A 227,006-nucleotide genomic window follows, 5' to 3' on the forward strand; every position below is an offset into this window, starting at 1 on the left:
GAGGATTAGCTCAGCTGGGAGAGCACTTGCCTTACAAGCAAGGGGTCGGCGGTTCGATCCCGTCATCCTCCACCATCTTAATATAAAAGCTGACTTACTTTCTCATCATCGCGGGGTGGAGCAACGAGCCTTTGCTTCATCGAATTCGCTTCGAGTTGCCTCGACGCATCGAGCGTCTTTGAATCAGCTTGTAGAGGAAGAGGCAACGAACAACAACACTAAAAGCATTGTGAAAATCAACTTACTTTCTCATCATCGCGGGGTGGAGCAGTCCGGTAGCTCGTCGGGCTCATAACCCGAAGGTCGCAGGTTCAAATCCTGCCCCCGCAACCAAAATTGGTCCCGTAGTGTAGTGGTTAACATGCCTGCCTGTCACGCAGGAGATCGCGGGTTCGAGTCCCGTCGGGACCGCCATTGTTCCAAAATCACGAAAAATATGGTATGGCTCGGTAGCTCATTCGGTAGAGACGAGCATCCGCTTCATCGAATTCGCTTCGAGTTGCCTCGACGCATCGAGCGTCTTTGAATCAGCTTGTAGAGGAAGAGGCACAGAGCAATTCAACGAGCGAGTTAAAAAATAATATATGGCTCGGTAGCTCAGTCGGTAGAGCAAAGGACTGAAAATCCTTGTGTCGGCGGTTCGATTCCGTCCCGAGCCACCATTTTTATCATAGTTCCGAAAGAAGGTTCCCGCTTCATGCAAAGCTAAGTGGGAGTAGTTCACAGACATGTCAGATGTTCAAACCACCCCGGCTTAGTTCAATGGGTAGCGACGAACATTCGCATCGTCGAGTCTGTTGCGAGTTGCCTCGACGCACTCAGCTTCCTCGAATCAGCTTGCAGAGGAAGAGGCACAACCAGGCAGACAACATGAGTCACTAACTAATTTTAAATGTGCCGGCTTAGCTCAATTGGTAGAGACGAGCATCGGCATCATCGAATTGGCTGCGAGTTGCCTCGACGCACTCAGCTTCCTCGAATCAGCTTGCAGAGGAAGAGGCACAACTAGGCAGACAACATGAGTCACTAACTAATTTTAAATGTGCCGGCTTAGCTCAATTGGTAGAGCAACTGACTTGTAATCAGTAGGTTGCGGGTTCAAGTCCTGCAGCCGGCATTCTTATTCCTTAATAACCCCTTAAGCCATTAAGGCGGCAACCGCGAGCCATTAGCTCAGTAACGAGCGCTACATCTTCGAGTTCGCTTCGAGTTGTCCCGACGCATCTGACATCTTCGAATATGCTAGTAGAGGAAGGGACATCGTTGTCTCGGAGTGTTATTGAACCCATGAGCCATTAGCTCAGTAGGTAGAGCATCTGACTTTTAATCAGAGGGTCGGAGGTTCGAGTCCTCCATGGCTCATCGTCTTGCGGAAGTAGTTCAGCGGTAGAACACCACCTTGCCAAGGTGGGGGTCGCGGGTTCGAGCCCCGTCTTCCGCTCCACTTCCGCCGGGGTGGCGGAATTGGCAGACGCACAGGACTTAAAATCCTGGGGTAGGTAACTACCGTGCCGGTTCGAGTCCGGCCCTCGGCACTTGTGCGCTCGTAGCTCAATTGGATAGAGCATCTGACTACGGATCAGAAGGTTAGGGGTTCGAATCCTCTCGAGCGCGTTTTGTCGGGAAGTAGCTCAGCTTGGTAGAGCACACGGTTCGGGTCCGTGAGGTCGCAGGTTCAAATCCTGTCTTCCCGATTTATCATGGGGCCTTAGCTCAGCTGGGAGAGCGCCTGCTTTGCAAGCAGGAGGTCATCGGTTCGATCCCGATAGGCTCCACCTTTTGACTTAAATTTGGCGGTGTAGCTCAGCTGGCTAGAGCGTACGGTTCATACCCGTGAGGTCGGGGGTTCGATCCCCTCCACCGCCACCATTATCGGACCTTTAGCTCAGCTGGTTAGAGCAGACGGCTCATAACCGTCCGGTCGTAGGTTCGAGTCCTACAAGGTCCACCATTATTATTGTTGCTTTTTTGGAGGAGTACCCAAGTGGTTGAAGGGGTCGGTCTTGAAAACCGAGAGGCGCCGCAAGGCGCGCGGGGGTTCGAATCCCTCCTCCTCCGCCATGCACTTTAAAATCGTGCCGGCTTAGCTCAATTGGTAGAGCAACTGACTTGTAATCAGTAGGTTGCGGGTTCAAGTCCTGCAGCCGGCACCAGAACGAGGCGACTATGGCGAAGTGGTTAACGCACCAGATTGTGGCTCTGGCATGCGTGGGTTCGATTCCCACTAGTCGCCCTTTTCATTAATATTCTATATTTGCGGGTGTAGTTTAGTGGTAAAACCTCAGCCACGAGCATCTGCATCATCGAATCTGCTTCGAGTTGCCCCCGACGCATCTGGCTTCTATGAATCAGCTGGTAGAGGAAGGGGCATGGAAGCAGCGTGGCGGATGTTCAACTAAATGATATGCGGGTGTAGTTTAGTGGTAAAACCTCAGCCTTCCAAGCTGATGTCGTGGGTTCGATTCCCATCACCCGCTTTTTATGGGCCTATAGCTCAGCTGGTCAGAGCGCACGCCTGATAAGCGTGAGGTCGGTGGTTCAAGTCCACTTAGGCCCATTATTTTCCATTGAATATTTTTGGGTCATTCGCTATAATAATGGGCGAACAATGCCCCATCGTTCCACAGCAAAATCGGAGCGACGAGCTTCACATCTTCGAATTCGCTTCGAGTTGCCTCGACGCATCTCGCTTCCTTGAATTAGCTGGCAGAGGAAGAGGCAACGAGCACATTTGGAAGATGTGCATAACATATAGTTATTCATCATTCCGCAATAGCTCAGCGGTAGAGCAACCGGCTGTTAACCGGTAGGTCGTAGGTTCGAATCCTACTTGCGGAGCCATTTCTTTGGAGAAGTACCCAAGTGGCTGAAGGGGACGGTTTGCTAAACCGTTAGGTCGCAGTTTTGCGGCGCGCGGGTTCAAATCCCGCCTTCTCCGCCATAATGGCCCGTTGGTCAAGTGGTTAAGACACCGCCCTTTCACGGCGGTAACACGGGTTCGAATCCCGTACGGGTCACTGGTTGCTGGCACCAGAGATTCTGGTGCCCTTTTGTACAATTTCTTTTGTCGATTTTTGCGTTTTTTTCTTGCGATGCGTGTGGAAGTCTGTTATAATATCTCTCGTTAGCTTTAAAATTACGTTATGATTGTTGGGGACAACGCAGTGTTTCGTTTCGTTAAAGAACGAGGCATTGCGTTTTTTTCTTTATCACCCTAAACCGAGAAGAACCCCACTTCCACGCGTGAGCGTAGGTGGGAGAGAGTTCAAGTAGGGAGGGAGTCCCCCGTTTCCAACAGCAGGAAAGTGGGGGGAGAAGATCAAATGAACAATTGGGCGTCGGCTTCGCCGCCATGAATTTGCACAAACATCGTTTGGATGGCTTGAAGCTGGCGCTTGGCGGTTTCTTCTGGCGTTGATGGGAGAAAGTAAACGATTTGCAAAGCGTTTTTCGTTTCTCTCGTCACGGCGGTCCGCTCCGAATCGACGATCGGACTGCCAAACGGCCCTCGTTCATCTTTGCTGACGAGTTTGTTGGCAAAGTTGACTGTGCGGCCGTTTAACGCGATGTATTCATCTTGTTCCGTGCCGATCGTGAGCGTCACTGTCCCGTTGATGCGGTCTAGATCATAGATGCCGAGCGGAATTTTATAATAGAGTGAAAAAAAGTTGTTTATGTCCGCCGCTGAATGGATAGGCGGAATGAAGCTTTTTTTCTGGATGCGTCGGTACAGGCTTTCACTTGACGGTCGATAGCGGCTTGGGTCCGTTCCGATTTGTTTGAAAGTACGGCGCCATTCGACCATCTCAGGGATGTCGGCAATCGACTTTTCCTGCAGCTCGATGTAAAGAGATTCTTGAAACAGCTCAAGCCTCCCCCTTAACATTTGCGGTGAATCGCTGACCTCGATATGATGATAGCGGATGACGCCGAATTTACCAGAAGGAAGGCGTTGCTTTAGTTGTTCTGATATCACGCATTTCATCTTGATCACCTCGGATTTCATTTTACCATATATGACGAAAGGAGGGAAAACGATGGATGTTATGGCATTAAAGCAGGAAGTCATTGAGTACAGTCGGTCAATCGGCATTGATAAAATCGGATTTGCGAGCGCTGATCCGTTTGTTGAATTAAAGGAACGGCTGCGCCGCCAGCAGGAGCTCGGCTATCAGTCCGGTTTTGAGGAACCAGATATTGAGAAACGGACGAATCCTTCATTGCTTCTTCCGGAAGCAAAATCGATTATTGCCATTGCTCTTGCCTATCCGTCTAAAATGAAAAATGCGCCGCGGGGGACAAAGACGGAACGGCGCGGCGTTTTTTGCCGCGCTTCATGGGGAAAGGACTACCACGATGTGTTGCGGGAACGTTTGCAGCAGCTCGAGGAGTTTTTGCTGGCCAAAGTGCCCCATGCCCGCGTTCGCTCGATGGTGGATACCGGAGAGCTCGCTGATCGGGCGGTGGCGGAACGAGCAGGGATCGGTTGGAGCGGCAAGAACTGCTCTATTATTACACCGGAGTTTGGATCGTATGTGTATTTGGGAGAAATGATTACGAATATTCCATTTCCCCCTGATGAACCGGTTGAAAACCGATGCGGCACGTGCACGAAATGCATTGATGCCTGCCCGACCGGGGCGCTTGTGCAAGGAGGGCAACTGAACGCACAGCGGTGCCTTTCCTTTTTAACGCAAACGAAAGGCTTTTTAGCCGACGAGTTTCGGGAGAAAATCGGGAACCGGCTGTACGGCTGCGATACATGCCAGCAAGTCTGCCCGGAAAATAAGGGGAAAGACTTTCATTTGCATCCAGAATTCGAGCCGGATCCGGAAGCGGTAAAGCCGAAGCTCATCCCGCTGCTTCAGATGAGCAACCGTGAATTTAAAGAAACATTTGGGGCCATGGCGGGTTCATGGCGTGGGAAAAAGCCGATTCAGCGCAATGCCATTCTGGCGCTCGCCCATTACAAAGACCAAACCGCGGTGCCGCACTTACTGCGTTTGTTGAAAGAGGATAGCCGTCCCGTCATCCGCGGGACGGCGGCGTGGGCGCTCGGGAAAATCGGGGATCCAAGCGCTAAGCCTTACTTGGAGGCCGCGCGGCAAACGGAGGCGGATGCCGATGTGATCGCTGAGATTGAAAAAGGACTGAAACTGTTGGCTGAGGCAAAGGAATAGGGAAAAAAACGCAGCTTCCCCACATAAGGTAGTAACAAAAACGAAAGTGGTGGAAAGCAGCATGAAAAAACAGTTGCGCGCGTGGTTGGATGAGCGAGCCCGCTCGTTTGTGTCGGAAAGCAATATCCGAAGCGAAGAGGCGGCAAGAAAGCAACGGCTTTGCCAAAAGCGCGGTGCGGAGATCGTCCGTTGCACGATCCGGGGACAAATTGTCGGCAGGCAGACCATCGAGCGGGAAGCGAAAGTTATGTATATTGCCCACCATCAATTTTTAATTAAGCAAAGGGGTTCACTATATATAGAAGAACAGGTTGAGGAGCGATGCGCCTGTTTTGTTCGCGGTGAGCTTGTAACTGATGAACCGATCAACCGGTTGGGGGGGGATATGGAGGCGCCGCGCGTCGAACGAGAGCAATGGACGGGGGAGCGTCTTTCTTACCAGTATGACCGCGCCCGGGCGGTGCGGTATGCGGAAACGTGGTGGAATCGGCATAACCCGGTGTTTCCGTCGTTTCCGGTGGATTGCACGAATTTTGTCTCTCAATGCTTGTATGCAGGCGGGGCGCCGATGACGGGCTATCCGAACCGGGCGAGGGGATGGTGGTGTCAACACGGAAGTTGGAGTTACAGCTGGGCTGTGGCCCATGCTTTTCGTTGGTATTTGAGCGGGTCGCGCATCGGCTTGCAGGCGGTGGAAGTGGCGGAGCCGGAGCAATTGATGGCAGGTGATGTCATCTGTTATGATTTTCAAGGGGACGGACGCTTCGACCACTCAACGATTGTGGTGGCGAAAGATCAGAACGGGATGCCGCTTGTGAACGCCCATACGACAAACAGCCGAATGCGCTATTGGTCGTATGAAGATTCAAGCGCCTATACGCCGAACATTCGCTATAAGTTTTTTCACATCATCGATCGCAAATAAACGTTGCTGAGGTGAAGGAAATGCCGCTTCATGTAGTGCTATACCAGCCAGAAATTCCAGCCAATACTGGAAACATCGCTCGTACGTGCGCAGCAACCGATACGTCGCTCCATTTGATCCGCCCGCTCGGTTTTTCTACGGATGATAAAATGTTAAAGCGCGCCGGGCTTGATTATTGGCCGTATGTCAATATTTCGTATTATGACTCGCTTGACGAACTATTCGCCCGCTTTCCGGAAGGGGAGTTTTATTTCATTACGAAATTCGGGCGCCGGTATTATGATTCGTTTGATTTCAGCGATACAGAAAAACATATTTTCTTTGTGTTCGGCCGTGAAACGACCGGACTGCCGAAGGAGCTGCTTGAGGCCAATATGGACCGTTGCCTTCGCATCCCGATGAATGACAAAGTGCGCTCGTTAAACTTGTCGAACACGGCGGCCATTTTAGTGTACGAAGCGTTGCGCCAACAACGGTTTTATGGGTTGTCATAAACAAAAAAACGACCTTCGCTCTGGAGGTCGTTTTTTTGGTCTTATTGTCTGACGCCTGGTTTGTCTTCATAGCCAGCGGTGAAAATGGCCGTCAAAAACGCAATGATAACCCCTAGCACAAGCAAAGTGCGCATCGTTTGTTCCTCCTTCATAATGAAAGTGGCAGGCGTTTCCCCTTTTATTATAGCGAATATGGCCAAGCATGTGAATGACCGCAGTTGGTTGTTAGGAGACAAAATTTTTTTTGCGGCGAATGATACGGGACATCCTCGCATAAATTGTAATAATCTTGCTGTTAGACATCCAAGGGTGAGGAGGTCCTTTATGGATATTTTGCAAAAAATCGCCCGGTATCGGGAAGAAGAAGAAAAGTTGAAATGGGAAGGAACGTTTGCTGAGTATTTAAAGATTTTAAAAGAAAAGCCGTGGGTGGCCCAGTCGGCTCATTCGCGTGTTTATAATATGATCAAAGATGCTGGGGTCGAAGAGGTGAATGGGCGGAAACGATATAAGTTTTTCAGCCAGCACCTGTTCGGGCTTGAGGAGGCGCTTGAGCGGCTCGTTGAGGAATATTTCCACCCGGCGGCGAAGCGGCTTGATGTGCGGAAACGGATTTTGCTGCTGATGGGGCCAGTTGGCGGCGGGAAGTCGACGCTTGTGACTTTGCTAAAGCGTGGGCTTGAAGAGTATTCAAAAACAGAGCGCGGCGCGGTGTATGCCATTAAAGGGTGCCCGATGCATGAAGATCCGCTTCACCTCATTCCTCACCATTTGCGCGACGATTTTTACCGCGAATACGGCATTCGCATCGAAGGCGAGCTGTCGCCGCTCAATATGATGCGGCTTGAGAAAGAGTACGGCGGACGCATTGAAGACGTGCTAGTGGAGCGCATTTTCTTCTCGGAAAACCGCCGCGTCGGCATCGGGACGTTCAGTCCGTCTGATCCAAAATCGCAAGACATCGCCGATTTAACGGGAAGCATCGATTTTTCAACGATCGCGGAATACGGCTCCGAGTCCGACCCGCGCGCGTACCGGTTTGACGGCGAGCTGAACAAAGCCAACCGCGGGATTATGGAATTTCAAGAGATGTTAAAGTGCGATGAAAAATTTCTTTGGCATTTGCTGTCGCTGACGCAAGAAGGCAATTTCAAGGCTGGGCGGTTTGCTTTAATCAGCGCCGACGAATTGATTATCGCTCATACGAACGAAACGGAATACCGGTCGTTCATTGCGAACAAAAAGAATGAGGCGCTTCACTCGCGCATTATCGTGATGCCGATTCCGTACAACTTGCGCGTCTCCGAAGAAGAACGCATTTACGAAAAAATGATCCGCGAAAGCGATGTCGCCGACGTGCATATCGCTCCACATACGTTGCGGATTGCGGCCATGTTTACGATTTTGACGCGGTTGAAAGAATCGAAGCGGCCGGATGTGGATTTATTGAAGAAAATGCGCTTGTATGATGGCGAAATGATCGAAGGATTCAGCGAGGTCGATGTGGAGGAGCTGAAAAAGGAGCATCCGGACGAGGGGATGAGCGGCATCGACCCACGCTATGTCATCAACCGCATTTCTGCCTGCATCATTCGCAAAGGAGTGCCGTCGATCAATGCGCTTGACGTGCTTCGTTCGTTGAAAGAAGGGTTGGATCAGCATCCGTCGATCACGAAGGAAGACCGCGAGCGGTACTTGAACTTCATTTCGCTTGTGCGTAAAGAATATGACGAAATCGCCAAACAAGAAGTGCAAAAGGCGTTCGTCTATTCGTATGAAGAGTCGGCGAAAACGTTGATGGATAACTATTTGGACAACGTCGAGGCGTACTGCAACAAGACGAAACTGCGCGATCCGCTCACTGGCGAGGAAATGAATCCGGATGAAAAGCTGATGCGCTCGATCGAGGAACAAATCGGCATTTCCGAAAATGCGAAAAAAGCGTTTCGTGAAGAAATTTTAATCCGCATTTCCGCCTATGCGCGCAAAGGGCAGCGATTTGATTACAACTCGCATGAACGGCTGCGCGAGGCAATCCAGAAAAAACTGTTCGCTGATCTAAAAGATATTGTGAAAATTACAACGTCGACGAAAACACCGGATGAGCAGCAGTTGAAAAAAATTAACGAAGTCGTCGCCCGCCTCATTGATGAATACGGGTACAACTCCACGTCAGCCAACGAATTGCTCCGCTATGTCGGCAGCTTGTTGAACCGCTAGGCATGCCTCAAGCGCTGAGGCATGCTTTTTTTATCCTCCTCCTCTGTCTGACCGAGTTGCACAGGGAGGGTCGAGCAAAGACGACGCAGCGAGCTTCGCTAAAAGGAAGAGAACAAGAGGGCGCGAAGCTGATAATCGGGCTTGTCTACTTTTCTATTTTCCTCATTCATTGGTCAATTATTTTGAATTTTTGCATACGATAAAATAAACCAACTTGGCATAGTGATGGCCCGTTTTGATGACGCCAACATAAGTATATGCGGGAAAGCGAAAAGTGTGAAAATGATTTTTTCAAAGGAGGGGAAAACATGAAGGGGAATTTTGTTGTATCGAAGGAAGACTGGTCCCTCCACCGCAAAGGATATGATGATCAAAAGCGCCATCAAGAAAAAGTGAAGGAAGCGATCAAAAACAATTTGCCCGACTTAATTACGGAAGAAAGCATTATCATGTCCAACGGGCGCGATGTGATTAAAATTCCGATCCGCTCGCTCGATGAATACAAAATCCGCTACAATTATGAGAAAAACAAACACGTCGGCCAAGGAAATGGAGACAGCCAAGTCGGTGATGTGGTGGCCCGAGACGGAAGCGGGGAGGGGCAGGGGCCAGGAAAAGGCCAAGGTGCTGGCGATTTGCCGGGCCAAGATTATTACGAAGCTGAAGTGTCGCTGATGGAGATTGAGGAAGCGTTCTTTAGCCAATTGGAGCTGCCCAACTTGCAACGAAAAGAGCTGGATCAAAATGTAACCCAACATATCGAATTTAACGACATCCGCCGCACCGGGCTGATGGGGAATATCGATAAGAAGCGGACGATGCTCGCTGCCTTCAAGCGCAATGCCATGAACGGCAAACCAGGCTTTTATCCGATTTACCGTGAAGATTTGAAGTTTAAAACGTGGAACGAAGTCGTCAAACCAGAATCGAAGGCGGTCGTCTTGGCGATGATGGACACAAGCGGATCGATGGGCATGTGGGAAAAATATATGGCACGCAGCTTTTTCTTCTGGATGACCCGCTTTTTGCGCACGAAATACGAAACGGTGGACATCGCCTTTATCGCCCATCATACGGAAGCAAAAGTCGTCAGTGAGGAGGAGTTTTTCACGAAAGGGGAAAGCGGTGGAACGATTTGCTCATCAGCCTACCGCAAGGCGCTTGAACTCATTGAGACAAAATATCCACCGTCGCGCTACAACATTTATCCGTTCCACTTCTCGGACGGCGACAACCTGACATCGGACAATGCCCGCTGCGTGAAGCTTGTTCAGGAGCTGATGAAAGTATCGAACATGTTTGGGTATGGGGAAGTCAACCAGTACAACCGCCATTCCACGCTCATGTCGGCGTATCGCAATATTAAAGACGAAAAATTCCGCTATTATATTTTGAAGCAAAAATCGGATGTGTTCCATGCGATGAGAACATTTTTCCGCAAAGAAGAAAGCAAGCAGCTCGTTTGACCCTCTTCATATGGTGAAAAGAGGGTTTTTCTTTTTGGAAAGGCGGGAGGGCGAGGCCCTCCCTAAAATAAGTTATTGCTTTTGCAGCGTCGCCGCCATGGCGAGTACGGCGCCAAGCACGTCTTCGTTGCTTGGAGCGTGCACGGTCAATAGCATCGGCGTCGGTTGGGCGCTGGCGATGACATGAACGGTGACACCGTCCGCTTGGGCAGTGTACCAAACGGCATCAGCGAACGGCTTAGGCAATCCGTTCGTTTGTTGGCGGGCGGCGTTGGCGTCAACCGCTTGGGCATGTTCTTGCGCTAGTTGCTCGTAGTTTGTTTCCCCCTCCGAAAGCAAGCGGATGCGGGCGAATGCGTCGCCATGAAGCAAGACATCGGCGCCCGGTTCTTCGGCGTCAAGGGTCCACCCTTCCAAAACATAGAGGGAAAAATGCTGATTGTTGCTTGTTTGCAGCGTTGCGGTTTTCGTGACGGTTTGGTTTCCATCTTGGTAGGACAATGAAATGGTCGGTTGTGAAGCAGCGGGTTGTCCTCCTCCTGCCGCTCGTTGCTCTTCTTCGTTCTTTTTCGTTGATGTTTGCTCTTTTGCTTCCTTCGAAGGAGAAGGGTTCTTGGATGACGGCGCATCAGACGATGGTTTTTGATCGTCGGCTGTCTGCTCTTCCTTTGCCGCCTGTGTCGTCTCGTGCTCTTTCGTTCCACAGCCAACCAGCAAGACGGAGGCGACAGCGAGAGAGAACAACAGTTTCCAGTATCGAATCATGTTCATTCCTCCCTACGTTCCATATACCCCCCATTATACCAATTGAAACGGTGGAAACAAACAGACTCGTTTCCCTATTTTTTCTGCTTGTTTGTTTTTGCACGTTGTTTGACGTGCAAGGCGAAAGGAAGCACTCCGTTATGGCTACCAGTTGCTTTTGTTTCAGACGAATTATGATGTAGAAGGGGAGCTCGAGGCGTTGGAGCGGCTGCGGATGAGGCAAATGGATGGGCTGATCGTGTGCTCCCACGAAGTGGAAATGATCCGCTGGCCGAAATGCTGGGCATTACAACCGTGGCACTCCCCCATTTTACGCTCGGGGAAAGAGCGTTCCGCCTTCTTCACCATTGGCTGGAGACAGGCAATGTGACGCGAAAGCAGGAAGAGCTGCCTGCCCGGTTGCTGGTGCGGGATGCGGCATAATAGGGCCTGGCTTTCCGTCTCTGACAACCAGCTTGAAGCCGCTCGAAACGGCATCGTGTTATGTTGCTTTCAGATGGTACCGATTCACTGGGCGTCCGACGCCGCCGTATTGAACATCGAGCACGACTTTTCCCGTTTTCTCAAGGTACTCCAAATAGCGGCGGGCGGTGACGCGGGCGATGCCGACTCCTTCGGCCACTTCCTCGGCGGAAACGGGGAAGCGGTGTTGGCGCAAATAGGCGATCACTTTTTCCAATGTTACCTCATTCAGTCCTTTCGGAAGCTCGGAGGACGGTCCGGCCGGTTGTTCAGTCGCCCGCCTTAGGGCATCGAGTTCCACCTGGGTGAGCGATTCCTTTTCCGCAAGCGACCGGCGGAACGTCCGATAATTTTCCAACGCCTGTTTGAGCCGTTCAAATTTAAACGGTTTCACAATGTAATCGAAGGCGCCGTTTTGCAGGACGCGGCGCACCGTTTCAATGTCGCTCGCCGCGGTAATGGCGATGATATCAACTTCATGGCCGCGGGCGCGGATTTGTTTTAATGTTTCAAGGCCGTCCAGCTGCGGCATGTAAATATCAATCATCGCTAAATCCGGACGGAGCTCGTGAATGAGGTGGAGTCCTTCTTCACCGTTTCGAGCGAGGCCGATGACGGTGAAGCCGTCCACTTGTTCAATCATTTGCCGGTTCACTTCTTGCACCATCGGGTCATCCTCGATCAACAACACGCGATACATAGCCTTTTCCTCCTTCGTCTCGACGGGAGTGTCTTTCGCGGCCGCCGCTGCATGAATGGGTAGTCACATATCAAAGGTAACAGTAAACACCGTTCCTTTCCCTTCCTCCGACTGCACATCGATGCGCCCGTTTCCCTTTTCCACAATTTGCTTCACCAAATACAAGCCGATGCCGCGTCCGTTTTCCCCTTTGGTTGAAAAGCCTTCATCAAAAATGCGGTCAATATGCTCGCGAGCAATGCCTTGGCCGTTGTCTTCGACCGAGAGGGAACAAATTTCTTCATTTTGTTCAAGGCTGACGTAAATTTCTTTTTCCCGGTCGGTTACGCCGCGAAAGGCATCGAAGGCGTTTTCAATTAAATTGCCAAGGAGAACAACAAAATCATGGTGATCGAGATGCGGCGGAAAGCGGTGCAGCCGGCTGTGCCGGTCGATTGTCACGCGGATGCCGAGCTCCTTGCCGCGGCGGATTTTGCTTAAGAGCAATCCAGAAATGCTTTCGTCCTTGATGTTGCGGCTTAAAAACTGCGTCAGTTCTGCTTGTTCCTCTGTAACTTGGAACACGTACTCGAGCGCTTTTTCAATATGGCCGAGCTGAATAAGGCCGGCGATCGTATGAAGCTTGTTCATGTATTCATGATTTTGCACGCGCAAGGCGTGGACAAACGCCTTTACGCCCGTCAATTCTTCGGCCAGCCGTTTCACTTCCGTCCGGTCTTGGAAAATGGCGATGGCGCCGACCGTTTTTCCGTTGACTTTGATCGGGATGCGGTTGCTCCAAATCGTTAAATTGCCGATCTGCAACTCCTTATTGTAAATCGGCTTGTTTACTTCCAAGATTTCCGGAAGGTGTGTGTCCGGAATGATGGAACGGATCGATCGGCCGATGACATCCCCTTTGACGCCGAGCATTTGTTTTGCCCGGTCGTTGAAGATGGTAATTTTTTCATCGCTGTCAATGGCGATGACGCCTTCATGCATGGCGTTAAACGCTTCCGTCCGTTCGATCAGCAGCTTGGCGATCTCATGCGGTTCCAGCTCAAACATTTGCCGCTTGATATGGGAGGCGAGCAGCCATGCGCCAATTCCACCGACAACGAGCGACAAAACGACCGCTACAGCAGCTTCTTCTTTCAAAGAATCAATGGCTTCAAAAAACGTCGGCAACCGGTAGGCGGCGATGACGACGCCAATTTGTTCGTGATCGCTGTTCATAATGGGAACGAAGGCGCGAACCACTGTCCCGATTTCCCCGCGGGCTTTGGAAGTGTACGTATGTTCGGCAAACGCCGGCCCCTCATCAGCACCGCGGGAGATCGTGCCGATCATCGCAGGAAGCGGATGGGAGAGGCGCACTTTGTTCATATCGAGAACGACGATATAGTCGGCGCTGTGAATGACGCGCACCCGCTCGACGACCGGATTGATCAGCGCCCGGCTTTGTTTGTTTTCGACAATATGGCGTCTGACTTCGGGCATCTCGGAGACGGTGCGCGCGGTTAGCAAGGCGCGCTGGCTGAGTTCCTCCTCCTTTGTATGGAAAAAGTCGCTGATGATGAATACACCGCTCAGCAACATGGAAAAGCTGACGATGGCGAAAATCAAAATCGTAATTTTCCAGCGAATCGGCAGCCGGTTCATGGCGGAACTCCTTTTTGGCAATCATGATTGCTGTTGAACATGCCATATGAATCGGGAAAGGAATAAATCAACGTTTTTTTTCATTATACCAAATCTTCTTGAATGGAAAGAAACGAAAGGTGTAAAATGGCGGTGGGGAACAAATATTCTGCCCGCCAGCATAGAAGATGGGGCATACGTAAGGCGTGGCGATTGCTGCTTTCAAACCGAATCCGTGAGCTCCAGCCGCTTTTTTGCTTCAATGATTCGAGTCGGCGGGGAGCATTCCGTTGGAGTGCAATTTTAGCAATAGGATGGAAGAATGGTGTGAACAATGGGGAAAAAGTGGAGAGCATGGACAATCCTTTTGTTTGTCGGCCTCGGTCTGGTCGGCTGGGCAGCTAGCCGTCAACTGGGACGTGAACCACTTGTTTATGACGACGAGCAAAAGGGGTTGAAAAAGCAAATCATTATTTATTTCAGCCATGTCGTAGCAGAGAATACGCCAAAAGGGTTGGCGGCGCAAAAGTTTGCCGAGCTCGTCGAGCAAAAAACAAACGGCCGCGTCAAAGTCGAAGTGTTCCCGAACGGCTCGCTTTATTCGGATGGGGAAGAGCTTGATGCGCTGTTGCGCGGCGACGTGCAAATGATCGCGCCATCATTTTCAAAGGTGACAGAGCTTGTCCCCGAATGGCAAGTGCTCGATTTGCCGTTTTTGTTCCGCGATGAGGACGACGTGCGCCGCGTGTTTACTGGAAAAGTGGGCGCCGAGCTGCTTCGGATGCTGGAGGCAAAAGGAATTAAAGGACTGGCGTTTTGGAGCAATGGATTTAAGCAAATGATGAGCACAACCCGTCCGCTCATCGCCCCTGACGATTTTCGCGGCTTGCGTTTTCGCATTATGCCGAGCGAAGTGATTGAAAAGCAGTTTCGTTTGCTTGGCGGTGAACCGGTTGCTGTTTCATTTGACCGCGTTTATCAGGAGCTTGAACAGCATAAGTTTGATGGGCAGGAAAATACGATTTCTAATATTTATTCGAAAGGGTTTTACAAATTTCAACCGTATATTACAATCAGCAATCACGGGTATCTCGGGTACGCAGTCATGATGAATCAGTCATTTTGGGACAGTTTGCCGAAAGACATCCAGCAAAAAATAACTGAAGCGATGGCTGAAGCGACGCGTTGGAATTTAGAGCAGTCGAAAGAGCAAAACGAACGGGAGCTCAAGCAGCTCGAGCGGCGTGAAGATGTCTTCCTTTACCGGCTGTCGGAAGAGGAGAAACGGAAATGGGAGCAGAAGTTCGCCCCGCTGTACGACGAGTTTACGAGGCAGTTTGGTTCCGGGCTTTTGAATGAAATTAGAGGATCGTAATAGGCTTCCGCGGGCGGAAGCTTTTTTGTTTTTGAACAGCAAAAAAGGTCAAGACCAAAAAGACCAAAACGACCATTATCACCATAATATTTTGATTTCAACGATTTTTCTTTATGATAATGTTGAAAGCGTTGCCAATATATCGAAAGGAGTGGGAGAAATGCGGAGAAAACTGAAAAACTTGACGGTGCAAGTCATCATCGGCATTATTTTAGGGATCATTGTCGGATTTCTATTTCCAGAATTCGGAGCGAAGTTAAAAGTATTGGCAGACGGATTTATTAAGCTGATTAAAATGGTGATCGCCCCGATCATTTTCTTCACCGTCGTCATCGGAATCGGCAATATGGGCGACTTGAAAAAGGTCGGCCGCATCGGCGGCAAGGCGCTCATTTATTTTGAAATTGTCACGACGTTTGCGTTGGCGATCGGGATTGTCGTCGTCAACCTTGTCAAACCAGGGGTTGGGTTTCATACCGATGCAGTAAAAGGCGGCGACATTTCACAATACACGAAACAAGCGGAAGAAACAAGCCACGGTTTTGTTGACTTCATTTTAAGCATCATTCCCGACAACGTCGTTGCCGCGATGGCGAGCGGCCAACTGCTTCCGGTGCTCTTCTTCGCCGTGTTGTTCGGTTTAGCGGCTGCCGCGCTTGGGGAAAAAGCAAAACCAGTGATTTCCTTGTTTGAACGGCTGGCAGAAATTTTCTTCGGCGTCGTCAACATGGTTATGAAGGTGTCGCCGATCGCCGCGTTCGGCGCGATGGCGTACACGATCGGCACGTTCGGCCTCGGATCGCTCGTGTCGCTCGGTAAACTGATGGGTTCTGTTTACATTACGATGGCGCTTTTCATTTTCGTCGTGCTTGGCGGGATTGCCAAGTTTTATGGGTTTAACATCTTTAAGTTTCTCGCTTATATCAAAGAGGAACTGTTGCTTGTTTTGGGCACGTCTTCGTCTGAATCAGCGCTGCCGCGGCTGATGGAACGTTTGGAAAAATACGGGTGCTCGAAATCGGTTGTTGGTCTTGTCGTTCCGACAGGGTATTCGTTTAACCTAGACGGCACATCGATTTACCTGTCGATGGCAGCCATTTTCATCGCCCAAGCGTACGGCATTGATTTAACCATTTGGCAAGAGCTGACGTTGCTTGGCGTATTAATGCTCACCTCGAAAGGGGCAGCAGGGGTTACCGGTTCGGGATTCATTACGTTGGCAGCGACTTTGGCGGCGTTCCCGATGATTCCGGTCGAAGGCATCGCCTTGTTGCTTGGGGTTGACCGCTTCATGTCGGAAGCGCGGGCGATTACGAATATTATCGGCAATGCTGTAGCGACAGTGGTTGTTTCGAAAATGGAAAACGAGTTTCATCCGAACGAAGCTGAAGTGGAGCGCGCCTCGATGAGCGTGGCCAAATAAGAGTCAGGAGCCGATCTGCAAGTCCAATTGACAGCTTTTCCGTTCGCATGTTTCTGACTGCGTCGGGAAAGGAGCCGCACGCTGCAAATCGCCGAATGGATGAAAAAAGGAATGCAATGACAGCGCGAGGGGAACGTTTCCCCTCGTTTTTGCGTTGATTTTCCCCTAAAGAAAGAACAAGAGGGACGTGGGGAAGTGAGAAAGGAGAGCAAGCATATATTTTGATTTTCTTTCCCTCTTTTCCCATAATGAAACTATAATGACGCTCGAGGAGGAGAGGATATGAACGGCCTGCAAGATTGCGCCACTTTGCATAACGGGGTGAAAATGCCTTGGGTCGGCCTTGGCGTTTATAAAGTCAAAGAAGGGGAGGAAGTAAGAAGCGCGGTGCGCACCGCGCTCGAGATCGGCTACCGCCATGTCGATACAGCCGCTTTTTATGAAAACGAAGAAGGTGTCGGTCGAGCGATCCGCGAATCCGGCATTCCTCGCGAACAAGTGTTCGTGACAACGAAAGTATGGAACACCGATCAAGGGTATGAGACGACGCTGAAGGCGTTTGACAAAAGTTTGAAAAAACTCGGGTTCGATTATGTCGACTTGTATTTGGTCCACTGGCCGGTGAAAGGGAAGTATAAAGAGACGTACAAGGCGCTGGAAAAGTTGTATAAAGACGGTTATGTGCGCGCGATCGGCGTAAGCAATTTCCATATCCACCATTTGCAAGATGTACTGGCGGATTGTGAAATCAAGCCGATGGTCAACCAAGTCGAGTATCACCCGCGCCTGACGCAAAAAGAGTTGCTTACGTTTTGCCGGGAAAACGGCATCCAGCTTGAAGCATGGTCGCCGCTCATGCGCGGGGAAATTTTAAGCGAACCGACGATCATTGACATTGGGCGCAAGTACGGGAAAACGCCGGCGCAGGTGGTGTTGCGCTGGGATTTGCAACACGGCGTTGTGACGATCCCGAAGTCGGTGACGCCGGCGCGGATCAAGGAAAACGCTGATATTTTTGATTTCTCGCTGACCGACGAAGAAATGAAACAGATCGACGCGTTGAACTTGAACAAACGGGTCGGTCCTGACCCAGACAATTTCAATTTTTGATGTCCCCATCAGCCAAATAGCGCCTCGATGCAGGCGCTGTTTTTTTTTTGAAACCGGAGCGGGCCGTTTGACGTATGAAAAGGTGAGCAAGTACAATAAATAATAGTATACACATTTGATGAACATTGAAAAAACGGAGGGTGCTGTGATGCTATTCCATCCGATGGATATTTTCATTTTTATCGCCTTCCTGATATCGCTTTGGGCGCAATGGAAGGTATCAAGCAATTTCAATGCCTGGTCTGAAGTTCCAGCCTCATCGGGGTTGACGGGGGCGGAAGTGGCGCGCATGATTTTAGACCGCCACGGGCTGCACCATGTGCCGGTGGAGGTCGTGCCAGGGAGATTGTCCGACCATTATGATCCGATTTCCCGCACGGTCCGTTTGTCGGAGCCGGTCTTTTATGGGCGTTCAATCGCTTCCATTTCCGTTGCCGCCCACGAGGTTGGCCATGCCGTTCAACACCAGCAAGGCTACGCTGCGCTCGTCCTTCGCCACCGGATGTTTCCGATTGTGAACTTCGCTTCGGGCGTTGCGCCGTTGTTGTTGCTCGTTGGATTTGTGCTCCATCAATTTTCGCTGATTGGACTCGGCATTTTGTTTTTCTCGCTGGCGGTGGCCTTCCAAATCATTACCTTGCCGGTGGAGTTCAACGCGAGCGCACGGGCGAAGCGGTTTATGCTGGCTGAAGGGTTGATCGCCCCAAATGAAGCGCGCGGCGTAAACAAAGTGCTTGGCGCGGCGGCGCTGACATACGTCGCGGCAACGTTGATTGCCGTGTTTGAGCTGCTGAAATATGTGCTCATTTTCACCCAAGGGAACAATAATGAGGAATCGTAACATATTGGGCCGCCTAAGGCGGCCCAGCGGCATCATCGTCTATCAGCTGCAATGGAAACTTTTGTGTGCAGGAGGTGTAACCTGGGCGCTTCATCCGCGCTCGGAGACGAATTGGATATAGCCAGTTTGCTGTTGGTGGCGTTTCTCATCGCTTGCACCGCCTTTTTTGTCGCTTCTGAATTTGCGATCGTCAAGGTGCGCAGCTCGCGCATCGATCAGCTTGTCAATGAAGGGAATCGACGGGCGGTCGCGGCGAAAAAAGTGATTTCGAATTTGGACGGCTATTTATCGGCGAACCAGCTCGGCATTACGCTCACCTCGCTTGGCCTTGGCTGGCTTGGGGAGCCGACGGTGGCGCGGATGTTGCTGCCGCTGTTTGAACGCCTCCATTTATCGGAATCCGTCTCCCACTTTTTAGCGTTTATCATTTCGTTTTCGCTCATCACCTTTTTGCATGTCGTCGTCGGTGAATTAGCGCCGAAGACGTTTGCCATTCATAAGGCGGAAGCGATTACGCTGTTTACGGCTCAGCCGCTCATCTGGTTTTACAAAATCATGTATCCGTTCATTTGGACGCTCAACAACTCTGCGCGGCTCGTGACGCGCCTGTTTGGCCTCAGGCCGGTGGCGGAGCATGAAATCGCCCACTCTGAGGAGGAGTTGCGCCTCATTTTATCAGAAAGCTACAAAAGCGGGGAGATCAATCAGTCAGAGTACCGCTATGTCAATAACATTTTTCGTTTTGACGACCGCATAGCGAAAGAAATTATGGTGCCGCGCAAAGAAATTGTGGCGCTCGATATTAACAAAAGCGTCAAGGAAAACTTGGACATCATTCGCGAAGAAAAGTATACGCGCTATCCGGTCATTGACGGCGATAAAGACCATGTGCTTGGACTCATCAACGTGAAAGAGGTGTTTACGGACTTTATTGCCAATCCGTCCAACGAAAAGCAGATGAAAGACTATATCCGCCCGATCATTCAAGTGATTGAATCGATCGCCATTCACGATTTGTTGGTCAAAATGCAAAAAGAACGCATCCATATGGCGATTTTGGTCGATGAATACGGCGGCACGTCTGGACTGGTTACAGTCGAGGACATTTTGGAAGAAATCGTTGGCGAAATCCAAGATGAGTTTGATATTGATGAAACGCCGCTGATTCAAAAAATAGACGATCGATTGATCTTGGATGGCAAAGTGTTGATCAGCGAAGTGAATGATTTGCTTGGGCTGGACATTGACGATGATGACGTCGATACGATCGGCGGCTGGATTTTAACGAAGCATTATGATATCAAACCAGGCGAGAGTGTAGAAATCGATGGCTACTTGTTTACGGTGAAGGAAATGGATGGCCATCATGTGAAATCGCTGGAAGTGGCAAAAAAAGAGCCGAGCAAAGAGGAGGAGGCGGCAGGCGCCGAAGAGGAGGAGTTGCGTTTGTAAGGCAGACGGGGGCGTCTGCCTTTTCTCGTTTCGGCCGAGAAATCCCCTCCTCCATTGAAGGACAGCAGGGTAGATCAATGGTAAATGCGCGAAAGGTCGGTGGGAAAATCGCTTGTTGGCGCGAGACAAATGACCTCTTCGTTTGTAAACGGGTGGCGGAACGTTAGCTTAGCGGCATGAAGCGCATGGCGATGAAACACTGGTTTGCCGCCATAAAGCACATCGCCGACGAGCGGATGGCCGAGATGGGCCAAATGGACGCGGATTTGGTGCGTCCGTCCAGTCTCGAGAGAAAGCTCGACAAGCGATGTTGACGGGAATGTTTTGATGACGCGATAGTGTGTCACCGCTTTTGCCCCCGTCTTCGAGACGCGCCGGCGCGTTGGATGGTGGCGGTCGCGGCCGATTGGCGCGAAAATGGTTCCTGATTTCGGGGACAAACGACCGTGAACAAGGGCGACGTACGTCCGCTTGATGGCACGGTGGGCGAGCATCCGATCGAGCGTCGCACCGGCAAGCGGGTGTTTGGCAAATAAAATCGCTCCCGACGTGTCGCGGTCAAGTCGGTGAATGTGGCGCACTTTTGTTAAAATTGCCTGCGACTGCAAATAAAACGCGACCGCATTGGCGAGCGTGCCGGTTTGCCCCGGTTCGGACGGATGAATGTCGATGCCGGCTTCTTTGTTCAAGACGAGCAGATGGTCGTCCTCCCATAAAATCGAAAGCTCCCGATATTCTGGAACGATGAACGACGGCTCCGGCTCATATGCGTAAAGCTGGAGCCGGTCGCGTTCGTTGAGCACCGTCTTCCAGGGAACAGCCTGGCCGTTCAGTTTGACGCCGTGTTCCATCCGCCAACGGTGGGCGAGCTTTTTCGAGGCGGCCCATACGTCTTTCAGGAGCTGTTCAATCGTCAAACCGCTCCACCAGCTAGGGATGATGCATTCCAGCCAATCGCCTTTTCTTGTCCACAAAGGTTGTCACACTCCCAATTGTTTGTTAGCTGTGGAAACACTTTCTACCCCTATCCTTGCGCGAGATATGGTACACTCATAGTATCGTCTTAGTGATGGAAAACGCAAGCATTGCGGCGAGAAAAGGTGGTATGGACGTTGAAAATGATGTATGCAGCGACTCCGGAACAAGAGCATTACATGCAGTATTTGCTCAACTACTTTTATACCGATGTGTTCCCGTATTACTTCGATGATGAACAAATCCGTCAATTTGAGGAATGGGGCATTCTTTCGCTGGACCACGAACATGTTGCATATAATGGAACGATGAAAGAGGCTTTCCAAATCATTTCAGCGTTGCAATCGCTCATTACCGTCATCGAACATATCGGAGAGCATGGGGATTTGGAACAGTATGAATGGCTGTTTGTTCGCAATCAAAAGATTTTGGCCCGCCATGGCATTGCCTTTCCTTTTCATGCCAAGCAGTTCACTTGCAGGCGGCTTTGGCCGTGCAGCGTGTATGCGCCTCCGGCGAGCCAATGGGTGATTTGACAATCCGCACGCCTAAAGGTGTGGGATTCTTGGGTCGTTAACACCCTCATCCATTTCTGGTTCGGACAACGCCCAAGTTCGGGGGTGTGTCATCACCCCGTCCCATCGGGTTAGGATGTACCCCAATGGGCGGCGCACCTGCGACCGGTGCGCTAGGTTAGGCGGCGAAGCCCGAAATCGCTTTGGCGATGTTGATCGCGCCATTCAAGTCGGCGTGGAGGGTGTATCCGCACTTTTGGCATCGGAAGCGGATGCCGTTTCGGTTCGCTTTCTCTCGATGCCCGCATCGGCATGTTTGACTTGTGTAGGTCGGATTCACCCATCTTCACTTGTCACTGTGCAATGAGGAAAACCAGTTTCGGAACGTTTGTTCGTCATGATACCCTTCGATGCGTTTGATTTCTTTGCCGTTTTCGTAATGGACGATCGTCGGGGTGGCTTCAATATGGTACGCATCCCACCCGTCTTCGAATTCAAGCAAGTTGAACAGCTTTAAATCGATGCCAAGCTCCTTTGCGAGCGGCACGACGATCGGCGTTGTCCGCTGGCAGTGAGGGCATGTCGGGCTGTAAAAGTAAACGGTGAGCGTCTTGCCGTCAGCCAGCTGCTGTTTCAACTCCGCGGGCAAAATAATGTTGCGGTAGTTCGGGTCGTCAAGTTGGGCGATGGTGGCTGGGTTGAGCTCACTTTTATGGTAAGGATTGTTGCTTGCGGCTTCTTTTTGTTCGTACATCGTAATAAACGCGATCGCAGCGAACAGGACGACAATGATGCCGCCAAATGCGAGCAGTTTTTTCAACGTTCGCTCTCCTTTCTTTGCTGGCGCATGACGGTCCAACTTAACAACATAATGATCATAAAGGCAGTGAACGCCAAAAATGGAATGGTGATAAATCCAAGCCAGTTTATATATTGCCCTGTGCACGGAATGCGGCCGCAGCTGATGGCGTATTCTTGAAGCAGCGGAATTTTTTGCAATCCATAATGATACAGAGAAATACCCCCGCCAATCAATGACAGTGTGAAGCTATAGCGAGCTGCCGCAGCGTCTTTGCGCACAATGGCGATTCCTAAAATCACGACTTGCGGGTACATAAAAATGCGTTGAAACCAGCAAAGATCACAAGGAATAAAGCCGAGCACTTCAGAAAAATAAAGGCTTCCGAGCGTGGCGATGAGCGCGGTCGCCCATGCGGCCAAAAGCAAGTTCTCCGCACGTTTTTCTCGTTCCATGTTCTCTCCTTCTTCCCATCATGTTCCCGATCTTGCCTCCGTTAGCTCCATTATAAGGGATGGAAAACGGCACGTCCATTCATAACCGGCAAAGGGCAGGAAAGAAAACAACATTTTCTATCTATATCGCTCGACAAACGAGCCATACTAATCGGTGAAAGGGGAGGATCACATTGACGAACAACAGCGGAAACAAAGTGCAGGACATTATGACGAAAAACGTCGCAACGATTTCGCCGAACCAAACGGTGCAAGAAGCAGCGCAAATCATGAGCCAAAAAAATATTGGGGCGCTTCCGGTTGTGGAAAACGGGCAAGTCAAAGGGATGATTACGGACCGCGATATTACGTTGCGTGTTTCGTCCCAAGGAAAAGACCCGTCGACCGTCAAAGTAGCGGAGGTCATGACGAACCAAGTCGTCACCGGTACGCCGAATATGAGCGTACAGGAAGCCGCGAATGTCATGGCCCAACATCAAGTTCGCCGTTTGCCGATCGTGGAAAACAACCAGCTTCAAGGCATTGTTGCGCTAGGCGATATTGCGACGAACAGCGCATCAAACGAAGCGGCTGAACAGGCGTTGACGAACATTTCGGAGCCGTCGCAGCCGCAAGGGTAATGGGGGAAAAAGGATGCCCACATTTTTTCCAGGGCATCCTTTTTCTTTTGGCAGGTATATTGTATGATGGGAGCGAATACATAAACAGGGAAAATGAAAATCAAGGGGGAACAGCGATGGAGTGGAGACAAAAATACGAACAATGGCTGCGTGAGCCGCAGCTCGATCCGGAATTGAAGCGGTTGTTGGAACAACGCCGCAATGATGAACGATGGCTGGAGGATTGCTTTTACAAAAATCTCGAATTCGGCACCGGCGGCATGCGCGGCGAGATTGGCCCGGGGACGAACCGAATGAACATGTATACGGTGCGAAAAGCGTCGGAAGGATTGGCGCGATACATACAATCGTTTGGGGATGAGGCGAAGCAACGCGGGGTCGTCATTGCCTATGACTCCCGGCATAAGTCGCCGGAATTTGCGATGGAGGCGGCGAAAACGTTGGCTACGAACGGCATTCAAACATACGTGTTTGATGAATTGCGTCCAACGCCGGAACTGTCGTTTGCTGTTCGCTATTTGCGGGCGTTTGCCGGCATTGTCATCACCGCTAGCCATAATCCGCCCGAATATAACGGCTATAAAGTGTATGGAGAGGACGGGGGACAGCTGCCGCCTGCTGTCGCCGACCAAGTGATCCGCTATGTCAATGAAGTCGAAAATGAGCTCGCCATTCATGTGGAAGATGAGGAAACGTTAAGAGAAAAAGGCCTTATTCGCATCATCGGAAGCGAAGTCGATGATGCTTATATCCATGCGGTCAAAACGATTTCCATCCATCCGGAGCTCGCTCGGGAAGCGGCGATCAATATCGTGTTTACGCCGCTTCACGGCACGTCAAACAAACCGGTGCGCCGCGCGCTCGCTGAGCTCGGCTACCAAAACGTCTTTGTCGTCAAAGAGCAGGAGCTGCCGGATCCGAATTTCTCGACGGTCGCCTCGCCCAATCCGGAAGAAGACGCGGCTTTCGCCATGGCGATGGAGTTGGGCAAGCAAGTGAACGCCGATTTGCTGATCGCCACTGACCCGGACGCCGACCGGCTCGGTGTGGCGGTCAAAAATGACAAGGGAAACTATGTCGTGCTGACCGGCAATCAAACGGGCGGCTTGTTGCTCCACTATTTGCTATCGCAACGAAAAGCTCAAGGCACCCTGCCGGAAAATGGTGTTGTCTTAAAAACGATCGTGACGTCTGAATTTGGTCGGGCGATCGCCCAATCGTTTGGTCTTGAGACGGTCGATACGTTGACCGGTTTCAAATTCATCGGCGAAAAAATAAAGGAATACGAACAAACAGGGCAATATGCGTTCCAGTTTGGGTATGAGGAAAGCTATGGGTATTTGATCGGCGATTTTGTCCGCGACAAAGATGCCGTGCAGGCGGCTGTCCTCGCGGCGGAAGTGTGCGCGTTTTATAAAAAGCAAGGGCTATCGTTGTATGAGGCGCTCTTGCAATTGTTTGACCAGTACGGCTATTATCGCGAGGGACAACGATCGCTCACGCTGAAAGGCAAAGAAGGAGCAGAGGCGATTGCCGCGATTTTAGCGTCGTTCCGCCAACAGCCGCCGGTGGAGGCCGCGGGGAAAAAGGTGACGGTGATTGAGGATTACAAGACGAAAGAGCGGACGAACACGTTGACCGGCGAAAAAACGGCCATTGATTTGCCGACATCCAATGTGCTCAAGTATATCTTGGAGGATGGCTCGTGGTTTTGCCTGCGTCCATCAGGGACGGAGCCGAAAATGAAGGCGTATTTCGGCGTCAAAGGAACTTCGCTAGAGGACAGTGAAGAGAGGCTGGCGCGCTTAACGGAAGCCGTCATGCAGCGCGTAAAGGATGTGCTCAGCACCGTTTCTCCTTCTTATGCGCAATGATCAGCACAATCTGCGGGGAATTGGCATCGGCCAATTCCCCGTTCGTTTTACGAATAAAACTGCGCGTACTGCTCGACTCCCATTTTTTGTTCGCTCACTTCAAGCGCATGGTCAATATAGCGAAGCAAGGCGTGCAACCGCTCCTGGATGACGGAGTAGTCATGTTCAAAATTATAAGCGTGGAGAAACTTTTCAATTTTTTTTGACAGAATATCATCAGGCGTACGCACCATTAAAATGAGCAAATTGTCCCATTCGGAGCGATGCGTGTAATAGAGCGCCTTATCATAGTCGACGGTGTTCAAGCGGCATGCCTCCTTTATCAAGAAGGAGTCATTGTTAGTGTATGACGGTGGGGCGTTTTGTTGCCCTGTAAATGTTGCGACAGAAGGCAAAATATAAATTATAACCGAAATGAAAACGAAAAAGGAAAAATAAATGTTGCAATTTTGTGACAAGGGTAGTATCCTCAAAATAAGGGGATGATGAGAATGAACAAACGGCACGAAGGGCAAGAAATGATCAACATGTGCAAATGGATGGCGTCAGTGGGATTGATTGTCGGAGTCGTACTGTTTTTGCTTAGTTTTATCGCAAGCGCTTACAACAAAGACTATTTCTTGACGATCATCAGTCTCGGCATTATCGGGGCCTCGATGTTTATGTTCGGATTCGGCCTGTTTATGGGATTGCTGACAGAAACGTACCATCGCGGCCCGCGCGAGAACGTATAGCGCGCATAGAGAATGAAAAACACCGGAGATTACCCCGGTGTTTTTCGCTTTTGCTGGATGTACCAATAGAAGATGGCGAAACCAAGAGCGACCAAAAAGACTGGAAATAAGAATGGACGGTAGGCATGGATGTACTGCTTGACGGCCATCCAGCGGCTTTCAAAATAGGCGCCGATCGTCAAAAAGACAGCGACCCACACCATCGCCCCGCTGTAGGCGAACAAGGCAAACTTTCTCCAACGGTAGGCGTTCATGCCGGCCCAAAAGGCGGCGAGATGCCGAACGCCGGGGATGAAATAGCAAATGAACAATACCGCTGGGCCGAGCTTCGAAAAAAGCGCTTTCGTTTGCTCGAGCCGTTTTTCTGTAAGATGGAGCTTGGGACCGAATTTATGCAAAAACGGCAGCCCGAGCGTAATCCCGAGCATATAGCTGAGCGAGATGCCAATGATGGCTCCAAGCCAGCAGGAAAGAAAAGCGAGCGGATACGAAAACGCCCCCGTTGAAACGCGGTAACCGGCATATGTCAACAGCAGCTCGTCGGGGATCGGCAGCCCAACAATGCCGAGCATCAGCGCAACCATAATGCCGATGTAGCCGAAGTGTTCGATAAGATAATGCAAATAGTGCTGCAAATGACCACCACGCTTTGCCGCGATTTCTTGTATATGACCATTATAAGCCAACGGTCCACAAATGAAAATGGGGCGCTGCGCGTTCATGCCAAACGATGGAACGTATCAAAACGCCGTTTCCCTCATACATTGTGATAAGAGGAAAAAGAGGGGGGAGATGGATGCGGCAGGACGAGCTGAAAGAGCTGGAACGGGCCATTGCGGAGATTACGGAAATTGCGGAAGGATTTGGCCTTGATTTTTATCCAATGCGTTATGAAATTTGCCCGGCGGACATTCTTTATACGTTTGGCGCTTACGGGATGCCGACGCGATTTTCCCACTGGAGCTTTGGGAAACAGTTTTACAAAATGAAGCTTCATTATGATTTAGGGTTAAGCAAAATTTACGAGCTCGTCATCAATTCGGACCCTTGCTACGCGTTTTTGCTCGATACGAATACGCTCATCCAAAATAAGCTGATCGTCGCCCATGTGTTGGCCCACAGCGACTTTTTCAAAAACAACGTACGCTTCAGCAACACGAAGCGCGATATGGTGGAAAGCATGGCGGCGACAGCGGAGCGGATCAAGCATTATGAACATCAATACGGAAAATTGGAAGTGGAAAAATTTTTGGATGCCGTCTTGGCCATTCAGGAGCATATCGATCCCTCGCTCCTGCGGCCGAAGCTGTCATGGACGTGGGAAGATACGGAAGTGTACGAAGAGGAGGAGCCTCCGAAAACATCGACGCCGTACGACGATTTATGGTCGCTTGACGAGCGAAACAAACTGAAAACGCCGCCGCGAAAAAAACGGCGCAAGTTTCCGCCGCAACCGGAAAAAGATGTGCTATTGTTCATTGAAGAATACAGCCGCGAACTGGAGGATTGGCAACGCGACATTTTAACGATGATGCGCGAGGAAATGCTTTATTTTTGGCCGCAGCTGGAGACGAAAATCATGAACGAAGGATGGGCGACGTATTGGCATCAGCGCATTTTGCGCGAGATGGATTTGACGAGCGATGAGGCGATTGAATTTGCGAAACTGAACGCCAACGTCGTGCAACCGTCGCGCACTGGCATCAATCCGTATTATTTAGGACTGAAAATTTTTGAAGACATTGAAGAGCGGTGGAATAATCCGACTGAGGAGATGAAAAAATACGGCGTCAAGCCGGGGTCGGGGAGGGCGAAAATTTTTGAAGTGCGCGAACTCGAATCCGACATTTCGTTTTTGCGCAACTATTTAACGAAAGAGCTCGTCATGCGCGAAGATATGTATTTGTTCCAAAAACAGGGGAAAGAATATAAAATCGTCGACAAAAACTGGGAGCATATCCGCGACCAACTCGTCAGCATGCGGGTAAACGGCGGATTCCCGTATATCACGGTCAATGACGGCGATTATATGCGCAACGGAGAGTTGTATTTGAAGCATTGGTATGAAGGAATCGAACTCGATCTGAAGTATTTAGAAAAAGTGCTCCCATACATTTATCAGTTGTGGGGCCGTCCGGTCCATATGGAGACGGTCGTCGAGGAAAAGCCGATGTTGTTTACGTATGACGGGAAAACGGTGCATCGGAAATATTTATAACATAAGGGCAGGGATCTCCTGCTTTTTTTGTTTGTCACGATGAATATGTGAAAAATGACACAAATTATTCGAAATCATGCCGGATAGCGTCCCCGATTTTATGAAATAATATGAAGTGGATAATTTGTGATGGTTGTCACAAATTCTTCACCACTGTTTGTTCGCCCGGGGGGATGGATATGTGGAAGCGGCATGAAAAAACGCTTGTGTTCGTTAGCTTTGCTGTTGCGGCTGTTGTCTTGCTTTCCTTGATTGGCCGCTTGTTTTCATAAGGGGGGATGAATCGTGAACGGTTACGATCCGGTGCTGCTTAGCCGTATTTTGACGGGATTGACGCTGACGGTCCACATCATTTATGCCACGATCGGCGTCGGGATTCCACTGATGATCGCCATTGCTCAGTGGGTTGGGATTCGCAAAAATGATATGCATTACATCTTACTCGCTCGCCGCTGGACGCGCGGTTTTGTCATCACCGTAGCGGTCGGCGTGGTGACAGGAACAGCGATCGGCTTGCAGCTGTCGCTTTTATGGCCGAACTTTATGCAGCTGGCTGGCCAAGTGATCAGCTTGCCGCTGTTCATGGAGACGTTCGCCTTCTTTTTTGAAGCCATTTTCCTCGGCATTTATTTGTATACATGGGATCGGTTCGAAAATCAGAAAAAACATTTGCTTTTGCTTATCCCGGTGGCAATTGGGTCTTCAGCATCAGCCATGTTTATTACGATGGTGAACGCGTTTATGAATACGCCGCAAGGGTTTGAATTTAAAAACGGCGAGCTTGTCAACATCGATCCAATCGCGGCTATGTTCAACCCAGCGATGCCGACGAAAGTCGCCCATGTGCTGGCGACTTCGTATATGACGTCAGCATTCGTGCTTGCTTCGATCGCCGCTTGGCATTTATGGAAAGGCAATCGTCACATTTATCATCGCAAGGCACTTCATTTAATGATGAAAACAGCTTTTATTTTTTCGGTAGCCAGTGCATTGATTGGCGACTTATCGGGCAAATTTTTAGCCGAATACCAGCCAGAAAAGCTGGCGGCTGCTGAATGGCATTTTGAAACGAGCTCCCATGCACCGTTGATCCTGTTCGGCGCGCTCCAAGAAGACGGGGAAGTGAAATATGCCTTGGAAATTCCATATGCCCTTAGCATTTTGGCCCATAACCATCCCGCTGCGGTTGTGACCGGACTGAACGAAGTTCCGGAAGATGAACGCCCACCACTGTACATTCATTACTTATTCGATGTGATGGTCACGATCGGGGTGTTTTTAATGGTTGTCGCAGCCGCGTATTGGCTCGGATCGATTTTCCGCTGGAAGTGGACGGCGAAAAAGTGGTTTTTTGGACTGCTGGTGGCGGGAGGGCCGCTGGCGATGGCTGCGATTGAGGCGGGATGGTACTTAGCGGAAGTCGGGCGGCAGCCGTGGATTTTGCGCGGCTATATGAAAACGGCGGAAGGAGCGACATCGTCGGCGCATGTGGATACGATGCTTGTGTTGTTTTGCCTTTTGTATATGGTGTTAGTAATTGCGAGCGCAACAGTGCTCATCCGTATGTTCCGCCGCAACCCGGTTGAACGGGAGCTGGCAGAGCGGGCCAATAACGGGGAGGTGGCGCCATGACGCTCGAAGTCATTGGCATTTCGGTGTTATGGCTGTTTTTGTTCGGGTACATTATCGTTGCCTCGATTGATTTCGGGGCTGGGTTTTTCAGCGCCTATAGCCATTGGGCAAACAAACAGCATATTTTGCACCGCATCATTCAGCGCTATCTTTCCCCTGTATGGGAAGTGACGAACGTCTTTCTTGTCTTTTTCTTTGTCGGCATTGTCGGCTTTTTTCCGAAAACGGCGTATTATTACGGTTCTATTTTGCTTGTCCCGGCGAGCATCTCCATCATTTTGTTAGCTATTCGCGGCTCGTACTATGCGTTTCATACGTATGGGGGGACGGAACGGAACTGGTATTTAATCGCTTATGGATTGACGGGGTTGTTTATTCCGGCCTCCCTGTCCATCGTGTTGACGATTTCCGAAGGCGGGTTTGTGGAGGCAGGCGCCTCAGGCGTTGCGCTGGATTATGGGAAGCTGTTTGCAAGCCCGTTGTCATGGAGCATTGTGCTGCTCAGTGTGACGAGCGTTCTTTACATTTCTGCCGTTTTCTTAACGTACTATGCGGACGAGGCCAAGGATGAACGGGCGCGGGCGCTGTTGCGCCGCTACGCTCTTCTTTGGAGCGGGCCGACGATGTTGTCAGCGCTGCTCATTATTTACCAGCTCCGCTACCATAATCCCGAGCATTACGCCAACCTATGGAATGTGGCGTGGATGCTGGTCATTTCCTTTTTGTTTTTTGTCATTACCGTTTGGCTGCTTTGGCGGCAGCGGCGGTTCGGCTGGGCGTTTATTGCGCTGTTGTTTCAATATGCGTTCGCCTTTTACGCCTATGGCATTTCACATTATCCGTATTTGTTATACCCGTATTTGACGATTTATGACGGGTTTACGAATGAGACGATGGCTATGGCGTTGATCGTCGCGTTTATTGCCGGCCTTCTGTTATTAATTCCGTCACTTTATTTGCTTATGCGCCTCTTTTTGTTTAACAAGGCGTACGTTAAAGGAAAATGGGAAGGGGGAAAAGGATAATGCAAACATTTTTGATCATGTATGCGCCGATGATCATCGTCGCCCTGTCGATCATCGCCGCGTTTTGGGCTGGTTTGAAAGATGTGCACGTAAATGAGTAGACACAATTTCAGCGTCTTGGTAATGCATAGTTTGCCGCCAATCGCCCACACTAGCGGATGACAACGAATAGAGAAAGGATGGGCGATGATGAAAGAAATATTGGAGCGTGTGAAAGAGCAGCTGGAACAATCGTTTGACGAACCGCGCTCGACGAGTCTTGATGGGGCGATTCATGAGCTTGAACGGTTAAAAGCGAGCGCCGGGGATAAACGGCAAATGATCGAAGATGTCATCCGTGCGGTGACTCACGCGCGCAATGCGCGAATGGAGCTGGCCGAGGCGGGAGATGAATCGGCGACAAACGCTTTCGCTGAGGCCTATCGGGCGCTCGATCAAGCGATTGAATCGTACAGCGATGTTGATAACGATCCGGTATAAAGCAGATGGGAATGTCCCATCTGCTTTCTTGCTATGCCAGCGGCACGATGGTTAAATCAGTAGCCGATTGGCCACAAACATGGTACAATAACAGCGGAAAAAAAGAAGAAAAAGGTTTTCTAGGGTTCCGCGGCTGCTTTGCGGCCGGCCTGCGACCGAGAGAAAACGCGCGGCATCGCCGCGTGCACGGAGGGACAAAAGCCCGGGAGGAGCATCGTTTCGATCGTTCTCGCGGCTTTTTTATTTTCGCTAAAAAGGGAGGACGGGGCATGGCGTGGGTTTATTTAATAGTTGCTGGTTTGTTCGAAGTTGTATGGGCGATCGCGCTGAAATATACGAACGGGTTTGCCCGCTTTTGGCCTTCTGTTGTGACGATTGCGGGGATGGCGGCGAGCTTTTACTTTTTATCACTGGCGATAAAAACGTTGCCGATCGGCACCGCCTATGCGGTGTGGACGGGAATCGGAGCGCTCGGCGCGGCCTTGGTCGGCATGTTGTTTTTAAACGAGCCAGTCAACGCGCCGCGTGTGGCGTTTTTGCTTTGCATTCTTGTCGGAGTCATTGGTTTGAAGTTTACGGCGGGGCAATAAATTGGATTCATTTCTTGTCAAGAAAAAGAGTTGACAACAGGTATAAATATTGAATATCATGAAAATATAAAAACGAATATAGTTTCTTTTGTTAAAGGGGAGTAGCTTTAACAGCAAAGTCGTCAGTTCAGGGCGCATGCCCTCGGCTTTGTTGGCAACGGCGACGTTGTTAGCGAGACCTTTACCGATGTTGGTAAAGGTCTATTTTATTTATGGAGGCCTTTACCAAAGATGGTAAGGGCCTTCTTTCATTTCATGAAACAAAAGGGGGGAAGATAATCGTAAAGGAAGATAGGTTCGGTTTCAAAAGAACAAAAAGTGGAGGGGATGGCATGCGTAAATGGTGGAAACGGCTTCGCTTCATCGTCCATGTCCGGCGTTTTCTACCGTTTTTGTTTGAATTTTTCGTTTCTCATGAAGTGCCAATGCGAAAAAAATTGTTTTCCGTCGGTTTGCTGCTTTTGTATATAGCGCTGCCGCTTGACCTCATTCCGGATTGGCTTGCGTTGTTTGGTTTGATCGATGATTTGGCCGTCTTCCTATTTATTTTGCAACAAGTCATTAAGATGGCCCCGGTTTCATTAAAAGAAAAATATAACTTGTAAAGGGGGATTCTTCCATGGATCTGTTGTCAGTAGAGTTTTGGACGGCGTTGCTGTCGATCGTCATTATTGATCTTTTGCTGGCAGGGGATAACGCCATTGTGATTGGATTGGCGGCCCGCAACTTGCCCAAATACCAGCAAAAAAAGGCCGTTGTCTGGGGGACGGTAGGCGCTGTCGTCATCCGGGCGTTGGCGACGATCTTCGTCGTCTGGCTGCTGAAAATCCCAGGGCTTTTGCTTGTCGGCGGCGTGCTGCTTGTCTGGATCGCCTATAAGCTGCTTGTTGAGGGGAAGGGCCACGACGATGTTGAAGCCGGGGGAAATTTATGGGAGGCGATTCGCACGATCATTATTGCCGATGCGTTGATGGGGCTTGACAACGTATTGGCGGTCGCCGGCGCCGCGCACGGAAACTTTCTCCTCGTCGTTCTTGGGTTGCTCATTTCCGTTCCGATCATGGTGTGGGGCAGCACGCTTATTTTAAAATGGATCGAGCGCTTCCCAATCATTATTACGATCGGCGCCGGTGTCCTCGCCTGGACGGCGGCGAAAATGATCGTCGATGAGCCGTTTTTAAAGGCGTATTTTGCCAATCCTGCCGTGAAGTATGGATTTGAGTTGCTTGTTGTTGCCGCTGTCATTGTGGCGGGAACGATGAAAAAACGAAAAAGCGCCAAAGAGCCGCAACCGAAAGCCGCCAATGAATAATTGGCGGCTTTTGTGGCTGGGCAATCACCAAGCGGATGGCTATTTCCATTTCAGCAGCAGAAATTGCAGCAGCCATCCAATGGAGAGCCCGGGGATGACAGATAAGATCGGCAGCCAAATCGGTCCAAAAAACACGCCGCCGATCGTCACGTGCGACGAGTACATTAAGCCGACCGTCACAAAGTAGGCGGAGACGACAAACGGCAAAAACGAGTACGGCGTTTGCCCGCCGCCAGCGTCTTTAAACGCATCCCACATGGCAAAAAAGTATAAACATGGATAAAACATCAGCCATCCGATATCGACAATGCGGGCGGCCTCATCCGTACGTCCCAAAAAGCTGAGGCGGATGGCTTCATTGAAATGGGATTGGGTGTTAATCACAAATTCCAACGCAATAAACAAAATTCCTTTTATATACTTTTTGTTCAACAGTTGCCCGAATCCAGGCAAAGCAATGCTCCATAACAATGCTTCGATCGCTTTCACCTTCTCGAACCCTTTACTGAGATAATATTAGTTGATCGTTGCTTTGTCCGTTGCACCGTCAGATGGAGCTGGAGACAATCGATGGGTGCTTCATGGTCAGTTGCTGGTTAAGCCGATGGGTGCAATTACATTTTTTGCGCCAAAGACTTGTTTTATACTTTTTTGCAATAGGAATGCAGGAAAACTTTCCTATAGAACCAAACGATATGTTAGCTGAAGATAAAAAAATACTTTAAATTTTTCAGAATAATGAATATAATAGTGACGTAAAGGATTTTGACAAATAAATAAAGGGGGAAGCCGTGTGAAGGGGCTAAAATCGATTTTGTTATGGGGCCTGATTTCCGTCCTTGGGGCCGCAGCGTTTGCCATTTTGGCTTTAAGCCGCGGCGAATCGGTCAACGCCATGTGGCTTATCGTCGCCGCCGTCTGCACGTATGCGGCCGCTTATCGGTTTTACAGCCGGTTTATCGCCCGCAAAGTGTTTGGTCTTGATGATAACCGGAAAACGCCAGCGGAAGTGTTCAATGACGGGAAGGACTATGTTCCGACGAACAAATGGGTGCTATTTGGCCATCACTTTGCCGCTATTGCGGGTGCGGGACCGCTTGTCGGACCGATTTTGGCCGCGCAGATGGGCTATCTGCCTGGGACGCTTTGGATTGTGATCGGCGTTGTGCTCGGCGGAGCGGTGCAAGACTTTGTCATTTTGTTCGCTTCGATGCGCCGCAACGGGAAGTCGCTCGGCGAAATGATTAAGGAAGAAATGGGTCCGGTGACGGGCTTTATCGCAGCGCTTGGCATTTTGGGCATTATGATTATTTTATTGGCCGTATTGGCGCTCGTTGTCGTGAAAGCGCTTGTCGGAAGCCCGTGGGGGATGTTTACGATCGCCGCGACGATTCCGATTGCGATTTTGATGGGCATTTACATGCGCTTCATCCGTCCAGGGCGCGTTGCTGAAGCGTCGCTTGGGGGATTTGTGCTGTTGATTTTGTCGATCGTGGTCGGGCAATATGTCGCGGAGCACCCGACGCTCTCGGCGATGTTTACGCTAAAAGGGGAAACGATCGCCATCTTAATGATCATTTATGGCTTTGTCGCTTCGGCGTTGCCGGTATGGCTGTTGTTGGCGCCGCGCGACTATTTGAGCACGTTCTTGAAAATCGGCACGATTGTCGGATTGGCGCTCGGCATTTTCGTCGTCATGCCGGACTTGCAAATGCCGGCAGTGACGAAATTTATCGATGGCACCGGGCCGGTGTTTGCAGGCAACTTGTTCCCGTTCTTGTTCATTACGATCGCTTGCGGCGCGGTGTCTGGATTCCACGCGCTCGTTTCATCCGGCACAACGCCGAAGATGATTGAGCTTGAAAGCCATGCGCGGCCGATCGGCTACGGTGCGATGCTGATGGAGTCGTTCGTCGCTGTCATGGCGATGGTGGCGGCTTGCGTCTTGACGCCAGGGGCGTATTTTGCCATCAACAGCCCGGCTGCTGTCATCGGAACCGATGTGGCGCAGGCGGCAAAAGTGGTATCGTCATGGGGCTTCACCGTCACGCCGGATATGCTTGCGCAGTTGGCGAAAGACGTCGGCGAACAAACGGTGTTGTCACGCACGGGCGGGGCGCCGACGTTGGCGATCGGGATGGCGCACATTTTATCGAGCGTCATCGGCGGCAAGGCGCTTATGGCGTTCTGGTATCACTTTGCCATCCTGTTTGAAGCGCTGTTCATCTTGACGACGATTGACGCCGGCACGCGCGTCGGCCGTTTCATGATCCAAGACATTATGGGCACGTTTTACAAACCGCTCGGCAAAACGGATTCGCTTGCCTCGAACTTGATCGCTACGACCCTTTGCGTACTGGCGTGGGGTTACTTCCTGTACCAAGGCGTCGTCGACCCGCTCGGCGGCATCAACACGCTATGGCCGCTGTTTGGCATCGCCAATCAAATGTTGGCTGGCATCGCCTTGTTGTTTGCGACGACGGTTCTATTTAAAATGGGCAAAAAGGCATATGTTTGGGTCACGCTCGTGCCGACAACATGGCTTTTGGTCGTCACGCTGACAGCCGGGTATCAAAAACTGTTCCACGAAAATGTCAAAATTGGTTTCTTGTCGCATGCGAAAATGTTCCAAGACAGCTTGAGCCAAGGCAAAATTTTGGCGCCGGCAACGAATGAGGCGCAAATGCGGCAAATTATTATGAACGATTACATTGATGCGACATTGTGCGCGATTTTCATGCTCGTTGTGATCGCGATGCTGATCTCGGCGTTGAACATTTGGATCAAAGTATTGCAAAACAAACATGTGCCGCTCAAGGAAGCGCCGTACGTGCCGCGCGATGGAGAAGGAGCGAAGCACTATGCCTAAATGGCTGCAAAACGTTTTGGCTTATCGCCGGCAGTTTCTTGACTTGCTTGTCGGTGTGCCGAGCTATGAAAAATATGTCGAGCATATGAAAACCCATCATCCTGGCGAGCCGATTAAGTCGCGGAAAGAGTTTTTCTGCGAGGCGCAAGAGGCACGCTACAATGCTAAAGGCGGCAAAGTGTCGCGTTGCTGCTAGCAAACGGGAAGGAAGGAGGGGCGCGTTCCCTTCTTCCTTTTTTCTTCTTGTTCATCATCGCTGAGAAAATGTTCGATTGGCGGCATGGTTTTTGTGAAAGACGTTGGGAGCGTTGGATCAACCCTCAGTGGAGAAAGGAGCTGTACATATGATGCGCATTCTGTTTGTCGGAGCAGGAGCGGTCGGCGGGTATTTCGGCGGCCGTCTGCTTGAAAAAGGGGTGGACGTAACGTTTCTTGTTCGCGAGCGCAGAAAACAGGAACTGGAGAAATATGGGCTTGTCATCCACAGTGTCCATGGCGATGTGGGATTGGCGCCGAAATTGCTTGTTGCCGGCGAATCGGCCGAGCCATTTGATCTTGTCGTGTTCTCAAGCAAAGCGTACCATTTAGACGGCGCCATCGCCGACGCGAAACCGTATGTTGGAGAGGCGACGATGATTTTGCCGTTGTTAAATGGCATGGCCCATATGGATGCGTTATGGAAGGCGTTCGGCCGCGAGAATGTCTTAGGCGGGCTTTGCTTTATCGAAACGACGTTAAACGAGAGAGGGGAGATCATCCAAACGAGCCCGGCGCATGAGATGCGTTTCGGTGAATGGCCAAACGGGCGGAGCGAGCGAACGGAGGTGCTTGCATCGTTGTTTGCCGGCGCCAACGCCTGCTTTCGCCTAAGCGAACAAATTGCAGCTGATATGTGGAACAAATATTTGTTTATCGCGACGATGTCGGGCGTGACAACGCTGTTCCGCGCCCCGATCGGGCCGATCCGTTCCGGGGAGTACGGGAGCGTCATCATCGATCGGCTGTTTCGGGAAATCAAAACGATCATTCAGGCGCATGGGGCGCCGCTGACCGATGAAATGGCCGAGCGGCAGCGCACCCAGCTCGAGCAGATCGCCCCAACGATGAAATCGTCCATGCAGCGCGATATGGAAAAAGGACAGCTCATTGAAGCCGATCATTTGCAAGGGTATTTGCTAGCATTGGCGAAGCGGCATGGCATCCATGCTCCGATGCTCGAGGTGGTATATCACAATTTAAAAATTTACGAAGCGAGCCGCGCAACCGGTGAGTGACCAGTTGTTCAACCCAGCCGTTTGGCAGGAGCGTGCAGCCCCGCCAAACGGCTGTTTTTTGAGAAAAAGAGAAGTTGTTTACCGCACCAATATAGTGTACAGTTAATAGTGAAAACGTGTGCACAAGGAGGAGGCAGCCTTGAAAAAAACATGGTGGAAAGAAGGCGTTGCGTATCAAATTTATCCTCGCAGCTTTATGGATGCCAACGGCGACGGCATCGGTGATCTTCGCGGCATCATCGAAAAGCTGGATTATTTGGTGGAGCTTGGAGTCGACATCGTTTGGATTTGTCCGATTTACCGGTCGCCGAACGCCGATAACGGATATGACATCAGCGATTATTATGCCATTATGGATGAGTTTGGAACGATGGATGACTTCGATGAATTGCTTGTTGAAGCGCATCGGCGCGGGTTGAAAGTCATTTTGGATTTGGTCATCAATCATACGAGTGATGAGCATCCGTGGTTTATCGAATCGCGGTCATCGCGAGACAATCCGAAGCGCGACTGGTACATTTGGCGCGACGGCAAAGATGGGCGCGAACCGAACAACTGGGAAAGCATTTTCGGCGGCTCGGCATGGCAGTATGACGAGCGGACGGGTCAGTATTACTTGCATATTTTTGACGTCAAACAGCCCGACTTGAATTGGGAAAACGACGAAGTGCGGCGGGCGCTTTATGCGATGATCAACTGGTGGCTGGATAAAGGCATCGACGGCTTTCGCATCGACGCGATTTCCCACATTAAGAAAAAGCCGGGTCTTCCCGATTTGCCAAATCCGAAGGGGCTGAAGTACGTGCCGTCATTTGCTGCGCACATGAACCAGCCAGGGATTATGGAGTATTTGCGAGAGTTGAAAGAGCAAACGTTTGCACGATATGACATTATGACGGTCGGCGAGGCGAACGGAGTAACGGTTGATGAGGCCGAACAATGGGTCGGGGAAGAAAACGGCGTGTTTCATATGATTTTTCAGTTTGAGCATTTAGGGCTTTGGAAAAGGAAAGCCGATGGTTCGATCGATGTCCGCCGGCTGAAGCGGACGTTGACGAAATGGCAAAAAGGATTGGAAAACCGTGGGTGGAACGCGCTCTTTTTGGAAAACCACGACTTGCCTCGATCAGTGTCGACATGGGGAAATGACGGCGAGTATTGGGCGGAGAGCGCGAAGGCGCTTGGCGCGCTCTACTTTTTCATGCAAGGGACGCCGTTCATTTACCAAGGGCAAGAGATCGGGATGACGAACGTGCAATTCTCCGACATTCGCGACTACCGCGATGTCGCTGCCTTGCGTCTGTATGAACTCGAACGGGCGAACGGCCGGACACATGAGGAAGTGATGAAGATCATTTGGCAAACCGGGCGCGACAACTCGCGCACCCCGATGCAATGGTCTGGTGCCCCAAACGCTGGATTCACGACAGGTACGCCATGGATCAAGGTGAACGAAAACTATCGTACGATCAATGTCGAGGCCGAGCGGCGCGACCCGAACTCGGTATGGTCGTTTTATCGACAAATGATTCAGCTTCGGAAAGCGAACGAGCTGTTTGTTTACGGAACGTACGATCTGCTTTTGGAAAACCACCCATCCATTTACGCGTACACAAGAACGCTTGGCCGCGATCGGGCGCTTATCATTGTCAACGTATCCGATCGTCCTTCACTTTACCGCTATGACGGCTTCCGCCTTCAGTCAAGCGATTTGGCGCTCTCGAACTACCCGGTCCGTCCGCATAAAAATGCGACGCGTTTTAAGCTGAAGCCGTACGAGGCGCGCGTATACATCTGGAAAGAATAAGAAGGAATTTGCCTTTCCGTGTGGAATAAATGCATACGGAAGGGAGATGATCAACATGGCAACGGTCGATCCGATTCGCTACCCGATCGGAACGTTTCAAGCGCCGCAGCAGTTTGAGGCTGGGGAGGTGCAAGAGTGGATTGCTGCCATCCGCGGGCTGCCGAACGACTTAAGAACTGCTGTTTCCGGCTTGAACGATGAGCAGCTGAACACGCCGTATCGCGACGGCGGCTGGACGGTTGCCCAAGTCGTCCATCATTTGGCTGATGCAAGCATGAATGCGTTTTTGCGCACGAAATGGGGAGTGACGGAAGACGGCCCAACGGTGAAGCCGTTTGCGGAAAGCGAATGGGCGAAAACGGCCGATGCTTGCTCGTTGCCCATTGAACCGTCGCTTTTATTGCTTGACGGGCTGCATGCGCGATGGGCGGCGTTGCTTGAATCGATGACGGAGGCAGATTTTCACCGAACCGTTCGGCCGGAAGGGGCAGCGGGGGAGATGCCGCTGTATGTATTGACCGCGTTGTATGCATGGCATGGGAAGCATCATACCGCGCAAGTTGCGTCGTTGCGCAAACGAAAAGGATGGTAAAGGCTGCCGATTCTTCGGCGGCTTTTTTCTTCATGCATCATAGAAGGATGGTGCTGCGCAAACAACACCCGGGAACCGCCGGCTGGGCGGGGCTTTTTTGTCGTCATCCTGCCGGGAGAACGGTGAAATAGCATTTTGCTTAAACGGCGGCATAGGATTATGTTATACTAACAAATATTAAGGGACACGAAATACATAGTTCGCAAGGGGGATCAGTATGGGAGCGGAGCAGCAGCCGCTTATTGCAGAACAAAAAGAAAAAATATGGACGAAAGATTTTGTTTTGATTTGTTTGGCCAATTTTTTTGTGTTTCTTGGGTTTCAAATGACGCTGCCGACCCTTCCGCTGTTTGTCGAGCATTTGGGCGGCAACGATCAGCTGATTGGCGTTGTCGTCGGTGTGTTTACGTTTTCGGCGCTCATCGTCCGTCCGTTCGCCGGCCATGCGCTTGAGACGAAAGGGCGCCGGTTTGTGTTTTTATTGGGACTTCTCATTTTTGTCATTTCTGTCGGTTCCTACAGCTTGATCTCAAGCATTTTCCTTCTCTTTTTGATGCGGGTCGTCCAAGGAATCGGCTGGGGGTTTTCGACAACCGCTTCCGGAACGGTGGCGACGGACATCATTCCAGCGAGTCGCCGCGGGGAAGGAATGGGCTATTACGGGCTGTCCGGGAATATCGCCTTGGCGTTTGGTCCGTCGCTTGGACTTGTGCTTGCCGCTATGATTCCGTTTAGCCATCTGTTTGCCATTTGTGCGGCGCTTGGAGTCACTTCGGTGCTGTTTGCCGCCGCGATCACGTATAAAAAAGCGGAAGCCGTGCATGGCAAAGGGGCGAACAGATGGGATTTGTATGAAAAAAGCGCTTTGACCCCGTCGTTGCTGTTGTTTTTCTTGACGGTGACGTTCGGCGGCATCGCCTCATTCTTGCCTCTATATACGGCGCAAAAACAGATCGGCGGCCTGCAGCTGTACTTTTTGCTTTACGCGCTTGCCTTGATGGTGACGCGAACGTTCGCTGGCCAGTTGTATGACCGAAAAGGGCATCGAGCCGTCTTTCTCCCTGGTGCGGGGCTTATTTTGCTGGCGATGCTTCTTCTCGCTTGGCTGCCGGGAGAATGGGCGTTGCTTTTGGCGGCGGTGCTGTACGGTTTCGGCTTTGGCATGGTGCAACCGGGGCTGCAGGCGTGGTCCGTCGAGCGGGCGCCTGCCCACCGCAAGGGAATGGCGAACGCGACATTTTTCTCGTTTTTTGATTTAGGGGTCGGCGTCGGGGCGATAGTGTTTGGCCAAATCAGCCATTGGTTCGGCTATCCGAGCATTTATTTAGCTGCTAGCGGTTCGGTGTTCCTTTCGATGCTTGTCTATCTGTCGGTCTTGCATAAAGAACAATCGCTTCGCCCCAGGGAACGAAAAAACGCTTAGGGATAACCCCTAGGCGTTTTTTCTGCCCAGCGGCGCATCGAAACGGCCTTTGAGGGCGGCTCGTCACCGCCGGGAATGCACTTCGTAAATGGCGAATTTTAAGTAGTCGCCTTCTTCCGCGGCAAGGAGTTTCGGGTGGTCGTAGCCGGCGCCGTTCCAATATACTTGGCGCAGCACTTTTTTCGCGTCAAATGCCGCATCAGCGATCATCTCTTGAAATAGGTGCGGGCGGACGTGGTACGAGCAGCTTGATGTGACGAAAAAGCCGCCGTCTTTGACAAGCTTCAATCCGTTTAAGTTAATGTCTTTATAGCCGCGCAGCGCCTTCGGGACGGCATGGGCCGATTTCGCGAACGCCGGCGGGTCGATGATGACGACATCCCACTGTTTGCCGGCGCGCACCGACTCGCGCAAATAGTCGAAGGCGTTGGCGACGACAAATTCAACGTTCGTGAATCCGTTTAACGCGGCGTTCCGTTTCGCCGTTTCGATGGCATGTTCAGAAATATCGACGGCAGTAGCATGTTTTGCCCCATACAGACAAGCGTTTAGCATAAACGAGCCGGTATGGGTGAAGCAGTCGAGCACGGTTGTCTCCGGACCGATGAGCGGACGAAGAGCGGCGCGGTTTTGCCGTTGGTCGAAGAAAAAGCCTGTTTTTTGTCCGTTTTCAATATCGACGATGTATTTCACGCCGTTTTCCTCGATTTCGATTTCCGTTTCCGCTTCCCCGTACCAAAAGCCTTTTTCTTGTTTGAGACCCTCAAGCTCCCGAACGGACACATCGTTGCGCAAATAAATGGCCCTTGGGGCAAACACGTCAAGCAAGCCGCGCAAAATCCAGTCTTTCCGCCTTTCCATGCCGAGCGCCAAAATTTGCACAACAAGCACATCTTCATATTTGTCGACGATCAATCCGGGCAAAAAGTCGGCTTCGCCATAGACGGCGCGGCAGGAGCGAACGCCGGGAATCATCCGTTCACGGTACGCCCACGCCTGACGGATGCGGTCGATGAAAAAGCGCTCATCGAGTTCATCGTTTGGGTTTTGCGTCAAGACGCGGACGATGATTTGCGAAGCGGGGTTGATATATCCTTTCGCCAGCCAATACCCTTGATGATTGTAAACGTCAACGAAGTCGCCCGGCGCAGCATCGCCTTCGATGCGGTCGACTTCACTTTGAAAAATCCATGGATGCCCTTGCTCAAGCCGTTTTTTCCGTTCTCTTTTCAGGATGACCTTCGCCATCGTTTCCACTCCCATTCCGTCGTCAATTGCTGCGTTTCCATCATAGCGGATTGCAACGCATAGCGCAACGTCGGAGAAAAAAAGATTGACAATCGTTCGTGCCATGGTATGATTAAGTGTAAAGAAAACTGAAAATTGCACCATCATCCACTAGGGGGGCCTTTAGAAAGGCTGAGATCAAAGTGTGCCTTTGAGACCCTTAGCACCTGATCTGGGTAATGCCAGCGTAGGGAAGTGGAGGAGCAGCACAGCAAGGCTAGGCTTTGCCTTGCCAACGTCGCATGCCCACGCCGCTTTCTTTACGCCAATCGGCAAAGGAAGCGGCGTTTTTATTTTGCCAAAAAGGGGGAAAACGAATGTCATTTGCCAAACAATTGCGCCAAGCGGCCGATCCGATCTGGCAGGCGAGTTTCCGCCATCCGTTTGTTCAGGAGCTTGGCCAAGGGACGCTTGCGCGCGAGAAGTTTCGCTATTACGTGATGCAAGATGCCTATTATTTGCGCCATTTTGCCCGCGTTCAGGCGATCGGGGCGGCGAAATCGCCGGATTTGGCGACGACAGCCCGGTTGGCGCACCATGCACAAAGCACGTGCGAAGCCGAGCTGTCTCTGCATGAAACGTTCGCCGAGCTCTTGGGCATTACAGAAGAGGAAAGGGCGGCGTTCATTCCGGCGCCGACGGCGTACGCCTATACGTCGCACATGTACCGCGCGGCGTACGAAGGGCATCTCGGTGATGTTATCGCCGCCATTTTGCCGTGCTACTGGCTGTATTACGAAATTGGCGAGCGCTTGAAAACGTGCCGCCCGAACGATCCGATTTATGAAAAATGGATCGGCACCTACAGTTCGGACTGGTTCCGCTCGCTTGTGGAAGAGCAAATCGCGCGGCTTGACGACATCGCTGACGAGGTCACCGAAGAGGATCGCCATCGGATGAAGCGGCATTTCCTCATCAGCAGCGAATATGAGTACGAGTTTTGGGAGATGGCGTATCGGCTTGAGCAGTGGCCGTCGGCTGAATTGGCGGCGAGCCGTTGACGTGAGACAAGGAGGAGAACAGGATGGAAGTGAAGACAAAAGGGTTAAAATTGGTGGATATTTTAACGACGATCGTCATTGCGATTGTGTTTGGCGTTATTTACAAATTATGGGGCCCGCTATATAGCGCGGTGGGAGCAGTAGGGTTTCATCTCGATCAACTCATTTACGGCATGTGGTTTATCGCCTCCTCGCTCGCTTATTTGCTCATTCGCAAGCCAGGGGTGGCGTTGCTCGCGGAGATTGCGGCTTCGTCCGGCGAGCTGATCATGGGATCGCAATGGGGGCTTGAAGTGCTCATTTACGGGGTCGTTCAAGGGCTGTTGGCCGAGCTCGTCTTTGCCGCCTTCCGCTATCGGCGCTTTGATACGTTCGTTGTATCGCTAGGCGCGGTCGGGGCGACGATTGGCTCGCTCATCATGGACTTTTACAAAGGCTATATTGAGGCGCTCGCCCCATGGAATATGGCGCTCTTTTTGCTGGCGCGTTTTATCGGCGCCATCCTCATCTCCGGCGTGCTTGCTGTTTCATTGGCGAAAGCGCTCGAAAAAACTGGAGTGACGCAAATGTGGCGGCCGGCCTCGAAAGACGATTACGATGCATTGAACCGGTAAGGCGGCGAATGGCGATGAAACAAGCAATTGCGATTGATCGGCTGCGCCTGAAATTTCCCGGGAGCGACGGGCTGCTGTTTCGCGACTTGTCGCTTTCGATTGCCGAGGGGGAGAAAGTGCTCCTCCTTGGTCCGTCCGGATGCGGCAAGTCGACATTATTGCAAGTGATGGCTGGCATCATTCCCCGCTCGATCGATGTGCCGATGAAAGCGGAGCGCCTTAAGCGGCCGGAACGGTGGGGCTATGTTTTCCAAGATCCTGATGCGCAATTTTGCATGCCGTATGCGGACGAGGAAATCGCTTTTGCCCTCGAAAATCGAAGCGTGCCGCGCCACGAGATGCCCGTCCGCATCCGTGCCCTGCTGAACCAAGTCGGTTTGGAGATCGCTCCGCATACGGATATTCATACGCTTTCCGGTGGAATGAAGCAGCGATTGGCTCTTGCTTCGGTGCTGGCGCTTGAGCCGGATGTCTTGTTTTTGGATGAGCCGACGGCGCTGCTTGATGAAGAAGGGACGAAGGCGGTATGGCAAACGGTGAAGCAGGTGGGCCGCGGCAAAACGGTCATCATCGTCGAGCATAAAATTGACCATGTGCTCGACTTTGTGGATCGCATTGTCTTGTTCGGCCGCGATGGGCGCATCATCGCCGACGGCGAGGCGAAGGCGGTGTTTTCCGACTATAAAGACGTCATTGCCGCTGAAGGGATTTGGTATCCAGGCGTCTGGGATGACTATGACCGGACGGCAAGGCGGCGAAATCGCCATCAAGGCGAGGAGCTTCTTCGCCTCGCCCGTTTTCGCGGGTTCCGCGGCCGGGAGGCGAAAATCTATGTTCCTGAAGCAACGGTGCACGCCGGCGAATGGATTGCAGTCACCGGAAAAAACGGCGCCGGTAAAAGCACGTTGCTGCACGCGCTTATGCAACTCATCCGCACGGACGGAGAGTATATGCTGCTAGGCGCCGACATCAAGCGGCAACACCCGCTTTACCGCCATATTGCGTTCGTTTTCCAAAATCCGGAATGGCAATTTGTCGCCCATTCCGTTCGCGAAGAGCTCGCCTACTCGCTTCGGCTTGAGAGGCGGCCGAAAGAGGAAATTGAGGGAATCGTCGACCGTCTGTTGCGTGAATTTGACCTTGTTGAGCAGCAAGACCAGCACCCGTACCAACTGTCGGTCGGACAAAAGCGGCGGTTGAGCGTCGCCGCTTCGATCGTCGCCGGCCAGCGCCTCTTTTTGCTTGATGAGCCGACATTTGGGCAAGATGCAAAAAATACGTTCGCGTTGCTCGAAATGCTTGAAGCATACCGTGAACAAGGGGCGGCGATCATGATGGTTACACATGACGAACAAATCGTCCGCCGCTTTGCGACGAGACAGTGGGTGATTGAAGATGGGGCGCTCGTTCGGGACGAACGGCTTGACATCCGAGAGCCGGTGTTGGCGGAAGGTGGGGCAGGGTGATGAAATGGGAGGTTCGCTGCCGCGAGACATGGCTTCATGAGACGAACCCGAGTTTGAAGCTCATTGTGCTTGTCGTGCTCTTTTTCGCTGTGTTGTTCATTCATAACCCGAACGTGCTGATTAACGTTTCGCTCGCTCTCTTCGTTTTGTTTTGCTTTGGCACCGGCTATCCGGCGAATGTGTTGTTTTGGCTGTTTTTGCCGTTTTTCCTCGTGTTTGTTTCGACGGCTTCATCGATGATGATGTTTGGCGAGGGAACGACGACATGGGTTCGCTGGGGGCTCATCCATGTTACAGCGGAAAGTTTTTGGCGCGGGGTGCACATCGGGTTTCGCGCTTTGGCGCTTGGGCTTCTCGGATTGATTTTTTCGCTGACGACCCGGCCGGTTCCGTTGTTTTATTCGCTCATGCAGCAGTTGAGACTGAAGCCAAAGTATGCGTACAGTTTTTTGGCGGCCGTTCGCCTATTGCCGATTATGCTTGAAGAGTTTCAGGCGATCCGCTATGCGTTAACAGTGCGCGGCGTGCCGAATAAGGGCGTCCTCAGCAAAGTGAAGCGCTACGCCATTCCGCTGTTGTCGCAAAGCATCCGCCGCGCCCAGCGCATCGCCGTGGCGATGGAAGCGAAACAATTTTCCGGCAGCGGGCGGCGCACGTTTTATTATGAAATCGGGTTCGGCAAATATGATATTTGGCTTGTCGCCTTGTTTGCCGCTTTGATGTTCGCCGCCTACTATGTCGGTGTTCATTATCCGTATATTTCTATAAGCGATGTACGGTAGAAAGAAAGGGATGGCGATGGGGGTTCTCCATTTCGTTTCCACCGGGCGTCAGACGGTAGACGAATTTGCCGCGATTTGTGCGCACACCCATCCGTATGCCGACCTGATTCATATTCGCGAAAAAGGGAAGACGGCGCGTGAAGTGGCGGCGTTTGTCGCGGCACTGCTTCGCGTCGGGGTGCCGCTGCAAAAAATCATCGTCAATGACCGGGTTGATGTCGCCGCTGTCTACGGTGTCAAAGGTGTGCAACTTGCTTATCACAGCCTGCCGGTGCGCGCCGTCCGCCGCTCGTTTCCGGACTTGACGGTTGGTTGCTCGGTGCACGGGTCGGAGGAGGCGAAACAGGCCGAACAGGATGGCGCTCACTTTTGTTTGTATGGCCATATTTTTCCGACGGACAGCAAGCCCGGTTTGCCGCCGCGCGGTCTGGACTCGCTTGCGGAAATCGCGGCCGCCGTGTCCATTCCAGTCATCGCCATTGGCGGCATTCACGCCGGCAACGCTCGTCGGGTGCTGGAAGCGGGCGCAGCCGGGGTGGCAGTATTGTCGGCTGTTTTTTTCGCTGCTGACCCCGTTGCTGAGGCTAAACGGCTGGCAGACATCGTGAAAGGGAGGGGATAGGGGATGACGCATCGGTATGACGTCGCCATCGTCGGCGGCGGGGTGATTGGGGCGGCCATCGGTTTTGAGCTCGCCAAGCGGCGGCATCGCGTCGCCATTTTTGAAAAAGGAACGATGGGAAGCGGGGCGTCAAGCGCGGCAGCCGGCATGCTTGGGGCGCAATCCGAGTTTTCGACGTCAAGCCCGCTTGTGCCGCTTGCCTTGCAAAGCCGAGCTCTCATGCCGGCCTTGGCTGAAGAGCTGAGGGAGAGGACCGGCATCGATATCGGCCTTGTCGAAAAAGGATTGATCAAACTAGCGACAACGGAAGAGGAAGCAGACGATCTCTATCGCCATTATACATTTTGGCGGGGCATAGGCGAACCGGTGCAGTGGCTCACGAAAGGGGAGGCGCTTGAAATGGAGCCGCGTCTTGCGGCGGAAGCGCTTGCCGGCGCGATGTACATCCCTGGCGATGGGCAAGTGAGCGCTCCGGATTTGGCCGCCGCTCTTGCCTATGCCGCCGCCTCCGCCGGCGCTTGTCTGTACGAGTATACGGAAGTGTTCGACATCCGTTCCGACAGCAGTGGGCATGTGTTAGACACAACAGGCGGGACGTTTGCCGCCGAGGCGGTCGTCATCGCTTCCGGCGCTTGGGCGGCGCGGCTCGGCGCGCGGGTCGGGCTTTCGCTTTCCGTTTATCCGGTCAAAGGAGAATGCGTCATGGTGCGCGCCCCGGTTCCGTTGTTGCAAACGACTGTATTTGCGAAAAACGGCTGCTACATCGTTCCGAAATCAGGAAACCGGCTGCTCATCGGAGCGACGTCCACGCCCGGCACGTTCGATCGACGTGTATCGGCCGGTGGGGTGATGAACTTGCTTCACCGCGCCGCCCACCTTGTTCCGGACATCGAACAGGCGGAATGGGTGGCATCATGGAGCGGCATTCGGCCGCAGACCGAAGACGGCTTGCCTTATCTAGGCGAGCATCCGGAGCGGCGCGGCTTATTCGTCGCTGCCGGACATTACCGGAACGGCATTTTGCTCAGCCCATTGACCGGTCTGCTTGTCGCCGACTTAGTGGAGCGGAAAGAGACGGCGTTTGATCTTGCGCCATTTTCGTTGACACGCCATATCGGAAAGGTGGGGGTGGAATGACGTTAGTGATTAACGGGGAGACGGTCGCCGTGCCCGACGAGGTGAAAACGGTGGGCGATTTGCTTGCCCATTTCCGGCTTGAGAACAAGCTTTGCATCGTCGAAGTCAATGTCCGCATCATCCAAAAACATGAGTATGGGACGACGGTGCTATGCGATGGTGATCGCGTGGAAATCGTTCATTTTGTAGGAGGCGGTTGATGATGTTGAAAATTGGCCCATATGAATTTTCTTCGCGGCTGTTGCTCGGCACGGGCAAATATCCGAGCTTGGACGTGCAAAAAGAAGCGGTGGAAGCATCAGGGGCGGAAATTTTAACGTTCGCCGTCCGGCGGATGAACATCTTTTCCCCGGAGCAGCCGAACTTTTTAGAGCAGCTCGATTTAAGCAAATATAAGCTTTTGCCGAACACCGCCGGGGCGAAAACGGCCGAAGAAGCGGTGCGCATCGCCCGACTCGCCAAGGCATCCGGATTGTGTGATATGATAAAAGTAGAAGTGATCGGCTGCGACAAAACGCTCCTCCCAGACCCGATCGAGACGTTGAAAGCGGCGGAAATGCTGCTTGAGGAAGGGTTTATCGTGTTGCCGTACACATCCGATGATGTCGTGCTGGCGAAGCGGCTAGAGGAGCTTGGCTGCCATGCGATCATGCCGGGCGCCTCGCCGATCGGGTCTGGGCAAGGCATCATCAATCCGCTCAATTTGAGCTTTATCATTGAGCAGGCGAACGTGCCGGTCATTGTCGACGCCGGCATCGGTGGACCGGCGGACGCGGCGCTGGCGATGGAGCTTGGCGCGGATGGGGTGCTCTTGAACACCGCTGTTTCCGGCGCGGCCGATCCAGTGAAAATGGCGAAAGCGATGAAGCTGGCGGTGGAAGCGGGCCGGCTCGGCTATGAAGCCGGACGCATCCCGAAAAAACGGTACGCGTCAGCGAGCAGTCCAACGGAAGGAATGAGTGTTGTTTGAACGAACGGTATTCCCGGCAGCAACTATTTGCACCGATTGGCGAGGAAGGGCAAAAGAAAATACGGGGAAAGCATGTCGTGTTAGTCGGCGCCGGAGCGCTCGGCACAGGCAACGCCGAAGCGCTCGTTCGCGCCGGCATCGGCAAATTGACAATCATTGACCGCGATTACGTCGAATGGAGCAATTTGCAACGCCAGCAACTGTACAGCGAAGCGGATGCGAAGGAGCGGCTGCCAAAGGCGATCGCCGCCAAACGGCGCCTTGAACAAATCAACAGCGAGGTTGAGATCGAGGCCATTGTCGGCGACGCCGGCCCAGAAGAATTGGAAACGATCGCCCTCAAGCAACGCCCTGACTTATGGATCGATGCGACAGATAATTTTGATACGCGCCTTGTCATCAATGACGTTGCCTACAAGTACAACATTCCGTGGATTTATGGCGCTTGTGTCGGCAGTTACGGTTTAAGCTGCGCCTTCATTCCGAACCGCACGCCTTGTTTGTATTGCTTGCTTGAAACGGTGCCGCAAGGGGGATTGACGTGCGATACGGCCGGCATTATCAGCCCAGCGGTGCAAATGGTTGTCAGCTATCAGATGGCTGAGGCGTTAAAAATTTTAGTGGAGGACTGGTCGGCGCTCCGCGGCAAGCTCGTTTCGTTTGACCTTTGGACGAACGAATACGCCTCCATTCGCATTGACGGGGTGAAAAAGGACGGTTGCCCGACGTGCGGACGTCATCCATCTTATCCGTTTCTTTCCTATGAACAACGGACGAAGACTGCCGTCTTGTGCGGGCGCGATTCTGTGCAAATCCGTCCGCCTGCCCCGCGCCAGTACGACTTGAATGAATTGGCGGAGCTGTTTCGCCGCCAAGGGCTTCAAGCGGAAGCGAACCCGTATCTTGTCTCCGTTTCGCTCGGCGACAAGCGATTGGTTGTCTTTCGCGACGGCCGTGCGCTTGTGCACGGCACGAAAGACGTGCAGGAGGCAAAGGCGATCTATTACCGCTATTTAGGTTGAAACGAGAGAAAATGAAATAAGGGTGTCCATTGATGGGAGGACGCCCTTGTTTTGTTCATCAAACTGTCAAAAAGACACCCTTCTCCTCCCTGCTTTTCCCGCCGGCAATATGGTACGATGAAAGAGGGGAAGAAAAGGGAGGGGAAGACGAATGGCCGAGTGGTCGGTGACATTCAACATTGCCTCATTGCTTGTTCTTGTGTATTTGATTGGTTCCTGTTGGCTTGAATCATGATGCGCCTCGGTTCATCCGGCGCATTTTTCTTTTTGGTTGTCTGGATTTATATGGAAGGATAACTCGCCAGCTATAGTCAGTTGGCGAAAAATTTGTTATATTTAAGATAGGAAGAGCGAAAACGGCTGCTGCCGGTCGCATCGCTTTGTTTCCGCTTAGCGCGGCAAGTGTGGCTTTTACAAGCATGATTCGGCGGAAAAATGGATATGAATAACATAGTCACCATCCATAGGAGTGTGAAGATTCATTGGAAGAGTGGCCGTTAAGGTTGTTCGGGTGGTTTTTCCTCTCCCTGCTCGCCAATGCACTGTTCGCTTCAGCAGAAGCCGCGTTTTCTTCGGCAAGCAAGGCACGGTTGCGGCATTATGCGGAAGAGCATCTGCACAATAAGCGTCTCCAAGCGGTGATCGGTCAGCTTGACCGCGTGTTGTTGGCGCTTGCTGTGGCCAACCGCCTCACCAGCGTCGTGACGGTCGTGCTCTTTACGGACATTGCCGTTTCGTTGCTTGGGGAACAGATGGGCTTGTTTGCCACGCTGGCGGTGATGACAGTATTATTTGTCGTCTTCGGTGAAATTTTGCCAAAATCGATGGCGAAAGAGCATGCGGAGCAGCTCGCCATCCGATACGCCGGCCTTGCCTATGGGCTGATGAAGTTGATGACGCCGGTTACGGCGTCGCTCCAAGCCTTAAAAGATCGAATCGCCAAGAGGTTCGCCAATGGGGTGGCTGTGCCGGCTGTTACGGAGGAAGATATTAAAGTGATGGTTGAGCTGAGTGAAGAAGAAGGGGTCATCGACAACAAAGAAAAAGAATTGATCCAACGTTCGCTCGATTTTGATGAAATTTTGGTCGGAGAAATTTTCACGCCGCGTGCTGATATGGTGGCGGTGGAAGTGAACCAGCCGATTGAAGAGATTCGCGACGTGTTTTTGGAAGAGAAATATTCCCGCATCCCGGTCTATGAAGGGGATATTGACAACGTGATCGGCATTTTGTCGGAAAGCGACTTTTTCAGCGAGCTTGTGCAAAAGCGGGAGGTGCGCATCCGCGATTTGTTGCGCCAGCCGTTGTTCGTTGTCGAGTCCATGAAAGTGTCGGATCTTCTGCCGGAGCTGCAAAAAAGCAAAGTGCATATGGCGATCGTCGTCGACGAGTTTGGCGGCACCGCTGGACTCATTACGCTCGAAGATATTCTCGAGCAAATTGTCGGCGAAATATGGGATGAGCATGATGAAGCGGTGAAAACGGTGCGCCAAATCGACGAGCACAGCTTCGAGTTCAGCGCCGAACTGCCGCTGGATGAATTTTGCGAAGTGATGAACATCGACGTGCCAAGGAGTGAATCGCATACGTTGGGTGGTTGGATTTTTGAGATGTTTGAGCGTATTCCAGCAGTCGGCGAAACGTTGCAATATGGATCGCTGACGTTCACCGTCCGCCAAGTCGACAATCGGCGCATTCGCAAAGTGCTTGTCTCATTGAGCCAACCGCTTGCCGAGCAGGCGGGAGGCGCCTGATTCGCTCCCCGTTCCCATATGAAAGCGCCCCGGGCTGACTGCCCGGGGCGTTTGCCATCTATATGAAGTTGTTCGTTAAGGCGGTTATTGAATGTTGCCGAATTGGCCCCCAAGTTGTTGCTGAGCCATGGCGACAAGACGTTTCGTAATTTCGCCGCCGACCGAACCGTTCGCGCGAGAAGTCGTGTCAGCGCCGAGGTTCACACCAAATTCTTGGGCGATTTCGTACTTCATTTGATCAATGGCTTGTTGAGCACCAGCGACTAACAGTTGGTTGTTGTTATTGTTGCGTGCCATCGTTGATCATCTCCTCTTAAAAATTTTTGATGGTTGGGATGGTTGGATTTGCACCAACACTTCACGCTGCAAGGCGTGTGCCAAGCTTGGCTGAACCCACCGGCCCACCCGCCTTTGGCTTCGCCAGCGTCCCTGTTGCAACGGATGAGTGATTTCGCTGGCGGTACTCATAGTTTGGGACGTTTTTTGCCTGTTATGCATGGTGAGAATATGGGAATTTTTAACGTTTTACCGCCGTCACCATTAGGGAATATGTAAAGATAAGGAACATCTTAGAGGAGGAAGCAGCATGAATGTATGCCCGCTGTGCAACGGGTTGCGCCGGGTGACGGTGTATTGCAGCTACTGCCGGCAACCAATGGAAGATCATGGGAAAGTTACAGATTATTTCGATGACTACAGCCCGTACATGGATGCGGACGTCATGAAGCTTGTCGACGGCTATTTGCGCACGTATACGAATCATGAATGTGTTCATTTGTTTTACTGTCCGACTTGCCATGAGGAGGAAGTGCGTTTTATCAAGGAATAAGGCTGTTGATGGAGTGGAAAGGAAAGGCGTTCCGTTTTTTCGGAACGCCTTCGAATGAATCTATATGAACAACAATGGGGGGTTACTTTTCATCCGCCGCCCGGATGCGCCGTTCCGTTTCAACGTCAAAGAAATGCGCTTTGTTCATATCAAGCGCCAGGTCAATCCGGTGGCCCGGCTTGATTTCCGTGCGGGCGTCGATGCGAGCGACCAATTCTTGGTTGTCGATGCTAAAATAGATCATCGATTCAGCGCCAAGCAGCTCGGCGACTTCGACGAGAGCGGTAACTTTCGTCGCCGGAGATGCTTCAAGGAAGAGCGGTTCGTCGTGAATGTCTTCCGGACGAATGCCTAAAATCACTTCCTTGCCGACATACCCTTGCTCACGCAACACTTTCATTTTTCCTTCCGGAATGCCAAACGATGTTTGGCCGACGACAAACTTGCCGTCTTGCAGCGTTCCACGAAGGAAGTTCATGGCCGGTGAACCGATAAAGCCGCCGACAAAAATGTTTTCCGGTTTTTCGTATACCTCGCGCGGCGTCCCGACTTGCTGGATGACGCCGTCTTTCATGACGACAAGACGGGTGGCCATTGTCATGGCTTCCGTTTGGTCGTGGGTGACGTAAATGGTCGTCGTTTCCAAGCGCTGATGGAGCTTCGCGATCTCTGAGCGCATTTGCACCCGCAGTTTCGCATCCAAGTTCGAGAGCGGCTCGTCCATTAAAAACACTTTTGCATCGCGGACGATGGCCCGTCCCAATGCCACGCGCTGCCGCTGCCCGCCGGAGAGCGCTTTCGGTTTGCGGTCCAAATATTGCTCGAGCCCAAGAATGCGCGCCGCCTCGCGGACGCGTTTGTCAATTTCCGCTTTCGGGAATTTGCGCAGTTTTAAACCGAACGCCATGTTGTCATAGACGCTCATATGTGGATACAGAGCGTAGTTTTGGAACACCATGGCGATGTCGCGGTCTTTCGGCGGCACATCGTTCATTCGTTTGCCGTCGATGTAAAGATCGCCTTTGGAAATTTCCTCAAGGCCGGCGATCATCCGCAACGTGGTGGATTTGCCGCAGCCGGACGGGCCGACAAATACGATAAACTCTTTGTCTTGAATATGTAAATTGAAGTCTTTGACGGCGACCACATTGTTGTCGTAAATTTTGTAAATATGATCAAGAATGAGTTCTGCCATAACCATCCTCCTCATCGCCGAAATCGTTTTCTTGCCATTAGTGTATAGAAAAATAGGAACATTCGTAAATGGACGAGGTGCACAAAAAATGCCGCCGATTTTCGGCGACATGACAAAAAAGCGGGGGATTACGAACGGCGCCGGTGCAAGATAGCCAAATAGACGGCTGCCGCCCCTTTGAACCGTTTGATGTCAACACCAGTTTGCTCCGTCCATTTATCGATTCGATATTGCAAACTATTGCGGTGCATATACAGCTTTTTCGCTGCCATCGAGACGTTTAAGTTGCATTGCAAAAACGTCTCCATCGCCCGCACTTCCTCCTCGTCGAATCCGTCAAGAAACGAGAGGGTCCGGCGGGCTTTCTCACTGACTGCTCCTTCTTCAAAGAGCGGAAGCGGAATGACGTCTTCCCATTCGTACACCGTTCGTTTCGGCCAAAAGCGCCGAGCGGCGGAAAAACACTCTTTTTCAAGGAGAAACGATTCATATAGCCGTTCATCGACGGAGCGGATTGGGCCGATCAATAAATGAATGGCAGTATAAAAATCAGCGGCGAGCGCCTCAGCCATGTCCGCTAACGAAGGCGGCTCCGTCGTCCGCTTTTGTTTCGCTTCGACGATCAGCCCGCGCCGATCTTGTTCCCAGACGATGGCAACCGGGGAGGAAAATAAGCCGCGAACAGCGTCAGCAAACTCCTCTTTGTTGGCGATCGGCCGGCTGGCTGTAAAATGAATGAACCGGCAATACGGAGCAGCGAGCCGAGCGAGCGCGGCTGGGTCGCCGGTTGCCATCCATCGTTTCCATGCCCGCTCCTCTTCGCTTTCCGGTTCGCGTCGGCGCTCGGCGGGGGTGAAAAAAAGCGCCAGCAATCGCCGCTCCTGCTCTGTCAATCGATGCTTGGCGATGCCGATCTCATCGCCATCGGCGGTATAAAACCATTCGTAATCTTCGGGGTGTTCCGGCTGACCGTTGATGACGATGTCCCCTTCATAAAGCGATTCGAGCTCTTTTAGCATCGCGGCGCACCACTTTCCGTCAAGGATGATGTCACGCCGAAGAGGAATCGGCGTTGTTTTCATTATACCAAATCTCCGCGAATGGAAAGAAAGACAATGGATGAAAGCGGGAAAGCCGCAGGATGAACGGGCGGCTTGGCCAACAGCGGTCGTTTCGAACGATCCCTGCCTAACGCATTAGCGGAGAGGCTTCATAAAACAAAAGGCCGACTTTCCCGAGGCGGGAAAATCGGCTCCGTTTACTGGCCGGCTTCGTACGGCGGCTCTTCTTTGACAAGATCGCGCGCTTCCTCAATGTTGACGTCATCGCCGTGGCCGTACACAGCACCTCCGGCCATCCCTTCGTTGATCATGCGGTCGATGTCCATATAGTATTCATCGCGTCCTTCGTACAATGAATCCCGGCGCTCGGCTTCATTTCGTTCCATCATCTCGCTCCTTCCTCTCATCGTTTTTCCTAAAGTTTGTCCAAAAGAGGCATACGCTATCCATGCCATTCATATGGATGAAAGAGGACAAGCGGGAAGAAAGGGGCGGCACGCGATGATCATGCTGATCAAAAAATTGCTCGAAACAACCGCCGCGGCGGAAGAAAAAGCCCGGCAGCTCGCTGAGATGGAAACGGATGAGGCATGGGCGGTCTATTTGGCTGAAGCCGAGCGGCAGCGTAAACTTTGGCAATACGTGCATTATTTAGTTGCTGGGGCTAACGCCGACGGTCGAGCGGAAAGAGAGCAAAGCAAAGCAGGCGCACCTCGTTGTGATCTCTTGCAAGCCATGGCGGCGGCTGAGTGGGAAAAAGCGATGTTATGCCAGAACGTCTGCCAAAGCTTAAATGGAGCCGCCAAACAAGCGGTTGATGCTGTGTTCCGCCAGGCGCTTCGCTACAGCGGCCAGTTTCTAGCTATGGCGTACGATGAGCGAGCTCGGCAAACAGCTGATTGAGCCTCTCAAGCCGCCGTGCCTCAATCTCCGGCTCATCAAACACCATCGGCTTGGCGTTGATTTCATAAATGTAAAGCTGCTGTTCGCTTCCGACGCCGATGTCGGCGGAAAACTCGCCGACAAAGCCAAACCGTTCGCCAAGGCGTGCGCCGCTCAAGGCAATAAGCCGCTCGAGCGCCGCTTCATCGATGCGTTCCTTGACTTCTTTGTACGGGAGGATGGTTCCGCCATGAAACACATGGGTCGTCACTGACTCGACGTCGGCCGAACGAACACCGATGCCGGTGATCGTATGGCGGCCGTTGTGCCAATGGGCGAGCACGCGCAAATCGTAGCGGCGTCCATTCCACTCGTCCGTTTCAGCCAATGCTTGGGCGATGTAGCGGCCGGACTGAATGAGTGATGCGAGCGCATCGAGCGAGCAGAACCGTTTTTGGCCGCCCGGATATTCGCAAATGGCTTCCGTCTCTGACAAGGCGGTGAGACGAAACAGCCCCATTCCTCTGGCGCCGTCATCCCGCTTCAAGTAAATGCAGCTGTATTGGCGGAGCCAAGCGCGAAGATCGGTCGCTGTTTGGACAGGCGCCGTCGGCAATAGATGCGGCCAGAGCCGGCGGTCGGACCGCAGCGCGTCATAAACGTCCGATTTGCGGAAAAAAGAGCGGTTGACAAGTGGAACGCCATGGGCGCTCAACTGGGCAGCCGCCGTTTGAAACGGCTCGCTTTCTTCTTCTTCGCGGCTTTTTACTCGATTGTAGACGACATCGGGCAGTGGAGCGGCCGCTTCGATGAAACGATGAAGTGTCGGAACGAATAGATATCCGGAGACCGTTTTCTCTCCGATGCCGGCGGCCGCACTGACGACGGAGATGCCGCCGGCTTTGTGGATGGAGCGGATAACGGTTTCAAGCCACGGCTTTTTCCCAGCCAGCAAAGCGGAAAGGGACGAGGCGCTGACCAGCACGCCGACGAGCGGTCCCACCCGTCCATCTTGCTCGCGGACGGGAAAGACGAGATCGGGAAGGACAGCGGCGGGAGCAACCCAGCCGCTGCCGAATCGATAAGGGCCGCCCGGACTGTTGCACACCCACTCGCCGGTGTCAGGACGGTAGCCGATCGTCAGCATGGCCAAAGCGCCTCGGGTTCGGTGATGGCTGTTTTGCTGAGGTGGACGGCGTAAGCGAGCGGCAACCGCGCTGTTCGTTCGTCTGCGTCCTTTAATTTTGGATGCTTAAAAATCGACCGTCCGGGTTTGGAATTGGCTTCAAACATCCAAATCCTTCCTTGTTGGTCAACACCAAGGTCAAAACCGATTTCGCCGATCAACGTTTCTGATGCTTCATCAAGGCAACGGCTGAGCGTAAGGGCGGCGTCAGAAAGACGGGCGAGCATGATTTCGCGCTCGGCGGCATCCGGGAAAATTTCTTCCAGCGTTTTGACGATGCCTCCGCTGTTCATATGGGTCGTGATGCTTTGTTTTCCAGCGATTTTGGCGGCGATGGCGCTCACTTGCCATATGCCGTGTTCGTTTTTGTTAACGTGAACGCGGAAATCAGCCGGTCGGCCGTTGACGGCAAGAAGCGGAACCGCTTGTTGGATGACATAGCGGTGAAGCGGCGCATGGGCGAGCAAATGATGCCACACCGCCATGGCGGTGGGAAACAGCACTGTTTGTATTTCTCCGCTTTCATCGCGGAACCGGCATTCATAGGCGTTTTTTTTCGCTAAATGATAAATGCCGCGGCCGAGGCTGCCGTCGGCCGGCTTGATGTACGCTTCACGGTAGCGGGCAAGAAACTGCTCAATGGTGTGCTGCGTCACGTGGGCGGACGTCGCCGGCAAATACGGCTGCGCCTTCGGATGGGCAGCGAGCCGGCGGTAAATGTCCCATTTGTTGAAAAAACACCCGTTAAAGATCGGGATGCCGTAGGTGGTTTGCAGCGTCTTCGTCATCGTTTGAAACGTTTCCTCCTTTTCGACGCGCCGGTTTGGCAGCCGGTTGTAAACGACATTCGGCAACGGCACCGTATGGCGTTCCCAGCCGCGCTCTGTGTAAAAATAGCCGTTCGTCATGCCGTTTTCCCAGTCAATATGGGGCGCGCCAAACAAAAAGGCAAATCCGCCGACTTGCTTTTCTTGCGCCAGCAACTTGGCAAAAAAGAAGCTCCGGCTGCCGACCGGGCGGTGGAGCGACTTTGTGAATCCGGCGGTCAAAATGCCGACAAGCGGCCCGAAGTGAACAGCTTCATCGGTCAAAAAGACATGAACGTCAGCGGCAAATGGGATCGACAAGCATCGGGCAACGTCATGCGCCACAATCACACGGTCGACAAGACGGGGGGAAGAAATGACCCGGCATGGGGTGACAAGGCTGCCGAACGCGGCTGATGTTTGCCTAGATGCTTGGAGCGTGGCGGGAAGAATCACCGTATTTGTTTGTTGTTCGTCAATGATCAACGTGTAGGTCATTGGCTTTTCCCCCCTCTGGCCAAAAACAAGCAATACCGAAGCGGCGCTTCGTACAGTTCGTTTTGTTGCTCCGGGGGCAGAAGATGCGCCACTTTTCTCCCCGGCTTGGAATTGACATCCAAAATCCACACCGCCCCGTTGTCGGTTGCACCAAGATCCAAGCCGATTTCAAACAAAGGACCGAACGTGTGATCCATATAAACTGGCAGCGTGCGGATGATCGTCTCAACGCCATCGAGCACGAAGAGACGTTTTGAAGAGGAAAGGCGGTCGAGCCACTCGGAAAACGGACGAATGTCCGCGCCGGCGCGGACGTTGGCCACCCATGCCCCCGGTCGGCCGACTCGCACGGCCCGCACCCGCTCCACCCAGCGTCCGTTTTCATCCTTTTGCAAAAGAATGCGGAGGTCAAACGGTTCACCCTCCGGGGTCGATAGCTGAAGCAATGGCTGCAGGACATACTCGCCGCGGCGGCTCCAAGAGGCGAGGAGCTGTTCCAGCTCGCTTCGGCGGGCAATGACGGCCTGTTCTTGACCGTGACTGTCTTGGACGGACAGCGCCTTCCCTTTCTTTTGAAAGATGCAAATACCGCGTCCTCCGGAGCCGTGCACCGGCTTGGCGATGGCGGCTTGTTCGCGGCGGAGAAGCGCAAGCACATCATCGGCGCGCTCAAGCCGGACAGTCGGAGGCACGTATGCGGACAAGAGCGGGTGAGAGGAGAGCGCTTCATATACGTCCCATTTGCCCGGCAGGCCATAGCCTAAAAACGTGAGGTCAGGCCGCTGCTTCAACCAGTTCATAATCGGTTTTGCTTTTTTGGACCGCTCATCATTGCCGTAAAAGCAGCGGTCATATAAAAATGGCGGAATGGCAAAGACGGCGTTTGTCCATTCGTTCGTTTCCTCTTGAAAGAGAAAGCCGCGGACGTTTTCCGTCTGCGGATCGATGCCAAGCGGCGAAAAGCGGCAGACGGAAATGCCGTAGCGTCTGGCGCATTTCGCCACCTCAGTGCAATACGTGTGGTCTTGCTGTTCGTCAAGGGTGACAAAACCGAGTGAAAGCAAAACGGTTCACTCCTTTTCCTCCATCAATGTCAAACTATAGTCGATGATCGCCTTCGCCGACGGGCGGACCGATTGGTAGGAAGCGGCCATATCCGTCTGTTTCGACGGCTTCGTATTCACCTCGATGATCCACGGCTGGCCCTGGATGTCAATGGCAAGATCAACGCCAAACTCTCCATACAGTCCCTCCGCTTCCGAGGCGAGAACGGCGGCGGATTCCAGTGCGATTTCTTTCAGAAGCTGTTTTTGCTGGAACGCGTCAGCTCTCGTATACCACTTCCGCAAGACATCATTGACCGCCATCAGTTCTCCGCCGCGGGCAAGGTTAGCGACAAACTGATCGGGCGGCGCTACGCGGGCGACGGCGGAAGTGACGCGCCAATCATTGTGGCGGGCGCGATGACAAAGCAGGCGAAAATCGACCGGGCGGCCGTCGAGGGTGCGAAGCTCAAGCCCTTGTTGGATGATCATCGGCGTTCGGATTTGTTGCCGCAAAGCGGAAGCTAAAGCGTCCATCGAACGATATACGGCCGTTGAAGCGGAAGTGGAATGGCGAAGACAAATTCCGTCGTCCGAATGTTGGAGGCAGAAAATCCCTCGCCCTTGGCTGCCATAGATCGGCTTGAGAAAGACGGATGGGAAAGCGTCAAGGAACGCCTCAAGCGTATGTTGACCGCTCCAGAGCGCCGTTTTCGGCAAGTGCGGGTGCAAGTACTCGTGCCGCTCAAAATGGCAGTGCACTTCCCATTTATGCAAAAAGCGATGGTTGAACATCATCCCGTTTTCTTCGGCAAGCCGAGCGAGCAGCTCGGCAAACAAAGGGGAGCGTTCGAGCTTGCGAGAGTGAAGGCGATTGTAAACGACATCGGCTGGAGGCACGTCCCGCTTGCCCCATCCGCTTTCGGTCCACTGATAGCCGACTCCCTCTAAGTAAAGCGCCGGCGAGGACACGTAAAAAAAGAGACCACGCTTTCTAGCATATGCCGCCAATTCCTCGCAAAAATGATGGATGGATCCAAAGGCAGCCCGTTCACTTGTTTCATTGATTTCCGTCAGCACAGCCATCGTTCGTTGTTTGCTCATCGCAGTCCCTCATTTGCGCATTCGTCAGGCAAGCTCTATAATGAACAATTAGGCAAACGTTTATATCGCCATCGTATGATGACGGACGCCGTTTGGTGACAGCGGCGGGGACGGAAGGAGAAGAGGATGGAAACGTTCGTTTATTTGCTGTTTATGGTGGCGGTCGGGGCGCTCATTGGCGGGGTGACGAATTTTATCGCCATCGTGATGCTGTTTCGCCCATATGAGCCGATGTACGTGTTTGGAAAACGGCTGCCGTTTACGCCGGGATTGATTCCAAAGCGGCGGCGGGAGCTGGCCGAACAGCTCGGGAAAACGGTCGTGGAGCATTTGGTGACGCCGGAAGGATTGCGGCGCAAACTCATGGATCCGTCCTTTACGGCCGAGATGGCCGAGTGGGGGCGGGAATGGCTTCGAAAGTGGCTTGCGCGCAAAGAAACGCCGGCTGAGTTGCTTGAACGCCTCGGTATTCGCTCTCCCGCCGAGCGGCTCGAAGCGATGGCGGCCGAGCAAGCTGAGCGAGCGTATGAACGGTGGAGCGAAACGTGGCGTCTGCGGCCGATACGCGATGTATTGCCAGCGGAGTTGAAGCAGACGATGGAAGCGCGCGTCGAAAGTCTAGCGGGTTATTTGGCCGACAGGACGCTTGACTACTTTCGCAGCGAGGAGGGAAAGCAGCAGATTTCCAGCATGATCGAGCGTTTTTTCCAAGAGCGCGGGATGGTTGGAAATATGCTGCAGATGTTGCTTGGCAATGTCAATTTCGTCGATAAGGTGCAGGCGGAGCTCGGTAAATTTTTGCGCCATGCTGGCACAAGAGAGGTGCTCTCCCGCCTTCTTTGGACGGAGTGGAACAAATGGTTGGACTATCCGCTCGCAACCGTGGAAGAGATGATCGGCCGCCGGCGCATCGATGAAGCGGTGCGGTCGGCTGCCCGCCGCTTGGTGCAAAGCGGCGGCTGGCTGCATCGCCCGCTTGATGAGCTGATCGCTCCGTACGGGCAACCATTGTTTGACCGCCTCATCCCGCAGGCGGCGGCAACGGTCAGCTGCCTGTTAAGCGACAAAATCGAGGCGATTGTTGCACAGCTTGGGTTGGCGGATATTGTCCGCGACCAAGTGGAGTCGTTTTCATTACGACGATTGGAAGCGATCATTTTATCGATCGCCCGCCGTGAACTAAAGATGATTACGTATTTGGGCGCTTTGCTTGGCGGGCTGATCGGCGCCGTTCAAGGTGTCATTGGCTTATGGCTGTAGGCTGTGGCATATCGCCGCCAGATGGCGCATACGTTAGAACGTGAACGATATTCGTATAGGAGGCTCTTTTTATGTCTGAACCCCTTCATGCGCTCGCTAGACAGCTTGAGCAGGCGATTCGGGCGAGCGAGCCGTTTCAGCAGCTGAAACGGGCATACGAAGATGTCCGCCGAGATGAAACCGCCTATCGAATGTTCGCGAATGTCCGCGACATCCAGCTTCAGCTCCATGAAAAACAGATGCGCGGGGCGGCCATTTTGCCTGATGAAATCGAACAGGCGCAAAAGGCGATGGCGCTCGCCCAGCAAAACGAGAAACTCGCCCGCCTGATGGCGCTCGAGCAGCAAATGAGCATGACCATTGCCGAGGTTCAGCAAATCGCCATGAAGCCGCTTGAGGAGTTGCACCGTTCATTCATGGAAGGAAGATAGGAAAAACACCCGGTCGGGTGTTCTTTTTTTGTCCGTTTCGTCATAGTCATGAAAATGATAAGGAATGCAAAGCCGCCGCCAGCTTGCTGGCGGCGGCAAGAGAGGTTGAGACGGACAAAAGGGGGAGACAGCCGTGTATAAGCTGTTGGCGCTCAACATTGACGGAACGATTTTAAAAAACAACGGCCGCCTGCCGCGCGAAACAAAAGAGGCGGTCGACTATGTGAAGAAAAAAGGAGTTTATGTTACGTTAATCACGAGCCGCAATTTGCTTTCCGCCCGCAAAGTGGCGAAAGCGCTGCGGCTTGATGGGATGCTCATTGCATTCCAAGGAGCGATGATTGCCAGAACGCTTGATGATAGGCTGTTTGACGCCGTGATCCCTGAGGAGCGAACGTTTAATATCGTGCAAATTTTGGAAAACTTCAACTGCAACATCCGCCTCATGCATGAGCGGTATTCGCTCGGCAATCGGAAGAAAGTGAAGAAAAACCTTGTCGTGCAAACGGTTCTCTCCTCAAGCGACCCGTTTTTCTATCCGACCCAATTTGTCGATTCACTTGGCGATGTGCTGATCGACGAACCGATCGCTGTGCCGAAAATTGATGTATATTTTGCTACAGACGAAGAGAGGGATGCAGCGGCCGCTTTATTGACGAAATCGATTCCGTCCATTGATATGATTATGCAGCCAAACGGAAAAATGGAAATTGTCCCGCAAGGAGTGTCTAAACTCGCGGGGTTGCGCCGGCTGGCTCAACATATCGGCGTATCGTTGAAAGAAACGGTGATGATCGGTGACGGCCTTGACGATTTGCCGGCGATTGAAGCGGCTGGGCTCGGCGTCGCCATGGGGAACGCACCGCTTGAGGTGAAGCGGGCGGCCGACTGGGTGACGCGTTCGAACGAACAGCTCGGCGTCGCCTACATGGTGAAAGAACATTTCCGCAAACAGCAACGGATCGAGTTTTTGCAAAAACTCAAAACGAAACAGTAAGCAGCTTGAACGGGGAGCGAACCGTGAGCGGACAACTGGCGCTTGCCGTTTTCACGAAAATCATAAAAATGAGGCCGGAGCGAATGTCCGGCTTTTTTAATCTAGTTGGCCGGGCGAGAGTCATTTCCATAAAGTCGGCGGCAAAGGTGCATTCTTCCGCTTGACGAAGGAAACAGCCGTTCAGTACACTGAAAGAAGTTTGAAAGAAAAGGTGATGAACGTGCGGATCGAAATTCAAGGACTGCCGCATCCGGAACGGTTTCAGCGCCCGCTCGAAGTGATGACCGAGCTGTTCTTCGAAGCGCCGGAGCTGTCGCTCGCGCCGCTTCCCGAGGCCGATATGGCCGTTATGTTTTCCGTCAAGAAAGACGGGTGCATCGCTGTTTCTGGGACGCTTCTCGACAAGACGTCCGGGCGCGTTGAGGAAGCGAGTCATGAATGCAGCACGCCGGCGGATGCTGACGGGAAAACGTACGAAAAACAGCTGAAAAACGCCGTTTTGCATGTCTATTTGACGTTGCTTGAGCGTTCTACCGGCCTCATTCAGCCGTGGGGCGTGCTGACCGGCGTTCGTCCGGTCAAGCTGCTTCATCAGCTTTTGCGCTCAGGCCTTTCGAAAGAAGAGGCGCACCGGAAGCTGGCTGAAGAGTATTTAGTGACAAACGAAAAAATCGAATTAATGCAAGCGATCGTGGATCGTCAGCTCACGGTCGTTCCGGATTTATACGATTTGGCCCACGAAGTGAGCATCTATATCGGCATTCCATTTTGCCCAACGAAATGCGCCTATTGCACATTTCCGGCGTACGCCATCAACGGCCGCCAAGGGTCGGTCGACGCCTTTTTGGCCGGCCTTCATTACGAAATGGAGGCGGTCGGCCGCTTTTTGCGCGAGCGCGGCATCCGCATCACAACGATTTACTACGGCGGCGGGACGCCGACGAGCATTACGGCCGACGAGATGGACCGGCTGTACGCTCATATGTATGACGTATTTCCAGACGTCGACCGCGTCCGCGAAATCACGGTCGAAGCCGGGCGTCCGGATACGATTACGCTGGAGAAGCTCGAAGTGTTGAAAAAGTGGCGGATCGACCGCATCAGCATTAACCCGCAATCCTACATTCAGGAGACGTTAAAAGCGATCGGGCGCCATCATACGGTCGAAGAGACGATCAACAAGTTTCATTTAGCAAGGCAAATGGGTATGAACAACATTAATATGGATTTAATCATCGGACTGCCCGGCGAGGGTCTGGCGGAATTTACGCATACGCTCGCCGAGACGGAGCGGCTCATGCCGGAATCGCTCACCATCCACACGCTGTCATTTAAACGGGCGTCGGAAATGACAAAGAACAAACAAAAGTACAAAGTCGCCAGCCGCGAGGAAGTGCAGGCGATGATGAAGGCTGCCCAAGAATGGACAAAGGAACACGGTTATGTCCCTTACTATTTGTATCGACAAAAAAACATTCTCGGCAACCTTGAAAACGTCGGCTACGCGCTGCCAGGTCAAGAGAGCATATACAACATTATGATCATGGAAGAGCAGCAGTCGATCATCGGCCTTGGCTGCGGGGCATCAAGCAAGTTTGTCGATCCGAAAACGCGGAAAATCACCCGCCAGGCGAACCCCAAAGAGCCGAAAGTGTACAACGAGCATTTCGCCGAATATACGGAAGAGAAAATCAATATATTAAAGGAAATATTTGGATAAATAACAACACCCCGGGAACAACCCCGGGGTGTTTTGATTAGCGGTGAAATAAAATGAGCTTGCCGCTGGCATTGACGCAACGGTGTGTTTTGTCCCAACAGCCGCGCTCGCGCAGCTTTTGTTCACCGATTTTTTTCGCTTCTTCATCATTGGCTGCTTCAAACGTTTCATCGAGCAATTTTTCTCCGTCGCGCTCAAAAGCGGTCAACGTATACATCGGCATGTCACCATCTCCTTTCGCTGAATCATCATTCATTTCTCTTTCATTTAGAGGTTTGATAGGCAAATTCCTGCTTCTGTCTGAAACTTTTTTTGAGACTGCACGTTTTAATAATGTGGATGGAAAATTTGTTTTACGTTGGGGGAATGTGGATGAGTTTAGAGATCATTGAGGTGACGAAACGGTTTGGTCAGGCGACGGCCGTCGACCATTTGACGTTGACGGTTCCAGAAGGGGAGATGTTCGGATTGCTTGGGGCGAACGGAGCGGGAAAAACGACGACCTTTCGCATGATTTTAGGCCTTCTGCTCCCGACGGAAGGGGTGATCCGTTGGCAAGGCGAACCGATTGATTACTCGAAAGGCCATCTGATCGGCTATTTGCCGGAAGAGCGCGGGTTGTACCCGAAGCTGAAAGTGCAAGAGCAGCTTTTGTATTTAGGGCGGTTGCGTGGAATGAAGAAGACGGATATTCTTCCAGAAATCGACCGCTGGCTTGAGCGCTTCCATATCCGCGATTATGCCAACAAGCGGGTGGAGGAGCTGTCGAAAGGCAACCAACAAAAAATCCAGTTTATCGCTGCTGTGCTTCATCGACCGAAGCTATTAATCTTGGATGAGCCATTCAGCGGTCTTGATCCGGTGAACGTTGAACTGTTGAAAGAAGCGGTGCTTGATTTAAAACGGAACGGCACGACCATTGTCTTCTCGAGTCATCGGATGGAACATGTGGAAGAGCTGTGCGAACATGTCTGCATTTTGCGCCGCGGCCGCGCGGTGGTGGCTGGAGCGCTGCGTGAACTGAAACGTTCGTTTGGCAAACAAATCCTTGTTATTCAAGGGGACGGGCCGTTTGAAGAATTGGCGCGGTTTCCTGGCGTTTTGCAGTGGAAGAGGACTGCGGAAGGGGTGCGGCTGCAAATCGCCAATGAGGAGACGGCACAAGCGATACTCGGCCATATAGCAGGAAAAGTCGCGGTTCGTCTGTTTGCCTTGGAAGAACCGTCTCTGAATGATATCTTTATTGAAAAAGTAGGTGCGGCGTATGAATAAGTTTTTCCTTGTGGCGGGGCATACGTATGGAACGAAGCTGAGGGCGAAAGCATTTCTTGTGACAACCGCCATCACTTGCCTGTTGATCATCGGGGTGGCCAACATTCAGCCGATCATCGAGTTTTTCACCGGTGATGAAAAGACTCATGTCGCGGTCATTGACCGCACGGGATCTTTGTACGGTCCGCTTGAGAAGCAGGTAAGCCATGACCAAATCGCGTTGACGAAAATTACGGATATGGAAAACGAAGCGAAAGAAGCAGTCAAAGAAGGCAAATGGGACGGATTGCTCGTATTGTCCATGGATGCGGAAGGATTGCCGGAAGCGGTGTATTATGCCAATACGATTGTGGACAATCAGACGCCTGAGGAACTCAAACGAGCGCTAAGCCAGCTGAAAACAGCGCTTTCAGCCGCTAAGCTCGGCCTGACGGATGAACAAATGGCAGAGCTTTACAAACCGGTTCCGTTCCAAAAGGTGGCATTGGAAAAAAACGCGAAGACGGAAGAGGAGTTGAACCAAGCGCGCGCTCTTGTTTATGTCCTTCTTTTCGCGATGTATATGTTTGTTTTGATGTATGGAGGAATGATTGCGACGGAGGTGGCGACGGAAAAATCGTCGCGCGTGATGGAAATTTTAGTGTCAAGCGTCCCGCCGGTCCAACAGCTGTTTGGCAAAATCATCGGCGTTGCTCTTGTGAGCTTGACGCAATTTTTCGTTTTTTTCGCCGTCGCTTTCGCCGCGTTAAAAACGAGCGGGCAGGAAGTGTGGCGTTTCCTCGGATTTGACCACCTGCCGGCATCGATATTTGTGTATGCACTCGTTTTTTTCTTGCTCGGTTACCTCTTGTATGCGGTGCTATTTGCCGTGCTCGGTTCGCTCGTCAGCCGGGTCGAAGATGTGCAGCCGGCGATTACGCCGGTCATGATGTTGGTTGTCGCTGCATTTATGATCGCGATGTTTGGCTTGAATGCGCCAGAGTCGGCGTTCGTGACCGGCGCCTCGTTTGTTCCCTTTTTCGCTCCGATGCTCATGTTTTTGCGCATCGGCCTCGTTTCCGTGCCGGGGTGGGAAGTGGCGCTTTGCCTTGTGCTTTTAGCGGCGACGATTGCCTTGCTGATCTATTTTGGCGCCAAAGTGTATCGAGGCGGTGTGCTGATGTATGGACGAATGAACATTTTCAAGGATATAAAACGGGCCATTCAGCTAACAAAAAAATAAACAGCGTGACGGGGCGTTTGGGCCAATGTTTCCTTGCCGTTTCGGCAAGGCTTTCTTTTTGCCCTCTAACCGTTATGATATACTAGAAAGTACGTACAGAGAAACGGAGGAGAACGAAGTGGCGAAAGGCATCATCCATTATGAGGTTGGGGAACAAGTTGATCTCTTTTTACTCATCAAATCAGCAACGAAAGGCATCGCCAGCAACGGCAAGCCGTTCTTAACTTTGATTTTGCAAGATAAAAGCGGCGACATTGAAGCCAAACTGTGGGATGTCTCGCCGGATGACGAAGAGCGGTATGTGCCGGAGTGCATCGTCAAAGTGGCGGGAGACATCCATAACTACCGCGGCAAATTGCAGCTGCGCATCCGTTCGATCCGTCCTGCTCATCCGGGCGATGCCGTGCGCATCGATGACTTTTTGGAGAAGGCTCCGCTCGGCCGCGAGGAAATGAAGGCGAAAGTCATGGAATACATATTTGCGATGGAAAATCCAAACATCCAGCGCATTACCCGCTATTTGTTGAAAAAATACGAAAAGGCGTTTTTTGAGTATCCAGCGGCGACGAAAAACCATCATGAATTTATCTCCGGACTGGCGTACCACGTCGTGTCGATGCTCGAGCTCGCCAAGGCGCTCATCCATCTCTATCCGTCGCTCAATAAAGATTTGCTTTATGCCGGCGTCATTTTGCATGACCTTGGCAAAGTGATTGAACTATCCGGTCCGGTATCGGCGGCGTATACGCTTGAAGGAAATTTGCTCGGACACATTTCGATCATGGTGAGCGAGATCAGCAAGGCGGCGGAACAGCTCGGCATTCAAGGTGAAGAAGTTGTCATTTTGCAGCATCTTGTGCTCGCGCATCATGGCAAGGCGGAGTGGGGCAGCCCGAAGCCGCCGCTCGTCAAAGAAGCTGAGGTGCTTCATTACATTGACAATTTGGATGCGAAAATTACGATGATCGACCGCGCGCTCGAGAAGGTGAAGCCGGGCGAGTTTACGGAACGCGTTTTTGCCCTTGACAACCGCTCGTTTTACAAACCAGCGTTTTTGTCTGTTTCAAAGCCAAAAAATCCGGGTAGTAAAGAGTAGGGGCGGAAAAAGGGGGGATGATCATGATCGAACCGATCATTGAAATCGTCCCGACGACTCAGTATGAACAGGCGAAAGAAGAGTTGAACGAGCTGCGCCGACAGTGGAAGAAAGCGAAGAAGAAAACAAAGAAGAAGCGAAACGAAGCATAAGCGTTGTCCCTAAGAAAGAGGCGGCTTTCCCGCCTCTTTCTCCATGCATACTGCCCCCTTGTTGCGCGTATAGTGTACTAAGTACAAGACAAGCATACAAGGGGGAATGGCGATGCTCAGTTTGCCTTGGTGGGTGTATTTGGTTGTTGCCGGCATTATTTTCAGCGGCTATATGACCGTAAAAACGGCGGCGCGTGAGCGGGAAATCGACGAAGCATTCATTGAAAAAGAAGGGGAGATTTACATGGAGCGCATCCGAAAGGAGCGCGAGCGGCGGAAACAAGCGAAGTCCTTGCAATAGCAGGGGCTTTCTTTTTTTGGAAGATTTCGTTTGAAAGCGTTTTTTTCGAAAAATTCTCTTTCTTTTTTTGCGAATCGTGCTAGGATAATAATATCAATGGACTACCAGGAGGCAAAGTGAGGGATGACAATGAAACGCGCGTACAACTTCAACGCCGGCCCGTCAGCGCTGCCGCTTCCGGTGCTTGAACGGGCGCAAAAAGAGCTGCTTAATTTTCAAAACACCGGCATGTCGGTTATGGAATTAAGCCACCGAAGCAAGGAATACCAGGCTGTCCATCATGCGGCGAAAGAGCGGCTCAAGCGGCTTCTAAATGTGCCGGACGGATATGACATTTTATTTTTGCAAGGCGGGGCGAGCCTGCAGTTTTCAATGGTGCCGATGAACCTCCTCACGGAAGGGAAAATCGGCTGTTATGTGCTGACCGGGGCATGGTCGGAGAAAGCGCTGAAAGAAGCGCAAAAAATCGGTTTGACAACGGTCGTCGCTTCGAGCAAAGAAGCGAACTACACATACATTCCGCCGCTTGATGACGTCCAATGGCCGAAAAACGCCGCCTATGTCCATATTACGTCAAACAACACGATCTTCGGCACTCAATGGAAGGAATTTCCAAACACGCCGGTTGACTTGGTCGCGGATATGTCGAGCGATATTTTAAGCCGTCCGTTCGATGTCAGTCAATTTGCCCTCATTTACGCCGGGGCGCAGAAAAATCTCGGCCCGTCAGGAGTCACGGTTGTCATTCTCCGCAACGATTTGCTTGAGCGCATTCCGGACGGGCTGCCGACGATGCTTGATTACCGGACGCACCAGAAGAGCAATTCGCTGTACAACACGCCGCCGACGTTTGCGATTTACATGCTGTCGCTCGTGCTCGAATGGGTCGAAGAGCAAGGCGGTGTGGCGGCGATGGAAGAGCGCAACCAGCAAAAGGCGGCCGTGCTGTATGAGGCGATTGATGAAAGCGGCGGCTTTTACAAACCGCACGCCGAAAAGGGGAGCCGTTCGCTCATGAACGTCACCTTTACGCTTCCAAATGAGGAGCTGACGAAAACGTTCCTCGCCGAGGCGAAAGAACGCGGGTTTGTCGGGCTCGGCGGGCACCGATCGGTTGGCGGCTGCCGGGCGTCGATTTACAACGCGGTGCCGCTTGAGGCGTGCGAAGCGCTCGCGTCGTTTATGAACGAGTTCCGCCGCCGTTTTGCCTGAAAATTTCTTCTTCACTTTTACACTGCAAAGTGATATAATGATAGAAAAATTCTCGAGCAAAAGATATAGACGAGGAGAGATGAGGAGAGATGAGCATGAATGTGAGAGCATTAGTATCGATGGCGCTGTTAGTCGGAATCGGAGCCGTGTTGCACGCGGTCATTCCGGGGTTGTTTTTCGGAATGAAGCCGGATATGATGCTGGCGATGATGTTTTTGGCGATTTTGCTTTTTCCAAACGTCAAAGCGGTCGGCCTTGTCGGCGTCGTCACTGGCTTGATCTCAGCCATGACGACGACGTTCCCGGGCGGACAGCTGCCGAATATGATCGATAAGATCATCACCGCCTTTGTCGTGTTTGCCCTAGCGACTTTGATGAAAGCATACAGCCAAACGGTCATTGGGGCTTCAGTGCTGGCGGCAGTCGGCACGGTCATTTCCGGCGGGGTGTTTTTGGCTGCGGCGCTCTTGCTTGTCGGGTTGCCGGGCGGAGCGACGTTTTCGGCGCTGTTTGTCACCATCGTGCTGCCGACAGCGGCGTTGAACGCAGTGGCGATGGCCATCATCTATCCGATCGCATCGTCGATTTTCCGACGGATGAACGTTACAGCGCACGTGTAGACGGCGAAAAACCCGATCATTGCTGGTCGGGTTTTTTGCTATCAAAGAGAGAGTAGGAAAAAAATACTTATGCTCCATTTGTTTTTAACGCGTATTAGACATAGCTGAGAAGCCAAGCGGTGAGCAAGCAAATGAACGCTATTCCAATATAGCGCAAAGTCCGTTCTTTCAGCAATGCTTTCGGCGGGTACGCCCGCGCTTTCCATAAGGCGAAAAATGCGTTTATAAAAAGACAGAAAAATAAGAATCCGACAGCGATAAGCAGCCATTGTATATACACCATGGCATTCTCCTCCTGTATGCGCCAAGCGCCTTATGCTTACTACTATGAATATGCAAAAAAAATCATAAAAATAAATACTTTTGTCTTTATTCCTTTTTGTTTTATTGATATAATGGAGAGTAAAAAATACGGTGAGGGAAGAGTGGGTGGAACGATGAAAGCGACAGAACAGCATTATTCCATCAAAGAGGCGATGTTATTCAGCCAACGAATTGCCCAGCTGAGCAAAGCGCTATGGAAATCGATTGAAAAAGATTGGCAGCGGTGGATCAAGCCGTTTGACTTGAACATTAACGAACATCACATTTTATGGATCGCCTACCACTTCAAAGGAGCCTCGATTTCGGAAATCGCCAAGTTCGGTGTGATGCATGTGTCGACGGCGTTCAACTTCTCAAAGAAATTAGAAGAAAAAGGATTGCTTTCGTTTTCCAAAAAACAGGATGACAAGCGCAATACGTACATTGAGTTGACGGAAAAAGGAGAAGAAGTGTTGATGAAGCTGATGGAGACGTATGACCCGACGAAAAATGCCGTTTTCAATGGGGCGTTGCCGTTGCGCGAGTTGTACGGAAAGTTTCCAGAAATTTTAGAAATGATGTGCATCGTCCGCAACATTTATGGCGATGATTTCATGGAAATTTTTGAGCGGGCGTTTGAAAACATTAAAGAAGATTTTATCGAGCAGGACGGCAAACTTGTCAAGCGAAAGCCGAAAACGGAAGAGCACGAGAAAGAATTGGCCAGCCAGGCTAACTGATGGTGCGAATGAGCGTTTTCAGCTCGGTCATCAGCGGGACAAACATTTGTTGGGCCAAAAGAGCATCAACTGTCTGTTCCAGCGGAAGGTTCGGATGAAGCATCCCAGCAAACTGCACGAGCAGGGGAGTGAAAATTGTCAACCCTTCCGCTTTTTGCTGTTCGTATTGGTCGGCAAGCTCTTGGCAAAACGCCAAGAAGGCGTCGACTTCTTCTTTGGTCAAATCCGCGCGGATGATGAGGGAATAAAATGGTTTTTTCGTTTCGTCGATCATTTCCATCAGCAGAGACTGGTGAAATTCCAGCTTGGCCACTCGCTTTTCCAACGATTCCATATATCGTGCTCCTTTTGGTGACGAAAATGTGACCGTTTTTACGTATATTTTACCGAATTTGTGCGCATTCACCAATAGAAAAATCGGTTTGTGTCCGGAAAAAGAAAAATGATTGATTTCCAGCCATGAACGATGTAAAGTTAAAGCCATGGGCGGCGTTTGGTGAAGATCAAAGAGGAGGGGAACAGTTTTGGTGCTTTATTTCATCCTCCTGGCGGTTACGGTCTTATTTTTTATCAACCAGCTCACACACTCGCTTTGCGCGCAGCGTGACATCCCGGAGGAGCAGCAGCCGGCGGTTTTTCGCACGATTAATGTCCTTATTACGATTTTATTAATCTCTTCTTACTTTGAAGTGTTGTTTACATGACTTTTCCCTGCTCTGACGGTTGATGCGGGGATTGTTATGTTTTTCTTTTGATGGAGCGAGTTCCATTGTCGTTGCCTCTCCCTTCGTTTCAAGGAAGGCGGCAAAAAAGGGTGCTCCTTTTGCGGGAGCACCCTCTTTCGTTTAGTAGATGACGCAGGCGCAGCCGACAATGATTAGCAAAATAAACAGCACAACAATCAACGCAAAGCCTCCGGAATAAGGTGCGCTCATCGTAACACCCCCTTTCGGCAAGAAGAAGCCTGTCGAGCGCTTCATCCTCATCATATGTATGGCAAGCGTGCATGTTATGGGCGGATGACTAAAGCGGAAAGAGGTTTTTTTTTCATTGGAAATATGGTATAGTTATTGTCGTGGCTGAAGAGGCGAGCATGTTGTTTCTTGGGCGCCATTCGATCTGCGCCGCTTGAAAGCGTGGGAACATTCAATCGAAAAAAGATGTAGGAGTTGTGAAGCGAATGAAAAAATGGATGATGGCCGCTGCCGTCGTTTCGCTCATGGCTTTGTCGGCCTGCAGCAACGACGGTTCGGAAGCGATTGTGGAAACGAAAAACGGCAATATTACGAAAGACGAATTTTATAATGAGATGAAAGAGCGCGTCGGCAAATCCGTCCTTCGTGATTTGATTGACGAAAAAGTGTTGAGCAAAAAATACAAGGTAACCGATGAAGAGATCGACCGCGAAATCGAACGAATCAAGGAAGCGTATGGAACGCAATATGATTTGGCCGTGCAGCAGAACGGAGAAAAAGTGATCCGCGAAATGGTCAAGCTCGATTTGCTGCGGACGAAAGCGGCCGTTGAAGACATAAAAGTGACGGAGAAAGAGCTGAAGGAGTATTATGACAACTACAAGCCGAAAATTCGTGCCAGCCATATTTTGGTCAAAGATGAAAAAACAGCAAAAGAAGTAAAGGCGAAGCTTGATAAAGGCGAGGATTTCGCCAAGTTGGCCAAAGAATACTCCCAAGATCCAGGCTCGGCGTCCAACGGCGGCGATTTAGGCTGGTTTGGCCCAGGGAAAATGGTCAAGGAGTTTGAAGAAGCCGCCTATAAGCTGAAAGTCGGCGAAGTGAGCGATCCGGTGAAAACGGATTACGGCTACCATATCATTAAAGTGACGGACAAAGAAAAGAAAAAGTCGTTCAACGAAATGAAAGACGAAATTGCGTTTGAAGTCAAACGGAACAAGCTTGATCCTGCGACGATGCAGTCAAAAGTGGACAAATTGGTGAAAGATGCCGGTGTTGAGATCAAAGACAAAGATTTGCAAGATGTGATCGAGCAGCAAGGAAAACAGTAAAAAAACGGAAGCAGAACATCCCTGCTTCCGTTTTTTTATTTGTGGGCTTGACCTTTCTGCTGTTCAACAACGGGAGATCAGCCGAGCTGCTCGCGAATGGCGGCCGCGATCGCCTGCAGGTCAGCGGGCGTATAGTCGCTTGCATGCGACTTCCAGACCGCGCCAAACCCATCCCCTTTGCCGTAGCGTGGAATGAGGTGAAGATGGTAATGGAACACCGTCTGCCCCGCTTGCTCGCCATTGTTGTTCAATAAGTTGAGCCCGACCGGGGAAAATGCTCGCCTGAGTGCATTGGCAATCGTCGGCACTGCGCGAAACAGTTGGCCGGCCGCCTCCGACGTGAGGGTGAAAATGTTTTCCGTATGTACTTTCGGGATGACAAGCGTATGCCCTTTTGTCACTTGGCTGATGTCCAAAAACGCGAGCACATGGTCGTCTTCGTACACTTTCGCCGCGGGCAATTCGCCGTTAATGATTTTGCAAAAAATGCAATCGCTCACTGTGGTCACCCTTTCCTTCCTATTTTCTTCATTTTACCATAAAAAAACCGGGATGTAATCCCGCAACGCAGGTTACATCCCGGTTGGTGAAAAGGGGAGAGGATGATTCAAGCAAATGTGCGTTTGATGAACACCCCATTTGTAGCAAAAATTGGTTCGGCGTGAGCGCTTCCTTTGTTCAACGTGACCATCCCCTTTGGACAGGCTCGTTGCTTCCCAGCAACGAATGCGATGGTCGCTTCCTAGGAACGTTTACAACGTTTTGCGGCTCACAACGGTGTCTTTGACGAACACCCCATTTCGGATGGATCGTTCATCAACTTTTTGATTCCTCATCCCCTCTTCGCTATTTATCATGCCCGGCTTGAGTGAGTTTATGCAAAAGAACGGTGTGATCTTTTTTGGTAAGCGAGGCTATAGTTTGGTACAATGGGGACAAAGGCCAGAACGGAAAGGGAGCGGACGATGACGCTTTTAGAAGTGAAGGATCTATCCGGAGGCTACACGGCGCAAAACGTGCTTGAAGACGTGACGTTTGTGGTCGACCGCGGCGAAATGGTCGCCTTGATCGGCCTAAATGGAGCCGGCAAAAGCACGACGATCAAACATATTATCGGCTTGATGGAACCGCGCCGCGGCGCGATTTCCATTAACGGCTATCGGCTTGCGGACGGGCCGGAAACGTATCGAAGGCAGTTTGCTTATATCCCAGAAACGCCGGTGTTGTATGAAGAATTGACGCTTGAGGAACATTTGCGTCTAGCAGCGATGGCGTACGGGTTGAGCGAAGCAGAGTATGAACGCCGCCTTCCGCCGCTGCTTCGCGAGTTTCGATTGGAGCGGCGGCTTTCCTCGTTTCCGGCTCATTTTTCGAAAGGAATGAAGCAAAAAGTCATGATTGTATGCGCCTTTTTGCTTGAACCGCCGCTTTATATCATCGATGAGCCGTTTCTCGGCCTCGATCCGCTTGCCATTCACGCCCTGCTTGAGCGAATGAATGAACAGAAAGCGAAGGGGGCGGGCATTTTGCTGTCGACGCACATTTTAGCGACGGCAGAGCGGTATTGCGACTCATTCGTTATTTTGCACAACGGCCGCGTCAAGGCCAAAGGGACGCTCGATGACATTCGCCGCCAGTTCGGGCTGCGGGGGGCGTCGCTTGATGAACTGTACGTCGAATTGACAAAGGACGATGCGCCATGATTGACGCCCGCCGTCTTTGGAAGCAGCGTTTCCAATTGGAATGGCGAAAACGGATCCGCTACTTGCGCTATATGTTCAACGACCATTTGCTCGTCGGTTTGATCATTGTGCTTGGCGGCATAGCGGTGATGTACGAGCGCTGGGCGGCGGCGCTTCCTGACTCGTTTCCGTATCCGGCTATTGCGGCGGTCGTGTTCGGCTGGGCGGCGGCCGCTGGATCGGTGCGCACCTTGTTCCGCGAGGCGGATACGGTGTTTTTATTGCCGGCGGAAGAACGGCTCGGTCCGTATATTCAGCGGGCGTTTTTCGTCTCATGGTTATGGCAGGCGTACGGCCTTTCTTTGCTTTTGCTGTTGGCGGGTCCACTGCATGCTCGCTTTTCCCCGGTGTCATGGCCGCTTTTTTTGTTCGGTCTTTTCTGCTTCAAAGGATGGAGCTTATGGGCCAGTTGGCAAGGAAGCTACATCGCCGATCCGTCTTTTCATCGCTTTGGCGCATTTACGCGTTTCATCCTAGCGGCGGTGTTCGTTTATTTGGTGCTGGTTGCGGCCCCATGGCCATTTTTTGTCGTTTTGGTCGGTTTGATGGCCGTTCTGTCCATCTGTTTGTCACGGTTGACGAGAGGAAAAACATGGAAATGGGAACGGATCATCGCGGAAGAACAGCGAGCGGCCACGGCGTTTTACCGGCTGGCCAACTTGTTTACCGACGTTCCGGAATGGCGGGAGGCGGCAAAGCGGCGGCGCTGGCTTGATTCGCTGCTCGCTTTGATTCCGTACGACAAGCGGCATGTGTTTTTTCATTTGTATGCCCGCACGTTTTTGCGCGCCGGCGGGTATGCTGGTCTGTATGTCCGTCTCACTGCGATTGGAGGCTTCATGTTGGCTGTGATCGATCACCAATACGGGCGGGCGGCCATCGCATTTTTGTTTCTTTACGCGACCGCTGTTCAATTGGCCGCGCTGCCTTCCCATCATCGCTATTCGCTATGGCCGCGGCTGTACCCGTTGCCGCAGGCGCAACCGGATGCTGCGGCGGTTCGGTTGCTTTCCATTCTGCTGATTGGGCAAAATACGGTATTCCATCTCGTACTGTTGGCTGTTTCCCCGCGCCTTCTTTGGCTCGCCACTTGGCTTGGCGGAAACATATGGGGGCTTTGGATGGCAGGGCGGTACGTGCGCCTGCAACGTGGGCAGAAAGCAGGACGCTAGTGCTGTTTGTGCTGGCGCCGGCGTTTTTCATTTTCAATGGATGGCCGAAGCTTTCACACCTTTTTTCCCGCTTCATATGCTGTAGTACACCGGCCTGGGCGCATGTCCAGCGGGTCGGGCTGGAAGTTGGGAAGAAAGGGGAATGATTCATGGGTGTAGAGCTTGTAGCGCTGCACTGGATTTACTTGCTGTTCATCGTGCTCATTATTGGGTTTATGGTCGCCCGCAAAGATACATCGCTCATTTGCATTGCCGGCATCTTTTTATTGGCGGCGGTCGCTACCCATTCGTTGAGCGCGGCGGTCAGCGGAGTGTTTAACAGCTTTATTTACGCGATTACGGAGCTATTGCCGACGATTTTAGTCATCTCTATTATTGTGGCGATGAGCAAAGTGTTGTCGGCCACCGGCATCAATGATGTCATGGTTTCGCCGTTTGTCCGTTTCATCCGTACGCCGGCTTGGGCGTATTGGACGATCGGAATTTTGATGATGATCATTTCTTGGTTTTTCTGGCCGTCTCCGGCTGTTGCTCTCATGGGGGCAGTTCTGTTGCCGGCAGCGGTCCGAGTGGGCTTGCCGGCGTTGGGAGTGGCGATGGCGATGAACTTGTTCGGGCATGGCATCGCGCTTTCCGGCGATTTTATCATCCAAGGGGCGCCGAAATTAACGGCCGATGCCGCCGGGCTGCCGGTCGGCGATGTCATCGCTGCCAGTGTGCCGCTTGTTTTTGTAATGGGGGCCGTCACAACGGTCACGGCGTTTTACTTGCTGCGCCGTGACATGAAGCGAGGGCGACTGGCAAGCGGGGAGGCGGAAATGGCTGCAACGGTCGATTCGACGCTGGAAAAAACAAGTCATTTACTGACGGGACAAACGAAAAAATGGCTTGCGCTGTTGATTCCGATTTTGTTCGCCCTTGATGTCATCGCGATGTTTTATTTGCGGTTGCAAGGCGGGGAAGCGACCGCCTTGGTTGGTGGGACAGCGATTTTCATTTTGATTCTCATCTCCGTTCTCGCCCATCGGCAAGAAAGTTTTGCGGAAGTGACAAATTACTTTATTGAAGGGTTTCAGTTCGGGTTTAAAGTGTTCGGCCCTGTTATTCCGATCGCCGCGTTTTTCTATCTTGGCGATGCGGGGTTTGTGAAAATCATCGGCGACTATTTGCCACAGGCATCGCAAGGCATCGTCAACGATTTAGGGGTTGCCTTGGCTCATGCGGTGCCGCTGAACAATGAGGTGGGGGCGGTTACGCTCACGATCGTCGGGGCGATTACTGGTCTTGACGGCTCCGGGTTTTCCGGCATCTCGCTCGCCGGTTCGATCGCTCATTTGTTTTCTGTAGCGATCGGCGGCGGAACGGCAACGTTGACGGCGCTCGGCCAAATCGCCGCCATTTGGGTCGGCGGCGGCACGCTCGTTCCGTGGGCGCTCATTCCAGCCGCAGCGATCTGCGGAGTTGACCCGTTTGAGCTGGCGCGCCGCAACCTCATTCCTGTTGCTGTCGGCTTGGTGGTTACGACCGTTGTCGCCATGTTTCTCATCTGAACAGAAAGCTGTCCCGTGCGGCCGGGGCAGCTTTTTTGCTATAATGGGCATGGACTTAAAAATCGGTCGATTTTTTGACAGTTCGCCTTCTTCTCTATACATTGGGTACGGAAAGCTGTATAGTGAAAAGGAGATAGGCAATGTTTGAAGGCAAGAAAAGGCGAAACCATTGACGGGATTGTGAGGAAAGAAAGGCGGATGGAGATGGCTAGACAGATCAATGATACATTTTTGCGCGCCTGCCGCGGCGAACAAACATCGTACGTGCCGGTTTGGTATATGCGGCAAGCCGGACGGTCGCAGCCGGAGTATCGGGCGCTGAAAGAAAAATATTCGCTGTTTGAAATTACGCATCAACCGGAGCTTTGCGCGTACGTCACCAGACTTCCCGTTGAGCAATATGGCGTCGATGCCGCCATTTTATATAAAGACATTATGACACCGCTGCCGGCCATTGGCGTGAACGTCGAGATTCAGGGCGGCATCGGGCCGGTGATCGCAAATCCGATTCGCTCGCTTCAAGACGTCGAGCGGCTTGGGGAGATTGATCCAGAACATGATGTGCCGTATGTGTTTGAAACGATTCGGCTCCTTGTCAACGAACAGTTGGATGTGCCGCTCATCGGGTTTGCCGGGGCGCCGTTTACGTTGGCGAGCTACATGATTGAAGGCGGTCCGTCAAAAAATTATCATAAGACGAAAGCGTTCATGTATGCTGAACCGAAAGCGTGGTTCGCCTTAATGGACAAGCTCGCTGAGATGACGATCCGTTATGTGCGGGCGCAAATTCGGGCAGGGGCAAGCGCTGTGCAAATTTTTGATTCTTGGGTTGGCGCCGTTAGTGCTGACGATTACCGGACGTTTATCAAGCCGGCGATGGCGCGCATTTTTGCCGCTTTGCGGGAAGAAGGGGCTCCGCTCATTATGTTTGGCGTCGGCGCCAGCCACTTAGTGCATGAGTGGAACGATTTGCCGCTTGATGTCATCGGCCTTGACTGGCGGCTTTCGATTCGCGAAGCGCGCCGCCAAGGCATTGCGAAAGCGATTCAAGGCAACTTGGATCCGGCGGTGCTTCTTGCGCCGTGGGACGTGATCGAAGAACGGGTGAAGCGCATTTTGGACGAAGGGATGGAACGGCCGGGCTACATCTTCAACTTAGGCCACGGCATTTTTCCGGATGTTCAGCCGGCGACACTGAAGCGTCTGACCGCTTTTATCCACGAATATACGTCAACGAACTAAACGAGGGGGTGGCACAATGGTGAAAAAAACAGCGGGGCTGCTCGTGATGGCGTACGGAACGCCGTACCGGGAAGATGATATTGAACGGTATTATACGCACATTCGCCATGGGCGCAAGCCGCCGCAAGAACAAATCGAGGATTTAAAAGCGCGCTACCGGGCGATCGGCGGGTTGTCGCCGCTTGCGAAAATTACGGAAGAGCAGGCGAAACGGCTCGAGGAGCGGCTGAACGAAGTGCAAGATGAAGTCGAGTTTCGCATGTATTTAGGGCTCAAACATATTGAGCCGTTCATTGAGGATGCCGTCGAGCGCATGCATGATGACGGCATCAAAGAAGCGGTTGGGATCGTCCTAGCCCCTCATTATTCCACATTCAGCATTCGCTCGTACAATGAGCGGGCGAAAGCGGCAGCAAAAAAGCTCGGCGGACCGACCATTTACACGATTGATCAATGGTATGACGAGCCGAAGTTTTTGCAATATTGGGCAGAACAAGTGCGGGCGATTTTTGCCGCCATGCCGGAACGTGAGCGGGAGCGAGCTGTGCTGATCGTATCCGCACATAGTTTGCCGGAAAAAATTATTCAAGCCGGTGACCCGTATCCAACGCAGCTCGAAGATACAGCGAAACGAATTGCTGATCAAGCCGGCGTCGCCCACTATGCCGTCGGCTGGCAAAGCGCCGGTCAGACGCCGGAACCATGGCTTGGGCCGGACGTGCAAGACTTGACGCGCCAGCTTTACGAAGAGCGCGGCTATACGTCGTTCGTTTACGCGCCGGTCGGTTTTGTCGCCGACCATTTGGAAGTGTTGTATGACAACGACATTGAGTGCAAACAGGTGACGGAAGAGATCGGCGCCCGCTATTACCGACCGGAGATGCCCAACACGAATCCATTGTTTATTGATGCATTGGCGTCGGTTGTGTTAAAGCGGTGGGCGGAAGAAGGCGATCGACATGAATGAAGGGCAACGGACGGTCGTCATCATTGGCGGCGGCATTACCGGCTTGACGGCTGCTTACTACTTGCAAAAAGCGATTCGAGAGCAACGCCTCCCACTTACATGCAAACTTGTCGAGGCGACGCACCGGCTCGGCGGAAAAGTGCAGACGGTCGTCCGCGACGGTTTTGTCATTGAACGCGGTCCAGACTCGTTTTTGGCGCGGAAAACGAGCGCGTTTCGCCTTGTGAAGGAAGTCGGCCTTGAACATGAGATCGTTCATAACGCGACCGGAACATCGTACATTTTGGTCAACGGCAAACTCTATCCAATTCCGGGCGGAGCGGTGATGGGCATTCCGACGCGCATCGCCCCGTTTTTAACGACCGGACTGTTTTCCCCGGCCGGCAAGCTGCGGGCGGCGCTTGACTTTGTGCTGCCGCCGGTGAAAGTCGATGGTGATATGCCGCTTGGCCGCTTCTTCCGCCGCCGCCTCGGCGATGAGGTGGTGGACAATCTCATTGAACCGCTGCTTTCCGGCATTTACGCCGGCGACATTGATGAGATGAGCCTAATGGCGACGTTTCCACAGTTTTTTCAGCTTGAGCAAAAATACGGAAGCCTTGTCCGTGGAGCGAGACGAACGACGCCGAAAGAGCAAAAAGAGCGGAAAGGGGCGTTCCAGACGTTAAAAACGGGCTTGCAGTCGCTCGTTGATGAAGTGGAAAAACGGCTTGAGCCGGGCAGCGTTATCAAAGGGGTGCGTGTCGAGCGGATCGTTCGCACCGATTCGGCGTATCGGCTGCAACTGAGCACAGGAGAGGTGTGGGGGGCAGACGGCATCATCGTGACAACGCCGCATCATGTTGTGCCCGACATGTTCGCTGACTATCCGTTTTTCGCCCCGTTCCGTTCAGTGCCGCTGACGTCGGTGGCGACGGTGGCGCTCGCATTTCCGGAGGAGGCGATCCGCCAAGACATTGACGGCACCGGGTTTGTCGTTTCGCGCCGCAGCGATTACACGATGACAGCGTGCACATGGACGCATAAAAAATGGCCGCACACCGCGCCGCCTGGCAAGGCGCTCTTGCGCTGCTACGTCGGGCGCCCGGGCGATGAGGAGATCGTCGACCAACCTGATGATGAGATCGTCCGCGTTGTATTGGATGATTTAAATAAAGTGATGAATATTGCCGGCCAACCGGAGTTCGCCGTCATCTCGCGCTGGAAGCGGGCCATGCCGCAATACACGGTCGGGCACCGCGAGCGGCTGGCGCACATTAAACGGCAGATGGGCGATGCGCTGCCGGGGGTGTTTTTGGCCGGCAGCTCATACGAAGGGCTCGGATTGCCGGATTGCATTGACCAAGGCGAAAAAGCGGTGCGTGACGTGCTTCTGTATTTGCAGCAAGCGCCAGTTCAACAGACGTCCGATCTGTACAGCAGCGTCCGTTAATCGACGGTTTTCCAACGCCCTGGTCCGTTCGCCGCTCACATTTGGACGTCGGTGCGGCCGCCAGCCGGTTGAAGCGAAAAGAAGCGGATGGCTGTTTGTCTCTTTTGGCTCGTGGAAGTGGTTTCCGCTGCAAAAGGGATGTGAAAAGAACGTGGGAGAAGCTTCAACGGCGCTTCTACCCATTTGCTTGGAAAGGATGAGGGAGCAGGAAGAAATTCCGTCCCCAATGCGACGGCCCTTTACATCCATGTTGTTTGATAGTATAATGGATACGGGTTGACCAAATTGTTCATTTAGTCAATTTGAAGGATGAGGAGTATGGCAAGCGACCGCAAACGGCAAATCATCGAAGCGGCGGCCCAATCGTTTGCTGCCTTTGGCTACAAGGCGACGACGATGGAGCAGATCGCCAAGCTCGCCAACGTCGGCAAGGGGACGATCTATACGTTTTTTAAAAGCAAAGAGGAACTGCTTGATGAAATCGTCTCCGGATTGATTATGGAAATCAAGGCGGAAGCGGAGCTGGCGATGGACTCGTCACTGCCGTTTTCCGAAAACGTCCACCGCGCCTTGTACCGCATTTTGGAATTTCGCCAGCGCCATCAGCTGACGGCGAAGCTGCTTCAAGAAGTGCGCAATATCGGTACGGCGGCGGTGCAAGAAGTGCTTGCCAAACTGGACCGGGCAATGGTCGAGTTCATTCGGCAAAAAATTGATGCGGCGGTGGAAAAAGGGGAGATTCGTCCGTGCAATTCGGAAATTACGGCATTTTTGATGCTCAAGACGTACATCGCCTTGATCGTCGATTGGGAAAAAGATCATGAACCGTTGACAAAAGAACAAATTGCTGAATTGTTTACGCTCTATTTTTTGCAAGGATTGTCGAGATAGATGATCCTCTTTTTTTGTTGGAAATTGACCATGCGGACAATTTGGTCATCTGTACAAAGGAGGGAGCGCCATATGCTGCGAAAAGAGATGCGGGCCATCGTGCTCCGCCCGAATTTGCTTGGCATTTGTTCACTTGGATCATCAGCATAACGTTTATGATGATTGTTCAATTCCTTGTCACCGTGTTTGACAACCCAGGCCGGTTTCTTGCCATTTTGCTATTGATTGCCCAGCTAGTTGGAAGCGCCGGCACGTATCCGATTGAGCTCGTTCCGGGTGCGTTGCAGTCGCTTCATCCGTGGCTGCCGATGACCCATGCGATCCGTGGGTTGCGAGCAGTCATTTCAAGCGGCGATTTCTTGGTCATGTGGAAGGAAGCTGCGATATTGCTTGCGACAGCCGCGGTCTTTGCCTTGGCGACGCTCGTGTATTTTCTCCTTCGGTATCGCCGCCGTTATGCGGTATGGACGGAAACAGCGGCTCAAACGTGATGATTGAACCATGCCGTCTCGAAGGCGTCCTAAAAAGATTGGGACGCCTTTTTGCATTGGCCAATATCGGAATCAAACAACAGATGGAATTAAAACCATTTTCTAGGACGAGGGATTGCTTTTTGCGGATGGGCCGCCATTAGAACGTTGTGTGTGATGGCGCCCCTGAGATTGGCAAAAAAAAATGCCTCTTAGCTGGAGGCAGTCAAGAGAAAAGGCAGGCTGCATTGGGGAACAGCCAAACGCCGGCGGGGCAGCCGGCGAACGTGACGCAAGGGCAGCGTCCGCTCACCTATTGGCGGTAAGCGGCGCCAAGGCAATCAGAGCACGTGTTGCCGTAGCATTCATGCTGCTCGTCAATCTCTTTGCCGCAGTGCAGACATTTTTTTGGCGGTAAGTTTCTGAAAAATTCCAACACTTTCATCAACATTCCGATCCCCTCCGTTGTCTTGGTAATTTTATTGTATTATAACACACAACAAAATGTCAATAGGTGTTTTAAAACAAAAATCAACAAAGATGAAAAAATAGGCGCGGTTGTGTATGATGAAGACAAAACGAATGGAAGGAGAGAACCGAAAATGAAAGTGACGGTCATCGGCTATTGGGGAGGATTCCCTGCCGCCAATGAAGCGACATCGGCGTATTTGTTCGAGCATGATGGATTTTGCCTGCTCGTTGATTGCGGCAGCGGGGCGCTTGCCAAGCTGCAAAACTATACGGCTGTGGAAAACTTAGATGCGGTCATCATCTCCCATTATCATTACGACCATATCGCCGACATCGGCCCGCTCCAATACGCGCGTCTCATTCATAAAAATTTGGGAGCTGACCTTCCCGTCTTGCCGATTTACGGCCATGTGGAAGACGAGGCGGCGTTTTCCCGCTTGACGCACAGCGGCATTACGGAAGGAATTGCCTATGACCCGAATGGGACGCTGGCTGTCGGGCCGTTTTCGATCACATTTATGAAAACAGTCCATCCGGTGCCATGCTACGCGATGCGCATTACTGCCGGCGGCAAGACGGTTGTTTATACGGCCGATTCAAGCTATATACCGGAGTTTCTTCCGTTTGCCAAAGGAGCCGACTTGCTCATTTGCGAGTGCAACTTTTACGCTGGGCAAAACGCGGCGCCGGCTGGGCATATGACGAGCGAGGAGGCGGCGGCCATCGCGGAGGGAGCACGTGTCGGAGAATTATGGTTGACGCATTTGCCACACGTTGGCCGGCACGAGCAGCTGGTTGAGGAGGCTGGCCGGACGTTCCGCGGTGTCATCCGCCTCGCCCACACCGGCCTAATATGGGCGCAATAGGCCAAAATAAGAGAGAACAGCAAAGGAAACGCTTTCCCTTGCCCTTTGCTGTTCTTTTTTTTATAATAAATATAGTTCGAATTTTTTTACTTATAAAATGAATGGTCATTCATTCATTTTGGGGGAGGAGCGTATATGAACGTAACGACGCGGTTGGCGCAAATCGCTAAGCAGTTGCCGGACAAGGAAGCGTATGTGTTCATGAAAGAGCGGTGCACGTATCAACAATTGGACGAAGCCATTTCCCGATTTGCCGACGGGTTGGCGCGGCTTGGCGTTCGCCGAGGCGACCATATCGCCTTGTTGCTTGGCAACTCGCCGCAGTTTGTCATCGGCTTGTACGGGGCGTTGCGGCTTGGGGCGACCGTCATTCCGATCAATCCCATTTACACGCCCGAGGAAATTTCTTATATTTTGCACAACGGCGACGTCAAGGCGGTGATCGGCCTCGACTTGCTCGCTCCGTTGTTTGTGGAGGCGAAGAAGCGGCTTCCGCTGCTCGAGCATGCGATCGTTTGTGAAACGCCGGAAGGGAAGGAGAAAGGTGTTTCGCTGTCGGAAGGGATGAAATCGTTTGCAGAAGTGTTGGCGGACGGCAGCCCGGACTTTACCGGACCTGAACTGGGTGATGACGATGTCGCCGTCATTTTGTACACATCGGGGACGACCGGCAAGCCGAAAGGGGCGATGCTCACTCATAAAAACATATACAGCAATGCGCAAGATACGGCTGATTATTTAGGCATCAATGAAAACGATCGCGTCATCGCCGCGTTGCCGATGTTTCATGTCTTTTGCTTGACCGTGGCGCTCAATGCCCCGCTGATGAACGGCGGAACGGTGCTCATCATGCCAAAGTTCAGCCCAGCAAAGTTGTTTCAGCTGGCCCGAGAGGAAAAAGCGACGATTTTTGCCGGCGTGCCGACGATGTACAATTTCCTTTATCAGTACGAAGGTGGAAGCGCGGACGATTTGCGGACGCTCCGCCTTTGCATCTCAGGAGGCGCTTCAATGCCGGTCGCTTTGCTTGAAAACTTTGAGAAAAAGTTCAACGTCATCATTTCGGAAGGATATGGGCTTTCGGAGGCGTCCCCTGTCACCTGCTTTAATCCGCTCGATCGGCCGCGCAAGCCTGGTTCGATTGGAACGAACATTAAAAACGTTGAAAATAAGGTCGTCAACGAATACGGAGAAGAAGTGCCCGTCGGCGAAGTTGGCGAGCTTGTCGTTCGCGGGCCGAACGTCATGAAAGGGTACTACAAAATGCCTGAAGAGACCTCGGCCGCCTTGCGCGACGGCTGGCTGCACACCGGTGATTTGGCGCGCATGGACGAGGACGGCTATTTCTACATCGTCGACCGAAAGAAAGAGATGATTATCGTCGGCGGCTACAACGTGTATCCACGCGAAGTCGAAGAAGTGCTGTACAGCCATCCGGATGTCGTTGAAGCCGCGGTGATCGGCGTGCCGGACCCGGATTACGGAGAGGCGGTGCGGGCGTATGTCGTCGCGAAAAATCCGGAGTTGACGGAAGCAGAGCTCATTGCTTACTGCCGTGAGCGGTTGGCAAAATATAAAGTGCCGAGCGCGATTGACTTTTTGGACGAGCTGCCGAAAAATGCGACAGGAAAAATTTTGCGAAGAGCGTTAAAAGAGCGGCTCGCGTCTTCCCATGCTTGATGGTGCTGAATTTTCAGCACCTTTTCTTTTTTTTGAATAGTATATTGAAAACAAGTAGATAAATTTATATAATTTAACACATAAAAGTTTAAAAGGACTAAACTTCTCTACATAGGGGGATGGGATCATGGGCCAATCGATTCGGCGGTTCGCCGCGGTGTGTGCAGCCGGCTTTTTGTTGCTTGGCGGCTGCGGCGGCGCGAAAGAGACGGGAAGCAGCCAGGGAAGCGGCGGGAAGAGCGGGAAAGAAAAGACGTACAAAATCGGCGTGACGCAAATTGTCGAGCATCCATCGCTCGATGCGGCGCGCAAGGGATTCCAGCAGGCGTTAAAAGACAAAGGGCTGTCCGTTGAGTATGACGTGCAAATCGCCCAAGGCGACCAAAGCAACAACCAAACGATCGCCAATAATTTTGTTTCGGACGGCGTCGACTTGATTTTTGCCAACTCAACGCCAAGCGCGCAGGCGGCGCTCAATGCGACAAAAGACATTCCAATCGTGTTCACTTCGGTGACTGACCCAGTCGGCGCACAGCTTGTCCAATCAATGGAAAAACCGGGCGGCAATGTGACGGGAACGACCGATACGCACCCGGAGGCCATTCCGAAAACGGTGCAGTTTATTGACAAATATATCAAAGGCAACCGTGTCGGCATGGTATATAACGCCGGCGAACAAAACTCAGTCGCTCAAATCGAACAGGTGAAAAAGGCGATGCAAGGAACGGACTTGCAAATCGTTCCTGCATCAGTATCGACATCAGCAGAGGTGAAGCAGGCGACCGAGTCGCTCGTCGGCAAAGTCGATTGTCTGTACATCATCACCGACAACACGGTCGTCTCGGCGCTCGAGTCGGTGATCCAGGTGGCGAATGAACACGACATTCCGCTTTTTGTTGGTGAACTGGATTCCGTCAAGCGCGGCGGTTTTGCGGCGTACGGGTTCGACTATTATGACATCGGCTACGAAGCGGGGGAAATGGCGGCGCAAATTTTGCAAGACGGCAAAAAGCCAGCCGATTTGCCGGTGCAATATCCACAAAAATTGAAGCTTGTCATCAACAAAAAAGCAGCGCAAGAAATGGGCATCAAGCTCAATCCGGAATGGGATTCCATTGCGGAATATATTGAATAAGCGGCCGTCCCTCCTTCGATGAAGGAGGGGGGCCAAAAAAGTAGGGAAAAGTGCGTTTTGGCACTCAACGTGTCACATGCGCCTTTGGTGTGTTTCCGAAAAGGTAGGTGAAAAGTTGTGTGGACAGCGATGTTCAGTTCCGTCGAAGCCGGCTTGATTTACGCCGTGATGGCGCTCGGCGTCTATTTATCGTTTCGCATTTTGGATTTTCCCGATCTGACGGTTGACGGCAGCTTCGTCACCGGCGCGTCCGTCGCCGCCGTGCTGATTGTCAATGGAGCCAATCCGTTTGCCGCCTCAGCCGCGGCGCTTTTGGCCGGCTTTGCCGCCGGGGTGTTGACTGGGCTTTTGCATACGAAAGGGAAAATCAATCCACTGTTATCCGGCATTTTAATGATGATCGCTTTGTATTCGGTCAATTTGCGCATTATGGGCAAATCGAACGTTCCGCTGTTGCAGCAGGAAACGGTCATCACAAAAATCACAGCCGCCTGGCGGCAAGCCGGATTGGATGCGGCGCTCAACCGACTCGTTTCCTTCACCGGTTTTGCGCCGCGGACATGGGCGGTGCTTGTGTCAATGGCGATTGTCGCGCTAATGGTCAAAGGGCTGTTGGATTGGCTGCTGAAAACAGAAGTGGGGATCGCCTTGCGGGCAACTGGAGACAACAAGCCGATGGTGGCGAGCTTTTCCGCCAACACCGATTGGTTGATCGTGTTTGGCCTTGGGCTGTCGAACGCGCTCGTGGCGCTTTCCGGAGCGCTCGTCGCCCAGTATGGCGGATTCAGCGACGTCGGGATGGGAATCGGGATGATCGTCATTGGGCTCGCTTCCGTCATCATCGGGGAGGCGTTGTTTGGCGCCCGTTCGGTCGCACGCGCGACGTGGGCGGTCATCGGCGGCGCCATCGTCTACCGTCTTATTTTGGCGCTCGCTTTGCGCGTCGAGTTTTTGGAGACGGGCGATGTGAAATTGATTACCGCGCTCATTGTCATGCTGGCGCTCGTCGTGCCCAACACGTTGGCGGCGCAAAAAGAACGGCAGCGGAAAAAGCGGAGGGTGCGGCAGTTGGAGAGGGGGGAAACCGTTGCTGGAGCTGAAACGAATTACAAAAGTGTTTAACGAAGGAACGGCTGACGAGAAAATCGCTTTGCGCGGCATTGATCTGACGCTTGCCCCCGGCGATTTCGTCACCGTCATCGGCAGCAACGGCGCCGGCAAGTCTACGCTCATGAACATCATTTCCGGACGGCTGTCTCCTGATACCGGCGAAGTGTGGATCAACGGCTGCGATGTAACCGCGCTCAAGGAGCATGCGCGCGCCCGCTACATCGGCCGCGTCTTTCAAGACCCGATGGCCGGCACCGCCCCGCATATGACGATTGAGGAAAATTTGGCGCTCGCCTACAACCGGACGAAGCGGCGCACGTTAAGTCTTGGCGTCACGAAGCAAAAGCGCGAGTGGTTTCGGGAAACGTTGCGAACGCTTCATTTAGGGCTTGAAGACCGGCTCGCCGCCAAAGTCGGACTTCTTTCCGGCGGGGAGCGGCAGGCGCTTTCCTTGTTGATGGCGACGTTTACAAAACCGGATGTGCTGTTGCTCGATGAACATACCGCCGCCCTTGATCCGGCGCGGGCGGAGTTGGTCACGGAGTTGACGAAGCAAATTGTTGAGCAGCACCGCCTGACGACGCTCATGGTGACGCACAACATGGAGCAGGCGATTCGCCTTGGCAACCGGTTGATCATGATGGATGGCGGGCAAATCATTTTTGCCGCAGAAGGAAAGGAGAAAGAGGAGCTGACGGTCGAGCGGCTGCTTGAGGCATTCCAACGCATCCGCGGCAGCCAGTTTGCGAGCGACCGCGCCGTGCTCAGCTCATAAACGAAATGAGGTGTCCTTCTTTGGCTAGGGGACACCTCTTCTGTTCGGCCGGCCGGTCAGATATTTTGGGTTTCTCGCTGCGTCGCTTGTCGGTAGGCGGCTTGCAGCGCCTTCGTCACCGCCCCTGGCGCGCCGCTTCGGATCACCGTTTCGTCGACTTGAATAATCGGGATAATCGCTGACGTCGTGCTCGTTAAAAACAGTTCGTCCGCCTCCGCAAGGTCGTTGGTGGAAAACGCTTCTTCGACAAATGGAATGCCAAGCTCAGCGCAAAACTGCTTCACTTTCGTGCGGACGATGCCGTTTAAAATCCGTGCGGTGGCCGGATGGGTGTACACCGTTTCATTTTTGACAAGGAAAATGTTTGACGAGCTGCCTTCGGTTACGACGCCGTCGCGATGCAAAATCGCTTCAAACGCTCCGCGCTCAACCGCTTCTTGTTTAGCCAATACGTTGGGCAATAAGTTCAAGCTTTTAATGTAACAGTATTCCCAGCGGACATCTTTCGTCAAAATCGTGCGCACCCCATGTGTCATTTCCTCGGTTTTCCGCGCCATCGGCTGGATGTAGGCGTACAAGTTCGGCCGGTTTTCCGCCGGAAACGCATGGTTGCGCGGGAAGCTGCCGCGCGTCATTTGCAAATACAAAATCGCATCTTCCTGCACATCGTTGAGGCGGCGAAGCTCCTCAAGCTGTTCGATGAGCTCTTCGCAGCCAAACGGAACGGATAGGCGAATGGCGGCCGCTGAACGGTACAGCCGGTCAAGATGCTCGCGAAGCCAAACGTATATCCCGTTATATAAGCGGACGACTTCGTAGACGCCGTCGCCAAATTGCAAGCCGCGCTCTTCCATCGGGTACGTGACTTGTTCATAACGGAAAATGCCGCGGTCGGTTAATACATACGGTTTCACTGACATGGACGTGCACTCCTTTTCTGTTGCCATCAATCATGAATCAGTTTGATTATATCATAGATTGGCCTCTCTCTGCGTTTGTCTCGTGTTTGGCGTGAGCAGAAACAATGGATGGACGTTCGGGTTGCGAAACGAAAGGAATTTTTAGATAATAAAGTTATCAATCTAGTCAAATGGAGGGGATGAATGGATGGAAACGACATGGGCAGCCGGCAAGATGGCGCCGTTTCGCCAAGGGCTGCAAGCAGGAGTAGCGATCGCCATCGGCTATATGCCGATCGCGCTGGCGTTTGGGCTGCTCGCCAAAACAACCGGACTGACGTTCGCCGAGACTGTGCTCATGAGCATCGTCGTCTTCGCCGGCGCCTCGCAATATATCGCGTTAAGTCTGCTTACCGCTGGCACTGGGGTGTTTGAAATCGTGTTGACGACATTCATATTAAACATTCGCCATTTTTTAATGTCGGCGTCCCTTAATGAAAAGGCTGAGCCGGACGCGCTTTGGAAAAAAGCGTTGTACGCCTTTGGCATTACAGATGAAACGTTTTCGGTGGCGGCGATGAAAGAAGGAACGATCAACGCCTCGTATATGTTTGGGCTCATTGCCATGGCGTATGGCAGTTGGGTCGTCAACTCGGGCATTGGTTATGCCGCTGGGGCCGGTTTGCCGGAAAGTTTGCAAGAAAGTATGTCCATTGCCTTGTATGCCATGTTTATCGGCCTGCTCGTTCCAGCGTTGAAAAAGCAGCGGAAAATCGTCTGGCTGGCGGGGCTGTCGGCTTTATTCAACTCGATCGGCACGTTTGCTCTTCACTTGTCGAAAGGCTGGTCGATCGTTTTGGCTACATTGTTGTCGGTCATCATCGTTCAATGGCTGACGAAGGAAGGGGGAAACGGCGGTGAATAGCACAATCGTATGGATGATCATCGGCATGGGGGTCGTGACGTATTTGCCGCGCCTGTTGCCGTTTGTGTTGCTCGGCGGCGTCGAGCTGCCGTCGTTTTGGCAAGGAGTGCTGAAAAATGTGCCGTATGCGGTGCTCGGGGCGCTCATTATTCCTGACGTTTTTTTCATCCAAGATGATTTTTGGTTCGGTGTCATCGGTTTTGCGGCGGCCGTCATCACAGCTTGGCTTGGGGCCAACGTCATGATCGTCGTGCTTGCGGCGGTTGCAGCGCTCAGCCTGTATTCGTTATTTGTTTAAAAAGGGAAGCGGACATCGCTTCCTCTTTTCCTTTTGCGACAGGTATGCAAACTTGCTGCATGGTTATGACAATTCCTCCATAATCGCCTCGTATACCTCATCGACATGAAATCGAGATGTCCCCATGCCGATTTGTTTGACGACACGACCGTTGCGGCCAAGCAAGTAGGCGAGCGTCGTGTGTACGATCATGCCGTTGCCCGGGTCGCGGTATTGAAAGTGGAAGGCGTCCGCTACTTTTTTCGTGTCCGCTTCACTGCCGCGCAAAAACACCCAACCTTGTCCGTCGCTCATGACTCCAAACGCATTGGCATATGTCTGCAGCTTTTCATTCGTATCGCGCGCCGGGTCGATCGTGATCGTGATGAATTCCACCTTGCTTCCAAATACCCCGGCTTGTTTTAGGCGATCGCGCAGTTTTGCCATTTGCGCTGTCGTATTCGGACAAACATCCGGACAGTTTGTATAAATAAACTCGACAAGCCTCACTTTCGGCGGAAGGTCGCCAAACTCGTATGATTTTCCCCATGCTGTTTCCATCGTCACGTCATTTGGAAGCCGCATCGTTGATGGCTGGTAGACAGCAAAGTACAGGATGCCGACGCTGATGCCGATGATGACAAGAGAGGCAGCTAACGTATACCATTTTTTCACCATTCATCACTCCTCAATATGATCATATCAAAAAAATTAGCGAAAAAATCGCGATGTTTATGAACAATATGCGACTATTTTCCTAATTAAAAAAAGTTTCAAAAAAAGGCTTGCACTTTCGTTTTTCTGTTATATAATAAAAACGTAAATAAAAACAATGTAATATAACAAAGAGAGATGGGGGAAGGAAAAATGGCGTCATTTGCTGAACGTGTCCGGCAATTAGAAGAAAGTTGGAAAAATGAGGAGCGCTGGAAAGGGATCGTTCGTCCGTACAGCGCTGAGGATGTCATTAAACTGCGCGGCTCGCTTGACATCGAGTATACGCTCGCTCGACGCGGGGCGGAAAAATTATGGAAGCTGCTTCATACAGAGGATTACGTCGCGGCCCTTGGCGCGCTGACCGGAAATCAGGCGGTGCAGCAAGTGAAAGCAGGCTTGAAGGCGATTTATTTAAGCGGCTGGCAAGTGGCGGCCGACGCCAACCTCGCCGGACAGATGTATCCGGACCAAAGCCTGTATCCGTCCAACAGCGTTCCGCATGTCGTCAAGCGAATCAATCAAGCGTTGCAGCGCGCGGATCAAATTCAATACTTAGAAGGCAGCGGGGACGTGGACTACTTTGTGCCGATCGTCGCTGACGCTGAGGCGGGGTTCGGAGGCCAACTGAACGTCTTTGAGCTCATGAAGGCAATGATTGAAGCCGGAGCGGCTGGCGTCCATTTTGAAGACCAGCTGTCATCGGAGAAAAAATGCGGCCATTTAGGCGGCAAAGTGCTTTTGCCGACGCAAACGGCGATTCGCAACTTGATTGCGGCGCGGTTGGCCGCCGATGTCATGGGGGTTCCGACGGTGCTCATCGCACGCACCGACGCGAACGCTGCTGACTTGATCACAAGCGACATCGACCCGCGCGATCAAGCGTTTATCACTGGAGAACGGACACCGGAAGGCTTCTATCGCACAAGAGCCGGTTTGGATCAAGCGATCGCCCGCGGGCTTGCCTATGCGCCGTATGCCGACCTCATTTGGTGTGAGACGAGCGAGCCGAATTTGGATGAGGCGCGCCGGTTTGCCGAAGCGATCCATGAGAAATTCCCCGGCAAGCTGCTGGCGTACAACTGCTCGCCGTCGTTCAACTGGAAGAAAAAATTGGACGATGAAACGATCGCCAAATTCCAGCAAGAGCTCGGCAAAATGGGATACAAGTTCCAATTTGTCACTTTGGCTGGCTTCCATGCGCTCAATTACAGCATGTTCGAACTGGCGCGCGGCTACAAAGAACGCGGCATGGCGGCGTACGCCGAGCTGCAGCAAGCGGAATTTGCCGCCGAGAAGTACGGATACACGGCGACGCGCCATCAGCGCGAAGTCGGCACGGGCTATTTCGACGAAGTCGCCCAAGTGATCTCCGGCGGCCAATCGTCAACAGTCGCTTTGAAAGGATCGACCGAAGAAGAACAGTTTACAGCCATCTAATGCCGATCACCAGCAAAGAGACGCCCGGCTTGGCCGGGCGTTTTTTGTTTGAGACGAAGAGCCTCCTTGCTTCCATCGCATAATAAGGAAAAAAATGACGCATCCTATGGAGTACAAGGAGGCGATGTAATGGAAAAGAATCAAGGCGATCTGCCGGAGCTGATGCCTGCCGAGTTTCGCGTCAGTACGGATCTTCATGTTGAGCAATGGTCGATGAATGAAGAGACGTATGCTGGCGACTCGGTCGGCGAGCATACCGCGTTGGAACAGGCGAATGAATATTTAGCGTCCAAAGAAATCGGCCAAACGTTCGAAAACTCCTAGAACACCCATGACGATTGTCATGGGTTTTTTTATTAGATTTTTTGCAAAATATAGAAAAAAATAACTACTGATGGTATGATAGGAGTAGTGAGCGAGTTGATTAAGGGAGGAGACGAACGGATGAAAGTCAATGAATTCATTGTATTGGAACAATTCATCGTAAGCCGTTATACGATGGCGGTTCTCCCATACTTTTTAAACAGCGATGTGTATGCGAAAGTCATTGAAGAGGACGGCGAATATATCATCAAACAAACGCCGATTGACATTATTAAACATAGTTGCGATTACTACGGAAGCAGCTTTCAAGGAAGGAAAGAAGGAACGAAAGCCGTCATTGGCATCACTCATAAAGCGCCGATCGCCATTGAACCGTCCAATGAAATTTACGTATTTCCAACCGCCTCTCCGCGTGACTCCCGCTGCGTTTGGCTCTCGCACATGCACGTCTATCGGTATGAGCCTGCCAAATATGAGCGGACCATCGTTTATTTCCGCAACGGAAAAAGCATATCCCTCGATGTTTCCTGCAAATCGTTCATCAACCAGTTATACCGAACGGCTCAACTTCGAACGAAATTATCCGAGCGGATGGAAGCGAGGGAGCGCAAACTCCAATACATATTTCGCATGCAGCAAGAAAAACAGAGTTAGCTGAACAAATTGATAAAAATGGTTTTTCCTAAAGATGAGTTCAAATTAGGCGCCTGGACGTGTAAAATAAAGATATAAACGGCATTTGAATGGGGAATAGACATGGATATGGAAACAATCAAACAATGGTTCACGCTCGACAGCATCCTTTCCCTGCTCGAACAATACCGCTCTTTCGGCGTGCTTCCCGGCATCGCAGCGACGTTGCTTGAGTCGTTTTTTCCCATTTTGCCCATGTTCGTCTTCGTGATGGCGAACGCAGCGGCGTTTGGACTATGGAAAGGGTTTCTGATCTCTTGGCTAGGCGCTTCACTTGGCTCGCTCATCGTGTTTTGGCTGACGCGGAAAGTGGGGCAGAAGCGTTTTTTTCACTTTATCCGCCGCCACCCGAAAGTGCGGCAGTTTATGCATTGGATTGAGCGACACGGATTTGGTCCGCTGTTTTTGTTGTATTGCTTTCCGTTCACCCCATCGGCGCTTGTCAATATTGTTGCCGGACTGTCGCGCATCAGCCGCCAGCAGTTTGTATTGGCGGTGCTGCTAGGAAAGATGATCATGGTGTTTACCATCAGTTTTATCGGCTATGACTTGAAGGCGCTCATCCGTCAGCCGCTGCGCACGGCGATGATCGCCGCAGTCGTTCTGTTGCTTTGGTACGCCGGAAAACGGGTGGAAGCGCGATTTTCGTTGACGGAAGAACAAGGCGGCGAGGAGGGCGGGGAGTGACGAAGCAAAAAGAAAAACGAGGCCGCCGATGGCCATGGTTTGTTGCCGTTTGCGTTGTCGCCACGCTTCGGTTGTTCGTGTTCAGCAATTACGTGGTGGAAGGAAAATCGATGATGCCGACGCTAGAGAGCGGCAATTTGTTGATCGTCAATAAGCTTTCCTACGACATCGGGCCTATTCGCCGGTTCGACATTATCGTTTTTCACGCCAACAAAAAGGAAGATTACGTCAAGCGGGTTATCGGCCTGCCTGGCGATCGGATCGCGTACAAAAATGACATCTTGTATGTCAACGGAAAAAAAGTTGACGAACCGTATTTGCGCCCGTATAAACAAAAGCTGCTTGACGGCAGGCTGACCGGGGATTTTACACTTGAGGAGGTGACCGGGAAAACACGGGTGCCTCCCGGCTGCATTTTCGTTCTTGGCGACAACCGGCTTAGCAGCTGGGACAGCCGCCATTTTGGATTTGTCAAAATCAACCAAATTGTCGGCAAGGTGGACTTTCGCTACTGGCCGTTTAAACAGTTCGCCTTTCAGTTTTAACCTTCATCTCGAAAGAAGTCTTCCGCTTCTATAACGAAGTGAAGCTTCGGAGACCAATAAATGGATCCTTCGAAGCGAGGTTGTTCAGTCGTCCGACAGTCGCTGACATGTCGGCTGGCTTCACAAAAAGAAACAAACGTTAACGTTTCAGATTGCCTCCATATAACCCGCAGCCGGAAGGGCGTTTTTTTCTTCCCAAAAGCGAACGTATGTGCTAAAATAAAACAAATAAAGGAAACGAATGGTGGTGGATACAATGTCGCTGCGGTTTTTGCTCGGACGGTCAGGAAGTGGGAAAACGGCTGTCTGCCTCGAAGAAATTCGCCGCCAGTTGCAAGAGGATCCAAAAGGAAGGGCGATCGTCTATCTCGTTCCGGAGCAAATGACATTTCAATGCGAATACGCGTTGATACATACCGAGGGAGTGGGCGGGATGATTCGCGCCCAAGTGTTCAGCTTCACCCGTCTCGCTTGGCGCGTGTTGCAGGAAACAGGCGGCATGACCCGGTACCATATTCATGATGTTGGTGTGCAGATGATGATCCGCAAAATTATTGAGCAACGCAAACAAGAGCTGAAACTGTTTGGCCGCGCGGCGGACAAACATGGGTTTATCGAGCAGCTGAACGAAATGATCACCGAATGCAAACGGTATTGCCTGACGCCGGGCGAACTCCGCCGACATGCCAAGGCGTTCGAGGATGGGCCAAGCCAGCCGGGCCGCCGCTTGCTCGCTGACAAGTTGAGCGATGTCGCGCTTGTGTATGAGGAACTTGAGCGGAGTCTTATCGGCCACTATCTTGATTCGGAAGATTATTTGCGCTTGCTCGCTGAGCATATTCCGCGCTCAAGTTATTTGCGGGATGCCGATATTTACATCGACGGCTTTCATCATTTCGCGCCGCAAGAATATATGATCATCGAACAGCTTCTTCGCCATTGCCGGCGCGTCACCGTTTGTTTGACGATCGACCGCCCGTATGACGACGGAATGCCGGACGAACTTCATCTCTTTTATTTGCCGGCGCAAACGTATCGCCAGCTGAGGGAGTTGGCGCTAAGCAATGACATTGCGATCGAAGAGCCGATCGTGCTTTCGGCCAACCGACGCCATGAAGACAGGGCGCTCGTTCATCTTGAGGCGCAATTTCACCGACGCCCGTTGCTTCCATATGGTGCAAAGACCGATGCCGTCCATCTTTATGAGGCGTCCAATCGCCGAGCGGAAATCGAAGCGGTCGCACGCGAAATCATCCGCCTTGTCCGCGATGAAGGGGCGCGCTATCGCGACATTGCGCTGATCATCCGCCAGACGGAGGCGTACCGCGATCTGGTGAAAACGGTGTTTTTTGATTTTGGGATCCCGTATTTTATGGATGAAAAAGAACCGATGCACCACCACCCGCTCATTGAACTCGTGCGCGCTGCCTTAGAGACGGTCGTGACGCGTTGGCGATATGAAGCGGTGTTTCGGGCGGTGAAAACGGATTTGCTTTTTCCAACGGACGGCGATCTGCACATGTGGCGCGAGGCGGCCGACAAGCTCGAAAACTATGTGCTTGCTTACGGAATCAAAGGGGATAAGTGGACAAACAATGAGCGCTGGGCGTATCGGCGCTATCAGGCGCTTGACGGTTTGAACGTACCACAAACGGACGAAGAGCGGCAGTTTGAGGACATGCTCAATGAATGGCGCGAGGCGTTGGCCGCTCCGCTTCGCCGGTTGGAGCGCCGTCTGCGCCGGGCGGAGGACGGACGCGGGTTTTGTATGGCATTATATCTGTTTTTGGAAGAATTGCAGATTCCAAAAAAACTAGAGAAAATGAGCGCACAAGCGGAAGCGGACGGCCGCCTCGTTGAAGCGCGCCAGCATGAACAGGCGTGGAACGCCGTCGTCGATTTGCTTGACCAATATGTAGAAATGCTCGGGACAGAATCACTGCCGCTCGCTGAGTTTGTCAAGATTATCGAAGCTGGGCTCGATCGGTTGGAGTTCTCCCTTGTGCCGCCGGCGATGGACCAGGTGATCGTCGCTCAGCTTGATCGCTCTCGTTTGATTGACATCAAGTATGCGTTCGTCATCGGCGCCAACGATGGCGTTATTCCAGCGAAAGTGAAGGAAGACGGGCTGATGGCGGAAGTGGAGCGCGAGCAGCTGCGTGAGTTGGGGGTGGCGCTCGCCCCAGGGGGGCGGGAGCAGCTGTTTTATGACCCGTTTTTTGTCTACTTGGCACTTGTTTGTCCGAGCCGGCGGCTGTATGTTACATATCCGCTTGCTGATGGGGAAGGGAAAGCGTTGATGCCGTCGCCGCTCATCAAGCAGCTTACGGAACTGTTTCCGCATGCGCCGGTGCATCTGTGCGGCAACGACCCGTTCGACGCCCCGGCAGAAAAAGCAGAGGCGTTCGTGACCGCGCCGCGGGCGACGCAAACGTATTTGATCAGCCAGCTCCGAGCATGGAAGCGCAACTACGGCATCGATCCGCTTTGGTGGGATGTGTATAACACGTTCATCGGCCATCGGGACTGGAAGGAGCAGGTGCGGCATGCCGTCTCCGCGCTCTTTTATACAAACGGAGCGACGCCGCTCAAAAAACAGTGGAGCCAGCGGCTGTACGGCAAAAAAATTCAGGCGAGCGTCTCGCGCATGGAGCAGTTTCAAAAATGCCCGTACGCCCATTTCGCATCGCACGGGCTGCGGTTGAAAGAGCGCAACGTTTTCCGACTTGAGGCGCCGGATGTTGGGCAATTGTTCCATGCCGCCATCAAGCAAATCGCCGACCGGCTGAGCGAACAGCATCTTGATTGGCGCGAACTGTCAAGACCAGACTGTGAACGGCTGTCGGCCGAAGCGGTCGAGCGAATCGCCCCGCTCATCCAGCAGCAAGTGCTCTCAAGCTCTCATCGCTATGAATATATGAAACGAAAATTGAAACACGTCGTTGCCCGTACAACCCATGTGTTAAGTGAGCATGCGCGGGCGAGCGGTTTCGTTCCGATCGGACTTGAGCTGTCATTCGGCCCCAATGGCGACCTGCCGCCGCTTCGGTTTCGACTGCCCGACGGAACAGTGATGGAGCTTGTTGGGCGGATCGACCGCGTCGATAAGGCGGAAAGCAGCCAAGGAGTGCTTCTTCGCATTATCGATTACAAATCGAGCGCGAAAACGCTCGATTTGACGGAAGTATATTACGGCTTGGCGCTGCAAATGCTCACCTACCTGGACATCGTGCTGACGTATGCCGAACAGCTCGTCGGACAGCCGGCCTTGCCAGCCGGGGTGCTTTATTTTCACATCCACAATCCGATCGTTCAAGCGAAGCAATGGGTGGATGATGAGGTGGAAATGGCGAAAAAGTTGCTTGAACCGTTTCGGATGCGCGGGCTGTTGCTCGCTGACGTCGAGGCGATCCGGTTGATGGACGGCCGAACGGAAGACGGACAATGGTCGCTGATTGTGCCCGCTCAGCTTACGAAAAGCGGGTCGATCCATTCGCGTTCGTCGGTGGCGAGTCCATCCGACTTTGCCGCGCTCCGCCAGCATGTCCGCCGTTTGTTCATCGACATCGGCGGACAAATCGCCGACGGCGTCGTGTCGATCGCCCCGTACAAGTTGAAAGATAAAACAGCGTGCGAGTTTTGCGTTTTCAAACCGGTCTGCCAATTTGATGAGGCACTCTCCGGCAACGAATACCGGAAGCTTGCCCCGCAAACGAAGGAAGCGGTCATCGAAAAACTAGCGGAAGGGAAGGAAGGATAAATGAACGCCACGATTCGCCCGAAGCCGGCTGGGAGCCGATGGACGGATGAACAATGGAAGGCGATCGCCGCGGGCGGCCGAGACATTCTTGTCGCCGCGGCGGCCGGATCCGGGAAAACGGCCGTTCTTGTCGAGCGGATCATTCAAAAAGTGACGGCGGAAGAAGGAGCGGTCGATATCGACCGGCTGCTTGTCGTTACCTTTACCAATGCGGCAGCCGCGGAGATGAAAGCAAGAATCGGCGAGGCGCTCGAGCGGGAATTGGCCAAGCGTCCGCATTCGCTCCATTTGCGACGTCAACTCAGCCTGCTTCCCCGCGCCGCGATCTCGACGCTCCATTCCTTTTGCTTGGATGTCATTCGCAAATATTACTATTTGCTTGATTTGGATCCGTCGTTTCGCATCGCGGATGAAACGGAAATCGAGCTGTTGAAAGAGGATGTCCTTGAAGAGCTGCTTGAGGAGGAATATGGAAAGCCGGACAACGAGCGGTTTTTCGCTGTCGTCGATGCCTATACGGGCGACCGGAGCGATGCGGAGCTGCAGGAGATGATTGTCGCCCTTTATGAATTTTCCCGCTCCCATCCGGAACCAGATGAATGGTTGGCCGGTTTGACCTCGATGTATGATGTCGATGAACGAACAGATATAAAGACGCTGCCAGCAGCCCGCTATATCGCGCAACATGCTGCGATGGAGCTGGCGGCGGCCAGACGGCTGATCCGAAGGGCGCTTGAGCTTGCTGAAGAGCCGGGCGGACCGCGTCCGTACGCGGAGCGGCTGCGCGAAGATCGAGATATGATCGCTGATTTGGAAACGCGTCTTTCTGGACCGTGGGCCGAGCTGCATCGCGCGCTAAAGGCGCTGTCGTTTGGGCGGCTGCCGGCCTGCCGCGGCAAGGACTATGACGAGCGGCTGATCGACGAAGCCAAATCGTTGCGTGATCAGGCGAAAAAGAAAGTGGAGGCGCTGCGCGACAATGTGTTTTCGCTCGATCCATCCGTTTGGCTCCGCCATATGCGGGAAATGAAGCCGATCGTTGAAACGATCGCTAACCTTGTCCGCCGTTTTGCCGTCATGTTCCAAGCGGTGAAACGGGAAAAAGGAATCGTTGATTTTTCTGACTTGGAACATTATTGTTTGCATATTTTGCGGCGGCGCGATCCGGAAACGGGCGAATGGCAGCCTTCCCCCGCCGCCTTGGAATACCAGGCGCAGTTTGATGAAGTGCTTGTTGACGAGTATCAAGATACGAACCTCGTTCAAGAAGCGATTTTGCAGCTGGTGAAAAAAGGGAGCGAACGAACAGGCAATTTGTTTATGGTCGGCGACGTGAAACAGTCGATTTACCGATTCCGCCTTGCCGAGCCGATGCTGTTTCTGGACAAATACAAACGATTCACCGCAGACGGAGAAGAAGGGGGGATGAAAATCGATCTTGCGAGCAACTTCCGCAGCCGCCGCGAAGTGCTTGACGGGACGAATTTTCTGTTTGCGCAACTCATGGGGGAAACCGTCGGCGAAATGGTTTACGACGAAGCGGCGCAGTTGAAATACGGCGCTGATTACCCGGAAGGGGAGGATGCGGCGCCGGAAGTTATGATCATCAACCGGCAGCGTGCGGCGGAAGAGGACGAAGAGGAAGCGGCTGAATGGGAAGCGGCGGAGCTCGAGGCGCGGCTGATGGCGAAAAAAATCAAAGAGATCGTTTCCGCTCCGTTTTATGTATACGATCGTCCGAGCGGGCAGCCGCGGCGCGCCATGTACCGTGACATCGTCATCCTTGTCCGCTCGATGACGCATGCGCCGCAGATGATCGAGCAGCTGCAGGCGCAAGGCATCCCGGCGGCCGCGGATTTGTCATCCGGCTATTTTCAGGCGACGGAAATTTCGATCATGCTCTCACTGTTAAAAGTGATCGACAACCCGTACCAAGACATTCCGCTCGCCGCGGTGCTCCGGTCGCCGCTCTTTCGTTTTGACGAGAATGAGCTCGCCATGATTCGCCTCGCCGATCCAAAAGGCACGTTTTATGAAGCGCTCTGTTCGTTTCGGCAAAAGCCGGCGGAAACGGAAGAGGAGGCCAACGCCCAAAGGAAAGCGGCGGCTTTCTTAGAGCGGCTCGAGGGCTGGCGTACGATGGCGCGCCGCCGCTCATTAGCTGATCTCATTTGGCTGCTGTACCGCGATACGCAATTTTACGATTTTGTCGGCGCACTGCCGGGCGGCAGGCAACGGCAGGCGAACTTGCGCGCTTTGTACGACCGCGCGCGGCAGTACGAGTCGACGTCGTTTCGCGGCTTGTTTCGCTTTCTTCGCTTCATCGAGCGGCTGCAAGAGCGCGGCGACGATTTAGGGGCGGCCCGGCCGCTCGGCGAGCAGGAAGACGTCGTGCGCATCATGACGATTCACAGCAGCAAAGGATTGGAATTTCCGATCGTGTTTCTCGCCGGGCTTGCGCGTTCGTTTCATACGCGCGATTTGCATCACCCGTATTTGCTTGATAAAGAGCTGGGTTTTGCCGCCCGCTTTGTCCACCCGCGGCTGCGCATCAGTTATCCCACGCTGCCGCTGTTGGCCATCCAAACGAAAAAGCGGCTTGAACTGCTCGCTGAGGAGATGCGCATTTTGTATGTCGCGCTCACAAGGGCAAAAGAGAAGCTGTATTTGTTGGCGTCGGTCAACGATGCGGCCAAGGAGATTGAAAAATGGAAAAGCGCTGCTTCGGAACGCGGCTGGCTTCTCCCCGACGATGTGCGGGCTTCGGCCCGCTCCTACTTGGATTGGATCGGCCGGGCGCTCATCCGTCATCGTGATGGGGGGGCGCTTGCGGGAATGAAGGCGCCTGAAGAGGTCGCCTCCCACCCGTCTGTATGGCGTGTCTCCATCGTGCCGGCCGCCGATTTGCGCGGCGCAGAGGCTGCGAGGGAGGAGATGGATGGCGGCGTGCTTCTTGCCCTCGAACAAGGACGACCCGTTCCCGTAGAAGGAGGGTGGCGGAAGGAGGTCAAACGCCGCTTGTTGTGGCGGTATTCGTATGAGAAAGAAACGGCCGTGCGCGCCAAGCAATCGGTGTCAGAACTGAAAGAACATCGCGTGCTCTTTGGCGAGCAAGCGGACGAATGGCGGCCGCGACAAGGGACGGCTCCGGTGTTTTCTCGACCGCGTTTCATGCAGGAGAAAACATTGACGCCGGCCGAAAAAGGGACGGCGCTCCATATCGTCATGCGCCATCTTGATTTGCAGGCGCCGCTTGATGAATCGTCGATCCGCAGTCAGATCGTCCGCCTTGTCGAAAAAGAGCTGCTGTCGGCAGAACAAGCAGAGGTGGTCGATCCAGCGGCCATCGCTGCCTTTTTCACTGCAGATCTTGGCCGCCGCCTTTGCGCCGCCCGCGAAGTGCACCGTGAAGTGCCGTTCAGCTTGGGGCTTAAAGCGGCTGAACTGTACGGCGGCGAAGGGACGGAAAGCGGCCGGCGCGTCCTCGTGCAAGGGGTGATCGACTGCGTGTTTGTCGACGAATGCGGCTATGTGATGATTGACTATAAAACGGATGAAGTCGTCCACCGTTTTGCTGGGCAAAAGGAAGAAGCGGCTCGTTTTCTGCTCGGCCGCTACGGGACGCAAATGCGCTTGTACCGGCGGGCCATCGAGCAAATTTGGCGTGCGCCGGTGGCGGAATGCTATTTGTATTCGTTTGACGGCGGGTTTGTTGTGGCTGTTGAGTGATGCAAGGGGGGAAAGAGAGAATGCGGATTTTGCATACCGCGGACTGGCATTTTGGGAGAACGCTCGAGGGGCGGAGTCGGATGGCCGAGCAAGAGGCATTTGTTGATGAGCTTGTGGAGATTGTCAAGAAAGAACAAATCGACATCATCCTTGTGGCCGGCGACGTATTCGACTCCGTCAATCCGCCGGCGGCTGCGGAACAACTGTTTTATGAAAGCCTCGCCCGCCTGTCCGACAAAGGACGCCGCCCGGTGGCAGTCATCAGCGGCAACCACGACCACCCCGACCGGATCAGCGCTGCCCGGACGTTGATGTGTGCGCACAACATTTTTCTTTTCGGCCGCCCGCAAGCGGCTGTTTGCCGGATTGACGTTCCATCGTGCGGCGAAACGATGATGCTTGCTCCGTTGGCCTATCCGTCCGAATCGCGCCTCGCCGAGCTGTTGTCATCCGACTGTAAGGAGACGACGATGCGCGATCGGTACGATGACCGCATCCGCGCCCTATTAGCGGCGATGGCCGCCTCGTTCACGGCGGAGACCGTCAATATCGCGATGAGCCATCTTTACGTTGCTGGCGGACGTACGTCCGATTCCGAGCGGCCGATTGAAGTCGGCGGCGCTTATACGGTGGCGGCTGAGAGCCTGCCGAAAGCCGCGCAATATGTGGCGCTTGGCCATCTGCACCGGCCGCAGGATGTCAAGCAGGCAAAGACGGCCGCGCGCTATTCCGGCTCGCCGTTGGCGTACAGCTTTTCCGAAGCCGGTCAAGCCAAATCGGTCACGGTCGTTGACGTGCATCCAGGCGGGGCGGCCAAGGTGGCGGAGATACCGCTCGCTGCTGGCAAACCGCTCATCCGTTGGAAGGCGACAGAGGGGCTCGCTCAAGTATACCGCTGGTGTGAGGAAGGAAGAGACCGATCAAGCTGGATCGATTTGGAGATCCATGTGACCGAGTCGTTGACAATGGAAGAAATTGATCGGCTGCGTAAGCTTCATCCCGGATTTGTCCACATTCGCCCGGTGTTTCCCAATCGGGTGGAAGAGATGATGGAAATGAGCCGCGAGCCGCTTTCACTTGAAGAAATGTTTCACCGCTTTTACGAACGTCAGACTGGGGGACAAACGCCGGATGAAGAGCTTGTCCGCCTCTTTTTGGAGCTGGCGGCGGAAGAAGAGAAGGAAGGGGAGGGAGAATGAAGCCGATCTCGCTGACGATCGCCGGGCTTCATAGCTTTCGTGAAAAGCAGACGATTGATTTCACCGCACTGTGTGAGGGCGGTGTGTTCGGCATTTTCGGGCCGACTGGAAGCGGCAAATCAACGATTTTAGACGCCATGACGCTCGCCTTGTTCGGCAGCGTCGAGCGGGCGGCCAACCGCACGCAGGCGATCATCAACCACGCGGAGCAAGAGTTGTTTGTCTCGTTTACGTTTGAGCTGGAAAATGCGGCAGGAGCGAAACGGTATACAGTCGAACGAAGCTTAAAAAAAGTGGACGAATGGCGGACGCGCAGCGCCGTTTGCCGCCTGATCGAGCATCGGTCCGAGCCGGTCGTGCTCGCCGATAAACTATCGGAGGTGGACAAGGCGATCGAGCAATTGCTCGGCTTGACGATGGAGGATTTCACCCGGGCGGTCGTCTTGCCGCAAGGAAAATTTGCCGAGTTTTTATCGCTCAAAGGGTCGGAGCGGCGGCAAATGCTGCAGCGCCTCTTCCATCTTGAGCGGTATGGCGATCAGTTGAATAAAAAGTTGAAAGACCGGCTTGCCGCCGCTGAGCAAGAATGGGAAAAAATCGAAGCGGAAAAAGCGGGGCTCGGCGATGCTTCAAAAGCAGCGCTCGAGCAGGCAGAGGCGGATGTGCGGGAGCTCGCGGGGCTGTTTGCCAAGCGAAAAAAAGAGCTTGAGGAAGTCGAAGCAGATGTGGAACGAACAAAACAACGATGGGCGTGGCAGCAAGAAAAAGAAGCGGTCGAACAAGAGCTCGCCGCGCTGCGCCAACATGAATCCGTCATCCGCGAGCTTGAGGCGAAAAAGGAGCGCGCCGAGCAAGCAGAGCGCATATGGCCGTATTGGGAGCAGTGCGAGCAGGCATGTCGCTTGCGGGCAGAGGCGTTTCGTCGGTATGAAGGACTGGCGCGTCGGTTAGAGGAAGCCCAATTGAGCTATGAAGAAGCGGCGCGGCGTTATGAACGGGCGCGCCAAGAAAAGGCGCAGCGCGAACCGGAATTGCTCGTCCAGATGGAACGGCTGCGGCAGGCGGCGCAGCTTGAGCAGCAAATGGAAGTGCTTGGACAGGAGCTCGCAGCTCTTAGTGAAGAGAGGAAGCGACTCATTGCCCAGGAGAAGGCAGCTGCACGCCGGTTTGAAGAGGCGTCGGTCTGGTATGAGCGCGGCGCGAAGCGGCAGCGGGAGTTGAAAGAAGAACTGAAACAGCATGAAGAGGCGCTGGATGGAAAAGATGAGGCAGAGCGGGCGTACAGGCAGAAGCAGCATATTGAGCAAGCGGCGTCAGCCATCGCTCGCGTCGATGCCCAACTTCAGCAAAAGGAGGCCGTTTGGCGTCGGGCGAAAGAGGAAAAGTTGGAGCGGGAACGCCGATCAGCCGCTGTCGGCTCCCGGCTTCAAGAGCTGTTCCGGCGTGTGGAGCGGACGTATCGTTTCGTCTGCTGGTGGCAGCAGGATGCTGAAAAACAATTGTATACTTTCCAGAAAGCCATGGAGGCGGAGCGGCAGCGAGCGGAGGAAGCGCGGACGGCGCAACTCGCCTCTGCCTTGGCTGAGCGGCTCCGTCCCGGCGAGCCGTGTCCAGTGTGCGGATCGCGCGAGCATCCGCATCCGGCCGCCGCACCGCACGATGTCCAACTTGAGCGTCTGTCCGAGCTTGAGGCAGAGTGGCAGCGGTATGAACAAGATTGGCAAACGATCATTTCGTTCAAGGCGCAGCTCGAGCAGCTTGCCGAGCTGGCGGTAGGCCATGAAGCGCCGCTTGTGTTTGCCGAAAGCCGCTCGGTGGAGGAGGCCGTCGACCTCACTGTGGAAGTGCGGGCGCTTGCGCAAGATGTCATTGAATTGAAAGAAGCGGTCTACCGGGTGCTTGCCCAATGGAATGAAGCCGAGTCAGCGCGGCGCGAAGCGGAGAAAGCGTGCCAATGGATAGCGGCGGACATCGAAGCGCTGCAAGTTGAAAAGCAGCGGCTGGAGGAAGAGCGGCGGCAACTTGAACAGCAATGGCGGCAGATGTATCCTTTCCTTTCGCTTGAGACGATCGATGCGGTGTATGAACAGCTGCGTGAACGGGAAAACGTGCGGCGCGACGTGCAAAAACGGCTGGAGGACAGCGTGCTGTTTTTAGAGGAAAAACAGAGGGCGAAAGAGGAAGCGGCCAAAGAGCGGAGCCGGCTTGAGACGGAGCGGGTGCGTCTTGACTCGCTGATTAGCGCCAAACAGCAGCAATGGAACGAATATGAGCGGCAACGGGGCGAGAAGGCGGGGGAAGGTCCTGCGGCCGTGCAGCTTCAGAAGGCGGAGGACGAATGGCGCCAGCTGCAAAACGGCGAGCAACAGGCGTATGAGGCTTGGCAGCGAGCCCAGCGGGAATATCAAATGCTTGAAAGCGAAACAAAAGCAGCCAAGCAGGCGTGGGAAGAAGGCGTCCGCCGCGAAGAAGAGGCGCTCGCTCGCTGGCGCGGCGCGCTTTTGGACACCATGTTTGCCGATGCCGAACAAGTCAAGCAAGCGAAGGCGGAAAAAGCGCAGCGAGATGAATGGGATGAGGCAATCCGCCGCTATTGGCGCCAAATCGAGCAAGCCGAACATCGCCTCGCCCAGCTGGCCGCCGCCATCGGGGGGGCGGCGGTGAGCGCTGAACAATGGGAGACGATGCAGCGTGTATACGCCGATTTGAAGGAGCAAGTGGAGGCGATGACGCAGCAGCTTGGGGCAGCTCAAGCGAAGGTAGAAGAGTTGAGAAAAAAACATAGCCGCTTTGTTGAACTGGAGGAGAAGCAGGCGGAGCTCAGCCGGCGCATCGAGCGGTATAAACAGCTGCAGGCGCTGCTTCGCGGCAACAGCTTTGTCGAATTTATGGCTGAAGAGCAGCTCGAGCAAGTAACCGCCATGGCTTCGGAACGGCTGCAGCGGCTGACACGGCACCGGTATTCGCTCGAATTGGATTCGCAAGGCGGGTTTCTGATCCGCGATGATGCCAATGGCGGCGTCAGACGGCCGGTATCGACGCTCTCGGGTGGGGAGACATTTTTGACGTCACTGTCGTTGGCGTTGGCGTTATCGGCGCAAATTCAGCTGCGCGGCGAGTATCCGCTCCGCTTTTTCTTCTTGGACGAAGGGTTTGGCACCCTCGACGCTGAGCTGCTTGAGACGGTCATTTCCGCCTTGGAAAAGCTACATACCGAGCAACTAGCGGTCGGCGTCATCAGTCATGTTCAAGAAATTCGCAACCGTCTGCCGCGACGGCTCATCGTCGAACCGGCTGAACCGTCCGGACGTGGCACGCGCGTCTGGCTGGAAATGATTTGACACTCCGCACGCCTAAAGGCGTGGGATTCTTGGGTCGCTCACGTCCTCATCCATTTCTGGTTCGGACAACGCCCAAGTTCAGGGGTGTGCCATCACCCCGTCCCATCGGGTTAAGATGTACCCCCATGGGCGGCGCACCTGTGACCAGTGCGCTAGGTTAGACGGCGAAGCCCGAAATCGCTTTGGCGATGTTGATGGCGCCATTCAAGTCGGCGTGGAGAGTGTATCCACACCTTTGGCATCGAAAGCGGATGCCGTTTCGGTTCGCTTTCTCTCGATAACCACATTTACACGTTTGGCTCGTGTAGGTTGGATTCACCCACTCAACGCGAATGCCCGCCATTTCCGCCTTATAGGCAATCATCGTTTGCAGTTGATGAAACGCCCAAGCATGAAGGCTTCGCCCCGCTTCTTTGGCCGATGTTGCCCGCTTGCGAATCCCCGTCAACTCTTCCATTCGAATCACGCCAACACCGTTGGCGAGCGCAAAATTCACGATTTGACGGCTGATTTTGTGATTTTGATCCTTCATCCAGCGGGACTCTTTACGGCCGATTTTGCGAATCATATGGAGCTTCTTGGCTTTTCCTAATCTCCTTCGCAAAGCCGCATATCGTCGGCGTACAAAGGCGCATTGGTTCCCTTTGAAAAACCACGATTTCGTTCCCACGCTGGCCACAGCGATATAGCGAAGCCCAACGTCAACGCCCATCACCTTTGTTTCGTGCCGCGGCTTCACGTCAAAGGTGATCGCGATCGCCAAGTACCATTTCTTTCTCTTTTTGTAGAGCTTGGCTGCCCCTTGTTTAGCGGTTCCATCGAGCAGCCGATTCAGCCATGCTTCTTGATAGGGGCGCGTGACGACCGGCACGCCAATTCGCTTCTCCAGTGTGGGGAAGGAAACCGTGTAGAACTCTCCTTTCTTTTCCACCTTCACGTTTTGATTGTTAAAGCAACACCATAATGTTCGAAACTTCTTTGTTTTCTGGTTTTTCTTTTGGGACTTCACTTCTCGAATCGTCTGATTCACGACAGCGGAAGGAAACCGCTGCGACGAAAACTCTTTAAATAGTTTGCTCGTCGCTTGATTCAGCTCGGGATGATTCAACAGCCAATTGGCAAACGCGGTATTCACTTCTGTCATCCGTTCATACATGCCCTGTTTCACTTTCGTTGGGTTGTGCAGCTCCAGCCTTAGTGTGATGGTCGGCATGGATTCACCTCCTTGCGACGATTACATGATACCGCTTTTTTCATCATCATTCAATAATATGAAGAAAACGGCTCGCTTTCATCCCACCCCTCAAGGAGCGGGCTTTCTCGCTCGCTGATCTGTAAATGGATAGCCCGTTGAGCTGAACGGGCTCTTGGGAAATAATGGAGGGAGGCGGTCGCAAAAGGTTGGTTTCCTTTCGATCAAGCACAATGTATGGTTTTTTAGATAGAGGTAAATAAGCAAAGGTGTCCGGATCCTTTTGGGACACCTTCTCTTTTTGGTTTCGGCAGCGTTCGGCTGATAAGGTTGATGTTGGCAAGTGAAAGGTGAGGGGATTCGTTTTCTGCAACGTTCAGTTGTTGGCGGCCACGTTTTGGTCGGATACATCTGGATCAAACGCGTTTGTAAAGCTGATCGCGTTGTTCGTCATCACAAAATCGCCGGTGTTGAACCCGCCGGATCCGGCTTGCGTTTTCGTGGCGACTTTCGGCGCGATGTACAGACAGTCGCCCATTTGGACGACAGCTCCGCTGCTGACGTTGTTGATTTTAATTGGGCCGACAAACGAAGGCATTATAAATCCCTCCCTCTTGTTGGCGCGCTCGACTCAGAGCCGGCCAGCTGGCGGATATGTTTAATTCTTGCCTCTGCCTCCGCTGTCGAGGTCGAGCCGATATGGACGATGGCGGACGAAGAAATGGCGAGCACGCGCACAGACTGAACGGAAATGACCGGGGACTCATGGAGCGTTTGGCGTGCGGCTGCCGGCGGTGGAGAAATCCAGCGCGGGATCGGCTTCGCAAAAACAGGGAATATTTGTTCTCCTTCTGGGCCAAAAAACAGTTCATATTGCCGCTGAACGGCAAAGGAGCGCGTGCGGGCGGAAATTCGCTCTGAGTCGCCGATTTGCAGTACGGAGCCAATGATCAGCGTTTCCGCATGAAATGCCTGCACTACTGACGTTCGTTTCACGGCGTATCCCCTCGGGCCGGCACAAGCGGGACGAACGGGCCGATGATAAGTGATTCAGGCGGTGTGTCAAACGCTGATGACAAGTGAATCGCATCGGCGTCGCCGATTAAAAACAGCGAGGCACTGGCGACGGCCACGAGGCGGATGTCGCCAACATGCAGATGACGATTGATCACTGTATAATTCACGTCTATCCCTCCTTTGAAGGCAAATGTTTCAAAAACGCATCGAGCGATTGTTCGATATCGGCTTTCACTTTTTGAAAAATTTCATTTTCGACTGCTTCATCGCGGTCGCCGGACGGAACGTAGCCATGGTTGGCTTTCTCTTGCAAATAGAAGCGGATGCGTTCGTCTGTTTGCCGGGCGATGTCTTGCAAAATGAACTGGCGGTACGTATCGTCGAGGCGGCGGCCGTATTGCTGCTCAAGGCGTTTTAACGTTTCCGACGCTTCCCCGTTGAGATAGGCGGCCACTTTTTCTTGAATCGGGCGCAACAGCACCGGTTCCGGCTTTGGAATTACGGTTTTGACCGGTTCGACGGCAAAGTCTTCAATTGTACCGCCGGCTCCGGGCGGAGCGATCCCGATGTTTAGCGTTCCTTCGAGCGTTTCCACTTTGAGCTGGTCAAATTTATATTCAATTCGTTCGATCGATGTGCGCGGCTGAGCCTCCATTTCCCGAAGCCGGGCTTCGAGTGCGTGGAGACGGCGTTCCAGATCCCGTATTTTTTTTGTTTGCCATAATAAATAGCGGTGCAGCTTGACGAAATACTCGTAAATGCTCATTGTGCACCATCATCCTCTCCAAAGAGCCCTCTTACTTCAATATATGGACGGCCTTTCGCTCTCATCACTTTTTTTCGCTGAATTTAGCGGGTGGCTGAATGGAGAGGAACGAGAGGAGCGGATGCACCGGGCGGCACGGTCGCCTGTGGGGCCGGACCGGTGAATCCGCCGGTGTTGGCAAGCGTTGAGAGCGCTTGAATGCTTCCGGCGCTGCCGATTTGCAAAACAGATGAATTGGTGACCGAGCCGATCCGCAACTGGTGGATGCAGATGCTTTGGCTGATGTAAACGTGCACCCTCCTTCTCCTCCTTCAAACGTTTCCGACGATATTTTCATCGGCGACATCGGCGTCATTCGTATTGGTATTGCTGTAATAGTTATAGATATGAAGCCCGTCGCCGGTGTTAAACGAACCGGCGCCAGCGAACGTTTTCGTCACGCTTTGCGGGGAAATCGCAAACACATCGCCAATATGGAACACGCCGCTGCTTCCGATGCTGTTCAGTTTGACGACTCCGACAAAAGCCGGCATGTGGGCATGCTCCCTTCCTTGTTTTCTTCGTTGATACTAGTGTATGGGCGCAAGCTGCGAAACGTTCGCTTTAATTGTTGGCGGCATTATTTGAGTCGAACACATCCGGATCGCCGGTGTTTGTAAAGCTGACGAACGTATTCGTCTGCAGGAAGTCCCCGTTGTTGCCGCCGCCTGAGCCGGTATTGGATTTCAACGTGCTCTTTGGTGTGATTTGCAAGACGTCGCCGAAATTCACCGTGCCGTCGCCGCTGACATGGGTGATTTTAATTGGACCGCTGATAAATGAAGGCATGAAGAGCCCCCTCCTTTTTCGTCGTGTCGCTATCGTTATTGTATGAAAACGGAGAAAAAACGGTTCAATGCGGGGTGAGAGTCCAATTGAGGAAAGCAGCTCCCGCGTATGATAAAGAAAGGGAACGGGCAGAAAGGAAGGGGAAAGGGGATGCCAGCAATCGTCATTGGTGGGATCAAAGTGACGAACGTAAGCGGCAATGGCACTGTCAACATGGGCGATGTGCTGCAAATCGCTCCGAAAAGCACCACGAAGTCAAACTCAGGTGCCGGCGGCGGCAATACTGGCGATTTCTTGCAAACGAATACGTTTTGCAGCGTCACGAATACGGTCGATCCGGATGTCTTGGACGCCGGGGTGAAAGGAAATAACTAGCTATTGTCGAGACGACTCCCCTAGCGTTCGTTTTTGGAAAAAAGAAGAAACCAGGTTCTTTTTTGGCGCAATGGAGTGGACTATCCAAGAAAGAGGGCTGACTTCAAAAGTCATTTTACGACTTTTGGGACGGCCCTCTTTTTCTTTATGCCATCTTTGTTATATAATACAATTGTGAATTTTCTAAAACATAAAACAGGGGGATGGGAGAATGAATGCGCCGCTCGTGCTCCATCACTTTTTCGATCGCGCCGTGGCTCTCTATGGGGACAAGACAGCCATGATTTGTTCGGGGCGGACGGTGACGTATCGTGAGCTTGGCGAACGAGTGTCGAGGCTTGCCAACGAGCTGCGGGGGCTTGGCGTTCGCAAAGGCGACCGCGTGGCGTACTTGGCGCCCAACACGCTCGAGATGCTCGAAGGGTTTTACGGTGTGTTTGAAGTGGGAGGGGTGATGGTGCCGCTGAATACGCGGCTGAAACCGGATGATTACGTTTTTATTTTGAATCACAGCGAAACGAAAGTGTTGTTTGTGGATCAGGAGCTGTACGGGCTGATTGCACCGGTCAAAAACAAGCTTGAAACGGTCGAGGAGATCATTGTCCACCATAAAACAGAGGCGGCGATTGATGAAACCGCTTACGAAGAATGGCTCGCCGCCCAGTCGTCAGCGCCGGTTCCGCGCCCGATGATCGATGAGAACGATATATGCAGCTTGCTATATACAAGCGGGACGACAGGCAACCCAAAAGGAGTCATGCTGACGCATCGGAACAACTATTTGCATGCGCTTGTGACGATGCACCATTTGCGTGTGTCCGACCGCGATACGTATTTGCATGTGTTGCCGATGTTCCACGTCAACGGCTGGGGGGCTCCGTTTTATTACACCGCCAACGGGGCAACGCAAATCGGTTTGCGTAAAGTCGATCCGAAAGTCATTTTTGATCTTGTCAAGGAACATCAGGTGACGGTTATGCATATGGCTCCGACTGTGCTCAATATGTTGCTGCAATATTATGAGCAATATCAACCAGATGTCCCGGAAGGCGTGCGGGTCGTCATCGCCGGTTCTGCGCCGCCGCCGGCGTTTGTCGCACGCGTTGAGGAAAAGCTCGGCTGGGAGTTTATCCAGGTGTACGGCATGACCGAATCGTCTCCGCTCAGCACGATTTCGCTCATTCGTCCACAGCTTGACGGACTGCCTGCCGAACAAAAGCAGCGGCTGAAAGCAAAAGCCGGCTATCCGATGATCGGCTGCGAGGTGAAAGTCGTCGACGAGAATGGAGAGGAAGTGCCGAAGAATGGACGGGCGATCGGTGAGGTGATTGTCCGCAGCCATGGCGTCATGAAAGGATATTGGAAAAACGAAGAAGCGACCGCCGCAACGATCCGCGACGGCTGGCTGTATACCGGCGATATGGCGACCGTCGATGAATACGGGCATATTGATATCGTCGACCGGAAAAAGGATATTATTATTAGCGGAGGGGAAAATATTTCGTCGATTGAAGTCGAAGGAGCGCTTTATGAGCATCCGGCTGTGCTTGAAGCGGCCGTCATCGCCGTGCCGCATGAAAAATGGGGGGAAACGCCGCATGCGTTCGTCGTCGTTCGACCCGGGCATACGGTGAGCGAAGAGGAGCTGATCGCCTTTTCGCGGGAAAAATTGGCCCACTTCAAAGCGATCACGGGTGTAACGTTTGTGGATGAGCTGCCGAAAACAGCCTCCGGAAAAATTCAGAAAGTACACTTGCGCCGCCAATATTGGGATGCAATTGGAAAATCGGGCCGCTATGTCAACTGATGATACAGGCATGCGCCTTCAGACGGGCAGAGGAGAGCGCATCGAATGAAATGGATAAGGCGGCGGGCGTGCCGGCAAGGTCGTAAGGCGTCGCCGATTGCGCAGACGGCTAGGCGGTAGAAAGAAGGGAGAAAGCGATGATCAGATCGACCGAGCGAATCGCCGCAGCGGATGTGTTGCGTGGATTCGCCTTGCTCGGCATTTTGCTTGTCAACATGCGTTATTTTTCCTCGCCGGCGTTATACGACGACGGCGTCAAGGGCAGTGATTTTGACCGAGTTTTCGTTGCCGTCGTGGATGTGTTGTTTGAAGCGAGCGCGTATCCGCTGTTTGCCTTTTTATTCGGCTTTGGCGCCGTGATGATGTTCCGCCGGCTCCAAAGCCGCGGGGAGCGGCCGATTCCGATTCTTTTGCGCCGCTTCTTTCTTTTGCTTGGGATCGGCATTGCTCATGCGTTTGGCCTTTGGTTTGGCGATATTTTAATCCCCTACGCCCTCGCCGGGTTCATCATGCTTTTCTTTTTCGCCGCCCCGCCTCGTTGGTGGCGGACGGCGGCTGTTGCCGTCTTTTTTCTTTTTCACGGCCTCATGGCGCTGTTGTTAACTCTCAATGTATTGGCCGGAGAAATGGAGACAGCCGGCGGCCACGAGACCGCGGCGGCCGCGGCGGTTCGCCATTATCGAAACGGAACGTTTCGTGACGTGTTTTGGCAACGGTGGAACGACTGGATGTATATCAACGGCGATGGAGGGCTTTTGCTTACGGTGTTGACCGTGCTGCCGTTTTGTTTGCTTGGCGGCTATGCCGCCGACCAACGTTGGCTTGAAGCCGACCGTCACTCGCCTGCGAAGCTGCGCCGCCTGATGAGGTGGGCGCTATGTTTTGGTTTAGCACTGAAAACAATTCCGTATTGGGCTGCGGCCAACGACTTGACAATGTACATCCAAGACAGCTTCGGAGGCGCCGCTTTGGCGGTGTTCTACGCGGCGGCAGCCGTGTTTATCTGCGGGAAACCAAGTTGGCAGCGCGCTTGGCGGTGGTGGCAAGACGTCGGGAAAATGTCGCTCACCCATTACCTCGCGCAATCGCTCGTTTGCACGTCGCTGTTTTACGGTTATGGGCTTGGGTGGTACGGACGCACAAGCGCATGGCAGGAGATGTTGATTGCGTTTGCCTTGTATGCAACTCAAGTGTGGATAAGCCGCTTTTGGTTTGCGCGTTTTCATTATGGCCCGGTTGAGTGGATGTGGAGGTGGGGGACATACGGAACGCGGCCGCCGTTTCGCCGCCGGCCGGGGCAATAAAAACCCCCGCTTACTGAACGGACGGGGAAGGCGATTCAAAAATCCTCGTTTGCTGCAAATATTGATTGATCAATTGGTCAAGCTCTTGGCTGCATTCGATCGTCTCTTTGGCCGTGAACCCATAAGTGAGCGCCAATTCGATCATTTGTTGTCGTTTTTCTTCAATTTGCAACAGAACCATTTCCTTCACCATCAATTCGTTTGAAATGTTGGTTGAGGCATGCCGCGTCGATGCAAGACGTTTGTTGCATGACGAAAGTCGCAATCGATGCCCTAGTGGAAACTAAAGATTATTATACATATCACGACGAAAAAAGAAAGTGATTCGGGAAAATAAGTGATAAATTTCCTAATTTAGACAAAATTCTACAAAAACAGGACTTTTTCGCCTCGATGGCGAATATCATCCTCAACGCGCCAAAATGGCGAAGGCGGATGGGAGAGAAGAGCTCACGAAGCGTCCGCTGCATAACAAAGAAAGGGAGAGAGACACGATGAAACTGATCACCGCACTTTTCGATGGAGAAACGTTTGTCGGAGCCGTGCCGCAAGGAGACGACCGGGCGGTTCATTTGCGCCGCGCCGAACGGACGATGGATGGGACGGAGACGATGCCGACGACTATGCTTGAGGCGATTGCCCAAGGGGAGGCGTTTTTCACCCGAGCACAAGAAGTAGTTGACTGGGCGCTGCGCCACCCGGCACCGGAGTACGTTTATCGCCTCAGTGATGTCCGTCTTTTGGCCCCGATCCCACGGCCGGCGAAAAACATTTTTTGCATCGGCAAAAACTATGTTGATCACGCGCTGGAGCTCGGCGGCGCCGATGTGCCGGAGCATTTGATCGTCTTCACGAAAGCGCCGACAACGGTCATCGGTCATGAGGAAACGATTTTGCGCCATGCCGATGTCACGGATGAAATGGACTATGAAGGGGAGCTGGCGGTGGTCATCGGCAAACAAGGGCGGGCGATCCGCCGCGAAGACGCGCTTGATTACGTATTTGGATACACGATCATCAACGATGTGACAGCAAGAGATTTGCAGGAGCGGCACCAACAATATTTTCTCGGCAAAAGCTTGGATACATGTTGCCCGATGGGGCCATGGATCGTGCCAAGCAAATTTGTGCCAAATCCAAACGATTTGCGCATCGAGACACGGGTCAATGGCGAAGTGCGCCAGCAAGCCAACACGAAACAATTGATTTTTTCCATTGAATCGATCATCGAGACGATCTCAAAAGGCATTACGCTTGAGCCGGGTGACATCATCGCTACAGGAACGCCGGCTGGAGTCGGCAAAGGGATGAACCCGCCGCGCTTTTTGCAGACGGGTGATGTCATTGAGGTGACGGTGGAAGGCATCGGCACGCTGCGCAACAAAGTGGGAGAGTAAACGGCGAAAGTGAGGAAGCTCCCATTGATGTTCGAAAGGCGTCCTCTTGAAAGAAAGGGCGTCTTTCGTTTTCGTGAAGTTTGTCAACCGTCCGCCCGCCGTGCTATGATGGGAAGGAACAAGGAATGGTTGGAGGGATGGACGTTGACGCATGCCCATATTACGAGCTGGCTCATCACGATTGTTTTATTTTTCCTTGCGGTGTCGATGGAGCGGCAAGGGGCGGGCAAAGCCAAGATTGTGCAAATGGTGTTGCGGCTGTTTTACATTCTCACGATCGTGACGGGCCTGCTTTTGCTGCATAGCATTGCTTCGATATCTGCGCTTTATTGGCTAAAGGCGCTTGCCGGGCTGTGGGTGATCGGAGCGATGGAAATGGTTTTAGCAGCTGAAAAAAAAGGGAAAAGCGCGGCGGCAAGATGGACGCAATGGGTCATTGCCCTTGCGGTGACGCTGTTTCTTGGTTTGCTGCTGCCGCTTGGTTTTGACTTATTCTAAAGCGAAGCGGCAGCCTTCTATTGGTTGCCGCTTTTGTTGAAGATGAAAATATGGTATGGTAAAAGAAATGTCATTTTTTTGAATTTTCTGACCCGATTGGTCAGCGGAGGGGGGCATGATCGTTTATGCGTTGGTTCTGCTGCCGCCGCGCCGAGGAGCTGGATCATTTGCTCAGGGAGCATAGTTCTTCCTTGGATGAGCCGTTGTTTGTCCAAATCGCGGGCAATGATGAGGCAGCAGTGCGCCATGCGGCCGCCGCGTTAGCCCGTCGTTGGCCGCACGCCCATATGGTTGGGATGGCAGGGCCGCTGCCAATGGCCGGGGAGGCGAATCTCGCTGTTGGCGTCGCGTCGATGACGTCTTCAACCGTTTCGTCGTTGGCGCTGCCAGCTGATGAGTTTGACCGCCCGGATGGATTGGCGGCGTTGATCGCGGAGGCGGTCGTTCGTCACGATACGACGTTGCTTTTGTTGTTTACGAATCACCGCTCGGCTTTGCCGCCCTTGCTTCGCCATTTGCCGCTTGCAAACGAACGAATGGTTATCATCGGCTGCGCGCTTCCCGAGGGCAGCGTGTTATTTTCGCCCGACGGTCGGCTTGAGCGCGGAGGAATCGCCGTCTCTTTCAGTGGAACAGCGCTTCGCGGCCACTGTGCCGCACCGTTTTTATGGGAGCCGATTGGCTTGGCGTTTTCCATCACGAAAAGCCGCGATCAGCAGATTGACGAGCTAAACGGGCAAAAAGCGTCGAGCTATTTGGAACGGTATTTAGGAAAAGAGTTTATCGAACACCTTCCATTTTCTGGGATGGAATTTCCGTTTCTTATCGAACGGAACGGACGCGATGTCTGCCTGCCGATTGTCGCTGTCAACCAGGATGGCTCGGTTGCCGTAAGGGGCCATGTCCATAACGGAGAAAAGGTGCGATTTGCTTATATTCATGCCGCGTCCCTTTACTGGAGCGCGCGTGATGTGGCGATGCAAACAGCCAAGCAACCAGCAGAAGGAATGCTGCTTTACTACAGTGCGGCGCTGAGTGGGTATACGCGCCCGCTGTTTGACGGTGTGGCTGCGGTGTTTGGACAGGCAGCGCTGTTTCCGGCCGTCGAGGTGTTGGTGAAAGATGCGTATACGGCGGTGCGGCCGGCCGCATTTGCGGCCATTTCGCTGGCGGAAACAGCGGCCTCGGCGGAGAGCGGCCTACTGTCACCGTGGTCATCGCCGCCAGAAGGGATGATGACATTGGCGCAGCTCATGTCAACATCGTCCCGCGACATGGAGCGGCTGCACGTCCGCCTGCAAATGTCGGAGCAACGCTACAAATCGTTGTTTGAGCATAACACGGACATTGTCTATTCCACAGATTTGCACGGCCGTTTGACAAGCGTCAACCCCGCTTTTGAGCAAGTGCTCGGTTACAAGAAAGAAGAGATTTTGTATACGAATTCGCTCAAGTATATTCATCCGAATGATATTCCCCGCGTCACCCGCTATTTTTACCGAGCGCTGCGGGGGAATATCCAAACGTATAACTTGGAAATTCCGACGAAGTCGGGAGAACGGCTTTTGTTTCAAATGAAAAACATTCCCATCATTGTGGATGGCAAAAAGGTCGGCATTTACGGAATCGGACGCAACATTACCGAGCAAAAAAAGGCGGAAGAGAAAATCTCTTATTTAGCATATTACGACATCGATACGAACTTGCCCAACCGGGCAAAGTGGATGGAATTGTTTTCCGAACAGCTGGACAAAGCCAAGCAGAAGCGACGAAAGATGGCAGTTGCTTTGATCGATTTGGACCGGTTTAAATGGATTAACGACAGCGTCGGCCATTACGCCGGAGATGACATTTTGCGCCAGCTTGTCGAGCGCATTCGCCGCGTCTTGCCGCCTAGTGCGGAGCTTGGCCGATTTCATGGCGACAAGTTTTGTTTGCTTTTTCCGCTCAAAACAGAGGTCCAGGCGGCGACGGAAGCGGCGCTCCGCATCGTGCGCGAAGTGGCGCGGCCGATTGTGTACGATGGAAAGGAATTTTTCGTTACAGCAAGCGTTGGTCTAGCGATGTTTCCAGATGACGGAGAGGACGAACATGCGCTCCTTAGGCACGCCGATATGGCTGTCAACATGGCTAAAAAAGGCGGCGGCAACCGAGTGGAGCGCTACTGCGCGCAAATGAACGAAGAAGCAATGCACCGATTGGAAATGGGCGGACATTTGCGCAGGGCGATCGAAGAGAATGAATTATTTCTTTGCTACCAACCAATTGTAGACGTACATACGGGTGCGGTGAAGGCGACGGAGGCGCTGATTCGCTGGCGCCACCCGAAGCTTGGGCTTGTGCGGCCGGATGAATTCATCCCTTTGGCGGAAGAGACCGGGTTGATTCATGAGATTGGGCGCTGGGTGCTGAAAACCGCCTGCAGACAGACGAAACAATGGCAGGAAATGACAGGAAATAACCGGCTTTCCATTTTTGTCAACGTCTCCCCTGTCCAGTTTCAACACGAGCGGTTTGTAGACAATGTAAAACAAGCGCTTAAGCAGTCACGTTTGTCTCCGTCCTGTTTGCATCTCGAATTGACCGAACATTCGATGCTCCGTTATCTGTCCAGCACGATGCGGACAATGGACGAGTTGAGGAAGCTTGGCGTCGGCATCGCCGTCGATGATTTCGGCAGCGGATATTCCTCGTTCCATTATTTAAAGCGGTTGCCAGCGACAATATTGAAAATTGACCGTGCCTTTATTGAACAATTGCATGCCAACGCTTCCGATGAGGCCATTGTCAAGGCGATGATTACGATGGGACACGGGTTGGGGCTTGAGACGATCGCCGAAGGGGTGGAAACGCCGGAACAGCTCAACCGGCTTCGCGATTTGCAATGCACGTATGCGCAAGGATACGTGTTTTGTCCGCCGCTTCTCGCTGAAGAAGTGATGCAGTATGTGACGGAAAAGCAAAAGTGATCCCCCGCCCGCGTCGGTTGACAGCTGTCGCCCGTCGGCACTCCGCCTGAAGCAAAACGGCTGCTAGGCTTCGCTTCGGGCGGAAGGATGGCCGTTAAAAAAACATTGACAGCTCGCCGTTGGACTTCGACGACGTGAGGATCAACAGGCGATTCAGCCGATTTGGGCGCAAATGGCTCGCTCACCGCTGTTTAATGTGATTTCAAAACGGTCGCTTGACGCCCGTCCGCGCTCGTAATAATGGTGGATGCTTCCAATTTGTTCGGTGTTGTCATAAATGATGAAATTCACGCCAGACGATTTGGCAAACAATAGGCCGTTGTAGCAATATAAGCAGTCATACAGCGAAAATCCGAGGCTGTTCAGCCATTGAACAAACTGGAAAAAGGTTGAATCAGGAAGCGCGGCGAGCCATTGTTGATAGGCATAAGTCAGCCGTTTGCGGAAACGGATGCGATCGCCGTTTTCGAGGGGAAAGACGCCAAGATCCGTGGCGACCGCGCCCTGATCCTGCCATTGCCCGGACAGCCAATGTCCGCAATGAAACCATTCGATGCCTTGCTCGGCAATTTCTTCTACTAAAGAGGCTTCCTCTTCTTCGTCGTCGAAAAAGATCCATTCATTGTTGACGAACTCCACTGTCCCATACACATACGCCCGCGGTTGTTCCACAATGCATTGCAATCGTTCTTCGATGTTCAAAGTCTCTCATCCTCCTTGTACTCCTCTGTTTTTCCATTTTTTTGCTCATTTATTCGTGTGGAGAGCGGCATCGGACAATTCATCGAAATGACGGGGGGTGCATAGAATGGAATCATGCCGATGCGGAGAAGGCGATCACCGGGAGCGGCCGCAAGGAAAAAGAACGGTGGAACGGAACAGATTCATTTGCCATTTTCGATGAAAGAAAGGATTGGTTCGTATGTGTGGCATCACTGGCTGGGTCCATTTCGGGCGCAATTTGCGCCGCGAGCGGACGGTCATTGACAGCATGACAGAGACGCTCGCCAAACGTGGACCGGATGATACAAATACGTGGCTGGACACTCATGTCGCCTTCGGCCATAAACGGCTTGTCGTCGTGGATCCGGCTGGCGGCAAACAACCGATGGTCCGGCAAAAAAACGGACATCGTTATACGATCGTCTATAACGGCGAGCTGTATAATACGGAAGACATTCGCAAGGAACTGTTGCGCCAAGGCTATCGATTTGATGGTCATTCCGATACAGAAGTGTTGCTTGCCGCATATATGGAATGGAAGGAGAAATGCGTCGATTGGCTCAACGGCATTTTTGCCTTCGCCGTTTGGGATGGGGAGCGCGAGCTGTTATTTATGGCGCGCGACCGTCTCGGAGTAAAACCTTTGTTTTATCGAGAAGATGGCGGGGGGCTGCTGTTCGGCTCGGAAGTGAAAGCCATTTTGGCCCATCCCGATGTAAAGGCAGAAGTCAATTATGAAGGACTCGCCGAAGTGTTCGGCCTCGGACCGTCGCGCACACCGGGGCACGGTGTGTTTGACGGCATTCGAGAGCTGCGCCCGGCACATGCGCTCACGTTCTCTCGCAGCGGGCTTCGCATTTGGCGGTATTGGAATGTCGAAAGCGACGTCCACCGCGATTCGTTCGAGGAAACGGTCGAAAAGCTGCGCTTTCTATTGACGGATGCGGTCACGCGCCAACTCGTTTCCGATGTGCCGGTCTGCACATTTCTATCCGGTGGAGTCGATTCAAGCGCCATTACAGGGATTGCCGCCAATGCTTTCGCGGCAGATGGAAAAGGGCCGCTGCACACCTACTCGATCGATTATGAAGGAAACGACCAGTATTTCAAAGCCAACGATTTTCAACCAAACACGGATGCGCCATTTATCGAACAGGTGTCAAACAAATTTCAAACGGTTCATCATCGCTGCGTGATCACGCAAGAAGAACTGTTCCGCCATTTGCATGAAGCCGTCATCGTCCGCGACGTTCCAGGCATGGCCGATGTCGATTCTTCGCTTCTTTGGTTTTGCAAACAAATTCGCGAGCAGTTTGTCGTCAGTTTGTCTGGAGAATGCGCCGATGAGATTTTTGGCGGCTACCCATGGTTTCATCGCCCGGACGATTTGGCGCGCAAAGGATTTCCATGGATGCGCTCGATTGAGGCGCGCATCGGGTTGTTAAAGGAAGAATGGCGGCAAAAGCTCCGCCTCGACGATTACGTGCAAATGCGCTATGAACAGACGATTGCCGAAGTGCCGCGCCTGGAAGGGGAAAGTGCGGAAGCAGCGAAGCGGCGCGAGCTGTTTTATTTAAATATGATTTGGTTTATGACGACGCTCCTTGACCGAAAAGACCGGATGAGCATGGGAGCGAGCTTGGAAGTGCGTGTGCCGTTTGCCGATCATCGGGTTGTGGAATATGTCTGGAATATCCCTTGGGAAATGAAAATGTACGGCGGCCGCGAAAAAGGCATTTTGCGCAAGGCGTTGGAAGGGCTGCTTCCGGAGGAGGTGCTCTATCGGAAAAAAAGCCCGTACCCGAAAACGCATCATCCATTGTATACGAAGCTGGTGAAGCAATGGCTTGAACAGCTGCTTCGCGACCGTTCTTCGATTTTACACGAGTTTTTTGACGCGGAAAAGTTGACGGCGCTCGTTGAATCGGAAGGGAAGTCATTCGAGGTGCCTTGGTTTGGACAGCTGATGACCGGTCCGCAACTGCTTGCCTACCTTGGCCAAGTGCACGTTTGGTTTGACCATTACGGCATTCATATTAAAGAATAAGAGCTGCGCTGATGCGCAGCTCTTATTTTCGTGGCGGGAGGCTTCATGCCATTTTCGCTTGCGGCGCCACCGTCTTTTTCATCCAGACGCGCGACTGCCAGCGCCGAAGCATCAACAGTCCGCGCAACCATTCGTCGGCGATGAACGACAGCCAAATGCCGACAAGGCCAAACCCAAGGGCAATGCCGAAGATGTATGCCACTGTGACCCCGACGCCCCACATCGACAAAATGCCCATATAGACCGGAAATTGCACATCTCCGGCTGCCCGCAACGAGCCGATGATGACGAGATTAAACGACCGCCCCGGCTCAAGGATGATGGTTAAAAGCAACAGTTTGCGCCCAAGCCCAATCATCGACGCGTCATCAGTAAAGAAGGAGAGCAGCGGTTCGGCGAACCAATAGGCGGCTGTAGCAAGCAACACGGACATGCCAATGGCGCTGTACAAACTTTTTAAACAACGGGCGTACGCTTCCTCATACCGCCCGGCGCCAACAAAATGGCCGACAAGGATTTGCGTCCCTTGGCTGATGGCGATGCCGAACAAAAAGACGAACATCATAATGTTTTGCGTATACACTCGTACCGTTAGCGCCTCGGCGCCCAGCCACGTAATCAAATAGGTGATCACCATTTGCGCTGTATTGTAGGAAAGGTGCTCGCCGGCTGACGGCACACCGATTTTCAATAGCGAACGAAAGTGGCGAAACGGCAGGGCGCAAAAGGCACGCGGCGCGAGTGCAATACCTGTTCGTTTGCGCAATAAGGCAACGAGCACAACAAAGCCGGCCAACCGGCTGGCTGCTGTTGAAATAGCAGCTCCTTCCGCCCCAAGAGGAGGAAGAGCAAATGAGCCGAAAATAAGGAAGTAGTTTCCGATGACATTGAGTACATTCATGCCGATCGTGACATACATCGTATCACGTGTAAAGCCGTAGCTTTTTAAGATGGCGCCGACCGTCATCATCAGCGCTTGGATGAACAAAAACCCGCCGACAATCGCCAAATAGCTGCTCCCCTCGTCAAACAGCTCAGCCGGCAGCCCCATCAGCCGCAAAATCGGCCGGCTAAACGCGGCAAGAATGGCACTTACCAACAGACCAAACAGCAAGTTGGCAGCAAGGGAAACGAGCGACACTTCAATGGCCTCTTGTTCCCGCCGGGCACCTAAATATTGGGCGACAAGTACGGCGGTCGCCAAGGCAACGAAGTTGAACAGCACGATCGTTAACGCGATGATTTGGTTCGCCACCCCGACGGCGGCGACCGCATGATCCGAGTACTGGCTGAGCATAAGTGTATCAGCGTTGCCCATGACCATATAAAGCAACGTTTCAATAAAAATCGGCCACGTTAATGAGAACAGTGACCATGTTTTTGCCTCTTGGCGCATATTGAGACAACTCCTTTTTCAAATTCCGACTTGAACGATATACTCAGTTTAGCTAGTTTGCTGCATAATGGAAAGAGAAAGAAGCGATTTCACTTGCACATTTCCGACAAGGAGAGAGGGGACAATGCATTATGTTACGTTTTCGCTGCCACCGCTGCCGGTGTTTATTAAAGGGGCGGAAAGCGTATTTCCAAAAGGAAAACGGCATTTTCGCCGCACGTTTACCGTATTTGACTTGCTGTATGTGAAACAAGGCTGTTTGTATATGACGGAAAACGGGCGCGAGTTTGCCATCGGCAGCGGGCAATATTTGCTGTTGATCCCCGGCCGCGAACATTACGGACACCGCCCGTGTGAAGAGAAAACGGAGCTTGTTTGGCTGCACTTTTTGCTGCCGGACTACACGGTTGCTCCGGACTGCCCGGCGAGCCGGCAAACGGTGATGGAAAAAGAGGCGACGTACACTGAGCCAATCCAATACCGGCTTTCGATCCGTCAATATGGGGAGCTGAAACAACGGGAGCGCGCCGAACAGCTGCTCGCCCAACTTGTCGAGCCGAACGTGGAGCGGGATATGGACCGGCCGCTCCGACAGCTGCTTTTGTTTGTGGAATTTCTTTGGCACTTGCAAAAGCAGGAGCTGTCCGTCCCAAGTGCAGCGGAACAAGTCAGTGCGGCGGCGGTGGCGTACATCGAACGACATTTCAACGAGCCGATTACGCTCGAAATGCTTGCGAAAGGGCTCCGTTTTCATCCCGATTACATCACCCGCTGTATGCAAAAAACGATGGGCATGGGATTTAGCCGTTATTTGACGTATTACCGCCTGTCGAAAGCCAAGCAATGGCTTGCGGAAACGAATGAAACAGTCGAGGCGGTTGCCAAGCGGGTCGGCATTGATGATGGCGCGTATTTTTCGCGTGTATTCAAAAAGATGGAAGGGATGACCCCGACCGAATACCGGCGCATGGCTAGGCGTACATAAAACCGGCGCAGCGAACCGCTGCACCGGTTTGTGATCAAAGCAACACATGGCTGCGCCATCTTACCAGCTTTCAACTTTATAGAGCACAAACCCATACGGAGGCAAAGAGGCGCAAAGCGTTTCCGCCTCGGCCGCAAACCGCTCTCCGGTCAAGAGGTCAACAAGCCATTTTCCGCGAAGGTCGAGCGGGAGCGGAATGTCGGCGGCATCATTGCTTCGGTTGATGATGACGAGCACGGTTTCAGCGCCGTCAATTTTTTCATACACGAGATGGTTAGGGTTGTCGTCGGCGGAAAGAAAGGAGACATCTCCGCGCCGGAGCGCCCGGTGCTGCTTCCTTAGCGCAATCAGCCGCTTGACATGCGCCAACAGTTCGCGGTTTTGGTGCTCCGGATCCCACACCATACATTTCCGGCACTCCGGATCGTTTCCGCCCGTCATGCCGATCTCATCGCCATAGTAAATGCACGGCGAACCGGTGAACGTCAGCTGGAACAAAAACAACAACTTCGCTTTGCGGACGTCGCCGCCGCAAACCGTAAGCAGCCTTGGTGTATCATGGCTGCCAAGCAAGTTGAATGCCGCTTCGTTCACCTGTTTCGGATACGAATGAAGAAGTCGGATCATGATATCGGCAAACTGGCGGGCGCTGATTTCCTCTTTCGCGAAAAAGCGAAGCGCCCCGTCCGTGAACGGGTAGTTCATGACGGCGTCAAACTGGTCGCCGCGCAGCCAAGGCATGGCGTCATGCCAAATCTCGCCGAGAATGTACACATCGGGCTTTAGCGCCTTCACTGCCTGCCGGAATTCGCGCCAAAATTGATGATCGATTTCGTTCGCCACATCGAGCCGCCAGCCGTCAATATCAAACTCGCGAATCCAGTATGTCGCGACATCAAGCAAGTAGCGCTTCACTTCCGGATGAGCGGTGTTGAGTTTCGGCATGTGCGGCACGAACGCAAATGTGTCGTAGTTCGGGCGCGGCTCGGTTTGGAGCGGAAACTCGCGAATATGGAACCAATCTTTATACCGAGAGGCTGCGCCGTTTTTCAGCACATCTTGAAACGGGGCAAACTCATAGCCGCAATGGTTGAAGACTGCATCGAGCATGACGCGGATCCCTTTTTCATGGCAGCGCTTGACAAGTGTTTTCAACGTCTCTTTGTCCCCAAAGTGCGGGTCGATTTCAAAATAATCAGCGGTGTCGTATTTATGGTTCGACGGCGCGCGGAAAATCGGCGTCAAGTAAAGGCCGGTGATGCCAAGGTCAGCCAAGTAATCGAGATGGTCGATAATTCCTTGCAAATCCCCCCCAAAAAAACTTGTCGGCGTTGGGTCTTCGCTTCCCCACGGCCGCGCTCCTTCCGGACTGATGGCCGGGTTGCCGTTGGCGAACCGCTCAGGGAAAATTTGATACCATACGGTGTCTTTTACCCAGCCCGGCGCTTGGAACAGGTCGACCCGATGAAGAAAGGGAAAGCAAAAGTAGTAAGCGGTGTCGTCACTCGGAGCTTCATGGTAAAATCCTTTTTCCGTATAGACCAGTTGTTCGCCCCCAGCTCGAAGCACAAACCCATAGCGCAGCCGCCGATATGGCGGTCTGACTTCGGCGAGCCAATAGTCAAACAACCCGTCGCTCCCCGTTTTCCGCATCGGCATCGTTTGAAACTGCCAGGCGCCATCGTGCCATTCGTACGGGTCGCCAAAAAGCAGCTCGACGTGGTCGACATCATTTTTCTTTGTTTGAAGCCGGAGATGGAGCGTCTCGCTGTCATAAGCGTAAGCGAAATTGTCGGTTGAGCGGTGGTGGATGGCTTCTTTCCTCATTCGCTTTTTCCTCCTTTGTTATCTGAAGCAATCGTTTGCATTAATGCTTCGCTATAATAAAAAGTACGTTAAGAGAAAAGAAAAGTCAAATTTTATAGAAAAAAGGCTTGTAAAATGAAAAATAGGCGTTATAATGGAGATGAGTGGTGCAATCGTTTTCATAGGAAGGATTAAAATTTATTTGTGCAAACGTTTGCCTTATGATTGTACCGCTAAGATTCCGTCATGATGACAGGAGGGGGATTATGAGAAAAGCGTTATCTTTATTTCTCATGGCCGTGTTGTTGATTGGCGTGCTGGGTGCCTGCGGTCCTAAGCGCGATGTCCAGCAGCCGAAAGGAAACGACCAAAAGACGGCAGAACAGGACAAAAAGCCAGAGAAACTCGTCGTATGGGTGAACGATGATGAAAAACAAAAACAAGCGTTAAAGGATATTTTTCAAAAGTACACAGAAAAAACGGGAATCAAAATCGAAATGGTAGCCGTCAGCATGCTCGACCAAACGAAAAAACTGGCGCTCGACGGACCGGCTGGCAAAGGGCCGGACGTGTTCTATCAACCGCATGACCGCATCGGCGACATTGTGCTGCAAGGATTGGCCGATCCAGTCGACCTTGGCGATGCGAAAGGCGAGTACAGTCCGACGGCCATCAACGCGGTCACCTATGACGGAAAGACGTATGGCGTGCCGATGGTCGTTGAAACATACGGCGTGTTCTACAATAAAAATTTAGTGCCGGAAGCGCCGAAAACGATGGATGACTTGATGAAGATCGCCAAGGAAAAAACGAATGCGGCCAAAGACCAATACGGCTTTTTAATGGAAGCGGCGAATTTCTATTTCGTTTATCCGTTCTTCGCCGGCTATGGCGGCTATGTGTTTAAAAATGAAAACGGCAAATACGACATAAGCGACATTGGGCTCGCGAATGATGGAGCCGTCAAAGGAGCCGAGCTCGTCCAATCGTGGTTTAAAAACGGCTACATTCCGAAAGAAATCACCGGCGATATTATGAACGGGCTGTTTACGAAAGGAAATGTGGCCGTTGCCATCACCGGACCATGGAACATCGCGTCGTATAAAGAAGCGTTGGGCGACAAATTGGCGACAGCGCCGCTGCCGGTTTTGGACAACGGCGAGCATCCGAAATCGTTCGTCGGCGTAAAAACATGGATGCTCTCCGCCTATTCGCAAAACAAAGAATGGGCGGTCGACTTCATGAAGTTTGTCACGAACGAAGAAAATTCGCTTCATTACTATGAAGTGGCGGGCGAAATGCCGGCGAACGAAAAAGCGTTGACGAATGAGAAAATTACGAACGACCCGCTGATCGCCGGTTTTGCGGAGCAAATCCAATACGGCGAGCCGATGCCGAACGTGCCGGAAATGTCGCAAGTGTGGGAGCCGATGGGCAATGCGTTGCAATTTATCGCGAAAGGCGACAACCCGAAAGCGGTGCTCGGTGAGGCGGTCAAAACGATTCAAGATAAAATCGCCGCCAGCGGCGCTGGAAAATAACGCGTGATATCGTGGTGGATAGGATCAGCCCTATCCACCATTCTTATCCATACAATAGGGGGGAGTTCGGATGCCGGAAGCAAACGTCCGCCATCGGCCGGCGGTGGCGATGGCGCTGTCTTTGTTGTTTGCCGGCCTTGGGCAGTTGTACAACCGCCGGTATGTCAAAGGCATCTTGTTCATCATCATTGAAGCTTCGTTTTTGCTGACGTTTTACAACTTTTTAAACATCGGGCTGTGGGGGCTTGTGACGCTTGGCGAAATCCCGATGTTGGATCATTCGATTTTTCTGTTGATTCAAGGGTTGATGTCGGTCATCATCATCGCATTTGCCGCCGCCCTGCATATTGCGAACATCATTGATGCACGCAACGACGCCCGCCGCCGGCAAAGGGGCGAACCGTTTCCGTCGCTGTGGGAATCGTGCCGCAACGCTTGGGATAAAGGATTTCCGTACATCTTTGTCACGCCCGGGCTTGTGATGCTGTTGTTTATCGTCGTGCTGCCGCTGTTGTTTATGGTGTCGCTCGCCTTTACCGACTACAACTTGTACCACTCGCCGCCGCGGCATTTATTGAACTGGGTTGGATTGGAAAATTTCAAAAACTTAGTGTCGATTCCGATTTGGAAAAGCACGTTTTTCAGCGTCCTCGCCTGGACGATCGTTTGGACCGTGGTGGCGACGACGGCGCAAATCGCTCTTGGCCTGTTGTTGGCGCTTCTTGTCAACGACCCGCGCATCAAGTTCAAGCGTTTCATCCGCACGGTGCTCATTTTGCCGTGGGCCGTGCCGGCGTTTGTTACAATTTTAGTGTTTGCGGCGATGTTTAACGACAAATTCGGCGCCATCAACCGTGAAGTGTTGAGTTTGTTTGGGTTGTCGGTCCCGTGGATGACCGATCCGTTTTGGACAAAAGTGGCGCTTATTTTGATTCAAACGTGGCTTGGCTTCCCGTTCGTCTTTGCGCTGTTTACCGGCGTTTTGCAAAGCATTTCCCGCGACTGGTACGAAGCGGCCGACATCGACGGGGCGACGCGCTGGCAAAAGTTCAAATCGATCACGCTGCCGCACGTCCTGTATGCGACCGCACCGCTGTTGATTATGCAATACGCCGGCAACTTCAACAACTTTAACATCATCTATTTGTTCAACGACGGGGGGCCTGCGGTGCGCGGGCAAAACGCCGGTGGAACGGACATCCTCATTTCATGGGTGTACGATTTGACGTTCACGACGAACAACTACAATATGGCGGCGGCGATCTCGCTCATCATCGGCTTGATCGTCAGCGGGTTTGCCATTTACCAGTTCCGGCGCACCCGTTCCTTTAAAGAGGAGGGGAACATTTGATGAACCGCAAATGGAAATCGCACGTGGAAGTAGCGCTTATTTATTTGTTTATCGCTTTCATGTTTATCGTCATCGCCTATCCGCTCCTTTGGGCAATCAGTATGTCGCTCAATCCAGGAACGAGCCTGTATTCGGCGTCGCTCATCCCGGAGAAGTGGTCGTTTGAGCACTATAAGTGGTTGTTTACCAGTCCGAACAGCGATTATTTGCTTTGGTATAAAAACAGCTTGTTTGTCGCGGCGGCCAATGCGGTGTTATCTGTCTTTTTCACGGCGCTCATCGCCTATGCGTTTTCGCGCTACAAATTCGTCGGGCGGAAAACGGGGCTGTATTTGTTTTTAGTGTTGCAAATGTTTCCGTCGCTCATGGCGATGGTGGCGATCTATATTTTGCTCAATATGCTCCATTTGCTCGATTCGCTTTGGGGGCTCATTCTTATTTACGTCGGGGGGCAAATCCCGTTTAACGCGTGGCTGGTCAAAGGCTACTTTGATACGATTCCGCGCGAGCTGGATGAGGCGGCGCGCATCGACGGTGCCGGCCACTTCGGCGTCTTTTTCCGCATTATGCTGCCTTTGGCCAAGCCGATTTTGGCCGTTGTCGCGTTGTTCAACTTTATGGCGCCGTTCACCGACTTTTTGCTGCCGTCGATCGTCTTGCGCGATCCGGACAAATTTACGCTGGCGGTCGGGCTGTTCAACTTTATCAGCGACCGGTTCGCGAACAACTTCACCCGCTTTGCCGCCGGCTCGATTTTGATCGCCGCCCCGATTGCCATCGTCTTTTTGTTCCTGCAGCGGTATTTGATTTCTGGCTTAACGGCTGGTGGCACAAAAGGGTAAGAACCGCTATCATAGAATAGGGGGGCTTACCCGTTTCCGAACGAGCAAATGAATCGGGAAGGGAGGAATGGAAATGGGGAACCGGCTCTTTATGCTGCTCGTCCTTCCGTTCCTTCTTTTTTATGCCATGCCGGCTGCGGCGGCGGAAAAAGAAGAACGGACGTGGCAAGATGAAGCCATTTATTTCATTATGGTCGACCGGTTTAACAATATGGATCCGACAAACGACCAGAACGTGAATGTGAACGATCCGAAAGGGTATTTCGGCGGCGACTTGAAAGGGGTGACGGCGAAACTCGATTACATCAAGGAGATGGGATTTACCGCCATTTGGCTGACGCCGATTTTTAAAAACATGCCGGGCGGTTATCATGGCTATTGGATTGAAGATTTTTATCAAGTCGATCCGCACTTTGGCACGCTGGGCGATTTGAAAACACTCGTCAAAGAAGCGCATAAGCGCGACATGAAAGTCATTTTGGATTTTGTCGCCAACCATGTCGGTTACAATCACCCATGGTTACATGACCCAACGAAAAAAGATTGGTTTCACCCGAAAAAAGAGATTTTCGACTGGAACGACCAAACACAGCTTGAAAACGGCTGGGTGTATGGGTTGCCTGATTTGGCGCAGGAAAATCCAGAGGTCAAAACGTATTTAATTGACGCTGCCAAATGGTGGATTAAAGAGACCGACATTGACGGCTACCGGCTCGATACAGTGCGCCACGTGCCAAAATCGTTTTGGCAGGAGTTTGCGAAAGAAGTCAAATCGGTGAAAAAAGACTTTTTCCTTCTCGGTGAAGTGTGGAGCGACGATCCGCGCTATATTGCCGATTACGGGAAGTATGGCATCGACGGGTTTGTCGATTATCCGCTGTATGGCGCGGTGAAGCAGTCGCTTGCGAGGCGCGATGCCTCGCTCCGCCCGCTGTATGATGTCTGGGAATACAACAAAACGTTTTACGACCGACCGTATTTGCTCGGGTCGTTTTTGGACAACCATGATACCGTGCGGTTTACGAAGCTCGCGATTGACAACCGCAACAACCCGATTTCACGCATTAAACTGGCCATGACGTATTTGTTCACCGCCCCTGGCATCCCGATCATGTATTACGGGACCGAAATCGCCATGAACGGCGGCCAAGATCCGGACAACCGCCGTCTGATGGATTTCCGCGCCGATCCAGAAATCATCGATTACTTGAAAAAAATCGGCCCGCTTCGCCAAGAGCTGCCATCATTGCGGCGCGGCGATTTTACGCTGTTGTATGAAAAAGACGGCATGGCGGTGTTGAAACGGCAATATCAAGATGAAACGACGGTCATCGCCATCAACAATACGAGCGAAACGCAGCATGTCCATCTCACCAATGACCAGTTGCCAAAAAACAAAGAACTGCGCGGCTTTTTATTGGACGATCTCGTCCGCGGCGATGAGGACGGCTACGACCTTGTGCTCGACCGCGAAACGGCGGAAGTATACAAGCTGCGGGAGAAAACAGGGATCAACATCCCGTTTATCGCCGCCATCGTATCGGTTTACGTGCTGTTTCTTTTGTTTTTATATTTGGTGAAAAAACGGGCAAAACGGATCAATGAATAAATGGAAAGGAGGGGGCTTATGACCGTTACGATTAAAGATGTGGCGAAAAGGGCCAATGTCGCGCCGTCGACCGTGTCGCGCGTCATCGCCGACAGCCCGCGCATCAGCGAGAAAACGAAGCAAAAAGTGCGCGCGGCGATGAAAGAGCTCGGCTATCATCCGAACTTTATCGCCCGCAGCCTCGCGAGCCAAGCGACGCAAGTAATCGGCATCGTCATGCCGAGCTCGGCCGACCAAGCGCTGCAAAACCCGTTTTTCCCGGAAGTCATCCGCGGCATCAGCAAAGCCGCCCATGAAAAGCGGTACGCCTTGCAAATGTCGACAGGGGAAAAAGAAAGCGATATTTACGAACGGGTGGTGGAGATGCTGCAAGGGCGGCGCGTGGACGGCGTCATTTTGCTTTATTCTCGTCAAAACGATAAACTGATGAAATACTTGCAAAAGCACGATTTCCCATTCGTCGTCATCGGCAAGCCGCACCAAAAGACGGAGCAAGTGACCCACGTTGACAACGACAACGTCCAGGCGGGCAAAGATGCGACGAACTACTTGATTGCCTACGGCCATGAGCGCATCGCGTTTGTCGGCGGCAATCCGCAATATTTGGTGACCGTCGACCGCCAAAATGGCTACGCCGCCGCCTTGAGTGAAGCCGGGCTGCCGTACCGCCCGGAATATGTCGTCCATGAAGAATTTTTGCAGGAAGGCGGCCAAGAGGCGATGAAAGAGCTTCTTTCTTTGCCTGAGCCGCCGACCGGGCTCGTGGTTGCCGACGATCTCATGGCGCTCGGGATGCTCAAAACGCTTGATGAAATGGGCCTCGGCGTCCCGGAAGATGTATCGATCATCAGCTTCAACAACACGCTGCTCGCCGAAATGTCGCGTCCGCCGCTCACCTCGATTGACATCGGAATTTTCCAACTCGGCTATGAAGCGGCGAAAAGTTTAATCGAAAAAGTCGAAAATCCAAATGAACCGATCAAGCGCATCATCATTCCCCACCGGCTTGTGGAGCGGGGGTCGTGTGCGAGGCGGTAGATGTTTCCAAGGCAGCCATCATGGCTGCTTTTTTCGGTTGTTATTTTTTATAAAGTTGAAAAAGGAAATCAATAAATTGAAGAGAAAAAGAAAAACAATGGCAAACACGGAGGTGAACACAAGATGATCGTGACCCGCGAACAGGTGAAATCCATGTGGGAAAAGTTCGTATTTCATAACGAGCTCGATCCCGATTTGCCGCCCATGATTCGAGACTCTTGGCTTCGGTCGAAAAAAGCGATGGTTGATCCGTTTCGGCCGTACGGGTGGATTAAAGAAATCGACAATGAAAAGTACCGCTCCTTGATCGATTGGTCATTGCCGTTAATGGAAGGATTGTATTCGATTGTCAAAGGATCTGGATTTTTGGTGATCCTGTGCAATGAAAACGGACAGTTGCTTTTGTCGATTGGCGATTGCGAGCCTTTAGCGAGGGCGGAAGAAATCGGATTTATCGCGGGGGCGGATTGGAGCGAGCAAGTGATGGGGACCAACGCCATTGGCACATCGATCGTCATTGATCGTCCTATTCAAGTGTTTGCTGAGGAACATTACACGAAAATATGCCAGTCATGGACGTGTTCCGCTGCCCCCATCCATGATCCCGACGGCCGAATCATTGGTGTATTGAATATGTCAGGACCCTATGAAAAAGTGCACTCTCATACGCTAGGAATGGTTGTATCAGCCGTAAAGGCGATTGAGTACCAACTAAAATTACATGAGAATGCTGAAAAAAACGTGATGATGCAACGGTTTTTGGAAGCGACAACGAACAATATGAAAGAAGGCATTTTAATCATCGATCGCGATGGGAAGATCGTAAAGGCGAACAACCAGTTAAAAAAGCTGTTCCATATACCACAACTGCAACTGGAAGAGAAAAAGCTCGACGATCTTTTCAATGATCCCTCTATCTGTTCGAACCACCCGCTTCATTTGCAAAATCAAGAGCTGCATCTAAGCGTCAAGCCTTCAAACGCGGTGCACCATGTGTTAGTTGACAAGATTCCAATTTACGAGAAAAAAGAACGAATCGGATCGATGATCATTGTAAAAGAAATTGAAAAGGTACGCCAGTTTGTCAACCACCTATCGGGAAACCAAGCGAAAATCACGTTTGCGGATATGATCGGGCAACACCCGTGTTTCATTGAGAAAATGAACGAAGCGAGGCTCGCCGCAGCGACAGATTCCAACGTGTTAATATTAGGGGAAAGCGGAACAGGAAAAGAGATGGTGGCTCAGGCGATTCATAATGAGAGCAAGCGGAGAAACAAACCGTTTATTGCCATTAACTGTGGAGGCATACCGCGTGATCTCCTTGGCAGTGAGTTGTTCGGATATGTGGACGGGGCATTCACAGGAGCGAAAAAAGGGGGAAGCGCCGGAAAGTTTGAGCTTGCCAATGGGGGAACGCTTTTTTTGGATGAGATTGGCGAAATGTCCTTGGAAATGCAAGTGTTGCTTTTGCGCGTTATTCAAGAAAAGGAAGTGATGAGAATTGGCGGGCACAAAGTGATCCCTGTTGATGTAAGAATCATCGCAGCGACCAACAAAGACCTTCGCCAGGAAGTGCAAAAAGGCAGCTTTCGCGAAGACTTGTTTTTCCGGTTGAATGTTATGCCGATTGTTCTCCCGCCGCTTCGGAAAAGAAAAGAAGATATTCCGCTTCTCGTCCGTCATTTTATTGAAAAACTGGCTCACAAACGAAATAAACCGTTTCCTGAGATACGGTCCGATTTCTTAGAGGCGCTTATGCAATACGATTGGCCAGGAAATATTCGCGAGTTGCAAAATATGATCGAACGGGTGCTGAATCAGTGCGCAAAACCGGTATTGACAGCGGCTGATCTGCCGGAAGAAATCTTTCGGCCTCTTCGCTTGCCTCAAGTTAGGGAGAACGTAGACATCTCCCGAAATGAGATAAAAAAGCAATCCATCATCGAGGCGTTAAAGCAGTGCAACGGCAACATTTCCAAAGCTGCCCGTTATTTAGGCATATCGAGAAGCACATTTTACCGGCAAATGGATAAATGGAATATTCGGTATTGACTGTCCCATTTTGTATCAAAGTGTAGCGACAAAGTGAAACAAAATGAAACACTTTGTCGCTGTTTTTGTTTAGGTTGGATCAAAAAGGCGGCTTTGGATAAACAATTTGGCGGACGAAGAAAAGGAAACAAGCGTTGGAACGATTTTTGCTTTATAGAAATGATGAAAGCGGTACCAATCAAGTGAAGGAGGAGAGAAAGTTGGCCATTTCCAAGGATCATCTTCTTTGGATGTACGAAACGATGTACAAAATTCGCTGCTATGAAGACAAAATGGCGGAGGCGTATGCCGAAGGGAAATCTCCTGTGTTTAATATCGGCGCGGGGCCGGTGCCAGGGGAAATGCATTTGGCCACTGGACAAGAACCGGCTGCGGCTGGGATGTGTGTTCACTTGAAAAAGGAAGATACGGTGACTGCCCCTCACCGTCCGCATCACCATGCGATTGCCAAAGGGGTGGATTTGAACCGGATGACAGCAGAGATTTTCGGAAAAGCCACTGGACTGGGAAAAGGAAAGGGCGGCCATATGCATTTGTTTGATCCTGACGTCAAATTTTCCTGCGGAGGGATCGTTGGGGCTGGGATTCCTCATGCCCTTGGCGCGGCGCTGGCGGCCAAGAAAAGGGGGACGGATTGGGTGGCGGTTGCGTTTATCGGCGAAGGAGCCGCCAATCAAGGGGCGTTTCATGAATCGTTAAATATGGCGGCATTATGGAAACTGCCATTCATTGTTGTCATTGAAAACAATCAATATGGAATTTCTGTGCCGAAAACGGCGTCTACAGCGGTTCCCTCGAATGATGTACGGGCTGCCGCCTATGGCATTAAAGGATATTATGTCAAAGACAACGACCCGATTGATATGTACAACGTATCGAAAGAAGCGGTTGAACGTGCAAGAACTGGACAAGGGCCGTCGATTATTGAGATTGAAACATACCGTTATTTAGGACATTTCCAAGGCGATCCGGAAGTATACCGGGATAAAAATGAAGTGACGTTGCTTCGCCAAAAAGACCCCATTATTCGCCTTCGCAACTATTTATTGAATGAATGTGGGGTAACAGAGGAGACGATTGCACAGCTGGAAAACAAAGCGACATTTGAGGTCGATCAGGCGTACGCGTTTGCGAGAGAAAGCGATTATCCCAAGCCGGAAGAGGCATTGGAAGATGTGTTTGTCTAATTTCATAGGAGAAAGGAGTTTTGCCATATGCAACAAACAAAACAGCGGCTGTTAACGGGAAATAAGGCGCTGGCTGAAGCGATTCGCCTTGAGATGGAGAGAGATCCGAACGTCTTTGTGATGGGAGAAGATGTCGGAGTATACGGCGGGATTTTTGGAGCGACAGAGGGATTGTTCCAAAAGTTTGGACCGGAACGGGTCATCGATACGCCGATTTCTGAGACCGCGTTCATCGGTGCTGCCATCGGCGCCGCTGCGGAAGGAATGCGGCCGATCGTGGAGCTGATGTTTGTCGACTTTTTTGGGGTTTGTATGGACCAAATTTACAACCATATGGCGAAAATTCCGTACATGTCCGGCGGCAGGGTGAAACTGCCAATGGTATTGATGACGGCGGTGGGAGGCGGTTACAGCGATGCCGCCCAGCACTCGCAAACGTTGTACGCCACCTTTGCCCATCTTCCTGGGATGAAAGTCGTCGCTCCGTCGACGCCATATGATTTAAAAGGGATGATGATTTCCGCTATTCGCGATGATAACCCTGTTGTCTTTATGTTCCATAAAACCTTGCAAGGGCTCGGCTGGATGGATCAGCTTGATGCTTCGGTTGGGCATGTACCGGAAGAGGCGTATACTGTGCCGCTTGGGAAAGCAAATATTGTGCGCGAGGGAACGGATATCACCATTGTCGGTATTCAAATGTCAGTGCATCAGGCGCTCGAAGCGGCCAAAAGACTTGAACAACAAGGCATTCAAGCGGAAGTGATCGATTTGCGCTCTCTTGTCCCATTGGACAAAGAGACGATCATTCAATCGGTTAAAAAGACACACCGCTTGCTTGTTGTTGATGAAGACTATCTGTCGTACGGGATGACGGCGGAAATTGCCGCGATTGCCGCTGAACATTGTTTGTATGATTTGGAGGCGCCGGTGAAGCGGATTGCGGTTCCGGATGTGCCAATTCCTTATAGCCGTCCGCTTGAACAATTTGTATTGCCAAATGCCGATAAAATTTTCCGTGAGGCGATCCAACTCGTCAATGAATAAGGAGAAGTTCGTTCCAAGGGAGGCAGCTTATGGTTGTCGAAGTGACATTGCCCAAACTATCCGATTCCCACGATGAAAGTTTCATTACGTTTTGGCACGTTTCCGAAGGAGATGCGGTGGAAAAAGGAGCCACGCTGGTGGAAGTGCAAACAGAAAAGGCCGTTTCAGAAATTCACGCTCCCGAGTCAGGAACAGTAAAAGAGATCAAAAAGAAACGAGGGGATACGGCCAAGGTCGGCGAAGTACTGGCCGTCATTGCCGTCGAAACGTTTGCTCCGGACGGCGGAGATCCGCAGACAGAGATCAAGATCACCCCACGCGTAAAAAAACTGGCCAAGGAGCTTGGCGTCGATTGGAGTACGGTCACACCGACGGGGGCGAACGGCAAAATCACGGAAGAGGATATTCGTCGTGCGGCGAGCGCGGGAAAACAAAGGACTCCTCAAAAAACATTCGTGGCTGCCCCGTCAGTGCGAAAGTTTGCCCGCGAGCAGAACGTGTCTTTAGAGGAAATCACTCCAAGCGGAAAGAACGGAAGAATATTGAAAAGCGATATTGAAGCAGCACTGTCGGTTCGGCAGCAAAAAGCAACCGATGAGGCTGCTGCTAGTGTTGAGATTGTCAAGAAGCAGGAAAGCCGGGAAAAAGTGCGCCGAGTGCCGCTGACAGGCATCCGCAAGGCTATCGCCCAAGCGATGGTGCGGTCAATGCGGACCATTCCGCAAGTCACCCATTTTGGCGAGGCCGATGCGACCCGTCTTGTTCAACATCGCCGACGGATCAAACCGCTAGCTGAGCAACAAGGGGTGAAACTGACCTATTTAGCCTATGTGGTAAAAGCACTGGCGGCGGTGTTGAAAAAGTATCCAATGCTCAACGCTTCGCTTGATGAGGAACGAGAAGAAATCGTCATTCACGAATTCATTCACATTGGGTTTGCGGTTGACACTGACCGTGGATTGCTCGTCCCGGTGATTCGTGATGCGGATCAAAAATCGTTGTTCCAAATTGCGAAAGAAATTGAAGAATTGACGGCGAAGGCGAGAGCGGGAACGATTCAAGCGGTGGAGATGAGCGGAGGGACATGCACGGTTTCGAACATCGGCTCGGCCAATGGTTCGTGGTTCACGCCGATTATTCATTATCCACAGTCTTGTCTTTTAGGAATCGGGAAAGTTGAGAAAAAACCGGTGGTCGTCGATGATTCGATTGAGATTGCTTCTGTGATGCCGCTGTCTCTTACTTACGATCACCGTCTTATTGATGGGATGATGGCTCAACACGCCTTAAATGAATGTCAAACGTACTTGTCTGAACCGGATTGGCTGCTTGTTATGTGACAAAAAACCCCGCCCCTATTCCGGGATGGGGTGAGAGAAGAGGGGCACCTTGTAAAGAAGTAGAGGAACATCGTAGCTTTATCGTACTCATTTTTTTACAATCACGCCATATTTTTGTTAGAAAAGGTAACGTGATTTTATTAAAAAAGTTCGGCGCCAGCGGCTGCCGCGGTCAATCGCTGATGAACTTGCCGCCATTTACATGAAGCATTTGCCCGGTCATGTACGACGATTCGTCGCTCGCCAAAAAGACGTAGCACGGGGCGACTTCGCTCGGCTGGCCGGGCCGTTTCATCGGGGTGTTGGCGCCGAATGCGGCGACTTGCTCACTTTGAAAGGTGGAGGGGATGAGCGGCGTCCAAATCGGGCCTGGGGCGACGCCATTGACGCGGATGCCTTGCCCAACGAGCGCTTTGGCGAGCGAGCGGGTGAACGCGACGATCGCGCCTTTTGTCGCCGAGTAGTCGATGAGCTGTTCGTTTCCTTCGTAGGCGGTGACCGAAGCGGTGTTGATAATGGCGCTTCCGTTTTTTAAGTGCGGGAGCGCCGCTTTCGTTAGGAAAAAGTAGCCGAATACGTTCGTGCGAAACGTTTTTTCCAGCTGCGCGGCGGTGATGTTGAGAAAGTTCGGCTGTGGGTGCTGTTCAGCGGCGTTATTGACGACGATATCGAGCTTGCCGAACGCTTTGATTGTTTGTTTCACCGCCTCTTTGCAAAACGTTTCATCGCCGATGTCGCCGGCGATGGCCAAGCACCGTTTTCCTTCCTGTTCGACAAGCCGTTTTGTTTCCTCGGCGTCCTCGTGTTCGTTCAAATACAAAATGGCGACATCGGCCCCTTCTTTGGCGAAATGGACGGCGACCGCCCGGCCGATGCCGCTGTCGCCGCCGCTGATGATGGCGACTCTGTTTTCGAGCTTGCCGCTTCCTTTATAGGTGTCTTTGATGGTGATCGGCTGCGGGTTCATCTCCGTTTGCAGGCCCGGCTGGCGCGTCTGGTGTTGCGGCGGCAGCGTCGTTTGTTGCTTCGTGACCATATTTGCTCCTCCTTGGATATGTATTGTCATCATTAGTATGGGACGGAGGAGGGGAATTATGTGTCAGGTGGACATCTATGATGAAAAATATGGTGAGTCAAGAGGAGAACTCAGTTTCCTTGCCGTCCATTTAGCTCAAGATCGCAAATTTCGTGGGAATGACGGGCCTCAGCACCTTGTCAGTGAACTGAAACATGATGTTTTCCCTAAGTATGAAGGAGGGGATGATGAATGATCAAAAAGGAAGATCAGTTGATTTCGTTATTTGGGAGTATGCCTCCCAAAGGAGACCGTTCTCCGATGGATTGGAAGAGTATTCGTAGACAAGCGAAAGAAGAATGGCTGAAAAAGTTGGAGAATCGTGAACAAATAAAAACAAAAAAGTGACTGTATATCGTTCGGGTGGAGCATTCAAAGAAAAACGACAAACGAGCCGGCCGATTCGGCCAGCTCGTTTCCGGCTTATAACACATTGAAATACCGCGCTTCCGGATGGGCGAAGACGATCGCCGAAACCGATGCTTCGGGTTCCATCATATAGCCGTCGGTGAGACGGATGCCGATGTCTTCTGGATGAAGCAGACGGAACAGTTTCTCCTGGTCTTCCAAGTTCGGACAGGCCGGGTAGCCGAACGAGTAGCGCTGGCCCTGGTATTTGGCGGCGAAGCGCTCTTCCATCGTGAAATCGGGGTCGTCCGGGAAGCCCCAACGGTCGCGCATAATTTGGTGGATTCGTTCGGCGAATCCTTCGGCAATCTCGAGCGCCAACGCTTGGATGGCATGGCTTTTCAAAAATTCGCCTTCTTCCTTCCAGTGCTGGGCGAGTTCGCGGACGCCATGCCCGGCGGTGACGGCGAACAAACCGACGTAATCCATTTCGCCGCTTTCTTTCGATTTCAAATAATCGGCGAGGCAAAGATACGGCGCCCGCGGTTGGCGCGGAAAGTCGAACATCTCGAGCACTGTTTTGCCGTCAGTCGGATCGTAAATGTAAACCCGGTTGCCGTCGCTTTGTGCAGGGAAGAAGCGGTAGACGCCGGCGGGCTGAATCCAGCGGCGCTCTTTCGCTTCGGCAACGAGTTCGTCGACGACCGCTTTTAACGCCAACGCTTTTTCGTCTTTCTCTTCAAGCAGCCGTTTCACTTTTCCTTTCAAGCCGAGGTGGTGGCCGAGCACCATTTGCCAGTTGACGTACGGCAACACGTGGTCAAGCGGCACATTTTTTAGCACGTGGCGCTCGAGATCGGCCGGGATGTAGACGGGAACGTCGGTCGAGACGGTCGATTTAACCGCTGTGACCACCGTCGTTTGCCGCGTTGGCTCGCTTTCGGCCGTTTCTTTTTTCTTGTAGTCAATCTCGCCCTGCTGGATTTGGTTGGCAAGGGCAAGCCCGTCCATGGCGTCTTTCGCGTACAAGACAACGCCGTCGTACTCGGGCGCGATTTTGTTTTCCGTAAATTTGCGCGTCAAGGCGGCGCCGCCGACTAAAATGGGCGTTGAGATGCCGGCTTGGCGCAAGTCTTGGGCGGTGACGACCATCTGTTGAGCCGATTTCACAAGCAAGCCCGACAACCCGATAATGTCCGGCTGATGTTCGCGCACCGCTTCAATGAGTTGCTGCGGAGCGACTTTAATGCCGAGGTCGATCACCTCGTAGCCGTTGTTGCTTAAAATGATGTCGACCAAGTTTTTGCCGATGTCATGCACATCGCCTTTGACGGTGGCGAGAATGACTTTTCCTTTTGTGCTTCCTTCTTTCTTTTCCATATACGGCTCTAAAAAGGCGACCGCTGCTTTCATCACTTCCGCGCTTTGCAATACTTCAGCGACGATGAGCTGGTTGTTGTTGAACAGCCGCCCGACTTCATCCATGCCGGCCATGAGCGGACCGTTGATGATGGACAGCGGATCGGAGTAGGTCTCAAGCGCCTTTTCCAAATCGGGAATGAGCCCGTCTTTCGACCCTTCAATAACGTAGCGGGCGAGCCGCTCTTCCAAGCTCAAGTTCGTCTGCGCCGGTTTGGCGGCGGTGATTTTGCTTCGGTAAAATTCGATAAAGGCGTTTAATGTTTCGTCGTTTGTGTCAAAAAGAAGCGCCTCGGCCATTCGCACTTCTTCTTCCGGAATCGAAGCGAACCGCTCGAGCTTCTCGGTGTTGACAATGGCGTAATCGAGCCCGGCTTGCGTGCAATGGTACAAAAAGACCGAGTTCAGCACTTCGCGCCCGGCCGGCGGCAAGCCGAACGAGACGTTGCTGATGCCGAGCATCGTTAAGCAATGAGGCAGCCGCTCTTTAATGAGGCGGATCCCTTCGATCGTTTCTTTCGCCGCGCCGATGTATTGCTCATCACCGGTGCCGACCGGGAAGACGAGCGGGTCGAAAATGATGTCGCGCTCAGGCACGCCGTAGCGGTTCATGAGCAAGTCATACGAACGCAAGGCGATCTCGAGCTTTCGTTCGGCGGTGACCGCCATCCCTTGTTCATCGATCGTCCCGACCACAACGGCGGCGCCGTAGCGGTGTAGCAGCGGCACGACATTGGCAAAGCGCTCCTCGCCGTCTTCCAAGTTGATCGAGTTAATGATCGCTTTTCCTTGCGAATAGGTGAGGGCGCGTTCAATGACGCGCTCGTCGGTTGAATCGATGACAAGCGGCACTTTCACTTTTTTCACGACTTCGCGGACGAACTGCTCCATGTCATGGAGTTCGTCGCGGTCTGGGTCGGCGAGGCAAATGTCGATGACATGGGCGCCGTTTTTCACTTGGGCGCGGGCGATTTCCGCCGCTTCTTCGTATTTCCCTTCGGCGATGAGGCGCTTGAATTTGCGCGAGCCGATCACGTTTGTCCGCTCGCCGACAAAGAGCGGACGCATCGTTTCATCATAGATGAGCGCCTCGATGCCGGAAACGGCGTGGACATCAAACGAAGACGGAATCGCCCGCGGCGGGAGATCACGCACCGCTTCGGCAATGGCGCGGATATGATCCGGCGTCGTGCCGCAACACCCGCCGACGATGTTGATCCATCCCTTTTCGGCAAAGCGGCGGATTTTCTCTGCCAGCATATTCGGCGTTTCATGATAGTGGCCTTCCTCATCCGGCAGACCGGCGTTCGGGTAGCAGCTGACCGCCGTGTCAGCGAGCGAGGCGAGCGTGCGCAAATGGTCGGTCATAAACTCCGGACCGGTTGCGCAGTTTAAGCCGACGGCGATCGGCTTCATATGGCGCACCGAGATGAAAAACGCATCGATCGCCTGCCCGGCGAGCGTCGTGCCCATCGGTTCGATCGTGCCGGAAATCATGAGCGGCACGCGGCGGCCGACCGCTTCAAACGCCTTCGAAATGCCGAGAAAACCGGCTTTGACATTCAGCGTATCTTGGCACGTCTCGAGTAGGAGAAGGTCGACGCCTCCTAAGAGCAGTCCGCGCGCTTGTTCTTCGTAGGCGGCGACGAGTTCTTCAAACGTTGCGCCGCCGGTCACCGACAACGTTTTCGTCGTCGGCCCCATCGAACCGGCGACAAAGCGCGGCCAGTCCGGGGTGGAGAACGACTCAGCCGTTTGTTTGGCAAGTTTGGCCGCTTCGATGTTCAGCTCAAGCGCCAAATGACCGAGGCCATATTCGTCAAGCACGATGCGTGTCGCTCCGAACGTGTTCGTTTCAATGATATCAGCACCGGCTTCTAGGTACGCTTCATGAATGCGGCGGATGACATGCGGGGCGGTGAGGGTCAAATATTCGTTGCACCCTTCATACGCCTCGCCGCCAAAGTCGGCGGCCGATAGGTTGGCGCTTTGGATCATCGTGCCCATGGCGCCATCGATGACAAGAATTTTTCTTTGCAGTTGCTGTTCTAAGGTGACGTTAGCCATGAACAACCTTCCTTTCTTTGGCGGCCGCTTCTTTTTCGTGAATGTAGCGGACAAGCTCGACCGTCATGTCGTAGCGCAAGAACGGCGTGATCAAATAAATGCCGTTAAACAAATCAAACGCAGCGTCAATGAGCGATTTGGCGATAGCGATGCCTTCCTTGGCTGCTTGCACCGGGTCGCCGCCGCAGGCGGCCATGCGGGCGCGAATCTCGTCAGAGAGCGTAATGCCCGGCACTTCATGATGCAAAAAGTCGGCGTTGCGCGCGCTCACAAGTGGCATAATGCCGATGTAAATCGGCGTGTCAAGATGCTTGGTCGCTTCGTGCACTTCAACGATTTTCTCTTCCGAGTAAATCGGCTGGGTCAAGAAATAGTGGGCGCCGCATTGAATTTTTTTCTCCATTCGCTCAACTGCTTTATCCAAATGGCGGACGTTCGGGTTGAACGCAGCGCCGATCGAGAAGTTCGTTTTTTGCCCAAGCGGTTTGCCCGAGTACGACAGCCCTTCGTTAAACTGGCGGATCAAGCGGATCAAATCGAACGATGATAAATCATACACCGACGTTGCTCCTGGGAAGTCGCCGATTTTCGACGGGTCGCCGGTAATGGCGAGCACGTCGGTGATGCCGAGCGTATGCAAGCCCATCAAATGCGACTGCAAGCCGATCAAATTGCGATCGCGGCATGTAATATGCACAAGCGGGCGGATGCCGAGCTGCTCCTTGATGATCGTGGCGACAGCGGCGTTGCTGATGCGCGGCGTGGCGAGCGAGTTGTCGGCCAACGTCAGCGCATCGATGCCGGCGTCATGGAGCGCTTTCGCCCCAGCAAGAAACTTGTCAATCCCCAATTTTTTCGGCGGATCCAGCTCCACAATGACCGAGCGGCGCGTGCGGGCAAGCTCGGGAAGGGGAGATGGGGCGGGCCGATCCGCTTGCACTGATACAGACACCGCGCGCCGTTTCACCGTTTTTTCCGTCACCGGCGTTCGGTCGGAGAGCGCTTTTGCCATCGCTGCGATATGCTTCGGCGTCGTGCCGCAGCACCCGCCGATCAAGCGCACCCCTTGGTCGCGGAACGCTTTGGCTGTTTCCTCGAAATATTCAGCGTTCGTCTCATAGACAAGCCGGCCATCGCGGTAATCCGGGAGGCTCGCGTTCGGATACGCCGACAAAAATGCCTGCTTCGGCAGCGGCACTTCCTCGAGCGACCGAAGCATATGATATGGACCGAGACGACAGTTCAGTCCGATGACATCGGCCCCGAGCGCCTCTAGGCGGGCAAGGGCGTCCGCGAGCGGCGTGCCATCTTGCAAGACGCCGACTTCATGGAGCGAGACGTGAGCGATAATCGGCAAGTCGGTCTCTTTGCGGGCGATGGCAAGCACCGTCTCCAACTCTTCCAAATCGTAATACGTCTCGAGCAGCACGCCGTCGACTCCTTCAGCCAGCAGGACAAACAGCTGCTCGCGAAACGTCCGTTTCACTTCTTCGAGCGTGACGACGCTTTTGTTTAACGTGCGCAGCCCCCCGATCGTCCCGAGCACGTACGCCCGCCCGTTCGCCGCTTGCCTGGCGAGCCGCACCGCCGCGCGGTTGATGGCCGGCACCTCATCTTCAAGGCCGTAGCGGGCGAGTTTCACATAGTTGGCGCCGTATGTATTCGTCTGAATGACGTCGGCGCCCGCGGCGATATACGCTTCATGAATATGGACGATTTCATCTGGATTGGATAGATTCAATTCTTCAAAACAACGGTCAATGCCGTGCGAATATAAAAGCGTTCCCATCGCCCCGTCGGCGATGAGAATGCGCTCTTTCAACTTATCCAGCAATCCCACGTTCGATTCCCCCGTTTCTCCGTAGTAAAAGAAAAAAGCCTTCTATAAGAAGAAGACTTTTCATTCGCTTCTTCTTATCTTCCAGGCTTCCGCCTGTCTGGATTTAGCACCTTGGCCGCGGGCCAGGTTGCTGAGGGTTCACCGGGCCAGTCCCTCCCCCTCTCTTGATAAGAATGTCCGTATGCAATTGTGCGGCAGCGTTTTGATGATTACTATATAATTTAATGTATTTTTCGAAATTATTCAATACGGTGAAGCGAGGAAATTTCAAAAAAGAATTTCTCGGATCAACGGAGAAGCTCTTTTCCACATTGGGGGCAAAATTGGAAATTGTGCTGCACATGCCCGCCGCAATGAGGGCAATGCTTGTTTGGCTGTTTATGGCTTCCAAATCGGACGTTCAGCGGGTCGGGCTCTTCCTCGCTGTCGACAATGTCCAATAAGGACATGCGTTGTTTTCCCGTCGCATTTTTGTAATGGTAAAACGCTTGAAATACGCCGATGGCGATGACGACAAGGCCGAAAAACGGAAAAAAGCGGGCGGCGGGAAACGGCGAGTCCGCGGTGATGGAGAATGCCATCACCATCCAAAAGATGCCGAACAACACAGCGGCGATGCTGCCGAAGAGTCCTTGCATCGACGGACCGCGGCCGGGTTTGATGCTTTTCAATTTCATTCCTCCCTAACAGAATTCATAGATATATTATAATAGAAAAAATTGGTTTTTACCATGTTCACATAGAAACGTTTGAGCCGATAGAGGCAAAAATATTAGATTTTTAATTGGATTTATTTTTCAATACCTTGATTATGTCTTGTAAGAGAGGAAAACGGGCGGTATGTTGCCTTATCAATTGCATCATCGACCATTTTTCGCTTCTTAAGCATTGGCATGGGTGGGAAGACCGTTCAACGATCGTTTTGTCATTGCACTTTCATTGTCTCTATGTTCTAATTAGGAATGATGGAGATGAAGAAGACGGGGGGCTGGAAGTGAACGGGGAAGAGATCATCCGCTTCGAGCGAGTGACAAAGGAATACGACGGCACGGTCGTATTGGATGATGTGAGTTTTGCGATGGAGCGCGGGAAGTTTTATACGCTGCTTGGGCCGTCGGGGTGCGGGAAGACGACGATTTTGCGGCTGATTGCCGGGTTTATCGAACCGACGCAAGGAACGATTTATTTCCATGGAAAGCCGATTCAAAACGTCCCGCCGAACAAGCGGCAAGTCAATACCGTTTTTCAAGATTACGCCTTGTTCCCGCATTTGGACGTATTTGAAAATGTCGCCTTTGGTTTGCGCATTAAAAAAATGAAAGAAGCGGACATCCGCCAAAAAGTGAGCGAAGCGCTCCGGTTTGTCAACTTGGAAGGCTATGAGCGCCGGCGCATTCAAGAGATGTCCGGCGGTCAGCGCCAACGCGTCGCGATTGCCCGGGCGATTGTGAATGAGCCAGAAGTGTTGCTCTTGGATGAGCCGCTATCGGCCTTGGATTTGAAGCTGCGCACGGAAATGCAGTATGAACTTCGCGAACTGCAGCGCCGATTGGGCATTACGTTTATTTTTGTCACGCATGATCAAGAAGAAGCGCTGGCGATGTCCGATTACATTTTTGTTCTGAATAAAGGGAAAATTCAGCAGTTTGGGACGCCAAAAGAGATTTACGATGAACCCATTAACCGGTTTGTCGCCGATTTCATTGGGGAATCGAACATTTTATCGGGGCGCATGATCGAAGATTTCCTCGTCGAATTCGCCGGCAAGCAGTTTGCGTGTGTCGACCGCGGTTTTGCGCCGAACGAACCGGTTGATGTCGTCATCCGTCCGGAAGATTTGGAACTCGTGGCGCCGGGAGACGGCCACATTGTCATTCGTGTTGATTCGCTCTTATTCCGAGGCGTCCATTACGAAATTTGCGGCTATGATGAAAACGGCAACGAATGGCTTGTCCATTCGACGAAAAAGGCGGAAGTCGGGGAAACGGTCGGCCTCCGTTTTGAACCGGAAGCGATTCACGTCATGCGAGTCGAATGGGAGGATGAGGGCGCATGACGGAACGGGCGTGGCGAAACTGGTATTTAATCCCTTATGGCATTTGGTTGGTGTTGTTTGTCATCGCTCCGATCGTCTTTTTATTATATGAATCGTTTTTGGATATAGACGGACATTGGACAGTGGCGAATTATGAAAACGTGTTGACGCCCATTTATTTGAAAATGATGGCGTATTCGTTTTGGTACGCGTTTTTGATTACCCTTGTGTCATTGTTGATCGGCTATCCAACCGCCTATTGGCTGACGAAAACGCGCCACAAGCAGTTATGGCTGTTGTTGCTTATTTTGCCGATGTGGGTGAATTTGCTGCTGAAGGTGTATGCGTTTTTAGGGCTGTTCGGCACATATGGACTGGCCAACGCTTTTTTGCAGGCGATCGGCCTCGGGGCGCGGCAGTTGTTGTTCACCGATTTCAGCTTTGTGTTCGTCTCTGTGTACATTTTTATTCCGTTTATGGTGCTGCCGATTTTCAACGCGCTGGAGGAGCTGCCGCCATCGCTTGTCGATGCCGCCCGCGATTTGGGCGCTTCGGCTTGGACGACGTTCCGCCGCGTCGTCTTCCCGCTCACGCTTGGCGGGGTGAAGGCCGGCTGCCAAGCGGTGTTCATCCCGGCGTTGTCGCTGTTTATGATTACGCGCCTCATTGCGGGCAACCGCGTCATTACGCTCGGCACGGCCATTGAGCAGCACTTCCTCGTCACCCAAGATTGGGGAATGGGGGCGACGATCGCTGTTGTGTTAATGATCGCGATGGCGGTCATCGTCGTCCTGACAGGAACCGGAAGGAAAGAGGGAAGCCGATGAAACGGACGCATTGGTGGGGACGTGTGTACCTGTTAGCCGTGTTTGCCGTGATGTATACGCCGATTGTGTATTTGATGTATTATTCGTTCAACAGCGGCGGGACGATGCACGATTTTCAATCGTTCACGTTTAAATGGTACCGCGACGTGCTGTCCGACGACCGCTTGCTCATCATCGTTTTGAATACAATCGTCATCGCGCTGCTGTCGGCGGCGGTCGCGACCATACTCGGGGTCATCGGGGCGCTCGCCATTTACTATGTCAAGCGGCAGCGGACGAAAAACGCCCTTCTTGCTCTCAACAACGTGTTGATCGTCAGTCCGGATGTCATCATCGGCGCTTCGTTTTTGTTGCTGTTTACGGTGGCCGGCATCAAGCTTGGGTTTACATCCGTGCTGTTGTCTCACATTGCTTTTAGCGTGCCGATTGTCGTGTTAATGGTGTTGCCGAAACTCGAGGAAATGAGCCCGACGCTGATTGATGCGGCTAGAGATTTAGGAGCAGGGCCTTGGCAAGTGCTGTCAAGCGTCGTGCTGCCGTTTTTGGCGCCAAGCATATGGGCGGGCTTTTTCATGGCGCTTACGTATTCGCTCGATGACTTTGCCGTGACGTTTTTTGTCACGGGAAATGGGTTCTCGACGCTGTCGGTGGAAATTTATTCGCGGGCGCGCCAGGGCATTTCCTTATCGATCAATGCGCTGTCGACGCTGCTATTTTTATTTACGATGCTGCTTGTCATCGGTTATTATGTGCTCAGCCAAAAAGGCGGCCGAATGTACGGGATAGGGGGGCGAAAGTAGGTGAAACGGCTTGTCCAAGGGTTTGCGGCCGTGTTCATCGCGGCGTTCGTCCTCATGTTCATCACCCACCGGTTGAGCGAAGCGGAAGGGTACGGCGGAGGCAAAACGGTGACCGTTTACAACTGGGGCGATTACATCGACCCAGCGCTCATTCGGGAGTTTGAAAAAGAGACAGGGTGGAAAGTGATTTACCAAACATTCGATTCCAACGAAGCGATGATGGCGAAAATCGCCCAAGGCGGGGCGACGTTTGATGTCGCCGTTCCGTCCGATTACGCCATCAGCAAAATGATCGAGGAAAACTTGCTGTTGCCGCTCGATCACGACAAGCTGCCGAATTTACAATATATCGAACCGCGGTTCCTCAACTTGCCGTTTGACCCGCACAACCGGTATTCAGTGCCGTATTTTTGGGGAACGGTCGGCATCGTCTACAACCGCGAGATGCTTGGCGGCAAGACCATCACAAGCTGGAACGACTTATGGGATCCGAACTTGCGCAATCAAATTTTGCTTGTCGACGGAGCGCGCGAAGTGATGGGGATGGCGTTAAACAGCCTCGGCTATTCGCTTAACGATACGAACAAAGCCCATTTGCAAGAAGCAAAGCGGAAACTCGATCGACTCATGCCGAATGTGAAGGCGATTGTCGGCGATGAAATCAAGCTGCTTCTCGCGAATGAAGAGGCGGCCATTGGCGTCGTTTGGTCGGGTGATGCGGCGGAAATCATCGCCGAAAACGACAAGCTCGACTATGTCGTGCCGAAAGAAGGATCCAACCTATGGTTTGACAACATGGTCATTCCGAAAACAGCGAAAAACATCGAAGGAGCGCACGCGTTTATCAATTTTATGCTCGACCCGAAACACGCGGCGCAAAACGCCGAGTATGTCGGCTATTCGACGCCGAATCGCGCGGCGCTTCGCTATTTGCCAAAAGACATCGCGGCCGATCGGCGCTTTTACCCCGATTTGGATTCAGCGAGGCATCTCGAAGTGTACGAAAACTTAGGAAAACACATGCTCGCCTACTACAACGAGCTGTTTTTGGAGTTTAAGATGCAGCAAAAGTAACCATATAGATGCAACGAAATCGTTTCACATATCCTTGACGGAAAAAGTGGCTTATCCATTTTTGACTGTCGAAGGCAAGCCACAGGCTTGCCTCCGTCACGCTTTAGCGTGACGGAAGACCGAACAACGACTCGCTTCACAGACCCATTCATGGGTCTGGAAGCGGCGTTGTTCGGTCACTCGACAGTCGGATGCAATGACCGGTAAAAACGAAAAGTGTTAAAGCTTTACATTGCATCTATACAATCAGAGCAGGCGCCGCCCTCTGCAATAGGGAGATGGGCGCCTGCTTGGCGTTTGCGTAAAGGGTTGCGCCGCTTCCCTAGCGTGCGGGAACGAAGAAGCCCATGGGCGGCTTCACATACAAGAAGGGATCGGACGCAGGGAAGAAGAATAGAAAGACATGATATGATGAAAAAGAGGAGGTGGGAACGTTGCCCAATCATTTGCCTATGGAAGAAAATGTGATGATCGTGACCGTCCGCAACAAATCCGTTTCTTGCAGTTCGTTCAGCGTCTGAAAGAAAGCAGACCACCCCTTTTCCCAGCAAGCCAGCACTTCTTTGCGCGTATGGAAGTCGTTGATAAACTCATCATCGCGGTTTCGGTCCGGTTTTTCCCCATCCGACGACAAAAAGTCTGTCCAGCGCGACACCATATTTCCAGCATAATAATCGTGAGGTAAATAGTTTTATACTAAACACAAAAAAGCGGATGGAGGCTTGCCTCATCCGCTTATCGATAATTCACAAACTGCACCTCAATCGGCAAATCCGCTTCGCGAATGGCGGCGATCACCTTTTGCAAGTCGTCTTTGCTTTTGCCGCTGACGCGAATTTGGTCATCTTGCACTTGGCTTTTCACTTTCAAGCCGGTGTTCTTGATGATCGTGGTGATTTTTTTCGCGTTTTCTTTGTCGATCCCTTGGACAAGCTTGGCGCGCTGGCGCACTGTGCCGCCTGCGGCCGGCTCGATTTTGCCGTATTGGATGTTTTTCGTCGCCACCCCGCGTTTAATGAGCTTGCCGATGAGCACATCTTTCAGTTGCTCAAGCTTAAACTCGTCGTCGGAGATGAGAACGAGCTCGTCTTTCTCGAGCGAAATGTCGCTTTTGCTTCCTTTGAAGTCGTAGCGTGTTTTGATTTCTTTCATGGCGATGTTAATGGCGTTCGCCACTTCCGACAAATCGACTTTGGATACGATATCAAACGAACTTTCTTTCGACATACGTGACCTCCCGGGCGTGTGATGTACTTTCACTATAGAAAAAGGTGGGAGGAAAGACAACAATGATCAAAGGGGCAAGAAGGTTAGTTTCGTCCTTTATCCGGAAGAGGCCGGCATGTAGCACCATGCTGAAAGCGGGACTTGATGCAGGGGGAACAATGTGAAAAAGGCGGTGTTTCGGCCGCCTTTTTTGTCATTTTGCTCACAAATGATCCGTCTTCTTCGAATACGCGAACTTCCCGGCTTCGCGGTTTTTCTCGCGCATCATGTTTTTCTCATGGCGCTTCGCTTGGTTGTCGCGCGCTTTTTTGTCATTGTCGCTCGTGTTTGGCATCGGCAGCCCCCTCCTTTTGTTTCGATCGTCCATCATTAGTATGCGGTAAATGGAAATGAACTATATGGAAATAGGGGAAGGTAGTTTGTGGAAAGATAAATTGAGAATTTTTCTTAACAAATGGTTCGCTTCAGAGTATAATTAAGTACAAAAATAGAGATAAATGTTTGTAATAGGGTAAATATAGGTGTTTAACGATCATTTTTTATCTAAAATGTTCGTAAAGGGGAATGAAAAATGAAACGAAAACCGTTTGTCCCCTTCAAGCTTCCTCTTAGCGAAGATGTCGTGAATCAAATGCGTTTTCTTTTTTGTCAGCGATGTGCTGGGAACGGGATAAGCACAAGTATTACCGCTATTTGAATGATACCCGCTACAAAGGCGACTGGACGCAATGGATTCAGTTTTTCTTGCAATGCGTCCATTTACAAGCGAAACAAAATGTTCGCTTGATTCAAAAAGTAAACGATTTGTATGAAGAGGATTTGGAAAAGGCAAGTGCGCTTGTGAACAGCCATAATATTCGAACCGTTGTCAATGTCATGTTCCAGCACCCGATTTTTACCGCGAACATGATGGCGGAGTTGACCGGTTTGCCGGAAGCGACGGTTCGGCGCTATTTGAATCGGTTTGAGGAACAGCAACTCATTTTCTCGGATGGCCGGATGCGGTCCAAAACGTACTACTACTACAACCTTCTTGATCAACTTCGGTGATGAGGACAGGCGCCTGTGTTGTGCAGGCGCCCGTGTTTTGTCCGGCGGGAAAGGCGTCAGATCTCAATATATTTGTTCAGAAAAAAGAGGGCAATCGTCCCCGGTCCGGCGTGTGCGCCGATGGCGCTGCCGATGTCGGAGAGGAAAAAGCGCGTGCAGCCGTGCGTTTCTTCGATCATTTGTTTCAGCTCCAAGGCGGTTTCTTCGTCATCGGCATGGCTGATGCCGATCGTTTGCTTTTGCAGATCGTCGCCGCGCTCGCCCATCAACTCGACCATGCGTTTCAACACTTTTTTCCGCCCGCGCAGTTTTTCAAGCGGAATAAGCGCCCCGTCTTCGACATGGAGAAGCGGCTTGATGTTGAGCAAGCCCCCAAAGGCCGCGGTGGTTTTGCTGATGCGGCCGCCGCGCGCGAGGTAGTCCAAGTTGTCAACGGTGAAAATGTGTTCCATATGGCGGCAATACGCCTCGATCGTTTCACAAAGCAAGTTGTACGGTGTGTTTTGTTTCGCCAGCTCGACCGCTTTCATGACGGCGAGCCCTTGGCCAAGAGAGGCACATTTCGAGTCGATGATCGTCAGGCGAAATTCCGGATATTCATCAAGCAGCTCGCTGCGGACGGCCATCGCCGTTTGGTATGTACCGGATAATTTCGATGAAAAGGCGATGTAAAGGCATGGCCGGTTTTCTTTGGCGTATGGCAAAAACAGCTCCTTCATCGCCAGCGGGCTTGGCTGTGCCGTTTTCACCGTATGCCCTTGGCGCATGGCGTCATATACTTGCTTCGGCTCGATCGTGATGCCGTCTTCGTAATCTTGGCCGTTCCAATGAACGACAAGCGGCAAAAAGGCGATTTGATGCTCGCGGATGTACGACTGCGGCAAATCGGCTCCGCTGTCGGTGATGATTTGAATGGACATGGTTCGTCCCCCTTTTTGTGAACAAAAATGAATATAGTATAGCCGCATCGAATGAACGGGCGATTTTGGCCGGTGAACAGCGATTCATTATCTTCTCTTAGTGTAGCGGTTTTTCGGACGGAATACAATGGAAAATCTCGAGCGGGCGAAAGAAACAGCTGCGGGAAGACCGCAGCCGTTTAGTGGGTGAGCTCATCAAGCTCGGCTTGAAATTGACGCAACTGCGCTTTTTCCGCCGTGTTGGAATGCGCATAGGCAGATGACAAGGCGTTTTTGGCGATGGCAATGGCGCGGTCGACGTTCATGTCGATTTCGCCGTTAGCCGCTTGTTTGGCCTGCGCGACCGCTTTGCGCGCCTCTTGGAACAGGCGGTTGCCCATCGCTACGCTCCTCCAAGCGACGTTTCCATCGCTTTTTCCGCTTTGCGCGCTTCCGCCTCGGCGTACGTTAAATGATAAGGGATTCGCTTGTCATGCCGTTCAACCGCATCGACGCTTTGTTGGACGAAACGCTTCGATTTGTTTCGTTTGCCCATGACGGATTCCCCCTTTAAAATATGAAGACGCGCGTTGCGTCACGTATAGTGTAACCGCACGGGGGGAACAGTAGTAAGGAAATTCGTTACAACACAAGTCGCTCTACAAAGCGGCAAGGCGGTTGGAGCAAGGCGAAAAGAGAAGCATCAGCCAGCGTTTAGATTGTAGGAAGCAGATAAGGCTGGTGATGGAACGCGGAAAACGCTCCAGCAAAGCGTTCGCCAACGGAGCAGCATCGAAACAGTTCTTTTTTCTGTTCATGAACATTTTGGAGAAACGCGCTTTTTCATCCATCTTAATCGACGGCGCCAAAAAAGGCGGCTCGGAAGCCGCCGCGATGGAAACTACAAACGAAGCAAATCCTGCAAATATGCACCGACGCCGTCTTCTTCATTGGTTTTTGCCACATCGTCGGCAACGGTTTTCAACGGTTCGATGGCGTTGCCCATCGCAACACCGAGACCGGCCCAGTCGATCATCTCGAGGTCGTTGTCTTCATCGCCAAAAGCAATGACGCGCTCCCTTGGGATGCCGAAATAGTCGGCGACTTGTTTTAAGCCTGCAGCCTTATGGACGCCATGGCGGATGATTTCAATGACATGCCACGGTTCGCTCCAGCGCCGTTGGTGGATGACGTTGGCGTACACATTCGCTAAGTGTGATTGAATCCGCTCGATATGATCATCGTCCGTGTACACGAGCACGCTCGTCGGATCTTTGCCGAGCGAGCGGCGCAAATCACCGATTTCCACGGTCGGGTTGCCAAGGCGGACGATGTCAAGCAACACCTCGTCATGTTGGTGGAAATAGACATCGTCTAACACTTCGGCCATCATATTCTTGATTCCATAGGATTCGCTGATTTCAACAATGTCTTTGACGATCGCAAGCGGCAGCGGGTAATGGTGCATGCCCCACGACGGCTGGCGCGGATGGTGGACAAACGCGCCGTTGAAATTGACGATCGGCGTTGCAAGGCCAAGTTCTTCGTAGTACATGGAGCTTGCCCGGTACGGGCGGCCGGTGGCGATGACAACAAAATGGCCGGCGTCGATGGCGCGGCGGATGACGTCTTTGGTAAATGGAGAAATCGTTTTATCCTCTTTGAGCAACGTTCCATCCAAATCCAACGCGATTAAATACGGCTTCATGTCCGACTCCTTTGCCCTCGTTATTCTTTACACTACATAGTGTAACTCTTTTCCAAAATCGCTGTCCATATGGTAAACTATACAGCGATGGAAAAAGAAAAGGGGTTTGTGCAACCATGGTGATCATTGAACAGGAACAGTTGGCCGGCGTGCCGGTTCTTCACGTTGTCAAGCCGGAAAAGCGGGACGAACGGCTGCCGCTGATTTTCTTTATCCACGGCTTTACGAGCGCCAAAGAACATAATTTGCATTTCGGCTACTTGCTCGCCGAGGCGGGCTACCGCGCTGTGCTTCCCGACGCGCTGTTTCACGGTGAACGGGACGAAGGCTTGAGCGAACGGAAATTGCAGCTGTCGTTTTGGGACATTGTTGTGCGCACGATCACCGAAATCGAGGAGATGAAAAACGACCTTGTAAGCCGCGGGCTGGCTGACCGAGAACGGATTGGGCTCGCTGGGACATCGATGGGCGGAATCGTCACGTTCGGCGCGCTCGCCGTCTATCCGTGGGTGAGGGCGGCGGTGGCGCTCATGGGCTGCCCGAACTACAGCGCCTTTTTTGATGAGATGATTGAAGAAGGAAAGCGGCGCCAAATCGACATTCCGCTGCCGCCGACGCTGCTTGCGCTCGAAAAAGAAAAGCTCGCCCGCTACGATTTATCCAAGCAGCCGGAAAAACTCGACGGCCGGCCGCTGTTCATCTGGCACGGGAAAGCCGACCAAGTCGTCCCGTATGCTTATACATATGAGTTTTACAAGCAAATTAAACCACTTTATGAAGGAAACGAAGACCGGCTGCAATTCATCGCCGACCCGCACGCCGGCCATAAAGTGACGCGCGAAGCGTTTTTGGAGACGGTGCGCTGGTTTCGCGAGCATGTGTAAGCAAAATCGGCAATGAGGAAACGAACATGTTTGTGGGTCAGCTAAAGCGTGCTTCACAAGAGGGAATCCGCCTTTTAAAAACAAAAAAGGCGGATTTTTCGTTTGAACACATTTTTTATTCAAATGAATATTTGAATATAAGGGGGAGATATGCTATTCTATATTCAAACGAATATTTGAATATTGACAAGGAGCGAGAAGGAATGCACCGTCATGATGTGTGCGACGTTTACTGTTATGACGAAGAGAAGGTCGAGCGGGTTCAGCGGCGGCTTCGTGATGAAAACATTGCCGCGATCGTGCCGTTTTTCAAGGCGCTTGCCGACGAAAATCGGGCGAAGATCGTGTATGCGCTTTGCGGTGAAGAGGAGTTGTGCGTCTGTGACCTAGCGAACGTCATTGGTGCGACGGTGGCGACGACATCGCATCATTTGCGCATCTTGTACAAACAAGGCATCGTGAAATATCGGAAAGAGGGAAAACTCGCCTTTTATTCACTGGATGACGACCATATTCGCGAGCTGCTGCTTGTCGCGCTCGCCCATCGGAAAGAGGGGGACGGCCGTGGGGAATGAACAAACATTAGATCGGCTCGAGGCCAAAACATACCGCGTGCAAGGACTGACGTGCACAAACTGCGCAGCTAAGTTTGAGCAAAACGTGAAATCCTTGCCCGGCGTGAAAGAGGCGAAAGTGAATTTCGGCGCCGCCAAGCTCACCGTTTGGGGCGAGGCGACGATTGATGAGCTTGAACAAGCGGGAGCGTTTGAACGCCTGAAAATTCGTGAAGAACGCGAGCGCACCATCCGGCGGGAGCCGTTTTGGAAGAAGAAAGAGAACAGGAACGTCCTTGTCTCTGCTGTATTGCTTCTGATTGGCATTGCGGCCGATGCGGCGGACAAGGGGATGCTGGCGATTGCGATGTATTTGGCGGCGATCGTGATCGGCGGCTACTCCCTGTTCTGGACGGGGCTCCGGAATCTGGCCCGCTGGCAGTTTGATATGAAAACATTAATGACGATCGCTATTCTCGGTGCGGCGGCGATCGGCGAATGGCAAGAGGGAGCAGTCGTTGTCATTTTATTTGCCATCAGCGAAGCGCTCGAGAGCTACTCGATGGATCGAGCACGGCGGTCGATCGCCTCGTTGATGGAGATGGCGCCCGCTGCAGCGACGATTCGGCGCGGTGCGGAGGAGGTGACCGTTCCGGTCGAAGACGTTCGCGTCGGGGATGTCATGATCGTCAAGCCGGGTGGAAAAATCGCTTTGGACGGCATTGTCATAAGCGGCGCCTCCACAGTGAATGAAGCGGCGATCACCGGCGAAAGTCTGCCGGTGGAAAAAGCAGTGGGGGATGCAGTGTTTGCCGGGACGCTGAATGGAGAAGGATTCCTCGAAGTTGAAGTGACAAAGCGGGCGGATGAAACGACATTGGCGAAAATGATTGATCTTGTAGAAGAGGCGCAAGCGGAGCGGGCGCCGTCGCAAGCGTTCGTCGACCGGTTTGCTCGCTATTATACGCCGTTTATTATCGTGACCGCGCTTCTGATCGCCATCGTTCCGCCGCTCGTGATGGGCGGGGAGTGGCTTGATTGGATTTACCGCGGTCTTGCCGTTCTTGTCATCGGCTGCCCGTGCGCGCTCGTCATCTCCACCCCGGTGGCGATTGTGACGGCCATCGGAAACGCGGCTCGGCGCGGCGTGCTCATCAAAGGCGGCGTGCATCTCGAACAAATCGGCCGGCTGCGTGCCGTTGCCTTTGATAAAACCGGGACGTTGACGAAAGGGAAACCAGCCGTGACCGATGTCGTCGTGTATGAAGGAACACGTGAGCAGCTGTTGGCCATCGCCGCCGCCATCGAAAAACGGTCGCAGCACCCTTTGGCTTCTGCCATCGTCCGCAAAGCGGAAGAAGAGGGAGCACCGTTTCTTGATGTGGCCGTCGAGGAGTTTCAATCGCTCACCGGCCAAGGAGTGAAGGCGGTGATTGCGGGGAACACGTACTATATCGGCAGCCCCGCTTTGTTTACCAGTTGGATCGGGAAGTTGCCCGATGAAGCGGAAAAGCAAATCTCTGCCTTTCGGGACGAAGGAAAAACCGTGATGGCCGTCGGCACGGCCGATCGGCTGTTGGGGCTTGTCGCCGCGGCCGATCAACTGCGGCCGTCCGCCCCGGAAACGGTCGCCGCGCTGCGGCGCCTTGGGGTGGCGGAAGTGGTGATGGTGACGGGCGACCACGAGCAAACCGCACAGGCCATCGGCCGTCAAGCGGGCGTATCCGATATTCGCGCCGAGCTCCTTCCGGAACAGAAGCTGGCGGCGATCCGCGAGCTGAAAGAACGTTGCGGCATGACCGCCATGGTCGGCGACGGGGTGAATGACGCCCCTGCCTTGGCCGCGGCCGATATTGGTGTGGCGATGGGCGGGGCGGGGACGGATGCCGCCTTGGAAACAGCCGATGTTGTGCTCATGGCCGACGATTTGCGCCAGTTGCCGTACACCGTCCACCTTGGGCGCCGAACGCTTGCCGTCATCCGGCAAAACATCGCCGTCGCCTTAGGGCTTAAAGTGCTGGCACTCGTGGCCGCCGTCCCGGGCTGGCTCACCCTTTGGCTCGCGGTGTTCGCCGATATGGGCGCGACGCTGCTAGTGACACTCAACAGCATGCGCCTATTGCGGGTGAAGGAATGAGACGGGGCTGCGGGCAGCGAGATACATCGTCCCACTTAGAAGAAGTGCATTTGTCCTCTCTCATGAAATGCGTGGAAAATATGGGTGCTTTCTGACGATGAGAGACGGTATAATGAAGAGGAAAACATCACAGCTGATTAGGTTGAATGTTTGGGGATAGCGGCTGTTGGATGGAACCATCGTTTTGGTCTGTTCATGAAAATCGTGGGGAAGAGGGGCGTCATGAAGGGATCTCGAAAAGAAGAGAGGCATGAAACGCAACGGACAGAAGAGATTCAACGGATGGATGACCGGGTGTTTTCGCCGGCCGAAGAGTTGGATCGGATCGCCGCGGGAGGGGCGATGAAGCGGGAAGCCCTCGATTGGCGAGGATTTCCCCGGTGGATTCGATATGTCGGATACATCGCCTTCGCCTTTTTTGTCATCGTTCCTTTGATGGCATGGTTGTGGAACGTGTTGCTTGAATAGCCGATCAAACGCCAACCGGAGGCGGGTCTCATGGAGGAGAAAAACAAACGACACGGAAATGCCCGTTGTTCCGTGTCGTTTTGTTTGCGCTCTGTTGTTAATCCTCCATCCCTAAAGCGTACAAGTAATGGCGCAAGCTTTCTTCGACACATGCGGCGATCAGTTGAATGAACGGAGTGACCTCACCTTTGACGCTCGCTTTTTCCAACGCTTCGTAATACTTCCGGCGCTGTTCCGGGTTTGCTTTCACAATAGCGGGCGGATAGCCATGCTGCATTAAAATGAAATTCATCATTAAGCGGGCGGTTCGTCCGTTTCCGTCAGCAAATGGATGAATGTATACGAGCTGAAAATGGAAACGAGCCGCCAGTTCGATTGGATGAAGAGCATGTTGATTCGTTTCATACCAAGAAAACAATTGATTCATTTCATCTTGTATATGCAAAAAGTGAGGGGGGGTGTACGAGCTGCCGGAAATGCGCACATTGTATGTTCGATATTTCCCGGCATTTTCATTGTCAATGCTCTTTAATACTAAATAATGGACCTGTTTCAACACGTGCTCAGTCAAATGTTCTTTGTTTGCGACTAACTCTTCAATAAAGTCAATCGCCTCCGCATGGTTAATAGCTTCCAAATGTTCCTTAAGCCGTTTCCCGCCAATGGTAATCCCTTCTTCTATGACTAGCTTTGTTTCCAGCAAGGTTAACGTATTGCCTTCGATGGCGTTCGAATGGTACGTCCATTCGATCCGAAATGATTCCCGCAAGTTTTTCACCAACCCTGGAGGCAAAGGGCGCAACGCATCCAACCGTTGTTTCAGCTCGTCGATTTTGGCAAACATCGCTCTCACCTCTTGGTATATGATTCGCGGCCTCGATTCGTTTTTCCTTTAAATAGCCAAGCGATGGCTCTCGTTTTTTCTATTATGATACAAAAATAAAGGGCGGGGAGTGTTCAGCAGTTGCAGAACAATGAAACAACCGCCCGCCCAACACGGGCGAACGGCGAAAAGGGGATGGAAAAAGTGGAGTGTTTCAAGAAAAATGCCCAAGCTGCCGGAGCGCTTCTTCGCTCATCCGCTCGGGCGTCCATGGCGGGTTCCATGTCACTTGGACGCGCACGTCACGGATGCCGTCAATGTGCTCAAGCGCCCGTTTGACGCCGCCGGCGATCGAGTCGTGAAGCGGGCAGCCGGGGGTCGTGAGCGTCATCAGGACATTGATATGCCCATCTTCGATTTTTAAGTCATAAATCAACCCTAAATCGACGACGTTAATGCCGAGCTCCGGATCAAGGACCGTTTTCAGCTGTTGAATGGCAAGTTCGCGGACATCCATCGTTCTTTTCCTCCTCATTCGTTTATTTTCGGAAGACCGTTAAAATCGTTCCGGCAAAGGCAACGCTTAATCCAGCCAACAGCACTTGAGTGATGGCGAACAGCGGCACGCTCGCGACAGCAAGCGCAACGGCCGCCAGCGCGAGGGCGATGAGCCATAGGCGGCATTGGACGGTGACGGCTCGCTCATTCATCATTTGTTTTAACGTCGGCACGTTTTGTTGGCCGACTTTTTCGCTGTAGCGATGCGTCCACCATAAAAACGGCACGATTTTGAACAAATAGCCGACGATGCTGAAGAGAATCCAGCCGACAATGAATAGATAAACAATGATGCCAAGCAGCCGTCCGCTGCCGACGACGATGGCGACAAAGGCGGCAACGTGCAGCACAAGGCCGATGACGATGGCCGAAAGCGAAAAGCGGAACGGGCGGTCAAGCGTTTTTTTCATCCGCTTTTGCAAAATGGCGCGGATATGCCAGGCGAAAACAACGAATCCGCTCATGAGCAAGGCTGCACCGGCTGCAAGCCATGCGTGGCTTCGCAAGAATAAGCTGGCGAACGCCACCGCAATCCCGCTGATGTACAGCGCATAGACGTAACGCGCCGGCCGCAGCGAAAAGCCGTGGGCGAGCGAGAACATCGGCGCCATTTTGTACGAAAAGCCTATGATGAGCAGTGTGAACCAGCCGCACAGCCCGAACAGCACATGCAAGCCGAACACCGTTTCATGACTGTTGGCGCCTGTGGCGGCGAAAAAGTGAAAGGCAAGCAGCCCTCCGGCGGCGCCCGTCAGCAGCAAAAACAACAAGGAAGTCGCGACAAACAGCGTCATGATCGTTTTGTTTTTTTGTTGTTTTAATGTCATCGCCATTTGCCAGACAAACAGCACGATGCCGAACAGCAGAAGCAAGCCAGGGAGAAACGCCTGGTTTGGCGTAAACGCTAAACTGGCGGCAAAGGCGACGATGCCGAGAGCGGTGATCGCAAACTGCCAAAAACCGAGCCGCTCGCTCCAAATCGGCGTCAAAAAGGCGACCGGAACGAGCTGGTACATCGCCCCCATGGCCGTCATCAATGCAAAGCCAAGCAACGCCAGGTGGGCCGCCGCCCACACGAACGGCAGCCGGAACGCGCCGCTGCTAAGTGAGGGAATCGCTCCAAGCAACATAAGCTGCGACGCGGCGAACGCCAACACGGCGAACATGATAAACGAGAACGGAAGACGGACGTCTGTTTCCGTCCCCGTGCGAGTAGGAAACACGTTGCTCATCCTTTCGTAATGCGGATTTCAAAACTGCCGTCTTCGCGTGCGACCGTCTCGTGCCGGTAGCCAAGCTCGTCAAGCTGCTCGTACAAAAACATCGGGCGGCGATCGTTAATGATCGTCAGCGTCTCCCCAGGATTCAGCTTAGCGAGGGCAGCGAGCGTCCGCATCATTGGCTGCGGCGGCTCGAGTCCGCGGTTATCGAGGATCATCGGTCATCCCCCCTGTTTGACAAACGTTACTCTCCAATGTTTTTTCTCGATTTGTTCGGCCTCGTACGTAAATCCTTTCGCTTTCATAATCGGAAACAACGGCAGCGGCTTGAACGGGGCGTGTAAAATGAACGTATCGCCCGGCTGCAGCGGCTTGATGGCGTTCATAATTTTTTCAAACGGCTCACGTTTCTGCCGCAAATCTTCGCGCACATCGAGTTCAATCGTCACACCCATGCGCTTTCCCTCCTTTTTGACTATCATGATAATCATTTTCACTGTGGAATGTTGTGATATAGCTCACATCTTTCGGCCGAAACATGACATATTCCACTTTGGAAAAAAGGTTTCGTTTTCGTTTGAAAGGGCGGAATAGCATGTTCCAGAAAGATGGGCTTGCCGAAATGTTTGAAAGGAAACCCCATCAGCTCCATTGCGCATCCCGACCGGTGCCGGACGATGGGGAAAAAGGAGTTAGAAAAAGATTTCTTGTTCGAGCCCTTCGCGGTCAATCAAATAAAAGCCGTGTTCGTCGACGTCAATCAGCCCTTTCCGTTTCAGTTGGCTCAACGTGCGGCTCACCGTTTCCCGGGCGGTGCCGATCATGTTGGCCAGCTCGCGGTTTGTCACATGGGCGGTGAGACGGTGCCACTTCCCTTGTTTGACGGCGTTCGTGCGCGTCAGCCGCAACAAAAGCAACACGATTTGTTCGTACGTATTATGGAGCACTTGCGCTTCGAGCCGGTTTTGCAAGTCGACGATTTTTTCGCCCATGACGCGAAACAGTTTTATGCAAAGTTCAGGGCTCGCCATCAGCACTTGTTCGAAATCGTGGATCGGGATCGCGATCAATGTCGCTTCCTCGACCACTTCGGCGTGGGCCGGATAGGTGCCTTTTAAGAAAAAGCCGGCATGCGGAAACATTTCTCCCGTCTGCAAAATCGAAACGATTTGTTCTTTCCCGCTGAAGTCCGTTTTATAAATTTTTACCGTGCCGGAATGAATGAAATAGACTCGCTCGAGCGGGTCGCCTTGCATAAAGACAAACGTCCGCGGCTTGTAAACGCGCACGTGGGAAATGGCAACCAGCGAATCAAGCTCGTAATCGGACAGTTCACGAAACAACGGAACAGCTTTTAAGCGGTCTTTCATCCAATGGTTCGCCATGGCGTTCTCTCCTTTGGAAATGTGACAAAAGTGTGGCGGCTGTCAACAGAGCATCGATGCTTTTCTCTTTTTGAACATCCGCGCCGTTTGGCCTTTTCTGCCTTCATTGTATACATTCTCACGCCATAAAGCTGTGATATAAATCATAACGGACATTTGCCCCGGCTCACAAACCGCCGAACGATCAGCGCGCTACAATGGGGGCGAACAAACGAGAAGGAGGTTGGCTCATATGGAAGTTCATCGATCCGTTCGCCCCAACATGCGGCCGGGGCGGCAAACGACCAACAGTTTTCTCAAATCGATTCTCATTTTCACTATTGTGATCAGCTTTACCGTCCTGCTTGTCGGCGGATATTGGATTTTTAAAGAAATGGCGCCGAGGCCGAAGGAAGTGCGCAGTGAAGACGGCCAAGTGTTGATGACGAAAGAAACGATCATCGGCGGGCAGGCCGTCTTCCAAAAATACGGGCTGATGGATTACGGAACCGTGCTTGGGCATGGGTCGTATATGGGGCCGGACTATACGGCGGAAGCGTTGAAAATTTATACGGAAGGCATGCAAGATTACAAAGCAAAAGAGCGGTATCACAAACCGTTTGCCGATTTAACCGCCGATGAGAAAACGATCATCCGCGAACAAGTCATCAAGGAAATGCGAAAAAATCGCTACAACCCGGTTACGGATGTTCTCGTCCTGACAGATGCGCAAGTATACGGGTTGGAAAAAGTGCGCGACTATTACCGCGACGTGTTCACCAATGGCGATGGTTGGGGATTGAAAAAAGGATTGATCAAAGAAAGCGACATGCCAAAATCAGGCCGTGCTTGGGTCGCGGACGGCGACCAAATCAAGCAAATTGCCGACTTTTTCTTCTGGACCGCTTGGCTGTCAAGCACGCCAAGACTTGGCGACCACATCACCTATACGAACAACTGGCCGTACTATGAGGACGCCGGCAATACGATGTCGTTTTCCGCGGTATGGTGGAGCGGCGCGAGCGTCACGATTTTGATTTTGTTCATCGGGATCATTTTGTATGTGTTCCACCGCTATCAGTTAAGCATGCAAGAAGCGTATGCAGAAGGGAAGTTTCCAGTCATCGATTTGCGGCGGCAGCCGCTGACTCCGTCGCAAGTGAAAGCGGGCAAATATTTCGTCGTTGTATCGGCGCTCTTTTTCGTCCAAACGATGTTCGGGGCGCTGCTCGCCCACTACTATACGGAACCGGACAGCTTCTTTGGCATCAAATGGATCCATGACCTATTGCCGTTTAACATCGCCAAAGGGTATCATTTGCAGCTGGCGATTTTTTGGATTGCCACCGCTTGGCTTGGTATGGGGATTTTCATCGCCCCGCTTGTCGGCGGGCAAGAGCCGAAAAAGCAAGGGCTGCTCGTCGATCTGCTCTTTTGGGCGCTTGTCGTCCTTGTCGCCGGCAGCATGATCGGCCAATGGCTCGGCGTCAACGGCTATTTAGGAAACGAATGGTTCCTGTTTGGCCACCAAGGTTGGGAATACATTGAGCTAGGCCGCGTTTGGCAAATCATTTTAGTCGTGGGCATGCTGCTTTGGCTGGTCATCGTCTTCCGCGGCGTCAAACGCGGGCTGAAGCAAGAAAGCGACAAAGGCGGGCTCATCCACTTGCTGTTTTATTCGGCCATCGCCGTTCCGTTCTTTTACATCTTCGCGTTCTTTATCGAGCCGGATACGAACTTTACGATGGCTGACTTCTGGCGCTGGTGGATCATCCACTTGTGGGTGGAAGGCATTTTTGAAGTGTTCGCCGTTGTTGTCATCGGGTTCTTGCTCGTTCAATTGCGGCTCGTAACGAAAAAATCGACGGTCCGGGCTCTCTATTTTCAATTTACGATTTTACTAGGCAGCGGTGTCATCGGCATCGGCCACCACTATTACTACAACGGTTCACCGGAAATTTGGATCGCCCTTGGCGCGGTGTTCTCGGCGCTCGAAGTGATTCCGCTCACGCTCCTTATTTTGGAAGCGTATGAGCAGTACAAAATGATGCGCGACGGCGGGGTCAACTTCCCGTACAAGGCCACATTCTGGTTCTTGATTTCAACCGCCATTTGGAATTTGGTCGGCGCTGGCGTGTTCGGTTTCCTCATCAACTTGCCGGCGGTCAGCTACTTTGAACACGGGCAGTTTTTAACGCCGACCCACGGCCATGCGGCGATGATGGGCGTGTATGGCATGTTTGCGATCGCCGTGCTCCTTTATTCGCTGCGCAACATCGTCAAACCGGAAGCATGGAACGACAAATGGCTGAAATTCTCTTGCTGGATGCTGAACATCGGCCTGGCTGGCATGGTTCTCATCACGCTTCTCCCGGTTGGGGTGCTGCAAATCAAAGAAGCGTTTGAACACGGCTATTGGGCGTCCCGTTCGCCTTCGTTCTTGCAACAAGACGTCGTACAAAACTTGCTGCTTGTCCGCTTTGTTCCGGATACGATCTTTTTGATCGGCGTCGCCGCCTTGCTTGTCTTTGCCATCAAAGCGATGTTCCATTTGCGCAAACCAACTCACGGCGAAGGGGAAGAGCTGCCGGTGGCGAATTTGGCGGAGGAAGAATAACAAAAACGGGCTGACCCAAAACGCGAATGCGTTTTGGGATTAGCCCGTTTTTACACGAAATATAGAAGAGAATCGTTCGTTTTCTGGCAGAATAGAGTCACCATAAACCACTATCACCGAAAAAGGAGCGATTCTTTTATGACACATCATCATATTTTTGAAGAGTGTACCGTGGATCACCTCACGTTGCCAAGCGATATCATTCCATTGGATCATATGGCTCATGTAGTTTACGAAATCGCCAAGCGCATTCCGATGGAGACGTTTCTTCCTTACTATAAAAGGCGGCCACACCTAAGAAAGGTAGGGAGGGATGCTCTCTCCTTGCTTATGGTGCCTTAATAAGACGAATGCTGGAAATTGCCGCTTCTTGTTCAATCGAACGCCTAGAAAGAAGATCTAAAATCCGTTCGTGCTTTTCCATGTTTTGTTCTATTTTCTTAACGATTTCATTTGTTTCAAGCACTGCTTGTTGGACGAAAACAAACTCTTGCTTCGTGACCATATTGGCTTTGACATGATCTAATTCTTTCATTAGGTTGTTCTTTACGTCCTCAAGCTCCTGTTTGGTAGCCATGTTGGCTTTGATGTCTTCAAGTTCTTGTTTGGTAGCCATGTTGGCTTTGATGTCTTCAAGTTCTTGCTTGGTAGCCATGTTGGCTTTGATGTCTTCAAGTTCTTGCTTGGTAGCCATGTTGGCTTTGATGTCTTCAAGCTCTTGCTTGGTGGCCATGTTGGCTTTGATGTCTTCAAGCTCCTGCTTGGTAGCCATGTTGGCTTTAATGTCTTCGATCTCTTTTGTGAAACTATGCTTCACTTCTTCGAGTTCTTGTTTAGTGGCCATGTTGGTTCTAATATCTTCGAACTCTTTTGTGAAACTATGCTTCACTTCTTCAAGCTCTTGTTTCGTTGCCATGTTTGTTTTGATATCGCTTACTTCATGTTCGATCATTTGGAGCTTGTCCAAAATTTGGTTCAATATCGCTTCCAAGGAAAATCCTCCCTTCTTATATAGTAGCCATGAAAAAGTGGGTGATGATGAATCGCTCCTTTCTTTTAAGGATTGGGGGAAACGAACGTGTAGAGTAAGTGGTTGAGGAAAGGGATGGGATTGTAGCGCAGAACAAACGAGGATCATCGTTTCCCATTCATATTATAAATGATTCACAGAAATTTGAACATAACGTTTTGTGTCATTGTCGCTTTGCATCCATCCAGGAAAAGGAGCGCGTTTTAGCCTGTACGGTCATGTTAATCCCGACAGCGACATTGTTTTGACGAAAATTGAATTTCCTTATAAATAAAAGGGTTTGATTCGGAATCGTTCATGATCAATACACGGCTTACTTAATAAAGAAAGAGCTGGCTCCAAAAGTCCGCTTTTTAGCGGATTTTTGGGTCAGCCCCCCTTTCATTTGTGAACGTTTTCAATCACTTGTGGCATTTGTCCGGCGTGGTGTGTTCGGTTTCCTTTTGCTTGTCATAGCATGGAAAGCAGTACAACGTCTCTGTTTCTCGGCTGACGACGCCGTTTAAAAACCCATGCAGACAATGGATCGGCTTGCCGCATTGCGCGCAAAAGCCAACAAGCTCTTCCAACCGCCATTTCTCCTTTCATGGGGATTGAACATGTTCACCTTCGGGCTGTGACGCTCGTCACTACCCCCCAAGGTTCAAGCGGTTATGATAAAGTATATAATTCATTATACTACAAAGGAGGCCAATGTTATGAACCAATTTGCCGCCAAAATCCACGCCCCGGACTATCCGCCGCGCGACCGCCATCCGGCAATTTTTCGGCTGTTTGACAGTTTGAAGCCGGGGGAAGTGATGGAGCTGACGAATGACCATGACCCGCGTCCGTTGCAATACCAATTCATGATGGAGCGTCCGGATCAGTTTACATGGGAGTACTTAGAGGAAGGGCCGGACGTATGGCGGGTGGCCATCGGCAAAAAATAAATCATCCGCTCCATTGGGATTTCCGTCTGCAGGCGGAAATCTTTTTTTTTTCGCCGGTTGGTATGGTACGGTAAAAACAAACGATGGATGTCCGGAAAGGGGAAGCATGATGAAACAAACGATTGCCGGAGCGGTGCTCGCCGGCGGCCAGTCGCGCCGGTTTGGGCGGCCGAAGGCGTTTGCGTTGCACGAAGGAGCTCCGTTTTTCACTTGGTCCGTCGCGGCGCTGCGATCCGTCGCCGATGAATTGTACATCGTCAGCCACCCGTCGCTTATCGATGAATTCCGCCGGCAAACGGACATCCCGGTGCTGCTCGATGTGGAGCGCTGCCGCGGCTGTGGGCCGCTTGCCGGCCTTTACACCGTCATGGAACAGAGCCGAGCCGACTGGGTGTTCGTCCTGCCGTGCGACATGCCGTACATGCGGCGGGAAGTGGCGGAGCGGCTTGCTTCCTATATCGATCCGACGTTTGACGCCATCGTTCCACTCTATGGCGGCCGCCCAGAGCCATTGGTCGCTCTATACCATCGTCGGCTTCGTTCCGTGATCGCCGAGCTGCTTGACGCCGGCGAACGGCGGATGATCTCGCTTATTGACGGCGCCCGCGTCCGCTATGTTGACGCCCAACAGCTTGCCGCGGATGAAACCGTATGGCGCAATGTCAATACGGAGGGAGAGTACCGGTGAAGGGGGAATTGTGGCCGAAGGAGACACAGCATATACTTTTTTCAATCAGAAGAGCCATCCTTGACCACGAAATGGTTCTTTTTCCCGGCTTTTCACCATAAAATGCACTTGATGCAGGAAGACGCTCATGATACGCAAGTGAAAAATGATTTCGCCTGTACAATAACTGTCAATAAAAGGTCAAGTGCACCTTTTGATGATGACCTTGAATTTTATGAAACGGCAACAGTGCGAAAAAAAAGAACCGTACGGCCTCGGCTCTTTTGCGTCATTGGACTGGGGGTTGATTTTGGTCCATTTCCTTCGCCAGGTCCGCTACTTCGGCGACGGTCAGCCCCGTTCGTTTCGCGACTTCGTGAATAGGCAGAACGTCAAGCAAGTTTTTCGCGATTTCGATGGCTTTTTGTTTTTCGGCTTGTTTGACCGCCTTCTCTTTTTCCTGTTCTAGATCTTCTACGCGCAAACGAAAGACTTTATTCATTTTCATCCACTCCTTTACTTTTTGGGCGTATGGCGGGTCAATATATTATACCGCCTGTTCAGATGGCTGTCATCTTCGCCCATGGTACGATCGCCCTCTGTTGTGGCTTTGCTGTGGATGTGATCGATATCACATAACGCGCCTGAATGTTGCGGTACAATGGAGGCCAAGGAGGGAATTGGATGCACGATTTCAATAAAAACCCGTTTATCGTCATTTGGGAGTTGACACGGGCGTGCCAACTCAAGTGCCTTCATTGCCGCGCTGAAGCGCAATACCATCGCGATCCGCGCGAGTTGACGTTTGAGGAAGGGAAAAAACTGATCGATGAGATTTACGAGATGGATCAGCCGATGCTCGTCTTTACGGGCGGCGATCCGCTCATGCGTCCGGATGTGTACGATTTAGCGAAATATGCGATCGATAAAGGGCTGCGCGTGTCAATGACGCCAAGCGCGACGCCGAACGTGACGAAAGAGGCGATCCGCAAAGCAAAAGAGGTCGGTCTGTCGCGCTGGGCGTTCAGCCTTGACGGGCCGAACGCCGAGATTCACGACCATTTCCGCGGCGTGAGCGGCTCGTTTGATTTGACGATCCGTGCGATTCAATACTTGCATGAGCTCGACATTCCCGTGCAAATCAACACCGTCATTTCGCGATACAACGTTCATGTGCTTGATGAAATGGCGGAATTGGTTGAGAAGCTGAAATGCGTCCTTTGGAGCGTCTTTTTCCTTGTGCCGACAGGCAGGGGGAAGGAGGAGGACATGATTTCCCCCATCGAGCATGAGCGGGTGTTCCGCTGGTTGTATGAAACGAGCAAGCGCGTTCCGTTTGACATTAAAACGACAGCCGGCCAGCATTACCGCCGCGTTGTGCTGCAGGCGAAAATGCGCGAAGGAAAAGCGACAAAAGGCGGCATCCGTTACGAAGATGTGTTGAACCAAGGGTTGACCGGACAAGTCGACGGGCTCGGCCGCGCGCCGAAAGGAGTAAACGACGGCAACGGTTTCGTCTTTATTTCCCATATTGGCGACGTCTATCCGAGCGGGCTGCTGCCGGTCAAAGCCGGGAACGTCCGGGAAACGCCGCTGGCGGACATTTACCGACACTCGCCGATTTTCCAAGACTTGCGCAATCCGGACAAATATAAAGGAAAATGCGGCGTCTGCGAGTTCCGATATGTGTGCGGCGGCTCTCGTTCACGCGCTTACGCTGTAACGGGCGACTATTTGGAAAGCGAGCCGTATTGTGTTTACATTCCAAAGGCGCTGCGGACAAAAGAGCAAAGCCAACGGTAAGAGGGCGGGGAAAAACGGCTGCTTAAAATGACGGCGCTGCGGCGTTCGTGAGACGGTTGTCCGGGCGCATGCGGCGGATGTTGGATGTGTGTTCAAAACACACGGGGAAGGAGCAGGCGCCCTTCCCCGTTTTTGTTGAAAGATCATTCGTGGTTCAACTCGACTATAAAGGTCTCGGGCCCGGTCGGCGCCGCGCTTCCCCCTTTTGGTTCGAGGCTCGCTTTAATTTGCTTGAACTGTTTGACATCCTCGCCGGTGATCAAAATGCGCGCCGCTCCGTGGCGGATCGTCAACAGTTCCCCTTTGACCTCGTTGTTGGTGTAAATGATCCACAATTGATAATCGCGGGCCGCAAACGGCGGCAGCCCTTCAATTTCCATCAACATTTCCTTCGTATCGTCATTGAGCCAAATCGTGCCGTCCATCTGTTGAAAGAGCGCCGATGGCTCAATCGGAATTTGTTTCGTTTTGGGATTATGGATGATTCGCTCGATCGGAATGTCGGTATGTTGTTTGACAATCTGGTATCGATATGGCTCATCCGATCGGTCATGGGAAGCGGCTGGTCCGTCGCTGGGAGCGGAAAGGCGCAAGGTGAAAAGGAAAACGGCCAAAGCTGCACCGATCCACCCGCCTGCCATGCGGAGACCGCGCCGCATCCGCTTCGTTTGTTTTTGCGCTTCTGCTTGGGCCCAAATTCGCTCTTTATGAGAAAGGGGAGGTGCTTCATATTGGGCTTCCTCCTTAAGCCCGATGTTTTTCCACGCTTCAAGCAAGCGTTGGCATTCAAGGCACTGCTTTAGATGGTTGGACACGTCTTCTTTTTCTTGCTCTGGCAGCATGCCTAACAGCCAGTCCACGATTTTTGCTTCCGAAATATGGCTATGCTTCATGCTGTTCTTCACCTCTGCCAGCCCCCATCCAGTGGAACAGCTCTTTTTGTTTCCGCAAATTGCGCAAGCCGTAGCGGATGAGCGACTTGACGGAGCCTAACGGTTTGTTCATCGCGGCGGCGATTTCCCGCTGTGTTTCCCCATGAAAGTAAAAGTGAATGATGGCTTGCCGCTGCTCCTCGGGGAGATGGGTTAAAGCGTCTATGATGACTTGTTGTTCCAGTTGGCGGAGAAAATCAAATTCCGCCCCCTTTTCTGTTAAAGCCGCTTCCTCAAGGCGGCTCACTAAAAGGTCCCGTTTCTTGCGCAGGCGGTCGAGCGACCGGCTTTTCGTTTTCACGGCAAGAAAGGCTTGAACGCTTCCCCGTTTCGGGTCGAATTGATGCGGTTTTTGCAAGATTTCGAGAAACACATCGTGGCTGACATCTTCCGCCTCCACCTCGTCGCCGACGATCCGAAGAGCGATATGATAGACCATCGGAGCGTATTTTTCGTAAAAACGGTCAAAGGCGGCGCGCGAGCCTTCGGCGATCTTCTCGAGCAGTTCGAGGTCTTTCCGTCGGTCTTCCATCTTGCCCACCTCCCGACGCATGCTTGGAATGGTTGCTCTGCATCTATTCTACAACTGAATTTTTCTCCTGCAAAACAAATCCATTGATCCATTTCTGGCGTATACGAAGTGAAAACAGAAGGAGGGAGTGAATGTCGTGCAAAGCAGGATCATCATGATGTTCGCCATGATCTTGACTCTCTTTTCGCTTCTTCTTCCGATCCGCCCGGCATCGGCGGCAAGCGGTGTTGTTCTCTTCACGCCATACACCGGGCTTTCCGTGACGCCGGGGGAAACAATCGACTATACGGTCAATGTCATCAACAACGGTTCCAACATTGAAAACGTCACCTTCTCGTTTGACCACCTGCCGAAAGGATGGTCGACTTCGATTACCGCTGAGGGGAGAACGATTGAGCAGCTGTCCGTCCGAGGCGGAAAAGAAGAAGAGGTCACGTTGGAAGTGACCGTGCCGCTGGATGTCGACAAGGGGGATTACCGCTTTTGGCTCGTCGCGAAAGGGGACAGTGGTTCATCGAAATTGCCGCTGCTTGTCCGCGTGACGGAACAAGGGTCATTTAAAACCGAACTGACGTCGGAACAAACAAACCTCGAGGGGCACGCTGATTCGAGCTTCACGTATGATGTCACGCTGAAAAACCGAACCGCCAAGACGCAAAATTACGCGTTAAGTTCGGCGGCGGAAAAAGGTTGGCAAGTGACGTTCAAATCGGAAGGCAATTCCGTTACATCGGTGAAACTCGAGCCGAATGAGTCGAGAGACATTACCGTCGAGGTCAAACCGCCGGAAAATGTGAAAGCGGGCACGTACAAAATCCCGATCAAAGCGCAAACGAGCGATACGTCGGCTGAGCTGGCGTTAGAAGCGGTCATTACGGGCACGTATGCGCTCAAACTGACGACGCCGTCAGGAAACTTAAGCACCGATGTGACGGCGGGGCATGAACGGGTGGTTGACCTTGTCGTTAAAAACACCGGAAGCGCTCCGCTCTTGGACATCAATATGACGGCCGATGCGCCGCCTGATTGGGATGTGGAATTTGATCAAAGCACGATCGCTCAGCTGAATCCCGGCCAGTCGAAAACCGTCAAGGCGAAAGTGAAAGCGTCAGATGAAGCGATTGCCGGGGATTACGTCGTCAACTTCCAGGCGCAAACGGCGGAAACGTCGTCTGAAGCGGCGTTTCGTGTCTCGGTCAAAACGTCGACCGTTTGGGGGGTTGTAGCCGTATTGATCATCGCGGGAGTGGCAGGCGGACTTTACTATTTGGTGAAAACGTACGGGAGGAGGTAAAGATGGAGACAGCGGCGATTATCGAGCTCGACAACCTTTGCAAAACATACGGCGGCCATCGGGTGGTTGACCACTTGTCGCTTTCGATTCAAAAAGGGGAGATTTTTGGCCTGCTCGGGCCAAACGGGGCCGGAAAGACGACGACGATTTTGATGATGCTCGGGCTCACCGAGCCGACGTCCGGCACGGTGAGGGTATGCGGGATCGATCCGGTGCGAAATCCGATTGACGTCAAACGGAAAGTCGGGTATTTGCCGGATGATGTCGGATTTTATCATCATATGACAGGGATGGAAAATTTGCTGTATACGGCAGCGTTAAACGGCATTCCCCGCGCCGAGGCGGAAAAGAGGGCGTGGGAGCTGCTCGAGAAGGTGGACTTGACTGATGCGGCTCATAAGAAAGCAGGAAAATATTCGCGTGGAATGCGGCAGCGGCTCGGTTTGGCCGATGTGTTGATGAAGCGCCCGGAAGTGATCATTTTGGATGAGCCGACGTTGGGCATCGACCCGGAGGGGGTGCGTGAGCTGCTCCGGTTGATCCGCGATTTGAGCCGCCATGAAGGCATCACCGTTCTATTGTCCTCGCACCAATTGCACCATGTGCAGCAAATTTGCGACCGGGTCGGCTTGTTTGTCGGCGGCCGATTGTTGGCCGAAGGGAATATCGAACGCTTGGCGCAGCAGCTGTTTTTGCAAGACGCGTACGTCATTCATGTCATGGCCTCGCCGCTTGATGACCGTTTGCTGGCGAAAATCGAAGCCATTTCGGGCGTCAGCAAGGTCGAACGTACAGAACGTGGATTGGATGTATACTGCCAAACAGATGTGAGCGCCGCCATCAGCAAAACGATCATCGAATCAGGATCTTCGTTGTTCCATCTCAGCCGGCGGGATTTTGGGCTTGATGAGATTTATCATCGCTATTTTGAGGGGCGGGATTCGCATGAAAACGAGTAAGGGGGAACGGCGAGCCGCGACGGCGAGGGAATGGATCGGGCGATTGAGGAGCGGCGTTCGCGGTGAAAAGGCGGAAGCGGTCAAGGGAAACAGCGCGTTTTCCGCCATTGTCAAAAAAGAATTGGCCGATTATTTGACGAGCTGGCGCATGATCATTTTGATCGCTCTCATCTTGCTCACTTGCTTCGGGTCGCTGTATACGGCGATGACGACGATTCGCGACGCGTTGGATTCTTCGGAAGAAGCGAAAGAAATCGCGAAAGGCGCTTACTTGTTTCTGAAACTGTTCACCGTCTCAGACGGGACACTGCCTTCGTTTTTGACGTTTGTCAGTTTTCTCGGGCCGCTTCTTGGCATCGCCCTCGGGTTTGACGCCATTAATTCGGAGCGGAACCGGGGGACGTTAAGCCGGCTCATGGCGCAGCCGATTCCGCGCGATTATGTGATCAACGGCAAGTTTGTCGCTGCATTGTTGTTAAATGCCGCTTTGTTTCTTTCGCTCGGCCTGCTTGTGACGGCATTGGGCATTTTGGTTTTAGGGATTCCACCTACTTTCGAAGAGTTTGCGCGCATCATGTGCTTTTTGTTGCTATGTCTTGTGTATATCGCGTTTTGGCTCAATCTCGGCATTTTGTTTTCCGTCGTCTTCCGCCAGGCGGCGACCTCGGCGTTGTCGTCGATGGCCGTTTGGCTGTTTTTCAATCTTTTTTACTCCATGGTCGTTGAAGTAGTTGCCAAGCCGTTTTTGCAGTCTGACGCCATTACGTCCGTCGAACAGGCCGTCGGGCGTCAAGAGTTGGTGCTTGGCCTCATGAGGCTGTCGCCGAGCTATTTGTTCAATGAATCGACGACGGCCTTGCTTTCGCCGGACGTTCGGACGCTAGGGATCGTCACCGTTGAACAGACGGCTGGCGCCATCGCCGGTCCGTTGCCGTTCTCGCAAAGTTTATTGCTCATTTGGCCGCAAGCGACCGCGCTCATTGCCGCCACCCTCATCTGCTTTGCGATCGCGTATTGGCTGTTTATGAGGCAGGAGATACGGGCGAGCGGGTGAGAAAACAAGCTGTTTGCCGCAGACGGGGCGGACGAAATGTGTGCGTCCAACAGCGTTTCTTATCGTTCGTATGTGAAAAACATTCTGCCAAATCGTGTCCGTTCCTTTTGGGACGGGCTTTTTCTTTTTTTGGATGTGACAAAACCGTGACAACGATTGTGGCAAAATGGTGACAGCAGGCAAGAATGTGATCAACCTCACAAATCCGTTTCCTTCTCCTGCGTATGATGGAAGTACAAACAAAGTCACAAATTTTGAAAGTTTGGGAGGGGCTTTTCATGAGCAAACAAAAGGCGCTGCTGCCGATCACAACGTTGGCCATGATGTTTTCATTCGCCGTGTGGGCCGTCTTTTCACCGCTCGCCAGCACGTTTCAGCAAATGTACGGGTTGACGTCGACGCAAAAAAGCATTTTGGTCGCCATTCCCGTTTTGCTCGGTTCGGTCATGAGGTTGCCGCTTGGCATTTGGACGGACCGGATCGGGGGGCGCAGGCTGTTTTCGCTGCTGCTGCTGTTTCTCATCATTCCGCTTGTTGGCGCAGGGTTTGCGGATTCGTATGCGATGCTTCTGTTTTGGGCGTTTTTCATCGGCATGGCGGGAACGTCGTTCGCCATTTCCGTGACGTTCGTGTCGCGTTTAACCCCGCCGGAAAAGCAAGGGACAGCGCTTGGGATCAACGCGATGGGGAACTTCGGCACGGCGGTCGCAACGTTTTCCGTTCCGTCGATTGCTGCGGCGTTTGGGGTGCCGTGGGCGTTTTGGGGGATGATCATTCCGGTTGTCATCATGCTCGTTCTCGTTTGGTTTTTCACACCGGATATGCCGAAGCCGAAGCACCAAAAAACGGTGCGCGAATCGCTGGCGGTATTGAAATATAAACATACATGGACGCTGTCGCTCTTTTACTTCGTCACGTTTGGAGCGTTTGTCGCCTTTGGCATTTACTTGCCGTCGCTGCTCGTTGACTTGTATGGGTTGACGTCAGTGGATGCCGGGATGCGCGCGGCGGGCTTTACGGTCCTCGCAACGCTCGCGCGGCCGATCGGCGGCTATCTTGGTGATAAAATTGGTGCCGAACGGGTGTTGACGTTTGTGTATGCCGGTATGACGATCGGCGCGTTGGCGATCGCGTTCGGAATGGGGAACATTTGGGTGATGACAGCGGCTTGCCTGCTTGTCGCCGTGATGTCCGGGCTGGGCAACGGCGCGGTCTTTAAGCTCGTGCCGCAGCTGTTCCCGGCGGAAACGGGTGCCGTCACCGGACTTGTCGGCGCTTGGGGAGGACTCGGCGGCTTTTTCCCGCCGATTGTCATGGGGATCATCAAAGATGCGACAGGTTCGTATGTGCTCGGTTTTCTGCTTTTTAGCTTGTTTACCCTTATCTGCTTCTTGCTGAATCGGCTTGTATTTGGCAAAAAAGCGGGCGAACCGGCGAAGCGATACGCATCGTAAAATCCGATGCCAGATCCAAAGAGGACAAAAGCGTACGCTTTTGTCCTCTTTTTGGTTTGCGGAGGTGCAAGCCCAACGAAAGGATGGAAAATGGCGATGCGCAAAGAGGAAGGTCGTTTTCTGTTAGTGAATAGGGCTACATTCGTTACGGTTGCTACATTGCGAATATTTATTGCTCATTATTTCACAAACCCTTCAAACATGGCCGCTCCTTGGTGATACAAATCACTAGGGGAAAGGCAGAAATGGCGTACGCTGAAGGTGTAAATCAAATCACCTGGAGGGGGAGAAAACGGTGAAACGAAATGTGTCTACGTTGTTGTCAGTTGCGTTGGCTGCGTCGCTTTTGGCAGCATGCAGCAACAACGGAGGAGGAGAGGCGCAGGCAGAAAACAAAAATGGGACGTCAGCGCAACAGTCTGCCGCGGACGTGTTAGCGGCGCACAAAGGAGTGAACGAAGCGCCAGTACCGTTAAAATTAGAACGGATCGGTCCGCATGACGTCCGCGTCGAAATGACGGCGCAAATTACTGACATTGAAATCGACAAAGGAAAAACGTATAAGGCATGGACATTCAACGGCCAAGCGCCTGGACCGCTCGTCGTCGTCAATGAAGGGGATACGATCCACTTTACGTTGAAAAACATGGACCCCGTCATCCCGCACAGCATGGATTTCCATGCCGTCCATGCCGCACCATCAAAAGACTTTATCGATGTGATGCCAGGAAAATCGGGAACGTTTACGTACCCAGCGAATAATCCTGGCGTATTCATGTACCATTGCGGCACAAAGCCGGTCTTGCAACATATCGCCAACGGCATGCACGGCGTGATCATCGTCAAGCCGAAAAACGGCTACCCGACCGATCAAGAAGTCGACCGCGAATATGTGCTTATCCAAAACGAGTGGTACAAATATAACGATATGAACGATTTCCAAAACGGCGTGCCAAGCTACGTCGTCTTCTCGACAAAGGCGCTCAAACCTGGCGATCCGAATACGAACGGCGATACGTTTACGCTGAAAGAAAAACCGCTGCTTGCGAAAGTCGGTGAGAAAATCCGCTTGTATGTCAACAACGTCGGTCCGAACGAAGTGAGCTCGTTCCACGTTGTCGGGACGGTGTTGGATGATGTATACCTTGACGGCAACCCGAACAATCATCTGAAAGGGATGCAAACGGTGATGCTTCCGGCAAGCGGCGGTGCGGTCGTCGAATTTACCGTCACCAAACCGGGAACATATCCGATCGTCACTCACCAGTTCAATGACGCACAAAAAGGAGCCGTCGCCATACTGAAAGTGACTGAAACCGGCGAAGACGACGGCACGGAAGCGAGCGGGCATTGACCACATCCCGTTCTCCCAAAACGGGATTGATGCCTCCCAAAGCCTTATGATTCTTAATTATATCGCGGCGAAAAGAAAAAGAAGTGATTCACATCACATTTAAAAAAAAAAGAGAGCGTCCGGCAGGCCGCGAACAACGGCTGATCGGGCGCTCTTCCAATCAGCGCGCCAAAATGGCTTGGTTGTTGCTTTGGCCATGGGAAACGATCGGGTAGACGTTCTCTTCCCTTAGCCATGGCGCTCCGCTTACTCAATGCAACAAATATCCGCCGGACAGTCTTCACACTGGATTTCCGTTTTCAAATAGTTCAGGTCATGGACCGTGATTTTTCCCCGCTTTATCGAGATGATCCCTTCCTGCTTCAAGGCGTTGAGCATCCGATTGACGCTTTCGCGCGTCGTGCCGCAAAAGTTGGCTAAATCTTGGTTTTTCAACGAAACGTCGATGAAGATGCTCCCGTCCTCAAGCGGGACGCCATAACTGTTGCAAAGGCGAATGAGCGTAGAATACAATGCGCCTTTTTTTCCGTTCATAATCAAATCGCGGAACTTCGTCTGCGTTCGCCGGGCATGCTTGCTCATCCAGCGCATATATTCAAGAGCAAGAGTTGGATTGACGAGCAGCTGCTCCTCTAATTTATTCTTATCCATGACCGCTGCTTCGCCCGATTCCATCACTTTGGCGGTCAATAAGTAGCGCGGATCGTTCGTAAACAGCGTCAACTCGCCGACGATTTCTCCGCTTCCGCAAATGCGGAAGCACATTTCTTTTCCGTCCGGGCAAATTTTGCTGACTTGCACTTTGCCGGAAAGGATCAAGTACAGCTCATTGGCTGGCATCCCTTCTTGGAACAAAAACGAGTGCTTGCAGAGCGGAATCACTTTTTTGGACGATTGCAGCAAAGCGCGCAAATGGGAAAAATCACGGTTCGACGCTTTGCGGATTTGTCCTTCCATGATGGACACCTCCATTTGTTCAGCTATTTCTATTTTAAAAACATCACAGTGGAAACAGAGTGAAAAAAATCACCATTGGCCGATTTTTGTGCACATGGTCACAAATTTTTCTAAGCCAGATTTCCCTGCTCATATGATACAATCAATGTGAACAGTGTCACAGCAAGCAATTGAACAGTTTCGTATAGTGAATAGAGACGATGCAAAGAGAGGCCCATTATCTATGACGGATTTTTGGTCACCCGTATGGTTGTCAATAAAGGTGTCCCTTCTCGCCGGTTTGATCGTCGCCATTCTTGGGACGACAGCAGCGAGGCGGATGGCGCGCCGCCGGTTTCGAGGGAAGATGATCGTTGAGACGGTGTTTATGCTGCCGTTGGTGCTGCCGCCGTCGGTCGTCGGGTTTTTGCTTGTTGTGCTGTTTGGCCGGCATAGTCCGGTCGGGCAGTGGATCGAGACTTGGTTTCATACAACTGTACTGTTTACCTTCAGCGCAGCGGTGCTGGCTGCTGTTGTCGTGTCGTTCCCGCTCATGTACCAAGCGGCGAAAGCGGGGCTCGAAGCAGTCGATCCGACGATCGAAGGAGCGGCGCGCATCGATGGGGCGAATGAGCGCCAAGTGTTTTGGCATATTTCCCTGCCGCTTGCGAAAAACGCGCTATTATCTGGGGTCGTGCTGTCGTTTGCCCGCAGTCTCGGGGAGTTCGGCGCGACGCTCATGTTTGCCGGCAACATCCCAGGGAAAACGCAAACGATCCCGACTGCGGTCTATATGGCGATGGAGTCGGGGCGGATGGAGCTGGCGTGGGCATGGGTGGCGGTCACGATCGGGTTATCATTCAGTTTATTGGCGTGTGTGACCAAACTGAGCCGTTTGCAATGATAGAGGAACAGGCCGTTTGAGAATCACGCGGCCCATGAAAGGGAAAGGAGGGAGCGCCATGGAAGAGCGCGACCGGATGAAGATCACCGACCGCCTTGCCCGCCCGCTTCGCGATTTGCGGTTGTCGGTCACCGACCAATGCAATTTCCGTTGCGTCTATTGCATGCCGGCTGAGGTGTTCGGGCCGAATTTTCGCTTCTTGACGGAAGATCAGCTATTAACGGTCGATGAGATGGTGCGCTTGGCCGAATGTTTTGTCGAGCTTGGCGTCGAAAAAGTCCGCCTGACCGGCGGGGAGCCGCTGCTTCGGCGCGACCTTGATGCGCTCATTGAGCGGCTGTCCATGATTCCCGGATTGCGGGACATTGCCCTCACGACAAACGGCATCCATTTAGTAAAATGGGCGAAACGGTTGAAAGCGGCCGGGTTGAAGCGCGTCAACGTCAGCCTTGATGCGTTGGACGATGACATTTTTCGCAACATGAACGGCGTCGGCGTCCGCGTCGCTCCGGTGTTGAAAGGCATTGAAGCGGCACAGGAGGCAGGGCTTGGCGTGAAAGTGAACATGGTTGTGAAAAAAGGGTGGAACGACTCGCAAATCGTTCCGATGGCGGCGTACTTTAAAGACTCGGGCATTCCGCTCCGCTTGATTGAATTTATGGACGTCGGCACAACGAACGGCTGGGATTACTCTCATGTCGTGACAAAAAAAGAAATGTATGAGCAAATCAACGCCATGCACCCGCTCGAGCCGGTGGAAAAGGAGTACTTCGGCGAAGTGGCGAGCCGCTATCGCTACGTCGGCACGAACGTGGAAGTCGGCTTTATCGCTTCGGTGACGGAAACGTTTTGCCGGAGCTGCACAAGGGCGCGCATTTCCGCGGATGGCAAGCTGTATACGTGCTTGTTTGCCTCTCAAGGCGTGTCACTCAAAGACAAGCTGCGCGCCGGCGCGGGAAAAGAGGAGCTGAAGGCGCTGATTGCCGCCATCTGGAGCCAACGGACGGACCGCTATTCGGAAGAACGGACGGCAGAGACGGCGAAACAGCGCCCGAAAATTGAAATGTCGTATATTGGAGGGTGAAGAAAAAACGGGAGCGCTCTTTCAATACGAAGAAGCGATCCCGTTTTTGATTTATGTTTTTGGAAGTGCGAATCGGCGTCTTTCTTCCTTTAGATCTTCACCGCCGCCAACACGCGCGGGAAGAGGATGTTGTTTTCTAAGTGGATGTGTGTAAACAAATCTTCTTCGAGCGCCGCAAGTCGGTTGTAGACGAGCCGATATGTGCCGCACGCGTCTTCCGGCGGGGTGAAGTCGTTCGTGATGTCGCGAATTTCTTTGATCAAATCACCGGCCGCGTCATGTTCATCGACCAGTTCGCGAATGGCCCGCTCGACCGCCTCCCGGTTTTCCGGCGACGGGTTGTCAGCAAATTGCAAAATGAGCGGGAACGCGCCTGTTTCCTCTTTAATGAGATGCTGCTCGAGTTCCATTTTTAACTCATGAAACAGTTTATGCACCCGGGAAAGATGCGGGTGGTGCATGCCGTGAACGCGCAATACTTTCGTGACATACGGGCTGAGCTGCGGCAGTTCCTCGTTCAAATAGCGGTGATGCGTTCTCATGATATGGTCGACGAGTTCGTCGAACGGCGCTTCATTCCAGTTTCTGGTTGGCTTATGTTGCGCTTCATTATACAAGGCGTTCAGCTGGTGAAGGAGCTCTTCCCCATCCAACCCGCGTTCTTCAATGGCTTCTTTGAGCGGACGCTGCCCGCCGCAGCAAAAGTCAATGCGATGCGCTTTCAACAAATCCGCTGCTTTCGGGAGTTTTGTGACAATATCGCCAATTAACGATTGCTCGGTAAACCGTTGCTCCATTTGGGATCCCTCCATCGTCAAATCGTTGCAATTTCAGCATATCTTGTTTTCTATGTCAATGTTGTGATACATCTCACACAAGCGAAAAAAAGCGGACAACAGCAAAATGTGATCAACATCACAACAGTGTTCCTCTTCTTTCCTGTACAATAGAACAAACGAAATCATCGTGTTGGAGCGGTCGTCCGCTTTGTTCGGAGAAAAGCGGGCGATGATTTTGCAACATATTGATGATGCCACCGTCGTTGACGAAAAGTTGGCGAAATCGATCAAGCAGCTGCAAGATTGGCAATCATCGTGATGAAGCGATAAAATGGGCTTAGTGAAGTGAGTGAGGGAAAGAAAGGGGAGAACACCGTTGGTCGAAAGACGAACCCCCATTCCCGTAGCGGAAGCCATCGCCCGGGTGATGCGTTACGCCGGGAGAGGGGAAGAGGAGATCGTGCCGCTAAGGCAGTCGTACGGACGCTATTTGGCGGAAGATTTATGCGCCGACCATGATGTGCCGCCGTTTGACCGCTCGCCGTATGACGGATTTGCCATTCGCGCCGCCGATTCCGAAGGAGCGGGGCTGGATCATCCGGTCGAGTTTGAAGTGATCGAAACGATCGGCGCCGGGCAAGTGGCGAAGCAGCCTGTCGGCCCGTTTCAAGCGGTGCGCCTGATGACCGGGGCGCAAATTCCGGAAGGATGCGATGCGGTCGTCATGTTGGAGCTCGCGAAACAATACGAGCGGGATGGAAAAACGTATATGGTCATTAAACGCCCGTTCCGCCCTGGCGATAACATTTCGTTTCAAGGGGAAGATGCGAAAAAAGGGCAGCCGCTTGTCGAAAAAGGAACGCGCATCAACCCCGGGGTGGCGGCGCTCTTGGCGACGTTCGGCTACGCTGAAGTGAAGGTGGCGAAAAAGCCGCGCATCGGCATTTTTGCGACCGGCAGCGAACTGCTCGACGTCTCGGAACCGCTCGCGCCGGGAAAAATCCGCAACAGCAATGCCTACATGATCGAGGCGCAAGTGCTCAAAAGCGGCGCCGAGCCGATTTATTTCGGCCAGCTTGCCGACGACCTCGAGGCGTGTTTTCATGCGGTGCGCGAGGCGCTTGATCAAGTGGACATGCTCATTACAACGGGCGGGGTCTCGGTCGGGGATTTCGATTATTTCCCCGCCATCTACGAGCGGCTCGGAGCGAACGTCTTGTTTAACAAAATCGCCATGCGCCCGGGAAGCGTGACGACCGTCGCGGAGTGGAATGGCAAGCTGCTGTTCGGTTTGTCGGGCAACCCGTCGGCGTGCTATGTCGGATACGAACTGTTCGTCCGCCCGGTCGTGCGCACGCGGCTGTTTTCGGCCAAGCCGTATTTGAAAAAAGCGAAAGCCACCCTTGGCGCCGATTTTCCGAAGCCGAACCCGTTCACCCGCTTCGTGCGCAGCCGGGTCGAGGCGGTTGACGGTCGGCTTGTCGTGAAGCCGGTCGGCATGGACAAGTCGAACATCGTCACCTCGCTTGCCTTTGCGAACGCCTTGATGGTGCTGCCGGGCGGAACGAGAGGGTTTGCGGTTGGCGATGAGGTGGAAGTGTGGCTTTTGGATGACGATGAGGGGTCAAGCGAATGAACGTCTGGCAAGTCGTCGGCTATAAACATAGCGGCAAAACGACGCTTATGGAAAAATGGGTGGCGGCCGCTGTCCGGGAAGGATGGCGCGTCGGGACGGTGAAGCACCACGGCCATGGCGGCGAGCCCGCGCGGCCGGAAGGCGTCGATTCCGTCCGCCATGAGCGGGCCGGGGCGGTGGCAACGGCGGTGGAAGGAGACGGGCTTTTGCAGCTTCATCTCCGCCGCCCGTTGTGGCGGTTGGATGATGTGTTGGCGCTTTATGCGCCGCTTCGGCTCGATCTCGTGTTGGTCGAAGGCTACAAACAAGAGCGGCACCCGAAAGTCGTGCTCGTCCGCACTTGGGAAGATTGGGCGTCGCTTCAGCACCTCGCCAACATTCGCGCCGTCATCGCTTGGGAGCCGCTCGAAGGGCCGCTAGCGCACCCGGTGTTTTCGCTGGCCGATGATGACGAATATATTCCATGGCTCATGAACGAGGTGAGAACACGAACATGACAGAACCGTTGTTTGCCATTACCGACCGGCCGATTTCGGTCGAGGATGTGATGAAAAAAGTGATGCGTCCGGAAGCGGGGGCGGTCGCTGTCTTTGCCGGCACGGTGCGCGAATGGACGAACGGCAAGAGGACGCTCTTTTTGCAATATGAGGCGTACGTGTCGATGGCCGAGAAAATGCTCGCGCAAATCGGGGCGGAAATTGCGGAGAAATGGCCAGGGGCGAAAACCGCCATCACCCACCGGATCGGGCGGCTTAAGATCAGCGACATCGCCGTCGTCATCGCGGTTTCCTCGCCGCACCGCGCCGAAGCGTATGAGGCGAACCGCTATGCCATTGAGCGGATCAAGCAAATCGTGCCGATTTGGAAAAAAGAGCAATGGGAGGACGGAAGCGCCTGGGTGGGCGACCAGTTGGAAACAACGGCGTATCCGTCCGGAAAACCGGAGGTGAAGGAAGAATGATCCGTCTATTGTTTTTCGCCCATTTGGGCGAGCAAATCGGCGAGCGGGAAGTGATGTGGCCGAATGTTCCGGAAACGGTGAAAAAACTGAAAGACGAAGTGGAAGAGCGCTACGGCATCTCGCTCGGGCGCGTCATGACAGCGGTCAACGAGGAGTATGTCCGCGACGAAGCGCCGCTTCACGCCGGCGACACGGTCGCCTTTATTCCACCGGTAAGCGGAGGATGAGACGGATGGCGAACAAAAGCAAATGGGTGATGCCAAAACAACACGGCGCCTGGGCGATGCTCATCATCCCGTTTTGGCTCGGGGCGTACGCCGGTGGGCTTTCGTGGATTCACGCGCCGCTCTTTGTCGCCTGGCTTGCGCTCTATTTGGCGACGTATCCGCTCTTGATGGCGGTGAAAACGAAGCGGAAAGAGCCGTACGTGCCCGCCGCCGCCCGCTATGGCGCCATCGCCGCCGCGGCGCTTGCCGTCTCTCTTTGGCAACAGCCGGCGCTTTTCTACTTCGGGCTCGCCATGGTGCCGTTTTTCTTGGTGAACACGTACTACAGCAAGAAAAAGAACGATCGCGCCTTTTGGAATGATGTAGCCGCCATCGCGGCGTTTTGCATCGGCGGCCTCGCCGCCTTTTACGCCGGACGCGGGGCGCTAACGCTTGAAGCATTTGAACTTGCCCTATTTTCCTTCCTCTTTTTCCTCGGCAGCACGTTTTACGTCAAAACGATGATTCGCGAAAAGAAAAACAAACGGTACAAATGGCTGTCATGGGGCTACCACGCCTTGTTGATCGTCGGCCTCATCGCCATCGGCGAGCCGTTTGCCGTCTTGGCCTACACACCGAGCGTCATCCGCGCCGTCTATTTATACGGCAAATCGCTGCCGATCATGAAACTCGGCATTTTGGAAATCGCCAACGCGGCGTACTTTTTCATCGCGATGATCGTGCTTTATTCTTGAACGAATCCTAAACGGGAGGCATCAATGACCGTTTGGGGTTTTTCTTTTGGTTAGGCGGCATTGCTTTTTATTGTACAAGCGTGATGTTCAATGGGTGTGAATTCCATTTGATGTTTTCGGGGTTTTTCCTTTCTCCGAAACTGCTTCCGTCTGTCTTCCACGTGCTAAATTTCTTTTCATCTCTCTCGTGGGCCGTGCATGGGATGCGCACCGGTTGGACGGCGCTTGTACCCGCTTTGTTTGTTTCTTGTTTTTGGATGGGGGCCGGCGCTATGGTGCTTCGTTCGCAATGGAGCTGGGCGAGAAAGGCCGGGAAGTTGGGGAGTTATGTGTGATAGGATGTTTGGTGCAGATAGGGATGTGGAGAAACGGGAAAACGACATGAATCCCTCTTGGGAAATTTTTGCTGTGAAACAAGCAAAGGGGGTGTCCCAAAAGGATCAGGACACCCTTGCTCATCACCATATATCGCCACGAAACAATGAATCATGCGCAATATGTTGTATTTCGTTTGAGAGGAATGACGCTTTTGGGTCAGCCCCTTCTTTTGAATCGCACCCTTTTGTCAGTCGATGCGGCACAGCTCGGGCGGACAGCCTTCGCAGGAGATTTCGTCGCGCAAATATTGCAAGTCGTGGACGCAGATTTTTCCTTTTTGCACGGAGATGACGCCTTTTTTCCGCAAGTCGCCGAGCATGCGGTTGACGACTTCGCGGGCGGTGCCGCAAAAATTGGCGAGTTCTTGGTTGGTGAGCGGCACGTCGATCAAAATGCCGTCTTCTTTCATCACGCCGTAGCTGTTGCACAAGCGGATGAGCGTCGAATAGAGCGCTCCTTTTTTGCCGTGCAAAATGAGGTCACGGAACTTCGTCTGCGTTTTCCGGAAATGGAGGCTCATCCATTTCATGAACTCGACGGCCAGTGTTGGATGGTTGGCGATTTCTTGTTCGAGCCTCTCGCGCGGAATGGCAGAGACAACGCCGTCTTCGAGCACTTTCGCCGTCAGCATGTAGCGGGCGCCGGGGCAAAAGAGCGTCAGCTCGCCGATCAAGTCCCCTTCGCTGCAAATGCGCAACGCAAGCTCCTGTCCATTCATGTCCATTTTGCTGATTTGGATTTTACCGGATTGAATATAGTACAGTTCGTCCGCCTTTTCTCCTTCTTGAAACAAGTACGTTCCTTTCTCAAGGCGAAGATCGCGCCCGAGCGATGTAAGCCACTTCTGCCATTCACGAGATTCAACCTCGTTCATCCGATCACAACCTTATATAAAATGTGTCGCTATTTAAAAGTGTATAGGAAAAAAGAGGGAAGTCAATATAAGGATAGTGGAAAAATTGAAAACTTGTTGAACATTGGTGGAATCTTCCGTGAGAGGCTTTACGCTTGAGTGCATGAGGGGGATGGACAAGAGAATGCGCTTCGGCAGCTGAGCCAAAGCGGTTTTCGTTTTCCCGTGGGCCTGGTGAACATAGGGGGACAAGAAAGAAGAAAATCCCTTAAAAATTATTAAATATACATTTGATTTTATTTTTATACAGTATTATAATGAGAACTACATGAGGCATACGGTTGAGGGGGAACGGTTGATGAACGCAGCCATTATCGGGGCGACGGGATACAGCGGGGCGGAGCTGTTCCGCTTGCTATACGGGCATCCGTGTGTGAGCCGCTGCGATGTTTTCTCGTCGTCGCAGGACGGAATTCATTTATCGGAAAGTTTCCCGCACATTGGTGATATCGATGGTGCGGTGTTGCATAAACTTGACATCGAGGCGCTTTCCCGTTACGATGCGGTCTTTTTCGCCACGCCGCCCGGGGTGTCCGGGGAGTGGGCGCCGGCGCTCGTTGATCGGGGAGTGAACGTGATCGATTTATCGGGCGATTTCCGTTTGAAAGACGGGGCGGTGTACGAACGATGGTACGGGCGGCCGGCGGCTCCGACGGAATATTTGGCGCGCGCCGTATACGGGCTGACGGAGTGGAACCGAGAGGCGATCCGCGGGGCCACACTCTTGTCCAACCCGGGCTGCTACCCGACGGCGACGCTGCTCGGTCTGGCGCCGCTTGTAAAAGAAGGGCTTGTTGAAGAGGGCTCGATCATCGTCGATGCCAAGTCCGGCGTATCAGGAGCAGGGAGGAAAGCAGGGCTCGGGACGCATTTTTCCGAAGTAAACGAAAACGTGAAAATTTATAAAGTGAACGTCCATCAGCACATTCCGGAAATTGAGCAAACGCTGCAAACGTGGAATGAAGCGATGGAGCCGATTACGTTCAGCACTCATTTGATTCCGATGACACGGGGCATTATGGCGACGATTTATGCGAAGGCGAAACAGCCGCTTTCGCCAAACGACTTGGTAGATTTATATAAAACAAGTTATGAAGGTTCGCCGTTTGTCCGCATCCGTCAACTTGGACAGTTTCCAGCGACGAAAGAAGTGTACGGCTCAAATTATTGCGACATCGGCCTCGCCTACGATGAACGAACGGGACGGGTGACGGTCGTGTCGGTGATTGATAACTTGATGAAAGGAGCCGCCGGGCAGGCGGTGCAAAACTTCAATTTGATGATGGGGTGGGATGAGGCCGAGGGCCTCCGCTTCCTGCCGATCTATCCGTGAGGGAAGGGGAACGAACATGACCACAACGAAACAAACGGCGCAAGTAACGGCGGTCGCCGATGGAACGGTCGTCACGCCGAAAGGATTTCAAGCGGCTGGGGTGCACGCCGGGCTGCGCTATTCGAAAAAAGATTTAGGGGTTATTGTATGCGACGTGCCAGCATCGGCGGCGGCGGTGTATACGCAAAGCCATTTCCAGGCGGCGCCGCTCAAAGTGACGCAGGCGAGCCTCGCTGTAGAACAAAAATTGCAGGCGGTCATCGTCAACAGCGCATGCGCGAACGCCTGCACCGGCGAGCAGGGGCTTCGCGACGCCTATGAAATGCGCGAGCTGTGCGCGAAACAGTTTGGCCTGGCGCTGCACCATGTGGCCGTCGCTTCAACGGGCGTGATCGGGGAATATTTGCCGATGGAAAAAATTCGCGCGGGCATCGAAAAGCTTGTTCCAGGGGCGACGATGGCGGATGCTGAGGCGTTTCAAACGGCGATTTTAACGACGGATACGGTGATGAAGCGCGCCTGTTACCAAACGACCGTCGATGGGAAAACAGTCACCGTCGGCGGGGCGGCGAAAGGATCGGGGATGATCCATCCGAACATGGCGACGATGCTCGCGTTCATTACGACCGATGCCAACATCTCTTCGGCGGTGCTGCATGATGCGCTCCGGTCGATTACCGATGTATCGTTCAATCAAATTACCGTCGATGGCGATACGTCGACGAATGACATGGTTGTGGTGATGGCAAGCGGTCTTGCCGGAAATGACGAGCTGACGCCGAATCATCCGGATTGGGAACACTTTTACGAAGCGCTGCGGAAAACGTGCGAAGACTTGGCGAAGCAAATCGCCAGAGATGGCGAGGGGGCGACGAAGCTCATTGAAGTGCGCGTGCGCGGCGCGAAAACGGACGATGAGGCGAAAAAAGTCGCGAAGCAAATCGTTGGCTCCAACTTAGTGAAAACGGCCGTTTACGGCGCGGATGCCAACTGGGGGCGGATCATCGGCGCGATCGGCTATGCGGACGCTGACGTTGATCCGGACAATGTTGATGTCGCGATCGGGCCGATTGTGATGCTGAAAGGAAGCGAGCCGCAGCCGTTCTCGGAAGAAGAAGCGACGGCGTATTTGCAACAAGAGACGGTCGTCATTGAGGTGGATTTGCACTTGGGCGATGGCTTCGGCGTCGCGTGGGGCTGCGACTTGACGTACGATTATGTGAAAATCAACGCCAGCTATCGGACGTAAGGAGAGAGAAAGATGGGGAAAACGGTCGTCATCAAATGCGGCGGCAGCGTGCTCGATGAGCTGTCTCCCGCCTTTTTTGCCAGCGTGAACATGATGCGGGAACAAGGGATGGATGTCGTCATCGTCCACGGTGGCGGGCCGGAAATCGGGCAAATGTTGAAAAAACTGGCGGTGCCGAGCGAGTTTGTCAACGGCTTGCGGAAAACGACGAAAGAGGTGCTTGCCGTTGTGGAAATGGTGCTCTCCGGCAAAGTGAACAAACAGCTTGTGGCGATGCTCAGGCAGAACGGCTTGCCGGCGGTCGGCGTTTCCGGTGTGGACGGGGGGTTGCTTGAAGCAGAACCGATCGACTTGGCCAAACTCGGCTATGTCGGCCGTGTGAAAACGGTTCGCTCCCGTCTTTTGCGCACGCTGCTTGAGGCGGGCTACATTCCGGTCGTTTCGCCGCTTGGCATCGATCAAAACGGGCAAACATACAACATTAACGCCGACACGGCGGCTGGGGCGGTCGCGGCCGCTATCGGCGCCAGCCAGCTCGCGTTTGTGACGAACGTGCCCGGCATTTTGCGAGACGGCGCGCTCGTGGCCGAGGCGACGGCGGAAACGATTGAACGACTGATCGAAGACGGCGTCATCACGGGCGGGATGATTCCGAAAGTGAAAGCGGCGCTGTCCGCCCTGTCCGATGCGCTGCCCGAGGTGATGATCGTCAGCGGCAAAACGACGTTTTACCAGAACGGAACATGGCACGGCACAACGATTCGCAAAGAAGTGGGGGTATATTTATGAGCGCGCTGTTTCCGACATACAACCGTTGGAAGATCGCCGTCCAAGCCGCGGAAGGGACGGTTGTGACCGATGTAAACGGAAAACAATATCTCGACTTTGTCTCCGGCATTGCCGTCTGCAATCTCGGCCATCGCCATCCGCACGTCCAAAAGGCGATTGAAAAGCAGCTGAATCAATATTGGCACGTATCGAACTTGTTTACGATTCCCATTCAAGAAGAGGTCGCGTCCTTGCTTGTCGCCCACAGCGCCGGCGACTGCGTCTTTTTCTGCAATAGCGGAGCCGAGGCGAACGAAGCGGCGCTGAAGCTGGCGCGCAAACATACCGGACGACACAAAGTGATCACGTTTTCCCAATCGTTTCACGGCCGGACGTTTGCGACGATGGCGGCGACCGGGCAGGAGAAAGTGCATAGCGGTTTTGGTCCGCTGCTTCCGGAATTCATTCACTTGCCGCTGAATGATGTCGACGCTCTCAAGCAGGCAATGAACGAAGAAGTGGCCGCGGTGATGCTTGAGGTCGTCCAAGGGGAAGGCGGCGTCCGCCCGGTGGATCCGGCGTTTTTGCAAATAGCGTCGGAGCTGTGTCAACAGCACGGGGCGCTTCTGATCATCGACGAAGTGCAAACCGGCATCGGCCGGACCGGAAAGCCGTTTGCTTACCAGCATTTCGGCGTGGAGCCCGACATCATCACCGTGGCGAAAGGACTTGGAAGCGGCATTCCGGTTGGTGCGATGATCGGCAAAGCGTTTTTGAAAGAGTCGTTTGGGCCTGGCGTGCACGGGTCGACGTTTGGCGGCAACCCGATCGCGATGGCCGCTGCCAAGGCGACGTTAGAAGTGGTGTTCGATCCGGTATTTTTGCAAGAAGTGCAGGAGAAAGGCCGCTATTTGCTTGAGCGCCTCCATGACGCGCTCGCCCCGCTTGACATCGTCAAGGACGTGCGCGGGCTCGGGCTGCTTGTCGGGGTCGAGTGCCAAACGGACGTCGCGCCGCTGTTGCCATTGATTCATGAAAACGGCTTGCTTGTCCTCTCGGCGGGGCCGAAGGTGATCCGCCTGCTGCCGCCGCTTGTGGTGACGAAAGCAGAAATCGATGAAGCGGTGGACATTTTAACAAACGTGTTGAACAACGCCAACGCCTCAGCTGTCTTGTAAACGGACGGCCGATGGCTTAATTTTTATTCCTGTTCATGCATAAAAATTCTTGAACGGTTATAAAAACTCAAACGATGAGGTGGCGCCAATGAAAGCGTACTTGCATGTGGCGAGCGGAAAAACGTTCAGCGGCGAGCTCGCCGCTCCGCTTGAAGAAAAGGTGAGCGGGGAGATCGTTTTTTTCACCGGCATGACCGGTTATCAAGAAGTGTTGACCGACCCGTCGTATAAAAACCAAATCATCGTTTTTACGTACCCGCTGATCGGCAATTATGGCATTAATGAAGACGATTTTGAAAGCAAGCGGCCGCACGTCGAAGCGGTCGTCGTCTACGAAGCGAGCGGCACAGGATTTCATTACGGGGCGAAATACAGCTTGGCAGAATACTTGCAGCATTGGAACATTCCGCTTCTCACGCACGTGGACACGCGCGCCCTTGTGAAAGAAATCCGCACCGCTGGGACGATGATGGCGGAATTAAGTTTGTCGCCGATTCCAGCAGTTGCTGATGAGGAAGCGGCGTTTCTAGTGCGCGCGGTGTCAACGAAAACGATCGAAACATACGGCGAAGCCGGGCCGCATTTGGTGCTCATCGATTTCGGCTATAAAAAGTCGATTTTGCAGTCGCTTCTTGCGCGCGGCTGCCGGGTGACGGTTGTGCCGCATGATACGGCGCCGGAAGCGATTGACGCGCTGAAACCGGACGGGCTTGTCCTCTCGAACGGCCCGGGCGATCCGAAACAGTTACGCCATCAGCTTCCCGCTATCCGTCAGCTGATCGACCGGTATCCGACGCTTGCGATTTGCCTTGGCCATCAGCTCGTTGCCTTGGCGTACGGGGCGGATACGGAAAAACTCCGCTTCGGGCATCGCGGCGCCAATCAACCGGTGTGGGACGCGGTGAAACAAAACGTGATGATGACATCGCAAAACCATAGTTATGTCGTCAAAGAAGGCAGTTTGGTGGGCAAACCGTTTGACATTCGTTTCATCAACGTCAACGACGGTTCGGTCGAGGGCATCGTCCATCGCCATAAACCGATTTTGTCCGTGCAATACCATCCGGAGGCGCATCCGGGGCCGCACGATACCGGCTATATTTTCGACGAATTTTTGCAAACCGTGTTCAAGGGAGAGAACGTCTATGCCTAAAGATTCTTCGCTTCAATCGATTCTCCTGATCGGGTCGGGGCCGATCGTCATCGGCCAGGCCGCTGAGTTTGATTATTCCGGCACACAGGCGTGCATCGCCTTAAAGGAAGAAGGATACCGCGTTATTTTAGTGAACAACAATCCGGCGACGATCATGACCGATGATGTCCATGCCGATGCCGTGTATTTTGAACCGCTCACCGTTGAGGCGGTCGAAGCGATTATTGCCAAAGAACGCCCGGACGGGCTGCTCGCCACATTCGGGGGCCAGACAGGGCTCAACTTGGCGTTTCAGCTGCATGAAGCCGGCGTGCTTGAAAAGTATGGGGTGAGACTGCTCGGAACACCGATTGAAGCGATTAAGCGCGGGGAGGACCGCGAAGCGTTCCGCGCATTGATGCACGAGCTTGGCGAACCGGTGCCGGAAAGCGAAATTGTTACAAGCGTCGAGGAAGCGGTCGCGTTCGCCGAACAAATCGGTTTTCCGATCATTATTCGTCCTGCGTATACGCTCGGCGGGACGGGCGGCGGCATCGCAGAAAACATGGAGCAGTTTCTTGCTCTCGTGGAAAAAGGGCTTGCCGAAAGTCCGATCAGCCAATGTTTAATCGAACGAAGCGTCGCCGGGTTTAAAGAAATTGAATACGAAGTGATGCGCGACCAATCGAATACGTGCATTACCGTTTGCAATATGGAAAACGTCGATCCGGTCGGCATTCATACAGGAGATTCGATCGTCGTTGCACCGTCGCAGACGTTGACCGATGAAGAGTACCAAATGCTTCGTTCTTCAGCAGTGAAAATCATTTCCGCCTTAGGGATCATCGGCGGCTGCAACATTCAGTTCGCCCTTGACCCGAACAGCAAACAATATTACTTGATTGAAGTCAACCCGCGTGTCAGCCGCTCGTCAGCGCTGGCGTCCAAGGCGACCGGCTACCCGATCGCCCGCATTGCGGCGAAGCTCGCGGTCGGCTATACGCTTGCGGAACTCGTCAACCCGGTGACGAAAACGACGTACGCCAGCTTTGAACCGGCCTTGGACTATGTCGTCGTCAAGTTTCCGCGCTTGCCGTTTGACAAGTTTCCGCATGCGGATCGGAAACTCGGCACGCAAATGAAGGCGACCGGGGAAGTGATGGCGATCGACCGCAACATGGAGCGGGCGTTTCAAAAAGCGGTGCAGTCGCTCGAAGGCAAAAACAACGGACTGTTGTTGCCGGAGCTTTCGGTGAAAACGAATGATGAGCTGAAACAGCTGCTTGTCGACAAAGACGACCGCCGCTTTTTCGCGATTTTGGAACTGCTCCGCCGCGGGGTGGCGGTTGAAGCCATTCACGAATGGACGAAAATCGACCGCTTTTTCCTTTGCTCGTTCGAGCGGCTTGTCGCCCTTGAAAAACAGGCAGCGGCTGCAACGTTGGACACGATTGAGGAGCAAACGTTCCGTTTCTTGAAAGAAAAAGGATGTAGCGACGCCTTTTTAGCTGAAACGTGGGGCGTGACGGAGCTTGACGTGCGCAACAAGCGGAAGGAACTTGGCATCGTGCCGTCATACAAAATGGTCGACACGTGCGCGGCCGAATTTCATTCAGAAACGGATTATTACTACTCGACTTATTTCGGCGAAGACGAGCGAAAACAACCGAGCGGCAAAGAGAAAGTGCTGATCATTGGAGCCGGACCGATCCGCATCGGCCAAGGCATTGAGTTTGACTACAGCTCCGTTCATAGCGTGTTCGCCTTGCAAAAAGAGGGCTATGAAACGGTGATGATCAACAACAATCCGGAAACGGTGAGCACCGACTTTGCCGTCGCCGACCGTCTGTACTTTGAACCGCTGACGCTTGAGAGCGTCCTCGATGTTATCGAAGCGGAACAAATCAAGCATGTCATCGTTCAATTTGGCGGACAGACGGCGATCAATTTGGTCAAAGGGCTTGAAGAAGCCGGCGTGCCGCTGTTGGGCGTCACGTACGATATGATTGACCAGCTCGAGGACCGCGATCGTTTTTACCAGTTGCTTGAGGAGCTTGACATCCCGCACGTACCGGGCTTGATGGCGAACAACGCCGAGGAGCTCGCCGCCAAAGCGGCTGAGATCGGCTGCCCGGTGCTGCTTCGTCCGTCGTATGTCATCGGGGGCCGCGGCATGTTTATCGTCCATAGCGAGGCGCAGCTCGCTGCTTTGATCGAGCAAGGCGAGTTGACCTATCCGATTTTGATTGATGCGTATTTGGACGGGAAAGAGGCAGAAGCGGACATCGTGACGGATGGAACAGACATCGTGCTGCCGGTCATCATTGAACACGTCGAAAAAGCCGGCGTCCACTCCGGTGACAGCTATGCTTGGCTGCCGGCGCAGACGCTCACAGACGAAGAAAAAGCGAAAATCATCGACTATGCGGGCCGGATTGCGAAAAAACTCGGCTTTAAAGGAATTATGAACATTCAATACGTCATTGCGGACGGCAATGTATATGTCCTGGAAGTGAACCCGCGCGCGAGCCGGACGGTGCCGATCGTCAGCAAAACGACCGGCGTGCCGCTGGCGCAAATTGCGACAAAATTATTGCTTGGGAAATCGCTTGTCGACATCGTGGACGAAAAAGCGCGCGGCTTGGCGGTCATGCCGTACGCCGTGTTAAAGTATCCGGTCTTTTCGACCCATAAGCTGCCGGGGGTTGACCCGGTGGTTGGGCCAGAGATGAAATCGACCGGCGAAGGCATCAGCATCGCCGCGACGAAGGAAGAAGCGGCGTACAAAGCGTTTTACGCGTACTTGCGAAAGAAAGCAAACGCCAATGAAATGTATGTGATTGGCGGCATCGATGAGACGCTGGCCGCGGAAATCGAAGCGAAACAGCTTGTGATCGTGTCAGATGTCCCGTTTGCCCATTGGGTGAAGCGCGACACGGCGCTCGCGGTGATCAACTTGGGCAAAGAGGAAGACGAGGCAAACAAACGAATGACTGCGTTGTCCCGACAATTGCTCGTCTTCACGGAACGTGAGACATTGAAGCTCTTCTTGCAGGCGCTCGATGTGGATCATCTTGATGTGCAGCCGATCCACGGCTGGTTGGAAAAGAAAAAACAGGCAGAACAGGCGGTGATCGCATGAATGCAGTGATGTCATTAAAAGGGAGAGATTTTTTAACGCTGCTCGATTTTTCAACAGACGAAATTATGGACTTGTTGGCGCTAGCAGCCGATTTAAAAGCGAAACAAAAAGCCGGCGTGCCGTATGCGCCGCTTTCCGGCAAAACAATGGCGATGATTTTTGAAAAGCCCTCAACGCGCACGCGCGTGTCGTTTGAAGTCGGCATGATCCAGCTTGGCGGCCAGGCGATGTATTTAAACGGCAACGATTTGCAGCTTGGCCGCGGTGAAACGATTGCGGATACGGCGCGCGTCTTGTCGCAATACGTCGATGTCATGATGATTCGGACGTTTGCCCATCAAAAAGTCGAGGAATTGGCCGAGTATGCGTCCGTTCCGGTCATCAACGGCTTGACGGACGATGATCATCCGTGCCAGGCGCTGGCGGATTTGCTGACGATTTACGAAGCGAAGAAAACGTTCCAAGGCGTCAAACTCGCCTATGTCGGCGACGGCAACAACGTCGCCAACGCCTTGCTTGCGGCCGCAGCCAAAGTGGGAATGGATATTTTCATTGCCTGTCCGCCAGGCTATGAGCCGAAGGAGGAATACGTCGAGGCAGCGCGCCAGATCGGCGAGAAAACCGGAGCAACAGTTGTTGTGACGCACGACCCGCTTGAGGCAGTGGCCGGAGCGGATGCGATTTATACGGACGTATGGACGAGCATGGGCCAAGAAAGCGAAAGCGCCGAGCGGCTTCAAGTGTTCCAGCCGTACCAAGTGAATGAAGAGCTCGCCAAAGCGGCCAAACCCGATTACCTCTTTTTGCATTGCCTGCCGGCCCATCGAGGCGAAGAAGTGACGGCCGGCGTCATGGACGGCCCGAACTCGGTCGTATTTGAGCAGGCCGGCAACCGGCTTCATGCCCAAAAAGCGATTTTAGTGTCGATCCTATAGGAAAAAGGAATTCCCGTTTCGGGAGTTCCTTTTTTGTTCTTTGCAAGGAAAAGGATTTTCATGAGAAAAAACGTTTTTATTGTGAAGGCTTGACGCTCCGTGTGCGGCGGCCCCATCATTTCCCTTCTTATGAACAGCGGCAAAACCGGGAATGCTAACAAATGCAATCGAAGCAAGGGGGATGAAACAAATGGGCCAACCGCGCCATTTCAAACCAGGGGATAAAGCGCCGAACAACGGCGTGTACATTGAAATCGGCGAAACGGGCGACAATGTAAAACACCCGAAAAAGCTGAAACTGAAAGCCGGCGATACGTTCCCGGAAACGTCGAACCATAATCGGCATTGGACGTATTTGCGCAAACCGTGAAGCACAACAAAAGCCATTCCAAGTATGGAGTGGCTTTTGATTTGCCGTGTGCTTCGCGATCCGCTATAATGATTTATGGTCAAAGAAGGTCAAATGGAGGGAACGGCATGGACGCAAGCCGTTTGACGGAAAAACTGCAAGAGGCGCTGATGGCGGCGCAGTCGCTCGCCAAAGAACGACATCATCAACAGCTTGATGTCGAGCATCTCCTGATTGCGCTGCTCGAACAAGAAGGCGGCCTGGCGCCGCGGCTCGTGGAGCTTTCCGGCGCCGACAAGGAAAAGGCCGCTGACTGGCTTCGCAGCCAGCTTCGCCAAAAGCCTGAAGTGCATGGGGCGGACGGGCAGCTGTATGTTGCGCCCGCCTTAGCGCGGCTGCTTGAGGAGGCGGAAAACGAAGCGAAGCGAATGCAAGACGAGTACATATCGGTCGAACATGTGCTGCTCGCGTTGCCTCATGGCGCCGAGCCGGTCGCTCGGCAGCTGGCGTCGTTTGGACTGACGAAGGAAGCACTATTAGCGGCAGTGAGAAACGTAAGGGGGAATCAACGCGTGACGAGTCCACATCCGGAAGCAACCTATGAAGCGTTGGCAAAATACGGGCGCGACCTTGTCGCGGAAGCGAAAGCGGGAAAAATCGACCCGGTCATCGGCCGCGACAGTGAAATTCGCCGCATCATCCGCATTTTGTCGCGGAAGACGAAAAACAACCCGGTGTTGATCGGCGAGCCGGGCGTCGGGAAGACCGCTATTGTCGAAGGGCTCGCTCAACGCATCGTGCGCAAAGATGTCCCGGAAGGGCTGAAAGACAAAACGATTTTCGCTCTTGATATGAGCGCGCTCGTCGCCGGAGCAAAGTTTCGCGGTGAATTTGAAGAACGGCTGAAAGCGGTGTTAAACGAAATCAAAAAAAGCGACGGCCGCATCATATTGTTCATTGACGAGCTGCATACGATCGTCGGCGCCGGCAGAGCGGAAGGGGCGATTGACGCCGGCAATATGCTCAAGCCGATGCTTGCCCGCGGCGAGTTGCGCTGCATCGGGGCGACGACGCTTGATGAGTACCGGCAATACATCGAAAAAGACCCGGCGCTCGAGCGCCGCTTCCAACAAGTGCTTGTCCAAGAGCCGAGTGTCGAGGACACGATTTCGATTTTGCGCGGATTGAAAGAACGGTATGAAGTGCACCATGGAGTGAAAATCCACGATCGCGCGCTCGTCGCGGCCGCCGTTTTGTCCGACCGTTACATCTCTGACCGCTTTTTGCCTGACAAAGCGATCGATTTGGTCGATGAAGCGTGCGCGACGATCCGGACGGAAATGGAATCGATGCCGTCGGAGCTGGACGAAGTGATGCGCCGCGTCATGCAGCTTGAAATTGAAGAGGCGGCCTTAAGCAAAGAAACGGATGAAGCGAGCCGCGAGCGGCTTGCGGCATTGCAAAAAGAACTTGCCGATTTGCGTGAAAAGGCGAACGCCATGAAAGCGCAATGGCAAAAAGAAAAAGAGGCGCTTGACCGCGTCCGCCGTTTGCGCGAGGCGCTCGAGCGGGCAAAACGCGAACTGGAAGAGGCGGAAAACGAGTATGATTTAAACAAGGCGGCGGAGCTTCGCCATGGCCGCATTCCGCAGTTGGAAAAGCAACTCAAACAGCTCGAGCAAGAAATCAGTGAGCAAAGTGAAGGGAAATTGCTGCGCGAGGAAGTGACGGAAGAAGAGATTGCCGAAATCGTGTCACGCTGGACTGGCATTCCGCTCACCCGCCTCGTCGAGGGAGAGAGGGAAAAGCTGCTTCGCCTTCATGAATTGCTGCATAGACGGGTCATCGGTCAAGACGAAGCGGTCGAGCTTGTCGCTGACGCCGTCTTGCGGGCGCGGGCCGGCATGAAAGACCCGAACCGCCCGATCGGATCGTTTTTGTTCCTCGGACCGACCGGCGTCGGCAAAACGGAACTGGCCAAAGCGCTCGCCGAGGCGCTGTTTGACAGTGAGGAGCAGCTCATCCGTCTTGACATGTCCGAGTATATGGAAAAACACGCCGTCTCCCGCTTGATCGGAGCGCCGCCCGGCTATGTCGGCTATGAGGAAGGCGGCCAGCTGACCGAGGCAGTGCGGCGCAAGCCGTATTCCGTTCTGTTGTTCGATGAAATCGAAAAAGCTCATCCGGAAGTGTTCAACATCCTGCTGCAGCTGCTGGATGACGGACGGCTCACCGATTCGCAAGGGCGGACGGTCGACTTTAAAAACACGGTCGTCATTATGACATCGAACATCGGATCGCCGCTGTTGTTAGAAAACAAACATGGCGACATCGATGAAGAAACGCGCAAACAAGTGTTCGAACAACTGCGCGCCCATTTCCGCCCAGAATTTTTAAACCGGATCGACGATATCGTCTTATTTAAGCCATTGTCGATGAATGAAGTGAAAGGCATCGTCGAAAAGTTCGCCCGCGAGCTGTCGGCCCGTTTGGCCGATCGGCATATCGAACTCGTGCTGACGGAAGCGGCGAAGCAATACATCGCCGAAGCGGGCTTCGACCCAGTATACGGCGCCCGCCCGCTCAAACGGTTTATGCAAAAGCAAATCGAAACGCCGCTTGCGAAAGAGCTGATCGCTGGGCGGGTGAAAGATTACAGCACCGTCACGGTCGATGTTGACAACGGGCAGATCGCCATTCGTCCGTCGGCGTAAACGAGCTGAAGGGGGCGCCGACGACGCGGAGAGACGTGCTTCTTGTCTGCCGGGGTTGGTCGCATTGTTTGAGCATGGGCGGAAAACACAAGCCCAGATCAATATGGATGGAATGCTCCTCCACTTACCCTATATAGGTGTTGAAGTGGGAGGATTCTCGGTTAAAGATGACAAAAAACAACGCCTTGGGACTTTCACCCCAAGGCGTTGTCTTATGAAGCGAATGATCAATGATGGTGATCCCCGGCCGGCTCGTCCGGAATCAAGGCTGCAATCACGAAGACTAAGATCGTCACGATCACGCCAAGCAAGGCGCCGGTTGCGAAATCATAGCCGATCCCTTGCATCGAGCCCATGACGTACGTTGCCATTTGCACGAGCAAAAACGTCCAAAAAAACGTCCAAAACAAGCGCATCTTTGTTCCTCCCATCTTCTCGTCATTCCTTTTCTTATCTTATCACAATTTGTCACGTAGGCATATACCCGGACGTTTTTTTTGGCCGCGCATATCGTATACTGTACCATTATGCATTGCCAAACAAGGGTGAATGGAAACGATGGCAGGACAACGGCGGTTTTTTCAACTCGATGAGCAATGGTGCATCGTTCACGTGCCGGAGCGCCCAAATGGGTTTGCCCTTTTTTTAATGGGCGACGGCGACCATTTTGTGAACGAACAGACGAGTTTTTGGCTCGAGCATCCGGGGCGGCGCCAATGGCTGGAAGATTGGTTGGAACGTGGGTATACGGTCTTTTCGTCCCATTTGTACGGCCGGCATTGGGGAAGTCCGAAAGCGGTCCGGCTGGCGCGCCAACTCATTTACTCGGTGTTGAAAAGCGAAATTGTGAACCAGCGCATCTATATCGTTGCCGAAGGAATGGGCGCGCTCGTTGCCTTGCAACTGCTTGGCGCCATGCCAAGTCAAATCCGCGCCGTCGCCATGATCAACCCTTGCCTTGATGTTCGCGCCCAGCTTGACTATGAACAGGAACATCCATTCGTGTACCGGCGGATGGTGAGGGAAATCGCGACTGCCTATGGCTTGAAAGAAGAGGAGGTGCCCGAGGCTGTTCCGTCCCTCTTTCTCAGTCCTCATGACGTTCCGGTGACGATTTGGCAGCTGGCCGGAGTGAGCCCGTATCCATCCGCCTTGCATAGCCGTAAATATGAACAATGGATGAAAACGACAAACAACCGGGTGCGCGTCGTTTACGAGCTGCCGGAGAAACGGCGCCAACTGGCTCGACAAATCGGGCAATTTTTCTGCCAATACAATGAACTCCCGTAAACGACAAGGGCAGACGCATCGACCGGTGCGTCTGCTATTTTTTCAATAAGTCGACGAGCGAGGTGATCTTTTTCACGAGCGGTTTTAATTGTTGCAATGAGTCGGCTAGCGTATTGACGTTTTCAAACAGCTTCATGAAATCGATGTTCGGCAGTAAAGGCGGTTCTGCCCCGCTCCCTTGATCTTCGCGCTCGCCGGTTGCGCGAGAAGGAAAAGATCCGAACATTAGGCGGGAAAAACGGTCTTGCCGTTCGCGATGTTGTTCTTGTGCTTCGCCGTTGGCCATGGGCGATCCTCCCTTTCATGCGATGGTTGCTCGTATTTGTATTGTATGGCAGAAGGGAAAAAGCGGTTTGGACAAATGCCTTAGGGGTACGGAAAGCGCTGGTTCAACTTTCGTTTTCTATTGCGCATCCACGCTCTTTCGGCTAAAATTAGTACCAAGTAATAATAATTGGTGATGTAGACTGATTGTACATTCAAGTTTGGTTGTCAGCGTGAGCGTTTTTTTGCCATTTTGGGAAAGAAAGAGGAGATGAATGATATGGGAGCAGGAATTATCGGGGTCGGCCGCTATGTGCCGGAAAAAGTGTTGACCAACTTTGATTTGGAAAAAATGATGGATACATCGGATGAATGGATCCGGACGCGCACCGGGATCGAGGAGCGCCGCATCGCTCCGGATGACATCGATACGTCCCATATGGCGTATTTTGCCGCAGAAAGGGCGCTTCAAGACGCTGGCATGGAGGCGAAGGATATTGATCTCATTTTAGTTGCCACCGTCACTCCGGACCGTCCGTTTCCGTCGGTCGCTTGCATGCTGCAAGAGCGGCTTGGCGCCGTCAACGCCGCTGCGCTTGATATCAGCGCTGCCTGTGCGGGGTTTATGTACGGGATGGTCACGGCCGCCCAATTTATTGACACAGGCGCCTACAAGTATATATTAGTAGTGGGGGCAGACAAACTATCGAAAATCACCGATTGGACCGACCGCAACACGGCGGTGCTGTTCGGCGACGGCGCCGGAGCGGTCGTCATGGGTCCGGTGTCGCCCGGGCGCGGGATTTTATCTTTCGAGTTGGGAGCTGACGGAACAGGAGGAAAACATTTATACAAAGACGAATATATCGTCATGAACGGCCGTGAAGTATTCAAGTTCGCCGTCCGGCAAATGGGAGAATTAAGCGTGCGTGTGCTTGAAAAAGCCGGGCTCACGAAAGACGATGTCGACTTTCTCATTCCGCATCAAGCGAACATTCGCATCGTCGAAGCGGCCAGACAGCGGCTCGAGCTGCCAGAAGAGAAAATATCGACAACCATCCGTCGATATGGCAACACGTCGGCCGCATCCATTCCGATTTCGCTTGTAGAAGAGTTGGAAGCGGGCAAAATCCATGACGATGATCTCATCATTATGGTCGGATTCGGCGGCGGGCTGACGTGGGGCGCGATCGCTTTGCGCTGGGGCCGTTAACGGCACGTATATTATCGAAATAAAAGGAGAGACGGAAACGATGGAAAAAAGACGAGTCGTCGTGACAGGCATAGGCGCCGTCACCCCGCTTGGGAATGACGCAGAAACGACGTGGAAAAACATTATCGCCGGCCAGTCCGGCATCGACATTGTCACTCGCGTCAATCCGGACGACTTTCCGGCGAAAGTGGCGGCGGAAGTGAAAGACTTCGATCCGTCGCTGTTTATCGACCGCCGCGAGGCGCGGAAGATGGACCGATTTACCCAATTCGCCGTCGCTGCGGCGCTCATGGCGGTCAAAGATGCCAATCTCGACATTAATGAAAGCAACGCTGAACGGGTCGGTGTTTGGATTGGTTCTGGCATCGGCGGCATGGAGACGTTTGAACAGCAGTTTGAGATTTTCCAGCAGCGCGGTTATCGCCGAGTGAGCCCGTTTTTCGTGCCAATGATGATCCCGGATATGGCCGCTGGGCAAGTATCGATCATCCTCGGAGCGAAAGGGATCAATTCGTGCACGGTGACCGCTTGCGCGACCGGGGCGAACTCGATCGGTGATGCGTTTAAAGTCATTCAGCGCGGCGACGCCGATGTCATGATCACCGGCGGGACGGAAGCGCCGATTACGAAAATGTCGTTCGCCGGTTTTTGCGCCAGTACGGCTCTTTCAACCAATCCAGATCCAAAAACGGCGAGCCGCCCATTTGACAAAAACCGCGACGGTTTCGTCATGGGTGAGGGAGCAGGCATCGTTGTTCTTGAGGAATTGGAGCACGCGTTGCGCCGCGGCGCGAAGATTTACGCCGAAATTGTCGGTTACGGTGCGACCGCCGATGCGTATCATATCACCGCACCGGCGCCGGGCGGCGAAGGCGGCGTGCGGGCGATGCGCCAAGCGCTTCATGACGCTGGCCTGAAGCCGGAGGAGATCGATTACATCAACGCCCACGGCACGAGCACCGATTACAATGATAAGTATGAGACGGCGGCGATCAAAGAAGTATTCGGCGATCATGCCTATAAGCTCGCCGTCAGCTCGACGAAGTCGATGACTGGGCATTTGCTCGGGGCGACCGGCGCGGTGGAAGCGATTTTCTCCGTGCTGGCGATCCGCGACGGCATCATTCCGCCGACGATCAACTACGAAACACCGGATCCGGAATGCGACCTCGACTATGTGCCGAATGAAGCGCGCAAGCAAGACGTGCGTGTGGTCTTAAGCAACTCATTTGGATTTGGCGGCCATAATGCGACATTGATTTTTAAAAAATATGTGTAATGGATGAAAAGGAGAGCCTTGGTTGAGCAGAGCTGAAAACGCGTGACTAACGGCGGGTTCGGTTCAGCGTCAGGCTCTCTTTTTTGTTTTGTTTCACCGTCTTTTCCCTGCCGACATAACGTAAGAGAAAAGGAGGGAAAAGCGATGGGATTGCTTCCGACCGATCGATGGCTTGAAGAGGATGAAGGCGATCCGCTCCGGTTGTGCGCACGGTTGGCGCCGCTTTTTGGCAAGATGCCGGCGCGTGAGATTTACAGCTATTTACGGCTGTATGGCATGTACCGAAGCACTCGGCAGGCCGAGCGGCTTTTGCCGGAGATGAAAGAGCGCCGTCTTTGGGAACGTCTTGGCCGTTTGTATGAACGGCAACGGGGGATATGGAAGGGACCGGACGTTCCGGTATTTTTGCTGCCGGCCGATGACGAAAACCGGAAGCTTGTGCGCGAATTCCAAGGAAAAGGCGGGGTGGCGTTTGCTGATAAATTGTTTTTCTTCTTGCTGCCGGATCATGGCGACGAGGAGATCGCCGCGTTGGTGGCGCATGAATACAACCATGTATGCCGTCTCAAGCAGTTGCCGAACGAAGGCGAAGATGCGACGTTGCTGGATGCAGTCGTTATGGAAGGATTGGCGGAGCATGCCGTCGCCGAGACAGTCGGCGTCAAGCAGTGTGCGGGATGGACGAAGTATTACACCGATCGGGAGATGGAACGGTTTTGGCGGCGTTATATTGTCCCGAACCAACATTTGCCCGTTTCGCATCCGCATACTTCCCGCATTTTGTACGGGCTTGGATGGCATCCGAAAATGGGGGGCTATGCCGTTGGGTATGCCATCATCCGTCGTTGCCTAGAAAGAGGCTATTCGCTCGCCCAATTGATGAAGATGGAAGCGAAAGACATCGCGGAGTTGGCGGGCTTTTCAGGCAAACAGCAAGGAGCGTCTTAGCTCGAAACCGCATGGCGACCGCCGCTGTCCGGTTATCACAAGAATCTTAGGGGCATCGGGCGCAAACAGGCATGTTGTCCAGGGCGCCGACATATATGTAGAACAAGGACGTGGACAAGAAGGAAGGGAAAGCCCGGTGGTCCGCCTGTTTTTTTATTTGGTCGGTTTCGGTTTTTCAGTCGTCGGCGGCATGATGGTGATCGCCTATTTGAACATCATCACTCCAGAGCGCGGTTTTAGCGAATACTTATCTTATATTTCGACAAGGGTGGAATGTTATTTATTCCCTATTGGCCTTCTTTTGATGTGGGGGAGCTTGACGTTTCCAAGCCGCAGCCCCTAGAGGGGAAAAGAGGACGAAATGGAATAAAATTCTCCCCCTCTGCCTATACTGATGGACAAACACGTCTGGAAGTGAGGGGTCTCGCATGCTTTATCTGCACGACATTTGGGTCAACTGGTTTGAAGGAGAAGAGAACGGATACAACGTCTGCCATTTCCATGAATGGCGCAAGGACGATCAAATCGAGCTGCTCGACCAAGTGCCGCTGTTAAAAGTATCCCCGGCCCTGTTTCATTACATTGAAAACAGCTTGTCCGATCTTCCAAAACCGCTGCTAGACGATGTACATCAGAAGGCGTATGTCCGCAAAAACCATGAACGCATTCAGCTGGACTATTGTTTCGTTGTCACGGACGGCGCCGGCGTTTTGGCTGTCGATACAATCGGTTATCAAATCCCGATTCGCAAAAGCCGTCTCATTCCGCGTCAGGAACAACTCGTCTACGAAATGGCGGCCGAAGCGGAGGAACGGGACTATCCGCTGCCGAGGTATGAAAAAGAATACCACATTTTATCGCCGGCTCCGGAACTGATGTGCGGACTCACGCGCAAAGAGCGGCAGTTGAAACAGCTGTTGTTTATGGCGCTTGACCAGCTTTATTCGACAAAAAATGCTGCCCAGATGCGCTATTGGTATACGGAATGGGCGCCGGAAAAATACGCCGCTATTCAAAAAATGTCTTTTGATGAAGCGTGGGAACAATTGTATAACGAGACGAAATACGGGTGGTCCGAACGGCATGAGCAGCTGTGCGAAAACTTGATCAAAGGGCAGCCATTTTTCGAAAAACTGTGGGAAATGGAGCAAGAACCAAAAGTCAATTAAAAAACGGGCCAAGGCGATAGGCGCCTGCCCGTTTTTGTATGGCTTCGCTGGATGCGGCTATTTACCGCCGCCGCCCGAGCCCCATGGCTTGCTCCATTTTGCGCACCATTTCCGATGCAACCCGATTTGCTTTTTCCGCCCCTTCATCCAACACGCGATCAAGCTCCTCGCTTTCCATCCAATGGTGATACCGCTCTTGAATCGGTCGAAGCGTTTCGATGACGACTTGAGCGAGGTCTGCTTTGAAGACGCCGTATCCTTTTCCTTCGTATTGCCGCTCCAACTCCTCGATCGATTGACCGGATAGCGTCGAATAAATATTGAGCAAGTTCGAAATGCCTGGCTTCGCTTCTTTGTCGTAGCGAATCGTTCCTTCCGAGTCGGTGACCGCGCTTTTGATCTTCTTCTCGATCGTTTTCGCATCGTCAAGCAGTGTGATGTACGCTTTCGGGTTGGGGTCGGATTTGCTCATTTTTTTCGTCGGGTCGACAAGCGACATGATGCGGGCGCCGACTTTCGGAATGCGCGCCTCAGGGATCGTGAACAGCTCGCCATACCGTTTGTTGAAGCGCTCGGCCAGATCCCGCGTCAATTCGATATGCTGCTTTTGATCATCGCCGACCGGGACGATGTCGGTGTTATAAAGCAAAATGTCAGCGGCCATCAGCGGCGGGTACGTGAGCAGTCCGGCGCTGACCGCCTCTTTGCCGGCCGATTTTTCTTTAAATTGCGTCATCCGCTCAAGTTCGCCGATATAAACGATGCACTGCAGCATCCAAGCGGCTTGAGCGTGCGCCGGCACTTCTGACTGGATGAACAACGTCGCTTGCGTCGGGTCGATGCCGGCTGCTAAATACAAAGCGGCGAGGCGGCGGATGTTTTGCCGCAGTTCGTGTGGGTCTTGCCAAACGGTAATGGCGTGTTGGTCAACGATGCAAAAATAGCAGTTGTATTCATGCTGCAGCTCGACAAACTGCCGCAGCGCCCCGATGTAGTTGCCAAGGGTGATGACGCCGCTTGGCTGAATGCCGGAAAAAATGGTTTTCATCGATCTTCACTCCCTCAAGCAAAAAATAAAAAAGGCCCTGCCAGCCCTCTGATAGGGACGGTAGGACCGCGGTGCCACCCTACTTATTGCGCCGACAAGCGCAATCGCTCAGCCCATGCTTAGCGCATGGCCCCCTGTAACGCGGGGAAACGTCCTCGCCTACTGCGTCGCCGGTTCGGCGGGAAGCTCGAAAGCCCATTCCATATGGCTAGCCGCTTGTTCGCACCGTCCACAAGCTCTCTGAAGGCATCGCCAATATGTACTCTTCTTTCTCATCGCTCGGTTGATCCTAGATTTGCCTTATATTATACGGAAAACATTCAGCTGTTGCAACCTTATTGCACGGCATATCCGGCGGCAATCATCGCCAGAAACAGAAGCAGACCAGAAAAGAGAAGCGGATACGTGATGGCGAAACGCCGCGGACCGAGCAGCTCATCCGATTCATGTTCTGCTGCCGCTTCCTCAAGATACCGCTCCACCTTCGTTCGATTCCTGCGCAATCGGCGAAACCCGTATGCGAATCCGCTGAAAAACCCGCGTTCATAAACAAACAAAAGCCCGCCAAGCGACAGAGGCAAAAGGGAGAGCAAAAACGAAACGTTAATAAAGGCCACCGTACTCCATGCTCCTTGCCCTATTACGATGAGTGCGCTTGCCGCCAGCATCGCGGCGACGAGCCATCCAGTCCGCACAGCCGTTTGTTTCATATCGTCTGTTCCCGCCTTTCCCTTCTCACTGCTTATTTTATCATAAATCATGTGGGCGGGAAGATTGTCAAAATTATTAACAAAATTATATTGAAAAATATAGAAGAAACCTGGAAGTTCAGGAGAGATTTGCTTCGCAGCTGAGAGAAAGGGCAAAAAAATTATATTGTAAGCGCTTTCTTTTTTGTAGGCAGAAATTTTTTATTTGCAATGGTGACAAAAGTCAGCACAACACGGATGGAAATGCAAGCTGATCCTCATCCCACTTATAAGTAGTTTGAAATTTTTTTATTTAAGAAAATAAAAAAATCCTTTTCAAATATACTAACACAGGATATAATAAGCGATGTAAGTACAATCTTCTGAAATCAAATGGTTCAGAAGATTTGTAATACGCTACATAAATTTTAAGGGGGGTTTTTAGTGAAGAAGCGATTCTCTTTCTTCCTCGTGCTGCTTCTCGCGCTGTCGACGTTTTTAGCGGCGTGCGGCGGGGGCGGCAAGGACAGCAACAATGCCCAAGGCGGCCAGGGCGGCGAAAAGCCGGCGGAGAAGAAGGAGCAGGTGCTGAACTTGCTTGAAAGCCAAGAGATCCCGTCGCTTGATTCGGCGCTTGCCACTGATGCGGTGTCGTTCATTGTTTTGAACAACGTCATGGAAGGTCTGTACCGTTTAGGCAAAGACAACAAGCCGGTGCCAGGGATCGCGGAAAGCTATGAAGTGAGCCAAGACGGCAAAACGTATACATTCAAGCTTCGCAAAGATGCGAAATGGTCCAACGGCGATCCGGTGACGGCGCACGATTTCGAATTCGCTTGGAAGCGCGTGCTTGATCCGAAGACGAAATCGGAATATGCGTACATCATGTACGACATTAAAAACGCGGAAGAAGCCAACACAGGCAAGGTGCCGCTTGACCAAGTCGGCGTCAAAGCCCTTGATGACTACACCCTTAAAGTCGAGCTGAAAAACCCAGTTCCGTATTTCGTCGGCTTGACAGCGTTTGGCACGTTTATGCCGCAAAACGAAAAATTTGTGAAAGCTCAAGGCGAAAAATACGGACTTGAAGCCAACACGACGCTGTACAACGGCCCGTTCGTGTTGAGCGAGTGGAAGCACGAACAAGGTTGGGTATATACGAAAAACCCAAACTACTGGGACAAAGACAACGTCAAGCTGGAAAAAGTCAATGTGAAAGTTGTGAAAGACACGGCAACGGCCGTCAACTTGTATGAAACAAAACAAGCGGACCGCGTCGGCTTGACGGCGGAGTTCGTGGATAAGTACAAAAACGACAAAAACTTCCATACGAAATTGGATCCGTCGCTCTATTGGCTGCGCATGAACACGAAAAAAGAACCGTTGAACAACGTCAACGCCCGCAAAGCGATTGCGATGGCCATCGACACGCAAGCGATGGTCGATACGCTCTTGAACAACGGTTCGATTCCGGCGAAGTTCACCGTTCCGAAAGACTTCGTCACCGGTCCGGATGGCAAAGACTTCCGCGATGTGAATGGCGATTTGGTCAATTACAATCCGGATGAAGCGAAAAAATTGTGGGAGCAAGCGAAAAAAGAGCTGGGCAAAGACAAATTTACGCTTGAACTGCTGAACTATGACACCGACAACGCGAAGAAAATCGGCGAGTATGTGAAAGCGCAGCTTGAACAAAACTTGCCGGGCTTGACGATCAACATTAAGCAACAACCGTTTGCACAAAAACTGAAGCTCGAAAGCAACATGCAATATGATTTGTCGTTCTCCGGCTGGGGTCCGGACTATCAAGACCCAATGACGTTCCTGCAGCTTTGGACGTCGACAAGCCCGCACAACGAAACAGGCTGGTCGAATCCTGAGTACGACAAGCTGATCAAAGACGCGCAAACGACGCTTGCCAACGATCAGCAAGCTCGTTGGGATGCGATGCTGAAAGCAGAAAAAATCGTCTTTGAAGGAATGCCGATCGCTCCGCTGTACCAACGCGGCGCTGCCTATTTGCAACGCGAGTATGTCAAAGACTTCGTCACGCATACATTCGGCGCCGACTACAGCTTGAAATGGGCGTATGTCGAGTAATCCGTTGTTCTCTTGAAAATGCGGAGGAGAGTATATGCCTAGGCATATACTCTCCTTTTGCCTGCCAAGGCGAAAAATGTCGAAAAACAACGAAGATTATAGAAAAGCAGAGGAGGTGCGGTCATGGCGCGGTATACGCTTCAGCGGTTCGTTTATATGATTATCACGTTATTTATCATTGCGACGTTGACGTTCTTTTTAATGAAGCTGTTGCCTGGTTCGCCGCTGCAAAACCAAGAGAAATTAACGCCGGAACAGAAGGCGCTTATTTTAAAAGAGTACGGATTGGATAAGCCCGTGCCTGTTCAATACATTCAATATTTAGGGAATTTGTTGAAAGGAGACTTGGGGGTATCGTTCCAATATGACAACCGCCCAGTGACAGAGCTCATCAGCGATCGAATCGGCCCGTCGGCCCAGCTCGGGTTTCAGGCGATTGTTTTTGGGACGATCGTTGGGTTGATTCTCGGAATTGTCGCGGCGATTCGACATAATCATTGGGAAGATTACACAGCTACGGTCATTGCGGTGTTGGGCGCCTCGATCCCGTCGTTTGTGTTAGGGGGGTTTTTGCAATATTTTATCGCTGTGAAACTGCAATGGCTTCCGGTCGCCTTTTGGGAAGGCTTCAAATATACGATTCTCCCGACATTGGCGCTGTCTGTCGGGGTCATCGCCAGCATCGCCCGCTTTATGCGCACGGAAATGCTTGAAGTGTTAAGCTCTGACTACATTTTGACGGCTCGGGCGAAAGGGATCAGCCAGGCGGGGGTTATCATCAAGCACGCCATCCGCAACTCGCTTATCCCCGTCATTACCATTTTAGGACCGATGACCGTCAATTTAATGACGGGAACGCTTGTCATTGAGAAACTGTTTGCTGTCCCTGGTCTTGGAGAGCAGTTTGTCCGTTCGATCGAACTGAACGATTACCCGGTTATTATGGGAACGACGTTGTTTTATTCCGCCTTGTTGATTTTGGCCGTCTTTATCGTTGATGTGTTGTACGGGGTTGTCGACCCACGCATCCGGTTAGCGGGAGGGAAAAAATGATGGCGAAACAACAATACGAACAACTTTCACCGGAATGGTTTCAGCCCGCCCCGCCGAACGTCGGTGAGCAGGAAAAAATCAATCGTCCGAGCTTGACGTTTTGGCAGGATGCTTGGCTTCGCCTTCGGGAAAACAAGGCAGCGATCGTGGGGCTCGTGATGATTATCATTTTGACGCTCATGGCGATCATCGCCCCGATGGCGAGCGACCGGACGTATAAAGATCAAAACTTGCGGCATGCGAAACTTCCGCCGAAAATCCCGGTGCTCGAGCATGTTCATTGGCTTCCGTTTGACGGCCGGGATGCGAACGGCGTTGATGTATATAAACAGCGCGGCGTGAAAGAGTACTATTGGTTTGGCACGGATGACTTAGGACGCGACTTGTGGGTGAGAACGTGGTATGGCACGCGCATCTCACTTTACATTGGTTTGCTCGCGGCGTTGATCGACTTATTGATCGGGATTGCGTACGGCGGCATTTCCGGCTACTATGGCGGCCGCGTCGACAATGTGATGCAGCGGATCATCGAAATTTTAAACGGCATTCCGTATTTAATTATGGTCATTTTGTTCATTTTGATTTTTGAGCCTGGAATCATTTCCATCACGTTGGCGATGGTCATTACCGGTTGGACGACGATGGCGCGGATCGTGCGCGGACAAGTGTTGAAATTAAAGAACATGGAATACGTGTTGGCGGCAAGGACGCTCGGAGCGCCGACATCACGGCTCATTTTCAAACATTTGATCCCGAACGTCATCGGCCCGATCATTATTACGACGATGTTCACGATTCCATCGGCCATCTTCACTGAGGCGTTTTTGAGCTTTATCGGCCTTGGCATCCGTCCGCCGGAAGCGTCGCTTGGCTCGCTTGTCAATGATGGATACAAATCGATCCAAACATATCCGCATTTGATGATTATTCCGGCCGTTGTCATCAGCTTGCTCATTTTAAGCTTCAACTTGGTGGCAGACGGAATCCGCGATGCGCTTGACCCGAAAATGCGCAAATAACCGACGGAAGGGGTGAAACCGATGGAGAAAATTTTGCAGGTGAACGATTTGCATATTTCCTTTGACATCCACGCCGGTGAAGTGCAGGCGGTTCGCGGCGTCACGTTCGACTTGTATAAGGGAGAAACGCTGGCGATCGTCGGCGAGTCAGGGTCTGGGAAATCAGTGACTTCAAAAGCGTTGATGCGCCTGTTGCCGACACCGCCGAGCCGGATTAAGCAAGGGGAAATTTTATTTGAAGGCAAAGACTTGACCAAGCTGTCGGAGAAAGAGATGCAATCGATCCGCGGTGCGGAAATTTCAATGATTTTCCAAGATCCGATGACGTCGCTCAATCCGACGATGACGATTGGGAAACAAATTATGGAAGCGATTTTAAAGCATCAAAAGCTGTCGAAAGATGAAGCGCGCAAACGGGCGATTGAACTATTGCAGCTGGTCGGCATTAAAAACGCCGAGCTGCGCATGAAGCAATACCCGCACCAATTTTCCGGCGGGATGCGCCAGCGTGTTGTCATCGCCATCGCCTTGGCGTGCAATCCGAAAATTTTGATCGCCGATGAACCGACGACAGCGCTTGATGTGACGATTCAGGCGCAAATTTTGGAGTTGATGAAAGACATTCAGAAAAAGCTCGGCATGTCGATTATTTTCATCACCCATGATTTAGGGGTCGTCGCCAACATGGCCGACCGAGTGGCCGTGATGTATGCCGGGAAAATCGTGGAGATCGGCACGGTGGATGAAATTTTTTACAATCCGAAACATCCGTACACGTGGGGATTGCTGGCCTCGATGCCGAGCCTTGATCATAAAGATACGGAGCTGTATTCGATTCCGGGTTCGCCGCCGGATTTGTTAAATCCGCCAAAAGGCGATGCGTTTGCGCCGCGCAATCCGTATGCGCTCAAAATTGACTATGAGCTCGAGCCGCCGATGTTCCAAGTGTCTGATACGCACTATGCGGCGACATGGCTGTTGCATGAAATGGCGCCGAAAGTGGAACCGCCGGCTATCGTGCGTGAACGGATGAAACGGTTTGCTGACATCGTCGCCCGGAAAGGAGGAAAACCGCGTGGCTAGACAAAAGCTGCTTGAGGTCAAAAATTTGAAACAGTATTTCCCAGCTGGACGCGGTCAGGTGGTGAAAGCAGTCGACGGCGTCACCTTTGACATTTATAAAGGTGAAACGTTCGGCCTTGTCGGCGAGTCGGGCTGCGGCAAGTCGACAACGGGGCGGACGATCATCCGGCTGTACGAAGCGACGGAAGGAGAAGTGCTGTTTAACGGCGTCAATGTGCACGGCAAAAAATCCAAAAAAGAGCTGAAAGAGTTAAATCGGAAAATGCAGATGATTTTCCAAGATCCGTATGCGTCGTTGAATCCGCGAATGACGGTCGCGGATATTATCGCTGAGGGCATCGACATCCATGGGCTGGCGAAAACGAAAGAAGAACGGATGCAACGCGTGTATGAATTGCTTGAGACGGTTGGCTTGAACCGCGAGCATGCCAGCCGCTACCCGCATGAGTTTTCCGGCGGTCAGCGCCAGCGGATCGGCATCGCCCGGGCGCTTGCCGTCGAGCCGGAATTCATCATCGCCGATGAGCCGATTTCGGCGCTTGACGTTTCCATTCAGGCGCAAGTCGTGAACTTATTGAAGCGCCTGCAGCGTGAAAAAGGGTTGACGTACTTGTTTATTGCCCATGACTTGTCGATGGTCAAATACATCAGCGACCGGATCGGCGTCATGTATTTCGGGAAAATGGTCGAGCTCGCTGAATCGGAAGAGCTGTACCGCAATCCGATCCACCCATACACGAAGGCGCTCTTGTCGGCCATTCCGCTTCCGGATCCGGAAACGGAGCGGACGCGCAAGCGGATCGTTTACGACCCGGCGCAACATGGCTACAAAGATGGAGAGGAACTTGAATTCCGTGAAATTACGCCTGGCCATTTTGTGCTTTGTTCGGAGGAAGAGTATAAGCGGTATCGGGCGATGTATGCCTAGCAGAATAGAAAAGAGCGCCGCTCCTTCATCGCCGCATGATGCGAACGGTGAAAGAGGCGGCGCCCACCTATGCGCCTGTCTTGGCGCGTTATTTTTTTCCCCCGACGACTTTCCATCCTTGTTGGATGCGGCGAGAGGCCTCGACATGCTTTCCACTTTTGTTTCGGCCGAACATCCGCTCTCCGATCGTGTTGCTGATGTTCCCCATCAATGCGGTGAGGACGACGATCAATGCCGAAGCAATGGCAAAGTCGATGAAATAGCCGGCCATCGGTTCTTCCTCCCTTTTCCTTTTCTACTTTGATTGTAGAGGATTTGCCTTTACTTTGGAAGAGGAAAGAAAGAAAATTGCATTTATCATCGAAAAACTATATCTTTCTTGGCCGATGTATTGTATAATATATCATGTTAAAGTCATTTCAATTTGCAAACGATTGGCAAAGCGGCTGATCGCCAGACTGGCGTTCAGGCCGTGTCGCTATGCTGTCAGACGTCAAACCGGCATAGCGGTGCACGTCTGTCGTCTGACGGACGAGGGAAGCAAGGGATTCCTTGTCAAACCTTGTCAAAAGGAGTGATCGAAGTGGTCAAGCTATACACATCACCGAGCTGCACGTCATGCCGGAAGGCGAAGGCGTGGCTCGAGAAGCACAATATTCCTTATGTCGAGCGCAATATTTTCTCCGAACCGCTCACGGTCGAGGAGATTAAAGAAATTTTGCGGATGACGGAAACGGGGACGGATGAGATCATTTCCACCCGTTCAAAAGTGTTCCAAAAGCTGAACATCAACTTGGAAACGTTGCCGCTGCAAGATTTGTACGAACTCATTCAAAAAAACCCAGGCATTTTGCGCCGGCCGATCATCATTGATGAAAAGCGGCTTCAAGTCGGCTACAACGAAGATGAAATCCGCCGCTTTCTGCCGCGCAAAGTGCGGGCGTATCAGCTTCGTGAAGCGCAGCGGCTGGTGAACGGGTAATAAAAAAACTTCTACATGGTCTGCCATGTAGAAGTTTTTTATCATTTGCTTTATGCGGCGCGCGACCGGCGGTGGGCCGCCAAGCCGAGCAAAACGGCAAGAACGGCCGCCGCCATTGGAAACAGCGCCTCCCCATTCGGGGGGTAAAACGGGCGCAACCGCTCTTCGGCAGCGATCATCTTTCCAGCGGTGTACGCCAAGAGGGCGCCGCCGGCATAAATGAGAATCGGGAACCGTTCCATGGCATAAAGGATGATTTTGCTGCCTAAAATGATGATAGGAACGGAACAGAGAAAACCGAACACAACAAGTCCGATATGGCCTTGAGCCGCTCCAGCGATGGCGATGACGTTGTCAAGACCCATGGCGACATCGGCGGCGACGATCGTCTGGATGGCTTTCCAAAGCGACGGTTCGGCTTTGATCATAGTCGGTTTTTCGTCTTTTTGCCCGATCAGTTTCAAGGCGATCCAAAAGAGGACGACGCCTCCAGCGAGCTGCAAGAACGGAATCGTCAACAGCCAAACGACGGCCACCGTCAAGACAATGCGAACAGCGATCGCCAGCGCGGTGCCGACAATGATGGCCACATTCCGCTTTTGTTCCGGCAAGTTGCGGCTTGCCAGCGCAATGACAACCGCATTGTCCCCGCCAAGAATGACATCAATGCCGATAATCAGCAAGATGGAAACGATGTATTCATCCACCATAGGCGTCCCTCATTCCGTCCGTGTTCATCATCATTATAGTAGGGCATGGCCGGTTTCATAACCAATTTTTAAAAATGCGTTTTTTTATTTCCCTTCTTTCGCTTTTTATCATAAAATAAAAGTACAAGATCATAAGTTTTGATTTAAATAGTTTCAGGGGCACAATCCCTTCCTTTTTTATTTCTCTGTTTTAGAAGGGAGAGTTGAGAAATGGAAATCGAACGCATCAATGAACATACGGTGAAGTTCTACATTTCCTATGTTGATATAGAGGAGCGCGGCTTTGACCGCGAGGAAATTTGGTACAATCGGGAACGAAGCGAAGAATTATTTTGGGAAATGATGGATGAAGTTCACGGGGAAAGCGATTTTTCGCTCGATGGCCCGCTTTGGATCCAAGTGCAGGCGCTCGAAAAAGGGCTTGAAGTCGTCGTGACGAAAGCGCAGTTGTCCAAAGACGGAAGCAAGCTCGAGCTGCCGCTTCCAGAAGAGAAATGGCGCGAGTTTTCGCTGTCAGCTGGTGAAAAGGTGGAATCGCTGTTCGGCCACCATTTCCACTTTGGTCAAAACGGGGACGCCGAGGAGAGAGAAGAGCAAGATGTCCTTCAATTCATCCTTTCGTTCAAGGATATCGAGGATGTCATTTCCTTGGCCCATCGCGCTGACTTCTCTCGGTTGTCGAATCGCCTGTTCCAATTTGAAGGCCGCTATTACTTGTTCGTGGAGTTTGACGAGCGCTACACCGAGCAGGAAGTGGACAATATGCTCAGCCTTCTGTTGGAATACGGAAGCGATTCCCAGCTGACGATTTATCGACTTGAAGAATACGGGACTGAAATTATGGGCGACAATGCACTCGAAACGATCAAAACGTATTTTCCAGCCTTATAATGTTTCCATTCCGCCGATTTCGCCGCCAGAAATCGGCGTTTTCTACGTTAGCGGAAGAAAAACGGCCATCATGAAGAGCCGGGTGGAGGGGTTTTGTTGCGAAACACATCGAGAGTGGCGATTCTCGTCGTCATTGTCGGCGCGTTGCTGGCATTGACGAACGGGTTTTGGGAAGGGAAGCTGCTTGGTCTTTTCAGCGTATTGATGTCTTGTTCCGTCATCTTTATTGCGCTGGTCATTTCTCTTGAGAATCGAAAGCCGGCGCAGACGATCGCTTGGCTGGCGGTGCTGGGGAGCTTTCCGATTGTCGGCTTTTTGTTTTATTTATTGTTCGGACGCAACTATTGGCAACAACGGCGCTATAAAAAGAAAGCCGATTTTGATGAGGCGGTGCTGCTCAAGTTTCAAGAGCCGTCGCCGATTGCCGTCGAGCGGCTGCCGATGGCGCCCCATCAGCGTCCGCTTTTGCGCCTTGCTTATCGCATCGGCCAGCATCCGGTTTCACTTGCTTCGCAGACGGCGGTGTTGACGAACGGAGAGGAGACATTTTCTTCTATTTTTGCTGAACTGGAAAAAGCGGAACACCATATTCATTTAGAATATTATATCGTCCGTCATGATGAAATCGGCCAACAGTTGAAGCGCGTCTTGATGGAAAAGGCGCGCCAAGGGGTGCGCGTCCGTTTTTTGTACGACGCCGTTGGAAGTTGGAAGTTGTCAAACGCCTATATCGAGGAGCTGCGCGCGGCTGGAGTCGAGATGATCCCGTTTTCACCAGTGCGCCTCCCGTTTTTAAGCAACCAAATCAATTTCCGCAATCACCGAAAGATCATTGTCATCGATGGAGGCGTCGGCTTTGTCGGCGGGCTGAACATCGGAGATGAGTATTTAGGAAAAAACAAATATTTCGGATTTTGGCGCGATACGCACTTATTGATCCGCGGTGAAGCCGTCCGGACGCTCCAGCTCATTTTTTTGCAAGATTGGTATTACATGACGGGAGAACGCTTGTTGACGCCGGACTATTTGTCGCCGCCGCTCATCGTCGAGGAAGGGCAAGGCGGGGTGCAGCTCATTGCCGGCGGTCCGGACCAAAAGTGGGAAGTGATCAAACAGCTGTATTTTGCCATGATTACGTCGGCCAAACGGTCGATTTGGGTTGCCTCGCCGTACTTTGTGCCGGATGAAGACATTTTGACGGCGCTCAAAGTGGCGGCGTTAAGCGGCATCGATGTTCGCCTGCTGGCGCCAAAGCGTCCGGATAAAAAAATTGTCTTTTACGCTTCGCGCTCGTATTTTCCCGAGCTGCTCGAGGCTGGGGTGAAAATTTACGAGTATGAGAAAGGGTTTTTGCACAGCAAAGTCATCGTCGTCGATGGCGAGCTCGCCTCGATCGGCACGGCGAACATGGATATGCGCAGTTTCCATTTAAACTTTGAAGTGAACGCCTTTTTGTATTATACCGACAGCATTCATAAACTCGTCCGCGACTTTTTGGAAGATTTTCGCCACGCTTCCATGATCGACTACGAACAGTTTCAACAGCGCCCGTTCCGGGTGCGTATCGCTGAATCGGTCTCCCGGCTGTTGTCGCCTCTGTTGTAACCAACCGCTTGTAAACGCCAGTCCGCCGAATCGGCGGACTTTTTTCGACGCAGTTTGGCTTTGGGCAGGAAAACCGGCGATGGTCAACGAATAAAAGGGAAGAACCGAACGGTGAAGGGGGGCAGCAGAGAACAATTCCAGCTGTTCCCGCTCACGGACAACTATTTTTTACTGGAAAGGAAGTGATCATGTTGTTTGTCGCTCTCGCCGCTGATGGCAGGACGGTTTCGCTTGCCGGGGCGGAAAGATGGGAACGAGAGGGGCTGATGCGCCTGAAACGACAGGAACCGTTTTTTTGTCCCGCGTGCCGTCAAGAAGTGGTGCTCCGGTCGGGCCGCTACCGTTTGCCGCATTTCGCCCATCGAAAAGGGGCGGCCTGCCCGGTCGAGCACGAACCGGAGTCGGAGCGTCACTTAACTGGGAAGCGAGACTTGTTCGCGTGGCTCATTCGCCAAGGCATGGAGGCGAAGCTCGAGCCGTATTTGCCCGCCATCAAGCAGCGTCCTGACGTATTGTTCCGCCATGGCCCACACCTTTATGCCCTCGAATACCAATGTTCCACGATCGATGAATCGCTGTTTCGCGAACGCAATGACGGCTACCGTCTCCTTGGCATCCGCCCGTTGTGGGTGTTAGGAGCCCATCATTTGCGGCGTTCGCCAAAATATTCGGGGGAAGTGCAGCTCTCCCGGTTTCAATGGCTGTTTGCCCATCGCGCTCCACATTCAGTCGTTCCACATATATGGTACTACAGTCCAGAGACGAAACGCTTTATCCGTCTTTTTCGCCCGTTGCCGCTATCGGTGCAGCGAACATTGGCCGCGGTCGATTCGATTCCGCTTTCGTCGTTTTCGTTCCCCGATTGGATGGCCCCCTGCCCGCTGCCGCTTCCATCCGAGTTTTGGGAGCGATGGCTCGAACGAAAAAAACAATGGCGGCGGACGTTTCCGCTTTATCCGAACCAAACCGTGCGCCGCATTTGTGCTGATTTTTACCAGGCGGGCATCGTTCCGTCACTGTTTCCGACCGAAGCAGGCTGGCCAGTGCCGCGGGGGTATTTATGGGAGACGGCGCCGTTCATTTGGCAAACGTATGTCCTTTTGTTTCTTCTTGGAAAGACCGGACGGCCGGCAACGGCAGTATCTTTATTTCAGTGGCTCGACGACAAAATCCGCACCGGCCGCCTCGTTCCGCGCCGGCTGCCGCTTGTCGGCCGGGATACGTATCGTGAGGCCGTCGGCGAGTATTTGCATTGGTTGAGCCTGCTCGGCTATCTCCGCCGCGAAGAGGGCGACCAGCTTCATTTGGTGAAGCCGCTGTCGTTTCCGTCGACCGTCGATCAGATGATTCATCAAGATGCTGCGCTTCTTGAGCAAATTCACCAAACGTCGGCGCTTAGCTGCTATTGGTCAACACTTGAGTTCGGGAGAGTGGAAAAAATGAGCAGAAAACAGGAAAAGATGAACGGAATGGTGAATAATAATTCGTGTATCGATTATTTGTATAAGGAGGAATGATGACGGTGGAGGAAAAGAAAGCGAAAAAGTCGCTGCCGCTGCGAAGCGAGATTCCTGTGGAAGAAACGTGGCGGCTTGAGGACATTTTTCCCACCGATGACGCCTGGGAAGAAGAATTCAAACAAGTGAAGGCAATGATTCCAAAGCTTGGCGAATACAAAGGGCGGCTTGGCGAATCGCCGGAAGTGCTGTATGAAGCATTGCAATGCCAAGATGACGTATCGATGCGCCTCGGCAAGCTGTATACATACGCCCATATGCGCTATGATCAAGATACGACCAACTCGTTTTACCAAGGGCTCGACGCCCGGGCGAAAAGCTTGTACAGCGAAGCATCGAGCGCGATGGCGTTTATCGTGCCGGAAATTTTGGCGATCGATGAAGCGGTGCTGCGCTCGTTTTTGGAACAATACGAGCCGCTTCGCTTGTATGCGCACGCGTTAGACGAAATTACGCGCCAGCGCCCGCACGTGCTGTCGGCAGAAGAGGAGGCGATCTTGGCGCAGGCAGCCGAGGTGATGCAGGCGACATCCGACACGTTCAGCGCGTTGAACAACGCTGATTTGACGTTTCCGACGATCATCGATGAAAACCGCGAGGAAGTCGAAGTCACGCACGGCCGGTTCATCCGCTTTTTAGAAAGCACGGACCGCCGCGTCCGCCGCGATGCGTTTTACGCCGTATACCATACGTATGAGAAGTTTCAAAATACGTTCGCCAATACGCTTGCCGGCACGGTGAAAAAAGACAACTTTTTCGCCCGCATCCGCCACTACCGTTCGGCGCGAGAAGCGGCGTTGGATGCGAACAACATTCCGGAGAGCGTCTATGACAATCTAATCGCCGCGATTCACGAACATTTGCCGCTGTTGCATCGGTACGTGCGGCTGCGCAAACGAGTGCTTGGGCTTGATGAGCTGCATATGTACGATTTGTACACGCCGCTTGTGCAAGAAGTGAAAATGGAAGTGACGTACGAGGAAGCGAAGCAATATATGCTTGAAGGGCTCGCGCCGCTTGGCGAGGAATATGTGGCGATCGTGAAAGAAGGTCTTGACAACCGTTGGGTCGATGTGCGCGAAAACAAAGGAAAGCGAAGCGGCGCCTATTCGTCGGGAGCGTACGGCACCCATCCGTACATTTTGCTCAACTGGCAGGACAATGTGAACAATTTGTTTACACTTGTGCATGAGTTTGGCCATTCGGTGCACAGCTACTATACGCGCAAAACGCAGCCGTATCCATATGCGCATTATTCAATTTTCGTCGCCGAAGTGGCGTCGACGTGCAATGAGGCGCTGTTGAACGACTACTTGCTGAGAACGATCGATGATGAGAAAAAGCGGCTCTATTTGCTCAACCATTATCTTGAGGGGTTCCGCGGCACGGTTTTTCGCCAGACGATGTTCGCGGAGTTTGAGCATTTGATCCATTTGAAGGCGCAACAAGGCGAAGCGTTGACGGCCGAAACGTTGAGCGCCCTTTATTACGACTTAAATAAAACGTATTTTGGCGATGATATTGTCGTGGACAAAGAAATCGGCCTCGAGTGGGCGCGCATTCCGCATTTTTATTACAACTACTACGTGTACCAATACGCAACCGGCTTCAGCGCGGCGACTGCACTCAGTAAACAAATTTTGGAAGAAGGCGAACCGGCGGTGAGACGGTACATCGACTTTTTGAAAGCCGGCAGCTCTGATTACCCGATTGAAGTGTTGAAAAAAGCCGGCGTCGACATGACGAGCGCCGAGCCGATCCGCCAAGCGTGCCAAGTGTTTGCGGAGAAGCTTGATGAGATGGAACGGCTGCTTGAGAAATGAAACGAATGCGGCGCTACAGCCGCATTCGTTTGGACGGAAATCCACGAAACTGATGGCGGCGGTTCCATGTCGCTGCCAATCCAAGCAAGGAGAGAAACAAAAGCGGCATGGTCGCCCAAAGCGGAAGGAGCTGCATGAGGCCCAACAAGTTCAGAATAAAGGCGGCAGTGGATGCCGCCGCCCAAAGGGATAAGACGATGCGCTGCTTCATGGCGATGGCCACCTCTTCCCATTTGCTTTAGTTGATGGCTCTTCACCACAACATGTATTTGACAAGCAATACGGTTTCCTGCACAAAGATGTGCAAAAATCACTGATTTGTTGATTTTCCCTCACAAGCGTAAATAGGGTATGTTCAGAAAAAATCAAGTACAACTTTTGGTGAAGAGCCTAGTTGATTATATGCTGTTTGTCTGCCTGATCATGACGCAGGGCGAATTATGACAATAATGTGAACAAACGAGCAAACGGGTTGCCAATTTAGTTGGACGTTTGGTAAGATAAAAACGTGAACGGAAGACAAAACCTGATACCCCTTTGTTTGACCGTGAACAATTTCTCCCATCCCCTTTGTTGTCTTGGCAACAAGAAAAAGCCCGGCGTCAGCCGGGCTTTTTCTTGCGCCCATCCCTGCTGCTAGGGACGGGAATCATCGATATAGCGCCAAAATGTTCCGTGTTTGACGGGCACCCGCTCCACTTTTTGCTTTAGCTGCAGCTTTTTCATTTCCGTTTCCGCTTCTTGGATCGTCCAGTTGTACACAACGGCAACTTCCTTTGTGGCGACGAATTTAAAATGGCTTAAAAATGATTCCAGCGGAGGAGGAGAGGACGGTTCAGGATGGAAGCCGAGCATTTCAGCGATCAATTCGACGTAGATGTCGTACGGATAGCATCCGGAAATTTTAATGCCTTCGTCTTCAATGTTTTCATTAAACAACACAAGCGTCGGAATTTCGTCAACGTCCATTTCCGAGGTGATTTTTAAATCGCATTGGAACGCTTTCGCCGCTCCCGGCGAGTGCATGTCGCGCAAAAATTCATCGACATCCAAGCCCGCTTTGACGGCGCATTCGGCGAGCACCGACAAATCGGCGACATTTTGTTTTTCGAGAAAGAGCTGTTCTTGCAGCTTGCGCAAAAAGCGAAGGCCAGCCCGCTTTCCTTGCATTTCCGCCGCTTTAATGGCGAGCGATGGGGCGAACGGGCTCGAAATCGGGTTTTCGAGCCAAACGCTGCCGTCGCATGACATGCCGGTGCGGTTCGCCGCCCACTCCCACGCTTTGGCCATTGCCTCCGGCTTCGTTCCTTTGCGCGCGCTCCATGTCGCCCATGTTCCGCTCAATATGTGCCTTAAGGTAAAAAAACGGCCGTATTCGATCGTCAGTTTTTTGATGACTGGTTCAAGCCCCCAGCATTCCGGGCATAAAGGATCGATAAACAAATACAGCTCGAGCGGTTTGTTCGTGTTGCCTAGCGGCTGGGAAGGGTAGCAAGTTGATGTCGTCTTCCCAGCAAACTTCTCACTCAAGGGTATGCTCCTTTCTGTCCAGATGATCTGGGGTATTGACCATATGATGGGCGGTGAGTACGAGCCGGTGATAAAACTGTTCGCGCGCCGGCCCGGACAAGCCGATTTCGTCCATGGCTGCCCGCATGCAGGCAAGCCACGCTTCCGCCCGCTTCGGCGTGATTTCAAAGCGGAGATGGCGCGCCCTCAGCATGGGGTGTCCATGCTCTGCCGTGTAAAGAGGGGGGCCGCCTAAATATTGTGTTAAAAACTGTTTTTGCTTGCGGGCGGTTTCCGTCAAATCGTCAGGGAAAATGGGCCGCAAGTCCGGATGCGCGGCCACGCGACGGTAAAATGCTTCGACAAGTTTCGCAACCGTCTCCTCTCCGCCGATCGCCTCATAAAGAGTTTGCCATTGTTCACCCATCGCGGATGCTCCTTTTGTTTGAAAATCATTCGTTGTCGTTTGATTGCTATTTTATCAACAGCACGCATGGATCTCAAACAAAGTGACTCGAGCGCCGCTCGTTTATGTGCGGTAGCTTTTCAACACGCGTTCGACATACGCCCGCGTTTCGGCAAATGGCGGCACGCCCCCATAGCGGTCGACGTGCCCGGGCCCGGCGTTGTAGGCGGCTAAGGCGAGAGTGATATTGCCGCTGTACCGGTCAAGGAGCTGGCGCAAATATTTTACGCCGCCGTCGATGTTTTGCGCCGGATCAAGCGGGTTGTTGACGCCGAGCATTTTTGCCGTGCTTGGCATGAGCTGCATGAGTCCAAGCGCTCCAGCCGGGCTTTTCGCATCGGGACGGAAATTTGACTCATGGCGAATGACGGCGCGGATGAGCTGCGGGTCAACATCGTATTTTTCCGCTGCCGCCGCGATTAAAGCATCGATGGAAGAAGATGAGTTGGTTGCAGCACCCGCTTCATGTTCGAGCGGGGCGCTGCGATGGCCGGCGGGCGCCGGGGGCTGACCGCTTAGGGCAGCTTGAGGCGCCTCGGCAGAAGATTCCTCACCGCGGCTGAGAGATTCGGCAAGCAAGCTTGAAAACAAGGATGGCACCGGCGATGGCAACAGGCTGGAGCGTCCGGGTGAGAACGCATTGAGCGCCTGCCATTCGATGAGCAGCTTTAATGGCGAAACGGTCATCGTCTTTCCTCCATTTCTTTCATGCGGGCGTAAAAGCGGGCGATTTTGTTTGGCGCCGGGCGGCGCGGGATGCCGAGCGCCTCAAGCAGGCGCAAAAACCGCTTTTCACCCGCTTCCACGTGATCCACTTCATATTCAAGTTCGTAATCTTCGCTTTGCAAGTAACAGTTATGGTCAAGGCATAGCGTGCCGCCTTCATGCGGCCATTCGGCTCGGTCGGTGACAAGGGAGCCAAAGCAGCGCACCTCGTGTGGGTTGATGCCCAGTTCTGCAAGCAAATCGGCGATCGCCCCGCGCGGCGCCGCTATACCAGCAAGCAACGCTTCCGCTTCAGACAGCGAAAGCGGCTCATGGATTTCCAAAATGGTCCCGTCCGCCCGCGTTTGTTTCAGCGTCAAGGTCAGGCGTCCCTCTTTCGCCCGGATGCGCAGCGCTGCCGCTCGTTCTTTCAGGGCGAATGACGGGGTGTCAAAGTAATGGTTTTCCTGGCGGAAGAAAGCGCCATCATCAAGGCGGAAGGCGGCGCGGACGGCAGCAAACTCCGCTGCCGTTAACAAGTTTTTTAATTCGATTTCGATTTCTTGATGCATCGTGAATCCCCTTCAGACAGGATAGTCGTCTCCCTCTATTATCAGCTGTTTTCCGGCGAATATCAATTATTTCGCCTGTATAGGGTGAATATGGTAAAATAAAGGGCGGATGGTTGATGCGGAAGGAGAGAAAACATGAACGAAAAATGGATCGTCGAGCGGGTGGAGCGGGAAGGCGGCCGGCTTTGGCTGTATGTCAATGATGCTCCGGTTCCGCTTGCCCGCGTAACGCCGAAACGCCATATGCTTGTCGATTCGGATGCGTTGGCGTTTGCGTACATTTTGGAAACCGATGACCGCTTTCTATATGTCATGATTCCGAAGCCGTGGTGGCCTGAGCTAAAGGCGGCGCTTGACGCCAAGGAGCCGGTCTGGCTTCGATGTGGAGAGAGGACGCTTGAGCTTGAACAGTTTCACGATGAACTGTCTTATTTGCTTGAAAATATTCGCGGCAACGCCAACTATGGCGAGGCGCTTGAACAGGCGGTGCAAGACGTGTTTTTTGAGCAATAAGCCGGGGGTTTTCCCTTTCCGGCGCGTTCGAACAGGGAGCGGCCCGGTGAATTCGCATCGTGCAGCAAGAAAGAGGCGCGGTTGCGCCCTCTTGACGTAAGCCGCGGGAGATCGAAAACATGTAGGCAGGTGGTACGATGGTCAACCATTGGGATTTGTTTTTAGCCCCGTATAAGCAGGCGGTTGAGGAGCTGAAAGTGAAGCTAAGGGGCATTCGCGCCCAATTTGAGATGATTGAAGCGCACTCGCCGATTGAGTTTGTCACCGGACGGGTGAAGCCCGTCGCCAGCATTTTGGATAAGGCGCAAAAGAAAAACATCCCGCTCGACCGTCTTGAGGAAGAGATGCAAGATATTGCGGGGCTGCGCATCATGTGCCAGTTTGTCGATGACATTAAGACCGTCGTCGAGCTATTGCGCCAGCGCAACGATTTTACGATTGTTGAAGAACGCGATTACATCACGCAAAAAAAAGAGAGCGGCTACCGCTCGTACCATGTCGTCATCCGCTATCCAGTGCAGACGATCCGCGGTGAAAAAAACATTTTGGCGGAGATTCAAATTCGAACGTTGGCGATGAACTTTTGGGCGACGATTGAGCATTCGTTGAACTATAAGTACAGCGGGCGTTTCCCCGAAGATATCAAAGTTCGGCTGCAGCGCGCCGCGGAGGCGGCCTATCGCCTCGATGAGGAGATGTCGAAAATCCGCTTTGAAATTCAAGAAGCGCAGGCTGCTTTTTCTCGAAAACAAGAAGCAAAAGGAGAAGGGCAATGAAACGGACGGACGCGCCGCTCGTGTTCGCCATCACGTCCAAAGGCGACGACATATCAAACGCTCTGGCGCAAAAAATGAAAACGTATTTGCTTGACTTTGACTTGCGTTACGATGAAGAGGAACCTGATCTCGTCATTTCGGTTGGCGGTGATGGAACGCTGTTGTATGCGTTCCATCGCTATTGCCATCGGTTGGACAAGACGGCGTTTGTCGGAGTCCATACTGGCCATCTCGGCTTTTACGCGGACTGGGTGCCGGAGGAACTCGAAAAGCTCGTCATCGCCATCGCTAAGACGCCGTACCAAGTGGTCGAATACCCGCTCCTTGAGGTGACGATCCGCTATCTCAACGGCGGAAGCGAGGCAAAGTATTTAGCGCTCAATGAATGCACAGTCAAGTGCGTCAGCGGGACGCTCGTGATGGATGTCGAGATTCGCGGCGACTTGTTTGAGCGGTTCCGCGGCGACGGGTTGTGCATTTCGACGCCGACCGGCAGCACGGCTTACAATAAAGCGCTCGGCGGCGCGATTTTGCATCCTTCGCTTGAGGCGATTCAAGTGACCGAGATGGCGTCGATCAACAACCGCGTGTTTCGGACAATCGGTTCGCCGCTCGTGCTGCCGGCGCACCATACGTGTTTACTCAAGCCGGTCAACCACGTCGATTTTCAAATTACGATCGACCATTTGTCACTGTTGCATAAAGAAGTGAAGTCGATTCAATGCCGGGTGGCCGATGAAAAGGTGCGTTTCGCCCGCTTTCGGCCGTTTCCGTTTTGGCGGCGGGTGCGCGACTCGTTTATCGCCGACTGAGGGAAAACCCGCCTCCTTGGTTAGGCAACGCTTCCCGTTTGCGGCGAGGTGATGGTCTTTTGGCGCGGATGCCGATTCCGTTTTAGCGGCGCCAAAGGAAAGTGGATGGAACACGATGAGCAAGACGGAGATTTTTGATCAGAAAGGTGACGAACATTGCCGCCGTTTACCATGACCTTTTCCATCGATGAACAGCACGACGGAAAGCTGCTGCGCCAGTTTTTGCAAGAGAACGGCATTTCGCGGACGGCGCTTACCGATATTAAATTCCATGGCGGGGCGCTGTTGGTTGACGGTCGGCCCGTCACCGTCCGCCATGTGCTGCGCGCCGGCGAGACGCTGTCGGTTGTCTTTCCGCCGGAGCGGACAAGCGATTGGATGGACGCAGAAGCGATGCCGCTTGACATTCTGTATGAAGACGATTACGTCCTTGTTGTCAACAAACCAGCGGGATTGGCGACGATTCCGTCGCGCCACCATCCGGGCGGGACGCTCGCCAATGGCTTGCTTCACCATTATCGAAAGCAGCAGCTCGACTCGACCGTCCATATCGTCACCCGGCTTGACCGCGACACGTCCGGGCTCGTGCTCGTCGCCAAGCACCGCCACGTTCATCATTTGTTGTCGGCATTGCAGCAAAAAGGGCACGTTGTGCGCACGTATGAGGCCATTTGCCATGGCGTCATTGTCG

General features: G+C 52.7%; 225 protein-coding genes, 20 tRNA genes, 3 pseudogenes, 3 riboswitches and 1 other annotated feature (1 of these 252 running past the window's edge). Of the genes and pseudogenes, 172 read left to right on the forward strand and 76 right to left on the reverse strand.

What is annotated here, in order from left to right; genetic code table 11:
• Positions 1-256 precede the first annotated feature (256 nt).
• The 20 genes from ABS784_RS05965 to ABS784_RS06060 all read left to right on the forward strand — a co-directional run bounded on the left by ABS784_RS05965 (position 257) and on the right by ABS784_RS06060 (position 3,017).
• Positions 257-333, forward strand: a tRNA-Met gene (locus ABS784_RS05965).
• A gap of 5 nt (positions 334-338) precedes the next feature.
• Positions 339-414: transfer RNA gene (locus ABS784_RS05970), tRNA-Asp, on the forward strand.
• Positions 415-586: 172 nt separating this feature from the next.
• Positions 587-662: transfer RNA gene (locus ABS784_RS05975), tRNA-Phe, on the forward strand.
• 382 nt (positions 663-1,044) lie between these two features.
• Positions 1,045-1,117: transfer RNA gene (locus ABS784_RS05980), tRNA-Thr, on the forward strand.
• Positions 1,118-1,289: 172 nt separating this feature from the next.
• Positions 1,290-1,362: transfer RNA gene (locus tag ABS784_RS05985), tRNA-Lys, on the forward strand.
• 7 nt (positions 1,363-1,369) lie between these two features.
• Positions 1,370-1,444: transfer RNA gene (locus tag ABS784_RS05990), tRNA-Gly, on the forward strand.
• 5 nt (positions 1,445-1,449) lie between these two features.
• Positions 1,450-1,535 (forward strand) — tRNA-Leu (locus tag ABS784_RS05995).
• 5 nt (positions 1,536-1,540) lie between these two features.
• Positions 1,541-1,614 (forward strand) — tRNA-Arg (locus ABS784_RS06000).
• 6 nt (positions 1,615-1,620) lie between these two features.
• Positions 1,621-1,694, forward strand: a tRNA-Pro gene (locus tag ABS784_RS06005).
• Between the two features lie 8 nt (positions 1,695-1,702).
• Positions 1,703-1,775: transfer RNA gene (locus ABS784_RS06010), tRNA-Ala, on the forward strand.
• A 17-nt stretch (positions 1,776-1,792) separates the two neighbouring features.
• Positions 1,793-1,869: transfer RNA gene (locus ABS784_RS06015), tRNA-Met, on the forward strand.
• 5 nt (positions 1,870-1,874) lie between these two features.
• Positions 1,875-1,951: transfer RNA gene (locus tag ABS784_RS06020), tRNA-Ile, on the forward strand.
• Positions 1,952-1,970: 19 nt separating this feature from the next.
• Positions 1,971-2,061: transfer RNA gene (locus ABS784_RS06025), tRNA-Ser, on the forward strand.
• A gap of 16 nt (positions 2,062-2,077) precedes the next feature.
• A tRNA-Thr gene (locus tag ABS784_RS06030) sits at positions 2,078-2,153 on the forward strand.
• A 7-nt stretch (positions 2,154-2,160) separates the two neighbouring features.
• Positions 2,161-2,233, forward strand: a tRNA-His gene (locus ABS784_RS06035).
• A 173-nt stretch (positions 2,234-2,406) separates the two neighbouring features.
• Positions 2,407-2,477 (forward strand) — tRNA-Gly (locus ABS784_RS06040).
• A 6-nt stretch (positions 2,478-2,483) separates the two neighbouring features.
• A tRNA-Ile gene (locus ABS784_RS06045) sits at positions 2,484-2,557 on the forward strand.
• A 209-nt stretch (positions 2,558-2,766) separates the two neighbouring features.
• Positions 2,767-2,841, forward strand: a tRNA-Asn gene (locus ABS784_RS06050).
• 7 nt (positions 2,842-2,848) lie between these two features.
• Positions 2,849-2,941 (forward strand) — tRNA-Ser (locus tag ABS784_RS06055).
• A gap of 4 nt (positions 2,942-2,945) precedes the next feature.
• Positions 2,946-3,017 (forward strand) — tRNA-Glu (locus ABS784_RS06060).
• A 302-nt stretch (positions 3,018-3,319) separates the two neighbouring features.
• Here the strand turns inward: ABS784_RS06060 and ABS784_RS06065 are convergent.
• Complete coding sequence (locus ABS784_RS06065) at positions 3,320-3,985, reverse strand: B3/B4 domain-containing protein (protein ID WP_011229985.1); 666 nt, start codon at positions 3,983-3,985, stop codon at positions 3,320-3,322.
• A 52-nt stretch (positions 3,986-4,037) separates the two neighbouring features.
• Here ABS784_RS06065 and queG point away from each other — a divergent pair, with 52 nt between their 5' ends.
• The 5 genes from queG to yhbH all read left to right on the forward strand — a co-directional run bounded on the left by queG (position 4,038) and on the right by yhbH (position 10,285).
• On the forward strand, positions 4,038-5,180 hold the full coding sequence (gene queG / locus ABS784_RS06070; protein ID WP_011229986.1) for a tRNA epoxyqueuosine(34) reductase QueG: 1,143 nt from the start codon (positions 4,038-4,040) through the stop codon (positions 5,178-5,180).
• Between the two features lie 61 nt (positions 5,181-5,241).
• Positions 5,242-6,105, forward strand: coding sequence for an amidase domain-containing protein (locus ABS784_RS06075; RefSeq protein WP_023634359.1), 864 nt, complete (start codon positions 5,242-5,244; stop codon positions 6,103-6,105).
• 20 nt (positions 6,106-6,125) lie between these two features.
• Complete coding sequence (gene trmL, locus ABS784_RS06080) at positions 6,126-6,599, forward strand: tRNA (uridine(34)/cytosine(34)/5-carboxymethylaminomethyluridine(34)-2'-O)-methyltransferase TrmL (RefSeq protein WP_011229988.1); 474 nt, start codon at positions 6,126-6,128, stop codon at positions 6,597-6,599.
• A 324-nt stretch (positions 6,600-6,923) separates the two neighbouring features.
• Complete coding sequence (locus ABS784_RS06085; RefSeq protein ID WP_011229990.1) at positions 6,924-8,819, forward strand: PrkA family serine protein kinase; 1,896 nt, start codon at positions 6,924-6,926, stop codon at positions 8,817-8,819.
• Between the two features lie 308 nt (positions 8,820-9,127).
• Positions 9,128-10,285 carry a sporulation protein YhbH gene (gene yhbH / locus ABS784_RS06090; protein ID WP_033024751.1) on the forward strand — a complete coding sequence of 386 codons (1,158 nt, stop codon included), beginning with the start codon at positions 9,128-9,130 and terminating at the stop codon, positions 10,283-10,285.
• A 72-nt stretch (positions 10,286-10,357) separates the two neighbouring features.
• Here yhbH and ABS784_RS06095 read toward each other — a convergent pair whose 3' ends face one another.
• Positions 10,358-11,050, reverse strand: a complete 693-nt coding sequence (locus ABS784_RS06095) for a hypothetical protein (RefSeq protein WP_013523004.1) — start codon at positions 11,048-11,050, stop codon at positions 10,358-10,360.
• A 240-nt stretch (positions 11,051-11,290) separates the two neighbouring features.
• Between ABS784_RS06095 and ABS784_RS06100 the strand changes: the two genes are divergently transcribed.
• Positions 11,291-11,473, forward strand: a complete 183-nt coding sequence (locus ABS784_RS06100; protein WP_352511798.1) for a hypothetical protein — start codon at positions 11,291-11,293, stop codon at positions 11,471-11,473.
• 58 nt (positions 11,474-11,531) lie between these two features.
• Here the strand turns inward: ABS784_RS06100 and ABS784_RS06105 are convergent, their stop codons facing one another.
• Positions 11,532-12,212, reverse strand: coding sequence for a response regulator (locus ABS784_RS06105; protein WP_011230062.1), 681 nt, complete (start codon positions 12,210-12,212; stop codon positions 11,532-11,534).
• Positions 12,213-12,275: 63 nt separating this feature from the next.
• A complete protein-coding gene (locus ABS784_RS06110) occupies positions 12,276-13,853 on the reverse strand; it encodes an ATP-binding protein (RefSeq protein WP_011230063.1) in 1,578 nt (525 codons plus the stop codon).
• A 313-nt stretch (positions 13,854-14,166) separates the two neighbouring features.
• Here ABS784_RS06110 and ABS784_RS06115 point away from each other — a divergent pair, with 313 nt between their 5' ends.
• From ABS784_RS06115 to ABS784_RS06135, 5 genes are all read left to right on the forward strand, one after another.
• Positions 14,167-15,207 (forward strand): TRAP transporter substrate-binding protein, encoded by a 1,041-nt coding sequence (locus ABS784_RS06115; RefSeq protein ID WP_014194935.1) that lies wholly within the window; start codon positions 14,167-14,169, stop codon positions 15,205-15,207.
• Between the two features lie 160 nt (positions 15,208-15,367).
• Entirely contained in the window at positions 15,368-16,630 is a 1,263-nt protein-coding gene (locus ABS784_RS06120) for a dicarboxylate/amino acid:cation symporter (protein ID WP_025039067.1), read from the forward strand.
• Positions 16,631-16,912: 282 nt separating this feature from the next.
• Positions 16,913-17,740: an aldo/keto reductase gene (locus ABS784_RS06125; protein ID WP_011230066.1), complete on the forward strand. Its 828-nt coding sequence runs from the start codon at positions 16,913-16,915 to the stop codon at positions 17,738-17,740.
• A gap of 148 nt (positions 17,741-17,888) precedes the next feature.
• Complete coding sequence (locus ABS784_RS06130; protein ID WP_011230067.1) at positions 17,889-18,581, forward strand: zinc metallopeptidase; 693 nt, start codon at positions 17,889-17,891, stop codon at positions 18,579-18,581.
• A gap of 111 nt (positions 18,582-18,692) precedes the next feature.
• Positions 18,693-20,033: a hemolysin family protein gene (locus tag ABS784_RS06135; RefSeq protein ID WP_011230068.1), complete on the forward strand. Its 1,341-nt coding sequence runs from the start codon at positions 18,693-18,695 to the stop codon at positions 20,031-20,033.
• A gap of 74 nt (positions 20,034-20,107) precedes the next feature.
• Here the strand turns inward: ABS784_RS06135 and ABS784_RS06140 are convergent, their stop codons facing one another.
• Entirely contained in the window at positions 20,108-21,007 is a 900-nt protein-coding gene (locus ABS784_RS06140) for an RluA family pseudouridine synthase (protein WP_011230069.1), read from the reverse strand.
• Between the two features lie 138 nt (positions 21,008-21,145).
• Here ABS784_RS06140 and ABS784_RS06145 point away from each other — a divergent pair, with 138 nt between their 5' ends.
• Entirely contained in the window at positions 21,146-21,544 is a 399-nt protein-coding gene (locus ABS784_RS06145) for a YhcU family protein (protein WP_014194938.1), read from the forward strand.
• A gap of 157 nt (positions 21,545-21,701) precedes the next feature.
• On the opposite strand, the pseudogene ABS784_RS06150 reads toward ABS784_RS06145, so the two are convergent.
• The 3 genes and pseudogenes from ABS784_RS06150 to ABS784_RS06160 form a co-directional block, all read right to left on the reverse strand.
• Positions 21,702-21,866 (reverse strand): annotated as a pseudogene (locus ABS784_RS06150) (zinc ribbon domain-containing protein); the annotation flags it as partial.
• A gap of 3 nt (positions 21,867-21,869) precedes the next feature.
• Positions 21,870-22,343 (reverse strand): thioredoxin family protein, encoded by a 474-nt coding sequence (locus tag ABS784_RS06155; RefSeq protein ID WP_011230071.1) that lies wholly within the window; start codon positions 22,341-22,343, stop codon positions 21,870-21,872.
• Complete coding sequence (locus ABS784_RS06160) at positions 22,340-22,777, reverse strand: disulfide formation protein C (protein ID WP_011230072.1); 438 nt, start codon at positions 22,775-22,777, stop codon at positions 22,340-22,342. Before ABS784_RS06160 ends, ABS784_RS06155 begins: the two co-directional genes overlap by 4 nt.
• Positions 22,778-22,950: 173 nt before the next feature.
• Between ABS784_RS06160 and ABS784_RS06165 the strand changes: the two genes are divergently transcribed.
• Together ABS784_RS06165 and ABS784_RS06170 are read left to right on the forward strand one after the other, a co-directional pair.
• Positions 22,951-23,397, forward strand: a complete 447-nt coding sequence (locus ABS784_RS06165; protein ID WP_011230073.1) for a CBS domain-containing protein — start codon at positions 22,951-22,953, stop codon at positions 23,395-23,397.
• 116 nt (positions 23,398-23,513) lie between these two features.
• Positions 23,514-25,271, forward strand: a complete 1,758-nt coding sequence (locus tag ABS784_RS06170) for a phospho-sugar mutase (RefSeq protein WP_352511804.1) — start codon at positions 23,514-23,516, stop codon at positions 25,269-25,271.
• Positions 25,272-25,318: 47 nt separating this feature from the next.
• Here the strand turns inward: ABS784_RS06170 and ABS784_RS06175 are convergent, their stop codons facing one another.
• A complete protein-coding gene (locus ABS784_RS06175) occupies positions 25,319-25,576 on the reverse strand; it encodes a YhdB family protein (protein WP_013146280.1) in 258 nt (85 codons plus the stop codon).
• A gap of 180 nt (positions 25,577-25,756) precedes the next feature.
• Here ABS784_RS06175 and ABS784_RS06180 point away from each other — a divergent pair, with 180 nt between their 5' ends.
• Entirely contained in the window at positions 25,757-26,005 is a 249-nt protein-coding gene (locus ABS784_RS06180) for a hypothetical protein (protein ID WP_025039331.1), read from the forward strand.
• Positions 26,006-26,034: 29 nt separating this feature from the next.
• Here the strand turns inward: ABS784_RS06180 and ABS784_RS06185 are convergent, their stop codons facing one another.
• Positions 26,035-26,640, reverse strand: coding sequence for a DedA family protein (locus ABS784_RS06185; RefSeq protein WP_011230077.1), 606 nt, complete (start codon positions 26,638-26,640; stop codon positions 26,035-26,037).
• A gap of 161 nt (positions 26,641-26,801) precedes the next feature.
• On the opposite strand from ABS784_RS06185, the gene ABS784_RS06190 reads away from it, so the two are divergent.
• From ABS784_RS06190 to ABS784_RS06220, 8 genes are all read left to right on the forward strand, one after another.
• Positions 26,802-28,223 (forward strand): SpoVR family protein, encoded by a 1,422-nt coding sequence (locus tag ABS784_RS06190; protein ID WP_013523016.1) that lies wholly within the window; start codon positions 26,802-26,804, stop codon positions 28,221-28,223.
• 285 nt (positions 28,224-28,508) lie between these two features.
• Positions 28,509-29,855 carry a cytochrome ubiquinol oxidase subunit I gene (locus ABS784_RS06195; RefSeq protein WP_011230108.1) on the forward strand — a complete coding sequence of 449 codons (1,347 nt, stop codon included), beginning with the start codon at positions 28,509-28,511 and terminating at the stop codon, positions 29,853-29,855.
• Entirely contained in the window at positions 29,852-30,880 is a 1,029-nt protein-coding gene (locus ABS784_RS06200; protein WP_011230109.1) for a cytochrome d ubiquinol oxidase subunit II, read from the forward strand. The genes ABS784_RS06195 and ABS784_RS06200 overlap by 4 nt, the downstream gene beginning before the upstream one ends.
• A complete protein-coding gene (gene cydS, locus ABS784_RS17350) occupies positions 30,880-30,981 on the forward strand; it encodes a cytochrome bd oxidase small subunit CydS family protein (protein ID WP_011230110.1) in 102 nt (33 codons plus the stop codon). Before ABS784_RS06200 ends, cydS begins: the two co-directional genes overlap by 1 nt.
• Before the next feature lie 88 nt (positions 30,982-31,069).
• Entirely contained in the window at positions 31,070-31,360 is a 291-nt protein-coding gene (locus tag ABS784_RS06205) for a hypothetical protein (RefSeq protein ID WP_021322500.1), read from the forward strand.
• Positions 31,361-31,468: 108 nt separating this feature from the next.
• Positions 31,469-31,571, forward strand: a riboswitch (guanidine-I (ykkC/yxkD leader).
• Positions 31,572-31,629: 58 nt separating this feature from the next.
• Positions 31,630-31,950 carry a DMT family transporter gene (locus tag ABS784_RS06210; protein WP_011230112.1) on the forward strand — a complete coding sequence of 107 codons (321 nt, stop codon included), beginning with the start codon at positions 31,630-31,632 and terminating at the stop codon, positions 31,948-31,950.
• 332 nt (positions 31,951-32,282) lie between these two features.
• Positions 32,283-32,555: a YkvA family protein gene (locus tag ABS784_RS06215; protein ID WP_011230113.1), complete on the forward strand. Its 273-nt coding sequence runs from the start codon at positions 32,283-32,285 to the stop codon at positions 32,553-32,555.
• A gap of 14 nt (positions 32,556-32,569) precedes the next feature.
• A complete protein-coding gene (locus tag ABS784_RS06220; protein ID WP_021322501.1) occupies positions 32,570-33,262 on the forward strand; it encodes a TerC family protein in 693 nt (230 codons plus the stop codon).
• A 39-nt stretch (positions 33,263-33,301) separates the two neighbouring features.
• Here the strand turns inward: ABS784_RS06220 and ABS784_RS06225 are convergent, their stop codons facing one another.
• The gene (locus tag ABS784_RS06225; protein WP_014194961.1) at positions 33,302-33,751 is read right to left on the reverse strand and encodes a hypothetical protein; all 450 of its coding nucleotides are present in this window, start codon (positions 33,749-33,751) and stop codon (positions 33,302-33,304) included.
• Between the two features lie 304 nt (positions 33,752-34,055).
• Between ABS784_RS06225 and ABS784_RS06230 the strand changes: the two genes are divergently transcribed.
• The 6 genes from ABS784_RS06230 to ABS784_RS06255 all read left to right on the forward strand — a co-directional run bounded on the left by ABS784_RS06230 (position 34,056) and on the right by ABS784_RS06255 (position 41,227).
• Entirely contained in the window at positions 34,056-36,131 is a 2,076-nt protein-coding gene (locus ABS784_RS06230; protein ID WP_352511809.1) for a carbon starvation CstA family protein, read from the forward strand.
• On the forward strand, positions 36,124-36,327 hold the full coding sequence (locus tag ABS784_RS06235) for a YbdD/YjiX family protein (RefSeq protein WP_011230117.1): 204 nt from the start codon (positions 36,124-36,126) through the stop codon (positions 36,325-36,327). The genes ABS784_RS06230 and ABS784_RS06235 overlap by 8 nt, the downstream gene beginning before the upstream one ends.
• Positions 36,328-36,478: 151 nt before the next feature.
• Positions 36,479-37,405 carry a ketopantoate reductase family protein gene (locus tag ABS784_RS06240; protein WP_011230118.1) on the forward strand — a complete coding sequence of 309 codons (927 nt, stop codon included), beginning with the start codon at positions 36,479-36,481 and terminating at the stop codon, positions 37,403-37,405.
• Positions 37,406-37,544: 139 nt separating this feature from the next.
• Positions 37,545-39,212, forward strand: a complete 1,668-nt coding sequence (locus tag ABS784_RS06245) for a glycoside hydrolase family 13 protein (RefSeq protein ID WP_352511811.1) — start codon at positions 37,545-37,547, stop codon at positions 39,210-39,212.
• 55 nt (positions 39,213-39,267) lie between these two features.
• Positions 39,268-39,804, forward strand: a complete 537-nt coding sequence (locus ABS784_RS06250; protein WP_053414432.1) for a YfiT family bacillithiol transferase — start codon at positions 39,268-39,270, stop codon at positions 39,802-39,804.
• 217 nt (positions 39,805-40,021) lie between these two features.
• Positions 40,022-41,227 carry an MFS transporter gene (locus tag ABS784_RS06255; protein WP_352511812.1) on the forward strand — a complete coding sequence of 402 codons (1,206 nt, stop codon included), beginning with the start codon at positions 40,022-40,024 and terminating at the stop codon, positions 41,225-41,227.
• A gap of 63 nt (positions 41,228-41,290) precedes the next feature.
• Here ABS784_RS06255 and ABS784_RS06260 read toward each other — a convergent pair whose 3' ends face one another.
• Positions 41,291-42,475, reverse strand: a complete 1,185-nt coding sequence (locus ABS784_RS06260) for a class I SAM-dependent rRNA methyltransferase (RefSeq protein WP_025038991.1) — start codon at positions 42,473-42,475, stop codon at positions 41,291-41,293.
• 142 nt (positions 42,476-42,617) lie between these two features.
• Positions 42,618-42,725, forward strand: a riboswitch (TPP riboswitch).
• 106 nt (positions 42,726-42,831) lie between these two features.
• Here ABS784_RS06260 and tenA point away from each other — a divergent pair.
• The 10 genes from tenA to ABS784_RS06310 all read left to right on the forward strand — a co-directional run bounded on the left by tenA (position 42,832) and on the right by ABS784_RS06310 (position 51,882).
• Positions 42,832-43,515, forward strand: a complete 684-nt coding sequence (gene tenA / locus ABS784_RS06265) for a thiaminase II (RefSeq protein ID WP_011230122.1) — start codon at positions 42,832-42,834, stop codon at positions 43,513-43,515.
• 23 nt (positions 43,516-43,538) lie between these two features.
• Positions 43,539-44,129, forward strand: coding sequence for an ECF transporter S component (locus ABS784_RS06270; RefSeq protein WP_352511815.1), 591 nt, complete (start codon positions 43,539-43,541; stop codon positions 44,127-44,129).
• 14 nt (positions 44,130-44,143) lie between these two features.
• A complete protein-coding gene (locus ABS784_RS06275; RefSeq protein ID WP_352511816.1) occupies positions 44,144-45,595 on the forward strand; it encodes an ABC transporter ATP-binding protein in 1,452 nt (483 codons plus the stop codon).
• Positions 45,595-46,377, forward strand: coding sequence for an energy-coupling factor transporter transmembrane component T family protein (locus ABS784_RS06280; protein WP_011230125.1), 783 nt, complete (start codon positions 45,595-45,597; stop codon positions 46,375-46,377). The genes ABS784_RS06275 and ABS784_RS06280 overlap by 1 nt, the downstream gene beginning before the upstream one ends.
• Before the next feature lie 16 nt (positions 46,378-46,393).
• Complete coding sequence (tenI, locus tag ABS784_RS06285; RefSeq protein WP_011230126.1) at positions 46,394-46,999, forward strand: thiazole tautomerase TenI; 606 nt, start codon at positions 46,394-46,396, stop codon at positions 46,997-46,999.
• A 3-nt stretch (positions 47,000-47,002) separates the two neighbouring features.
• Positions 47,003-48,136: a glycine oxidase ThiO gene (gene thiO / locus ABS784_RS06290; RefSeq protein ID WP_011230127.1), complete on the forward strand. Its 1,134-nt coding sequence runs from the start codon at positions 47,003-47,005 to the stop codon at positions 48,134-48,136.
• Complete coding sequence (gene thiS, locus ABS784_RS06295) at positions 48,133-48,336, forward strand: sulfur carrier protein ThiS (protein ID WP_011230128.1); 204 nt, start codon at positions 48,133-48,135, stop codon at positions 48,334-48,336. Before thiO ends, thiS begins: the two co-directional genes overlap by 4 nt.
• A 2-nt stretch (positions 48,337-48,338) precedes the next feature.
• Complete coding sequence (locus ABS784_RS06300; RefSeq protein ID WP_013146257.1) at positions 48,339-49,106, forward strand: thiazole synthase; 768 nt, start codon at positions 48,339-48,341, stop codon at positions 49,104-49,106.
• Positions 49,103-50,128: a thiazole biosynthesis adenylyltransferase ThiF gene (locus tag ABS784_RS06305; protein ID WP_011230130.1), complete on the forward strand. Its 1,026-nt coding sequence runs from the start codon at positions 49,103-49,105 to the stop codon at positions 50,126-50,128. The genes ABS784_RS06300 and ABS784_RS06305 overlap by 4 nt, the downstream gene beginning before the upstream one ends.
• A gap of 482 nt (positions 50,129-50,610) precedes the next feature.
• Positions 50,611-51,882: a hemolysin family protein gene (locus ABS784_RS06310; protein ID WP_011230132.1), complete on the forward strand. Its 1,272-nt coding sequence runs from the start codon at positions 50,611-50,613 to the stop codon at positions 51,880-51,882.
• Positions 51,883-51,966: 84 nt separating this feature from the next.
• Here ABS784_RS06310 and ABS784_RS06315 read toward each other — a convergent pair whose 3' ends face one another.
• Complete coding sequence (locus ABS784_RS06315; RefSeq protein ID WP_011230133.1) at positions 51,967-52,179, reverse strand: alpha/beta-type small acid-soluble spore protein; 213 nt, start codon at positions 52,177-52,179, stop codon at positions 51,967-51,969.
• Positions 52,180-52,468: 289 nt separating this feature from the next.
• Here ABS784_RS06315 and ABS784_RS06320 point away from each other — a divergent pair, with 289 nt between their 5' ends.
• Positions 52,469-52,711 (forward strand): hypothetical protein, encoded by a 243-nt coding sequence (locus tag ABS784_RS06320; RefSeq protein ID WP_011230134.1) that lies wholly within the window; start codon positions 52,469-52,471, stop codon positions 52,709-52,711.
• 82 nt (positions 52,712-52,793) lie between these two features.
• On the opposite strand, the gene ABS784_RS06325 is transcribed toward ABS784_RS06320, so the two are convergent.
• The 3 genes from ABS784_RS06325 to ABS784_RS06335 all read right to left on the reverse strand — a co-directional run bounded on the left by ABS784_RS06325 (position 52,794) and on the right by ABS784_RS06335 (position 55,353).
• Positions 52,794-53,906, reverse strand: a complete 1,113-nt coding sequence (locus tag ABS784_RS06325) for an ABC transporter ATP-binding protein (protein WP_011230135.1) — start codon at positions 53,904-53,906, stop codon at positions 52,794-52,796.
• A 128-nt stretch (positions 53,907-54,034) separates the two neighbouring features.
• Positions 54,035-54,925: a PucR family transcriptional regulator gene (locus ABS784_RS06330; RefSeq protein WP_011230136.1), complete on the reverse strand. Its 891-nt coding sequence runs from the start codon at positions 54,923-54,925 to the stop codon at positions 54,035-54,037.
• 239 nt (positions 54,926-55,164) lie between these two features.
• Positions 55,165-55,353 (reverse strand): hypothetical protein, encoded by a 189-nt coding sequence (locus ABS784_RS06335; RefSeq protein ID WP_011230137.1) that lies wholly within the window; start codon positions 55,351-55,353, stop codon positions 55,165-55,167.
• Positions 55,354-55,468: 115 nt separating this feature from the next.
• Between ABS784_RS06335 and ABS784_RS06340 the strand changes: the two genes are divergently transcribed.
• Positions 55,469-55,870 carry a hypothetical protein gene (locus ABS784_RS06340; protein WP_011230138.1) on the forward strand — a complete coding sequence of 134 codons (402 nt, stop codon included), beginning with the start codon at positions 55,469-55,471 and terminating at the stop codon, positions 55,868-55,870.
• Here the strand turns inward: ABS784_RS06340 and ABS784_RS06345 are convergent.
• Genes ABS784_RS06345 through ABS784_RS06360 form a run of 4 tightly spaced genes read right to left on the reverse strand, consistent with a single transcriptional unit; the run spans position 55,830 to position 60,486 of the window.
• Positions 55,830-56,996, reverse strand: coding sequence for a YheC/YheD family endospore coat-associated protein (locus tag ABS784_RS06345; RefSeq protein ID WP_021322505.1), 1,167 nt, complete (start codon positions 56,994-56,996; stop codon positions 55,830-55,832). The two genes, ABS784_RS06340 and ABS784_RS06345, sit on opposite strands and share 41 nt — an antisense overlap.
• Positions 56,990-58,339 carry a YheC/YheD family endospore coat-associated protein gene (locus ABS784_RS06350; RefSeq protein WP_011230140.1) on the reverse strand — a complete coding sequence of 450 codons (1,350 nt, stop codon included), beginning with the start codon at positions 58,337-58,339 and terminating at the stop codon, positions 56,990-56,992. Before ABS784_RS06350 ends, ABS784_RS06345 begins: the two co-directional genes overlap by 7 nt.
• Positions 58,336-59,403: a YheC/YheD family endospore coat-associated protein gene (locus ABS784_RS06355; protein WP_069304028.1), complete on the reverse strand. Its 1,068-nt coding sequence runs from the start codon at positions 59,401-59,403 to the stop codon at positions 58,336-58,338. The genes ABS784_RS06350 and ABS784_RS06355 overlap by 4 nt, the downstream gene beginning before the upstream one ends.
• 6 nt (positions 59,404-59,409) lie before the next feature.
• The gene (locus tag ABS784_RS06360) at positions 59,410-60,486 is read right to left on the reverse strand and encodes a YheC/YheD family endospore coat-associated protein (RefSeq protein ID WP_352511820.1); all 1,077 of its coding nucleotides are present in this window, start codon (positions 60,484-60,486) and stop codon (positions 59,410-59,412) included.
• 126 nt (positions 60,487-60,612) lie between these two features.
• Between ABS784_RS06360 and ABS784_RS06365 the strand changes: the two genes are divergently transcribed.
• The 4 genes from ABS784_RS06365 to ABS784_RS06380 all read left to right on the forward strand — a co-directional run bounded on the left by ABS784_RS06365 (position 60,613) and on the right by ABS784_RS06380 (position 64,894).
• Entirely contained in the window at positions 60,613-61,746 is a 1,134-nt protein-coding gene (locus ABS784_RS06365; protein WP_023633889.1) for a DUF445 domain-containing protein, read from the forward strand.
• Between the two features lie 71 nt (positions 61,747-61,817).
• Positions 61,818-62,177 carry a YlbF/YmcA family competence regulator gene (locus tag ABS784_RS06370; RefSeq protein ID WP_021322507.1) on the forward strand — a complete coding sequence of 120 codons (360 nt, stop codon included), beginning with the start codon at positions 61,818-61,820 and terminating at the stop codon, positions 62,175-62,177.
• A gap of 133 nt (positions 62,178-62,310) precedes the next feature.
• On the forward strand, positions 62,311-63,174 hold the full coding sequence (locus ABS784_RS06375) for a Cof-type HAD-IIB family hydrolase (RefSeq protein WP_011230145.1): 864 nt from the start codon (positions 62,311-62,313) through the stop codon (positions 63,172-63,174).
• A gap of 214 nt (positions 63,175-63,388) precedes the next feature.
• Positions 63,389-64,894, forward strand: a complete 1,506-nt coding sequence (locus ABS784_RS06380) for a coproporphyrinogen III oxidase (RefSeq protein WP_096226288.1) — start codon at positions 63,389-63,391, stop codon at positions 64,892-64,894.
• Between the two features lie 37 nt (positions 64,895-64,931).
• On the opposite strand, the gene ABS784_RS06385 is transcribed toward ABS784_RS06380, so the two are convergent.
• Positions 64,932-65,117, reverse strand: a complete 186-nt coding sequence (locus ABS784_RS06385; RefSeq protein WP_014194986.1) for a YhzD family protein — start codon at positions 65,115-65,117, stop codon at positions 64,932-64,934.
• Positions 65,118-65,266: 149 nt separating this feature from the next.
• On the opposite strand from ABS784_RS06385, the gene ABS784_RS06390 reads away from it, so the two are divergent.
• The 7 genes from ABS784_RS06390 to ABS784_RS06420 all read left to right on the forward strand — a co-directional run bounded on the left by ABS784_RS06390 (position 65,267) and on the right by ABS784_RS06420 (position 70,769).
• A complete protein-coding gene (locus ABS784_RS06390; protein ID WP_011230148.1) occupies positions 65,267-66,166 on the forward strand; it encodes an ABC transporter ATP-binding protein in 900 nt (299 codons plus the stop codon).
• Positions 66,159-67,388, forward strand: a complete 1,230-nt coding sequence (locus ABS784_RS06395) for an ABC transporter permease (RefSeq protein WP_011230149.1) — start codon at positions 66,159-66,161, stop codon at positions 67,386-67,388. Before ABS784_RS06390 ends, ABS784_RS06395 begins: the two co-directional genes overlap by 8 nt.
• A 118-nt stretch (positions 67,389-67,506) precedes the next feature.
• The gene (gene yhaM, locus ABS784_RS06400; RefSeq protein ID WP_011230150.1) at positions 67,507-68,484 is read left to right on the forward strand and encodes a 3'-5' exoribonuclease YhaM; all 978 of its coding nucleotides are present in this window, start codon (positions 67,507-67,509) and stop codon (positions 68,482-68,484) included.
• A gap of 23 nt (positions 68,485-68,507) precedes the next feature.
• On the forward strand, positions 68,508-68,636 hold the full coding sequence (locus ABS784_RS06405; RefSeq protein ID WP_014194989.1) for a hypothetical protein: 129 nt from the start codon (positions 68,508-68,510) through the stop codon (positions 68,634-68,636).
• Positions 68,637-68,748: 112 nt separating this feature from the next.
• Positions 68,749-68,937 (forward strand): sporulation YhaL family protein, encoded by a 189-nt coding sequence (locus ABS784_RS06410; RefSeq protein ID WP_011230152.1) that lies wholly within the window; start codon positions 68,749-68,751, stop codon positions 68,935-68,937.
• A gap of 129 nt (positions 68,938-69,066) precedes the next feature.
• A complete protein-coding gene (gene serC / locus ABS784_RS06415; RefSeq protein WP_352511968.1) occupies positions 69,067-70,149 on the forward strand; it encodes a 3-phosphoserine/phosphohydroxythreonine transaminase in 1,083 nt (360 codons plus the stop codon).
• Positions 70,150-70,244: 95 nt separating this feature from the next.
• On the forward strand, positions 70,245-70,769 hold the full coding sequence (locus tag ABS784_RS06420; RefSeq protein ID WP_011230154.1) for a tryptophan transporter: 525 nt from the start codon (positions 70,245-70,247) through the stop codon (positions 70,767-70,769).
• Positions 70,770-70,863: 94 nt separating this feature from the next.
• Here ABS784_RS06420 and yhzF read toward each other — a convergent pair whose 3' ends face one another.
• Entirely contained in the window at positions 70,864-71,052 is a 189-nt protein-coding gene (gene yhzF / locus ABS784_RS06425) for a membrane protein YhzF (RefSeq protein WP_013146234.1), read from the reverse strand.
• A 154-nt stretch (positions 71,053-71,206) separates the two neighbouring features.
• On the opposite strand from yhzF, the gene ABS784_RS06430 reads away from it, so the two are divergent.
• Positions 71,207-71,812 (forward strand): HTH-type transcriptional regulator Hpr, encoded by a 606-nt coding sequence (locus tag ABS784_RS06430; protein ID WP_011230156.1) that lies wholly within the window; start codon positions 71,207-71,209, stop codon positions 71,810-71,812.
• On the opposite strand, the gene ABS784_RS06435 is transcribed toward ABS784_RS06430, so the two are convergent.
• Complete coding sequence (locus ABS784_RS06435) at positions 71,805-72,146, reverse strand: YhaI family protein (protein WP_011230157.1); 342 nt, start codon at positions 72,144-72,146, stop codon at positions 71,805-71,807. The genes ABS784_RS06430 and ABS784_RS06435 overlap by 8 nt on opposite strands.
• A 190-nt stretch (positions 72,147-72,336) precedes the next feature.
• On the opposite strand from ABS784_RS06435, the gene ABS784_RS06440 reads away from it, so the two are divergent.
• Entirely contained in the window at positions 72,337-72,516 is a 180-nt protein-coding gene (locus tag ABS784_RS06440; RefSeq protein ID WP_011230158.1) for a hypothetical protein, read from the forward strand.
• Between the two features lie 141 nt (positions 72,517-72,657).
• On the opposite strand, the gene ABS784_RS06445 is transcribed toward ABS784_RS06440, so the two are convergent.
• Complete coding sequence (locus ABS784_RS06445; protein ID WP_021322511.1) at positions 72,658-72,747, reverse strand: YjcZ family sporulation protein; 90 nt, start codon at positions 72,745-72,747, stop codon at positions 72,658-72,660.
• A 245-nt stretch (positions 72,748-72,992) separates the two neighbouring features.
• Between ABS784_RS06445 and ABS784_RS06450 the strand changes: the two genes are divergently transcribed.
• The gene (locus tag ABS784_RS06450) at positions 72,993-73,838 is read left to right on the forward strand and encodes a peptidylprolyl isomerase (protein ID WP_021322512.1); all 846 of its coding nucleotides are present in this window, start codon (positions 72,993-72,995) and stop codon (positions 73,836-73,838) included.
• 77 nt (positions 73,839-73,915) lie between these two features.
• On the opposite strand, the gene ABS784_RS06455 is transcribed toward ABS784_RS06450, so the two are convergent.
• A complete protein-coding gene (locus tag ABS784_RS06455; protein WP_014194996.1) occupies positions 73,916-74,338 on the reverse strand; it encodes an HIT family protein in 423 nt (140 codons plus the stop codon).
• A 465-nt stretch (positions 74,339-74,803) separates the two neighbouring features.
• On the opposite strand from ABS784_RS06455, the gene ABS784_RS06460 reads away from it, so the two are divergent.
• From ABS784_RS06460 to ABS784_RS06495, 8 genes are all read left to right on the forward strand, one after another.
• Positions 74,804-75,541 (forward strand): ABC transporter ATP-binding protein, encoded by a 738-nt coding sequence (locus tag ABS784_RS06460; protein ID WP_011230161.1) that lies wholly within the window; start codon positions 74,804-74,806, stop codon positions 75,539-75,541.
• Complete coding sequence (locus ABS784_RS06465; RefSeq protein WP_020278962.1) at positions 75,538-76,752, forward strand: ABC transporter permease; 1,215 nt, start codon at positions 75,538-75,540, stop codon at positions 76,750-76,752. Before ABS784_RS06460 ends, ABS784_RS06465 begins: the two co-directional genes overlap by 4 nt.
• Positions 76,753-76,901: 149 nt before the next feature.
• Positions 76,902-78,302, forward strand: coding sequence for a hypothetical protein (locus ABS784_RS06470; RefSeq protein WP_020278960.1), 1,401 nt, complete (start codon positions 76,902-76,904; stop codon positions 78,300-78,302).
• A gap of 204 nt (positions 78,303-78,506) precedes the next feature.
• Positions 78,507-79,544, forward strand: a complete 1,038-nt coding sequence (gene hemE / locus ABS784_RS06475) for a uroporphyrinogen decarboxylase (protein ID WP_025038854.1) — start codon at positions 78,507-78,509, stop codon at positions 79,542-79,544.
• A gap of 16 nt (positions 79,545-79,560) precedes the next feature.
• Positions 79,561-80,511, forward strand: a complete 951-nt coding sequence (gene hemH, locus ABS784_RS06480; protein ID WP_011230165.1) for a ferrochelatase — start codon at positions 79,561-79,563, stop codon at positions 80,509-80,511.
• Entirely contained in the window at positions 80,504-81,943 is a 1,440-nt protein-coding gene (hemY, locus tag ABS784_RS06485) for a protoporphyrinogen oxidase (protein WP_352511828.1), read from the forward strand. The genes hemH and hemY overlap by 8 nt, the downstream gene beginning before the upstream one ends.
• A gap of 318 nt (positions 81,944-82,261) precedes the next feature.
• Entirely contained in the window at positions 82,262-82,834 is a 573-nt protein-coding gene (locus ABS784_RS06490; protein ID WP_011230167.1) for a TetR/AcrR family transcriptional regulator, read from the forward strand.
• Between the two features lie 155 nt (positions 82,835-82,989).
• On the forward strand, positions 82,990-83,325 hold the full coding sequence (locus tag ABS784_RS06495) for a YhgE/Pip family protein (RefSeq protein ID WP_231847806.1): 336 nt from the start codon (positions 82,990-82,992) through the stop codon (positions 83,323-83,325).
• A 292-nt stretch (positions 83,326-83,617) separates the two neighbouring features.
• Here the strand turns inward: ABS784_RS06495 and yhfH are convergent, their stop codons facing one another.
• Complete coding sequence (gene yhfH, locus ABS784_RS06500; RefSeq protein WP_011230169.1) at positions 83,618-83,755, reverse strand: protein YhfH; 138 nt, start codon at positions 83,753-83,755, stop codon at positions 83,618-83,620.
• Positions 83,756-83,906: 151 nt separating this feature from the next.
• On the opposite strand from yhfH, the gene ABS784_RS06505 reads away from it, so the two are divergent.
• The 5 genes from ABS784_RS06505 to ABS784_RS06525 all read left to right on the forward strand — a co-directional run bounded on the left by ABS784_RS06505 (position 83,907) and on the right by ABS784_RS06525 (position 89,341).
• Complete coding sequence (locus tag ABS784_RS06505; RefSeq protein ID WP_011230170.1) at positions 83,907-84,641, forward strand: MBL fold metallo-hydrolase; 735 nt, start codon at positions 83,907-83,909, stop codon at positions 84,639-84,641.
• Between the two features lie 135 nt (positions 84,642-84,776).
• Complete coding sequence (locus tag ABS784_RS06510; RefSeq protein ID WP_014195010.1) at positions 84,777-86,321, forward strand: fatty acid--CoA ligase family protein; 1,545 nt, start codon at positions 84,777-84,779, stop codon at positions 86,319-86,321.
• A 127-nt stretch (positions 86,322-86,448) separates the two neighbouring features.
• On the forward strand, positions 86,449-87,456 hold the full coding sequence (locus ABS784_RS06515) for an ABC transporter substrate-binding protein (RefSeq protein WP_011230172.1): 1,008 nt from the start codon (positions 86,449-86,451) through the stop codon (positions 87,454-87,456).
• Positions 87,457-87,585: 129 nt separating this feature from the next.
• Positions 87,586-88,578 carry an ABC transporter permease gene (locus tag ABS784_RS06520; protein ID WP_011230173.1) on the forward strand — a complete coding sequence of 331 codons (993 nt, stop codon included), beginning with the start codon at positions 87,586-87,588 and terminating at the stop codon, positions 88,576-88,578.
• Positions 88,544-89,341, forward strand: a complete 798-nt coding sequence (locus ABS784_RS06525) for an ABC transporter ATP-binding protein (protein WP_011230174.1) — start codon at positions 88,544-88,546, stop codon at positions 89,339-89,341. The genes ABS784_RS06520 and ABS784_RS06525 overlap by 35 nt, the downstream gene beginning before the upstream one ends.
• A gap of 56 nt (positions 89,342-89,397) precedes the next feature.
• On the opposite strand, the gene dat is transcribed toward ABS784_RS06525, so the two are convergent.
• Complete coding sequence (gene dat, locus ABS784_RS06530) at positions 89,398-90,261, reverse strand: D-amino-acid transaminase (protein WP_011230175.1); 864 nt, start codon at positions 90,259-90,261, stop codon at positions 89,398-89,400.
• Between the two features lie 187 nt (positions 90,262-90,448).
• Between dat and ABS784_RS06535 the strand changes: the two genes are divergently transcribed.
• The gene (locus ABS784_RS06535; protein WP_352511832.1) at positions 90,449-91,165 is read left to right on the forward strand and encodes an AzlC family ABC transporter permease; all 717 of its coding nucleotides are present in this window, start codon (positions 90,449-90,451) and stop codon (positions 91,163-91,165) included.
• On the forward strand, positions 91,158-91,463 hold the full coding sequence (locus ABS784_RS06540) for an AzlD domain-containing protein (RefSeq protein WP_011230177.1): 306 nt from the start codon (positions 91,158-91,160) through the stop codon (positions 91,461-91,463). Before ABS784_RS06535 ends, ABS784_RS06540 begins: the two co-directional genes overlap by 8 nt.
• A gap of 63 nt (positions 91,464-91,526) precedes the next feature.
• On the opposite strand, the gene ABS784_RS06545 is transcribed toward ABS784_RS06540, so the two are convergent.
• Positions 91,527-92,117, reverse strand: a complete 591-nt coding sequence (locus ABS784_RS06545; protein ID WP_011230178.1) for an SCO family protein — start codon at positions 92,115-92,117, stop codon at positions 91,527-91,529.
• A 192-nt stretch (positions 92,118-92,309) separates the two neighbouring features.
• Here ABS784_RS06545 and aceA point away from each other — a divergent pair, with 192 nt between their 5' ends.
• From aceA to ABS784_RS06590, 9 genes are all read left to right on the forward strand, one after another.
• Entirely contained in the window at positions 92,310-93,596 is a 1,287-nt protein-coding gene (aceA, locus tag ABS784_RS06550) for an isocitrate lyase (protein WP_011230179.1), read from the forward strand.
• A 129-nt stretch (positions 93,597-93,725) separates the two neighbouring features.
• Positions 93,726-93,920: a hypothetical protein gene (locus ABS784_RS06555; protein WP_011230180.1), complete on the forward strand. Its 195-nt coding sequence runs from the start codon at positions 93,726-93,728 to the stop codon at positions 93,918-93,920.
• Between the two features lie 120 nt (positions 93,921-94,040).
• A complete protein-coding gene (locus ABS784_RS06560; RefSeq protein ID WP_014195018.1) occupies positions 94,041-94,574 on the forward strand; it encodes a competence protein ComK in 534 nt (177 codons plus the stop codon).
• A gap of 102 nt (positions 94,575-94,676) precedes the next feature.
• A complete protein-coding gene (locus ABS784_RS06565) occupies positions 94,677-95,300 on the forward strand; it encodes a TVP38/TMEM64 family protein (protein ID WP_352511835.1) in 624 nt (207 codons plus the stop codon).
• Positions 95,297-95,845, forward strand: coding sequence for a signal peptidase I (gene lepB, locus ABS784_RS06570; protein WP_011230183.1), 549 nt, complete (start codon positions 95,297-95,299; stop codon positions 95,843-95,845). The genes ABS784_RS06565 and lepB overlap by 4 nt, the downstream gene beginning before the upstream one ends.
• Positions 95,846-96,101: 256 nt before the next feature.
• Positions 96,102-99,605 carry a helicase-exonuclease AddAB subunit AddB gene (gene addB, locus ABS784_RS06575; RefSeq protein ID WP_352511837.1) on the forward strand — a complete coding sequence of 1,168 codons (3,504 nt, stop codon included), beginning with the start codon at positions 96,102-96,104 and terminating at the stop codon, positions 99,603-99,605.
• Complete coding sequence (gene addA, locus ABS784_RS06580) at positions 99,606-103,334, forward strand: helicase-exonuclease AddAB subunit AddA (RefSeq protein WP_119877622.1); 3,729 nt, start codon at positions 99,606-99,608, stop codon at positions 103,332-103,334. It begins immediately after the preceding gene.
• Positions 103,335-103,354: 20 nt separating this feature from the next.
• The gene (locus ABS784_RS06585) at positions 103,355-104,533 is read left to right on the forward strand and encodes an exonuclease SbcCD subunit D (protein WP_021322517.1); all 1,179 of its coding nucleotides are present in this window, start codon (positions 103,355-103,357) and stop codon (positions 104,531-104,533) included.
• Positions 104,530-107,874, forward strand: a complete 3,345-nt coding sequence (locus ABS784_RS06590) for an AAA family ATPase (protein ID WP_352511840.1) — start codon at positions 104,530-104,532, stop codon at positions 107,872-107,874. The genes ABS784_RS06585 and ABS784_RS06590 overlap by 4 nt, the downstream gene beginning before the upstream one ends.
• 157 nt (positions 107,875-108,031) lie before the next feature.
• Here ABS784_RS06590 and ABS784_RS06595 read toward each other — a convergent pair whose 3' ends face one another.
• From ABS784_RS06595 to ABS784_RS06630, 8 genes are all read right to left on the reverse strand, one after another.
• Positions 108,032-109,087 (reverse strand): RNA-guided endonuclease TnpB family protein, encoded by a 1,056-nt coding sequence (locus ABS784_RS06595; RefSeq protein WP_014195023.1) that lies wholly within the window; start codon positions 109,085-109,087, stop codon positions 108,032-108,034.
• A 355-nt stretch (positions 109,088-109,442) separates the two neighbouring features.
• Positions 109,443-109,664 (reverse strand): spore germination protein, encoded by a 222-nt coding sequence (locus ABS784_RS06600; protein ID WP_011230188.1) that lies wholly within the window; start codon positions 109,662-109,664, stop codon positions 109,443-109,445.
• Entirely contained in the window at positions 109,664-110,062 is a 399-nt protein-coding gene (locus tag ABS784_RS06605) for a spore germination protein GerPE (protein ID WP_014195025.1), read from the reverse strand. Before ABS784_RS06605 ends, ABS784_RS06600 begins: the two co-directional genes overlap by 1 nt.
• Positions 110,059-110,250 (reverse strand): hypothetical protein, encoded by a 192-nt coding sequence (locus tag ABS784_RS06610; RefSeq protein WP_013146202.1) that lies wholly within the window; start codon positions 110,248-110,250, stop codon positions 110,059-110,061. Before ABS784_RS06610 ends, ABS784_RS06605 begins: the two co-directional genes overlap by 4 nt.
• Positions 110,251-110,252: 2 nt before the next feature.
• Positions 110,253-110,849, reverse strand: coding sequence for a spore germination protein GerPC (gene gerPC / locus ABS784_RS06615; protein ID WP_015374057.1), 597 nt, complete (start codon positions 110,847-110,849; stop codon positions 110,253-110,255).
• Positions 110,850-110,932: 83 nt separating this feature from the next.
• Complete coding sequence (locus ABS784_RS06620) at positions 110,933-111,145, reverse strand: spore germination protein GerPB (protein ID WP_013146201.1); 213 nt, start codon at positions 111,143-111,145, stop codon at positions 110,933-110,935.
• Positions 111,146-111,160: 15 nt separating this feature from the next.
• On the reverse strand, positions 111,161-111,382 hold the full coding sequence (locus ABS784_RS06625; protein WP_014195027.1) for a spore germination protein: 222 nt from the start codon (positions 111,380-111,382) through the stop codon (positions 111,161-111,163).
• A 70-nt stretch (positions 111,383-111,452) separates the two neighbouring features.
• Entirely contained in the window at positions 111,453-111,677 is a 225-nt protein-coding gene (locus ABS784_RS06630) for a spore germination protein (RefSeq protein WP_011230194.1), read from the reverse strand.
• A 150-nt stretch (positions 111,678-111,827) separates the two neighbouring features.
• Here ABS784_RS06630 and ABS784_RS06635 point away from each other — a divergent pair, with 150 nt between their 5' ends.
• The 3 genes from ABS784_RS06635 (at position 111,828) to ABS784_RS06645 (ending at position 115,163) form a co-directional block, all read left to right on the forward strand.
• On the forward strand, positions 111,828-112,052 hold the full coding sequence (locus ABS784_RS06635) for a spore germination protein (RefSeq protein WP_011230195.1): 225 nt from the start codon (positions 111,828-111,830) through the stop codon (positions 112,050-112,052).
• A gap of 211 nt (positions 112,053-112,263) precedes the next feature.
• A complete protein-coding gene (locus ABS784_RS06640) occupies positions 112,264-113,859 on the forward strand; it encodes a fatty acid--CoA ligase (protein WP_352511845.1) in 1,596 nt (531 codons plus the stop codon).
• A gap of 137 nt (positions 113,860-113,996) precedes the next feature.
• Positions 113,997-115,163 carry a DUF418 domain-containing protein gene (locus ABS784_RS06645; RefSeq protein WP_023633948.1) on the forward strand — a complete coding sequence of 389 codons (1,167 nt, stop codon included), beginning with the start codon at positions 113,997-113,999 and terminating at the stop codon, positions 115,161-115,163.
• Between the two features lie 10 nt (positions 115,164-115,173).
• Here ABS784_RS06645 and ABS784_RS06650 read toward each other — a convergent pair whose 3' ends face one another.
• The gene (locus ABS784_RS06650; RefSeq protein ID WP_011230198.1) at positions 115,174-115,344 is read right to left on the reverse strand and encodes an aspartyl-phosphate phosphatase Spo0E family protein; all 171 of its coding nucleotides are present in this window, start codon (positions 115,342-115,344) and stop codon (positions 115,174-115,176) included.
• Between the two features lie 313 nt (positions 115,345-115,657).
• Between ABS784_RS06650 and ABS784_RS06655 the strand changes: the two genes are divergently transcribed.
• The 3 genes from ABS784_RS06655 to ABS784_RS06665 all read left to right on the forward strand — a co-directional run bounded on the left by ABS784_RS06655 (position 115,658) and on the right by ABS784_RS06665 (position 120,027).
• The gene (locus ABS784_RS06655; RefSeq protein WP_014195032.1) at positions 115,658-116,560 is read left to right on the forward strand and encodes a fumarylacetoacetate hydrolase family protein; all 903 of its coding nucleotides are present in this window, start codon (positions 115,658-115,660) and stop codon (positions 116,558-116,560) included.
• A 144-nt stretch (positions 116,561-116,704) separates the two neighbouring features.
• Entirely contained in the window at positions 116,705-117,058 is a 354-nt protein-coding gene (locus ABS784_RS06660; RefSeq protein ID WP_011230200.1) for a YisL family protein, read from the forward strand.
• Positions 117,059-117,183: 125 nt separating this feature from the next.
• A complete protein-coding gene (locus tag ABS784_RS06665) occupies positions 117,184-120,027 on the forward strand; it encodes an EAL domain-containing protein (protein WP_352511848.1) in 2,844 nt (947 codons plus the stop codon).
• Positions 120,028-120,180: 153 nt separating this feature from the next.
• On the opposite strand, the gene ABS784_RS06670 is transcribed toward ABS784_RS06665, so the two are convergent.
• Positions 120,181-120,729, reverse strand: coding sequence for a DUF2777 domain-containing protein (locus tag ABS784_RS06670; RefSeq protein WP_352511849.1), 549 nt, complete (start codon positions 120,727-120,729; stop codon positions 120,181-120,183).
• Between the two features lie 220 nt (positions 120,730-120,949).
• On the opposite strand from ABS784_RS06670, the gene asnB reads away from it, so the two are divergent.
• Entirely contained in the window at positions 120,950-122,797 is a 1,848-nt protein-coding gene (gene asnB / locus ABS784_RS06675) for an asparagine synthase (glutamine-hydrolyzing) (RefSeq protein ID WP_352511851.1), read from the forward strand.
• A 43-nt stretch (positions 122,798-122,840) separates the two neighbouring features.
• Here asnB and ABS784_RS06680 read toward each other — a convergent pair whose 3' ends face one another.
• A complete protein-coding gene (locus ABS784_RS06680; protein ID WP_352511852.1) occupies positions 122,841-124,193 on the reverse strand; it encodes an MATE family efflux transporter in 1,353 nt (450 codons plus the stop codon).
• Between the two features lie 124 nt (positions 124,194-124,317).
• Between ABS784_RS06680 and ABS784_RS06685 the strand changes: the two genes are divergently transcribed.
• Positions 124,318-125,178: an AraC family transcriptional regulator gene (locus tag ABS784_RS06685; RefSeq protein ID WP_011230205.1), complete on the forward strand. Its 861-nt coding sequence runs from the start codon at positions 124,318-124,320 to the stop codon at positions 125,176-125,178.
• A gap of 60 nt (positions 125,179-125,238) precedes the next feature.
• Here the strand turns inward: ABS784_RS06685 and ABS784_RS06690 are convergent, their stop codons facing one another.
• A complete protein-coding gene (locus ABS784_RS06690) occupies positions 125,239-127,005 on the reverse strand; it encodes an alpha-glycosidase (RefSeq protein WP_352511855.1) in 1,767 nt (588 codons plus the stop codon).
• 245 nt (positions 127,006-127,250) lie between these two features.
• On the opposite strand from ABS784_RS06690, the gene ABS784_RS06695 reads away from it, so the two are divergent.
• The 9 genes from ABS784_RS06695 (at position 127,251) to ABS784_RS06735 (ending at position 138,994) form a co-directional block, all read left to right on the forward strand.
• Complete coding sequence (locus ABS784_RS06695; protein WP_352511857.1) at positions 127,251-128,525, forward strand: sugar ABC transporter substrate-binding protein; 1,275 nt, start codon at positions 127,251-127,253, stop codon at positions 128,523-128,525.
• A 70-nt stretch (positions 128,526-128,595) separates the two neighbouring features.
• The gene (locus ABS784_RS06700; protein ID WP_328092128.1) at positions 128,596-129,876 is read left to right on the forward strand and encodes a carbohydrate ABC transporter permease; all 1,281 of its coding nucleotides are present in this window, start codon (positions 128,596-128,598) and stop codon (positions 129,874-129,876) included.
• Positions 129,876-130,718: a sugar ABC transporter permease gene (locus ABS784_RS06705; RefSeq protein WP_352511859.1), complete on the forward strand. Its 843-nt coding sequence runs from the start codon at positions 129,876-129,878 to the stop codon at positions 130,716-130,718. The genes ABS784_RS06700 and ABS784_RS06705 overlap by 1 nt, the downstream gene beginning before the upstream one ends.
• Before the next feature lie 73 nt (positions 130,719-130,791).
• Complete coding sequence (locus ABS784_RS06710; protein WP_014195044.1) at positions 130,792-132,327, forward strand: alpha-amylase family glycosyl hydrolase; 1,536 nt, start codon at positions 130,792-130,794, stop codon at positions 132,325-132,327.
• A gap of 18 nt (positions 132,328-132,345) precedes the next feature.
• Entirely contained in the window at positions 132,346-133,365 is a 1,020-nt protein-coding gene (locus ABS784_RS06715; RefSeq protein ID WP_021322532.1) for a LacI family DNA-binding transcriptional regulator, read from the forward strand.
• A 123-nt stretch (positions 133,366-133,488) separates the two neighbouring features.
• Positions 133,489-135,420 (forward strand): sigma-54-dependent Fis family transcriptional regulator, encoded by a 1,932-nt coding sequence (locus ABS784_RS06720; protein WP_021322533.1) that lies wholly within the window; start codon positions 133,489-133,491, stop codon positions 135,418-135,420.
• Positions 135,421-135,620: 200 nt separating this feature from the next.
• On the forward strand, positions 135,621-136,607 hold the full coding sequence (locus tag ABS784_RS06725; protein ID WP_011230213.1) for a thiamine pyrophosphate-dependent dehydrogenase E1 component subunit alpha: 987 nt from the start codon (positions 135,621-135,623) through the stop codon (positions 136,605-136,607).
• A gap of 27 nt (positions 136,608-136,634) precedes the next feature.
• The gene (locus tag ABS784_RS06730; RefSeq protein ID WP_021322535.1) at positions 136,635-137,654 is read left to right on the forward strand and encodes an alpha-ketoacid dehydrogenase subunit beta; all 1,020 of its coding nucleotides are present in this window, start codon (positions 136,635-136,637) and stop codon (positions 137,652-137,654) included.
• A gap of 29 nt (positions 137,655-137,683) precedes the next feature.
• Positions 137,684-138,994 (forward strand): dihydrolipoamide acetyltransferase family protein, encoded by a 1,311-nt coding sequence (locus tag ABS784_RS06735; RefSeq protein WP_014195050.1) that lies wholly within the window; start codon positions 137,684-137,686, stop codon positions 138,992-138,994.
• Positions 138,995-139,166: 172 nt separating this feature from the next.
• Here the strand turns inward: ABS784_RS06735 and ABS784_RS06740 are convergent, their stop codons facing one another.
• The gene (locus ABS784_RS06740; protein ID WP_023633939.1) at positions 139,167-140,030 is read right to left on the reverse strand and encodes an SDR family oxidoreductase; all 864 of its coding nucleotides are present in this window, start codon (positions 140,028-140,030) and stop codon (positions 139,167-139,169) included.
• 58 nt (positions 140,031-140,088) lie between these two features.
• On the opposite strand from ABS784_RS06740, the gene ABS784_RS06745 reads away from it, so the two are divergent.
• The gene (locus ABS784_RS06745) at positions 140,089-140,265 is read left to right on the forward strand and encodes a hypothetical protein (RefSeq protein ID WP_014195051.1); all 177 of its coding nucleotides are present in this window, start codon (positions 140,089-140,091) and stop codon (positions 140,263-140,265) included.
• The gene (locus tag ABS784_RS06750) at positions 140,262-140,417 is read left to right on the forward strand and encodes a hypothetical protein (RefSeq protein WP_011230218.1); all 156 of its coding nucleotides are present in this window, start codon (positions 140,262-140,264) and stop codon (positions 140,415-140,417) included. The genes ABS784_RS06745 and ABS784_RS06750 overlap by 4 nt, the downstream gene beginning before the upstream one ends.
• Positions 140,418-140,492: 75 nt before the next feature.
• Here the strand turns inward: ABS784_RS06750 and metH are convergent, their stop codons facing one another.
• From metH to ABS784_RS06765, 3 genes are all read right to left on the reverse strand, one after another.
• Positions 140,493-143,903 carry a methionine synthase gene (gene metH, locus ABS784_RS06755; protein WP_352511863.1) on the reverse strand — a complete coding sequence of 1,137 codons (3,411 nt, stop codon included), beginning with the start codon at positions 143,901-143,903 and terminating at the stop codon, positions 140,493-140,495.
• Positions 143,896-145,743: a bifunctional homocysteine S-methyltransferase/methylenetetrahydrofolate reductase gene (locus ABS784_RS06760; protein WP_352511865.1), complete on the reverse strand. Its 1,848-nt coding sequence runs from the start codon at positions 145,741-145,743 to the stop codon at positions 143,896-143,898. Before ABS784_RS06760 ends, metH begins: the two co-directional genes overlap by 8 nt.
• Before the next feature lie 71 nt (positions 145,744-145,814).
• A riboswitch (SAM riboswitch) is annotated at positions 145,815-145,917 on the reverse strand.
• Positions 145,918-146,030: 113 nt separating this feature from the next.
• Positions 146,031-146,414, reverse strand: coding sequence for a DUF7577 domain-containing protein (locus tag ABS784_RS06765; RefSeq protein WP_011230221.1), 384 nt, complete (start codon positions 146,412-146,414; stop codon positions 146,031-146,033).
• 323 nt (positions 146,415-146,737) lie between these two features.
• Between ABS784_RS06765 and ABS784_RS06770 the strand changes: the two genes are divergently transcribed.
• From ABS784_RS06770 to ABS784_RS06785, 4 genes are read left to right on the forward strand one after another with little or no spacing between them, the layout of a single operon-like run.
• The gene (locus ABS784_RS06770) at positions 146,738-147,799 is read left to right on the forward strand and encodes an ABC transporter ATP-binding protein (RefSeq protein ID WP_352511867.1); all 1,062 of its coding nucleotides are present in this window, start codon (positions 146,738-146,740) and stop codon (positions 147,797-147,799) included.
• A complete protein-coding gene (locus ABS784_RS06775) occupies positions 147,796-148,605 on the forward strand; it encodes an ABC transporter permease (protein WP_033845532.1) in 810 nt (269 codons plus the stop codon). Before ABS784_RS06770 ends, ABS784_RS06775 begins: the two co-directional genes overlap by 4 nt.
• Positions 148,602-149,405 carry an ABC transporter permease gene (locus tag ABS784_RS06780; protein ID WP_131873599.1) on the forward strand — a complete coding sequence of 268 codons (804 nt, stop codon included), beginning with the start codon at positions 148,602-148,604 and terminating at the stop codon, positions 149,403-149,405. The genes ABS784_RS06775 and ABS784_RS06780 overlap by 4 nt, the downstream gene beginning before the upstream one ends.
• Complete coding sequence (locus ABS784_RS06785) at positions 149,406-150,479, forward strand: ABC transporter substrate-binding protein (RefSeq protein ID WP_131873601.1); 1,074 nt, start codon at positions 149,406-149,408, stop codon at positions 150,477-150,479. It begins immediately after the preceding gene.
• A gap of 469 nt (positions 150,480-150,948) precedes the next feature.
• Here ABS784_RS06785 and ABS784_RS06790 read toward each other — a convergent pair.
• The 3 genes and pseudogenes from ABS784_RS06790 to ABS784_RS06800 all read right to left on the reverse strand — a co-directional run.
• A pseudogene (locus ABS784_RS06790) lies at positions 150,949-151,152 on the reverse strand (DUF1572 family protein); the annotation flags it as partial.
• Positions 151,153-151,214: 62 nt separating this feature from the next.
• Positions 151,215-151,706 (reverse strand): YajQ family cyclic di-GMP-binding protein, encoded by a 492-nt coding sequence (locus ABS784_RS06795; RefSeq protein WP_011230245.1) that lies wholly within the window; start codon positions 151,704-151,706, stop codon positions 151,215-151,217.
• Positions 151,707-151,908: 202 nt separating this feature from the next.
• Positions 151,909-152,040 carry a DUF3941 domain-containing protein gene (locus tag ABS784_RS06800; RefSeq protein ID WP_008879040.1) on the reverse strand — a complete coding sequence of 44 codons (132 nt, stop codon included), beginning with the start codon at positions 152,038-152,040 and terminating at the stop codon, positions 151,909-151,911.
• A 311-nt stretch (positions 152,041-152,351) separates the two neighbouring features.
• Here ABS784_RS06800 and ABS784_RS06805 point away from each other — a divergent pair, with 311 nt between their 5' ends.
• Positions 152,352-152,756, forward strand: a complete 405-nt coding sequence (locus ABS784_RS06805; RefSeq protein WP_483867421.1) for a Fic family protein — start codon at positions 152,352-152,354, stop codon at positions 152,754-152,756.
• A gap of 56 nt (positions 152,757-152,812) precedes the next feature.
• On the opposite strand, the gene ABS784_RS06810 is transcribed toward ABS784_RS06805, so the two are convergent.
• From ABS784_RS06810 to ABS784_RS06825, 4 genes are all read right to left on the reverse strand, one after another.
• Positions 152,813-153,676, reverse strand: a complete 864-nt coding sequence (locus ABS784_RS06810; RefSeq protein ID WP_352511871.1) for a DegV family protein — start codon at positions 153,674-153,676, stop codon at positions 152,813-152,815.
• Between the two features lie 179 nt (positions 153,677-153,855).
• A complete protein-coding gene (locus tag ABS784_RS06815) occupies positions 153,856-154,056 on the reverse strand; it encodes a DUF3813 domain-containing protein (RefSeq protein WP_014195081.1) in 201 nt (66 codons plus the stop codon).
• Positions 154,057-154,058: 2 nt separating this feature from the next.
• Entirely contained in the window at positions 154,059-154,211 is a 153-nt protein-coding gene (locus ABS784_RS06820; RefSeq protein ID WP_011230248.1) for a hypothetical protein, read from the reverse strand.
• A gap of 345 nt (positions 154,212-154,556) precedes the next feature.
• Positions 154,557-155,363 (reverse strand): Cof-type HAD-IIB family hydrolase, encoded by an 807-nt coding sequence (locus ABS784_RS06825; protein WP_352511874.1) that lies wholly within the window; start codon positions 155,361-155,363, stop codon positions 154,557-154,559.
• Positions 155,364-155,479: 116 nt separating this feature from the next.
• Here ABS784_RS06825 and ABS784_RS06830 point away from each other — a divergent pair, with 116 nt between their 5' ends.
• The 4 genes from ABS784_RS06830 to ABS784_RS06845 all read left to right on the forward strand — a co-directional run bounded on the left by ABS784_RS06830 (position 155,480) and on the right by ABS784_RS06845 (position 159,406).
• A complete protein-coding gene (locus ABS784_RS06830; RefSeq protein WP_011230250.1) occupies positions 155,480-156,247 on the forward strand; it encodes an alpha/beta fold hydrolase in 768 nt (255 codons plus the stop codon).
• 203 nt (positions 156,248-156,450) lie between these two features.
• The gene (locus ABS784_RS06835; RefSeq protein WP_011230251.1) at positions 156,451-156,822 is read left to right on the forward strand and encodes an ArsR/SmtB family transcription factor; all 372 of its coding nucleotides are present in this window, start codon (positions 156,451-156,453) and stop codon (positions 156,820-156,822) included.
• The gene (locus ABS784_RS06840; protein ID WP_011230252.1) at positions 156,812-158,938 is read left to right on the forward strand and encodes a heavy metal translocating P-type ATPase; all 2,127 of its coding nucleotides are present in this window, start codon (positions 156,812-156,814) and stop codon (positions 158,936-158,938) included. The genes ABS784_RS06835 and ABS784_RS06840 overlap by 11 nt, the downstream gene beginning before the upstream one ends.
• A 222-nt stretch (positions 158,939-159,160) precedes the next feature.
• Entirely contained in the window at positions 159,161-159,406 is a 246-nt protein-coding gene (locus ABS784_RS06845) for a hypothetical protein (protein WP_011230253.1), read from the forward strand.
• 97 nt (positions 159,407-159,503) lie between these two features.
• Here ABS784_RS06845 and ABS784_RS06850 read toward each other — a convergent pair whose 3' ends face one another.
• The 6 genes from ABS784_RS06850 to ABS784_RS06875 form a co-directional block, all read right to left on the reverse strand.
• Positions 159,504-160,250, reverse strand: a complete 747-nt coding sequence (locus ABS784_RS06850) for a Fic family protein (protein WP_011230254.1) — start codon at positions 160,248-160,250, stop codon at positions 159,504-159,506.
• A 193-nt stretch (positions 160,251-160,443) separates the two neighbouring features.
• Positions 160,444-160,746 carry a metal-sulfur cluster assembly factor gene (locus ABS784_RS06855; protein WP_011230255.1) on the reverse strand — a complete coding sequence of 101 codons (303 nt, stop codon included), beginning with the start codon at positions 160,744-160,746 and terminating at the stop codon, positions 160,444-160,446.
• Positions 160,747-160,768: 22 nt separating this feature from the next.
• Complete coding sequence (locus ABS784_RS06860; protein WP_020279206.1) at positions 160,769-162,019, reverse strand: membrane protein; 1,251 nt, start codon at positions 162,017-162,019, stop codon at positions 160,769-160,771.
• The gene (locus ABS784_RS06865) at positions 162,016-162,225 is read right to left on the reverse strand and encodes a DUF2249 domain-containing protein (protein WP_013146125.1); all 210 of its coding nucleotides are present in this window, start codon (positions 162,223-162,225) and stop codon (positions 162,016-162,018) included. Before ABS784_RS06865 ends, ABS784_RS06860 begins: the two co-directional genes overlap by 4 nt.
• Before the next feature lie 3 nt (positions 162,226-162,228).
• Complete coding sequence (locus ABS784_RS06870) at positions 162,229-162,462, reverse strand: DUF2249 domain-containing protein (protein WP_014195085.1); 234 nt, start codon at positions 162,460-162,462, stop codon at positions 162,229-162,231.
• A 237-nt stretch (positions 162,463-162,699) separates the two neighbouring features.
• Positions 162,700-163,392: a Crp/Fnr family transcriptional regulator gene (locus tag ABS784_RS06875; protein WP_011230259.1), complete on the reverse strand. Its 693-nt coding sequence runs from the start codon at positions 163,390-163,392 to the stop codon at positions 162,700-162,702.
• Between the two features lie 232 nt (positions 163,393-163,624).
• Between ABS784_RS06875 and ABS784_RS06880 the strand changes: the two genes are divergently transcribed.
• The gene (locus tag ABS784_RS06880; RefSeq protein ID WP_031212676.1) at positions 163,625-165,988 is read left to right on the forward strand and encodes a nitric-oxide reductase large subunit; all 2,364 of its coding nucleotides are present in this window, start codon (positions 163,625-163,627) and stop codon (positions 165,986-165,988) included.
• A 328-nt stretch (positions 165,989-166,316) separates the two neighbouring features.
• On the opposite strand, the gene ABS784_RS06885 is transcribed toward ABS784_RS06880, so the two are convergent.
• Both ABS784_RS06885 and ABS784_RS06890 read right to left on the reverse strand, forming a co-directional pair.
• Entirely contained in the window at positions 166,317-166,979 is a 663-nt protein-coding gene (locus tag ABS784_RS06885) for a hypothetical protein (protein WP_352511880.1), read from the reverse strand.
• Between the two features lie 440 nt (positions 166,980-167,419).
• Positions 167,420-167,587, reverse strand: coding sequence for a hypothetical protein (locus tag ABS784_RS06890; protein WP_021322324.1), 168 nt, complete (start codon positions 167,585-167,587; stop codon positions 167,420-167,422).
• 129 nt (positions 167,588-167,716) lie between these two features.
• Here ABS784_RS06890 and ABS784_RS06895 point away from each other — a divergent pair, with 129 nt between their 5' ends.
• Both ABS784_RS06895 and ABS784_RS06900 read left to right on the forward strand, forming a co-directional pair.
• Positions 167,717-167,950 (forward strand): DUF2249 domain-containing protein, encoded by a 234-nt coding sequence (locus tag ABS784_RS06895; protein ID WP_013523134.1) that lies wholly within the window; start codon positions 167,717-167,719, stop codon positions 167,948-167,950.
• 106 nt (positions 167,951-168,056) lie between these two features.
• Positions 168,057-168,638, forward strand: a complete 582-nt coding sequence (locus ABS784_RS06900; protein ID WP_352511881.1) for a molybdenum cofactor guanylyltransferase — start codon at positions 168,057-168,059, stop codon at positions 168,636-168,638.
• 268 nt (positions 168,639-168,906) lie between these two features.
• Here ABS784_RS06900 and ABS784_RS06905 read toward each other — a convergent pair.
• Positions 168,907-169,164: pseudogene (locus ABS784_RS06905) on the reverse strand (transcriptional regulator); the annotation flags it as partial.
• A gap of 137 nt (positions 169,165-169,301) precedes the next feature.
• Between ABS784_RS06905 and ABS784_RS06910 the strand changes: the two are divergent.
• Positions 169,302-170,420, forward strand: coding sequence for a TIGR04053 family radical SAM/SPASM domain-containing protein (locus ABS784_RS06910; protein ID WP_352511883.1), 1,119 nt, complete (start codon positions 169,302-169,304; stop codon positions 170,418-170,420).
• Positions 170,421-170,563: 143 nt separating this feature from the next.
• On the opposite strand, the gene ABS784_RS06915 is transcribed toward ABS784_RS06910, so the two are convergent.
• Together ABS784_RS06915 and ABS784_RS06920 are read right to left on the reverse strand one after the other, a co-directional pair.
• Positions 170,564-171,313, reverse strand: coding sequence for an anti-sigma factor domain-containing protein (locus tag ABS784_RS06915; RefSeq protein ID WP_352511885.1), 750 nt, complete (start codon positions 171,311-171,313; stop codon positions 170,564-170,566).
• Positions 171,303-171,884, reverse strand: a complete 582-nt coding sequence (locus ABS784_RS06920; RefSeq protein WP_023633802.1) for a sigma-70 family RNA polymerase sigma factor — start codon at positions 171,882-171,884, stop codon at positions 171,303-171,305. The genes ABS784_RS06915 and ABS784_RS06920 overlap by 11 nt, the downstream gene beginning before the upstream one ends.
• Before the next feature lie 127 nt (positions 171,885-172,011).
• Between ABS784_RS06920 and ABS784_RS06925 the strand changes: the two genes are divergently transcribed.
• The 5 genes from ABS784_RS06925 to ABS784_RS06945 all read left to right on the forward strand — a co-directional run bounded on the left by ABS784_RS06925 (position 172,012) and on the right by ABS784_RS06945 (position 177,999).
• Complete coding sequence (locus ABS784_RS06925) at positions 172,012-173,178, forward strand: COG1470 family protein (protein ID WP_352511888.1); 1,167 nt, start codon at positions 172,012-172,014, stop codon at positions 173,176-173,178.
• A 2-nt stretch (positions 173,179-173,180) separates the two neighbouring features.
• Positions 173,181-174,137 carry an ABC transporter ATP-binding protein gene (locus tag ABS784_RS06930; protein WP_352511889.1) on the forward strand — a complete coding sequence of 319 codons (957 nt, stop codon included), beginning with the start codon at positions 173,181-173,183 and terminating at the stop codon, positions 174,135-174,137.
• Positions 174,124-175,191: an ABC transporter permease gene (locus ABS784_RS06935; protein WP_352511891.1), complete on the forward strand. Its 1,068-nt coding sequence runs from the start codon at positions 174,124-174,126 to the stop codon at positions 175,189-175,191. Before ABS784_RS06930 ends, ABS784_RS06935 begins: the two co-directional genes overlap by 14 nt.
• Before the next feature lie 278 nt (positions 175,192-175,469).
• Positions 175,470-176,645 (forward strand): MFS transporter, encoded by a 1,176-nt coding sequence (locus ABS784_RS06940; RefSeq protein ID WP_352511893.1) that lies wholly within the window; start codon positions 175,470-175,472, stop codon positions 176,643-176,645.
• A gap of 295 nt (positions 176,646-176,940) precedes the next feature.
• On the forward strand, positions 176,941-177,999 hold the full coding sequence (locus ABS784_RS06945; protein WP_352511895.1) for a multicopper oxidase domain-containing protein: 1,059 nt from the start codon (positions 176,941-176,943) through the stop codon (positions 177,997-177,999).
• 246 nt (positions 178,000-178,245) lie between these two features.
• Here ABS784_RS06945 and ABS784_RS06950 read toward each other — a convergent pair whose 3' ends face one another.
• Positions 178,246-178,971 (reverse strand): Crp/Fnr family transcriptional regulator, encoded by a 726-nt coding sequence (locus tag ABS784_RS06950; RefSeq protein WP_407067055.1) that lies wholly within the window; start codon positions 178,969-178,971, stop codon positions 178,246-178,248.
• A 208-nt stretch (positions 178,972-179,179) separates the two neighbouring features.
• Between ABS784_RS06950 and modB the strand changes: the two genes are divergently transcribed.
• Both modB and moaA read left to right on the forward strand, forming a co-directional pair.
• Entirely contained in the window at positions 179,180-179,839 is a 660-nt protein-coding gene (gene modB, locus ABS784_RS06955) for a molybdate ABC transporter permease subunit (RefSeq protein ID WP_066231099.1), read from the forward strand.
• A gap of 58 nt (positions 179,840-179,897) precedes the next feature.
• Positions 179,898-180,923, forward strand: coding sequence for a GTP 3',8-cyclase MoaA (gene moaA, locus ABS784_RS06960; protein ID WP_352511900.1), 1,026 nt, complete (start codon positions 179,898-179,900; stop codon positions 180,921-180,923).
• 89 nt (positions 180,924-181,012) lie between these two features.
• On the opposite strand, the gene ric is transcribed toward moaA, so the two are convergent.
• Positions 181,013-181,720: an iron-sulfur cluster repair di-iron protein gene (gene ric, locus ABS784_RS06965; protein WP_352511902.1), complete on the reverse strand. Its 708-nt coding sequence runs from the start codon at positions 181,718-181,720 to the stop codon at positions 181,013-181,015.
• A gap of 358 nt (positions 181,721-182,078) precedes the next feature.
• Between ric and ABS784_RS06970 the strand changes: the two genes are divergently transcribed.
• The 5 genes from ABS784_RS06970 to ABS784_RS06990 are packed head-to-tail and all read left to right on the forward strand — an operon-like array spanning position 182,079 to position 185,260.
• Positions 182,079-183,338, forward strand: a complete 1,260-nt coding sequence (locus tag ABS784_RS06970) for a molybdopterin molybdotransferase MoeA (RefSeq protein ID WP_352511904.1) — start codon at positions 182,079-182,081, stop codon at positions 183,336-183,338.
• Entirely contained in the window at positions 183,335-183,835 is a 501-nt protein-coding gene (gene mobB / locus ABS784_RS06975; RefSeq protein WP_021321985.1) for a molybdopterin-guanine dinucleotide biosynthesis protein B, read from the forward strand. The genes ABS784_RS06970 and mobB overlap by 4 nt, the downstream gene beginning before the upstream one ends.
• Entirely contained in the window at positions 183,832-184,299 is a 468-nt protein-coding gene (locus ABS784_RS06980) for a molybdenum cofactor biosynthesis protein MoaE (protein ID WP_021321986.1), read from the forward strand. The genes mobB and ABS784_RS06980 overlap by 4 nt, the downstream gene beginning before the upstream one ends.
• Positions 184,296-184,526: a molybdopterin converting factor subunit 1 gene (gene moaD, locus ABS784_RS06985; protein ID WP_023633820.1), complete on the forward strand. Its 231-nt coding sequence runs from the start codon at positions 184,296-184,298 to the stop codon at positions 184,524-184,526. The genes ABS784_RS06980 and moaD overlap by 4 nt, the downstream gene beginning before the upstream one ends.
• A 5-nt stretch (positions 184,527-184,531) precedes the next feature.
• Entirely contained in the window at positions 184,532-185,260 is a 729-nt protein-coding gene (locus ABS784_RS06990) for a YwiC-like family protein (protein WP_352511907.1), read from the forward strand.
• A gap of 565 nt (positions 185,261-185,825) precedes the next feature.
• Here ABS784_RS06990 and ABS784_RS06995 read toward each other — a convergent pair.
• The gene (locus ABS784_RS06995; protein WP_352511909.1) at positions 185,826-186,512 is read right to left on the reverse strand and encodes a Crp/Fnr family transcriptional regulator; all 687 of its coding nucleotides are present in this window, start codon (positions 186,510-186,512) and stop codon (positions 185,826-185,828) included.
• Between the two features lie 337 nt (positions 186,513-186,849).
• Here ABS784_RS06995 and argC point away from each other — a divergent pair, with 337 nt between their 5' ends.
• From argC to clpB, 9 genes are all read left to right on the forward strand, one after another.
• The gene (gene argC, locus ABS784_RS07000) at positions 186,850-187,884 is read left to right on the forward strand and encodes an N-acetyl-gamma-glutamyl-phosphate reductase (protein ID WP_352511911.1); all 1,035 of its coding nucleotides are present in this window, start codon (positions 186,850-186,852) and stop codon (positions 187,882-187,884) included.
• 16 nt (positions 187,885-187,900) lie between these two features.
• On the forward strand, positions 187,901-189,133 hold the full coding sequence (gene argJ / locus ABS784_RS07005; protein ID WP_352511912.1) for a bifunctional ornithine acetyltransferase/N-acetylglutamate synthase: 1,233 nt from the start codon (positions 187,901-187,903) through the stop codon (positions 189,131-189,133).
• 12 nt (positions 189,134-189,145) lie between these two features.
• Entirely contained in the window at positions 189,146-189,922 is a 777-nt protein-coding gene (gene argB, locus ABS784_RS07010) for an acetylglutamate kinase (RefSeq protein WP_352511914.1), read from the forward strand.
• Positions 189,919-191,079: an acetylornithine transaminase gene (locus ABS784_RS07015; RefSeq protein WP_013146086.1), complete on the forward strand. Its 1,161-nt coding sequence runs from the start codon at positions 189,919-189,921 to the stop codon at positions 191,077-191,079. Before argB ends, ABS784_RS07015 begins: the two co-directional genes overlap by 4 nt.
• A gap of 88 nt (positions 191,080-191,167) precedes the next feature.
• Positions 191,168-192,232 carry a carbamoyl phosphate synthase small subunit gene (locus tag ABS784_RS07020; protein ID WP_352511916.1) on the forward strand — a complete coding sequence of 355 codons (1,065 nt, stop codon included), beginning with the start codon at positions 191,168-191,170 and terminating at the stop codon, positions 192,230-192,232.
• The gene (locus ABS784_RS07025) at positions 192,225-195,353 is read left to right on the forward strand and encodes a carbamoyl-phosphate synthase (glutamine-hydrolyzing) large subunit (protein ID WP_352511918.1); all 3,129 of its coding nucleotides are present in this window, start codon (positions 192,225-192,227) and stop codon (positions 195,351-195,353) included. The genes ABS784_RS07020 and ABS784_RS07025 overlap by 8 nt, the downstream gene beginning before the upstream one ends.
• Positions 195,350-196,288, forward strand: a complete 939-nt coding sequence (argF, locus tag ABS784_RS07030) for an ornithine carbamoyltransferase (RefSeq protein WP_013146083.1) — start codon at positions 195,350-195,352, stop codon at positions 196,286-196,288. The genes ABS784_RS07025 and argF overlap by 4 nt, the downstream gene beginning before the upstream one ends.
• A gap of 190 nt (positions 196,289-196,478) precedes the next feature.
• A complete protein-coding gene (locus ABS784_RS07035; RefSeq protein ID WP_011230299.1) occupies positions 196,479-196,658 on the forward strand; it encodes a YjzC family protein in 180 nt (59 codons plus the stop codon).
• Between the two features lie 107 nt (positions 196,659-196,765).
• Positions 196,766-199,351 (forward strand): ATP-dependent chaperone ClpB, encoded by a 2,586-nt coding sequence (gene clpB, locus ABS784_RS07040; RefSeq protein ID WP_020279632.1) that lies wholly within the window; start codon positions 196,766-196,768, stop codon positions 199,349-199,351.
• A 227-nt stretch (positions 199,352-199,578) separates the two neighbouring features.
• On the opposite strand, the gene ABS784_RS07045 is transcribed toward clpB, so the two are convergent.
• Positions 199,579-199,767 (reverse strand): YjzD family protein, encoded by a 189-nt coding sequence (locus ABS784_RS07045; protein ID WP_025039308.1) that lies wholly within the window; start codon positions 199,765-199,767, stop codon positions 199,579-199,581.
• A gap of 133 nt (positions 199,768-199,900) precedes the next feature.
• On the opposite strand from ABS784_RS07045, the gene ABS784_RS07050 reads away from it, so the two are divergent.
• Positions 199,901-200,641 carry an alpha/beta fold hydrolase gene (locus ABS784_RS07050; protein ID WP_014195165.1) on the forward strand — a complete coding sequence of 247 codons (741 nt, stop codon included), beginning with the start codon at positions 199,901-199,903 and terminating at the stop codon, positions 200,639-200,641.
• A gap of 34 nt (positions 200,642-200,675) precedes the next feature.
• Here ABS784_RS07050 and ABS784_RS07055 read toward each other — a convergent pair whose 3' ends face one another.
• Complete coding sequence (locus ABS784_RS07055) at positions 200,676-200,927, reverse strand: hypothetical protein (protein WP_014195166.1); 252 nt, start codon at positions 200,925-200,927, stop codon at positions 200,676-200,678.
• A gap of 258 nt (positions 200,928-201,185) precedes the next feature.
• On the opposite strand from ABS784_RS07055, the gene ABS784_RS07060 reads away from it, so the two are divergent.
• The 5 genes from ABS784_RS07060 to ABS784_RS07080 all read left to right on the forward strand — a co-directional run bounded on the left by ABS784_RS07060 (position 201,186) and on the right by ABS784_RS07080 (position 205,514).
• Positions 201,186-202,118: a beta-ketoacyl-ACP synthase III gene (locus ABS784_RS07060; protein ID WP_033024890.1), complete on the forward strand. Its 933-nt coding sequence runs from the start codon at positions 201,186-201,188 to the stop codon at positions 202,116-202,118.
• A gap of 40 nt (positions 202,119-202,158) precedes the next feature.
• Entirely contained in the window at positions 202,159-203,397 is a 1,239-nt protein-coding gene (gene fabF, locus ABS784_RS07065) for a beta-ketoacyl-ACP synthase II (protein ID WP_033024892.1), read from the forward strand.
• Between the two features lie 144 nt (positions 203,398-203,541).
• A complete protein-coding gene (locus ABS784_RS07070; protein ID WP_011230307.1) occupies positions 203,542-204,345 on the forward strand; it encodes a DUF2268 domain-containing putative Zn-dependent protease in 804 nt (267 codons plus the stop codon).
• A gap of 136 nt (positions 204,346-204,481) precedes the next feature.
• Positions 204,482-204,688: a YuzI family membrane protein gene (locus tag ABS784_RS07075; protein WP_011230308.1), complete on the forward strand. Its 207-nt coding sequence runs from the start codon at positions 204,482-204,484 to the stop codon at positions 204,686-204,688.
• Positions 204,689-204,773: 85 nt separating this feature from the next.
• Positions 204,774-205,514: a YjbA family protein gene (locus ABS784_RS07080; protein WP_014195169.1), complete on the forward strand. Its 741-nt coding sequence runs from the start codon at positions 204,774-204,776 to the stop codon at positions 205,512-205,514.
• Between the two features lie 61 nt (positions 205,515-205,575).
• Here the strand turns inward: ABS784_RS07080 and trpS are convergent, their stop codons facing one another.
• Together trpS and ABS784_RS07090 are read right to left on the reverse strand one after the other, a co-directional pair.
• On the reverse strand, positions 205,576-206,562 hold the full coding sequence (gene trpS / locus ABS784_RS07085) for a tryptophan--tRNA ligase (RefSeq protein WP_352511923.1): 987 nt from the start codon (positions 206,560-206,562) through the stop codon (positions 205,576-205,578).
• Between the two features lie 50 nt (positions 206,563-206,612).
• Positions 206,613-206,847: a binding site (T-box leader), on the reverse strand.
• A gap of 50 nt (positions 206,848-206,897) precedes the next feature.
• Positions 206,898-207,272 carry a DUF3899 domain-containing protein gene (locus ABS784_RS07090; RefSeq protein WP_011230311.1) on the reverse strand — a complete coding sequence of 125 codons (375 nt, stop codon included), beginning with the start codon at positions 207,270-207,272 and terminating at the stop codon, positions 206,898-206,900.
• A gap of 423 nt (positions 207,273-207,695) precedes the next feature.
• Between ABS784_RS07090 and ABS784_RS07095 the strand changes: the two genes are divergently transcribed.
• The 5 genes from ABS784_RS07095 to ABS784_RS07115 all read left to right on the forward strand — a co-directional run bounded on the left by ABS784_RS07095 (position 207,696) and on the right by ABS784_RS07115 (position 213,434).
• Positions 207,696-209,351 carry a peptide ABC transporter substrate-binding protein gene (locus tag ABS784_RS07095; RefSeq protein ID WP_318538667.1) on the forward strand — a complete coding sequence of 552 codons (1,656 nt, stop codon included), beginning with the start codon at positions 207,696-207,698 and terminating at the stop codon, positions 209,349-209,351.
• A gap of 123 nt (positions 209,352-209,474) precedes the next feature.
• On the forward strand, positions 209,475-210,404 hold the full coding sequence (gene opp3b, locus ABS784_RS07100) for an oligopeptide ABC transporter permease (protein ID WP_011230313.1): 930 nt from the start codon (positions 209,475-209,477) through the stop codon (positions 210,402-210,404).
• A complete protein-coding gene (gene opp3C / locus ABS784_RS07105) occupies positions 210,401-211,423 on the forward strand; it encodes an oligopeptide ABC transporter permease (RefSeq protein WP_013146073.1) in 1,023 nt (340 codons plus the stop codon). The genes opp3b and opp3C overlap by 4 nt, the downstream gene beginning before the upstream one ends.
• Before the next feature lie 21 nt (positions 211,424-211,444).
• Positions 211,445-212,506, forward strand: a complete 1,062-nt coding sequence (locus ABS784_RS07110; RefSeq protein ID WP_014195173.1) for an ABC transporter ATP-binding protein — start codon at positions 211,445-211,447, stop codon at positions 212,504-212,506.
• Positions 212,499-213,434, forward strand: a complete 936-nt coding sequence (locus ABS784_RS07115; RefSeq protein ID WP_020278701.1) for an ABC transporter ATP-binding protein — start codon at positions 212,499-212,501, stop codon at positions 213,432-213,434. The genes ABS784_RS07110 and ABS784_RS07115 overlap by 8 nt, the downstream gene beginning before the upstream one ends.
• 88 nt (positions 213,435-213,522) lie before the next feature.
• Here ABS784_RS07115 and ABS784_RS07120 read toward each other — a convergent pair whose 3' ends face one another.
• On the reverse strand, positions 213,523-213,705 hold the full coding sequence (locus ABS784_RS07120; protein ID WP_011230317.1) for a hypothetical protein: 183 nt from the start codon (positions 213,703-213,705) through the stop codon (positions 213,523-213,525).
• Between the two features lie 312 nt (positions 213,706-214,017).
• Here ABS784_RS07120 and spxA point away from each other — a divergent pair, with 312 nt between their 5' ends.
• Complete coding sequence (spxA, locus tag ABS784_RS07125) at positions 214,018-214,416, forward strand: transcriptional regulator SpxA (RefSeq protein ID WP_014195175.1); 399 nt, start codon at positions 214,018-214,020, stop codon at positions 214,414-214,416.
• A gap of 50 nt (positions 214,417-214,466) precedes the next feature.
• Here spxA and ABS784_RS07130 read toward each other — a convergent pair whose 3' ends face one another.
• On the reverse strand, positions 214,467-215,126 hold the full coding sequence (locus ABS784_RS07130) for a TerC family protein (RefSeq protein WP_014195176.1): 660 nt from the start codon (positions 215,124-215,126) through the stop codon (positions 214,467-214,469).
• A 210-nt stretch (positions 215,127-215,336) separates the two neighbouring features.
• Between ABS784_RS07130 and mecA the strand changes: the two genes are divergently transcribed.
• The 4 genes from mecA to pepF all read left to right on the forward strand — a co-directional run bounded on the left by mecA (position 215,337) and on the right by pepF (position 220,962).
• The gene (mecA, locus tag ABS784_RS07135; protein ID WP_011230320.1) at positions 215,337-216,017 is read left to right on the forward strand and encodes an adaptor protein MecA; all 681 of its coding nucleotides are present in this window, start codon (positions 215,337-215,339) and stop codon (positions 216,015-216,017) included.
• Positions 216,018-216,113: 96 nt separating this feature from the next.
• Positions 216,114-217,622 (forward strand): cardiolipin synthase, encoded by a 1,509-nt coding sequence (cls, locus tag ABS784_RS07140; RefSeq protein ID WP_011230321.1) that lies wholly within the window; start codon positions 216,114-216,116, stop codon positions 217,620-217,622.
• Positions 217,623-217,810: 188 nt separating this feature from the next.
• Positions 217,811-219,139, forward strand: coding sequence for a competence protein CoiA (locus ABS784_RS07145; protein ID WP_011230322.1), 1,329 nt, complete (start codon positions 217,811-217,813; stop codon positions 219,137-219,139).
• Positions 219,139-220,962, forward strand: coding sequence for an oligoendopeptidase F (gene pepF, locus ABS784_RS07150; protein ID WP_352511970.1), 1,824 nt, complete (start codon positions 219,139-219,141; stop codon positions 220,960-220,962). The genes ABS784_RS07145 and pepF overlap by 1 nt, the downstream gene beginning before the upstream one ends.
• Positions 220,963-220,975: 13 nt before the next feature.
• Here pepF and ABS784_RS07155 read toward each other — a convergent pair whose 3' ends face one another.
• From ABS784_RS07155 to ABS784_RS07175, 5 genes are all read right to left on the reverse strand, one after another.
• Positions 220,976-221,173: a hypothetical protein gene (locus tag ABS784_RS07155; protein WP_011230324.1), complete on the reverse strand. Its 198-nt coding sequence runs from the start codon at positions 221,171-221,173 to the stop codon at positions 220,976-220,978.
• Positions 221,174-221,598: 425 nt separating this feature from the next.
• On the reverse strand, positions 221,599-222,492 hold the full coding sequence (gene spxH / locus ABS784_RS07160; RefSeq protein ID WP_011230325.1) for a ClpXP adapter protein SpxH: 894 nt from the start codon (positions 222,490-222,492) through the stop codon (positions 221,599-221,601).
• Positions 222,485-222,898, reverse strand: a complete 414-nt coding sequence (locus ABS784_RS07165) for a globin domain-containing protein (RefSeq protein WP_011230326.1) — start codon at positions 222,896-222,898, stop codon at positions 222,485-222,487. The genes spxH and ABS784_RS07165 overlap by 8 nt, the downstream gene beginning before the upstream one ends.
• A gap of 102 nt (positions 222,899-223,000) precedes the next feature.
• Complete coding sequence (locus tag ABS784_RS07170; protein ID WP_011230327.1) at positions 223,001-223,624, reverse strand: lytic transglycosylase domain-containing protein; 624 nt, start codon at positions 223,622-223,624, stop codon at positions 223,001-223,003.
• A complete protein-coding gene (locus tag ABS784_RS07175; RefSeq protein WP_011230328.1) occupies positions 223,621-224,214 on the reverse strand; it encodes a CYTH domain-containing protein in 594 nt (197 codons plus the stop codon). Before ABS784_RS07175 ends, ABS784_RS07170 begins: the two co-directional genes overlap by 4 nt.
• Before the next feature lie 135 nt (positions 224,215-224,349).
• Here ABS784_RS07175 and ABS784_RS07180 point away from each other — a divergent pair, with 135 nt between their 5' ends.
• The 4 genes from ABS784_RS07180 to ABS784_RS07195 all read left to right on the forward strand — a co-directional run.
• Entirely contained in the window at positions 224,350-224,727 is a 378-nt protein-coding gene (locus ABS784_RS07180; RefSeq protein ID WP_011230329.1) for a UPF0738 family protein, read from the forward strand.
• Positions 224,728-224,864: 137 nt separating this feature from the next.
• A complete protein-coding gene (yjbM, locus tag ABS784_RS07185) occupies positions 224,865-225,503 on the forward strand; it encodes a GTP diphosphokinase (RefSeq protein WP_011230330.1) in 639 nt (212 codons plus the stop codon).
• Entirely contained in the window at positions 225,500-226,315 is an 816-nt protein-coding gene (locus ABS784_RS07190; protein ID WP_011230331.1) for an NAD kinase, read from the forward strand. The genes yjbM and ABS784_RS07190 overlap by 4 nt, the downstream gene beginning before the upstream one ends.
• A gap of 156 nt (positions 226,316-226,471) precedes the next feature.
• Positions 226,472-227,006, forward strand: the 5' portion of a protein-coding gene (locus ABS784_RS07195) for an RluA family pseudouridine synthase (RefSeq protein ID WP_011230332.1). It continues 377 nt past the right edge of the window; 535 of the gene's 912 nt are visible here — the first part of the coding sequence; its start codon is at positions 226,472-226,474; its stop codon lies off the right edge, out of view.

Origin of the sequence: Geobacillus sp. G4 (assembly GCF_040327975.1) — a bacterium.
Classification (GTDB): domain Bacteria; phylum Bacillota; class Bacilli; order Bacillales; family Anoxybacillaceae; genus Geobacillus; species Geobacillus thermoleovorans.

Bases quoted from the DNA above. Each gene is read 5' to 3' on its own strand.
- ABS784_RS06065 (WP_011229985.1), bottom strand. From the start codon at position 3,985: ATGAAATGCGTGATATCAGAACAACTAAAGCAACGCCTTCCTTCTGGT.
- queG (WP_011229986.1), top strand. From the start codon at position 4,038: ATGGATGTTATGGCATTAAAGCAGGAAGTCATTGAGTACAGTCGGTCA.
- ABS784_RS06075 (WP_023634359.1), top strand. From the start codon at position 5,242: ATGAAAAAACAGTTGCGCGCGTGGTTGGATGAGCGAGCCCGCTCGTTT.
- trmL (WP_011229988.1), top strand. From the start codon at position 6,126: ATGCCGCTTCATGTAGTGCTATACCAGCCAGAAATTCCAGCCAATACT.
- ABS784_RS06085 (WP_011229990.1), top strand. From the start codon at position 6,924: ATGGATATTTTGCAAAAAATCGCCCGGTATCGGGAAGAAGAAGAAAAG.
- yhbH (WP_033024751.1), top strand. From the start codon at position 9,128: ATGAAGGGGAATTTTGTTGTATCGAAGGAAGACTGGTCCCTCCACCGC.
- ABS784_RS06095 (WP_013523004.1), bottom strand. From the start codon at position 11,050: ATGATTCGATACTGGAAACTGTTGTTCTCTCTCGCTGTCGCCTCCGTC.
- ABS784_RS06105 (WP_011230062.1), bottom strand. From the start codon at position 12,212: ATGTATCGCGTGTTGTTGATCGAGGATGACCCGATGGTGCAAGAAGTG.
- ABS784_RS06110 (WP_011230063.1), bottom strand. From the start codon at position 13,853: ATGAACCGGCTGCCGATTCGCTGGAAAATTACGATTTTGATTTTCGCC.
- ABS784_RS06115 (WP_014194935.1), top strand. From the start codon at position 14,167: ATGGGGAAAAAGTGGAGAGCATGGACAATCCTTTTGTTTGTCGGCCTC.
- ABS784_RS06120 (WP_025039067.1), top strand. From the start codon at position 15,368: ATGCGGAGAAAACTGAAAAACTTGACGGTGCAAGTCATCATCGGCATT.
- ABS784_RS06125 (WP_011230066.1), top strand. From the start codon at position 16,913: ATGAACGGCCTGCAAGATTGCGCCACTTTGCATAACGGGGTGAAAATG.
- ABS784_RS06130 (WP_011230067.1), top strand. From the start codon at position 17,889: ATGCTATTCCATCCGATGGATATTTTCATTTTTATCGCCTTCCTGATA.
- ABS784_RS06160 (WP_011230072.1), bottom strand. From the start codon at position 22,777: ATGGAACGAGAAAAACGTGCGGAGAACTTGCTTTTGGCCGCATGGGCG.
- ABS784_RS06170 (WP_352511804.1), top strand. From the start codon at position 23,514: ATGGAGTGGAGACAAAAATACGAACAATGGCTGCGTGAGCCGCAGCTC.
- ABS784_RS06180 (WP_025039331.1), top strand. From the start codon at position 25,757: ATGAGAATGAACAAACGGCACGAAGGGCAAGAAATGATCAACATGTGC.
- ABS784_RS06190 (WP_013523016.1), top strand. From the start codon at position 26,802: ATGCGGCAGGACGAGCTGAAAGAGCTGGAACGGGCCATTGCGGAGATT.
- ABS784_RS06200 (WP_011230109.1), top strand. From the start codon at position 29,852: ATGACGCTCGAAGTCATTGGCATTTCGGTGTTATGGCTGTTTTTGTTC.
- cydS (WP_011230110.1), top strand. From the start codon at position 30,880: ATGCAAACATTTTTGATCATGTATGCGCCGATGATCATCGTCGCCCTG.
- ABS784_RS06205 (WP_021322500.1), top strand. From the start codon at position 31,070: ATGAAAGAAATATTGGAGCGTGTGAAAGAGCAGCTGGAACAATCGTTT.
- ABS784_RS06210 (WP_011230112.1), top strand. From the start codon at position 31,630: ATGGCGTGGGTTTATTTAATAGTTGCTGGTTTGTTCGAAGTTGTATGG.
- ABS784_RS06215 (WP_011230113.1), top strand. From the start codon at position 32,283: ATGCGTAAATGGTGGAAACGGCTTCGCTTCATCGTCCATGTCCGGCGT.
- ABS784_RS06220 (WP_021322501.1), top strand. From the start codon at position 32,570: ATGGATCTGTTGTCAGTAGAGTTTTGGACGGCGTTGCTGTCGATCGTC.
- ABS784_RS06235 (WP_011230117.1), top strand. From the start codon at position 36,124: ATGCCTAAATGGCTGCAAAACGTTTTGGCTTATCGCCGGCAGTTTCTT.
- ABS784_RS06240 (WP_011230118.1), top strand. From the start codon at position 36,479: ATGCGCATTCTGTTTGTCGGAGCAGGAGCGGTCGGCGGGTATTTCGGC.
- ABS784_RS06250 (WP_053414432.1), top strand. From the start codon at position 39,268: ATGGCAACGGTCGATCCGATTCGCTACCCGATCGGAACGTTTCAAGCG.
- ABS784_RS06255 (WP_352511812.1), top strand. From the start codon at position 40,022: ATGGGAGCGGAGCAGCAGCCGCTTATTGCAGAACAAAAAGAAAAAATA.
- ABS784_RS06260 (WP_025038991.1), bottom strand. From the start codon at position 42,475: ATGGCGAAGGTCATCCTGAAAAGAGAACGGAAAAAACGGCTTGAGCAA.
- tenA (WP_011230122.1), top strand. From the start codon at position 42,832: ATGTCATTTGCCAAACAATTGCGCCAAGCGGCCGATCCGATCTGGCAG.
- ABS784_RS06270 (WP_352511815.1), top strand. From the start codon at position 43,539: ATGGAAGTGAAGACAAAAGGGTTAAAATTGGTGGATATTTTAACGACG.
- ABS784_RS06275 (WP_352511816.1), top strand. From the start codon at position 44,144: ATGAAACAAGCAATTGCGATTGATCGGCTGCGCCTGAAATTTCCCGGG.
- ABS784_RS06280 (WP_011230125.1), top strand. From the start codon at position 45,595: ATGAAATGGGAGGTTCGCTGCCGCGAGACATGGCTTCATGAGACGAAC.
- tenI (WP_011230126.1), top strand. From the start codon at position 46,394: ATGGGGGTTCTCCATTTCGTTTCCACCGGGCGTCAGACGGTAGACGAA.
- thiO (WP_011230127.1), top strand. From the start codon at position 47,003: ATGACGCATCGGTATGACGTCGCCATCGTCGGCGGCGGGGTGATTGGG.
- thiS (WP_011230128.1), top strand. From the start codon at position 48,133: ATGACGTTAGTGATTAACGGGGAGACGGTCGCCGTGCCCGACGAGGTG.
- ABS784_RS06300 (WP_013146257.1), top strand. From the start codon at position 48,339: ATGTTGAAAATTGGCCCATATGAATTTTCTTCGCGGCTGTTGCTCGGC.
- ABS784_RS06315 (WP_011230133.1), bottom strand. From the start codon at position 52,179: ATGGCACGCAACAATAACAACAACCAACTGTTAGTCGCTGGTGCTCAA.
- ABS784_RS06320 (WP_011230134.1), top strand. From the start codon at position 52,469: ATGAATGTATGCCCGCTGTGCAACGGGTTGCGCCGGGTGACGGTGTAT.
- ABS784_RS06325 (WP_011230135.1), bottom strand. From the start codon at position 53,906: ATGGCAGAACTCATTCTTGATCATATTTACAAAATTTACGACAACAAT.
- ABS784_RS06330 (WP_011230136.1), bottom strand. From the start codon at position 54,925: ATGCTAAAAGAGCTCGAATCGCTTTATGAAGGGGACATCGTCATCAAC.
- ABS784_RS06335 (WP_011230137.1), bottom strand. From the start codon at position 55,353: ATGGAACGAAATGAAGCCGAGCGCCGGGATTCATTGTACGAAGGACGC.
- ABS784_RS06340 (WP_011230138.1), top strand. From the start codon at position 55,469: ATGATCATGCTGATCAAAAAATTGCTCGAAACAACCGCCGCGGCGGAA.
- ABS784_RS06345 (WP_021322505.1), bottom strand. From the start codon at position 56,996: ATGCTGACGATCGGCTACCGTCCTGACACCGGCGAGTGGGTGTGCAAC.
- ABS784_RS06350 (WP_011230140.1), bottom strand. From the start codon at position 58,339: ATGACCTACACGTTGATCATTGACGAACAACAAACAAATACGGTGATT.
- ABS784_RS06360 (WP_352511820.1), bottom strand. From the start codon at position 60,486: ATGAGCAAACAACGAACGATGGCTGTGCTGACGGAAATCAATGAAACA.
- ABS784_RS06365 (WP_023633889.1), top strand. From the start codon at position 60,613: ATGGAAACGTTCGTTTATTTGCTGTTTATGGTGGCGGTCGGGGCGCTC.
- ABS784_RS06370 (WP_021322507.1), top strand. From the start codon at position 61,818: ATGTCTGAACCCCTTCATGCGCTCGCTAGACAGCTTGAGCAGGCGATT.
- ABS784_RS06380 (WP_096226288.1), top strand. From the start codon at position 63,389: ATGAACGTGCGGATCGAAATTCAAGGACTGCCGCATCCGGAACGGTTT.
- ABS784_RS06385 (WP_014194986.1), bottom strand. From the start codon at position 65,117: ATGCCGATGTATACGTTGACCGCTTTTGAGCGCGACGGAGAAAAATTG.
- ABS784_RS06390 (WP_011230148.1), top strand. From the start codon at position 65,267: ATGAGTTTAGAGATCATTGAGGTGACGAAACGGTTTGGTCAGGCGACG.
- ABS784_RS06395 (WP_011230149.1), top strand. From the start codon at position 66,159: ATGAATAAGTTTTTCCTTGTGGCGGGGCATACGTATGGAACGAAGCTG.
- ABS784_RS06405 (WP_014194989.1), top strand. From the start codon at position 68,508: ATGATCGAACCGATCATTGAAATCGTCCCGACGACTCAGTATGAACAG.
- ABS784_RS06410 (WP_011230152.1), top strand. From the start codon at position 68,749: ATGCTCAGTTTGCCTTGGTGGGTGTATTTGGTTGTTGCCGGCATTATT.
- serC (WP_352511968.1), top strand. From the start codon at position 69,067: ATGAAACGCGCGTACAACTTCAACGCCGGCCCGTCAGCGCTGCCGCTT.
- ABS784_RS06420 (WP_011230154.1), top strand. From the start codon at position 70,245: ATGAATGTGAGAGCATTAGTATCGATGGCGCTGTTAGTCGGAATCGGA.
- yhzF (WP_013146234.1), bottom strand. From the start codon at position 71,052: ATGGTGTATATACAATGGCTGCTTATCGCTGTCGGATTCTTATTTTTC.
- ABS784_RS06430 (WP_011230156.1), top strand. From the start codon at position 71,207: ATGAAAGCGACAGAACAGCATTATTCCATCAAAGAGGCGATGTTATTC.
- ABS784_RS06435 (WP_011230157.1), bottom strand. From the start codon at position 72,146: ATGGAATCGTTGGAAAAGCGAGTGGCCAAGCTGGAATTTCACCAGTCT.
- ABS784_RS06445 (WP_021322511.1), bottom strand. From the start codon at position 72,747: ATGAGCGCACCTTATTCCGGAGGCTTTGCGTTGATTGTTGTGCTGTTT.
- ABS784_RS06450 (WP_021322512.1), top strand. From the start codon at position 72,993: ATGAAAAAATGGATGATGGCCGCTGCCGTCGTTTCGCTCATGGCTTTG.
- ABS784_RS06460 (WP_011230161.1), top strand. From the start codon at position 74,804: ATGACGCTTTTAGAAGTGAAGGATCTATCCGGAGGCTACACGGCGCAA.
- ABS784_RS06465 (WP_020278962.1), top strand. From the start codon at position 75,538: ATGATTGACGCCCGCCGTCTTTGGAAGCAGCGTTTCCAATTGGAATGG.
- ABS784_RS06470 (WP_020278960.1), top strand. From the start codon at position 76,902: ATGGGTGTAGAGCTTGTAGCGCTGCACTGGATTTACTTGCTGTTCATC.
- hemE (WP_025038854.1), top strand. From the start codon at position 78,507: ATGGCTAGACAGATCAATGATACATTTTTGCGCGCCTGCCGCGGCGAA.
- hemH (WP_011230165.1), top strand. From the start codon at position 79,561: ATGGTGAAAAAAACAGCGGGGCTGCTCGTGATGGCGTACGGAACGCCG.
- hemY (WP_352511828.1), top strand. From the start codon at position 80,504: ATGAATGAAGGGCAACGGACGGTCGTCATCATTGGCGGCGGCATTACC.
- ABS784_RS06490 (WP_011230167.1), top strand. From the start codon at position 82,262: ATGGCAAGCGACCGCAAACGGCAAATCATCGAAGCGGCGGCCCAATCG.
- ABS784_RS06495 (WP_231847806.1), top strand. From the start codon at position 82,990: ATGATGATTGTTCAATTCCTTGTCACCGTGTTTGACAACCCAGGCCGG.
- yhfH (WP_011230169.1), bottom strand. From the start codon at position 83,755: ATGTTGATGAAAGTGTTGGAATTTTTCAGAAACTTACCGCCAAAAAAA.
- ABS784_RS06505 (WP_011230170.1), top strand. From the start codon at position 83,907: ATGAAAGTGACGGTCATCGGCTATTGGGGAGGATTCCCTGCCGCCAAT.
- ABS784_RS06510 (WP_014195010.1), top strand. From the start codon at position 84,777: ATGAACGTAACGACGCGGTTGGCGCAAATCGCTAAGCAGTTGCCGGAC.
- ABS784_RS06515 (WP_011230172.1), top strand. From the start codon at position 86,449: ATGGGCCAATCGATTCGGCGGTTCGCCGCGGTGTGTGCAGCCGGCTTT.
- ABS784_RS06520 (WP_011230173.1), top strand. From the start codon at position 87,586: ATGTTCAGTTCCGTCGAAGCCGGCTTGATTTACGCCGTGATGGCGCTC.
- dat (WP_011230175.1), bottom strand. From the start codon at position 90,261: ATGTCAGTGAAACCGTATGTATTAACCGACCGCGGCATTTTCCGTTAT.
- ABS784_RS06535 (WP_352511832.1), top strand. From the start codon at position 90,449: ATGGAAACGACATGGGCAGCCGGCAAGATGGCGCCGTTTCGCCAAGGG.
- aceA (WP_011230179.1), top strand. From the start codon at position 92,310: ATGGCGTCATTTGCTGAACGTGTCCGGCAATTAGAAGAAAGTTGGAAA.
- ABS784_RS06555 (WP_011230180.1), top strand. From the start codon at position 93,726: ATGGAAAAGAATCAAGGCGATCTGCCGGAGCTGATGCCTGCCGAGTTT.
- ABS784_RS06560 (WP_014195018.1), top strand. From the start codon at position 94,041: ATGAAAGTCAATGAATTCATTGTATTGGAACAATTCATCGTAAGCCGT.
- ABS784_RS06565 (WP_352511835.1), top strand. From the start codon at position 94,677: ATGGATATGGAAACAATCAAACAATGGTTCACGCTCGACAGCATCCTT.
- addB (WP_352511837.1), top strand. From the start codon at position 96,102: ATGTCGCTGCGGTTTTTGCTCGGACGGTCAGGAAGTGGGAAAACGGCT.
- addA (WP_119877622.1), top strand. From the start codon at position 99,606: ATGAACGCCACGATTCGCCCGAAGCCGGCTGGGAGCCGATGGACGGAT.
- ABS784_RS06585 (WP_021322517.1), top strand. From the start codon at position 103,355: ATGCGGATTTTGCATACCGCGGACTGGCATTTTGGGAGAACGCTCGAG.
- ABS784_RS06590 (WP_352511840.1), top strand. From the start codon at position 104,530: ATGAAGCCGATCTCGCTGACGATCGCCGGGCTTCATAGCTTTCGTGAA.
- ABS784_RS06595 (WP_014195023.1), bottom strand. From the start codon at position 109,087: ATGCCGACCATCACACTAAGGCTGGAGCTGCACAACCCAACGAAAGTG.
- ABS784_RS06600 (WP_011230188.1), bottom strand. From the start codon at position 109,664: ATGCCTTCGTTTGTCGGCCCAATTAAAATCAACAACGTCAGCAGCGGA.
- gerPC (WP_015374057.1), bottom strand. From the start codon at position 110,849: ATGAGCATTTACGAGTATTTCGTCAAGCTGCACCGCTATTTATTATGG.
- ABS784_RS06625 (WP_014195027.1), bottom strand. From the start codon at position 111,382: ATGCCGGCTTTTGTCGGAGTCGTCAAACTGAACAGCATCGGAAGCAGC.
- ABS784_RS06630 (WP_011230194.1), bottom strand. From the start codon at position 111,677: ATGCCTTCATTTATCAGCGGTCCAATTAAAATCACCCATGTCAGCGGC.
- ABS784_RS06635 (WP_011230195.1), top strand. From the start codon at position 111,828: ATGCCAGCAATCGTCATTGGTGGGATCAAAGTGACGAACGTAAGCGGC.
- ABS784_RS06640 (WP_352511845.1), top strand. From the start codon at position 112,264: ATGAATGCGCCGCTCGTGCTCCATCACTTTTTCGATCGCGCCGTGGCT.
- ABS784_RS06645 (WP_023633948.1), top strand. From the start codon at position 113,997: ATGATCAGATCGACCGAGCGAATCGCCGCAGCGGATGTGTTGCGTGGA.
- ABS784_RS06650 (WP_011230198.1), bottom strand. From the start codon at position 115,344: ATGGTTCTGTTGCAAATTGAAGAAAAACGACAACAAATGATCGAATTG.
- ABS784_RS06655 (WP_014195032.1), top strand. From the start codon at position 115,658: ATGAAACTGATCACCGCACTTTTCGATGGAGAAACGTTTGTCGGAGCC.
- ABS784_RS06665 (WP_352511848.1), top strand. From the start codon at position 117,184: ATGCGTTGGTTCTGCTGCCGCCGCGCCGAGGAGCTGGATCATTTGCTC.
- asnB (WP_352511851.1), top strand. From the start codon at position 120,950: ATGTGTGGCATCACTGGCTGGGTCCATTTCGGGCGCAATTTGCGCCGC.
- ABS784_RS06680 (WP_352511852.1), bottom strand. From the start codon at position 124,193: ATGCGCCAAGAGGCAAAAACATGGTCACTGTTCTCATTAACGTGGCCG.
- ABS784_RS06685 (WP_011230205.1), top strand. From the start codon at position 124,318: ATGCATTATGTTACGTTTTCGCTGCCACCGCTGCCGGTGTTTATTAAA.
- ABS784_RS06690 (WP_352511855.1), bottom strand. From the start codon at position 127,005: ATGAGGAAAGAAGCCATCCACCACCGCTCAACCGACAATTTCGCTTAC.
- ABS784_RS06695 (WP_352511857.1), top strand. From the start codon at position 127,251: ATGAGAAAAGCGTTATCTTTATTTCTCATGGCCGTGTTGTTGATTGGC.
- ABS784_RS06700 (WP_328092128.1), top strand. From the start codon at position 128,596: ATGCCGGAAGCAAACGTCCGCCATCGGCCGGCGGTGGCGATGGCGCTG.
- ABS784_RS06705 (WP_352511859.1), top strand. From the start codon at position 129,876: ATGAACCGCAAATGGAAATCGCACGTGGAAGTAGCGCTTATTTATTTG.
- ABS784_RS06710 (WP_014195044.1), top strand. From the start codon at position 130,792: ATGGGGAACCGGCTCTTTATGCTGCTCGTCCTTCCGTTCCTTCTTTTT.
- ABS784_RS06715 (WP_021322532.1), top strand. From the start codon at position 132,346: ATGACCGTTACGATTAAAGATGTGGCGAAAAGGGCCAATGTCGCGCCG.
- ABS784_RS06720 (WP_021322533.1), top strand. From the start codon at position 133,489: ATGATCGTGACCCGCGAACAGGTGAAATCCATGTGGGAAAAGTTCGTA.
- ABS784_RS06730 (WP_021322535.1), top strand. From the start codon at position 136,635: ATGCAACAAACAAAACAGCGGCTGTTAACGGGAAATAAGGCGCTGGCT.
- ABS784_RS06735 (WP_014195050.1), top strand. From the start codon at position 137,684: ATGGTTGTCGAAGTGACATTGCCCAAACTATCCGATTCCCACGATGAA.
- ABS784_RS06740 (WP_023633939.1), bottom strand. From the start codon at position 140,030: ATGGTCACGAAGCAACAAACGACGCTGCCGCCGCAACACCAGACGCGC.
- ABS784_RS06745 (WP_014195051.1), top strand. From the start codon at position 140,089: ATGTGTCAGGTGGACATCTATGATGAAAAATATGGTGAGTCAAGAGGA.
- ABS784_RS06750 (WP_011230218.1), top strand. From the start codon at position 140,262: ATGATCAAAAAGGAAGATCAGTTGATTTCGTTATTTGGGAGTATGCCT.
- metH (WP_352511863.1), bottom strand. From the start codon at position 143,903: ATGGCTAACGTCACCTTAGAACAGCAACTGCAAAGAAAAATTCTTGTC.
- ABS784_RS06775 (WP_033845532.1), top strand. From the start codon at position 147,796: ATGACGGAACGGGCGTGGCGAAACTGGTATTTAATCCCTTATGGCATT.
- ABS784_RS06780 (WP_131873599.1), top strand. From the start codon at position 148,602: ATGAAACGGACGCATTGGTGGGGACGTGTGTACCTGTTAGCCGTGTTT.
- ABS784_RS06795 (WP_011230245.1), bottom strand. From the start codon at position 151,706: ATGTCGAAAGAAAGTTCGTTTGATATCGTATCCAAAGTCGATTTGTCG.
- ABS784_RS06800 (WP_008879040.1), bottom strand. From the start codon at position 152,040: ATGCCAAACACGAGCGACAATGACAAAAAAGCGCGCGACAACCAAGCG.
- ABS784_RS06810 (WP_352511871.1), bottom strand. From the start codon at position 153,676: ATGTCCATTCAAATCATCACCGACAGCGGAGCCGATTTGCCGCAGTCG.
- ABS784_RS06815 (WP_014195081.1), bottom strand. From the start codon at position 154,056: ATGGGCAACCGCCTGTTCCAAGAGGCGCGCAAAGCGGTCGCGCAGGCC.
- ABS784_RS06820 (WP_011230248.1), bottom strand. From the start codon at position 154,211: ATGGGCAAACGAAACAAATCGAAGCGTTTCGTCCAACAAAGCGTCGAT.
- ABS784_RS06825 (WP_352511874.1), bottom strand. From the start codon at position 155,363: ATGAAGCCGTATTTAATCGCGTTGGATTTGGATGGAACGTTGCTCAAA.
- ABS784_RS06830 (WP_011230250.1), top strand. From the start codon at position 155,480: ATGGTGATCATTGAACAGGAACAGTTGGCCGGCGTGCCGGTTCTTCAC.
- ABS784_RS06835 (WP_011230251.1), top strand. From the start codon at position 156,451: ATGCACCGTCATGATGTGTGCGACGTTTACTGTTATGACGAAGAGAAG.
- ABS784_RS06845 (WP_011230253.1), top strand. From the start codon at position 159,161: ATGAAGGGATCTCGAAAAGAAGAGAGGCATGAAACGCAACGGACAGAA.
- ABS784_RS06850 (WP_011230254.1), bottom strand. From the start codon at position 160,250: ATGTTTGCCAAAATCGACGAGCTGAAACAACGGTTGGATGCGTTGCGC.
- ABS784_RS06855 (WP_011230255.1), bottom strand. From the start codon at position 160,746: ATGGATGTCCGCGAACTTGCCATTCAACAGCTGAAAACGGTCCTTGAT.
- ABS784_RS06860 (WP_020279206.1), bottom strand. From the start codon at position 162,019: ATGAGCAACGTGTTTCCTACTCGCACGGGGACGGAAACAGACGTCCGT.
- ABS784_RS06865 (WP_013146125.1), bottom strand. From the start codon at position 162,225: ATGATCCTCGATAACCGCGGACTCGAGCCGCCGCAGCCAATGATGCGG.
- ABS784_RS06870 (WP_014195085.1), bottom strand. From the start codon at position 162,462: ATGGGTGTGACGATTGAACTCGATGTGCGCGAAGATTTGCGGCAGAAA.
- ABS784_RS06875 (WP_011230259.1), bottom strand. From the start codon at position 163,392: ATGGCGAACCATTGGATGAAAGACCGCTTAAAAGCTGTTCCGTTGTTT.
- ABS784_RS06880 (WP_031212676.1), top strand. From the start codon at position 163,625: ATGGAAGTTCATCGATCCGTTCGCCCCAACATGCGGCCGGGGCGGCAA.
- ABS784_RS06895 (WP_013523134.1), top strand. From the start codon at position 167,717: ATGAACCAATTTGCCGCCAAAATCCACGCCCCGGACTATCCGCCGCGC.
- ABS784_RS06900 (WP_352511881.1), top strand. From the start codon at position 168,057: ATGATGAAACAAACGATTGCCGGAGCGGTGCTCGCCGGCGGCCAGTCG.
- ABS784_RS06910 (WP_352511883.1), top strand. From the start codon at position 169,302: ATGCACGATTTCAATAAAAACCCGTTTATCGTCATTTGGGAGTTGACA.
- ABS784_RS06915 (WP_352511885.1), bottom strand. From the start codon at position 171,313: ATGAAGCATAGCCATATTTCGGAAGCAAAAATCGTGGACTGGCTGTTA.
- ABS784_RS06920 (WP_023633802.1), bottom strand. From the start codon at position 171,884: ATGGAAGACCGACGGAAAGACCTCGAACTGCTCGAGAAGATCGCCGAA.
- ABS784_RS06930 (WP_352511889.1), top strand. From the start codon at position 173,181: ATGGAGACAGCGGCGATTATCGAGCTCGACAACCTTTGCAAAACATAC.
- ABS784_RS06935 (WP_352511891.1), top strand. From the start codon at position 174,124: ATGAAAACGAGTAAGGGGGAACGGCGAGCCGCGACGGCGAGGGAATGG.
- ABS784_RS06940 (WP_352511893.1), top strand. From the start codon at position 175,470: ATGAGCAAACAAAAGGCGCTGCTGCCGATCACAACGTTGGCCATGATG.
- ABS784_RS06950 (WP_407067055.1), bottom strand. From the start codon at position 178,971: ATGGAGGTGTCCATCATGGAAGGACAAATCCGCAAAGCGTCGAACCGT.
- modB (WP_066231099.1), top strand. From the start codon at position 179,180: ATGACGGATTTTTGGTCACCCGTATGGTTGTCAATAAAGGTGTCCCTT.
- moaA (WP_352511900.1), top strand. From the start codon at position 179,898: ATGGAAGAGCGCGACCGGATGAAGATCACCGACCGCCTTGCCCGCCCG.
- ric (WP_352511902.1), bottom strand. From the start codon at position 181,720: ATGGAGCAACGGTTTACCGAGCAATCGTTAATTGGCGATATTGTCACA.
- mobB (WP_021321985.1), top strand. From the start codon at position 183,335: ATGAACGTCTGGCAAGTCGTCGGCTATAAACATAGCGGCAAAACGACG.
- ABS784_RS06980 (WP_021321986.1), top strand. From the start codon at position 183,832: ATGACAGAACCGTTGTTTGCCATTACCGACCGGCCGATTTCGGTCGAG.
- moaD (WP_023633820.1), top strand. From the start codon at position 184,296: ATGATCCGTCTATTGTTTTTCGCCCATTTGGGCGAGCAAATCGGCGAG.
- ABS784_RS06990 (WP_352511907.1), top strand. From the start codon at position 184,532: ATGGCGAACAAAAGCAAATGGGTGATGCCAAAACAACACGGCGCCTGG.
- ABS784_RS06995 (WP_352511909.1), bottom strand. From the start codon at position 186,512: ATGAACGAGGTTGAATCTCGTGAATGGCAGAAGTGGCTTACATCGCTC.
- argC (WP_352511911.1), top strand. From the start codon at position 186,850: ATGAACGCAGCCATTATCGGGGCGACGGGATACAGCGGGGCGGAGCTG.
- argJ (WP_352511912.1), top strand. From the start codon at position 187,901: ATGACCACAACGAAACAAACGGCGCAAGTAACGGCGGTCGCCGATGGA.
- argB (WP_352511914.1), top strand. From the start codon at position 189,146: ATGGGGAAAACGGTCGTCATCAAATGCGGCGGCAGCGTGCTCGATGAG.
- ABS784_RS07015 (WP_013146086.1), top strand. From the start codon at position 189,919: ATGAGCGCGCTGTTTCCGACATACAACCGTTGGAAGATCGCCGTCCAA.
- ABS784_RS07020 (WP_352511916.1), top strand. From the start codon at position 191,168: ATGAAAGCGTACTTGCATGTGGCGAGCGGAAAAACGTTCAGCGGCGAG.
- ABS784_RS07025 (WP_352511918.1), top strand. From the start codon at position 192,225: ATGCCTAAAGATTCTTCGCTTCAATCGATTCTCCTGATCGGGTCGGGG.
- argF (WP_013146083.1), top strand. From the start codon at position 195,350: ATGAATGCAGTGATGTCATTAAAAGGGAGAGATTTTTTAACGCTGCTC.
- ABS784_RS07035 (WP_011230299.1), top strand. From the start codon at position 196,479: ATGGGCCAACCGCGCCATTTCAAACCAGGGGATAAAGCGCCGAACAAC.
- clpB (WP_020279632.1), top strand. From the start codon at position 196,766: ATGGACGCAAGCCGTTTGACGGAAAAACTGCAAGAGGCGCTGATGGCG.
- ABS784_RS07045 (WP_025039308.1), bottom strand. From the start codon at position 199,767: ATGCGCTTGTTTTGGACGTTTTTTTGGACGTTTTTGCTCGTGCAAATG.
- ABS784_RS07050 (WP_014195165.1), top strand. From the start codon at position 199,901: ATGGAAACGATGGCAGGACAACGGCGGTTTTTTCAACTCGATGAGCAA.
- ABS784_RS07055 (WP_014195166.1), bottom strand. From the start codon at position 200,927: ATGGCCAACGGCGAAGCACAAGAACAACATCGCGAACGGCAAGACCGT.
- ABS784_RS07060 (WP_033024890.1), top strand. From the start codon at position 201,186: ATGGGAGCAGGAATTATCGGGGTCGGCCGCTATGTGCCGGAAAAAGTG.
- fabF (WP_033024892.1), top strand. From the start codon at position 202,159: ATGGAAAAAAGACGAGTCGTCGTGACAGGCATAGGCGCCGTCACCCCG.
- ABS784_RS07070 (WP_011230307.1), top strand. From the start codon at position 203,542: ATGGGATTGCTTCCGACCGATCGATGGCTTGAAGAGGATGAAGGCGAT.
- ABS784_RS07080 (WP_014195169.1), top strand. From the start codon at position 204,774: ATGCTTTATCTGCACGACATTTGGGTCAACTGGTTTGAAGGAGAAGAG.
- trpS (WP_352511923.1), bottom strand. From the start codon at position 206,562: ATGAAAACCATTTTTTCCGGCATTCAGCCAAGCGGCGTCATCACCCTT.
- ABS784_RS07090 (WP_011230311.1), bottom strand. From the start codon at position 207,272: ATGAAACAAACGGCTGTGCGGACTGGATGGCTCGTCGCCGCGATGCTG.
- opp3b (WP_011230313.1), top strand. From the start codon at position 209,475: ATGGCGCGGTATACGCTTCAGCGGTTCGTTTATATGATTATCACGTTA.
- opp3C (WP_013146073.1), top strand. From the start codon at position 210,401: ATGATGGCGAAACAACAATACGAACAACTTTCACCGGAATGGTTTCAG.
- ABS784_RS07110 (WP_014195173.1), top strand. From the start codon at position 211,445: ATGGAGAAAATTTTGCAGGTGAACGATTTGCATATTTCCTTTGACATC.
- ABS784_RS07120 (WP_011230317.1), bottom strand. From the start codon at position 213,705: ATGGCCGGCTATTTCATCGACTTTGCCATTGCTTCGGCATTGATCGTC.
- ABS784_RS07130 (WP_014195176.1), bottom strand. From the start codon at position 215,126: ATGGTGGATGAATACATCGTTTCCATCTTGCTGATTATCGGCATTGAT.
- mecA (WP_011230320.1), top strand. From the start codon at position 215,337: ATGGAAATCGAACGCATCAATGAACATACGGTGAAGTTCTACATTTCC.
- ABS784_RS07145 (WP_011230322.1), top strand. From the start codon at position 217,811: ATGTTGTTTGTCGCTCTCGCCGCTGATGGCAGGACGGTTTCGCTTGCC.
- pepF (WP_352511970.1), top strand. From the start codon at position 219,139: ATGACGGTGGAGGAAAAGAAAGCGAAAAAGTCGCTGCCGCTGCGAAGC.
- ABS784_RS07155 (WP_011230324.1), bottom strand. From the start codon at position 221,173: ATGAAGCAGCGCATCGTCTTATCCCTTTGGGCGGCGGCATCCACTGCC.
- ABS784_RS07165 (WP_011230326.1), bottom strand. From the start codon at position 222,898: ATGGGTGAACAATGGCAAACTCTTTATGAGGCGATCGGCGGAGAGGAG.
- ABS784_RS07170 (WP_011230327.1), bottom strand. From the start codon at position 223,624: ATGACCGTTTCGCCATTAAAGCTGCTCATCGAATGGCAGGCGCTCAAT.
- ABS784_RS07175 (WP_011230328.1), bottom strand. From the start codon at position 224,214: ATGCATCAAGAAATCGAAATCGAATTAAAAAACTTGTTAACGGCAGCG.
- ABS784_RS07180 (WP_011230329.1), top strand. From the start codon at position 224,350: ATGAACGAAAAATGGATCGTCGAGCGGGTGGAGCGGGAAGGCGGCCGG.
- yjbM (WP_011230330.1), top strand. From the start codon at position 224,865: ATGGTCAACCATTGGGATTTGTTTTTAGCCCCGTATAAGCAGGCGGTT.
- ABS784_RS07190 (WP_011230331.1), top strand. From the start codon at position 225,500: ATGAAACGGACGGACGCGCCGCTCGTGTTCGCCATCACGTCCAAAGGC.